Origin of the sequence: Bradyrhizobium sp. 2TAF24 (genome assembly GCF_052115025.1) — a bacterium.
Classification (GTDB): Bacteria; Pseudomonadota; Alphaproteobacteria; order Rhizobiales; family Xanthobacteraceae; genus Bradyrhizobium_A.
The window spans coordinates 1-165,465 of record NZ_JBFRFW010000015.1 but is presented as its reverse complement, the minus strand read 5'-3'; the positions used below and the strand labels follow the sequence as shown (position 1 = coordinate 165,465).

Here is a 165,465-nt window from a genome sequence, read left to right as displayed (position 1 = left end):
GGCCTGCGTCGCCTGCATGGCCTGGATCGCCTGGGTCGCCCGCATCAGCGCACTCGAGCCGTTGGCCGCCGCGGCCGCCGCCTGCTGAGCCGCCGCGCTCGCGGCATCCGACGCATAGCTCGGCGCCGCGATCGTCGGCGCGCTGCCGAGTTGCGCCGCGAATACACCCCCGCCCCCTGTCAGCACGGTCAGCAGGCTCGTCCCCGCCAGCAACATTGCCCGCGTCACGCGACCTGATCTCTGCACGCACCGAGGAACGGTCCGGCTGACAACAGGCGTGTACGAACGGCGGCGGCTCGGCTTTCGCATCGGTCGAAGCTCATCATTCATGAAGCGGCGGGGAGAAGCGACCCCGGAGGCACGCCGACACCGCCGCGAAAGGCGCGCGCGCCTCCCACGACGACGACGTCGATCCATCGTCACTCCGTCCTTTGCGGACCTTGCTGTGACGTTCCGCTCGCACCGGATGTGAATCCGGGCCGCAATCTTTTTCGACGAATGTTTTGTGACACGCCCCGCGGCGCGATCAGCCGATCAGGACCACCCCGCCCGGCAAGTTACGCACCCGCGCGCCAAAGACCTCGTGCACCTGGATCATGACGTCGTCGAGCCGGTCGAGCTTGAAGCGGGCCGTGACCAGACCACGCCCAAGTGTCGCATCCAGCAGCACGATGCGCCCCGGCCGATAACGGTTGACCTCCGCAATGACACGATCGAGCGGCTCCTTGCGGAACATCAGATAGCCGCTGCGCCACGCCGTGACGACGGTCGGATCGACGGCTGTCACCGCGCCGAGGCCGCCACGCCGGTAGACCACCTGCTGGCCCGCCCCGAGCATCACCTCCTGATCGGCGACGGCAACCCGCACGTTGCCGGCAACGCAGGTCACGGAGGTCGCCGGTCCATCACAGCGCACGGAGAAGTTCGCCGCCGTTGCCGTCGCCGAGCCATCGCCGGCAATGACCCGCACCGCCTTGCCCTTCAACATGGTCGCATCGATCGCCGCCTCGCCCGCGATCAACTCGAAACGATCGAGGCCCGGCATGGCCGGACGCAGCACAATGCTGGTCTGGGTGTTCATGGCGACCGGCACGGCGTCGGCAATGACAATGTCGCGGCGTTGACCGACGCCGGTGCGGTAATCAGCCGCGAGCTCGGACAGAGACGGCCACAGCTCCAGCGGCGGACGCACCACCAGATAGCAGGCCGCCGCCGCGGTCGCCGCAGCTGCCCCGCCGAGAAAGGCGCGGCGGCCGATGCGCGGTGCCGGCCGGTGCACGAACCCGTCAGGCTGGAGCGCCCCGCTGCGCAGCAGTCCATCGATCGCCGGCGGCAACGCCCCCCACAGCCCGCGCGCCCTCTCGAGCGCGGCGGCATGGGCCGGGCTCTGCGACTGCCAGGCGGCCAGCGCGGCCCGCTCGGCCGCGGTCGCGTCCTCATCGGTGATGCGCACCAGCCATGCCAGCGCCTCGCGCTCCAGCGCGGCGCTGTCCTGTGCACCCATGGCCCGATCCGTCGTCATGCCCGCTGTCTGTCCTTCAACGCGGCTAGCGCCGCCCCATCGGCAACGCAGCCCCTATCCCTCAAGACGATCCGATGACGGCAGATGTGCACGGCGTTCTTACGATTTGTCATCGCGATCGCCCCCCGTGGCATCGAGATGATCCCGGCACGCTTCCAACGCGCGTTGCAGCTCGAACTGGACAGTCCGGCGCGAAATGCCGAACCGCCGGGCGATCTCGGCACGCGGCAGTTGCTGATAGCGCGCGGCGATCAGAATTGCGCGCTGGCGTGGCGGCAACGCCATCAGCGCACGTGCGAGCTCCGCCAGCTCCACCCGCGCCTCGACAATGCCATCCGGCCCCGCGCCCCCATCGGGAATGTCCAGAATGACGTCGGCGTCCTCAACCGTACGACGCGCGCGGCGCCGCTCGCTGCGCCGACGATCGGTTGCGACATTATAGGCCGCCTTGAACAGGTAGGCGCCCGGACTGGCCACGGCCCCTGGTGCGTCGCTGCGATTAAGCCGCAGGTAGACCTCATGCAGCGCTTCGCTGGCCAACTCGGCCGACCCGAGCCGCCGCGTCAGGCGTTCACGCAGGTCGTGATAGCGCTCGACCAGCAACTGCCGCAGGGCCGCCCAGCTGGTGTCGGTCATGGCGTGGCCCCCCGGCATTCGTTCCGGCCAGTCGCCGCCGAGGGCGAGATCAGCATGGTCACGGGCTGGGGCATGTCGCGCGGCGCAGCCTGCCCGACCGGCAGCCCGCGCAGCGCGACGGTGATCGCCTCGTCACGCGCGTTGTCGCCGGACGGCCCGAGCAATGCAGCATCCCGGATCGTGCCGGCAATCCCGATCGAGAACTGCAGAGCGATACGATAACTGCCCGGCCGGGTCGTCGCCTGCCGGCACAATGCGGCAATGATCCGATCCTGCACGTGGCCGAGATAATTCTCGAAACCCACCACCTGGCGCGACGGCACCGCGCGCGGCCGCGCCACAACCACCAGGGTGAAGGCCCCGTCAGCCGTGGTGCGGGCCGCAAGGCCGGTCCCGACCAGCAGCTCATCGAGCGCGTCGTGAGGCCAGCGCCGTCCTTCCACCCGGGCCGATATCCGCGCCGCGGTCAACGCGCTGGCGTAGAGCACCTGCAGACCCGTCACCTGCATGTAACTCTCGAGCGCGCTGTCGAGGGGCTGCGATGGAATGTCGAACTGGAGCTCGGAGTTCACGGACGCGGGCTGCGCGTGGACAAACGACATGCATGCAACCGTTGCGATCATCGTCTTGCCCGCGGCGCGCAGGACCGCCGACCAATCGACCGACCGCGCGGAGACGGCGCACCACATCACGAGCATTGTCATCCCTCGGAAGCGTCGCTCCGATCGCAGCTCCCCGCATGTGGCCGGGATATATTGCATCAAGATGACAATTCGGTAACACCATCAAGCGCTTTGCTACGCAACTGGCTTGCTGCTCAACACCAGGAATACCTCGCCGCGGAGCGTAAAACACGCGACCTCAGCCATTCCCAGGCGCTGATGTGCGCGCAGCGAGGGGGCGTTGCTGGCCTTGATGAACAGGATGGCCTCGCGACCGGGCCAGCGCGCGACAAGATCGGCGTACATCGCCTCCAGCACGCCCTGCCCGCGCGCCGCCTGATCGACGCACACGGGACCATAGACATAGGCATCCGGTTGTCCGGGCCAGGCCTGCAGCATGGCAACCGCGGGCGGTGCCGTCACCCAGTCCCTGCCGCAGGTGAACAGCGCGCCGAGCAGCCGCGCGCCATCGACCGCCACAACCACGAGGCCGGCAACGTCGATCCAGCGTGCGACCACCTCGACCGGCCAATCGCCGAACAGCGCGCCGCCGCGCGCGGCGCCGTTGGCTTCAAGCAGGGTGGAGATGGCGGCCGCATCGGCCGCCGTCGCCGGACGCGTCACGATCATGATTTCAAGAACCTCCGAACGCCGTCTTCCCGCAACCAGCCGTCCGGCGCAAGCCCAGGCCGTGGGCACATTCCAATGGTCTGCGCCTTTACAGGCTGAGCGAACGGCTGCGCCCCTCGATCAGCCGCACCACGCTGAGTGCGGTCAGCTCCGACGTCTTCGGATTGGCGGCGAACGGCCGGTTCTCAACCGTAACGCTGAGCGAGCCGAAATCGCCTCGCGCGCTGAGGTGATGGCTGTTCAACGCCGCGGCGGGATCCGCTACCAGCATCACTTCCGTACGATCGAGGCCGACGCCGGCCAGCGCGGAAATGACAGCCACGTTGGCGTTCGCCGGAAAACGAGCGGCGGCCTCGCGCGCGGTGCCGGTGAAAAACGCCTGCGCCGACGTCAGCGTCGCGAGATCGATCAGCTCCTCGGCCGCCGTTCCCCGCCACGCGGCTGGCGGCTTGACGATGCGATGACTGACGCGGTCGAGCGGCAACCGTCCGGCGGCAGCCAGCGCATCAAGGCCGCCGAGCGCTCCCGGCGGCACCAGGATCTGGCTGCCGCAGCGCTCGGCCTCGTCGACAAGACGGCTCAGCAGTGCGTCATCGGTGAAAGCGCTTGTCGAACAGACGACAAATGCCGGGGCATGACGCAGGCTCGCAAGCCCCCACCCCTCGACCGCAGCGCGGCCCGCGGCCTCGATCACAAGATCGGGGGCAAGATCACGCAACGCGTCCGGCGACGGCAACCAGCATGCGCCGGCCGGCAGTTCGCGATCGCTGGCCGGCGCCTGTCGGGTCGCGATGCCGGCGATCGCGATATCGTCGTTGCGCGTGGTCAGCAGTTCCGCGACCCGCCGGGCGATCGCGCCCCAGCCGACGAACGCAATGCGCAACGGTTTCCTGCTTGCGGTGCTCATAGCCCGACATACCGCTCGATGGCCGCAGCGTCGCGTTCGAGGGCAGCGCTGTCGCCGCTCCACACCGTGCGCCCCTTCTCGAGGATGTAATGATGATCGGCGAGCCGCTTCAGCACAGCCATATTCTTGTCGATCAGCAGGATCGACTGCCCCTGCTCCTTCAGCGTCGCGATGCAACGCCAGATCTCGCCGCGCACGATCGGCGCTAGGCCTTCGGTCGCCTCGTCGAGGATCAGCAGCTTCGGATTGGTCATCAGCGCCCGGCCGATCGCCAGCATCTGCTGCTCGCCGCCGGACAGTGTGCCCGCATATTGCCGCGCGCGCTCCTGCAGCCGCGGAAACAGGCGATAGATGCGTTGCTCGGTCCACGGCTCGGCGCGGCCACCGCGGTTGGACGCGGTGGCGACGAGGTTCTCGCGCACGGTCAGCGTCGGAAACACCATCCGCCCCTCTGGCACGAGGCCGATGCCGCGCCGTGCGATCACCTCGGGCGTCGCTCCGCCGAGCGAAGCGCCATCGAACGCGATGCCATCGCTGGCAGCCACCAGGCCCATGATGGCGCGGACCGTCGTCGTCTTGCCCATGCCATTGCGGCCAAGCAGCGTGACGATGCGGCCGTCCGGCACCTCGAGGTTGACGTCGAACAGCACCTGGCTCGCACCGTAGGAGGCCCGCAGGTTGGTCAGCGTCAGCATGCTTCGTCGCCCTCGCCGAGATAGGCGGTGCGGACCGCCGGATCGGAACGGATCTCCTCGGCGGTGCCACTCGCGATCACGCGCCCATACACCAGCACCGAGATGCGATCGGCCAGCGCGAACACCGCATCCATGTCGTGCTCGACCAGCACGATGGTCACCCTGCCCTTGAGCTGGCGCAGCAGCGCGACCATGGCCTGGCTCTCGACCGGGCTGAGCCCCGCCATCGGCTCGTCGAGCAGCAGCAGCGATGGCCGCGTCGCCAGCGCGACCGCGAGTTCGAGCTGCTTGCGCTCCCCCTGGGCGAGATCGGAGACGCGCGTCGCCGCGCAACCAGCAAGTCCGACCTCCTGCAGCAGTTGAATCGCCTGCCTGTTGGCATCACCATGCCTCCGGGCATTGGCGAAGAAGCGGAAGCTGTGGCCCTCGCGCACCTGCACCGCCACAGCGACATTGTCGCGGGCGGTCTCGTCGGACAACAGCTGGGTGATCTGGAAGGTGCGCGCGAGCCCACGGTGAACCCGCTGCCAGGGCGACAGGGCGCCAACCTCGACGCCATCGAGCAGGATCGCCCCTGTGTCATGACGAAGTTCACCAGCCACCTGATTGATCAGCGTGGTCTTGCCGGCCCCGTTCGGCCCGATCAGGGCATGCAACGCGCCGGTCGGCACGGACAGGCTGACCTGATCGGTTGCCGTCAGGCCGCCGAAGCGCTTGCACACACCGCGCAGTTCGAGCGCCGGCGTCATGGCCGCCCTCCGATCCGCCGCACCAGCGCCGCGAGGCCGCCGCGGCTCAGCATCACGATCGCCAGCAGGATGATGCCGAGATAGAGCTGCCAGTTCTCGGTCCGGGCGGCGAGCGCCGTCTCCAGCACCACCATGGCGGCGGCACCGAGGATCGGCCCGACCAGCGTGCCGGCGCCGCCGAGAATGACCATCATCATCAGCTCGCCGGACTTGGTCCAGTGCATCATGTCGGGGCTGACGAAGCGCAGATGGTTCGCCATCAACGCGCCGGCAAGTGCCGCGCCACCGCCGGCGATGATGAATGCGACCAGGCGATAGCGGTACGGCGCGATGCCGATCGCGATCATGCGCCGCTCGTTCTGGCGCAGACCGGACAGCACCACGCCGAAGCGCGAGCGCACGAGGCATGCGGTCAGTACGAACCACGCGGCCGCGAGGCCAAGGCAGATGTAGTAATAGACGACGTCATCCCGCGCATCGACCAGCGGCAGCACGTCGCGCCGGCGCATCATCAAGCCATCGTCGCCGCCATAGGTCTTCAGCGACACGAACAGGAAGAACAGCATCTGGGCGAACGCCAGCGTGATCATGATGAAGGGCACGCCACTGGTGCGCAGCGACAGGCTGCCGATCAGCGCCGCCGCCGCCGCCCCGACCACCACGGCGGCGAGCAGCGCGAGCGGAAGGCTGTCCGTGCCCGGTACGAGGTCGAGAAAGGCGCTGCGCTGGGCAAAATGCTGGTAGAGAATGCCGACCACATAGCCGCCGACGCCGAAGAACGCCGCGTGGCCGAAGGTGACGAGACCGCCATAGCCGAGGACCAGATTCAGGCTCATCGCGGCAATGGTGTAGATGGCCACCTGTGTCATCAGGCCGGTTGCCGATGGCACGTTCAGCGCGTTCGCCGCCATCGGCAGCGCGAGCAGCGCCGCAATCGCCACCACGGCCACGGCGCTCCGCAGCGTCATAAGCGGTGGCACCGATCGTGCGCTGCCGTTGTCCAGTGAGTCCGACGTCATGGCTGCCCCGCCAGCAGCCCCTGCGGGCGGATCAACAGCACCAGCGCCATCAGCAGATAGATGCTGATCGCCGACAGGCCGCTCGCCAGCGCGTCGGCATTGGAACCGGCCATCACCTGACGCAGCAGCATCGGCAGGAACGCCCGCGCCAGCGTATCGACGAGGCCGGCCGCAAGTGCGCCGAAGAACGCCCCGCGTACCGAGCCGAGGCCACCGATCACGACCACGACGAAAGCGAGGATCAGGATCTGCTCGCCCATCCCGACCTGCACCGAGGTAATGGGCCCCGCGATGACACCCGCAAGTCCCGCCAGCAGCGCTCCGAGGCCAAACACCGCCGTGTACAGCAGCGCGACATTGACGCCGAGCGCCCGCACCATCTGGCGATGGGTGGCGCCGGCACGCACCAGCATGCCGACACGGGTATGGCTGATCAGTACAAACAGGCCTCCGGCGACCGCAAGACCGAGCGCGATCACCAGCAGCCGGTACAGCGGATAGTCGAGGCCCGGCAGCAGCCTGACCGAGCCCGACAGCGCCGGCGGAATCGCCACGAACAGCGGCTGGCGGCCGAACAGCATGTTGGCGCCCTGGTTGACGATCAGGATCAGGGCAAAGGTCGCCAGCACCTGGTCGAGATGATCGCGTGCATAGAGCCGGCGCACCACGGCATACTCGATGAGAACGCCGCTGGCGGCCGCCGCCACAAGGCCGCCGCCGAGCGCGAGCCACACCGACCCGGCTTGTGCCGCCACCAGCGCGGCCGCATAAGCCCCGATCATGTACAGCGAGCCATGTGCAAGATTAATGACGCCCATGATGCCGAAGATCAGGGTCAGGCCCGCCGACATGAGAAACAGCGTCAGGCCGAACTGGACACCATTGAGGATCTGCTCGACGAGGATCATGGCGTCCGTCCCGGAATGCTCACGGGCTCAACGGCCGGCGCATCAGACACCGGACCGGTCCAGATTGTCGCGGACGACTCTGCAAGCGCATCTCGCCGGCAGGCGGCATCGAACTTCGCCCGGTCGAGCGCCCCTTCCCAGCGGGCAATCACCAGCACCGCGACCGCGTTGCCGATCATGTTGGTGAGGCCGCCACACAGCGCCATGAAACGGTCGACGCCGAACAGCAAGCCAAGGCCGCTAAGCGGCAGGGCGCGGGTGCTCTGCAGCGTCGCCGCGAGCTTGATGAACGAGCCGCCAGCGACGGTCGCCCCACCCTTCGACGTCAGCAGCAGCACCGCCAGCAGCGTCAGTTGCGCGGTCCAGGGAAACGGCGTGTCGGTCGCCTGGGCGATGAAGCCGACGCCGATCGCCATGTACAGCGACGTGCCGTCGAGGTTGAAGCTGTAGCCAGCCGGCAGCACGAAACCGACCACCGCCTCATCACAGCCGGCGCGCGCGAGCTTCTGCATCAGCCGCGGAAACGCCACCTCGCTCGAGGAGGTGCTGAACACCAGCATGATCTCTTCGCGGATCAGCCCGAGGATCCGGATGATCGACAGCCCGGCGAGCGCCGCGACGGCGCCCAGAACGGCCAGCACGAACAGGGCCGCGCAGGCGAAGAACAGCACCACGACCGCAGCAAGATGCGCCAGTGCGCCGCTGCCGTAGCCGCCGACCGTCGCCGCCATCGCCCCGAACGCGCCGACCGGCGCGAACCGCATGATCCAGTCGAGCACGATGAACAGCAGGCGCTGCCCTTCCTCGATGCCGCGCACCAGCACGGAGGCGGGCTCGCGCAGCGCGCCAAGTGCAAGCCCGGCGATGACCGAGATGAACAGGATCTGCAGCACGTCACCGCGGGCGAATGCATCGACCGGATTGGCTGGAATGATGTGCAGCAGGAACGTCGCGAAAGAGAACGCCTCGCTGGCCGCCACGCTGTTGGGCAGCGGCGCCCCGAATGCTGTGGCATGCAGGCCCTGCCCCGGCTGCACGATGTTGACGGCCGCGAACCCCAGGAGCATCGCGATCGTGCTGACCACCTCGAAGTAGACCAGCGTCTTCAGCGCCAGCCGGCCGAGCCGGCGCATATCCTTGATGGCGGCGAGGCTGTGCACGACCGTGAAGAACACGATCGGGCCGATCAGCATGCGCAGCAGCGCCACGAAGGCGTCGCCGAACGGCTTCATGGCCACCGCCGTCACCGGCGCCGCCAGGCCAAGGGCCACGCCGGCAACGATGGCGATCAGCACCTGGACCTGCAACCTCATCAGCCAGCGCGTCATCATCCGTCCTAGAACTTGCAATCCCTGGCGTAGGCGTCGCCGTGATCGGACAGGATCTTGCCTTTGGTGGCGAGCACGAGCTTGCCATCCGCGGCCTTCTCGGCTTTCAGCGCCCACCAGTCCTGCACCGGGTGCTGGTTGGAACCGAACTTGAACGCACCACGGGTCGACAGAAAATCGGCCTTCAGCATCGCCTGACGAAAGGCGTTGACGTCATCGAGCTTGCCGCCGGTGCCCTTGAGCGCCGCGCCGATCGCCAGTGCCGTATCGTAGCCCTGGCTGGCGTAGTAGGTCGCCGGACGCTGGTAAGTCTTGTCCCAGGCCGCCATGAAGGCCTTGTTGGCGGGATTGTCGAAGTCCGAATTCCAGTGCGAGGTGACGTTGACGTCGAGGCCGGCCTCGCCGACCACGGCGAGCGTCACGGCGTCGAGCGAGGGCGCGGCCACCACCATCGGGATCTTGTCCTTCAGGCCCGCCTGCTGGTACTGGCGCAGGAAGGCGATGCCGAGGCCGCCTGGTTCGAACTGGAACACCGCCTCGGGATTGGCCGACCGGATCTGGGCGAATTCGGCGGCAAAGTCGGTCTGGTCCAGGCGCGTGAAGCTCTCGCCGGCGATATGGCCCTTGTAGAAGCGCTTGAAGCCCTCCAGCGCGTCCTTGCCGGCCTGGTAATTCGCAGCAACGAGATAGACGCTCTTGTAGCCGAGCTTGCTCGCAAGCTCACCCGCGCTCTCGTGCAGGGAATCGTTCTGCCACGACACGACGAAATAGTTGGGATGGCAGCCCTTGCCGGCGAAGGTCGACGGGCCGGCATTGGGGCTGACATAGATCGCCCCGGCATCGAGCACGTCGGGCACCGTGGCGCCGGCAACGTTCGAGAACACGATGCCGGTGAAAATCCTGATCTTGTCGTTCTTCAGGAAGCGGTCGGCGATCTGCTTGCCCTGCCCAGGCTTGGCGCCGTCGTCCTCGACGACCACCTGCACCGGCACGCCGCCGAGCTTACCGCCGCCCATGTTGATCGCGAGCTCGAAGCCGTCGCGAATGTCCTGACCGAGATAGCCACCCGGCCCCGACAACGAGGTGATCAGCCCGATCTTGACCGGCTCCTGCGCCGATGCAGGTGCGATCCACGCGATCTGAGCCGCGAGCATCGCCGCAGCTGCAATCTTGAAACCCCTCATGCTCTCCCCCTTTTTGTTGATTGTGGCCGCGCCTACAGCTTCACCCAGCCCGCCGGCGGCTCCTTGCCCGGATGCATGGTCTTGCAATGCGGACAGGTGCGCGCCGCCTCGTTGCCGTAGAACGCGCGGTACAGCGGCGGCAGGTCGTCGACGATGCTCTCGAGATCGACCTCGACCCGGTGCACAAGCCCCTGGCACTCGAAGCAGTACCACTCGAAGGCATCGAGAATGCCGTCGGGGCGCTTGGGCTCGACCACGAGGCCGACCGAGCCCTCCTGCGGACGCTGCGGCGAATGACGCACATGCGGTGGCAGCAGAAAGATTTCGCCTTCTCGGATCGGCACGTCGTAGTGCTTGCCGCCATCGACGACCTTCAGCACCATGTCGCCGCGCAGCTGGTAGAAGAACTCCTCCACGGGGTCATCATGAAAGTCGGTGCGCCGGTTGGGACCGCCGACCACGGTGACCATCAAATCGGCGTCCTTCCAGATCTGCTGGTTGCCGACCGGCGGCTTCAGCAGATGCTGGTGCTCGTCGATCCATTTCGCGAAATTGAAGGCCCGCAGCCGTCCCAGTTCGCTCATCGCCTCTCTCCCTTGTCCGTCGCAACGCCCGGCCGCGATCGTTGGTATTGTCTCGCCCGGGTATCATCGTTTTCAATGGCCACGCCAAGTCACGACCGCGGCCATGCGTCAACCCGCCGCCCGTTGCGCCTGTCCGGTCTGCAGACCGCAGGCCTCGAACGCCCTGCGCGTGGCAGCCTTCTCTTCCTCGGTCAGCTCCAGCAGTGGCGGACGCACCGCGCCGCCGGCCTGTCCCAGCAGGGACTGCCAGTATTTCTGATGCGCGTGCGGCTTTTCCGCCGGACGCGTGGTGCGCAGTGCCGCGCGCACTGGATCGAGGCTGTCGCGCACCGCGCGCGCCTCATCGATGCGGCCGGCGAAGGCGAGATCGGTGTAGGTTCGCATGCGGCGGTCGACCGCGCTCTGCAGCAGGTACGGCGGCGACGAACAGAGATACAGGCGCCAGCCGAGCTCGACGATGTTGTCGAACCATTCCTCCTCAGACGCTGTGCTGACCTGGATGCGGTCGGAGGCGAGCCGCGTCAATTCCTGGTACATCGGCCGTGGCACGCTGTACTTGATCGCCACCACGTTCTCGATGTCGGCGAGCTGGTTGCACAGCTGCGGCGACAGCAGGTAGCCGCTGTCGGGATGGCTCCACAGCGCAATCCCAATATCGACCTTGGACGCGATGGTGCGATAGTAGTTCAGCACGGTCTCGTCGTGCGCCTTGAAGAAATGCAGCACCGGGGCGTGCACCACGATGTAATCGGCGCCCACCCGCTGCGCATGGCGCGCGAGGTCGATCACCACATCCATGTTCTGGTCGGAGCACGACATGATGGTCGCGCCGCGCCCTTCGCTGGCCGCCACCGCCAGCTCGAACGAGCGCTTGCGCTCCTCGACCGACATCGAGAAGAACTCGCCCTGCTTGCCGGCGATGAACAGGCCGTCGATGCCGAGATCGCCGGTCCAGTGCGCGACGTTGCGACGGAAGCCGTCCTCGTCGATCGACAGGTCCGGCCTGAACGGCATCAGGGCCGCTGCCCAGATCCCTTTCATGTTGGCCTTCGCGTAAGCCTTGGCGTCTTTCTTGCTGTACTTCATTGTCCTGTCCAATCCCCTGAACGCCGGCAGCGAGCGCCGGCGCGACGCGCTCACGCCAGCCGGTGCGAGACGTTCTTCACCACGGTGTAATGCGACAGCCCCTCGGCGCCGCCCTCGCGACCAAAGCCGCTCTCCTTGACGCCGCCGAACGGCGTCTCCGCGACCGACGCCTCCAGCGTATTGATCGAAAAATTGCCGGCTTCGATGCCCTCGGCGAGACGGTCGGCGTTGCGCGCCGAATGGGTGAAGGCATAGGCGGCGAGGCCGAACGGCAGTGCGTTGGCCTTGGCCAGCGCTTCGTCGAGCGTCTTGACCGGATTGATCAGCGCCAGTGGACCGAACGGCTCCTCGGACATCGCGCGGGCCTCGTCGGGGACATCCGCCAGCACGGTCGGTGCGAAGAAGTAGCCGCGGTTGCCGAGCCGTTCACCACCGGCGAGCAACCGCGCGCCCTTGGCCCGGGCATCGGCGACCAGCGTCTCCATTGCCTCGATGCGGCGATGGTTGGCGAGCGGACCCATGTCGGTGCCGGCGTCGAGGCCGTTGCCGACCGTGATCGCCCGCGCCTTCTCGGCGAACGCCCTGACAAAACGGTCGTAGAGCGGCTCCTGCACGAAAAAGCGGGTCGGCGACGTGCAGACCTGGCCGGCGTTGCGCATCTTGCGGACCGCCGACATGACCGCGGTCTCGACGGGGTCGACGTCGTCACAGACGATCACCGGCGCATGGCCGCCGAGCTCCATCAACACCGGCTTGACATGGCGTCCCGCCATTTCGGTGAGGCGCTTGCCGACCGCGGTCGATCCCGTGAAGGCGACGAGACGCACCGGATCCTGCGGAATGAGATATTCGGAGATTTCCGCCGGCACGCCGAATACCAGGTTGAGCACGCCCGGCGGCAGCCCGGCATCATGGAAGGCGCGGACAATGTGCTGCGCGCCCGCCGGCGTCTCCTCTGCAGCCTTGATGATGATGGAGCAGCCTGCGGCAAGCGCGCCGCCGATCTTGCGCGCCGGCTGGCTCATCGGAAAATTCCATGGCGAGAACGCCGCCACCACGCCGATCGGCCGATGCAGCACGATGTACTTGATGCCGGGTTCGCTCGGGATGACGCGACCGTAAGTCCGCAGCCCCTCGGCCGCATCCCATTCGAAAAACTCGCAGCCGCGGATGACCTCGAGACGCGCCTGGGCGATCGGCTTGCCGTGCTCCAGCGTGATCGCGAACGCGATCTCCTCGATACGCTCGCGCATCAAGGCCGCGGCCTTGAGCATGATCTCGGCGCGCTTCGCCGGCGCGGTGCGGCTCCACACCTTCAGGCCTTCGGCCGCCGCGACCAGCGCGTCGTCGAGGTCGGCGCGGGTTGCGACCGGCACGGTGCCGATGACGGTCTCATCCGCGGGATTGATGACGGGCAGCCCCGACGCGGCCTTCCGCCAGGAGCCGCCGATATAGAGCTGGAGATCGGGATACTGCGCCATCGTCAAGAGCCTCGGGAGATCCGTGTTCGGACAGGATGAAAAAGCTGGCGGGCCGCAGCGAGCGCATCGGCGCTTCCGCCATCCGGTCGGAACAGTCCGTGGCCGCCCGTTCGGTTGGGGCGGAGCGTGCTGTTGCTCGAGGCCGTGATGTCCCGCGTCATGGCGTGATTAGGCGGCGCGAGCGTTTAAGTTGCAATGCTTATAATTCTTATTTATTCATAACGAGAACAATATGAATTGCCATGAACATCACGGTCCGCCAAATCCAGGCTTTCCTGCAGGTCGCAGCTTTCGGCAGCTTCACCCGCGCCGCCGAGAAGCTGCACACCCTGCAGCCCGCGCTGTCGCAGCAGGTGCGCGACCTCGAGGCCGAGCTCGGCATCCGCCTGTTCGACCGCACGACGCGCCGGGTCGAGCTGACCGAGGGCGGCGCCGAGTTTCGCAACATCGCGGCCAAGATCATCGAGGATCTCGAGCTCGCCGCGCGTAACGCCCATGAACTTGCCGAGCGCAAGCGCGGCCGCGTCGTGATCGCCGCCCCCCCTCTCCTCGCCGCCGCCATCGTGCCGCGCGCCATCGCCGAATTCCGCCAGCAGTATCCGGGCCTCACGGTCCGCCTGATCGATGCCCGCACCGACCAGATCGTCGAGCTGGTGCGCTCAGGCCAGGTCGACTGCGGGATCGGCACCTTCCACGCCGGCGAGGACGGCATCGTGTCGACGCGGCTCGCCCGTGACAGCCTGATGGTGTTCTGCGCGGCGCAGCACCCGCTGGCCCGCCGCACTGCGGTGCAATGGCGCGAACTCGACGGCCTCTCGCTGGTGACGTTGACCCGTGACAGCGGCATCCGTCTGCTGGTCGAGGTCGGCTTCGAGACCGCTGAGATCAAGCTGGTGCCGGCCTATGAGGTGGCGCAGATCACCACCGCCCTGGCGATGGTGGAAGCCGGCCTCGGCGTCGCGGTGCTGCCGACTTATGCCCTTGCGGCGGCCCGCGCGCTCGACATTTCCGCGGCCATGCTGGAGCCAGGCCTGACGCGCGACATCGCCCTGATCACCCGGACAGGCCGTTCGATCGCTCCGGCGGTCGCGGCATTCGCTCGCGTGCTCGGCAAATACGCCAGCGGCGCGGTGCCCGACACCAGCCGCACGCCGACACGCAAGGCCCGTAAACGCTGACGGCCGGCCGACGGTCGCCGCGATCGGGCCATCGTCATTTCAGATCACGCGCCACACGAAAACCGTTGGCGTAGTAGCGCACATCGATGTCATAGCGAAACCGCGCACTTGATGTGGCGAGGTTCGGCTTGTTGGCGAACGAGCCGCCGCGCAGCACGCGCTGCCGACATTGTCCGGTGGTCCAGGCTGAACCGTCCTTGGGCGCCTTGGAATAGTTGTCGTTCCAGCAGTCCTCGACCCATTCATAGGCATTGCCGGCCGTGTCGTAGAGGCCGAAGCCGTTCGGCCGGAACGAACCGCCGGGCATGGTCTTGTGCAGGGAAGTGTCGGCGCAGCCGTCGCAGTTGGCATAGCCCTTGCCGACATCCTTGCCCCACCAGTATTTCGAGGTGGTGCCCGCGCGGGCGGCATATTCCCATTCCGCCTCGCTCGGCAGGCGATAGGCGCGGCCGGTCTTGCGCGTGAGCCAGGCCACGAACACTTTGGCATCCTCCCAGCTCACGTCGATCACCGGCTGCGGGCCGCGCCCCCAGCCATGGTCGTCCGGGCGATATTTGCAGTCGCCGTCGGCAACACAGGCGTCCCATTCGGCGAACGTGGTTTCGCGGCGTGCGATCGCGAACGGCGTTGCGATCGTCACCTTGTGCGGCGGCGCCTCGAACGGCGTGTCACGGCCGCCCATGTCGAAGTCCCCGGACGGAACCACCACCAGTTCCGGGCACTCCGGACAGTCCCGGACAATTTCGCCGGGCTCAGGCACGGCCTGTGGCGCGGCAATCACCAGGACATCATGGCGCGGCGTGGTGGCGCCCGCATCCGGGGCGGGACGGCCGAGCGGTGCAGCCAGCAGGCTCGTCGCCCACAGGCCAGCCAAAAGGACAAGCAATCTGACCATCATAGCCCCATCGACGTGGCGTTCCCGCCATTGCGCGCCGCTCGTGCGCTGGATCTGACATTCGCTTCGACATCGCCGCGAGCCCGTCACGCGAAGGTCAAATCCAAAACCACAGTAGCATGATCCATGGCGCCCCATGGGATGGGTAGGACAAAAAGCCGGGCGGTTCAAAGCCAGGGATCTTCGACGCGCCGCAGCATCACTGCCATCAAACGATCGCAGCAGTTGAAGAAAATTGTACCGCCGCGCCAACGCCGCGGTGATGCCGCGCCTGACCGCCAACTTCCCTTTCGGCAATTCCAGTGTATCATTTCACCACCTGCGAGGGACCAGGTCCTTGACGTGTTCGGGCGGCTGGCAGTGTTGCGCCAGCGGCCGCAATGTTGATGGAGGAACTCGTGCTCTCACGCGCAGCGACCGCGTTTGCGGTCTCGTGTCTGGTTGTTGCAGGCCTTTTCACCACCGTCGCCCAAGCCCAGAAGTCCGGTGGCCCGACGCCGTCCCCGGCAGGTTCGGCGGTCTATTTCATCGATCTCAAGGACGGCCAGACCGTTCCTGGCAAGTTCACCGTACATTTCGGCCTGAGGGGCATGGGCGTCGCGCCTGCCGGATCCGACAAGGAAAACTCAGGTCATCATCACCTGCTGATCGACACCGATCCGCCGCCGATGGACCAACCAATCCCCAATGACTTCAACCACCTGCACTATGGCGCGGGACAAACCGAAGCGGAGGTGACGCTGGCGCCGGGCGACCACACCCTGCAGTTGCTGCTCGGCGACAAGAACCACATCCCCAATTCGCCACCGCTGATGTCCGAGCGTATCCGCGTGCATGTGGTGGAGGGCACGGCTGCGCCCGCCGCGGCCGCATCCGCCGGGCATGGCGGACACGATGGACATGCCGGCCGCCATCCCTCGCCGCCGGGCGCCAAGGTCTATTTCGTCTACCCGACCGACGGTGCTTATGTGACGCTCAATCCGGTGATCCGTTTCGGCCTGAACGGCATGGGGGTCGCCCCAGCCGGCTTCGAGAAGGTCAATACGGGACATCACCACCTGTTGATCGACACGGATCTGCCGCCGTTCGACCAACCTATACCGAATGACTTCAATCACCTGCACTTCGGCGCGGGCCAGACGGAAGCCAAGGTCACGTTGACGCCGGGACGCCACAAGCTGCAGTTGCTGCTCGCAGACGAGAACCACGTGCCGCACGACCCGCCGATCTATTCGGCCCCGATCGAAGTCACGGCGACCGTCACGGGGAAGAAACCGCCGGCCAAGAAGAAGCGCAAGTATCGCTGGAGGTACCGCTACGAATGAACGACCGGCCATCCGGCACGCCCGGAGTGTGACATGAGAAGGCCGCTCTCCATCTGGATCGGCGCGGCATGCGTCGCAGCGCTGCTGCTCGGCTCGGTCGGCCGCGCTGAGGCGGACCGGCGCATTGCGCTCATCGTCGGCAACGCCCATTACGGCAACCCGGCGCTGACGCTGAGCAACCCGAAAAACGATGCCGAAGATGTCGCGGACGCGCTGCGCGCCGTCGGCTTCGAGGTGCTGAAGGCGACCGACGCCAGCAAGCGCGACATGGACCTGGCGATGGCGCGGTTCGCCCGCGCCGCCACCGATTCCGACGCGGCGCTGTTCTTCTATGCCGGCCACGCGCTGCAGTATCAGGGGCGCAACTATCTCATTCCGACCGACGCCGAGGTCGAGGACGAGGTCAGCCTGCGCTACCAGCTGATGCCGATCGATGACGTGCGCGCCGCCCTCGACCGCGCCACCGGCGTCAAGGTGATGATCCTCGACGCCTGCCGCAACAACCCCATCGTGGAGTCGATCCGTCGCCGCACCACAGGCGAGAGCCGCGCGCTCGGGGGCCAGCGCGGCCTCGCCCGCATCGACAAGACGCAAGGCATGGTAATCGCCTATTCCACCGCCGCCGACGAGGTGGCCGCCGACGGCAGCGGCCGCAACAGCCCGTTCACCCGCGCCTTCCTCAAGCGGCTGAAGGAGCCCGGGCTGGAGATCGAGCAGCTGTTCCGCCGCGTCGCTGCCGACGTCAACACCGAGACCGGCGGGCGGCAGCGGCCGGAAACCTATGTCTCGCTGCTCAGCGATTACTACCTGAACCAGACCGACCGCACCGCGTACGACGTCGTGAAGGAATCGTCGGACCCCGCGGTGCTGCGGGACTTCGTCAGCAAATATCCGTCGTCGAGCTACGTTCCGGACGCCCGCTACCGCATCCAGCACCTCGAACTGCAGGCCCAGGAGAAGCAGCTGCAGCAGATCCGCCAGGAAGAAGCAGCGCGGCGGCAGGAAGACCAGCGCCGCGCCGATCAGGAGGCCGCGCTGCGCAAGGCCGACGAGCAGCGCCGTCTCGACGACCAACGGCGGGCCGAAGAGCAACGCAAGCAGGATGAGCAGCAGCGCGCAAGGCAAGCCGAGGCCGAACGCACCCGCGCCGAACGCGAAGCCACGCTGCGCCAGCAGGACGAGCAACGCCAGAAGGCCGCCGCCGAAGCCCAGCGCCCACCGCAAAAGGTCGCCGGGATCGAACGGCTCGACCAGAAGGACACCAAAGCCGAGACGCCGCCCCCACCGACCGCCACCACGGCTTCCTGCGACCAGGACGCCGCGCGGCTGGCCCGGCTGCGCGCCAATCCGGCGCTCGCCGACATCGTCCAGTTCGAGCGCGAGCTGACCTGTGATCGCTTGCGGCCGCAGGTCGCGCGCCTGCGCGAGAGCCTTGCGCCGCCGGGCTCCGGTATCCTGACACCGGTCGCGCCGCCTCAGCCCATGGCGCTCGACAATCCCCCGCCCCTCGCGTCGCCCCCGCCTCCCGCGCCGGCAAAACCTCCGGAGCGCCTCGCAGATCTCAAAAGCCAGCCGTCCGCGCCTGCGGCCGAGCAGACCGAGGCGTGCAAGCAGGCCGAGGCGCGCCTTGCCCGGCTGCGCGCCAATCCGTCCTATCCTGACGTGGTCGCATTCGAGCGCGAGCTCGGCTGCGACCGGCTGCGCTTGCAGGTGGCGCGGCTGCGCGAGAGTCTGGCGCTCGCTGGCAGCGTGCCGGACGCGCCGCTGGCCAATGCCGCCACCGATGTCACACAGGATCGCCAGGCCACGGTGACGCCACCGACAGTGTCGTCCTCACCCGAAGCGCAGAAGCAGGCCTGCGAGCAGGATCGCGCCGCGCTGGCGCGGCTGCGCAGCGCTCCGTCGCGGGACGGCGTGCTGCGCTTCGAACGCGAGCTGCGCTGCGAAGCACTGCGTCCGCAAGTGGCGCGGCTGCGCGAAAGCCTTGCGGAGCACTGAAGGTCCGCCGACGGCATTGTCACCAGGCCGCGCACCCCGCTAAGATTGCAATCACAAGACGTTTTTCATCTGACAGTTGGCGGTCAACATGATCGGTCTCTATCCTTTGAACATCATGCTTTTCAACGGCAAGATCCTCTACAACGGGCTGGATTCATCCAACCGGCGCAGCCTTTGGGTGAGCGACGGGACCACCGCCGGCACAGTGGAAATCGGAGGGCTGGGCGGCCTGGGCGTAACCGGCGCATATCGCTACGGTCTGGCACCGTTGAACGTGAGCGTCGTCGGGGCGTCGGCTTATTTTCTTGGTCAAGACTCCAGCAGCTCATATGGCCTTTGGGTCACCGACGGAACAACCGCCGGCACGGTTGAAATCGGCGGCCTCGCCAATCAGGGCGTCACCGGCGCTCCGTCGAGTGGTGGTCTAGCCCCCTTCGACATTACCGGTTTCAACGGCAAAGTTGTCTTCAACGGCTACGACAGCAGCATCGTTCGCGGCTTGTGGATATCGGACGGCACCGCGGCTGGCACAACCGAGATCGGCGGAGTTGGCAACGCAGGCGTGACCAATGCCGCCAACGGGTTGAATCCCAGTGACATGACGGTCTTCAACGGGAAGCTCCTGTTCAACGGCTACGACACTGTTCCCGCACAGCCCGGTATCGGGATTCGCGGCAACCCCATCTTCAGCCGCGGTCTCTGGATCACCGACGGCACTGCCGCCGGCACGACCGAGATTGGCGGCCGCGGCAATGCCGGCATCAGCGGCGTGACTTGGGCGCTCGACCCCAACGACATGATCGTCTTCAACGGCAAGGTCCTGTTTTCGTCGGGACTTGACAGTGCGGGCGGTCGCGCGCCCGACAATGTGACATTGTGGATGACCGACGGTACGGCAGCTGGCACGATCGAGATCGGCGGCGCGAACAATGCCGGTATCAGCGGCGCTTATTCCGGTGGCCTCAATCCGTCAAACATGACCGTGCTCAACACCACGGTGGTGTTGAATGGCTATGATTCCAACGGCCACGCCGGCCTCTGGACGACCGACGGTACCGCCGCAGGCACGATTGAGGTCGGCGGCCTCAACAACACCGGTGTCGCCGGCGCCTCCTCGTCAGGTCTCAATCCCACCAACATGGTCGCGTTCAACGGCAAGGTATTGTTCAACGGCACCGATGCCGCCGGCAACCACGGCCTCTGGGTGAGCGATGGTACGGCCGCCGGCACTTATGAGATCGGAGGTCTTTCAGATCAGGGCGTGCTCAACGCCTCTCAGTATGGCCTCAATCCATCGGGATTGACCGTGTTCAACGGCAAGGTCGTCTTCAGCGGCGCCGAAACCAACGGTGTCTCCAGCCTCTGGGTGACCGATGGCACGGCAGCCGGCACCCACAAGTGGGGCAAAGGGGTCGGCAATGACTTTCTTGGCAACGGTATCGGAGGCCTGTTCTGGCAGAACACCGCGTCAGGCGCCATCGGCGAATGGCTGCTGGATTCCGGTGGCAGCGGCCAGATTACCGCTGCGCCAAGCCTCGGTAATGCGCTGGGCACTACCATACTTGGCACCGGCGATTTCAACGGCGACGGTGTCGCCGACGTACTGACCGAACAGAGCGATGGCACGCTCGGCGCCTGGCTTATCCAGAACGGGCAGATCTCGGCGGCGCCGACACTGGGCACCGTGCCCGCCGACGTCAAGGTGGCGGCGATCGGCAATTTCAACGGCAACGGCATCGACGACATCTTCTGGCAGAACACGTCGAGCGGCCAGATCGGCGAATGGTTGATGGACCCCCATGGCAGCGGACAGATCACCTCTGCTCCGGCGCTCGGCATCCAGCCGGCCGACCTGCAGATCCTCGGTGCCGGCGATTTCAACGGCGACGGCACCGACGACATCTTCTGGCGCGAGAGCGACGGCACCGTCGGCGAATGGTTGATGAGCGGCGGGCAGATCAGCAGAGGCATCACCCTCGGCAGCACGCCCGCTGGCCTGCAAATTCTCGGCTTCGGCGACTTCACAGGCAACGGCACCGACGACGTGGTCTGGCGCAGCGGCAACACGGTCGGCGAATGGCTGATGCAGAACGGCCAGATCAGGCAGTCCATCACCCTTGGCAACGTGGCCTCGACCTGGCAATTCATCGGTACCGGCAAGTTTTCTGCAAGCGCCGCCGATGGAATGTTGTGGCGCGACAGTGTATCCGGCGGCCTGAGCGAATGGCAGATGTCAAACGGTCAGATTTCGCTGGCACCGGGCCTCGGCACCGTCCCCGCCGGCGTCAACATCTTCACGCACAAATAGGTGCCTGCACTCCGCACCGATCAGATGTGCGGCTCGAACAGCACCGTCACACGTCCTCGGACGCGCTCGGCACCGCCGGGCCACGCCGCTGCTAGGCGTGGACGGTCATCTTCACGTCAGCTCCAACCTGGCCAAGAACCGGCGCCTGATTGATCTGGCCGTTTGACATCTGCCACTCGATCAGGTTGCCGGAGATGCCGTCACGCCAGACGACATCATCGGTGCCATTGCCGGTGAAATCGCCAGTCCCGACGAACTGCCATGTGGCAGCGACACTGCCGAGCGTGACCGACTGGTGGATTTGGCCGTTCTGCATCAGCCATTCGCCCACGGTGTTGCCGCTGCGCCAAAAAACATCATCGGTGCCATCACCGTTGAAATCACCGAATCCCAGAATCTGCAGTCCGGCGGGGGTGGCACCGAGCGTAATGCCGCCGCTGATCTGCCCGTTCGCCATCAGCCATTCGCCGACAGTGCCATCGCTCTGCTGCCAGAAGACATCGTCGGTGCCGTTACCGGTGAAATCGCCGGCACCGAGGATCTGCAAACCCGCCGGCTGCGCGCCGAGCGCCGGCGCCGACACGATCTGTCCGCTGCCATGGGGATCCATCAGCCATTCGCCGATCTCGCCGGTCGACGTGTTCTGCCAGAAGATGTCGTCGATGCCGTTACCGGTAAACTTGCCGATCGCCGCCACCTTGACGTCGGCAGCCACGGTGCCGAGCCCGGGCGCCGCCGCGATCTGCCCGTTCGACATCAGCCATTCGCCGAGCGTGCCGTCGCTTTGTTCGATGAGCACGTCCGCGGCGCCGTCACCATTGAAATCGCCGGTGCCAAGAATGGCAATGCCCGACGCGTCGCCAAGATTGGGGGCGGACGCAATCTGTCCGCTGCCACTTGAATCCATCAGCCACTCACCGACAGCGCCCGAACTGGTGTTTTGCCAGAAGATGTCGCTGACACCGTTGCCGACAAAGTCGTTTGGAGTCGCCGTCCCCATACGATGGGTGCCCGCCGCGGTACCGTCAGTCTGCCAAAGGGTCGATACGCCATTGGTCCCGGCACCGCTGAAAACAAGCCTGCCATCGAACACGGTCATCAACGATGGATTGAGACCGGCGGAAGACGCGCCGACGACGCCGCGGTTGCCAGGCCCACCGATCTCATATGTGCCGGCGGCCGTGCCGTCGCTCACCCACAGGCCGAGGTCGCCGAGTGAATCCGTCCCCTCGAAGTAGACCTTGCCGTTGAACACGGTGAGATCGTGCGGTTTGAGGCCGGCCGCGCCCGCGCCTGTCACGCCCGCGTCGTTGAGGCCGCCGATCTCGACCGTGCCGGCCACAGTGCCGTCCGTCACCCACAGGCCATTGGTCTGGCCCGTCAGGCTCAGCTCGGTGTTGGCGCTGTCCGATCCCCGAAACAACGCCACACCGTTCAATACGGTCAAGTCCGAAGGATGCAGCCCTGCCGGATTGGCGCCGGTAACGGCTTGATTGAGCCGCCCGCCAATCTCGATCGTCCCAGCGGCAGTGCCATCGGTGACCCAGAGACCGACATAGCTGGGATTGGGATAGCGGGAGATCCCGTCAAGGCCGGCGAACAACACCTTGCCGCTGAACACCGTCATATCGGTAGGCTGAAGGCCTTCCGACGAAGCACCACTGATCCCCGCGTTCTGCAGACCGCCAAGCTCCACAGTGCCTGCCGCCGTGCCATCGCTCACCCAGAGGCCATAGCTCCAGAATGCGACCGACCCGAGCGAGCCGGGGAACGAATTGTCCCTGCCCGAGAACAACAGCATACCGTTGTAGGTTGTCAGATCCGTGGGCGTGATCCCCGCCGACGAGGCACCGCTGATACCGGCATCACCGAGGCCTCCGATCTCGGTGGTCCCGGCCGCGGTGCCATCGGTCACCCAAAGTCCCCTCGAGCCTCCGCTGTCAGTCCCATGGAAGAAGACCTTGCCATTGAACACGACCATACTGCTCGGCTGAAGAGCTGCCACTGACGCGTTGGCGATGCCCTGATTGCCGAGACCTCCGATCTCAGTCGTCCCGGCCGCGGTGCCGTCAGTCATCCACAGCCCCTCGAGGCCGGAGGAATCCATGCCCTGAAACAGCACCTTGCCGTTGAAAACGGTCATGTCCTGCGGGAGGAGACCTTGCGCGTAGGCACCGCCGATGCCCTGGTTCTGCGGGCCGCCGATTTCTTGCGTACCGGCCGCGGTCCCATCGGTGCGCCACAAGGATCGCGCCCCCGCGGCGTCAATGCTATCGAACAGCATCTCATTGCCGAGGACGATCAGATTCAACGGATAGAGGCCGATGGTCGTCCGGTTCATTTGCCGATGCTCGCGACTTGAGGTTTCCCGCGCTCAACTGGAAGTTACATCAGTGTCGCCGCTCGCACAATTCTGACCGAGAGCAGCAGGCCGCGCGGCTGGGTCGCATGGCTGCGAAGCTGGCCTCCGGCCGCGACGCCCCTACTGGATGGAATAAGCCTTGATGTCGAACGACCAGCTGCTCGGCAGCAGCTTGCCGCTGCTGCCGTCAGGCACGCGCAACTCGCTGGTCCAGGTGGCGAGATAGCTCAATGCGTCGGACGGTCCCTGCAGCCTGCGCGGCATGTCCGGCAGATCGAGAAGCTGGACACGGCGCTCACTCCAGATCACCACCATCGCCGCCGCGCCGGTCGGCGGCGTAATGACATACTCGAAGCCGTGCTGCCGGGCAGCCGCGGGCGGAATCTGCAGCTCTTCACCCGGGCGAACGAAATTGATGTCCTTCTCGCCGGACTGCGCCAGCAGTTCAGGGCTCGGGAAGATCTGGGTCATGCGCCCTGTGGCATCGACATCCACCAGCACCACGTAGCCGGCCTTGCGGGCGGTGACGCGGAACGACACCTTGCCGCCGACGCCGACGGTCTTGTCCGGCGTCATCTGCAGTGACACGCTGGCGGTGTTGACCGGCGTCGACGCCTGCGCACGCCAGAGCCATTGCGAGACCGCCATTTCAGGGCCCCGCCGCAGCGGCATCGCGGGCGCCGGTACGATGGAGATTCCGACGATGACCAACGCCACCCACACTGGCCGCCATTCGCGTCCGTGCGGCGTCTTCACCGGCAACATGGCGAGCCCTCCTCGCATCATCAGGGCACACTGAAGAAGCCGACCGACCCGATCCGCGCGTCCCCCGGCAGATAACGTTCGAGGCTCTTGATCACCTGTCCCGGCGCGCGGCGCCGGTTGAGCTGCATCAACACCTTTTCCAGATCCGCCATGCGCTGCTGCGAGGTCACCGCAACGATCTGCTCAGCGCCGAACGGCTCACGCACCCGCAACTGCAGCTTCAGACTCGCTGATGTCGCCGGCGATGCGTCGGAGCCGATCGGGTACAGCATCTGGATGGTGCCGTCGCCGGAGACGTTGAACAGCACCACGGCCCGCGACGCCACATCCGCAAGGTTGACCTCGACGGTCTGCTCGTTGCGATGCTGGCGATCATCGGGCGAGATGCGCATCACCTGCGGGGATTGCGTCGCCATGCGCTTGAGCTCGCGGATCGCGGCGGTGCGATCAACCACCGTCGGCAGATCGGCAACGTCGACGCCGTAGGCGATCACATCGCCCCAGGCGATGACGTCGTGCGACACCGGGTCCCAGATCAGGTCGGGATTGTCGGTCGGCTGAACCGTCTGCACCGCGACGTCCCGCGGCTTGACGTTGGGGAAATAGGTCAGCTTGCCGTCGAGCGCGGCAAGACGGATCGGCGCCGAAATCCGTGGAGACGGCGCGCCGCTCGTTGCGGTCGATGGCGCGGCGGCGGTGCTCGGCGGCGACGGCTGGCGCAACTCGGCCGGCGGCGCCCCCGCAGCCGGCCCAGGCGGCTGCGCCGGGCTTCCCCCCTGCATCAGTACCACGCCGCGCGTCAGTTCGAAGGCGATGTCGGTCTCCGGCGTCTGACTCGGCGACGACATGGTGACGACGTTCTGACGCTGGTCGGACAGCTGATAGACCACTTGGCGAACGTTGTTGAACAACTCCTTCAACGTCACCTTGCCATCATGGTTGGCGTCGGCATTCCCCTCCACGGCGCGGGCGATCGCATAGCTCAGGGCACCGCGCAGGCCGTCGATGCCGGGAACACGCACCTCCGGCGCCTTGGTGCTGCGGTCGACGGCGGCAAGAAAGGCCGTGCGGTCGAAATCGAGCTCGGATTTCGGATCGCTCTTGTCCGACACCGGCTTCAGCTCGTCGACCAGCAAGGTATAGCGCGGCACCTGGCGAAAGCTCATCTCGGCGGCGCGCGGATCGATGTCGCGCGCCATGCCGCCGCCATGGCAGGTGTCGGCGATGAAGATCACCTTGGCGCCGCGCAGCTCGAACTGGCGGATGAAATGGTTGAACTCGCTGCCGAGGATGCGCTGCAGCGATCCGGCCGGCGTGGTCTCGAAGCCCGGCAGCAGGAACACGTTCTCCATGCCGTCCGGTTCGGAGCCCTTGATGCGTTCCGGCTCCTGCGTGCCGTGACCGGCGATCGACAGGAAGACCAGATCGTTGATCCTGGTGCGCTCGACCATCGCGCTGATCTCGCGCAGGATGCTGGCGCGGTCGGCCTGGGCGTCGGTCAACTCGATCACGTCGCGCACGCCCATGCCCTTCAGGCTCGCGGCAATGTCATTGGCGTCAGCCACCGCCCCCTTCAGCTTGCGCACATGCTGATAGTCGTCGATGCCGATCACGAGGCCGCGCACCATCCCGCCGTCGGGGCTGTTGATGGCCAGCCCATCGGCGGCCTGTGCCATTGGTGACGCCAGACCGACCGCGGCGATGCACACAACGGCGAGGCAGAGCTGTCCGACCATCCGGACAGGTCTTCTGAACCAACGTCTCCCGAGCCTCAGCTTCATCGCGATCCACCTCGATCTCGTGAGTCCTTGCGCCTGAGCCTACGGGGCGCGTGCCGGAGCGACCGATCCCTGCGCTGTCTGTAGCATCCGCCGCGGCCGCGGTTCATCGCCGGATATTCGCCGGTTTCCTGTCCCGCCCTGTTTGCGTGTCGTCCTGGTAGGCATTGGCCGATACCGTCATCTGATCATCGGCGAAGGCGCGGAAGCGGACCGGGGCATACCCCCGCGCCAGCAGGCTGGCCAGCGGATAGACGTTACGGCAGACCCGCCCGTTGCAGCCGCCGGTCGAGGCTTCCATCACCTCGGCCTTGCGGTCCGGCGTGAAACGCAGGAACAGCATCACGTGCGAGCCCGGCTTGTTCAGCGCATCGCCCGGCTTGAGATCCCAGGGGTTCTCCACGGGCTTGGCAATCGCCGGAATGGCGGCGGTGGTGTAGTGCACCGACAGCCCCCAGGTGGCGCTGACGAAAGCGGAGCAATCGACGCCGGCGGCGTCGGAGCGCGGCTCGTTGCGGGTGCAGACATTGCCGGCCAGCGTGCCGCTCTCGATCCGCTGGCGGAAATTCGCCAGCGAGCCGTGACAACCCCAGCAATAGGGCACGCCGCGCACCTCCTGGTTGACCTTGCCCTGCAGGTACCAGGGGCGCCGGATACGGTTGAAGCCGCTGCAGGCGGTGTCGGGATCGCTGCCATAGTTCGCAGGCGTCAGTTTCCATTGCACGCCCTCGAAGGCGAATGCGGTTTCGATGGTCTGCTGACGGTTGGAGGGCCGCACCGCAGCGATACCGCTGAACCTGCTGGCCGGCTGCGCGGCCGGCTTGGCCGCGACCTTGGACTGACGCAGGTCGATCACGGTGGCGTCCTTGAGCGGCCGAAAGCCGACGCCGACCACGTCGACGCCGTCAGGCCTCGTGCGAAGGAAGTAGACCTCGCCATCGCCGGAAATCGTGACGAAACGCCGCGTCAACGGCGTGTTCTCGAGCGGCAGCTCGTAGACGCCTTCAAGCCGGCCGTTCGCGGCATACCTCGCCACGAAGGTGGAGGCGTCCTTGCCCGATGGCGGAATATCCTCGCCCAGCACGTAGAAGCGATCGCTGTTGTCGACCTCCAGGAACTCGACCGTGCCGAGCTGGTTGCGCACGCGCAAGGAGAGCTGGCCGATGGTCTCGTTGGTGGTCATGGTCTGGATCTCGACCCGGACGCTGGTCGCGCCCTTGTCAGGAATGATGTCGGCGATCACTGACCCCTTGCCACGGGTGGCGATGTACTGGCGGTCGGGTTGGCGGGTCTTCTTGACGATGGCCGCACGGGTGTTCTGGTCGAGCAGGTCGGCGGCACTGCTCGGCGACTGCGAGCCCATCTGTGCAAACGCGGAGGTGGCGACCCGGTCGTCGGCATCACGGGTGCTGACCTCCTCGAGCCGGATCACGTCACCGCCGAGCCCACGGGTCGACTGATCGGGGGCCGCCTTCAGCGTGCGTACCGTGCCATCCCAGACCATGATGTCGTTGTTGCGCACGACAAGATCCGTCGGCTGCACATTCTCGGGCATCTGCAGGACGTTAGGCTCGGTTCCCGGCTGCCTGGGATCGAACTGGAGGATGCGTCCGTTGACCTGGTCGAGCATGAACAAATTGCCCTGCCCGTCGGCGGTCAGCGCCTGCGGCCCGTTCAGCTCTACGTCCTGGCTGGCCTGGACGATCCCCACCGCGGTCGGGGTCGCCCCAGACGCAAAGGCCCGGACCACCGCGTCGTCGGCCCGCGCGCCGCCCTCGGCAAGGCCGACCGCGCCAGCCACGAACATCCAGATCCAGTGGGCCTGACGAAACATGATCGCCTCGATGTCTCCGAACCGTTGGTGGCTCCGGATCGACTAATCCATGACCGCTGCGGCGGTGCATTGATAAGTGGCGAGCAATCCCGATTACGTTCAATCCTATCACCGGGTGGTGATATTCCGAGCACTTTCAGCTTTGCGGCGCAAAACCATGACCAGGAACCGATTTGAGCAGGTCAGCGAAGTCCAGACCGATGCCATTACGCTGGTGCTGAAACAGGGCCATGACGGTGCCACCGGATCTGTCGTGTTTCCGGCATCCGCCAGCGGCGGCCGCCTGAGCAGCGATCAGGTCAGCGGCCAGTTGCCGGCCCAGGATGCCTATCGGGGGGCCATCCGCCTCGCCAATGACATGAAGGTCGCCATCGTGGTGTGTGATCCTGATGGYGTCTGGAAGTCGGAATGGGGCGATCTCTATCACCCGATCGACTGACATGGTGCGACGCAGCACGGAGGCACGGCTATGACCAGCGCGTTTGCCCGGTTCGGGATTGCCATCGCAGCGTTACAGCTTGCTGTCAGCACAATCGCACAAGCCAATGACTCTGCCGCTGAACTGTCGATTGGCGGACTTCAGTTCGTGCGCTCAAACGATATTGCGATGGAGAGCGAGGAACTGCGTATCGCACTCGATCGGGTCAGCGTGCGCTACCAGTTCGCCAACACCACCGGCAAGCCGGTGACCCTGACCGTCGCGTTTCCGCTTCCGGACATCGACCTGTCGGAGGCCGACAACATCGCCCTGCCGTCGTCGGATCCCATCAATTTCGTCGACTTCGAGACCAGAATCGACGGCACCCCCACCCCGCTGACCATCGACCAGCGCGCTGTCATCGGCGACAAGGACGTCAGCGCGCTGCTGCACCAGTTCAAGCTGCCGCTGCTGCCGATCGGAACCCGCGAAATCCGCGTCGCCGACCTGCCCGCCGCCACCCGCACCAGACTGATCGACGAAGGGTTGCTGATGCCCGCCGGCACCAGCGACAACGGCCGCCAGCAATACGCCCCGGGATGGGTGACAAAGACCTCGGCGGTGCGCCAGCAGGCGTTTCCGCCCGGCCGCAAGGTGCTGGTCGAGCACGAATACCGTCCGAGCGTCGGCGCCAGCTCCGATACCATCCTGCGCTGGATCCTGCGCCACAGCACAGCGCTGAGCTCCGAGGTCGAGCGCTATCGCAGGGACTACTGCATCACCGATGCCTTTCTCGCCGAGCTCGACAAGCGCGCCGGCACCGGCCAGGCCAACACCGCGATGCTCAGGGAGCGCCGCGTATCCTATGTGCTGAAGACCGGGGCCAACTGGGCTGGCCCGATCAAGGCGTTCCGGCTGACCATCGATCCCGGCGGCAGCGACCGTCTGGTCAGCTTCTGCCCGGGCAAGCTCAAGGCCGCGACCACGAATCCGCTGGAATATACGGCCAGCGACTTCAAGCCGGAAACCGACCTCAGGATCCTCATCATCGGAAAATTCTGAGCGATCGCGACTCAGTTCTTCAGCATCACATAACGCGCCGCAGCGGTAATGGTGAGGTTGGCGCGCTGAGCCTCGCTCCCTGCCTGCAGGAAGAAGGTGTCGGCAGCCATCGGCCGCGGCTGCCGCAGCGAATCCAGCACCCGGGGCGTTGCCACCGCCAGCACCAACTGCGGCCCGGCGGCACGGGGCATCGGCAGCGCAAAGGACAGCGAGTCCGTGCCCGGCTTGAGCAGGTAGGACATGCTCTGCACCTCGCCACGATCGGTGACCAGCAGCAGCTCGACCACGCGGTTGGCGAAGTTCTCGATGGTTCCGGTCAGGGTCTCGCCGGGCTTGACCTCGGTGGTTGCCAGGATGATCCGCGGCGCGCGCGCCTGGTTGGTCCCGGCCTGGGTGAGAAACCGGATCGCCGGACACTGCGCAGGGGTCACCTGGCGAACCCCGACCGACGCGCCAAACCCCTGGTCACGCCGGAACGCCTTATCGAAACCATCGAACGGCGTTGCGGAGGCGCCGAAGCCCTCGACCACCGCCGCGCTCTGGCTGACCGCCACCGGCAGCACGAAGAAGCAATCGCCTCCATCATACTGCTCGATGTATTTGCGGATGCGATCGACACGGCCGGGCGCGTCCGCTGACGGCGGCGGCGCGACTGGCGGCGGCTGCGCCGGCAACTTCACCGGCTCGGGACGTACAGGCTCCGGCTTGGACACGGGTTTGGTGACATCGGGCCTGGCGAGATCGGACTGACCGGATGACATCTCCGTCGACTTGTCAGCGGCGGATTTGGGAGAACCAAGCACGGGTGGCGGCGGCAGCGCCGCGACGCTCGGGGCCGACCAGACCAAGTTGTAGAACGCATAGCCTCCACCGCCCAGCACCAGCAGCGCCGCGGCCACAGCCCCGCCAAGCCACAGTGCTCGGCGGCCACCAGGCGGGGATGTCCGCACGTCGGTGGCAGACGCGAGCGCCGGGCTGTCAGGCCGCGCCAGCGGATTGAAGCCGCGCTGCAAGGTGGAGGCAACCGCCGCCCCCTTCCAGGCCGCGATGTCCGCCATGGTCGGCCGCTGCGCCGGATCGGGCTGCAGCATCTGTTCGAGCAGCGGACGGATGCGCAGGTCGACCGCGCCGAGATCCGGCACGCGCCGCCGCTTCTCGATCAGCTCAAAATTGCTGCCGCCCATGTTCAACTTCTGTCCGGTGAGCGCGTAGAACAGCACGAGACCGAGGCTGTAGACGTCGGATTTGCCGGTGACGTCATTGCCGAACAGGCCGGCCTGCTCGGGCGAGGCGTAATTCTCTTTTCCGGCGAAGTTGCTCCCGATGATCGTCTTGTCGCCCATCTGGGTCGAGCGGGCGATGCCGAAATCGATGATCTTGGCCCGCGTCACGTCGCCGAGCGGCGCGATGATGTTGTCAGGCGACACGTCACGGTGAATGATGCCGCGCTCGTGAGCGGCCTGCAGGCCGGAGGCGACGCGTTGCATCAGCTTGACCAGTGCCTCGAAGGTCAGCGGCCCATCCTTGAGCATTTCGGACAGCGAACGGCCGTCGACGAACTCCATGGCGAGATACGGCCGTTGCAGCACCGGCTCGATCGTGAACAGGAAATAGCGCACGATCGCATCATGCGGAAGATTGTGGAGTGCGGACGCCTCGCGGCGAAACAGGGCGAGCGCCGCCTCGTTGTCCACCATATCGGGCAGCAGCATCTTGACCGCGACCGGCGCACCGGTCTGGATCTCGCGGCACTTGTAGACCTCCCCCATGCCACCGGCGCCGATCATGGCTTCGATTTCATAGATGCCGTTCAGCCGCGTGCCGGGTGGCACCCCGCGATAGGACGACCGGAAGGGCTCGTTCGGGGGCATCACTGCGTCTCCCCGTCGAGCGGCGATCGCGTTGGCTCCGACGACCGCTGCACCTGCGGCTGCAAGCGGACGACGATGATGGTAATGTTGTCGAGCCCGCCACGATCGAGCGCCAACGCCAGCATGGCCTCGCAGGCGACCTGTGCCGCATGCCCGCCGACCTGCTGCAGGATCTCCTCGTCCTGCACATGCCTGGTCAGGCCATCGCTGCAGACCACGAACACATCGCCGGATTCGGCGGGGCCCGTCACCACCTCGAACTCCGCATCCGTCCGCACCCCGACCGCCCGGGTGATGACACTGCTCGGCCAGTTCTTGACCTCCTCCCTCGACAGCGTGCCGTCCGCCACCATTTCCTCGATCTCGGTGTGATCGCGCGATACCTGGCGGATGGTGCCTGCCTTGACCAGATAGACCCGGCTGTCACCGGCCCACAGGCAGGCATAGTAGCCGTCACGCACCAGCAGCACGGCCGCAGTGGTGCCGATGGTGGCGCCGTGCCGCGCCCTGCTCAGCGACAGGATCTCCTGATTGGCACTGAACAGCCGTTCCTCACACTGCGCCAGCAGATCGGCCGCGGAGGCCGGCACGCCGATGCTGTCGAGCGAGCGCACCACGGTCTGGCTCGCGAGGTCGCCGGCTTCATGGCCGCCCATGCCGTCGGCGACGGCCCACAGGCCGACATCGCTGCGCACGAGGCAGGCATCCTCGTTCCGCGATCGCACCCGCCCGACATGAGTCGCGCTGCCGACGTCGAACATGGACGAGATGTGCTCCATCACCTCTCACCCTGCCCCGGCTGCCGCCCGGCCAGATCGCCGGTCAGCAGCGTGGAATAGCGGAACGGATCCGGCAAGCCGCGGCAACACAGCGCCAACGGTGGAAAATCGCCGCCGCCGCCCGTCCACCAGAAGCTCGCCGCAGCGTAGACATCCGGGCTAACGGCCGTCAGCGCCGCAAATGACGCAGCGAAGGAGCCCTGCACGGCAAGCGTTCCGTTCATGGCCTCGCCGAGCGCCACAATCGCACCGCCCACGGCATCCGCCGCGAGCGTCCGCGGCGGCGCCAGTCCGTCAAGCGCGGCGATGATCCGCTCGAAACCGGCGTCGCGATCGAGCGTGCCGAGCAGCAGTGCCTCGGCCTGTGCGAACCAGTCATCCTGCGCATCGATCTGCGGCGGCGGCAGCGCAGTACCCGCGTCCGCCATCGCATGCAAGGTCAGTGGATAATAGCGGCCGATCCCATCGAGCGAGGGCATGATGACGCCGACGACGGTCGTCCCGCAGATCGCCCCGCCAAGCCAGAAGCGCCAGATCGGAGTTGTCAGAAAGGCCTGCTGCCAGCGCGTGCCGAGCTCATGCCGACTCGCCGACAGCGATGCCTGCAGCCAGGGTTCCCAGACCTCGAGAAACGCGCGCGGCGTCGCCAGCGCGATGAAATCGCGCTTGGCACCGAGTTTGCCGAACAGCCCGCAACGCATGGTCATATTCCGGTGGGGCAACGAAACTCGCGCAGCACCGTCAGGTTCAACGGGTTGCGCACCGAGCCGGTCGAGATCTGATAATTGAGTTCGCGACCGGCAACGATGAAGGTCGCGCTCGCGGTCTCCGCCTTGACGGTCAGCGAGCCCGCCTCCAGCATGCGGAACAACGACCACGGCCCGATCCGCTCCAGCACCGACGGTTGCCCGGTGTCATTGCTGACCGAGATCGCCATCCGCGGCGACGGCCCCGGCCATTGCACCGCGACCGGCGCGTTGCTCTGTGGCGGTGGAGGTGGCGGTGGCGGCGGTGCGCCGAACATCGAGGACGCCTGAGGCGCGGGCGTCACCGGGCTGTTGATCGTGGTGCCGCCGACCTCGGTCTTGACGCTCACCCCCGGGCCCGCCGCCCCCGGCGGTCGGATCGCGAGTTGCACCATCGGCGCGCCCCCGCCGCCCTGGAAGAAGGCGTCGCGGATATAGGCCGCATTCTGGAACTGCTTCAGCGTATCAGGCGAGAAGGTCCGGCTGACCGGGCTCTCCTTGCGCCACACCCAGTCGGAGCGCGAGGTGTCGGCATAGGGCGCGAGATACTGGGTGAAGAACTTGTCCATGATGCCGTTCGGGCTGAACAGCTTGGCGAAGTCCGCAAGCGGCACCTCCTGGGTACCGCCGCGCACGAATGGATAGCGGTTGGCTACGGTCTGCTGACACACCGGCGTGACCTGGTCACGCAGCGATTGCAGGATTTGCCCTGCGGTCGAGGCCGCGATATTGCCCTCGAACTCCGCCGCGGCCGTCCGCATCATGTCGGAGAACGGCGGCGGCAAGCGGGCGGCGGTGTTGCGCAGCGCCGCAACATCGTTCTGCAGCGTCGACGTGGCCTGCGCCGCGAGTTGCGGGCTCTCCAGCATCAAGGTCAGGTTCTGCGCGACGTCGTTCAGGATGGCGATGGTGGCGTCGATGGGACGGCGCGTGGCGTCCCCCTCCAGCACCGCGTGATAGGGCTTGAACTGCTCCTCGATCTTCGCCCCCGGCGAACCATCCTGGGCGTTGGTGAACAACACTGGCGCCGGCGCCGCCGCGGAGGTCGTCGCATTCGCCGGCTTGGCGCGTTCCTTGGTGAGCTGGGTCTCGTCGCGGATCGATTCCAGCAATTGCCGCATCGGCGACGTCGGCGCTGACAGCGCCCGCAGCGCCTCGTATTTCGGCTTGTCGGCGAGCAGCTTCTTGAGCCTGAGGTCGCCGAGCACGGCACGCCAGGCCGCGACGAAATCGCTGCTGTAAGCGGCGAGCAGATCGTTGGCGAGATTGTCGTACTGCTGATCGATGGCTGTCTGCTGGCCGGCGTCGCCGAGCACCCAGCGCTCTTTCTTCATGCGCTCGGCAAGGCCGGGCAAGCGGGCGATGAACTTCTGCTGGAAGCCGTTGTAGGTGAAGAATTCCGGCACCCGCAGCGCATCGAGCGGCTTGCCCGACGCCGTCTCGAACACTGCGGCGACATCCGGCCCGCCACGCCGCGCAGCGATCCAATCGCCGGCGGTGGAACTGCGCGCTTCCGACTTGAGGAATTCATAAGCCCGCTGCGCCACACTGAGGCGCGCCAGCGAATTCTGCGCCTCCTTGATCAGCCGGCCGTCGAGCTCGACCAGCGGCGGCTGCTCGGTTTCCAGATCGAACATCGCCGTCAAATTCTCGTCGAGCAGCCGCCGTCCCTCTGCATTGGTGGCGCCCGGGTAGAGGTTGTCGGACCAGTCGCGCTGCATCCAGGACCGGATCAGCTCACGGTCCGGCGGCTGCAGACCGCCCACCATCAGGTAGACCTTAAGCGCCTCATAGACGAAAGCCGGCTCTGCCAGCCGCGCATTGAGCTGCTCCTCGAGGCGGTACAGCAGCCGTGGCCGGAACAGGCGTTCCAGCGCCGTGTGGTAGGCTGCCTTCGACGCCGACAGCAGGCGGTCGTGCTGGCTGAGGCCATATGTCGCCGCCAGCGGCACCGGCATGGCGCGCGAGCCGTAGCCGGCGGGCGCGTTGCGCAGCCGGTAGAGCAGCGGTAGCACCTTGTCGAGGTCGCGATCGGCGATCAGCGTTTGCTTGATCAGTGCCCCGCCAGCGGAAGCGTACTCATTGTCGGTCTGCAGGCTCTGCTCGATCAGGTCGGAGTTGCGCTTGTAGCTGGTCAGCCAGGCGGCGATCAGCCCGATCGAGACGAGGCCGATCAGTGAGAACACCGCGGTCTTGAGGATCAGCGCCCGCCGCACCGCGGCACGGTCGGTCGACACCCAGTCCGCCTCGCCGATGATGACCTTGGAGATCAGGTCGGTGAGGAAGTAGCTCTTGCCCGTGCCGGAATAGGCGCCGGCACCGACCTCCTCGGCCCCGAAGGTCCGCGCCAGCGAGCCGATCAATTGGTCGATCGGTGTGCCCTGCTGGGTGCCGGAGGTGAAGTAGAAGCCCCGCAGGTTGGCGTTGACGTGGTAGCGCGTGGGCTCGAAGATCTGGTTGAGGAAGTCGTGGATCTGCGGCTTGAGCCGCGCCATCTGCGCTGGGAAGCCGAACAGCTGCACGCGGTATTGCGGGGTCGGCTCGTCCTGCAGGCGGTCGAGCGTGTCTTCGCTGAGCCGTTCCAGCAACTGGTCGAACTCGATCGGAACCTGCCCGACCAGATTCTGCGTCTTGTCGGCGGTCTGGAAGGTCGCCCCCCACACCTGGCGGCGCCCGGCTTCGTTGAGATAGCTGAAATACTCCGAAAACCCCGCAACCAGATCCGCCTTGGTGAACAGCGCATAGACCGGGAAGCTGACCTTGAGGCGCTGGTGCAGCTCCAACAGGCGCATCCGGATGGCATCCGCGTGCGCCGCAAGCTCGACCTTCGGCAGGGTGATGACGTCTTCAAGGCTGATGGCGACGATCACGCCGTTGATCGGCTGGCGGGAACGGTTCTTCTTCAGCAGGTCAAGGAACGAGAACCAGCTCTGCTTGTCGGTCTTGGCGTCGGAATCCTGGGTCGTGTAACGCCCGGCGGTATCGATCAGCACCGCCTCCTCGGTGAACCACCAGTCGCAGTAGCGCGTACCGCCGATGCCGGCGACCTTCGCCGGTGTCGCGCCCCGCGCCAGCGGGAACTTGAGCCCGGAGTTGACCAGCGCCGTGGTCTTGCCGGCGCCGGGCGGGCCGATGATGACGTACCACGGCAGGTCGTAGAGATAGCCCGCCTTGTTGCCGCTTGCCGACTTCAGCGTCGCCAGCGCATCCTTCATGCGCTCCTTGAGCTCCGGCTCGTCGCTCGCTGGCTGGTCGGCGGCGCTAATGCCTTCCGCGATCTGCTGCGCGCTCTTGCGGCGCCTGAAGAAGCTGAAGCCGGTAAAGCTCGCCGCGCCGGCCACCAGCAGCACGATCGCGATCTCACGGACGATGTGGTTTTCCAGCGGCCGCCAGTCGCCGAAGGCGATGAAGGGGCCGGCGAAGTACACCACCGAGGCGAGCGAGCCGAGGCCGACGCCGTAGAGAATGATGCGGAGTATGTCCTTGCGAAGCATTTGCACGTACCTGTCGCAAACTGTTGACGTCGGCCCGGCCGCCCTACTCGCTGCGTTCGATGAAGATCTCGACGCGCCGGTTCTTCGCGCGCCCGTCCGGCGTCGTGTTGCTGGCGATCGGCGCGTCCGGCCCCTTGCCCTCGATGTCGACCCGGGACGGATCGGTCAGTCCGGGCTTCAGCGCCGCGGCGACCGCCTTGGCGCGCTCGACCGACAGTTCGAAATTGGACGGGAAGCGGACATTGCGGATCGGCGAACTGTCGGTATGACCGACGACCCGGATCCGCCCCGGCTCCTTGTCGAGTGTCGCAGCGACGCGTGCCGCGATCGGCTTGAAGCCGTCGAGGATAGTCGCCTGCCCCGGCGCGAACAGCGCGAGATCGCAGACCCGGATCACGATGAAGCTCGCAGTCTGGTCGGCGGTCATGGCGCAGGCGGTCTTCTCCAGCGCCAGCGCGTTGCGGATGCGCTGCAACTGGGTGATCCGATCCGGCGGCGGTGGCGGAGGTGGTGGCGGCGGCGGCGCGACGACGCGGCGCTTGAGCTCGATCGGATCGGCCGGATGCAGTCCGAGCGCCACTTCGGCGGCAGTCTCGGCACGGCCGGCGAGCAGCGTCCGCAGCGTGAAATAGCCCCCCGTCAACAGTGCTGCGGCGATGGCGGCAACCATCCACACCGGCACGCGGATGCGCTGTCTTCGGTTGGCCAGCGCCTGCCCGCGCCAGTGCGGCGACAGGTCGCTCGCCACCTTGGGGCGGACGCGGCGCAGTGTCTCATAGAGGTTGCGCTGGATCAGCGGCAGGCTGGCAAGACCGTTCGGGGAAGAGCGATGCATGCCCTGGAAGCCGAGTGCGAGGCAGGCATGCTGCAGCTCCAGCACCGGATAGTTGGTCAGCGGATCGGCCTTGAGGTGGTCGAGGATCTCGAAAAACCGCACGCCGCCGATGCGTTCGCCGAAGAACCGGCTGAGCATCGAATACTGCGCCCAGACATGGCGGTCCTCAGTCGGGATGTGCTGGACGATGTCGTCGGCGGTGGCGCAGAGGATGTATTTGGCGGTATTGGCCTGGTGCTCGGAGATGCCGGCGGAGCGGATATCGGTCTCGAAAAACTTGATGGCGTCGGCGACCTGCTCCATCAGGCTGGCGAACGAGGCGCGCATCAGCGCCACCCGCAGCCGTCCCAGCAGCTGCAGCAGCGGCCCGGCGGCGCGCATCACCGGGTTGGCGTTGGGCGCGACGAGGTCATCCACCCGCAATGGTGGGCCCGGCGGCAGCGCCGGCTGCTGTGGCTTCATCTGTGCCGGCGTCGAAATCCAGTCCTCGGGCGTCGGGCTCGTCGGCGCGGCGGCATATCCCCCTGACGGGGGTGGCGGCGAATAGGATGGTGCCGCTGCGGGTGTCTCCGGGTTCGGCACCGGCGCATAGCCCGGCCGGCCGGCCGGCTGAGATGGCGGCTCGCCGGCAGGCGGATATGGCGATGGCGACGGACCTTGCGGCAGCCTTCCGCCCGGGTTCGGGCGGATGATGGTCCGCTCGCCCCGCCCGAAAGGATTGACCGGCTTGTCCTTGTCGCTCATGGCCGATCTTCCAGAATGGCCCACAAGTGCAGCTCCAGCTCCGGCCAGTCACCGGAGAAATGCATCCCGATCGAGGCGGCACTGCTGAACTCCGGCCACAGCGGCGACTTGCGGTCGAGATAGAAATAGACGTGATCGGTGATGGCGCGGATATGCGGCGGTGGCGTCGGCATGTGCACCAGCGTCAGTCCCGGCAGATTGGCGTGCACGATCTCGTTCATCTTGGTGTTGGGGCCGACCTTGAACAGGTGCGGGAAATCGTTCTGGATCTCGACCAGCGGCCGCCGCGCCGCGACCTCCAGCACCAGCGTCGCGTTGCGAAACAGCGAGCGGTCGCGGATCGGCGAGACGAAGGCATTCTGCGCCCGCTCGATGATCTCCAGGCGAATGGCGCGCCGGCCAAGCCGGGCGCTGAGGAAATCCTGGATGTCGCGCACCAGCGGCGTGAACACGTTTTCCAGGTCGTCGTGATCGTACGCCGGATAGGTGCGCGCGCGGCGCTCGGCGGTCGCGAAGGTCGCGAGCTCTCCGGCGAGCCGCGACAGCTCCTCATACAACCGCTCCGGGTGGACGCAGCCCGAGCGCTGGAAATGGGTCAGCACCGGAATCTCGCGGTTGAGCAGCTGCAGCACCAGATAGTCGACGCTCTGCAGACCACCGCCCGACGAGGGGTCGACCGCATAGCGCGACAGCTCGTCGAGCTTGGTCTCGATCCAGCCGATGATGCGGTTGAGCCAGCCGTCGATCACCGGATGCGCCGCACATGCCAACATCGGCGGCACGAACTTGTCGTCGAACAGCACGTTCTTGTCGCGCACTTCGAGGACGCGGGCGATGCCGAGGCCCATATAGCCGGGCTTCGCCGTCTTGCGCAGCTCGAACGAGAACCGCGGATAGGCGATATCGATCTCCTCCTCGATCCGCAGCGCCGCGGTGGAATCGATGAAGGTCTCGGCGGCGCGGACATAGCGGCTGGCGCTGTCGGCACCGCTTTCGTCGACCTCGCGGGTGTTCGGCGCCGCCACCGGCATCATCAGCCAGACGATCTGGCCGGCCGCGGTATCCGGGATGTCGATCGCCTCAGGAATCGGACTGTCGGCAGGCATGTCGAATGGCGTGCCGTCGGGCATGACGCCGGCGGCGCGGCGCACCGCGAACTTGCTCTGCTGGGTCAGGTCCTGGTCGATCTCGAGCTCGGCGAACCCCCAGGGATAGGGCGTGACATGGCGCACGCGCTTTTCGAGCAGGTGCTCGACATAGCGGTCGTTCTGCTGCAGGTGATGCGGCCGCAGGAACAGACCTTCCGACCAGAAGACCTTGCTGTACCAGGACATTCGACATCCACTTCGACAACGGCATGGTGGCGGCCGCGTGCGCGGCGCCGGAAAACGGCTATTTCGCGCCGCCCTTGTCCGGGCGGTCGTAGTAGTCGGCAAAATGCAGCATGAAGGCGTCGATCGGCGCGTTGCTGTCGCGCCCGAGGTGAGATTTCCAGCGCAGCAGGAACGCGTCCCACAACTTGCCCTTGTTGGCGCCGAACCAGGATGTGCTCCCTGCCCCGTCCGCAAGCTCGCGCGCCATCACAGCTGGATCTATCCCCTCGATCAGCTTGGCCACCGCATGCTGCATGGCCATATAGGTCTTGAGCTGATGCGACTTGAGATCGCCGAACCCCTGCTGAAAGGCGCTGCGCGCATCGAGATAGCTGCGCGTCGGCGGCCCGAACAGGATGCGCATGGCATCTTCGGGCGTCGGCGAGAATTTCAGCGGATTGTTCTCGATCGCCTGGATCGTGGTCTGGCTGGTGCTCCGCGTCATCTGCTTGGCCTGATGCCGGGCCTGCAGCAGCGCCATCAGGCTCTCCACCGTGATCCGCAGGATCATGCCGAGCTGCTCGGCGAGCTCGGCCTCGCTCTTGCCGCTGAACAGGCTCTCCGGCACGCCCGCAGCCTGTGCCAGCAGACGGGCGAACGACACCATCTCCCCGCCGTGCCCGGCTACGGCGGCCGGCGGCGATGCAACAGGCGGCTGCGGCGCGTCCATCTGCGGAGGGAGAATTGGCGGCGCGGCGGCCCGAGGTTCGACAGCCGGCGGCGCGGATGGCTGCGATGCTGCGACCGGGCGCCCGCTCTCCCAGGACGGCGCCTCGTCCGTCCATGTCGGCCGGCGCGGCGCCGGCATCACCGGCGGTGGTTCGGTGGGCGGCGGCGGTCGCGCCCCATGGGCCCAGCTCATGTCCTCGTCGCGATAGCGGTCATATGCCACGGAGCGCTGCGCCTGTCGGTTCACCTCCGGCTCCGGCACGCTGGCCGCCCAGTCCAGGAATTCCGGATTGACCGGGCGCGGCGCCTCCCTCGGGGTCCGCAGTTGCTGGCGATCGATCGGCGGTGGCCCGGCGCGGTCGCTGCCCCAGAGGTCGCCATGGTCCACCGGCGGGGGCACCGCGTTTTGCGCCTCCCCGGCCACGTCGCCGTCGACCTCGACACCGATGATATAATGACCGATCACCAGGCGGTCGCCGCTGCGCAGCCGGTGCGGCCCGCGCATGCGCTGGTCCGCACCATTCAGGAAGGTACCATTGGTGGAAACATCGTGCAGCCAGTAGCCGCCGTCACGATAGTGCACTTCGCAATGCTTGCCCGAAATCAGCCGTGCCGGATCCGGCAGTGTCCAGTCGAGGTGGCGGTCGCGGCCAATATCCACCGAGCGCTTGCCGGTGACCGCAAAGGACACCGGCCCGCCATCGGGCAAGGTCGGCTCGTTTTCGATGTGAAAGCGGAGCACCATCCGACCGTCTCGCTAGCGCAGAGCGCGCAGCTCTCCGCGCCCAAGTTGAATACCATCCTCCAGGCACGCCGTCATTATCCGGTCCCTGACATCCCTCCCGAGCCGGCACAGCCCGATTAGCAGCGCGACGCGTACCGCCCGTGCCGTCTGCTCCGGTCGCGCCTCGACCGGATCGAACTCAGCCGGCACCACGCTGCCGCCGGACCAGCCGGCGGCCAGCGCCAGCCAGGTGGTCGGCGCCTCATGGTCGTTGACGTTGCCGATCGCCAGCGCCTTGCTGCGCGTGCGTTCTTCCGGTTCGGCCACCCAGGCCTCGGCATAGGCGATCGCCCGGTCCTCGCCCGGATCAAAGCGGCCGATCATGCGCCGCATCGAGCGACAGCCCCAGGCCACCGCGACCCGCCGCGGCAGCAGGTAGGCGCAGAACGAGATCGCCGCGCGCCAATCGCACGCATCGATCCGCTGCCGCAGGAAGTCGAGCGACGACAGCCCCGGATCGGCCTTGCCGACATCGGCCTTCGCCGTCGGATAGGCCTCGAACAGATCTTGCACCGTGCTGAAGCGAACCTGGCTCATGGCGGGCCTCACGCAATGGCGACCGGTGTGCCGACAATGCCCAGCGGACCGAGCGAGGTGATGCTGATGGTCGGCGCATCGATGACGATGCCGGCCGGCGTGATCGAGATCGTGCTCGCGCCAACCTGCAGGTTGATCATGACATTCGCGGTCAGGGTGATGGTCAGGCCGGCATCGACCGACTGGTCCATCGCCAGGGTAATGTGCTGGCCGCCGAGTTCGATGTCGAGCTTGTCGTTGCCGCTCTTCAGCGTGGTCTGCCGCGAGTCGCCACCGACGAAGGCTTCGCCAATGGTCCGCGTCTCGGTGTTGCGGACGACGACGTCGAGGTCGCGCTCGGCATGGATGCCGATCTGTTCGGAGCCCTTCTTGTCCTCGAAATTCCACTCATTATAGCCGCCGCCTCCCTTGGTGGAGTCGGACTTCAGCCCGGCGATGGTTTTCTTGGCAGGCAGGTCATACGGCAGCTTGTACTCATCGTTATAGACCGTGCCGATCACCAGGGGACGATCCGGATCGCCCTCCAGGAATTCGACCACGGCCTCCTGGCCGACCCGCGGAATGATCTGCCCGCCCCAGCGCTTGCCGGACCACACCTGCGCCACCCGCAGCTTGCAGGAGCGCTTCTTCTTGCGGTCCCAGAAGAAGCGCACATAGATCTCGCCGAGCTGTTCGACGTCGATCTCCTCGCTCGAACCGTCGTCCTTGGTCACGACCTTCGCCGTCTGGATGCCGTAGATCTTCGGCTTCGGCGTGATGATCGCGGCACGGAACGGACGGTCGCTGGGCAGAAACTCGTAGGCACCGAAATAGACATGCCGGCCCGCCTCGTGGCGGCCGCCCGAGCGATAGGCTTCGATCTCGAACGTATGGGTGGAGCGGACCACCAGGTATTCGACGTTCTGGGCATCCCTGAAGTGCTTGTCGAGCTTCGTCAGCCCGCCCGGAAACAGGTTGACCGCGTCGCCGTTGCCATGGCGGCGATGGTCCATCGCCTGCTCCGACTGCAGCTGGATCTTGGCATAGCGCTCGCCGTCGGATTTTTCCTTGTACTTGCCCGGGTAATCGTAGAATTCCATGTCCGCGCGGGTATAGCGCTCCGAGCCCTTGGCATCGCTGGTCAATTGCGCGTTGGGCTTCTGATAGTTGTAGTCGTTGAGCTCGACCTTGCCGGTGCGGAAGCGCCGCTCCGAGACCCACTCGTAGATGTGCTGCTCGCCGCGCCGGTCGGCGCCACCGAGCGCGATATAGGGAATCGTGGCGAGGCCTTCGATCGGCACATGCGACGATTTTGAATCCGCCAGTACCAGCGTATGCTTGCCGCCCTCATGCTTGAAGAAATAATAGATGCCATGCTGCTCCATCAGGCGGCACACGAAATTCATGTCGGTTTCGCGATACTGCACGCAGTATTCCAGTTTCGGGCATGAACCTTCTTCGGTCAGCTTGGACTCGTAGTCCGTGAAGCCGCGGTCGTTGAACACCTCCTTGATGATGTCCGGCGCCTTCTTGTCCTGAAAGATGCGGCAATCGGTGGTACGCGACAGCAGCCAGAGCCAGGGCCTGAGCACGATGCGGTAGCTGAAGTAATCGTCCTTCACGCCGAGCCACTGGGCATCGGTCAGGATGCCGCTGAACTCCCGGACCTTGCCGTGCAGCTTGATCTTGAGCGTGCACGACTGGCCGATCGCGCGGTCGAAGTCGAGGTCTGCTTCCTCGCTGAGGCATTCGATGCGGTATTCGAACAGCTCGCTCAGCCCCTCCGAGCCGTCGAGACGGACGAAGACCAGCACGTCCTTGCCGAGGGGCGTGGTCAGTTCGCAGAGACGGGTATCCTGGGTAAGCGCCTGGCCCATGTGAGCGTCGAACTCCCCTGTCCGCATGGCCATCCGCAGCAGCTGACCATGCCGTCATGCAAATTTCGCAGAGTTCAAAGACAATTTGTCGACTGTTCGAGTGACTGCCCCCAGCCGACAGATTGCAACCCGGCCAGCCTTCCGTGCACCTGCCGCGCCCCAAAAAACCGTCCCGGTCTCTGCGTAAGTCGGCCGCAAGGGCTTGCCGGTTCACAGGGAAATGTCATGATGACCAAATTGTCGGTGAACCGGAATTGCCCCGCGCCTGACCTAAGAATTGTTCGGACGATCAGAATTATTCGGACCAATCGTTTGCTGAATGCATCGCTGGCACGCTGGCGGTGAGCTGGGCGTGAGATGCTGTCCTTTGGCGGGACGAACTTGACATGCTCGACCTCGCATCCCTGACGCAGCCTCTTTCCGCCGACGATCCGTGCGGATCCGATCTCGATTCCAGCGGCGACCCTCAATACCTGAACTTCTTCGCAGGCGCGGAATCGCTGCTGCCGATGTCCTACTTCGACGTCGTCAACGCCAGCGGCGAACGCGGCCGGTTCGACCCCAAGGCGGTGGATTTTGCGGCGCAGTTCGCGGCCGCACAGCCGCTGCTGGCGCGCACGAGAGACCTGCGGTTGCTGGTGCTGCTCGCCAAGTTTTCCATCCTCAATCGCGAATTCGACGATTTCCTCAACTGTTTGAAGGCGATCGAGGCGTTGCTCCGGACTCAGTGGGAGGCGGTGCATCCGCGCGGCGAGGGCGACGACTACGCCTTTCGCGCCGTGACCATCGAGGCGCTCGACGTCTTCCCGACTGTCATCAATCCCCTCCAGTTCCTGCCGCTGATCGAAAACCGCCGTCTTGGCACACTGAACTACCGCGCCTACCAGATCGCCAAGGGCGAAATTCAGCCAGGCTCGGACAGCGAGACCCCGGATCTCACGACCATCGACCGCATCGTTGCCGAGGCCGACCTCGACGCACTGAGAGCAGTCACCGCACGCTTCTCCGCCCTGACGGCGACCCTCGCCGACATCAAGGCCGGCTGGCATGACAAGCTGAATTCGGGAAAACCGCTCAGCCTCAAAAGGCTGGCGGGCGAGGTCGAGGGCATCACGACCTGGCTGACGTCCCTGCTGGCCCAACGCGATCCCAGCACAGCTGCTCCAGCCGCTGTGGACGACGACTCTGCTCCCGACGAAGCCCCTGCCATGGTCTCGGGCGCCATCGCCTCGCCGGCGACGGCTGGTGCGGCGCTCGCCGCGGTCGCCGGCTATCTGGCCCATGCCGAGCCCTCCAGCCCGGCGTTGCTGCTGGTCCGGCAGGCCCATGAGATGGTCGGAAAGTCGTTTATCGAAGTCATGAGAATGCTGGTCCCCTCCTTCGTGGAGACGGCCGCGATCAATATCGGGCGGGACAAGGTGTTCGATCTGCCGATCGAGCGGATGGCAGCGCTGCTGCCCGAGACGAATGGCGCCGCGCCTCCCGAGGAGGAAGCTCAAGAGCTTGTTTTCAAAATTGAAAATCGGGCTCAGGCGCTCTTGCTGCTGGGCCAGGTGGCGACCTTTTTCAGGGCCGCCGAGCCGTCCAGCCCGATCCCGTTCCTGCTCGACCGCGCGCGCGACCTGGCGCAGCGCGATTTTCTCAGCGTGCTCCATGATGTGTTGCCCGAAGGCGCCCTCAAAACGATCGAGAGGTCGAATTGAACCCGCCTTCGGGTCGAACTGACTAACGAGGACAAACGAAAGCAGCTTTGCCGAGGCGGCCCAAGTACCTTCACGAACGTTCGCACACCTTCCAGCTGGCGGTCACTCCCTATCGGGGCGGCGGCCGCTGCGGCAGAACTGGCTTCGACAGCCGTTTCATGACGAGGGCGAATTATGGCAACGGACAGCGGTCAAAAATTCATCCGACGCAACCGCGCACCGCGCGTGCACATCACCTACGAGGATCCCTATGACGCCGAGCGGCTGGTCGAGCTGCCGTTCGTCATGGGTGTGCTGTCGGATCTCTCCGGCAACAATGCCGGCGTCGAGAAAGCCAAGGTCGAGGAGCGCAAGTTCCTCGAGTTCGACATGGACAATTTCGACAACCGCCTGGCGGCGATCCAGCCGGGCGTGACCATGCGTGTCGCCAACCGCCTTGGCGACGGCACCGGCGACAGCGAGAAGATGTCGGTCAATCTGCGCTTCAACAAGATGGCCGATTTCTCCCCGGTCGCGGTCGCCCGCCAGATCCCGGTGACCGCCAAGTTGCTGGAAGCCCGTGAACAGCTGGCCAACCTGCTGCGCTACATGGACGGCAAGGTTGCCGCCGAGGATCAGCTCAAGAAACTGCTCAGCGATCCGCAACTGATGGCCGCGCTGCAGGAGCGCGCCGCTGCCAGCAGCACCGAGCCGGAAGCCGAGAAATAAGGCGAGGAATGGGGACCATGGCAAAAGACGCAGGCCAGAAACAGACCACCACTGAAGTCGGCGCTGAGGTCAGGACCGTCGAGGCCGACGAATTCTCCGCGCTGTTGAAACAGAGCTTCAAACCACGCACCGAACGCGCGGCGACCGAAGTCGAGAACGCGGTGTCCACCCTCGTCCGCGAGGCGCTGAAAGACACGACCGTCATCAAATCGGATGTGCTTGACACCATCGAGGAGATGATCGCCCGGATCGATCAGAAGCTTTCGGCCCAGATGAACGAGGTTCTGCACGCCCCCGAATTCCAGGCGATCGAAAGCGCCTGGCGCGGCCTGCACTATCTGGTGTTCAACTCCGAAACCGACGCCACCCTCAAGATCCGGGTGATGAACGTCTCCAAGAACGAGCTGTACCGCAACCTGCGGCTCTATCCGGACGCGCGCTGGGACCAGAGCCCGCTGTTCAAGCAGGTCTATGAGTACGAATTCGGCCAGCTCGGCGGCGAGCCGTTCGGCTGCCTGATCGGCGACTACTATTTCAGCCATGTGCCGACCGACGTTCAGCTGCTGCGCGACCTCAGCAAGATCGCCGGTGCCGCCCACGCTCCGTTCTTCGCCGGCGCCGAGCCGACCCTGATGGGGATGGACTCCTGGACCGAGCTGTCCAATCCCCGCGACATCGGCAAGGTGTTCGACACGCCGGAATACGCCGCCTGGAAGGGACTGCGCGACCAGGACGACTCCCGCTATGTCGGCCTGTGCATGCCGCGGGTGCTCGGTCGCCTGCCCTATGGCGCCAAGTCCGAGCCGGTCGAGGAATTCGCCTTCGAGGAGGAGACCGACGGCCACACCGGCGACAAGTATGGCTGGATCAACGCCGCCTATGCCATGGCGGCCAACATCAACCGCGCCTTCAAGGAGTTCGGCTGGTGCACCCGCATTCGCGGCGTGCAGTCGGGCGGCGAGGTCATCAACCTGCCGACCCATACCTTCCCGACCGACGATGGCGGCGTCGATCTCAAATGCCCGACCGAAATCGCCATCAGCGATCGCCGCGAGCATGAGCTCGCCAAGGCCGGCCTGATCCCGCTGATCCACCGCAAGAACACCGACAAGGCGGCGTTCATCGGCGCGCAGTCGCTCTACAAGCCGAAAAAGTATTTCGGCGAGAAAGGCGTCGACGCCACCGCCTCCGACAACCTGTCGTCGCGCCTGCCCTACATGTTCGCGGTGTCGCGTTTCGCGCACTATCTCAAATGCATGGTGCGCGACAAGATCGGCTCGATGAAGGAGAAGGACGAGCTCACGGTCTGGCTGCAGACCTGGATCAACGAATATGTCGATGCCAATCCGGCCATGTCGTCGGAAGCCCAGAAGGCCCGCAAGCCGCTGGCCGCCGCCAAGGTCGAGGTCATCGCGAATGAGGAGAACCCGGGCTACTACAACGCCCGTTTCTTCCTCCGCCCCCACTTTCAGCTGGAGGCAATGGACGTGGGCTTAAGTCTTGTTTCCCGTCTGCCGGGGCCAAGCTCTTAAGGGGCGTTGAGTACGAGCACCGAACCCATCACGCGCATTGAAAGGTAACTTGTTATGGCCGTCGATATCTTCTTGAAGCTCGACAAGATCAAGGGCGAGTCCGAGGATTCCAAGCACAAGGAAGAGATAGACATCCTGAGCTGGTCCTTCGGAGAGAGCCAGACCGGCTCGTTCCACAGCGGCTCCGGCGGTGGCGCCGGCAAGGTCAACGTCCAGGACCTGCATTTCACCCACTGGGTCGACAAGGCCACCAGCGACCTGTTCCAGGCCTGCGCCAAGGGCACCCACATTGACAACGGGCTCCTGACCATCCGCAAGGCCGGCGAAAATCCGCTCGAATACTTGAAGATCTACTTGAACGAGATCATCGTCAGCAGCATCTCTACCGGTGGATCCCACGGCGACGAACGGCTGGTGGAGAACGTCAGCCTGAACTTCCGCAAGTTCAAGGTGCACTACACCTCGCAGACCGGCAAGGGCGCCGCCGGCGCTTCGCCGACCTTCGGCTGGGATATCCCGGCCAACAAGGAATGGGGCTGATCGCGCCCCGCCATGCTGGAGCCGCTCCCCGACGGGACGCGGCTCCAGATTTTTGGAATGGCGCGCCGCTTTGACGCTTCGTGCAAGTGAGCACGGCTCGACGACTGCCCGGATGGACATGGCTTCGGACGCGAAATCTCGGACACGAACCGACGCCGCTCCCTGCCGCCGTCGCTCCGGCATCGGTTAGGGGACCGGACGTGTCGATCACGCCGAAGAAAGACCGCTTAAGTCCGCCGCTGATGCTGGCGTTTCGTGCCGCCCACGCCGCCCATGACGCGCGCAAGAAGCTTGACCTGCGCGACGAGTTCGGCGAGCGGGTGATTGCCGGCCGGCGCAGCGCCGGTCGCTTTCCGATCTCGGAGGCGCTGCTGCGCCGCGAGGTCGCCCACGATCTCGAGGCCCTCCTCAACACCATCGCCCTGGAATCGACCGAGGACCTGACCGGGTGCGACTGTGTTCGGACCTCGATCCTGAACTATGGCTTCCCCGACATCGCCCATCGCTCGATCGACGAGATCACCGACAACGAGCTCAGCGACGAACTGCGCCGGATCCTGGCGACCTACGAGCCGCGGCTCGACCGCCGCTCGATCCGGGTGCATCGCGACAGCGCGATCGGCAGCGAGCAGCTCAAGCTGCGCTTCCTGGTCCATGCCGACCTGCAGTGCGAGCCGCTCAACGTACCCGTCGAATTCATCGCCGACGTCGATCTCGACAGCGGAGACATCCAGATCAACCGACTCTAGAACGTTCGCAAGCGAAGCCAACACCGGTGAAGAAACGCGGCAAAACCAGACAATAGAGCGCGCTCGCGTTTCCACCACAAGCGAACGTGCTCGAGTGCGCTCTTGCATCCGAAGTTCAGGCAAGAGCGTGCGGCGGTGCATCACGAACTTCGGATCTAGGCATGAGCCATGGACCGTGAATTCCGCGACTTCTACAACCGCGAGCTCTCCCTGCTCTACGAGCAGGCCGGCGATTTCGCCGAACAGTTTCCCGGCATCGCCGAGCGGCTGGGTGGCCTGACCAAGGAGCGCTCCGACCCGATGATCAGCGGCCTCCTGGAAGGCGCAGCCTTCCTTGCCGCCCGTGTCCAGCTCAAGCTCAAGCACGAGTTTCCCGAGTTCACGGCAAACCTGATGGAGCAGCTGGTTCCCAATTACCTGGCGCCGACGCCGTCGGCGATGCTGGTCAAGGCGCTGCCGCCGTTCGCGGATCCCGCACTGCGCGATGGCCGCCGGATCGCCCGCGGCGCCTATTTCGACGCCTCATATCGCGAGCGCGAGCGCAGTCTCGCCTGCCGTTTCCGGTTGTGCCGCGACATCGTGCTGTGGCCGTTCGACGTCACCGGCGCCGAGTATTTCTCCACGGCCGGTGCGCTGCAGGCGCTGGGCGTGCCGGTCGGCGGCGATGTCATCGCGGGGCTGCGGCTGTCATTGACCCATCGCACTGCGGCGCGGCCAGACGAGGACATGTCCGAGGCCGAGGCCCGGACAAAACCCGAGGCATGGTTCGCAGGCTGCAAGGTGTCCGAGCTTCCGATCTACCTGTCGGGCGCGGAGGCGGATGCGATTGCGCTCTACGAGCAGTTGATCGCCAATGGCGCCGGCGTCTACTTCCGTTTTCTCGACGACTACGGCGATCCGGTGGTTATTCGTGCACCCGACGACTGCATCAGCCAGATCGGCTTCGACGACAACGAGGCGCTGTTTCCGGGCGACAACCGGATCTTTCGCGGCTCCGAGCTGCTGCGGGAGTATTTCATGTTCCCGCGCAAGTTTCTCGGCTTCAGCCTGACTGGGCTGCGCGGCATCATGCCGAAGCTGCGCAGCAAGTCGATCGATATCGTGTTCGCTTTCGACGAGCACAATTCGCGCCTCGCCGCAGCCGTCCGGCCCGACACCTTCAGCCTCTACACGGCGCCCGCCATCAACCTGTTCGAGAAGACCAGCGACCGCATCCCGATCAAGTCGAACACCCACGAATACCACGTGGTGCCTGACCGCAGCCGCTACCTTGAATATGAGCCGCACCGCGTGCTCGAGGTCTACGCTCATTTCCCGGCCCAGAAGGACAAGCAACCGGTCCGGCCGCTCTACTCCGCCGCCGTCGATCCCACGGCGACATCGGTCGACAGCCTCTACTACACCGTGCGCCGGCTGCCGCGCCGCCGCACCGTGGAGGAGAAGACCTATGGTGCGGCATCCGACTACACCGGCACCGACATGTTCCTGTCGTTGCTCGAGCCAGGCGAGCTGAACGGCCGAACCTCGGCCGCCGAGCTCAGCGTCCGCGCGCTGTGTTCCAACCGCCATCTCACCGAGCACCTGCCGGTCGGCCAGGGCGGCGCCGACTTCCGCCTGCTCGACGACACATCCCTCGATCTCGTCTGCATTGCCGGTCCCACCCGGCCGCGCGAGCCGGTGATCACGCAAATGCGCACGCGCGGCGAGATTGCCAGCGTCGGTGTCATCGCCTGGCGTCTCATCAACATGCTTAGCCTCAACTATCTCGGCCTCGTCGAGCGCGGCGCGGGAAAGAATGCCGCCGCGCTGCGCGAGATGCTGGCCCTGTTTGCCGACCAGACCGACGACGCCACCGACCGCAAAATTCGCGGCACACGCAGTGTCGAGAGCCGTCCCGTGGTGCGGCGGGTGCGCGAGCGCACCGGCAGCGGCGCGGCGCGCGGGCAGGAAATCACCGTCACGCTCGACGAAAAGGCATTCGAGGGCAGCGGCGTGTTCCTGCTCGGGGCCGTGCTGGAACGTTTCCTGGCCGACTATGCCGGCTTCAATTTCTTCACCCAGACCGTGATCACGACCCCCGAACGCGGCGAGATCATGCGCTGGCCCGCCCGCATGGGCACGCGGAGACCGCTGTGACGCTGATCGAGCAGATGAAGGCCGAACCCTGGCGCTTCGACTTTTACCACGTGCTGCGCCAGCTCGAACGCGCCCACCCGGATCGCCCGCGGATCGGCGACAGTGCAGCGCGACGAGAGGAATATGTCGACCTCGGCCAGGACCCCTATCTCGAATTCCCGGCTTCAAACCTCAGCGCGGTTGACGGCGCCAATGGCCGGTTGCGCATCCTCGTCAAGTTCCTTGGCCTGCTGGGCCCACAGGGCGCACTGCCGCTCGCCACCACCGACGAAAGCGTCGGCTGGCTGCTGATGCGGGACGACGCCTTCCCGCGCTTCCTGGATCTCATCAACGGCCGTTTCCTGCAGTTGTTCTTCCGGGCATGGGCCGACGCAAGGCCGATCGCTCAGCACGATCGCCCGGGGGAAGACCGCTTCATCGCCTATGTCGGCTCGTTTGTCGGCCTCGGCAGCGACGTCTTCGCCGGCCGCGACACGGTTCCGGACATGGCCAAGCTCAGCTTCGCCGGCCTGATCGCGCCGAAGGCCAAATGCGCCTCGCGGCTGTCCCGCTTCCTCCAGGGCTTGTTCGACGTTCGGGTCGAGGTCGACGAATTCGTCGGCTCCTGGCTCGCCTTCGCTCCGGAAGACTGCAGCAGCCTCGGCCGCCGCCATGCCGGCCTTGGCAAGGATCTGCTGCTCGGCTCGCGCGTGTTCAGTGTCGAGGATAAAATCAGGATCCGGATCTTCGTCCGGGACTTCGCGCAGTACGAGGACTTCCTGCCGACGGACGCGAAGAATTTATCGGAACCGCTGGCCGACGCGGTGTTTTTCTACATCGGGGACGAACTCGACTGGGACGTCGAGCTCGCCATCCCCTCGGGCGCAGTGGCACCGGTTCGGCTCGGGCAAAGCGGAAGGCTGGGATGGACCACCTGGGTCTCACCGAACTGGACGTCGACCGACGACTATCGCTGCGATGCCCGTTTCAACCTGAGCGAACGGCTGCGGGCGCGGCGTGCCACAGCGGCCGCCGATTGAACCGAACCGGTCCGCCGGCCGTCTCAACATCAGGGAAATCCGTCGGATTTCCACGACGTGCCGGATGATCTCCGCAACAACGCTGAAGCCATCCCTGGGAGGGCGCCGTGACTGACATCAGCATCGAGACCGTCACCGGCAAACTGAACCGCGCCGGCTATGATGCCTTCATCCAGGCGCTGCGCCACGCCAAGAGCGGCGGCAACCGCAATGTCGAGCTGGCGCATTGGCTGTTCCACATCCTGCAGCAGGAACACACCGACCTCAGCCTCACCGCCGACCACTACAAGCTCGACCGTGCCCGGTTGTTGTCCGATCTCGCGACCGCCATCAGCGGCTTCCGCATGAACGAGACGGACATGCCGGGGATCGCCAACGGCGTCATCGAAATCCTCGACCGCGGCTGGCACTACGCCACGCTGTTCTTCGGCGAGCCCCAGATCCGCACCGGTCACCTGCTGGTCGCCGGGTTGAAATCGACAGACCTTCGCCGGACGCTCACCAGCCTGTCCAAGGAATTCACCAAGGTGAATGTGGATGGCCTCGCCGCGGAACACCGGGCGATCTGGGCGGGGTCCGAGGAAGACAACCTGCGGCCGATGGACAACTCGGGCCTTGCCGGCGCCGGGACTCCGGGCGCGGAGCAGGCCGCCGGTGCCAAAGGCACCACGCCGCTCGACCGTTTCTCCCAGGACCTGACCGCGCGGGCGAAATCGGGCCAGATGGACCCGATCCTCGGCCGCGACAACGAGATCCGCCAGCTCATCGACGTGCTGATGCGGCGTCGGCAGAACAACCCGATCCTCACCGGCGAAGCCGGCGTCGGCAAGACCGCGGTGGTCGAGGGCTTCGCCCAGCGTATCGCATCCGGCGACGTGCCGCCGCCGCTGCGCAATGTCCGGCTGTGTGCGCTCGACATCGGCCTGATGCAGGCTGGCGCCTCGATGAAGGGCGAGTTCGAGCAGCGGCTGCGCTCGGTCATCGACGAGGTCCAGAGTTCACCGACCCCGGTCATCCTGTTCATCGACGAGGCTCACACCCTGATCGGCGCCGGCGGCGCGGCCGGCACTGGGGACGCTGCCAACCTGCTCAAGCCTCCGCTCGCCCGCGGCACCCTGCGCACCATCGCCGCGACCACCTGGGCGGAGTACCGCCAGTATATCGAGAAAGACCCGGCGCTGACCCGGCGCTTTCAACCGATCAATGTCGACGAGCCCGATGTCGCGACCTGCTGCGTGATGCTGCGCGGGCTGATCGGCCCGATGGAGAAGCATCACGGCGTGCGCATCTCGGATGCAGCCATCATCGCCGCGGTCAACCTGTCTCACCGTTACATTCCGGCCCGGCAACTGCCCGACAAGGCCGTCAGCCTGCTCGACACCGCCTCCGCGCGGGTCGCCATCAGCCAGAGTGCCACCCCGGCCCTGATCGAAGACTCCCGTGTCGCCATCGCCGCGCGCGAGGCCGAGAAGGCCGCGCTCGTCAGCGACAGCGATCTCGGCGTCGACGATGCCGAGCGCATCACGGCGATCGAAGCTGATATCGCAACACTCAGGGAAAAGCTCGCTGGCCTCGAGGCCGACTGGGCGACGGAACAGGCGCTGGTCACGGACATCCGCAGCCTGCGCGACATCCTCGCCGGGCCCAAGGATGGCGACGACCCGGCAGCCAGGCGCGCCGAGCTGCGCAGCAAGTTCGAAGCCCTCGAAGGCATCAATCCCGACCGGCGCATGATCTACCCCCATGTCGACGAGCAGTCGGTGGCCTCCGTGGTGTCCGACTGGACCGGCATTCCGGTCGGTCGCATGGTGCGCGACGAGATCGAGACAGTGCTGAAATTGCCGGAGATCCTCAACCGCCGGGTACTCGGCCAGTCGCACGGGCTGGCAATGATCGCAAGGCGCATCGAAACCAGCCGCGCCAAGCTCGACAATCCCTCGAAACCGATCGGCGTGTTCATGCTCGCCGGCCCCTCCGGTGTCGGCAAGACCGAGACGGCGCTGGCGCTGGCGGAGGCGCTCTATGGCGGCGAGCAGAACATGATCGCCATCAACATGTCCGAGTTTCAGGAGGCCCACACCGTCTCGACCCTGAAGGGGGCGCCTCCCGGCTATGTCGGCTATGGCGAGGGCGGCCGGCTGACCGAGGCGGTGCGGCGCAAGCCTTACAGCGTCATCCTGCTCGACGAGGTCGAGAAGGCTCATCCCGACGTGCACGAGATCTTCTTCCAGGTGTTCGACAAGGGCATCATGGAAGACGGCACCGGCCGCAAGATCGACTTCAAGAACACCCTGATCATCCTGACCACCAATGTCGGCACCGACATGATCATGGCGCTGTCGCGCGACCCGAAATACCGCAACGATCCGGAAGAGCTGGCGCGGATGCTGCGGCCGGAACTGCTGAAGGTATTCCCGCCGGCCCTGCTCGGGCGCATTGTCTCGATTCCGTATTTCCCGCTGTCCGACGACATGCTGGCCGGCATCGTACGGCTGCAGCTCGACCGCATCGGGCGGCGCATCCGCGATGGCCATAATGCGGCGTTCAGCTACGACGACGCCGTCGTCGCGCACATCGTCTCGCGCTGCAACGATCCGGATTCCGGCGGCCGCATGATCGACAACATCATCACCAACACCCTGCTGCCCGAACTGTCGCGCGAATTCCTCAACCGCTCGCTGGCGAAGGAGGAGATCACGCAGGCACGGGTGACGATCGACAACGACCGCTTCGCCTACAGCTGGCAGTAGTCAGCTTTCGTTTCACAACAATGATCCGACCAATGAACATCGCCACACCGAAGCCGACGCTCTACGACGAGGTCTACTATCCCGGTCACGTCTACGAGCATACCCATCCCAACCTGCTGGGCAGCCTCGGCACGCTGTATGGCATGACGCCGGCCCCGGTCGACCGTTGTCGTGTCCTGGAACTCGGCTGCGGCGTCGGCGGCAACCTGCTGCCGATGGCGTTTCAGTACCCGAACAGCACATTCATCGGAATCGATCTCAGCGGCGTCACCATCGCCCGCGGCCAGAGCAACATCGCCGCGCTCGGGCTGCGCAACATCCAGCTGATGCATCACGACATCATGGACGTCGACGACAGCTTCGGTCAGTTCGACTACATCATCGCCCACGGCGTCTATTCCTGGGTCCCGCCCGCGGTCCGCGCCAGGATGATGACGATCTTCAAGCAGAACCTCGCGCCCCATGGCATCTGCTATGTCAGCTACAACGCGCACCCTTACTCGCACCTGCGCGACATGGTGCGCGACATGATGCTGTATCACACCCGCGGCATCACCGACATGAAGAAGAAGACCGAGCAGGCCCGCGCGATCGTGCGCTTCCTGAGCGAGGGCTCGAAAGCCGACACGGTCCACGGCGCGGTCATGCGCGACCATGCCAATCGCGTGCTGAAGATGCCGGAGGAAGTCCTGTTCCACGACGATCTCAACGAGATCGCGACCGCCTTCCTGCTCCTCCAGGTGGTCGAGGACGCCGGCCGCCATGGCCTGCAATATCTCAGCGACGCCGACTTTTCGCGCCGCCATCTCGCCGCCTACTCCGAGGAGGTGCGCACCACGCTACAGCGTTTTCCCGAGAGCGAGTTCATGGCGCGCGACCAGTATCAGGATTTCATCGACGGCAACGGCTTTCGGCGCACCCTGCTGTGCCACGACGACGTCGTGCTGCGCCGCCGGATCGAGCTGGACTTCGTCACTGGCTTTCATCTGCTCAGCACGATGAGCCCGGTCGATCCGCACGCCCGTCTCGCCGACAGATCGCCGATGGAATTCAGGACCCACGAAGGTTCCACGCTGACCGTGACGCAACCGCTGCTGAAGGCCGCGCATCTGTACCTTGGCCGCACCTGGCCTCGCGCGCTGTCGTTCGACGCGCTGCTCGACGGCGCACGGGCCCTGCTCGGCGGCCGCGCCGAGGCCGACGACCGGCAGACGCTGACGGACGCCATCTATGTGCTGGCCTGCAGCGGCGAAGTCACGTTCCTCGTGGCGCCGCCCTTTATCGTCAAGGAGGTCAGCGAACATCCGCAGGCGAGCCTGCTGGCACGCTGGCAGGCCGGCACCGGGCCCCTAGTCACCAACCTGCTACACCAGACCGTGCGCCTGGAGGATGACCGGACGCGGTATTTCCTCCAGCTCCTCGATGGCGCACGCACCATCGCCGAGATCGTCGCCGACATGACCAAAACCTTCGGCCCGACAACCGAGATCACGCGAGCGGACGACGGCGAGCCGATGGAGCCGCTGGTGCTGTCGACCGGCGACGGCGTCGCGCGCTCCCTCGCCATGGTCGGCAAGCTCGGCCTGCTCGTCGGCTAAATCTCCGGCGCGAGATCGAGCACGAGTCCTTCATTGCTGCTCAGATGCAGCGTGTCGCTGATCACCTCAGCCGAACGCTCCGTGGATGTCGAGAGCACGATGACCGCCCGCACAGCGAGCGGCGGCAGCGTGACTGTCACAGGCCGGTCGGAGAAATTCAGCGCCACCAGCATCCGGCGACCGCCATCGGCGCGCGTGTACGCCAATACGTCGGCGCAATCGGTCGGCAACTCCGCGTAGCTGCCGAGGCTCAGTTCCGCCCTTGCCCGGCGTAGCGCGATCAATGCGCGGTAAAGGCCGAGCATGGAGCGGGGGTCGTCGCGCTCGACCGCGACATTGCGACGGGCGAAATCGTCCGTCAGCGGCAACCAGGGAATGCCGGTGGTGAAGCCGGCATTCGCTGAGACGTCCCACTGCATCGGCGTCCGGCAGCCGTCGCGCCCCACCCCATAGCCCGGCACGTTGGTCTCGAAGGGATCGCGCACCTGCTCCGGCGCGATCGGCACCTGCGGCAGGCCGATCTCGTCGCCGTAATACATCGTCGGCGTGCCGCGCAGCGTCAGCAGCAGCATGGCGGCGACCCGTGCCTGCCCCGGACCGACCCGTCCTGCGATCCGCATGCGGTCGTGGTTGCCGAGCACCCAGTTCGGCCACGCCCCTGCCGGCAACGCCGCCTCGTAACGCGCGATCAGTGCTGCGACCGCCTGCGCCTGCCATGGCGTCGAGATCAGCGCGAAGTTGAACGGCAGATGAGCACCTGCAAGGTCGTCGCCGTAATAAGCGACCAGCTTGTCCGGCGGCAGATAGATCTCGCCGATCAGGACGCGGTCGTCGAACTCGTCCATGACGCGCCTGAGCTCGGCCACCACCACATGCACGTCGGGCCTGTCGGTCGAATGGACCGGCAGCAGCCGTTCGTAGGGCTGACGCTCCGGCGTGTAATCCGGATTGGGCGGGTTGTCGCGAAACTCGGCGTCCTTGATCAGGTGCCACATCACGTCGACGCGAAAGCCATCGACGCCGCGCCGCAGCCAGAACCGCATGACCTCGGCGATCGCCCGCCGCACCTGCGGATTGCGCCAGTTGAGGTCGGGCTGGGCGCTGAGAAAGGCATGATAATAGAACTGGCCGGTCGCCTCGTCGAATGCCCAGGCGCTGCCGCCGAACTCCGACAGCCAGTTGTTCGGCGGCCCGCCGCCAGACCGGCCGTCCCGCCAGATGTACCAGTCGCGCCTGGGGTGGTCGCGCGAGGTACGGCTTTCCAGGAACCAGGGATGCTGATCGGAGGTGTGGTTGGGCACGAGATCGAGCACGACTTTCAGCCCATGACCATGGGCCGCGGCGACCAGCTCATCGAAGTCGGCGAGCGTCCCGAACAGCGGATCGATGCCGGTATAGTCGGAGATGTCGTAACCGAAATCGACCATCGGCGAAGTGAAGATCGGCGACAGCCATAGTGCATCGGCACCGAGCTCGACGAGATATGGCAACCGCGCGGTCAGCCCCCGCAAGTCACCAACACCATCGCCGTCGCCGTCCTGAAACGAGCGCGGATAGACCTGGTACAGGATCCCGGACTGCCACCACGGGGCACGAGGAAACTCAGGTGAGGCCATCAGCGACAGATCCCGACGTCAAGTGATCGCGGATCCTTATAGCCTCTTCGCCCGCCGGGAACACAAGCCCGTGGTTTGCCGGCCCGCGCCGGGGATGTTGGAATGCGGGGACGGTGCGACCAGCTGACACAAGACGGTCATGTCGCACCGCCGTAAATGTCACGCCAACAGCAAGGTGACCACCATGACGACCAGAGCCGTGGTCTTCGACGCCTATGGCACGCTTTATGACACCCAGTCGGTGGCCGCCATCACCGAGCAGGCTTTTCCGGGCTATGGCGACATCATCACCCAGGTCTGGCGGCTGAAGCAGCTCGAATACACCTGGCTGCGCTCGCTGATGCGGCGCTACGAGGATTTTTCGGTCATCACCCGCCAGTCGCTCGCCTTCACGCTGCGGGTGCTCGGCCTCCCGGATACCGGAGACGCATTCGAGCGGATCATGGGCAAATACCTGCACCTCGATCCCTATCCCGACGCCCGGCCGGCCCTCGCCGCGCTGAAGGGGCACCAGTTGGCGATCCTGTCGAACGGCAGCCACGACATGCTCGATCCGCTGGTCCGCAACAGCGGCCTCGACGGCATGCTCGACGCCACCTTGAGCGTCGCATCCAAGAGAATGTTCAAGCCCAGCCCCGACGCCTACGCGCTGGTCGAGGAAAAACTCGGCGCCGCACCGGCCGAGGTGCTGTTCGTCTCGTCCAACCCGTTCGACGTCTGCGGCGCCAAGGCGTTCGGCTTCAAGGTCGCCTGGATCGAGCGGGTCCGGCCGGACGTCCTCGCCGGCGCACTCGGCGACCGCCTCCGCCTCGCCCCGCTGACGCTGTTCAGGATTCTGCGCACCCAGATGGACGAGCTGGATGCCGCGCCGGATCACCGCATCCAGTCTCTCTCCGAGCTGCCGGCTCTGGTGGGCGCTGCACCGGCTTGACGCAGCCCCCCGGCGATGCGCACTATCCCCTTTAGTTCCCTTTTAGAACCATAGTAGTCTCATAACACCGACGGGCCGGCAGCCAGGCACCGATCAGGAAGCACCAAGGAGAACGGCATGAAGACACGCATCACGGAACTGTTCGGCATCGCGCACCCCATCATCCAGGGCGGAATGCACTATGTCGGCTTCGCGGAGCTCGCCTCCGCCGTGTCCAATGCCGGTGGCCTCGGCATCATCACCGGACTGACGCAGAAGACCCCCGAGCTGCTCGCCAGGGAGATCGCGCGCTGCCGCGACATGACCGACAAGCCGTTCGGCGTCAACCTCACCTTCCTGCCGACCTTCGCCAAGCCGCCCTATCCGGAATACATCGCAGCCATCAAGGAAGGCGGCGTCAAGATCGTCGAGACCGCGGGCCGCAGCCCTGAGCAGTACATGCCGGCGTTGAAGGCGGCCGGCATCAAGGTGATTCACAAATGCACCTCGGTCCGGCACTCGCTGAAGGCCGAGAGCATCGGCTGCGACGCTGTCAGCGTCGACGGCTTCGAGTGCGGCGGCCATCCCGGCGAGGACGACATCCCCAACATGATCCTGCTGCCGCGTGCCGCGGAGGAGCTAAAGATTCCATTTGTTGCCTCCGGCGGCATGGCCGATGCGCGTAGCCTGGTGGCGTCACTGGCGATGGGCGCAGAGGGCATGAACATGGGCACCCGCTTCATCGCCACCAAGGAGGCGCCAGTCCATGACAACGTCAAGAAGGCGCTGGTGGCGGCCACCGAGCTCGACACCCGCCTGATCATGCGGGCGCTACGCAACACCGAGCGGGTGCTGCGCAACGCTAATGTCGATCGTCTGCTCGAGATCGAGCGCGAGAAAGGCGCAGGGCTCAAGATCGACGACATCATCGACCAGGTTGCGGGCGTCTATCCCAAGGTCATGATCGAGGGTGACATGGACGCGGGTGCCTGGAGCTGCGGCATGGTCGCCGGCCTGATCCACGACGTCCCGACGGTGAAGGAGCTGATCGACCGCATCATGACTGAAGCGGAGGAACTTATCCTGGGCCGGCTCGCCGGCTTCCTCGGGCAGCCGGCTCGCGCGGCCGCAAAGGTCGCCTGAGCCACGGCGGGCGGCGCGGGCCACCTGCGCCGGATACAGACAACCGATACGCACCCCGGACGGCCAGGCCATCCGGGGTGTTGCGTTCAGCGGTTTCGCGATGCGATCAGGCAGCGCGCACCTTGCTGAGAAAATCGTCGACGGCGGAGCGCAGCATGCCCGCCTGCTGATCGAGTTCCCGCGCTCCGCGCAACACCTCGGTGGCCGCGGTGCCGGTGGCGGAGGCCGCCTTGCTGACGTCGCCGATATGACCGGTGATGTCGCTCGATCCCTGCGCCGCCGCCTGGATGTTACGTGCGATCTCGCGGGTCGCCGCGCCCTGCTCCTCGACCGCCGAGGAAATCGTCACCGCGATCTCGCTCATCTTGCCAATGGTGCCGGCAATGCCGTTGATGGCAGCGACGGCCTCACCCGTGGTCGCCTGCATGTTGGTGACCTGCGCCGAAATCTCTTCGGTCGCCTTCGCGGTCTGGGTCGCCAGCGCCTTCACCTCCGACGCCACCACGGCGAATCCGCGACCGGCTTCGCCGGCGCGCGCCGCCTCGATGGTGGCGTTGAGTGCCAGCAGGTTGGTCTGCTCGGCGATGGTCTGGATCAGCTGAACCACCGCTCCGATCTTTTCGGCACCGCCCGAAAGCTGCTGCACCGTCGAGTTGGTCTGCTCGGCTTCCACCACCGCGCGGCGAGCGATCTCATTCGACTGCGCCACCTGCCGCGAAATCTCGGCAACAGAAGCCGACAATTCCTCCGCCGCGGCAGCGACCGTCTGCACGTTGCCGAGCGCCTTCTCCGACACGTCGCTGACGGTACCGGCACGCTGGCTGGCATCGCCCGCCGTCGTCGTCATCGTCTCGGCGGCGGCCTGCATCTCGACCGCCGAGGTCGCGACTGAACGCACGACGCCATTGACGCTGCGCTCGAAGCCATCGGCGAGCGCGACCATGGCGGCGCGGCGCTCTGCGGCGGCCTGCTGCTGCACCTCCGCCTCCTTCTGCTCGAGCCCGCGGATCCGCAGCGCGTTGTCCTTGAACACCTGGACGGTCTTGGCCATGGCGCCGACCTCGTCGCGCCGTGTGGTGCCGGGGATCTCCGTCTCCAGGTTGCCGTCGGCGAGCTGCCGCATGGCGTTGCCGAGCCGGCCGAGCGGCCCGGCGATGCTGCGCGCGGTGAACACGGCGACGAGGCCCGTGATGCAGGCGATCGCCAGCATCGCAAGACCGAGCGACCAGGCGATCGGCTTCAGTTTGGTGTCGAGATCATCGAGATAGGCTCCGGTGCCGACCACGATGTCCCAGCCGGGAATCGCCACCGCGTAGGACAGCTTGCGCACCGGCTCGGTCTCGCCCGGCTTGATGTATTCGTAGCGCAGTGTCACCTCGCCCTTGGCCACCGCACCATCACGCAGCTCACGGGTCAGCGCGCGACCGTTGGTCTTTTCATCAAGGCGATTGACGCCGATCTGCTTGGGGTTGGGCGAGGCCAGCGTCACACCCTCATTGGTGAAAATGAACAGGTAACCGTTGCCCTTGTCGTAGGTCATGGCCTGTGCACGACGCGCGAACTCCTGGATCGCAGCCTCCTTGCTCAACTGTCCCGCCTCGACCTGCTTCTGCAATCCAGCCGCTACATTCTTCGCGACATCAACGATGGCGTGTGTCTGCTCCATCCTGTCGTTGAGAATGACGTCACTCATCAGCCGCGTGGCTTCGACACCTGCTGCTCCCAGACCAAGCAGCGCGATCACCACCAGCCCTCCCAGCTTTGCGGCAATGGGAAGGTTTTCGAACAGCTTCATGGACGTCTCCGGTTGAATGAAACGATGAAATCAGGCTTCGACCCGGATCATCCTACCGTCGACTGATTAGAGGTATCTTAATCACGTCAATGTCGGGCACGCGACACTTCGTCCACCTGCGCCGGCATACACAGACTGCATCTCTGCCTTGCCGCAATTGCAATCAGAGGTCGTGCGGCATAATATGATCAATATCATTCAAATTGGACCGCGCGGTTCGCACGGTCTCTCCTCGGGAGCGCATCCATGTCGTCAGATCCGATTGTCATCGTCGCCGCCGCGCGCACGCCGCTCGGCCGCTTTCAGGGCGAGCTGTCGCCGCTCAGCGCCCATCAACTCGGCTCGCATGTGATCAGCGCGGCGATCGAGCGCGCCGGGATTTCCGCGGAACGGATCGATGAGGTGTTCATGGGCTGCGTGCTGCCGGCAGGCCAGGGTCAGGCGCCCGCGCGCCAGGCCGCACGCGGCGCCAAGCTCCCGGACGCGACCGGTGCGACCACCGTCAACAAGGTGTGCGGCTCGGGCATGAAGGCGACCATGCTCGCCCATGACATCATCCTCGCCGGCTCGGCGGAGATCGTCGTCTCCGGCGGCATGGAGAGCATGTCGAACGCGCCTTATCTGCTGGCCAAGGCGCGCTCCGGCTACCGCGTCGGTCACGACCGCATCATCGACCACATGCTGATGGACGGCCTCGAGGACGCCTATGAGAGCGGCCGCTCGATGGGTGACTTCGGCGAGGCGACGGCGGAATCCTACCAGTTCAGCCGCAAGGATCAGGACGACTACGCGGTGGAGACGCTGACGCGCGCCCGCAAAGCGGTGGAAAGCGGCGCGTTCAAGGCGGAGATCGCGCCGATCGTGCTCACCGAGAAAGCCGGCCAGCGCACCATCGCCAACGACGAACATCCGCTGAAGGTCGATCCTGCCAAGATCCCGAACCTCAAGCCGGCATTCCGCCCCAACGGCACCATCACGCCGGCCACCTCCTCGGCCAATGCCGACGGCGCAGCCGCACTCGTGCTCACCCGCCGCTCGCTCGCCGAGCGCGACGGCTTGCCGATCCTCGCCGAAATCAAGGGCCATGCCACTCACAGCCAGCAGCCGCAGTGGTTCACCACCGCGCCGATCCCGGCGATCCGCAAGCTGCTGGACAAGGTCGGCTGGAGTGTCGGCGATGTCGACCTGTTCGAGATCAACGAAGCTTTCGCAGTGGTGCCGATGGCCGCGGCGCGCGATCTCGGCATCCCCCGCGACAAGCTCAACATCAACGGCGGCGCCTGCGCGCTCGGCCATCCGATCGGCGCCACCGGCGCGCGGCTGATCGTGACGCTGCTGCATGCGATGGCCAACAACGACCTGCGCCGCGGCGTCGCATCGCTGTGTATCGGCGGCGGCGAAGCCACCGCCATCGCGATCGAGCGCGCCGCGCACTGACGCACATCGGCCGCCTTAACGCGCCCCCGCCTCACGCACGGCGGGGGCTTTTTTCATGGCGGAAACCATGCACGGCTCACGCCGCGGCGGGACGGCCACTCCAGAAGATCACCAATGCCGCGAATGCGGCAGATGTCATGACAACACCGAGCGCCGCCATCACCGGCAGCGCCAGCGCGGCAGTCACACTGACCCCGGCCGCCGCGCCCGCCATCTGCAGAAACCCCACCAGTGCGGACGCGAGCCCCGCCCGATCCCCGAATGGCGACAGCGTCAGCGCGGTGCCGAGCGGATTGACGATGCCCATGCCGAACAGAAAGACGATCACCGGCAACAGGTATGCCGGCAACGACCGGTCGATCGCCTGCGCGACCAGCAGCGCAACGCCGCCGCAGGCCGCAACCCCGAGCCCGGTCAGGATGGCGCCGCGCAAACCGAGACGTGCGGCAAGCCGCGGCGCCAGCATCCCGGCGGCGAACACCACGAACACGGTCGCGGCGAAGAACATTCCGAGTGTCAGCGGCGCATAGCCCAGCCCCTCGATCAGGATCGCTGGCGATGCCGCGAACATCGCGAACAAGCCGCCCATGATCAATCCCACGGTCAGCCCCGGCGCGATGAACCGGCGATCCCGCAAGAGCGCGAGATAGGCGCCTCCGATATGGAGCGGATCGAGCGGTAGCCGCGCGCCGTCATGGGTTTCGCCGAATACGCGGCCGTAGAGCACCGCGATCACCGCGGCGACCAGCGCCACCACCGCGAATGCCGATGGCCAGCCGAACACCTGCTCCAGCGTCCCGCCGAGCAGCGGCGAAAAGCCTGGCGCAGCCGCGGTCGCCACCATGATGAAGGCGAGCGCCCGTCCCAGCGCCGCCCCCTCCAGCAGGTCCCGCGCGATCGCCCGTGCCAGCACTGAAGCCGCGCAGGCGCCAAGCGCCTGCACCACCCGCCCCGCCAGCAGCATCGGCAGGTCACTCGCAACGCCGCAGATCGCGCTGCCGCCGATGAACACCACGAGACCGCCCAGCACCAGGCCGCGACGGCCGAATCGGTCCGACAGCGGCCCAACCACGAGCTGGCCCGTCGCGAAGACCGCAAGGTACAGGCTGATCGTGCTGGCAACCGCCGTGGTCGGCACCGCGAAGCTGCGGGCCAGGCTCGGTAGCGACGGCAGCAGGATACTGGTCGCCAGTGTCCCGAGAGCCGCCAGCCCGGCAAGGATCAGGATCTGCGCCGTCCCGGCCGTTACGCCCGCGCGCGCACCGGCTCCCTCCTCCAGCCCGATCTCCCGCCGCATCGCCATGGTCGCACCCCGCAACTGCAAATAATATGACGAATATCATATTTATGGTGAGATCGACCATGTCCAGGCCGCATGCGTGCCCCGCGGAGATTCAAGCAATTGCTTGCTTCGCGCGCCAGCAGCTTCGCGCTAGGCTCGCCCGCCAGCAGCAGGCAATCCAGGAGAACCATAATGGCCAAGCCAACCGCGATCGTCGTCGGCGTCGGGGCCGAGCTCGGCGTGGGTGCCGCCGTCTGCCGCCGCTTCGCCGCCGAGGGCTACCATGTGGTCGCCACCGGACGCACCACTGACAAGCTGGCGCGGGTCGTGGACACGATCGCCAAAGCCGGCGGCAGCGCGCAAGCCGTGGTCGCCGACGCCACGCAGGAAGGCGATGTCGTCCGTCTGTTCGATCAGGTGATGGCGCTCGGTGCCGGTTTCGACGCGCCCGACGCGGTCATCTTCAATGCCGGCATCAATCGGCCCATCGAATTCCGCGACGTGACGGCCCAGCAGTTCGAAGAGTTCTGGCGGGTCTGCTGCTTCGGCGGCTTCCTGGTCGGGCGCGAGGCCGCGCGCCGGCTGGTGCCGCTTGGACGCGGCACGGTGATCTTCACCGGCGCGTCCGCCAGCCTGCGGGGCAAGCCCGGCTTTGCCCAGTTCGCCGCCGCCAAGGCGGGCCTGCGCATGATCTCGCAGAGCATGGCGCGCGACTACGGCAGGCTTGGCCTTCATGTCGCCCATGTCGTGGTGGACGGCGGCGTCAACGGCGAACGGTTGCGCTCGCGCAATCCGAACATCCTTGCAGAGCGCGGCGAGGATGGCCTGCTCGGTGTCGACGCCATCGCCGAGACCTACTGGCAGCTCCACCGCCAGCCGCGCTCCGCCTGGACCCAGGAGATCGATCTGCGGCCGTTCAAGGAAACCTTCTGACGGACAGCACCGCGAGGCGGTTCAAGCCGCCCGCGCCTGCTGGGTGAGGATTTCCTCCTCGACGTCACGCAGCTGGTCCTTGCCGAAAAACATCTCGTCGCCGACGAAGAAGGTCGGCGAGCCGAACGCGCCGCGGTCGACCGCGTCCTGGGTCAGCGCGATCAGCTTCGCCTTGACGTCGGCCTGCTGCGAGCGCGCGATCAGGCGGTCGGCGTCCAGCCCCGAGGCGATCAGCGCCTCGCGCAGCACCTGCGGATCGTCCATCTTCTTGGGCGCCTCCCACATGTGATGGTAGGCGGCCCGGAAGTAGGGCTCGAACACGCCCTCGAACTCGGCCGCGACCGCGCCGCGCATCAGCATCAAGGTGATCACGGGAAAGAACGGATTCGGCGTGAACCGTGTCAGATGGTGCCGATGGATGAAGCGCTCGGTCTCGCGCTGCATGTGCTCGGGCTTGTTCTTGACGCCGCGCAGGTAATCCGCTGGCGAGCTGTTGTTGGTCAGCTTGTAGATGCCGCCGAGCAGCACCGGCACGTAAGCGAACTTGACCCCGGTGCGCGCCTCGATCGCCGGGATGACCTGCGCGGCGAGATAGGCATTGGGGCTGCCGAAGTCGAACTGAAACTCCACCTTCGGTGCCATCGCTGTCCTCCCGTTGCGCGGCCCGCGTGCCCGGGCAGGTCGTCTTGCGCGCGATGCGAAAATTCATACAGTTCTAAAATAGAACTGTCAAACTGACGTGAGGCTGGTGATGGCGCGTCCCGCCGCGGTGCATTGCCGGCATGGCCCCATTTGGCCACGTCAATGCATCGATGCCGTTTTGGAATGGCGAGGCCGGAAATCTTTGCTATGTGTAGGCCAGATGACATCTGGGCCGTGAATGGCCGGGAGGATTGGCGATGAAGTGGGACGCGCTCGAGGACGAGTCGTGCTCGATGGCACGGACACTCGCGGTGATCGGTGATCGCTGGAGCGTACTCGTTCTGAGGGAATGTTTTCTCCGCGTGCGGCGCTTCGAGGAGTTTCAGTCCCATCTCGGCATCACGCGCCATCTGCTGGCGGATCGCCTCAAGAAGCTGGTCCGCTTCGGCGTGCTGCGCCGCGTGCCCTACCAGACCAGCCCCAAGCGCCACGAATACATCCTGACCCAGAAGGGCCTCGACCTGTACCCGATCCTGATGGCGATCGTGCGCTGGGGCGACATCCACATGGTGGACGAGCGCGGCCGTCCGCTGCTCTATCAGCACAAGACCTGCGGCAAGTTCTTCGAGCCGGTGATGATCTGCTCCGAGTGCGGCGAGCCGCTCCACGCCAAGGAAGTGCACACCCATCCCGGTCCCGGCGCGCCGGTCGCGGACCCCAAGTCGGTGGCCGCGCGCGCGACGCGCCGCAAGGTGTCGTCCGACGCGGCCTGACGGCCGCTCCCTCGCCTCACCATTTCTCGCCGAATGGCCGGATCTCGTGCTCGAAGGTCCAGGCATCGCGCGGTTGCTGGTAGAGCAGCCAGTATGCCTCGGCCACCGCCTCCGGTCGCATCAGGCGATTGGGATCGATGTTCTTGGCAGCCTCGGCACCTTCGCGCGTGCTGATCAGTTGCCGCACCCATTCGGTATCGACGCTGGCATCGATGATCAGGTGGGCGACATGGATGTTCTTCGGCCCGAGCTCGCGCGCCATCGACTGCGCCACGGCACGCAGGCCGAACTTGGCGCTGGCGAAGGCCGCAAAGCCGACGCCGCCACGCAGGCTCGCGGTCGCGCCGGTGAAGAAGATCGCGCCCCTGCCACGCGGCAGCATCGCCCGCGCCGCCTCGCGCCCGGTCAGAAAGCCCGAATAGCACGCCATCTCCCAGACCTTGCGGAACACCCGCTCGGTGGTGTCGAGGATCGGGAAATTGACGTTGGCGCCGATATTGAAGATGCAGGCCTCGAGCGGCGCATGGGCATCCGCGTCGGCGATGAAGCTGACAACCTCTTCTTCCTTGCGGGCATCGAGCGAGCGCCCGAACACGGTGCCGCCCGCCGCTTCGATCTCCTTGATCAGCGGAGCCAGCTTGTCGCCGTTGCGCCGGCCGACGAACACGGAAAACCCTTCCGCCGCAAATTTCTTGGCGATCTCGCCGCCGATGAAGTCTCCGGCGCCCACCACCGCCACCGTTGCCTGTCGCTTGGCCACATCGCCCTCCTGCGTGCATTGTTTCGCGCCCACACGCCCACGCCTGCCGCATGGCCAGTCCGAGCACCCTGACGCCAAGCATAAAGTTCTATTTTAGAACTTGTCAATCGATGCCGGCGCAGACCGTTCCGCAAGCCTCAAAATCGCTCGGCGTCTTGCGCCCGAGGCCCCGTTGGCCCCCGGCGGATCAGCCGAACAACGCGACTGCCCGTCAGAGGGATCCCTCCTGCTCGCGCCGCCGCCGCGCCTCGTAGGCCTTGAGGTGAACGTCCACGACACGCAGCAACGAGAGCGCGATGCCGCGCGCGACACCGCGCCGCAACAAATCGCCGATGATCTGATCCGCCTCGATCCGGGCACCGCGCTCGATGTCGCGCAGCATCGAGGCGGTGATCGGCGAGCCCGCCGCGGTGAACATGGCGCGCGAACGCTCCAGCGCCGCGGGCCGCGGGGCAAAGCCATGCGCCGCCGCTACACGTGCGCACTCCTCCAGCAACGTCACTGCCAATTCCGCGCCTCTGGCGGCAACGATATCGCCGATCGTCGCCCGCATCAGGCAGGTCATGCCGGCGCCGGTGGCGATGAACATCCACTTCTCCCACATGTCCTGCAGGATGGCCTCGCTCGCCGCCGCATTGAATTTCGCGCCGGACAGCAGCGCCGCCACCGCTCGCGCCCGCTCTGACAGGCCGCCGCCCTGCTCGCCGAAAGTCAGGCTGTGCATCTCGTTGAGATGCAGGATGTGGCCCTGATCGTTCAGTGTCGCCGAGATCACGCACTGGCCACCGAACACCCGCGCCGCGCCGAAGCGGGCGTTGAGCGCATCGAGATGCGCCATGCCGTTGAGCAGCGGCAGGATGATCGTGGACGGGCCGACCGCCGGCGCAAACCCCGCCATTGCGTCCGTGAGGTCGTAAGCCTTGCAGCTCAGCAGCACCACGTCGTACGGCCCGTCGAGGCGGTCGGCGATGACCAGCGGCGGCTTCGCCAGCGTGATGTCGCCAGCCGGACTCTTCACGACCAGCCCGTGCTGCAGTTGCTCGGCGCGGCGTGGCCGCACCAGGAACGTGACGTCGCGCCCGGCCTCGATCAGGCGGGCTCCAAAATAGCCGCCAAGGGCGCCGGCCCCGATCACCAGAACACGCATCAGACATCTCCCAAGGAATGACAAGGACCTGGCACGGCGCAGGCACACGCCGCCCGTCGTCAGGCCGCCGATGATCGAGGCGGCAATGGCGAACGGCAAGTTTCAAAACCGCATGGCTGCCAGATCGACCGCCGGAAAGGCCTGTTGCGCAGCCCACAGTTCCGCGCCTTGGGGCGCGCACGCGCGTCACGGGGTGGATTGAGCGAGAATCAGGCTATCACCGCTCCACACGACGTCAGCACGCGGGAGCGCCCGATGACACCTCTTGGTTCAATGCCATCTGCCGCGGGCCCGCGCGACACCTCGACATTGCTGCGGCTTGTCCTTGGCGCGGCCAGCGCCATGCTCTTCGTCACCTCCGCGGCGATCGGCGCAGGCGCCCTGTCCCAGGAGCCGCCGGATAGCGATTTCCGCCTCGGCCAGCGCGTGCGGATCGACGACGGCACCTGCCCCGCCGGCCAGATCAAGGAAGTCACGGCATCGAAGCTGACGCCCACGGGCATCGTGCGGACGCGGGCCTGCGTCAAGCGCTGAGCCAGCCGGCCGCTATTGGCCGTAGAGGCACGCCATGGTCGGTTTCGCCATCCGCGTCATCGCGGCATCGATCTGCCGCTCCTTGGTGGCGGGCAGCCAGGCCTTGTCGATGGTCGGCACCCCGGTCTCGCTGATCCCATAGAGCAGCGCGTCGCGCACATCGACGTCGTCGATCACGGCCACCGCCTGCCGGTGCAGACAGTCGCACACCGCCTCCGGACGCGACGAGCGCTTGATCATGTAGGGCGCGCACAGCCGGATGAACTCCCCGCGCGGATCCGGCATGTGCGAGAACGAACGGGATTCCGCATGAAGCGCTCCGCCGAGCAACATCAGGACGCCCGTCACGATGGCAACGATTCTCGATGTCATGGGGTATTCGGCAGGAGATGAGGTGGTTCGGCTGCTCAGCGCATGGCCATGCGGGGGATCGCGGGAGTGGAGACGCCGGCCGGGGGGCCGCCGTAGGCGAATGTCCCGACACCCGGAAGTGCATCCCCAGCGGCGGAGACATCCAGCGCCGGCGCCGCCAGCACGAACGCGAAGGCAAGAAGGAAGCTCAGGGCGCGCATGGCGTGTCTCCGGCGATGGTTTCGCGGATTGGTCGCGGAGACCGACGGCGAGGTTCAAGCCGCGGCGGCTGCTGGCCGGGCGCTCAGCGTTGGTTAACCCCGCGAGGTAAAACCTCGAAAATTATTGGCCCGACAACCCAAAACGGTGCCTGTCCCGCAACTTCTGTAACAGTCGGGCGTTACTCCATGCCTCGCCTGCGAGGACGAGATTCCACGTGTATCGAACCTCTCCCACCCAATATCGGCAGTTGCCGATACCGGGTGCGAGCGATCGGCCTCAGGGGAACCAGTCGGGAGGAACCGCCGTGGCAGATGAGACTTCGTTCGACCGCCGCCCCATTGAGCCGCTGGCGGCATCTGACATGACCGCATCGGAAACAACGGCCTGCACGCCGGACCTGGCGCCCGTTCACCGACGCGCGGCGCAGCGGCCTGACCTCGCGATGGCGTCGCAGCCATCCCCATTCATGCACAACAGCAACGTATCCATGCCGCAGAAGCTGCTGCGTTTAACCGGCAGCTACAATCCGGCACCGCCGCCGGCGTCGTGGCGCCGGGCCCAGCGCCACCCTGATGCAGCTTGATTTAAATTGATCAATATCAAAGTCTTATTGTAAAATCCGAATGTAGCGCGCAAGGCATCTCATCTAGTTGCCGATGAAGTCGCCGCACTTCTGGATCACGTCACTCGCGCCCCATGGCATGATCGGCACCGACGACGTCGAGTTCTTCGGCGAGCCTTCGATCAGCCGATCCGAATAGACCATGTAGACCAGCACGTTGCGCTTGGCGTCGCAGCCACGCACGATCTGCATTTTCTTGAAGAACAACGAACGGCGCTGACGGAACATGTCGTCGCCCTGCTGCGCCTTGGACTTGAAGCGGATTGGCCCGATCTGCCGGCAAGCTAATGAAATATCGGAGACTTCCTCAGCCACACCGAGCCATCCCTTGATGCCGCCCTTTTCCGGCACGGTGAAATGGCAGGCCACTCCCTCAACCTCCGGATCGTCGATGCCGTAGGTCGCGAGCTTGTCGTTCGGCGTCAGCCATTTGAACACCGTGGAGCGGCGGAAAATCAGGTCGGGCTCGTCCGCGGCATAAGCCGCCGAGCCCAGCAACACCGCGCCGACAGCGGCCATCAGCCCCGCCCGCAACCAGCGACGCCCCGCAACCTTCCTGACAAACGACATCGGTGTTCACTCCTAGAACAGTGCACTTGGCGTCCCGAATGTAGGATCGCGGAACCGTGATGAGAAGACGACCCGAGGGCGCAAATTTTCAGCCCTGCTGACCGGCGGCGGAAGATTTTGGTTAATTTTTACCTGACAATCTTTCGCGCAGCGGCGGGACGCACTCTGGTGAACCATGGCGCGGCCTGCGACACTCATAGCGGAACCATCCGGGAATCATTGTGAGCAGTCATAGGATTCAGTTCTTGTCCGTTGCGCGTGGGCATTCAGTCATGACATCCCTTTTCAGCCGAACCGGCGCAACCGTGATGGCCGTGTGCCTGACCGGCGCACTGGCCCTGCCGGGCCCGGCCGCCGCCTATCAGATCATCTGGCCGAACCAGACCTTCGAGCAGCCTGATCCGCTGCCCGCGCCGCCCGCCCCCCGCAGGCGCGCGGCGAAGCCGAGCTATCCGAAAATGGCCGACGCGCCCAAGGATATCGCCAAGCCCCGCGGACCGGTGATCATCGCGATCTCGATCGAGAAGCAGCATCTCAAGATCTACGACGCCAACGGCCTGTTCGCCGAATCGCCGGTGTCGACAGGGATGCGTGGCCACTCCACCCCGATGGGCGTGTTCAGCGTCATCCAGAAGAACAAGTGGCACCGCTCCAACCTCTACAGCAACGCGCCGATGCCCTACATGCAGCGCATCACCTGGTCCGGGGTCGCGCTCCACGCCGGCGTCGTACCGGGCTATCCGGCCTCGCATGGCTGCATCCGGCTGCCGATGGCGTTTGCCACCAAACTGTGGGCCTGGACCCGGCTCGGCGCCCGGGTGATCGTTTCTCCTGGCGAGGTGGCGCCGCAGGACATCAGCCATCCCATTCTGTTCACCCATGCGCCCGATGCCTCCGCATCGGCCGCGCCTGCCGGCGGCAAGCCGGCCGAGACGGCGCCAGCCAAACCCGAGAGGGCTGCGGCCGCCGAGCGCGAGGCCGATGTCGCGGACTTGCGCCTGGCGTCCAAGCACGATGACACCCCAGCCGAGACGACGCTTCCGCGCAGCGAGCCCGCCGAGCGCATTCGCGTCGCCAATGCCGATGGAGCGTTGACGCTGCCCCCCGCCGCTTCGGCGGAGGCCCAGCCCCGCGGCGATCTGCATCCCGCTGAAGGCCTCGCCGTTCCCGCCACCGCCCCGGGCGACAACGCGATCCAGAACGCCCCCTCGGGCGACCGCAAGGATGCCGCCCAGGCCCCGTCGAAGGATCTGTCCAGAGAAGAGACGAAGACAGACACCAAGAGCGATGCAAAGGCTGACGCCCAAGCCGACGCCAAGGACCAGCCTCGCCCTGCCGAAGCCGCCAAGGACCAGCCCGCCAAGCCCGAGGCTGCCGTGGCGACCGCGCCCAGGCGCAGCGGCCATATCGCCGTGCTGATCAGCCGCAAGGAGAACCGGCTCTATGTGCGTCAGAACTTCGAGCCGCTGTTCGATATTCCCCTGACCATCGCGGAGAGCGATCGCCCGCTGGGCACGCATGTCTTCACCGCCCGGGCCGATGGCGACATCCCCGGCGCCTTCCGCTGGTCGGTCACATCGCTGCCGCCGCGCAAGGCCGTCGAGGAGCCGGCGCCACGGCGCCGGCATGCCGCCGCCGCAGCAGCGCCGGCCGAGGCTCCCGCTCCGCCGCCCGCCGCCACCCCGGCGGAAGTCCTGAGCCGCCTTGCCGTTCCCGACGATGCCATGATGCGGATCGCCTCGGCGATCGCCCCCGGCGGCTCGATCATCGTGTCGGACCAGGGCCTCGGCGGCGAGACCGGGCTTGGAACCGACTTCATCATTCCGCTGCGCTGACCGCTCAGGCCGAGCGAGCCCTGGACGGCCGATCGGCCGTCCGGCATCGCTAAAATCCTGCCCCCAGGGTCGCCTCGCCCCTGCCGCTGGGGTAGAAGACGCCCGTCATGGATGATCAGCCCCTTCAACCCGTGTCGCCCGCCATCGGCGATCCCGTCCTTCCGCGCCGCGATGCGCTCGCGCGGCTGACCGGGCTCGGCCCGCGTGGCGGCCTCGCCGCGATCCTGCTCGGGCTCGCGGTCTCGTTCTTCGCGCTGGGCTACACTGCGGTCTACTGGCGCAACGCCGACATGGACTTCATGGTCATCTACAATGCCCTGGCGCTCAACGATGGCCGGCCGCAGCTGTATTTCGACCACCCGGCCTATCTCACCATCCTCACCGTGAAGCTCTGGTTCCAGCTGCTGCATGCGCTGGGCTGGCTCGATGGCTGGACGCTGTCGGCGATGCCCCCTGCCAGCGACCGCGCGGCCTTCGACGCTGCGATGCTCGCGGCGGTGCGGGCCGGACGGGTGCTGGCGTTCATGATTGCGATTGGCTGCGTGCTGGTGTTCGGCGCCTTGGTCCGCCGCATCGTCCGCGACTGGCGGCTCGTTCTGCTCGCCACCTTCGCATTTGCCTTTTCCGGCGGCGTCGCCGTACATATGCGCATCCTGCGCAGCGAGCTGCTCGCCGCCTGCGGCGTGGTGTTCGCGCTGCTGCTGCTGATCGTGGTCGGCCGGCGCGGCAGCACCTGGCGCCCGCTGTGGGTCGCCCTCGCCGCAGCCTGCTGTGTCCTTGGCCTGGAGAACAAGGTCCACGCCATCCTGCTGATCGCGGCCCTGCCGGTCGTACTGCTGCCGTTCGGCTCCACGGGAAGTGCGAGCGTCGGCGTGTGGACGCGCCCCACCGGCTGGGCGCTCGCACTGGTCGCGGTGCTGGCCGCAGTGCTCGCCATCGCGACGGCCTGGCCGCTGATCGCAGCGGGCCTCGCGCCGTCGGCGCTGGCGGCGGCGGGGCTGCGGCCGATCGGAACGCCCGGCACATACCAGACCGTCCTCCTCGCCTGGCTCCTTGCCGGCATGGTCGGCTATGCGGTGTTGTGGCGGATCAGCGCGGCTGAAACGCTGGCGGCCATCGCGGCGGCCGTGGGCGGCGCCGCGCTGGCACTGCTCGCGCTTCGCCTCTCCTACAACATTGGTGACCTCGTCGCGGTGATGAACCCGCTCGAGCGGATGCTGAGCTTCGCCGACCCTGCGACCGCTTCCGCCACCGAGGGCGGTGCGCTCGGCATCGCCCGGCTGCTGCTCGACGGGGTGCGGCTGGTGCTGATGCGGCTGACCTTCGTTCTCTACACCTCGCCGCGCCCGGCGGTGTTTCTCACCTGGCTCATCATTCCCGGCATCGTCTACGCTTGGCGGCGCGGCGAGCGGCAGGTCGCGGTCCAGGCTCTGCTGCTGCTGCTCGCAGCGATCGGCATCGATGCGCTCGGCGTCCGGCGCGGCCTCAAGGCCGAGTATTTCATCTTCACCGATCCGCTGATCATCGTTGCCGGCGCCGTGCTGCTCGACCACCTCAGCGAGGTACGCACCTGGCGGTTCGCCTATCCGATCGGCGCAGCACTGTTCACCATCCATATCGTGCTCGGTCAGGCCGAGCCGGTGCACTACATGCTCAAGCGCAGCGGGCCGGAAGAAGTCTGCGCCTGGAATGGCCACTACATGCCGCTGCTGCCGCTGCCCTGGTGCAAGGAGCCGCCGCCACGCACGTAACGGGCTGTTGATCCGGCCTGGCCGGCAAATCGGCTAGCCTCGGCACAGTTGCAGATCACGACGAGCGGCTCATGATCGATCGCAGACGAATCTTGACATTGACGCTGGCAGCCGGTCTCGGCCGCGCGACGTTTTCCCCGACCTCGGCCGAGACATCGTCGGCGCCCGGCATCAGCCGCATCACCGCCTACGGTTTCTCGTTCGCCGCGCTCGACGGCAAGGACATCCGCCTGTCGGACTTCGCCGGCCGGCCGATGCTGATCGTCAACACCGCCTCGCTGTGCGGCTACACGCCGCAATATGCCGGGCTGCAACAGCTCTGGACCGAGTTTCAACCCCAGGGGTTGATGATGATCGCCGTGCCGTCGAACGATTTCGGCGGCCAGGAGCCCGGCGGCGCCAGCGACATCGATCAGACCGCACACGCGCAATATGGTGTGACATTTCCAATCACCGCCAAGGCCGTGGTGCGTGGTCCGAACGCCCATCCGTTCTATCGCTGGGCCGCCGCAGAGCGCCCCAAGGCGGTTCCCGCCTGGAACTTCCACAAATATCTGCTTGGCCGCGACGGCCATATCACCGACGCCTTCGCCAGCGCCGTCGAGCCCACGGATACGCGGATCAAGACCGCCATTGGCCGCGCCTTGAGCGCGGCCTAGCCGCGCCGCGCCCATCGGGCCGCTGGCGCGCCCGCCACACTGGTCGCAGCGGCCACCGTGGCGACTCAGTCGCGCCTACACTAGGATGGTGTCAGCGGCAATGGAACCGCGGCAGGACGGCAAGAAATCTTGCTTCAAGAACGGCGGGGAATTCGATGCGAATCACGACGGGTTTGATAGTGGCGAGTGCTGTATCGGCGTTGATGTTCACCGCCGCCCTGGCCCAGACGCCAGCGCGCCCGGCAGCCGCCAAGCCCGCGCCGGCGGCTCCTGTCGCAGCCGCTCCCGCTCCTGCTGCGGCCGCCCCGGCGAGCGCCGACAAGACCGCGTGCACCAATCCCGACGCCCTCGGCGTCGCCCGCGTCGTGCAGATCGACACCACCGGCGGCCCAGGCTTCGGCTTCGAGCACTTCAAGCAGCTCGACTTCCTGCGCGACAAGGAGGTGGTGCTGACCTTCGACGACGGCCCGTGGCCCAACAACACACCCGCGGTGCTCAAGGCACTGGCGGACGAATGCACCAAGGGCCTGTTCTTTCCGATCGGCAAGCACGCGACCTACCATCCCGAGATTCTCCGGCAGGTGCTCGCCCAGGGCCACACCATCGGCGCACATACGTGGTCGCACGCCGTCCTCACCCGCAAGGGCATGACGGATCAGGCGGCGAAGGACGAGATCGAGAAGGGCTTCAGCGCGGTGCGCTGGGCGCTCGAGGCGCCCCCGGCTCCGTTCTTCCGCTTCCCGGCCCTGCAGCACCCACCGGCGATGGTGACCTATCTCGGCGAGCGCAACATCGGCATCTGGTCCTGCGACGTCGACTCCTTCGACTTCAAGTCGAAGAACCCCGAGCAGGTGATCACCACGGTGATGACCAAGCTCGACAAGCTCGGCAAGGGCATCATCCTGATGCACGACTTCCAGAAGCATACCGCCGAGGCGCTGCCGACGCTGCTGCGCCGGCTGAAGGCTGGCGGCTACAAGGTGGTGCATATCAAAGCCAAGGGCACGGTGCAGACCATCGCAAGCTACGACGAGGCTCTGATCAAGGACACCAAGCTGCCGACCGTGACCAGCCGTCCGGTGTCGAGCGTGGTGCAGACCATCTCGGAATAAGCCTTCTGCCAGAGCCTGCCGGACTGCCACGATGACTGTGTTGCGTATCGAAGGGTTTGTCATCGTGTCGGCTGACGGCATGTTGGCGGATGCCGCTCGCGAAATGCCCGCTGCCCTGAAATTCGCGGGCGACCAACGCTTTTTCAACGACGCGCTTGATGGCGTCGACCTCATCGTGCATGGACGTCGATCCTTCGAGGATCAGCCCAACTCGCCGCGGCGGACACGGATCATCCTGACCCGCTACACCGCGGCGCTCGCGCCCGATCCTGCCAATCCCAAGGCGACGCTGTGGAATCCGGCCGGCGCGAGCTTCGAGGACGCGTGTGCTGCGGCCGGTGTGCGCAGCGGCACCGTGGCGATCATCGGGGGCCCGGTGGTGTTCGCGATGTTCTTCGGCCGCTATGACACCTTCTGGCTGTCGGAGGCGCCGCAGGTCCATATTCCCGGCGGTGTCGGTGTGTTTCCCGGCGTCCCTGAACGCTCGCCTCACGATATCCTGCGCGCCTCGGGCCTGCGTCCCGCCGAGCGCCGGATCCTCGAAGCCGAAGGTCCCGTCACCGTCACCGCGTGGCGCCGGGCGACCTGACCGCGCCGCCAGCGGCCGATCAATGCTCGCCGTAGGCGATCCCGCCCTCCGCGGAGCGCCGCGGAAAGCCGACGATGATCAGCAGCGCCCCGACCAGCGACAGGTTCTTCAGCGCGTGTATCGTGTTATTGACGCGATCCGCGCCGGTCATGTTCCAGAAATCGTGGTAGAAAACAGTCACCGCGATGACAAACAGGATCAGGATCGCGGCAAAGAACCGCGCGCCGAAATTGAGCGCGATCATCAGCCCGCAGATCACTTCGAGGGCTCCGGCGGCAATCGCCAGCTGCTGTGCGATCGGCATCCCGGTCAGGCTCTCGAGCTGACCGGTATAGCTGGTCAACGCCGCCGGAATGACCACCTTGGTGGCGATCTCCTGGGCCGTGACCGAAATGTCGAAAAGCTTGTTGGCCCCGGAGAAAACGAACAGCACTGCAAACAGAATACGCCCGATCGCGACAATTCCAGACATGCCAGGCCCCATTCGACTGTAACGCCCCACTGGGCGATCCCGGGGACACGCTCTCGGGCCCCCGATCGCCGGTCTAAAGTATGACCGGCGCCGGCGAGTTGTCCAATGTCCGGATTCAGAGCCGTCTGGCTCTGAAGCGAACAGGCCTTACGCGAACAGGTTCGGCTGCTGCCGGCTCGCCTTCTCCTGCGCTTCGACCACGGCGACGGCCGTCATATTGAGCACGCCCCGCGCCGTCACCGACGGGGTGAGGATGTGCGCGGGCCGCGCCGGACCGATCAGGATGGGGCCGACCGGCAGCGCATCCCCGATCATCTTGATCATCTGGTAGGCGATGTTCGCGGCATCGAGGTTGGGCATGATCAGCACGTTGGCGACGCCCTCGAGGCGCGAATGCGGCAGGATGTTCGCGCGTGCGAGCTGGGACAACGCGGAGTCGCCCTGCATCTCGCCGTCCGCCTCGATTTCCGGATGCGACTGCGCCAGGAGGCGTGTCGCCTCGCGCATTTTGCGCGAGGAGTCGCTGTCGTAGCTGCCGAAATCCGAGTGCGACAGGAAGGCGATCTTGGGCTTGAGGCCGAACCGCTGGACATGCTGCGCGGCCTGCGCCGCCATCTCGGCGAGCTCCGCCGCGCTCGGATTGAGCCGCACCTGGGTATCGGCGATGAAGTACGGCCCCTTGCTGGTGATCAGCAGCGCCAGCGCCGAGCAGTCGTCCGCGCCGGGACAGAATCCGACGATCTCGCGGATGTGCCGCAGGTGGCTCATGTAGCGGCCTTCGACGCCGCAGATCATCGCATCGGCTTCGCCGCGCATCACTGACAGCGCCGCGATCACGGTGTTGTTGGTGCGCACCAGCGTGCGGGCGGCATCCGGCGTGATGCCACGCCGGCCGGCGACGTCAATATAGCTCTGCACATACGAGCGATAGCGCGGATCGTCTTCCGGATTGACCAGATGGAAATCCTTACCCGCGCGGATGGCGAGGCCGAACCGCTCGATGCGGGCGGCGACGACGGACGGCCGCCCGACCAGGATCGGCAGCGCCAGTTTCTCCTCCAGCACCACCTGCGTGGCGCGCAGGATGCGCTCGTCCTCGCCCTCGGCATAGATCACGCGAACCGGCTGGGTCTTCGCCTTGGCGAACACCGGTTTCATGATCAGGCCTGAGCGGAAGGTGAAGCGCTCGAGCCGATCGGTATACTCGTCGAAGTTCGTGATCGGACGGGTGGCAACGCCCGACTCCATGGCCGCCTTGGCCACCGCCGGCGCGATCCGCAGCATCAGGCGTGGATCGAACGGGCTCGGGATCAGCGATCCCGGCCCGAAACCCTGCACTTCGCCGGCGTCCGACGAACGCGCCACCACATCCGACGGCGCCTCGCGCGCCAGCTGGGCGATCGCATCCACCGCGGCGCGCTTCATCTCCTCGTTGATCGCCGTGGCGCCGACATCGAGGGCGCCGCGGAAGATGAACGGGAAGCAGAGAACGTTGTTGACCTGGTTCGGGAAGTCGGAACGCCCGGTGCAGATCATGGCGTCGGGGCGCACGGCACGGACGTCGTCCGGCATGATCTCCGGCGTCGGGTTGGCGAGCGCCAGCACCAGCGGCTTCTCGGCCATCTGCGCCACCATCTCGCGGCTCAGCACGTTCGGGCCGGACAGCCCCAGGAAAATGTCAGCGCCGCCGATGACGTCGCCGAGCGTGCGCTTGTCGGTCTTCTGGGCATAGACCGCCTTCCAGCGATCCATGTTCTCGTTGCGGCCGACATGCACGAGGCCGTCGATGTCGTTGACCCAGACGTTCTCGCGCTTGGCGCCCATCCACACCAGCAGATTGAGGCAGGCGAGCGCCGCGGCACCGGCACCGGCGGTGACGATCTTCACTTCCTCGAGCTTCTTGCCGTTGAGCGCGAGCGCGTTGCGCACCGCCGCAGCGACAATGATCGCGGTGCCATGCTGGTCGTCATGGAACACCGGAATCTTCATCCGCTCCTTGAGCTGCGCCTCGATCTCGAAGCACTCGGGCGCGCGGATGTCTTCCAGGTTGATGCCGCCGAAGGTCGGCTCCAGCGCGGCCACGGTCTCGACCACGCGCTCGACCGTGTTGGCGGCGATCTCGATGTCGAACACGTCGATATTGGCGAACTTCTTGAAGAGAACGGCTTTGCCTTCCATCACCGGCTTGGAGGCCAGCGGACCGATGTTGCCAAGGCCCAGCACCGCGGTGCCGTTCGACACCACCGCCACCAGGTTGGCGCGGCTCGTCAGGGTTGCGGCCTCGCCCGGATCTTCGGCGATGACCGTGCAGGCCGCAGCAACGCCCGGCGAATAGGCCAGCGCGAGGTCGCGCTGGTTCGCCAGCGGCTTGATCGGCTGGATCTCGAGCTTACCCGGGCGCGGCAGGCGGTGATATGCGAGCGCGGCCGAGCGAAGATCTTCAGAATTAGACGCCATTTCAGTTCCTCCGAAGCCTCTTCGTGCCGCGCCAATATCAGTTCACTGCCGTCCGCTGGAGACGGCATGCCGCCAGCGGCCCGCCTCCGCCGTTCTCGCCAAACCGGTTCGCATTGCCGGAAGCTGCCCCGCCCGACGGACTTCAGTCCTGCGGCAGATTGAGCCGAATGTGCAGCTCGCGCAACTGCTTCGGCGTGACCTCCGACGGTGCCCCCATCAGCAGGTCTTCCGCCCGCTGGTTCATCGGGAAGAGCGAGATCTCGCGCAGGTTGGTCGTGCCGCACAGCAGCATGACAATGCGGTCGACGCCCGCCGCCATGCCGCCATGAGGCGGCGCGCCATACTGGAAGGCGCGATACATGCCACCGAAGCGCGCGATCACCTCTTCCTCGCCGTGGCCGGCGATGCCGAACGCCTTGACCATGGCTTCAGGGCGATGGTTGCGGATGCCGCCGGAGGCGATCTCGTAGCCATTGCAGGCGATGTCGTACTGGAACGCCTTGATGGTCAGCGGATCCTGGGTCTCCAGCGCCTCCAGCCCACCCTGCGGCATCGAGAACGGGTTGTGGGCGAACTCGACGATCTTTTCGTCCTCGTTGTACTCGTACATCGGGAAGTCGACGATCCACGCCAGCTCGAAGCGGTCCTTGTCGATGAGGTTGAGCTCCTCGCCGACCTTCATGCGGGCCAGGCCCGCGAACTTCCAGAACTTCTGGGGATCGCCGGCGACAAAGAACGCCGCATCACCGTCCTTGAGGCCCAGCGCCTCACGGATCGCGGCGGTGCGCTCGGGGCCGATGTTGTTGGCGAGCGGGCCGGCACCCTCGCCGCCCTCGCGCCACATGATGTAGCCGAGGCCCGGCTGGCCCTCGCCCTGCGCCCACGAATTCATGCGGTCACAAAACGCACGCGAGCCGCCGCCGGGCCCAGGGATCGCCCAGACCTGGTTCTTGGCATCCTCGAGCATGCGCGCGAACACCTTGAAGCCGGAGCCGCGGAAGTGCTCGGACACGTCCTGCATCACCAGCGGGTTGCGCAGGTCCGGCTTGTCCGAGCCATACTTGCGCAGCGCCTCTGCGAACGGGATGCGCGGCCAGTTCTTGGTCACCGGCTTGCCCTTGGCGAATTCCTCGAACACGCCTGTGATCACAGGCTCCATCGCCGCGAACACGTCGTCCTGGGTGACAAAGCTCATCTCCAGGTCGAGCTGGTAGAATTCACCCGGCAGTCGGTCCGCGCGCGGGTCCTCGTCACGGAAGCAGGGAGCGATCTGGAAGTAGCGGTCGAAGCCCGACATCATCAGCAGTTGCTTGTACTGCTGCGGCGCCTGCGGCAGCGCGTAGAACTTGCCGGGATGGATACGGCTCGGCACCAGGAAGTCGCGCGCGCCTTCCGGCGACGACGCGGTCAGGATCGGGGTCTGGAACTCGAAGAAGCCGGTTTCCTTCATCCGCCGGCGCATCGAATCGATGATGGCACCGCGGGTCATGATGTTCTGGTGCAGCCGCTCGCGGCGCAGGTCCAGGAAGCGATACTTGAGGCGGATGTCCTCGGGATAGTCCTGATCGCCGAACACCGGCAGCGGCAATTCGCCCGCCGGCCCCAGCACCTCGATCTCGGTCACGAAGATCTCGACATCGCCGGTGGCGAGTTCAGGGTTCTCTGTTCCACCCGGGCGGCGGCGGACCCGGCCGTCGATCCGGACCACCCACTCCGACCGCAGCTTCTCGGCATCCTTGAAGGCCGGCGAATCGGGATCGGCGACGCACTGGGTCAGGCCGTAATGGTCGCGCAGGTCGATGAAAAGGACGCCGCCATGATCGCGGATGCGATGGCACCAACCCGACAGGCGCACGGTCTCGTCGATGTGGCTGGCGCGGAGCGCGCCGCAGGTGTGGGAACGATAGCGGTGCATGGACATCCTGAAAACACGTCGGGCTTGAGGAATCTGCCTTATTTTGAGCGACCGGGTTTACCCGAGCCCGCCCCGCCGGGCAACCAAGGAGGGCCGGTTTTGGCCCCCAATGTTGTCTCGCAAACGCGAAAAGGCTCGAAAAAACAACACTGTCATCTGAAGAAATCGGGGCGACAAGGCGTCCAAGAACGGTTATGCAGCGTGTTCATGAAGCTGATTACCACGACCGCCGACCTGGACGCAGCCTGCGCCCGCCTCGCCGAGCACCCCGTCATCACCGTCGACACCGAGTTTCTCCGGGAGACGACATACTATCCCCTGCTCTGCGTCATCCAGATGGCGAGCCCGGCGGAGGCTGTTGTCATCGATACCCTCGCGGAGGGGATCGACCTCGCCTCGTTCTTCGCCCTGATGGGCAATGAGCAGGTGCTGAAGGTCTTCCACGCCGCCCGCCAGGACATCGAAATCGTCTGGCATCGCGCCGGCATCGTTCCCCATCCGGTGTTCGATACCCAGGTCGCGGCCATGGTGCTCGGCTATGGCGACAGCATCGCCTATGACGCGCTGGTCGAGCGCATCACCGGCCACCGCCCGGACAAGACCCATCGCTTCACCGATTGGTCGCGCCGGCCGCTGACCGAGGATCAGCTCCACTACGCCATTTCCGACGTCACCCACCTGCGCGAGGTGTTCGCAGCCCTCGACGCCGACCTCAAGAAGCGCGGCCGCAGCGACTGGGTCAGCGAAGAGATGGAAATCCTGACCTCGCCCAAGACTTACGACTTTCACCCCGAGCGGGCCTGGGAGCGCCTCAAGACGCGGGTGCGCAAGCCCAAGGAACTCGCCGTGCTGATGGAAGTGGCAGCCTGGCGCGAGCAGGAGGCCCAGGATCGCGACGTGCCGCGCTCGCGCGTGCTCAAGGACGATGCCATCGGCGACATCGCCACCCATGCCCCGACCACCATCGAGCGCCTCGCCAACCTGCGCTCGCTGCCGAAGGGCTTCGAGCGTTCCAAGTGGGGGCAGGACATCCTCGCGGCCGTGCAACGCGGCCTCGCCCGTGACCCGCACAACCTGCCGAAGCTCGAGAAGCCGCGCAGCAACGCCAACACCTCGGCGATCGTCGAGCTGCTCAAGGTGCTGCTGCGCATGACCTCGGAACGCCATGGCGTCGCTTCCAAGGTGCTCGCGACCGTGGACGATCTCGAGCAGATCGCCGGCGACGACAAGGCCGACGTCGCCGCCCTGCACGGCTGGCGGCGGGAACTGTTCGGCGAGGCTGCGCTCGACCTCAAGCACGGCCGCCTGTCGCTGGCGATCGACCGCGGCCGTGTGGTGCAGATCAAGCGCGAGGCGCGCTAGCTAGCTACGCCTCGCACGCTCGTTGCTTTTCCGGCTAGCGCTTGACGATCGTGCCGGAGCGGCCGAGCAGCCGCGCGAGCTGCTTGAAGCGGTTGCCGACGCGGTCGGCGGCAAGATCGACGATGCGGGGATCGAGCACGAGCTGCAGCTTGCGGCCCACCGAGCGGAACTGGGTTGCTGGCAGTACGCCCGGCTGCGCCGCCGACACCAGATGGCCGACGCGGAAGATCGCGGCCAGCAATCGCGCCCTCTCCAGCATATGCGGGGACACCAGTCCGCGCACCGCCTGTGGTGCTTCGTTCTCGGCATTCAGCCCGGCATAGCGATAATAGATCGACAGCGCCAGGAAAGCGCGATCCGGATGGCTGATCGCGCCGAAATGACCGTTGATGACGAGGTCCATGCTCTGCTCGCCACGATGATCGGGGTGCGCCCGCCAGCCGATGTCCGACAACAGGCAAGCGGCATGGCGCAGCCGGCGCTCGTCGGCAGTCTCCTTGACCTTGGCGACGCGGATCAGGCGGTCGCTCCAGGCGATCAGATCATCGGCGTGCCGCGGCGAGCGCGAGCGCAATTGATTGAGCACGCGCACGGCGGCCATCAGGCCGTCCTGGTTGCGCTGCTCCGGCGGCAGCTTTTCGTACAGCAACCCCTCGCGCACGCCATAGGTCGAGAACACGATGGCCTTGGGCCGGGCGATGCGCAGGATGTATTCGAGCACGAGCGCGGCGTAGGTCAGCAGCGGCCGGCGTGCGTCGGCGACCGTCTCGATATCGGCGAGCATGTCGGAGGCCGCGAGCCGCCGCAGCCGCTGCAGGAAGCCGAGGGCTTCTGCCGCAGGAATGCTGTACTCGTGCATCACCTTGAGCGGATAGCCGCTCTGGATGATGTGAATGCGTGCCAGCGCACGCCAGGTGCCGCCCACGGCATAAAAGGTCCGACCGCGCCCGCCAGCGAGCTGAGCAATGCCGGACAGCTCGGCCTTGACGATGCGCTCAGCGCGCTTCAACGATTTCTGTGAAATGTCCTGCAGCGCGAGGCCACCGAGCGGCAAGGTCTGGCCGCTGCCGACCCGGCTGCCGCGGACATCGACCAATTCGAGGGAACCGCCGCCGAGATCGCCGACGATGCCATCGGGCCGGTGGACGCCAGACACCACGCCCAGCGCCGACAGCCGCGCCTCACGCTGTCCGGACAGGATCTCGATCGGCGCACCACAGATGCGCTCGGCTTCCGCGATGAATTCAGGGCCGTTGGTGGCATCGCGACACGCCGCCGTGGCGATAGCATGCACGCGCCCCACCTTCATCACCCGGCAGAGCGCGCGGAACCGGCGCAGCGACGCCAGCGCCTTCTGCACGGCGTCGGCGGCCAGGAGGCCGGTGGTCTGAACCTCGCGGCCGAGGCCGCACAGCGTCTTCTCGTTGAAGACGGGGGCAAGGCTGCGTGTCAGGCTTTCATAGACGACGAGACGAACGGAGTTCGAGCCGATGTCGATGACAGCAATGCTCTGCGTCACCTTGCGGGCGCTGGAACCCGACACGCGCCTACGACGACTGTGATTGGCGGTCCGAGCGGCGCGTGAGGCGGCGTGGCGAAGATTCTTTGAGGGACTTTCCACGGCCTGACAGACTCGGATTCGTCATGAAGTAATTGTGGACGTTGAAAGACTCCTCGCCTTTCGCGGCCTTCATACGCGTTGACGACCCATCGGGCAACAATTGCCAGCTCTGCTGATTATCCTTCAGGTTGGCGACCATGATCTGCTCGAGAACCTGTTGATGGACCGTGGGATTCTGCAGCGGGCACAGCACTTCGACGCGACGGTCGAGATTGCGCGGCATCATGTCGGCTGACGAGATATACACAACTGCTTTCGGCGACGGCAGGCCATATCCCATGCCAAAGCAGTAGATGCGGCCGTGTTCCAGGAAACGGCCGATCACCGACTTTACGCGGATGTTTTCCGACAGCCCGGGAACGCCGGGCCGCAGGCAGCAGATGCCGCGCACCACCAGGTCGATCGGCACACCAGCCTGCGATGCATCGTAAAGCGCATCGATAATGTCGGGATCGACCAGCGAGTTCATCTTCATCCAGATCGCCGCCGGCTTGCCGTGGCGGGCATGGCTGATCTCGTCGGCGATATGCTGCAGGATGCGCTTGCGCAGCGTCAGCGGCGACACCGCCATCTTCTCGATGTCGATCGGCTCGGCATAGCCGGTGATGTAGTTGAACACCCGCGCGCCGTCGCGCGCGATCACCGGATCCGACGTAAAGTAGGACAGGTCGGTGTAGATGCGCGCGGTGACCGGATGATAGTTGCCGGTGCCGACATGCACGTAGCTCGTCAGGCTGCCGCCCTCGCGCCGCACCACCAGCGACAGCTTGGCGTGGGTCTTCAGCTCGATGAAGCCGTACACCACCTGCACGCCGGCACGCTCGAGGTCGCGCGCCCAGCGGATGTTGGCTTCCTCGTCGAACCGTGCCTTGAGCTCGATCAGCGCGGTCACCGACTTGCCGGCTTCGGCCGCCTCGACCAGCGTCTTGACGATCGGTGAGTTGCTGGAGGTACGGTACAGCGTCTGCTTGATCGCGACCACCTCGGGATCACGCGCCGCCTGCTGCAGGAACTGGACAACGACGTCGAACGACTCGTAGGGATGATGAACCACGAGATCCTTCTGGCGGATCGCGGCGAAGATATCGCCGCCATGGTCGCGCACCCGCTCGGGGTGGCGCGGCACATAGGGCGGGAATTCGAGGTCCGGCCGGTCGAGCCGCGTCAGTTGCGATAGCTCGTTCATGGCGAGCGCGCCGTCGACCAGAAACACCTCATCGTCGGAGGTGGCGAGCGCATGCTGCACGAACGCCCGCAGTTCCTCCGGCATCGACGCTTCGATTTCCAGGCGGATCACCGATCCGCGGCGGCGGCGCTTGAGCGCAGTCTCGAACACGCGGACGAGGTCTTCAGCCTCTTCCTCGATTTCGATCTCAGAGTCGCGGATGACACGGAAGGCACCCTGCCCCTTCACAGTGTACCCCGGAAACAACCGCCCGATGAACAGGCCGGTCGCCTGCTCCAGCGTCATCAGCCGGATTGCGCCGTCCTTGCCGCCCGGCAGGCGAATGAAGCGGTCGATCTTGCCCGGCATGCGGATCAGCGCGTTCATCACCTTACCGTCGGAGACGCGCGCCAGATGCAGCGCGATCGAGAAGCCGAGGCTGGGAATGAATGGAAACGGATGCGCCGGATCGATCGCCAGCGGCGTCAGCAGCGGAAAGATATTGTGGAGGAAATGGTCTTCGATCCAGTTGCGCTCCGACTTCGTGGTGTCCTTGCCGTCGATCAGCTGGATGCCGCTGTCGCCGAGGATCACACGCAGGTCGCGCCAGATCGCCTGCTGGTCGGACGCGAGCTTGGAGACGGTCTCGTTGACCCTGGCGAGCTGCTCGGATGGCGTGAGCCCATCGGGGCTACGCTCGGTGATGCCTTCACGGATCTGCGCCTTGATACCGGCAACGCGCACCATGAAGAATTCATCAAGGTTGTTGGCCGAGATCGACAGGAAGCGAACCCGTTCTATCACCGGGTGCGCCGGATTGACCGCTTCCTCCAGCACCCGACGATTGAAATGCAGCCAGGACAACTCACGGTTGATGAATCTCTCAGGACTGGTCACGATCGCGGGACGGCTCTCCTCGACCTCAATTTCCTCTTTTAAAACAATAACCTGTTCAGAATTCATGAGAAAGCAGCCGATCGTGAGGACTTAAGGGCTCGGGCCCGTTTGCGGCGAAGCATGGGCGAACCACATGACGTTTCAATGACATGATGAAGCAAGGCGTCGCGCCGTCAAGCGGGTGGCAGGACCTGCGCGGTCGGCGTCAGTCCGGCCGGAATGCAGTGTCGTCACGCAGCAGTTCCGCCGCCAGCGCGCGCGTCACCGGACGACGCTGTCGCAGCGATTCCGCATCCAGCTGGGCGACTGTTTCGCGAGCAGCGGCGACTGAACGCTCGATGCGGGTCGCCAGATATTGGACCATGGCTTCATCGACGCTCATCTGGCGGTCGGTGCAGAACTTGACGATCAGAGCCCGGAACAGCTGATCGTCCGGCTCGGAGATGGCGATCACCGGCACTGCGCGCAGCCTGGAATTGAGGTCGCGCAGCCCCACGGCGAACGATGCCGGAGCGGCGCGCGCCGTCATCAGCACGTGGGCGCCATGTTCACGCGCGAGATTCATCAGGTGGAACATGGCGCGCTCGTCGATCACCTCCGGCGCCAGATCCTCGACCACCAGAGCCCCGGTGCTCAGGGCTTCCGGCACCGCCGCTTCCGTCAGCGCACGAGCAGCCACCACCCGCGCCCCGGCCCGCTCGGCCCAAACCGCGGCGAGATGGCTCTTGCCGGCCCCTTCCGGCCCTGCCAGCAGCATGATGTGGTTCGGCCAGTCCGGCCAGCTGTCGACCAGCGCCAGCGCCAGCTCGTTGCTCGGCCCTTGCAGGAAGTTGTCACGTGTCAGGCTTTCCGTGTGCGGCAGAACAAACGCCAGCTGACGGGGTCGATCGATACGGCCTGCCACGCAACATCACTCCTTGCAGAAATTCCCCGGAACCGACTTGAGCGGCGGCCGGACACGCCGGCAGCCCAAGGCCACGGGAGAATTACTGGACCGCTGCACCGGATCGGGCATCTTGCCTTGCCGCTCCCGGCGTCAACGGGACGGCTCGATCTCGCTCATGTGACGCACCCAGTCCACGAGATAGAAGGACACCGAAAGCAGCGTCAAGATCGTCACCAATGCCATCAGGATGATATCGAACGGTGACGGGTTGAAATCGAAGCCGAGCGCCGCCAGCACCAGCGCGGCAAAGGCGACCTGGGCCACGGTGTTGAGCTTGGAGACCATCAGCGGCTTCATCTCGACCGGCTTGCCGAGCAGCCAGGACACGATCACGGCGCCGACAATCATGATGTCGCGCGACACCACCAGAATCACGATCCAGCGCGGGATCGCCCCCCAGACCCCGAGCGCCACATAGATCGAAACCAGCAACGCCTTGTCGGCCAGCGGATCGAGCAGCGCGCCGATCTCGCTGGTCATGTTGAAGCGCTTGGCCAGGAACCCGTCCACCGCGTCGCTGACCCCCGCGGTGACGAACAGGCCGAATGCGATCGTCATCTGGTTGGACGCGATCGCCCAGACAATGACCGGCACCAGCAGGATCCGGCCCAAAGTAATGATGTTTGGAAGCACGCGAGGTCCCGGGGCGCCTGGTTTGCGGGCATTGCCATCTTGATCGGTTCCGGGCGACCTGTTGTCAACACTGGAAATTTGCCGACGAACGGGCAAGCATTGCGCCTTGGCCAAATCTTCCGTAACCACCCGGAACACGGTGCCAGAAACCCTCGGGTGGGCGACAATCGGGCCTCAGAACATGACCGAACAGACCAACAACCTCACCTACGCGGACGCGGGCGTCGACATCGACGCCGGAAACCGGCTGGTCGACATGATCAAGCCCCTGGTGCGGGCGACCGCCCGCCCCGGCGCCGACGCGGAAATCGGAGGCTTCGGCGGCCTGTTCGACCTCAAGGCCGCCGGCTTCAAGGATCCGGTCCTGGTCGCGGCGACCGACGGTGTCGGAACCAAGGTCAAGATCGCCATCGACACCGGCCTGCACAGCGGAATCGGCATCGACCTCGTCGCCATGTCGGTCAACGACCTGGTCGTTCAGGGCGCAGAGCCGTTGTTTTTCCTTGATTATTTTGCCTGCGGCAAGCTCGACCCGGACGCCACCGCGGCGATCATTTCGGGGGTCGCCCAGGGCTGCCGGGATTCCGGCTGCGCCCTGATCGGCGGCGAGACCGCGGAAATGCCCGGCCTGTACAAGGACGGCGACTATGACCTTGCCGGCTTCGCGGTCGGCGCGGCCGAGCGCGGCACGCTGCTGCCTGGTCCGGACATCGCGGCCGGCGACGTGGTCATCGGCCTCGCCTCCTCCGGCGTGCACTCCAACGGCTTCTCGCTGGTCCGCAAGATTGTCGAGCTGTCGGGCCTCAGCTTGCAGTCCCCCGCACCGTTCGCGCCGGTCATGACTTTGGGCGCCGCGCTCCTGGCGCCGACGCGCCTTTATGTGAAGTCCTGCCTGGCTGCGATCCGCACGACCGGTGCGGTCAAGGGTCTCGCTCACATCACCGGCGGCGGCTTCACCGACAACATCCCGCGGGTGCTGCCGCGCCACCTCGGCGTGCGCATCGACCTCGCCGCACTGCCCGTGCTGCCGGTGTTCAAATGGCTGGCCCAGCAGGGCGGCATCGCCGAGCTTGAATTGCTGCGGACCTTCAATTGCGGCATCGGCATGGTCGCCATCGTCAAGTCCGACGCGGTCGCCGCCGTCACCGAAATCTTCGCGCAGCATGGTGAAAGCGTCGCCGTGCTTGGCGAGGTGATCGCGGCCACCGGCGACGAGCGGGTGATCTACAACGGCCATCTCGATCTGACGGCATGACGACGCCCCGCGCCCGCACTCTCCGGATCAGGCAATGACCACGCTCGACCTCGGCTTCCTCGCGTCCCATGGCGGCAGCAGCATGCGCGCGATCGTGGGCGCCATCGCTGGGGATGGCCTGGATGCAAGGGCGCGGATCGTGATCGGCAACAATGGCGATGCCCCGGCACTGCAGTTCGCGCATGCGCAGGGCATTCCCGTTCGCCACATCAGCGCCAAGACCGAAGGTAGCGAGCCTGCCGCCGACCAGGCGATCTGTCGTGCGTTCGAGGACAGCGGTGTCGCCTGGGTGGTGATGTCAGGCTACCTGCGCAAGCTCGGCCCGGCGACACTCGCGCGCTATCGCGGGCGTATCCTCAACATCCATCCGGCGCTGCTGCCGAAGTTCGGCGGCCAGGGCATGTATGGCCGCCGCGTCCATGAAGCGGTGCTCGCGGCCGGCGAGCATGTCAGCGGCGCCACGATCCACCTGGTGGACGAGGAATACGATCATGGCAGGATCATCGCCCAGCGCGAAGTTCCCGTGCTGCCCGGAGATACCGTGGATGACCTGCAACAGCGCGTGATGGCCGCGGAGCCCGGGTTCTTCGTCGACGTCCTGAGATCGCTCGCGAGCGGCGGCGCGTTGCCGAACCCGGCCTGATCAGAGCCAAACAAAAGCGGCGCGACTGATGCCGTTGCGCGACAGACCGGGACGGCCGCTCTGGCGACGCCGGGTGTATCGCGCAGTCGCATTCAATAAGAAAAAAGCCCCGGAAAAAACGCGCCGGGGTTCTCAGCCTGCCGACGTTAGCCGACCTTGAGGTTTTCGGCCGAAGCGCGGCCTCGGCTCTCGACGAGGTCGAACTCGACGACCTGGTTTTCGTTGAGCGTGCTCAGTCCGGCGCGCTCGACCGCCGAAATGTGCACGAACACATCCTTGTCACCAACCGCTGGTTTGATGAAGCCGTACCCCTTGGTGGGGTTGAACCACTTGACGGTGCCTTTTGCCACGTCTGTCTCCTGCTCCTAGACATAAAAAAAACGGGGCCGCGCATCACGCGCGCCACGCCACAAACGGGCTCAGATATGTGCAGATATCTTCACGTATCACTCAACGCACAGTCAAACAGCCGAACTCCGATTGCATAACAATCCCAACATGAAAATCCGGTGTTAGCAAGACCCGTGGTTGAGCTCCGTCTCGTCCCGGATCACCGTCCGTGCGCCCGTGATGTGTGTGGCAGCGCAACAACAGCGCCTGCAAATCTCGATGCTTGTGCGCCGCAGAAGCGTTGACCGCTGCGGGCAATTCGTCCCAAATCCACCCGTTGCGCAGCGGTATTGTGCGCCCGGACCGATTGCAGATGATGAGATTTTCGCTCACGCGCTTGGCACTGACGCGCCGGTTGATGGCATCCGCCATCAGTACGTCCGCCATCGCCGGCGCATTGCTGGCGACAGTCGCCAGCGCCAATGCCACGTGCCTGTGCGACGGGCCGCCAACCGCGCCGCCAAAGTCACCGCCCTCCGCTCCCCCTGTCGCGCCGCCACCGCCGCCACCGCCGCCGCCTCCAGGTCCGAACACGACCGACATCGAAAGCCAATTTTCTTCGCAGCAGGCGTTGTTCGACCTCGGCACCAACTTCCTGCGCCGGCTCGGCGACCAGTCGACCTGGGGCACCAACGCGGCGTTCAGCAGGAATCCCGCTGGCGGCGGCGCGTCAGAAGGCGCGACACCGCAAGCGTTCCGGAGCTGGGCTGAATTCTACGGCATCTCGTCACGCACCGACCCGCAGGGTGCCTTCACCGGGGATCATCGCAGGACCTATGGCGGTGTCGCGGGCCTCGGCGCGACCGTGCTGCCGGGCCTGAATGTCGGTGTCTCGGTCGACCGCAGCGAAACCAAGATCGACATGCCCGAGGCGCTGCAGAATGCCAAGCTCGGTCTGACCCAGCTCGGCTTCAACGCCTCCTATACGGTCGGCAACTGGACGCTCGCCGGTGCGGTCGTCCATGGCTGGGGCGACATCAGCGCGCAGCGCGGCACGATCGCCGGCCTTGCGCTGTCGAACTACCACGGCGAACTCGACGGCCTGCTCGGCGAGCTCAGCTACTATTGGGCTCTCGGCCAGAGCCGTGTCGTGCCCAAGCTCGCGATCGAATACGTCCGGGCGCAAACCGACGCGTTCCTGGAGACCGGCGGCTTCGATCCGGTCGCGGCCGCCCAGGCCACCGGCGAGCGCACGCGGGTGCTGCTCGGCGCTGAGGTCGGCCACTACTGGATCATCGACAGCAAGGTCCTCGACGTCTCGGGCTACGGCAAGTTCGTCGACAACGTCGCCCAGCACCTCAGCCCGATCACCGTCAGCACCAATGGACAGTCCATCACGGTCCAGGGCATCCGCGAGGGCACTTATGGCGCCGACGCCGGCGCTGGCCTCTCCTACGGCCTCACCGGCGCGCTACGCGTCTATGCCAACTATGATGGCAAGTTCCGGCAGAACTTCATCTCCCACCAGGGCACGATCGGGCTTGAGGTGAAATGGTAAGCAGTGCCCGCCTGCCGGCGGCATTCAGGCCTACAGCGGATCGCCCGAGCTGACGGAGACGGCGGCATGCTCGGCATGCGCCCGCAGCCGCCGGCCACGCCACATCCCGCCCCAGACCAACACGACCACTGCGCCGAGCAGCGCGAGCGCGAACTCGCCCAGCGGCTCGCTGAACACCGCCTGCTTCGTGCCACCGAGCAGCGCCGATACCGCGTCAATATTGAGCGCAATCTGGCCGTCCAGCACATGATGCAGCACGGGATGAACCGCAAGATCGGTCGCGATCACATCGCCGGCGATCCAGCCGAGCAGCGCCGCGCCAAGCCACACCAGGATCGGCAGGCGGTCGAGCAGCGCCATGATCAGCGCTGCGCCCGCCACGATCATCGGAATGCTGATCACGAGGCCGAGGATCAACAGCAGCACGCTGCCATTGGCAGCGGCAGCCACCGCGATCACGTTGTCGAGGCTCATGATGATGTCGGCGACGGCGACGATCTGGACCGCAGCCCAGAGGTTGGAGGCGGACTTCACCTCCTCGTCGTCGTTTTCCGGCACCAATAGCTTGGCGGCGATCACGATCAGCGCAAGGCCGCCGATAAGCTTGAGATAGGGCAGCGACATCAGTGTCGCGACGATGCCCGTGAAGACGATGCGCAGGAAAACCGCGACGCCGGCGCCCAGCACCATGCCCCAGAAGCGCTGCCGTGGATCGAGGCCGCGGCAGGCGAGCGCGATCACCAGCGCGTTGTCGCCGGACAGCAGAACGTTGATCCAGATGATCTTGGTCAGAGCAACCCAGAATTCCGGCCGCCCGATCTCGGCGCCGGCGGCGGCCATCCAGCTGCCGTTCGACAGCGAGGCCAGCCCATGCGTCAACCAGTCCACTGCAAAGCTCCCCCCAGAGCGACCCGCAAGCGATCAGCGACGGTCAAAGGCATCAAAGGCAACGGTGGCCGGCCACAGGCACGGCCACCGTCATGGTCATATCGGCTGTATCAGCCGACGATTTCGTTACCGGAGAAGAACTGGGCGATTTCGATCGCCGCGGTTTCGGCCGCGTCCGAACCATGCACGGTGTTCTCGCCGATCGACTTGGCGTGGACCTTGCGGATGGTGCCTTCGGCCGCCTTCGACGGATCGGTCGCGCCCATCACATCGCGGTACTTGGCGATGGCGTTCTCGCCTTCCAGCACCTGCACGACCACCGGGCCCGACACCATGAAATCGACGAGCTCGCCGAAGAACGGACGGGCACGATGCACGGCATAGAAGGTCTCCGCCTGGCCGCGGGTCATCTGGATCCGCTTCTGCGCCACGATGCGAAGGCCCGCCTGCTCGATCAGCGCATTGACTGCACCGGTAATGTTGCGCGCGGTCGCATCCGGCTTGATAATCGAGAAGGTGCGTTCAATCGCCATGACAACTCCTGGTCGGCTGTTGGGAAATTCCGGCGCTTATAACGGTGCGGCCGCATCCCGGCAAGCCGGTTTCCGTCCGTCCGGCAAGGCTTTGCCTCCCCTTCCCGTCACCGCACGGATCGCTTTTGTTGCCGCGATTTCATCAACGTGAACCGGATCTGAACCGCGCGGCACGCGGCCATTCAGGCGCCGCGGAATAGTGTCGCGGGCATGAACCTCGCCGTCGATCGGAGCGACCACAGATGCGACGGGGCTCACTTGAACACCCAGCCGGCCCGGCCGGCACCCTGAGCAAGAGGAGACGATCATGTTTCGCAAACTTGGCTTCGCTGTCGTGGCGGCCGTTTCCCTCGGCGTCGCCGCTTTGGCACCGACCTCCGCCTCCGCCTGGGGCGGACATGGCTGGCATGGCGGCTGGCACGGGGGCTGGCATGGTGGCTGGGGCGGCCCGCGCTTCTTCGTCGGCGGCCCGTACTACTACGGTGGCGGGTACGGCGGCTGCTACGTGCGCCGGCTGGTCCCGACCCCCTGGGGCCCGCGCTGGCGGGTCGTGAACCGCTGCTACTGACGACCGCGTCGACTTTCCTCCCGACGACTTGACGGCCCGGCTGCCGACCGCAGCCGGGCCTTTTTTTTAAGACACGCCGGTTTCACGACAAGGCATTTTCGCCGCGAGCCGCGGCCCGCCGCTGAAAAGTGGGCATTTTTACTCAATTTTCACCGATCGCGCCTGTGATGGCCGCCTCGGATGAAACCGAACCTGCCACACAATCATTATGCTGCAGACACAAGGGTCAGGAGCTCGCAATGACGCGCCGCGTCGCAGAGCTGAAACAGACGGAAGGCGGCAGCGCCGCCACGGTCTGCGAGGCTGTGGGTGAACGCCTGCGATCGGTGCTCGCGCCCGATCCGGCAACCTTGCCACCCCACTTGCAGACCCTGCTCAATCAATTGCAGCTGGACGACGCCGAAACCAAGCTGCGATCCCGCTGACGTCGCAACCGCGAACGCGGCGAAACGCCATGCATGAAAACGAGTTGCGTTTCAGGCGGCGAGCGGTGAAAACGCGGCATGCTTTCCATCAACGATATCTCGATCCGGCTGGCCGGACGGCTGCTCATCGACCAGGCCACGGTCCAGATCACGCCTGGCGCCCGGGTCGGCCTCGTCGGGCGGAACGGCACCGGTAAATCGACCCTGTTCAAGGCCATCCGCGGCGAATTGCCCACCGAAAGTGGAACCATCGCCCTGCCGCCGCGCTGGCGGATCGGCAGCCTAGCACAGGAGGCCCCGAACGGCCCCGACAGCCTGATCGACGTCGTGCTCCGGGCAGACGTCGAACGCCACGCCCTGCTCATCGAGGCCGAGAGCGCAGAGGATCCGCACCGGATCGCCGAGATCCAGACCCGCCTTGTCGACATCGACGCCCATTCGGCGCCGGCGCGGGCTGCCGCGATCCTCAGCGGCCTCGGGTTTTCGACCGCGGACCAGGCCCGCCCCTGCGCGGAGTTTTCCGGCGGCTGGCGGATGCGCGTCGCACTGGCGTCGACGCTGTTCGCCGAACCGGACCTGCTGCTGCTCGACGAGCCGACCAACTATCTCGACCTCGAAGGCACGCTCTGGCTCGAGGATCACCTCGCGCACTATCCGCGCACCGTGATCATCATCAGCCACGACCGTGACCTGCTGGAGACCTCGGTCGACCAGATCCTGCACCTTGAGCACGGCAAGCTGACGCTCTACCGCGGCACCTACTCCTCGTTCGAGCAGCAGCGCGCCGCCCGCGCCATGCAGGACGCCAAGATGGTCAAGCGCCAGGAGGCCGAACGCAAGCGCCTGCAGGCATTCGTCGACCGCTTCAAGGCCAAGGCGTCGAAGGCGCGCCAGGCGCAGTCGCGCGTCAAGATGCTCGAGAGGATGCAGCCGATCACGGCGCTGGTGACGGACGAGGTGCGCGAGATCAACTTCCCGGCGCCGGAGAAGATCCTGTCGCCGCCGATCATCGCGGTCGACAACGTGACGCTCGGCTACGAGCCCGGCAAGCCGGTGCTGCAGCGCGTGACGCTGCGCATCGACACCGAGGACCGCATCGCACTGCTCGGCTCGAACGGCAACGGCAAGTCGACCCTGGTGAAGCTGCTGGCGAACAAGCTCAAGCCAGTGTCCGGCAATGTCGTGCGCGCCGACAAGCTCGCCATCGCCTATTTCGCCCAGCACCAGCTCGACGAGCTCGACGAAAGCGGCACGCCCTACAGCCATGTCCGCAAGCTGATGCCGGACGCGCCCGAAGCCCGGGTCCGCGCCCGCACCGGCGCCATCGGCTTCTCGTCCAAGGCCGGCGACACGCTGGTGGAGAGCCTGTCCGGCGGCGAGAAGGCGCGCCTGCTGCTCGGGCTTGCGACCTTCTTCGGCCCCAACATGATCATCCTGGACGAGCCGACCAACCATCTCGACATCGACAGCCGCGCCGCGCTCGCCGAGGCGATCAACGAGTTTCCCGGCGCCGTGATCATGGTGTCGCACGATCGCTATCTGATCGAGGCCTGTGCCGATCAGCTGTGGGTGGTCGCAGACCGTGCGGTCACCCCCTATGACGGCGACCTCGACGACTATCGCCGCACCGTGCTGTCGACCCGCAGCGGCAAGGACCCATCGCGCCCGGCCGGCACCACCGAGCGGCCCCGCACGGGCACCGAGGACCCGGCGCCGCGCAGACCCGGCGACAGACGCCCGTTGAAGCAGAAGATCGCCGAGGCAGAAGCCGAGATGGCGCGGATCGGCGATATCATTGCCAAGATCGATGCCGCCCTGGCGTTGCCGGACATCTTCAGCCGTGATCCGGACAAGGCGGCGCAACTCGGCAAGGCGCGCGCCAATGCCGCAGTCGCACTCGAGCGCGCCGAGGAGGCCTGGCTGGAATTCAGCGCTTCCTATGAGAGCGCAAGCTGAGCCGCCGGGCTTCCCGGCAGCTCCGGCGCCGCGTCAGTTAGCCCGCGCGCTTCCTGGCCCTCTTGCCGGATTTCGGCGCGGGCTCGGGCGCGGCAACGCCTTGCACGTCGGTGAGCCGGCCACCCGTGAAGCGATAGATGCCGGCGCGCGGACCACGTGAATAGTTCAGGACCGCGACCCGGTCGCCGCGCTCGTTGGTGGACAGGTTGACGTTGTCGGGGGAACCGATCGCCCGCGCCACATCGCATTCGGTATGGCCGAGCGCCACCGACCCCGTGGGCGCCGGCTGGCCTTCAGCCAGGGCGTTCGCATCGGTCGGCGTCATCCCCGCGCAGGCGCCGTCCGCGCTGATCAGATCATTGGGGGCGACAGTCGCCGTCGGGCTGAGCGGCGGTGTTTCGATCGACACCGAGCGATTGAACATCCTGGCCGGCCGCGAGAACCATTCCTGATCCTTCAGCGAATAATCGGACAGGCTAGCCCCACATCCCCCCAGCACCGGGGCTGTGACGAGCAGCAGCAGCACTCCGTTCCGCAATGCGCTATTTGATTTCACGATCGGTCTGTTCCCACGTCAATCTTCGAGCGCGCCCTCCACCAGCCGGTCGGCTGTCCCCCGGGACGGCGCGTCCCTCCTTGAAGCAGAGCCCTGCCCTGCGCAACCCATTTCAGGCCGATACTGGCGATCGACGGCCGTTCCCACCATTGATTTGAGGCACGACCATGGCCGACCGCAAGCATCCCGGCTGAAATTCATCAACAATATTAATGTTGACAGCCGCGTGACGGTGAATTGGCGCCAACTCGGATGCCCTGTCGGCTCATTCGCGGGTCAAGCTGTTCCAGCTCAGCGCTTCTGCCAGCGACCGCGCTCATCGGCCTGCCAGTAAGTCACCGCGAAGCCGCGCCCCTTGCAGTCGGTCCAGGCCTTGCGCGCAGCGGCCAGCGCATCGTCGTCGTTGCCATCGAAAATCAGCACCAGCCGATCATAGCTGCCGCAATCCTCCGGCAGCGCCGCGTTGTCGACCAGAAAGCGGACGTTGGCACCGTTGGGATTGGCAGCTGCCGGCACCAGGATCACCGGTTGATCGGCCGCATCGCTGTCGCGCCAGGTGCCATGCGGCAGGAATGCGTCGTCACGATAGGTCCACAGATGCGCATCGAGCGCGTCGACCCGCTCTTCGGACGCGGCCTGGACGACGACCCGCCAGCCGCGCTCGAGTGATTTCTCGAGCAGCGGCGGCAGGACGCCCTCCAGCGCCATGTCCTGCAGATGATAGAACAGCACTTCCGTCATTGCGCTGCTCCGTTCCGCGCGCCTGGCACGGCTCAGCGCCTGCCTTCGTAGTGGTCGGCCACCAGCCGATCCAGCAGCCGCACGCCGAAGCCCGATCCCCAGCTGGTGTTGATGTCGGTCGCCGGCGCGCCCATGCCGGTGCCGGCGATGTCGAGATGCGCCCACGGCACGTCATCGACGAAACGTTGCAGGAACTGCGCCGCGGTGATCGATCCGCCGTTGCGGCCACCGGTGTTCTTCATATCCGCGAACCGGGAGTCGATCAGCTTGTCGTATTCCGGCCCTAGCGGCATGCGCCACACCCGCTCCCCGGTCGCCAACCCGGCCTTGGACAGGCGTTCGGACAGCTCGTCATTGTTGGAGAACAGGCCGGCATGATCGGTGCCGAGCGCGACCAGGATCGCACCGGTCAGCGTCGCCAGGTCGACCATGAATTTCGGCTTGAATGTCTTGGCGACGTACCAAAGCACGTCGGCGAGCACCAGCCGCCCTTCGGCGTCGGTGTTGATGATCTCGATGGTCTGTCCGGACATCGAGGTCACGATATCACCGGGACGCTGCGCGTTGCCGTCGGGCATGTTCTCGACGAGACCGATCGCGCCGACCACATTGACCCTGGCCTTGCGCGCCGCCAGCGCGTGCATCAGGCCGACGACGCAGGCGGCGCCCGCCATGTCGCCTTTCATCTCTTCCATGCCGCCGGCAGGCTTGATCGAGATTCCGCCGGTGTCGAAGCAGACGCCCTTGCCGATGAACGCCACCGGCTTGACGCTGCGCTTGCCGCCATTCCAGCGCATCACCACCATGCGGCCATCATGGGCGGAGCCCTGCGACACACCGAGCAGTGCTCCCATGCCGAGCTTGGTCATCGCCTTGACGTCGAGCACCTCGACGCGAACGCCGAGCTTGCGCAGTTGCGCCGCACGGCGCGCGAACTCGGCGGGAAACAGCACATTCGGCGGCTCATTGACGAGCTCGCGCGCCACCAGCACGCCATCGACCACGGAGGCGAGGCTCGCAAATGCCTTGCGGCTGGCGGCGACATCGGCCACGGCGACCGAAACGGCCGCAGCGAGCTTGCCGTCATCGTCCTTCTTCTTGGTCTTGTAGCGATCGAAGCGGTAGGCGCGCAGGCGAACGCCGGCCGCGATCGCCGCCCCATGGCCCGGCGACATCGCGCCATCAGCGAGCTCGGCGAGAATGGTCACCGCCTCCGAGCCCGCCTTCAGGCGTCCAGCGATGGCACCGCCGAGCTTGGTGTAGTCCTCGTCCTTGAGGTCGGCAGTCTTGCCCGTCCCGAGCACGATCAGCCGATCCGCCTTCAATCCGTCCGGAGCCAGCAGGTCCAGCACTGATCCGTTCTTGCCCTTGAAGCGGGCCGTCGCCGCCGCCCGCTTGACGGTCTCGACCGCGCCCCCCAGGGCCTTGCGGGTGGCCGGGCCGAATTTCAGGGTCTCGTCGGCGAAAGCCACCAGGACACCGCGCGGGGCAGCGGAAAACGGAACGAAGCCGACCTTGACGGCGTCGGACATGAGGGAACCTCCAAAAGCGACTGCTTGCTACCTGTCGGATTGATGAGAATCCGAGCCGGAACGGCCACTATGACCCGCCCGGCCTTGCCATGCCAAGCTGGGCTGGGACACATCGGCCCTGCAGGCGAAGGCCCCCTGCCGCGACGTGGCCGAAGGGCCACGGCGAGAAATTATTAACCATGCCCGACATCCATTCACGCCGCGGCCATTTTGTTGACCAATCAAAGAGATACTGTTGAGATAGCGTGTGACATGGAAACGGCGTGTGCGGATGGGGATTCGCACGGCGGCAATCGCCGGATCCGGCTTGGGGATGAGGGTTTCGCGGGTAACGATGGGGTCGATCGACGCGTATTTTGACCGGACGCCTCCGTCCGTGCGGCCAGTCGCGGCGGGCAGTACCGCCCCGCGCGCCGCTTCGCGTCTTGCGTAAGCCCCGGGTGCCTGCATGATCGCCAACACGCTCGCCCGCTACTTCGCCGGCCGCTTCCTGCTCGCGACGCTGTCCGTCTTCGTCGGCATTTTCCTGCTGGTGGTGTTCGTCGATTACATCGAGCTGATGCGGCGCACCGCCAGCATCGCCACCGCCTCCGCCCTGTTCGTGGCCCAGACATCGCTGTTCCGCGTGCCACAGCTGCTCGAGCGGCTGATGCCGTTCTGCGTGCTGGTCGGCGCCATGTCCTGTTACCTGACGCTGTCGCGCCGCCTCGAACTGGTCGTGGCCCGGGCGGCGGGGATCTCGGCGTGGCAGTTCATGACCCCGGCGATTCTCAGCGCCCTCATTCTCGGTGCCGCGGCGACCGCCATCTACAACCCGATGTCGGCGAGCATGCAGGAGCGGGCCAAGCAGATGGAGGCCGAGCTGTTCGGCGACCGTCAAGGGCTGCAGGACGCATCCGGCTTCTGGGTCAACCAGGTCACCAGTGAAGGCCAGAGCATCATCAATGCAGCCAACAGCCAGGACCAGGGAAGCCGGCTGACGGGGCTGACGGTGTTCCGATTCTCGCCTGACGGCGAGTTCAAGGAGCGAATCGAGGCCCGTGAGGCAACGCTGGAACAGGGAGCCTGGCGCTTTGCCGGCGCGCGCCGCTACACCCTGAACAATCCTCCGGAGGAACAGGATACCCTCCTTCTGAGCACCAACCTGACCCCGGCGCAGGTTCGGAACAGTTTCTCCACCCCCGAAACTGTGTCCTTTTGGCAACTACCCCAATACATAAAATCCTCTGCCAGTTCCGGTCTCGCCACGGCCGGTTATCGCCTGCAATATCAAAAACTGCTTTCGCGCCCGTTTTTGCTGGCTGCGATGGTGTTGCTGGCGGGAGCCGTCAGCCTCCGGTTCTTCCGGTTCGGCGGCGTGCAGAAGATGGTTTTGAGTGGCGTGGCTTCCGGCTTTCTGCTCTATGTCCTGTCGAAAGTGACTGAGGATTTGAGCAAGGCCGAGTTGATGCCACCGATCGCTGCGGCGTGGTTGCCTGTCTGCGTGGGCGGCCTCACCGGTTTTTTGGCCTTGTTGTACCAGGAGGACGGGTAGTGGCCGTTGTCGCCGCCCGCCATAGTTTGACGCCCCCGACCCGGCGGCGCACGGCTGTGCGCGGCTATCGGATCGTCATGCGTGCAGTTGTTCCATTCGCCGCAGCGGTAGCGTTCGCGGTCGTGCTCGACGTTGCGACGGTGATGCCGTCCACGGCGCAGAGCTTTACCTACAATCCGCTGCCGCCCCGGCCGCGGCCGCCCCAGCGCCCCAACGACGGGCAGATGCTGGTGCAGGCGACCGAGGTCGATTACGATTACAACAACCAGCGCGTGGTCGCGGTCGGCAACGTCCAGATCTACCACAACTCGTCCACGGTCGAGGCCGACAAGGTCATCTACGACCAGAAGACCAAGCGCCTGCGTGCCGAAGGCAATGTCCGCATGACCGATGCGGACGGCAAGATCACCTACGCCGCCGCCATCGACCTCAGCGACGACTACCGCGATGGCTTCGTCGATTCGCTGCGGCTCGACACCGCCGACCAGACCCGCATGGCGGCGACCCGTGCCGATCGCAGCGAAGGCCGCTACACCGTCTTCCAGAACGGCGTTTACACCGCCTGCGCCGAATGCCGCGACAACCCCAAGAAGCCGCCGCTCTGGCAGGTCAAGGGCGCGCGCATCATTCACGACCAGCAGGAGAAGATGCTGTACTTCGAGGATGCCCACCTCGAATTCTTCGGCATTCCGCTGGCCTACCTGCCCTATTTCTCGACGCCTGACCCGACGGTGAAGCGCAAGTCCGGCTTCCTGATCCCGTGGGGCATGCAGAGCACGGCCACCGGCCTCGGTCTCGAGATTCCGTATTACTGGGCGCTCGCGCCCGACTATGACATGACGCTCACCCCGCGCATCACCACGCGCCAGGGCGTGCTGATGCAGGCCGAATTCCGGCAGCGCCTGATCAACGGCGCCTACGAGATTCGCGGCTATGGCATCGACCAGCTGAAGCCGGATGCGTTCGCCAACACCACCGGCGACCGCCGGCTGCGCGGCGCGATCGAAAGCCACGGCCAGTTCGCGCTCAGCGACAAATGGGCATGGGGCTGGGATGGCACGCTGATCAGCGACAAGTCGTTCTTCCAGCAATACAACCTTGCGGCCTTCAGGAACCCGATGCAGTCGTTCCTGACGACGCCGACCGAAGCAACCTCGCAGATCTACCTGACGGGCATCGGCAACCGCAGCTATTTCGACGCGCGGATGCTGTACTATTACGGCTTCGCCGCTGCCGACGTGCAGAGCCAGCTGCCGATCGTCCGCCCGGTCATTGACTACTCCAACGTGCTGAACCGCTCGCTGCTCGGTGGCGAGTTCAGTTACAAGGCCAACCTGACCAGCCTGAGCCGTTCGACGGCGGACTTCGAGCCGATCTCGGCGGCTGCGGTCGCCAATGGCTGGTGCCTGCCGACATCGGCAGACCCGACCAAGCTGCTGCCGACAAACTGCCTGATGCGCGGCGTTCCCGGCGATTACACCCGCCTGTCAGGGCAGATGACCTGGCGGCGGTCGTTCACCGACCCGCTCGGCCAGATCTGGACCCCGTTCGCCACGCTGCGGGCCGACCTGATCGATTCCTCGATCAGCAACCAGCCGGGCGTCGCCAACTACACGACGCCAGGCGATACCCAGATCGCGCGGCTGATGCCCACGGTCGGCCTGGAATACCGCTACCCGTTCATCAATGTGCAGCCCTGGGGCACCACCATCGTCACGCCGATCGCCCAGGTGATCGTGCGGCCGAACGAGACCCATGCGGCCACCTTGCCGAACGAGGACGCCCAGAGCCTGACCTTCGACGCCAGCAACCTGTTCAGCGTCGACAAATTCTCGGGCTGGGACCGTGCCGAGGGCGGCGGCCGCGCCAATGTCGGCGTGCAGGCCACCACCCAGTTCGATCGCGGCGGTTCGATCAACGTCCTGGTCGGCCAGTCCTACCAGCTGTTTGGCTTGAATTCCTACGCCGTGCGCGACCTGACCAACACCGGGATCGACAGCGGCCTCGACAAGACGCGGTCGGACTATGTCGCCCGCGTGACCTACCAGCCGAACCGGACCTACACGTTCTCCGCGAGCACCCGCCTCGACGAGGCTACCGCGAACGTTCAGCGCCTGGAACTGGAAGGCAGCGCCAGCTTCGACCGCTGGTCCGTCAGCATGATCTACGGCAACTATGCCGCCCAGCCCGAACTCGGCTATCTCACCCGCCGCGAAGGCATCCTGACCAAGGGCAGCGTCAAGCTGACCTCGAACTGGGTGGTCTCCGGCGGCTTCCGCTACGACCTGCAGGCCGACAAGATCAATCAGTACATCATCGGCGCGGGCTACGTTGACGACTGCTTCGTGCTGGCGGTGAACTATATCACCGACTACGCCTATACCTCTGTAACGACGCCGACCCCGACCCTCGACCACCGGGTGATGGTGCAGATCGGTCTGCGGACTATCGGCATGACCTCGTTCAACCAGAGCGTTGGAAGCGGACAATAGAGCCAGGCTGAATGCCATGGCGGGACCACAAAGTTCTCCCATTGGAGTGGGCCTGACGACATCCTGACCGGGAACTCACGGGTAGCGACAATGATTGCGATCTCCTTGTCTCGTATGGCACGCGTTGCGGCCGCAGCGGGCGTTGCCCTCGCGGCCGTCTCCGCGGCGGCCACGCCGTCACGGGCCCAGTCGGTCGTGCTGATGGTCAACGGCGAACCGATCACCAATTTCGATATCGACCAGCGCGGCAAGCTGGATGCGCTGTCGACCCACAAGATGCCGTCGCGCGACCAGGTCATCAACGAACTGATCGACGACAAGGTGAAGATCAAGGAAGCCAAGAAGTACGGCATCGACCCGACCGCGTCGGAGGTCGACGCGATCTTCGCCTCGATGGGATCGCGCATGCGCCTCAACGCCGACGGCCTCACCGCCGTGCTGGCGCGCTCCGGCATCCGCGCCGAGACCCTCAAGAACAAGATGCGTGCCGACAGCGTCTGGACCAACCTGATCCGCGGGCGTTTCAAGGACAGCCTTGTCGTCAACGAAAGGGACGTTCAGTCCGCGATCCTGATCAAGGGCGACGAGAACGCCGACAAGGCATCGAGCTTCGAATACAACATGCGGCCGATCGTGCTGGTGGTGCCGCGCGGCGCCGGCGCGGGCGCCTTGGAGACGCGCCGCCGGGAAGCCGAGGCCCTGCGCAGCCGGATCCAGAGCTGCGACGAGGCCACCAGCATGTTCCGCACCATGCGCGACGCCGCAATCCGCGACAACGTCATCAAGACGTCCGCCGATCTGCCCGCGCCGCTGCGTGCGCTGCTCGACAAGACGGAGATCGGCCACCTCACGCCGCCGGAAGTCACCAAGCAGGGCATCGAGATGGTGGCGCTGTGCTCACGCAAGCCGACCACCGCCGACACGCCGGAAAAGCGCGAACTGCGCGACAAGATGTTCATGCAGAAGTTCGAGGCCAAGTCCAAGGCCTATCTGCAGGACCTGCGCAAAGCCGCGATGATCGAGAAGCGCTAGAGCGTTTTCGAGCGAAGTAGGCACCGGTTTTCGTGAAGAAAACGCGTCAAAGCAGAAATTGGAGCGTGTTCGCGTTTCCATCCAGAGCGAACGCCATCGGCTCGCAAGCCGATATGGAGCGGCGCGTGATGACGGGCTGTCAGGCAGCCGCAGATGCGGCACAAAGGATGCGGATACCGTGACGAGGCCGCTCGCGCTGACCATCGGTGAGCCTGCGGGCATCGGCCCCGACATCGCCATCGCCGCCTGGCTGCGCCGGCGCGAGGAGCAAATGCCTCCGTTCTATCTGATCGGCGACATCGAATTCATGCGCGGCCGGGCCGGCGTGCTCGGAGCCGATGTGACTTTCGCCGAGACCGGCGCGGCTCAGGCCGCGGACATCTTCCCCGTGGCATTGCCGGTCGTCCCGACCGGCCACCCCATCACGGCCCGCGCCGGCCATCCTGACGCCACCAGCGCACCGGCCGCGATCGCGGCCATTCGCCGGGCTGTCGCCGATGTCGGCGCCGGACAGGCCTGCGCAGTGGTGACCAACCCGATCGCCAAGAGCGTGCTCTACCGCGCCGGCTTCAGCCACCCCGGCCACACCGAATTCCTCGCCGAGCTCGCGAGCCAAGGCGGGGTCGTGCCGCTGCCGGTGATGCTGCTGTGGTCACCGGCCCTCGCGGTCGTCCCCGTGACCATCCACGTGCCGCTGCGCACGGCGATCGACACCCTGACCACGGACCTGATCGTCAGGACCTGCCGTGTGCTCGCGGCCGACCTGACGCAGCGCTTTGGCCTGCAACAGCCGCGCATCGCGCTCGCCGGTCTCAATCCCCACGCCGGTGAGGACGGCACCATCGGCAGCGAAGACCAGGCGATCATCGCCCCCGCGGTCGAGATCCTGCGTCGCGAGGGCCTCGACGTGCGCGGCCCGCTGCCGGCCGACACCATGTTCCATGAGGCTGCCCGCCGGACCTATGACTGCGCGGTCGGAATGTATCACGACCAGGCGCTGATCCCGATCAAGACGCTGGCGTTCGACGACGGCGTCAACGTGACGCTCGGCCTGCCGTTCATCCGCACCTCACCCGACCACGGCACCGCCTTCGACATTGCCGGCAGCGGCCGCGCCAATCCGTCGAGCCTGATCGCGGCGCTGAAGCTTGCCGCCCGCATGTCCACGGCCGCCGGCACGGCATGAGCGCGATCGACGACCTGCCGCCGCTGCGCGACGTCATCCGCCGCTACGACCTGCAGGCCCGCAAGTCGCTGGGACAGAACTTCCTGCTCGACCTCAACCTCACCGCCCGGATCGCCCGCGCCGCGGGCCCGCTCGAAGACGCGACGGTGATCGAGATCGGCCCGGGTCCCGGCGGGCTGACGCGGGCGCTGCTCGCGACCGGCGCCCGGCGGGTGATCGCCATCGAGCGCGACGAACGCGTGCTGCCGGCACTCGACGAAATCGCGAAACACTATCCCGGCCGGCTCACCGTGGTCGCCGACGACGCCATGACCTTCGACCCGCGGCCATTGCTCAACGGCGAGCGCGCCAGGATCGTCGCCAACCTGCCTTACAATATCGCGACACCGCTGCTGACCGGCTGGCTCTCCGCCGACCCCTGGCCGCCCTGGTTCGACATGCTGGTGCTGATGTTCCAGCGCGAAGTGGCCGACCGCATCACCGCGGCGGTCGACGAGGACGCCTATGGCCGCCTCGCCGTGCTCGCCAACTGGCGGACCGAAACCAAACGGTTGTTCGACATCGCACCATCCGCGTTTGTACCGCCGCCGAAGGTCACCTCCTCCGTGGTCAGGCTGGTGCCGCGCCCCGCGCCCGCGCCCTGCAATCTGCGCGCACTGGAACAGGTCACCGCTGCAGCTTTCGGACAGCGGCGGAAAATGCTGCGGCAGAGTCTCAAATCGCTCGGCGTCGATCCCGCCCGCCTGACGGAATTCGCCGGCATTGATCCGACGCGGCGCGCCGAGACGGTGCCGATCAGCGGCTTTGTTGCCATGGCGCAAGAATTCGCCGATATAAAAGCACAAGCCAAAAACACTTAAGGAAACGCCATGCCGATGATGCGCCGCCAGTCTCTCGTCAAGTTTGATGCTCCGCTCTGCGAAACCATCGTCGAGACGCCCGCGCCGAAAGGCCGCGAAGTCCTGGTGCGCATCGAGCGTTGCGGCCTGTGTCACTCCGATCTCCACATCCAGGATGGTTACGCCGACATCGGCGGCGGCAAGCGCCTCGACACCACACGCGGCATGACGCTGCCCTTCACGCTCGGCCACGAGATCGCCGGCACCGTCGAGGACGTCGGCGCAGAAGGCACGAGGAGCCTGATCGGCACACGCAAGGCGGTGTTTCCCTGGATCGGCTGCGGCCAGTGCCCGGACTGCCTCAACGGCGACGAGAACCTCTGTGCCAAGAATCGCTTCCTCGGCGTCTCGATCGACGGCGGCTTCGCCACTCACGTGCTGGTGCCCGACGAAAAATACCTGCTCGACTTCGATCCGCTGCCGATCAACCTCGCTGCCACGCTGATGTGCTCGGGCGCCACCGCCTATGGCGCGCTGAAGCGCCTCGTCGACCGTCCGCGCCAGCGCAACCTGCTGCTGATCGGCCTCGGCGGTGTCGGCATGATGGGCCTGTCGTTCGCGCAGGCGATGTTCAAGCAGCCGGTTTCGGTCGCCGACCTCAGCCCCGCCGCCCGCGATACCGCGCTGAAGAACGGCGCCTCGTTCGCCTATGATCCGACCGAGCCGGACGTGGTGAAGCGCATCCTGAAGGACACCAATGGCGGTTTCGACGAGATCGTCGATTTCGCCGGCAACGAGAAGTCGATGGCATTCGCCGTTTCGGTGCTCGCCCGCGGCGGCAAGATCGCGGTGTCCGGCCTGATGGGGGGCACCTTCAGCATTCCGCAGGTGCAGTGGATCTACAAGCGCATGACCATCGAGGGCTTCATGACCGGCACGCTGGCGGAAGGCCGCGAGTTGATGGAGCTCGCCCGCGCCGGCAAGATCACGGCGCCGCCGATCAAGGAAGAGCCGATGGGCGATGTGCAGAAGTGGATCGACGAACTGCGCGCCGGCCATGTCGTCGGCCGCATCATGCTCGTCAATTGACGCGCGACCACGGCGTGTCCCGTGCCCTGCGCGGCCGGAGCTCCCGGCCGCGTTTTTAATTTATTGCCCGAGCTGCTTCTGCAGATCGCGTACGAAGGTGGTGAGGCCGGTGCGGCGCTCGCGCTTCAGCCGTTCGGCCTTGAGGATCGACTGCACCTCGGCGAACGCCTCTTCGACATCGTAGTTGACGACGATGTAGTCGTACTCGGCCCAATGGCTGAGCTCATGGGTGGCGCGGCTCATGCGGCCGCGGATCACCTCCACGGAGTCCTGCGCGCGGGTGTGCAGGCGCTTCTCGAGATCGGCGGCCGACGGCGGCAGGATGAACACGCTGACCACGTCGGCCCGCGCCTTCTCGCGCAACTGCTGGGTGCCCTGCCAGTCGATGTCGAACAGCACGTCGCGCCCCGACGACAGTGCCGCCTCGACCGGCGCCCGCGGCGTGCCGTAGCGGTTGTCGAACACATTGGCCCATTCCAGCAGTTCGTCGCTGCGCACCATGGCCTCAAAGCGGGCATGGTCGACGAAGTGATAGTCGCGGCCGTCCAGCTCGGCCGGACGCTTCGCCCGCGTCGTGGCAGACACCGAGAGGCTCAGCCCGGGCACGCGGTCGAGCAGCAGCCGTGACAGCGTCGTCTTGCCGGCCCCCGAAGGAGACGACAGCACGAACATCAGCCCGCGCCGTTCCACACCCTTGATGCCCTGCGCGCTGCTCATGTCCTACTCCAGATTTTGGACCTGCTCACGGAACTGCTCGACGACGTTCTTCATCTCGAGGCCCGTGTTGGTCAATTCGATATCGTTGGCTTTCGAGCAGGTGGTGTTCACCTCGCGGTTGAACTCCTGCGCCAGGAAATCCAGCCGCCGGCCGACCGCGCCGCCCTTGCGCAGCAGGTCGCGCGCCTGGACGACGTGAGACGCGATGCGGTCGAGCTCCTCGCGGATGTCGGCCTTGGCAGCGATCATCAGCGCCTCCTGGCTGAGACGGTCGGGATCAAAGCGATCCGAAGTCTCGAGCAGCACCGCGACCTGCTCTGCTAGGCGCGCCCGGATAGCCTCCGGCTTGCGCCCCGGAGCGGCGTCGGCACGGGCGGCAAGGCGCTCGATCTCCTCGAGGCGCTGCCCGAGGATCTGACCCAGCGCCGCGCCTTCACGCCGGCGCATCTCGACAACGCTGGCCAGCACGGTCTCGAAAGCCGCGAGCACGGCCCCTCTCGCCGCCTGCTCCTCGGCCTCGTCGCTGTCGGGCTCGACCACCTCGATGACGCCCTTGAGGGCCAGCAGCCCGTCGACGGTCGGCGCCGCCGCGCCGGTGCGCGCCGACAGGTCACCCGCCACCTTGAGCACCGACGCCAGCACGTCCTCGTTGACCCGCACCACCTGCGCCGCGCTCGCGCGCTTGACGGTCAGGTTCGCATAGACGGTGCCGCGCGCCAGCACTTCGGTCGCGCGCTTGCGTAGTTGCGGCTCGACGTCATCCCAGCCGGGCGGCAACCGCAGGCGGATGTCCAATCCCTTGGCATTGACCGACTTCAGCTCCCACTCGAAGGTATAGGGACCACTGTGGCCGTGGCTTCTCGCAAAGCCGGTCATGCTCGACAACGCCATTCAAGAACTCCGATCTCCTGCCCCGGGCTAAAGCCGATGCGGCCTGCCGTGGACATCGCTCCCTGCCGGGTATTTTCGATAACAAGCCGCAGGCTCGGCCGCTTCCGGCAGAACTGGGCTCACACCACCACAACGCGATTGAGATTCGGCCGAACTCTATCCGCGCCCGCCAAGGCTCACAAGCAGGCCGCCCCTTCGCCCGGTCCCTACTGCTCGACCGCCTCCGCCGGGGTCCCCGCGGCCGCAGCACCACCCTTGGCGTTGACCGCGGCTCGTTTCGGATTGGCGGCGCGCTTCTTGGCCGGCGCCGGCTTGGCCGGCGTCTCGGACGCGCTCGGCGCAGCCTCGGCTGGCGGCGTCGACGCAGTCGGCTGCGAATCCTCCGCCGGCTCGACCGTGTCGTTTTGCTGCTGCTTCTCCAGTGTGCGCAACCGCGAGACGTTCTTCTGGTGCTGATCGTAGCTGTCGGAGAACGCATGCCCACCGGTACCGTCGGCGACGAAGAACAGGTCGCGCGTGCGCGCCGGGTTTGCGGTGGCTTCCAGCGAGGCCCGCCCCGGATTGGCGATCGGTCCCGGCGGCAGCCCGTCGATCACATAGGTGTTGTAGGGCGACGGCTGGGTGATCTCGCTACGCTTGATCGGGCGGCCGAGCGTGCCCTTGCCGCCGACCAGGCCATAGATGATGGTCGGGTCCGACTGCAGCTTGATCTTCTGCCGCAGGCGATTGGCGAACACTGCCGCAACACGGCTGCGCTCGTCGGCCCGGCCGGTCTCCTTCTCGACGATGGAGGCCAGGGTCACCAGTTGTTCAGGCGTCTTGATCGGCAGGTCGGGATTGCGACGCTCCCAGACCTCGGCGAGCACGCGCCGCTGCGCCTGCTGCATGCGCTGGATCACCTGGTCGCGCGTGGTGCCGCGCGGGAATTTGTAGGTCTCCGGCAACAGGGTGCCTTCACGCGGCAGCTCCTTGATCTGCCCCGACAGCACGTCGTTCTCCAGCAGCCGCGCCACGATCTGCTCGGACGTCAGGCCTTCGGGAATCGTGAAGGAGTGCTGCACCACCTTGCCGTCGACGATGGTGTTGATGACATCGCGCAGGCTGGCGCTCTTCTGGAAGGCGTACTCGCCCGACTTCAGCTCGGAGCGCGCCTTCATCGCGATCACACCGCCGAAGAAAGCCCAGCGATTGTTGTCGATCACGCCCTCGCGCTGCAGGATGTCGGCGATATCGCCCATGCCGGCGCGCGTGGGAATGTTGACGATCTTGTCGTCTTTCAGCGGCCCCGGCGCCTCGAGCTTCTGCCGGCCGTAGACATAGGCGCCCCCCACCCCCAGCATCGCAATCAGGATGATGGTGATGATCGCATTGCCTGCGATCACGAACGGATTGCGCGCACGTGCCGAGCGCTTTGGCGGCGGCGGCAGCTGTTCAGGCTCCAGCGCCGCGCGCGGGCTCTTCGGTGAGATGGGCGGTCTTTCACTCATCGATGCAACCTGAATCCCGTCGATTCGATCCCGATCCGGCGCAGCCCCCTGCGTTCGAACCGCCTTCATGCAATCTGGAAATCGATTGCGCGCCCCACCCGTCCAGTTCGTGTCGTCAATCAGACCCGCACGCCAGGAGCGGGGCCGGGTAGCGCTGAATGTGCTTGTGCGGACGCCCGCCGGAAGCAATCACGTGGAATATGGCAAAACGTTGGAATTGCTTCGCAATTCCAATCAATTGACGACACGCCGCACGATCAGTGAGGCATTCGTTCCTCCGAAGCCGAATGAGTTGGACAGCGCGACGTTGATTTCGCGCTCCCTCGCCTTCTGCGGCACCAGGTCGATCGTGGTCTCGACCGACGGATTCTCCAGGTTGATGGTCGCCGGCGCGACATTGTCGCGAATCGCCAGCACGCTGAAGATCGCCTCGATCGCCCCCGCCGCACCGAGCAGGTGGCCGGTCGAGGACTTGGTCGACGACATCGACACTTTCGACGCCGCATTGCCGAGCAGGCGCTGCGCCGCCCCGAGCTCGATCTCGTCGCCGAGCGGCGTCGAGGTGCCGTGGGCGTTGATATAATCGAGATCGGCGGCCGACAAGCCGGCACGCTTGAGCGCCGCGCTCATGCAGCGGAACGCACCGTCGCCGTCCTCCGCCGGAGCGGTGATGTGGTAGGCATCGCCCGACAGGCCGTAGCCGACCACCTCGGCGTAAATCCTGGCGCCACGCTTCCTGGCGTGCTCGTATTCCTCGAGCACGACGACGCCGGCACCCTCGCCCATGACGAAGCCGTCACGGTCGCGATCGTAAGGCCGCGACGCCCGCTCGGGCGTGTCGTTGAAACCGGTGGACATCGCGCGCAGCGCGCAGAATCCCGCCATGGCGATGCGGTTGACCGGAGATTCCGTGCCGCCCGCCACCATCACGTCGGCGTCACCGAGCGCGATCAGCCGTGACGCATCGCCGATCGCATGGGCGCCGGTCGAGCAGGCCGTGACGACGGCATGGTTCGGCCCCTTGAGCCCGAACGCGATCGAGACGTAGCCAGCCGCCAGGTTGATCAGGCGGCCCGGGATGAAGAACGGCGACACCTTGCGCGGACCACGCTCCTTCAGCGTGATGGCGGTCTCGGCGATGCCGTCGATGCCGCCGATGCCGGAACCGATCATGGTGCCGGTGGCGCACTTGTCCTCTTCGGTGACGGGGTGCCAGTTGGCGTCGTCGAGCGCCTGCTTGGCGGCACACATCGCATAGACGATGAAATCATCGACCTTGCGCTGATCCTTCGGATCCATCCACTGGTCGGGATTGAAGGTGCCGTTGCTGCCGTCGCCGCGCGGAATCACGCAGGCGATCTTGGTCGGCAGGTCGGACACGTCGAAGGTCTCGACCTTCCGCGCGCCGGTCTCGCCCCTGATAATCCGCTGCCACGTCGCTTCGACGCCACAACCGAGTGGCGACACCATGCCGAGGCCCGTGACGACAACCCGTCTCATGCTTTCAACTCCGCTGCGGCGGTGATGGCAGATGGCAAGAAGCCGGTCGACCGCGGGAGCGGTCCGGCCGGCTTCTGCGACGCCACGAACGGCCGTCAGCTCTTCGCGTTTTTCTCAAGAAACTTGGTGGCGTCGCCGACGGTCAGGATGGTCTCCGCCGCGTCGTCCGGAATTTCACAGCCGAATTCTTCTTCGAACGCCATCACCAGCTCGACGGTGTCGAGGCTGTCTGCGCCGAGATCGTCGATGAAGCTCGCATTGTCGACAACCTTCTCGGGCTCGACACCAAGGTGTTCGACCACGATCTTCTTAACCCGCTCGCCAATCTCGCTCATTTCAACCTCGTGCTTGTTCCATTGGACTCGACCGCAAAGCGGCAAGAGCCATCGGGTACGTCGACTCGCCAGAAACCCCTGCTGCCAGTTCCGCTCGTTCCCAGCAGGCCGCACAAGCAGCCCGCGTGGCCCCAGAAACGGCGACCGGTTCTGCCACGGCAATATACAGGGTTTTGGAATCCTGCAATGGCGTTCTTGTCCCCACCCGAATGCCGCCCGGTTAGCATACTTCCCGTCGGGAAACCAGCCGACGCGAAGTCACCAAAAACCCGTTGAAAACACCGATACAGGCTTCAAATCATTGCCATTCCGCCGTTGACGTGGAGCGTCTGGCCGGTCACGTAGGCGGCTTCGTTCGATGCAAGGTAGACCGCGGCTGCAGCAATATCGTCGGGGGACCCGAGCCGTGCGGCCGGCACCTTCGCAAGCACCGCCTCGCGCTGCTTTTCGTTCAGCACATCGGTCATGGGCGTCGCGATGAAGCCCGGCGCGATGCAGTTGGCGGTGACATTGCGCTTGGCGTATTCCTGGGCCAGCGACTTCATCATGCCGATCAGGCCGGCCTTGGACGCGGCGTAATTCCCCTGCCCGGCATTTCCGGTCACCCCGACCACCGACGTGATCGCGATGATCCGGCCAAAGCGCTTGCGCATCATCAGCTTGGTGGCGGCGCGGGCAAGCCGGAAAGTGGCGGTCAGGTTGACGTCGATGACCGTGCTCCAGTCCTCGTCACGCAACTGCACAAACAGGTTGTCGCGGGTGATGCCGGCATTGCTGACGAGGATATCGAGCTGGCCCATGGCCTGCTCGGCGGACGGCACCAGCGCCTCGACAGCCTCCGCGTCGGAAAGATTGCAGGGCAGCACATGGACGCGGTCGCCGACGTCGGCGGCCAGTGCGTCCAGCACCTCGCGGCGGGTGCCGGAAATGGCGATCGTTGCGCCCTGGGCGTGCAGCGCCTTGGCGATGGCGCCGCCGATGCCACCGGTCGCCCCGGTGATCAGCGCGGTCCTGCCGGTCAGATCGAACATGGTCTTTGTCCTCGATGCCTTGTCAGTCGATTGGGCGCCGGTTTGCCGCAAGCAAATGCCCTCCGTCAATGCCGCCGAAGGCGTGGGCGGTGGCATTTCCCTCGCCTATTTGCCGACCCGAGCCACTAGAACGGCATGAACATGGCACGGCAAGGGACATTGCCCGGCCGCCAGCCGAGGGCCCGCCACGAGCCCGCCAGGACCGGGATCACAGAGACAGCCCCCGAGTTTGATCCTAATCTGGGGCCCGGGTGCCGCGGGGGCGGCCCTACTCACCCCTCGGCAGGGACCGATGCGCTACCGTGCCATCATCGCCTCGCAGCTCTTCGTGTTCAACGATCTCAGAGAGGTCATGGCCCGCGCCAGCCCGGAGCGCTCCGGCGACCAGCTCGCCGGCCTTGCCGCCGCGAGCGCGCAGGAGCGCATGGCCGCGCGCCATGTGCTGGCCGACACGCCGCTGCAGCAATTCCTGACCGAAGCGCTGGTCCCCTACGAGGCCGACAGCGTCACCCGCCTGATCATCGATGGCCACGATGCCTCGGCTTTCGCGCCGATCGCCCACCTGACCGTCGGCGACTTTCGCAACTGGCTGCTGTCGGACCTTGCGACCACCCAGGCTCTCTGCGCCCTCGCGCCGGGCCTGACGCCGGAAATGGTGGCCGCGGTCAGCAAGCTGATGCGCAACCAGGACCTGATCGCGGTGGCGCGCAAATGCGCCGCGGTCACACGCTTTCGCAACACCATCGGCCTTCCCGGCCATCTTGCAGTACGCCTGCAGCCCAACCATCCGATCGACGACCCGCGCGGCATCGCAGCCTCGATCCTCGACGGCCTGCTGATGGGCTCGGGTGATGCGGTGATCGGGATCAATCCGGCCTCCGACAGCCTGCCGGCGCTCGGCGACCTGCTGCGGCTGGTCGACGAGGTGATCCAGCGCTTCGACATCCCGACACAGGGCTGTGTGCTCACCCATGTCACCAACACGCTGCAACTGCTGCAGGCCGGTGTGCCGGTCGATCTGGTCTTCCAGTCGATCGGCGGCACGGAAAAGACCAATCGGTCGTTCGGCGTAACCATCGACCTGCTCGACGAGGCGTACGCCGCCGCCCGCGCGCTCAAGCGCGGCACGGTCGGTGACAACGTGATGTATTTCGAGACCGGCCAGGGCAGCGCGCTGTCGGCCGACGCCCATGGCGGCGTCGACCAGCAGACCAGCGAGGCACGCGCCTACGGGCTCGCCCGGCGCTACGCTCCGCTCCTGATCAACACCGTGGTCGGCTTCATCGGCCCTGAATACCTTTACGACGGCAAACAGATCATCCGTGCCGGCCTCGAGGATCATTTCTGCGGCAAGCTGCTCGGCCTGCCGCTCGGCTGTGACGTCTGCTACACCAACCACGCCGAGGCCGACCAGGACGACATGGACACGCTGCTGGTGCTGCTGGGGGCGGCCGGGGTCACCTTCATCATGGGCGTGCCCGGTGCCGACGATGTCATGCTGAACTACCAGAGCACATCGTTTCACGACGCCTTGTTCCTGCGAGAAACGCTCGGTCTCAAGCGCGCTCCGGAATTCGAAGCCTGGCTGCAGGGCATCGGCATCACCGACGCCGCGGGACGGCTGCGGCCGCCGGTGAGCAATCCGCTGCTCGGCGGTATGTCCGGCCTCAAGGCGCTGCTCACATGACCGACGATTCCGTCACGCCAGGCCCCGCCACGCCAGGCCCCTGGGACGAATGGCGACGCCTCACACCGGCCCGTCTGGCGCTCGGTCGCGCGGGCACGGGACTGCCGACCGACGAGGTGCTGCGCTTCGGTTGGGCGCATGCGATGGCGCGCGACGCCGTGCACGCCGCGCTCGATGTCGGAGTGCTGGCCGCGGATCTCGCCCTCCAGTCATGGCCGGCGGTCACCGTGACGAGCCGCGCGCCGGACCGCGCCACCTATCTGCGGCGCCCCGACCTCGGCCGGCGGCTCGCCGCGCGCGACGCCGAAACCCTGCGGGCGCGCGCGGGCGCCCCCTGCGACATCTGTCTTGTGATCGGGGACGGCCTGTCGGCGCTCGCGGTCGCACGCCACGCCGTGCCGCTGCTCGCGGCGCTGCGTCCCCGGCTCCCGGGGGTACGCTTTGCGCCAGCCATTGTGATCGCGACACAGGCGCGCGTCGCGCTCGCCGACGAGATCGCGGACGTGATGGGCGCCCGCCTTGCGGTCATGCTGATCGGCGAACGTCCCGGCCTCAGTTCGCCGGACAGTCTCGGCGTCTACCTCACTCACGCGCCATTCACGGGGCGCAGCGACGCCGAGCGCAACTGCATTTCCAACATCCGGCCGGAGGGACTTGATTACGCGGCAGCCGCCTTCAAGCTCGCCTGGCTGGCCGGCGCCGCATTGCAGCGCGGGCTGACAGGCGTTGGCCTCAAGGACGAAAGCGACGCGGCGCTGCCGGGCACGGAGCGTGCGCCCGATGCCCTGCAGCCTCGCGTCGACCGCTAAAGTCGGCCGATTGATCAGCCCTGCGCGGCGATCGCGTCCTTGGCCGCGGCGATGTCGCCGGGTGCGCCGACGGCAATGCCGACCGCGCCATCGGCGATGCGCTTGACGAGACCCGACAGCACCTTGCCGGCGCCGATCTCGACGAACAGCTTGACGCCCTGCCCGGCCATGAAGGCGACGGACTCGCGCCAGCGCACCGTGCCGGTGACCTGCTCGACAAGGCGACGGCGGATCTCTTCGGGATCGGTGATCGCCGACGCCAGCACATTGGCGACGAGCGGCACCACCGGCGCCTGGATGGCGACGCCGGCCAGCGCCTGCGCCATGGCATCAGCCGCCGGCTGCATCAACTTGCAATGGAAGGGCGCGGACACCGGCAGCAGCATGGCGCGCTTGGCGCCCTTGCCCTTGGCGATCTCGACGGCGCGATCCACGGCTTCCTTGTGGCCGGACACCACGACCTGGCCGCCGCCGTTGTCGTTGGCGGCGTCGCAGACCTGGCCCTGGGCCGCCTCGGCAGCAACCGCCACCGCCGCCTCGTAGTCGAGGCCGAGCAGCGCGGCCATCGCACCGACGCCGACCGGGACCGCCTTCTGCATGGCGCGGCCGCGGATGCGCAGCAGCCGCGCGGTATCGGTGATCGACAATGCGCCCGCCGCCGCCAGCGCGGAATATTCGCCGAGCGAATGGCCGGCGACGAAGGCGGCATTGCCGCGCACCGTGACTCCGGCCTCGCTCTCCAGCACCCGCAGGGCCGCCAGCGATACCGCCATCAGCGCCGGCTGGGCGTTCTCGGTGAGCTGCAGCGTCTCGGCCGGCCCCTCCCAGATGGTCGCGGTCAGCTTCTCGCCGAGCGCGGCGTCGACCTCGTCGAACACGGCGCGCGCGGCCGGAAACGCCTCCGCCAGAGCCTTGCCCATTCCCACCGCCTGAGACCCCTGTCCGGGGAACGTGAACGCTGCCGTCATCCTGCTGTCCCTTGGAAAAACCGAACCACGACACCAATCGGGACCGTCCTGTCAATGCCCCCGTCGCTGTCCTGTGGACGCCCGGCGGGTGACCGGACGGCGCTCCGCGGCCGCAAGCGCCGCCGAAACCAGGGTAAACGCCGCCTCGCCGGCGCTTTCCATGTAGGAGGCATCGCGGTGCAGCAGGACGACGGCGAACGAGCCGTCGAGCAGCAGGAGGATCTGGCGGGCGAGTTCCACCCCCTGCCCGATCCCTTCGGCGGCGAACACGTCGGCGAGCCAGGCCTCGAACTTCTTCTTGTGCGCCGCCCCGATCCGCATCGCCGGATGCCCGGGCATGCTGGCGAGCTCGGCCGAGGTGCGCAGGAAGCCGCAGCCCCGCCATTTCGGATGGCGCGCGGAGCGCGCGAGCTGATCGAAGATGCCGCGCACCTTCGCAGCAAGGCCGCCGTCGGCCTGCGCGAACCAGCGCTTGAACAGTTCGAGATTGGGCTGGTCGCGCGCAGCGAGATAGGCCGCGACCAGGTCGTCCTTGCTCTGGAAATGATAGTACAGCGTGCGCTTGGTCACGCCCGCCTTGTCCGCCACGGCGTCGACACTGACACCGCGGATTCCCTCGTCATAGAACAGCTTCGAGGCGGCGGCGACGATGCGATGGCGGGTGACTTCGGAGGATCGGGGCATGACCTCAATGTATACTGACCAGTGAGTATACACAATGCGGCATCCGCACTAGCGTGCCGGCCCATAAACCCTGGTGATGGAGGCTCGCATGTCCGCTCCCGTTGTCGTCGAGATCGACGATCCCATCGCGCTGGTGACGCTCAACCGGCCGCACAAACTCAACGCCCTGAGCTATGAACTGGTCGATGCCCTGATGGCCGCGCTCGACAGGCTCGAAGTCGCACCCGATGTCCGCGCGGTGATCCTGACCGGCGCCGGCGACCGCGCCTTCTCCGCCGGCGCCGATATCCACCAGTTCTCACAGAGCGTGCCGCTCGGACCGAACACCGCGGTGCGCGACTTCGTCCGCCGCGGACAGGCCATGACCGCCCGGCTGGAGGCGTTTCCCAAGCCCGTGATCGTCGCCGTCAACGGCCTCGCCTATGGCGGCGGCTGCGAGATCACCGAGGCCGCGCACCTTGCGATCGCGAGCGACCGGGCCATGTTCGCCAAGCCGGAAATCAACATCGGCATGCCGCCGACCTTCGGCGGCACCCAGCGACTGCCGCGCCTCGCCGGGCGCAAGCGGGCGCTGGAACTGCTGCTCACCGGTGATCCGTTCACCGCGCAGCAGGCGCTCAATCTCGGCCTCGTCAACGCGGTGGTCCCGCACGACGAACTGCTCAGCGCCGCGCGCGGCCTTGCCGGCCGCATCCTGCGGCACTCGCCGCTCGCGGTGCGCAGCGTCATCACCGCGGTCACCCGCGGCCTCAATGTCAGCATCGGCGAAGGCCTGCAGGTCGAGAGCGAGCAGTTCGCCGCGATGGTGCCGACCCATGATCTCGGCGAAGGCCTCGCGGCCTGGATGGCGCGGCGCCCGCCCGCTTACATCGGGCGCTAGAATGACCGATTGGGCGACGTCAGAACCCTGACGCCGCCTGGTCACCATTCATGCGCGTGCCGGCCCGCGCGCGGCGGGCATTGCTGACAATCTGCCCCGGCCTGTCCTGGTCGGCGGCCTTGGCGGTCGCAAGCCGCAGCACCGCCAGATAGCTCGGCTGCACCTCCATGCGCGACGCCTGCGGCCCGCGCAACAGGATCGCGTGCACCCGCGGCAGGTTATAGCAGGGCACGTAGAACAGCAGATGATGCTCGAGATGGTAGTTGACGTAATACGGTGCCACGAACAGCCGTTCGAGAAAGCCCGCGCGCGTGGTGCGGGTGTTGCGCAGCGGGTCGTTGCTGTCCGGCACCACCGCATGCTCGGCGATGTTGCGGATGCGGGTGATCACCATCATCCACGTCAGCAGCGGCACCAGCCAGAGCAGCGGATAGGCCCACCACACCCCGACCAGCGCAAGCAGCGCGAACATCACGACATTGACAGCGAACTGCGGCCCAAGTTGCTCCCAGAAATACGCGAGCCGCCGTCGCAGCGGCCATGACGGATCACCGAGCGCATTGAGGAACTGAGCCTTGCGCTGCTGGTAGCCGGTCTGCCCGGTGATGTCGCGGATGAACTTGCGCCGGTAGCTCGCCTCCGTGATCGGGAACGGCGCCGACAGCACGAGATCCGGATCGCTGTCCTGCTGGGTGTGGGCGTGATGCTGCAGGTGGTAGCGGCGATAGGCGCGCGTCTCCGCGAAGATCGGATAGGCACAGAACCATTGGCTCAGAAACATATTCAACCTGTCGCCGTCAGCGAGGCTGCCATGCGCACCATCATGCATCAGGATCGCAAGCCCGAGCTGCCGCGAGCCGATGATCGCGACCGCCAGCAGATAGGTCAGCGGATTGGGCCACCACGCGACCAGCGCGATCGCGGCTGCGATCAGGACCCAGGCGTGGGCGATCAACGCCATGCCCTTCCAGGACGAGCGCGTGCGCACCTCGACCAGTTCGGCATCGGTCATCAGGTCGCGGGCGCGAATGCGAAGCGCGGTCATCGATGGTCCTCCCCGGTGTGTTCTGATTGTTCGGCTGGGTCGTCTTGTCGGCCTTGTCCGTCGCGATCGACGAGGCGCAGCGGCACCCGTCCCGGAGCCGCGGCGTCCGCCTGGGTCTCCAGCAGGCGCAGCATGTCGGCGGCAAGGTCGTCCGCCGTGTGCCCCATGGCCTGGCCCTCCAGGGTCACGCCGACAGCGATGGTCCAGAACTTCTGCGCGCTGGTCGCGGGGTCGCGCCGCGACCGCCAGCCCCGCGCCTGCATCTCGCCGGCAAAGGCACGCCGGCCCTCGACATGGAGCCGCTCGACCGTCCGCGCGATCAGCGGCGACAGGTCGGGACGGCGCCGCGTCAAGGTCATGGCCTCGACGAAGAAGCCCAGCGCATCGGTGCGCATCACGGCGTCCACCAGGGTCCGGCTGTAATCCTCCGGCGTCCTGGCGCCGTGCGCCGCCTCCTCGGCGGTGCGGGCGGCATGCAGCACGTCTCGGCAAGCTGCCTCGACGAACAGCGCTTCCTTGGTGCGGAAGTAATAGGTGATCTGGCTGGGAAAGGCGTCGGCGGCAGCCGCGATGTCGGCGATCGACACCGAGCTCAGCCCGCGGGCCTTGAACAGGCCGGCGGCGGCATCGAGCAGACGCGATCGCGTGCGCTGCCCGGCCGAGCGGGTGGCCCGGACGGCATGCTTGGGGACATCAGTCTGGTCGCGGACGGGCTCCGAGGTCATCGAGCGGCTCCTGATTATTTGTATGACATACAAACAAATAGATCAAGCGCCGGATTGGCCGCCCATTGGAGGCTCCGGAGGGCTCGCCCCGCTCCTGCGGATCGAAACCACGCCCCAAAGAGCCCGAAAACCACGGTTTCACCTTGCCTTCCCGCGAATATCCCTTATAAGGCGCGGCATTCGTGGGCTTCCGGCCGGGAGCTGAACGGACGACCTCACCAATCATTCTTGTTGGATTGATGCGGCAGGGCTGATCGCCCGACGTCCCGTGTTCCCGCCTTCTGAGCAGTCGAGCCTTTCCCGAAGGGCTCGAAGGGCTTGCCGCCGAAAGCGCCACACCAACCAGGAAAGGACGTCCATGCCTCTTTATGAGCATGTATTTCTCGCGCGCCAGGACGCGAGCGCCCAGCAGGTCGAAGAGCTCACCACCCAGCTCACGGGTGTGATCGAGGGTCTCGGCGGCAAGGTCACCAAGACCGAGTCGTGGGGCATCCGCTCCCTGACCTATCGCATGAACAAGAACCGCAAGGCTCACTTCGTGATGTTCAACATCGACGGCCCGGCCGCGGTGGTGAGCGAGATCGAGCGCCAGGAGCGGATCAACGAAGACATCATCCGCTATCTCACCGTGCGCGTCGACGAGCTCGAGGAAGGTCCCTCGGCGATGATGCGCAAGGCCGAGCGTGACCGTGATCGTGACGATCGTGGCGGCGGCTTCCGTGGCGACCGTGAAGGCGGTGGCTTCCGTGGCGACCGTGAGGGTGGCTTCCGTGGCGACCGCGGCCCGCGCCGCCCGCGCGACGAAGCCCCCGCTGCAGAGACCCAGGAGTAATCATCATGGCTGATGCAGGTGCACGCCGTCCGTTCTTCCGCCGCCGCAAGTCCTGCCCGTTCACGGGCGATAACGCGCCGAAGATCGACTACAAGGATTCCAAGCTCCTGATGCGTTACGTGTCGGAGCGCGGCAAGATCGTGCCGAGCCGCATCACTGCGGTCTCCGCCAAGAAGCAGCGTGAACTCGCCCGCGCCATCAAGCGCTCGCGCTTCCTCGGTCTGCTTCCCTACGTGATCCGCTGACGCGGCCAAGGACCGGCGGCACGCCCGCCGGTCCTTTCGTTCGTTTGTTTTCGCATTTCATAAGGCTGCCGGGCTGAAGCTCCCGCGGCCGATGGTTGGGGTCGAGAGGACCTCTAACCGCTCGAAGGGAGCGGGACAGCTGATGATGACGCAGATCCTGATCGCCATTGCCGCCGGCTGTGCGTCGGCCCTGATGTTCGTGTCGATCGTTTCCGGCGCGCTGATCTCGCTCGTCCTGTTCTATCTCGCCCCTCTGCCGCTGATGGTCGCTGCGCTCGGATGGGGCGCAGCCTCCGCGCTTGTCGGCGGTCTCGCCGCCAGCCTTTTGATCGGCGCCGTTCTCGGCCTGCCCTATATGGTGGCGTTCGCCGTCACCATTGCCCTCCCCGCCTGGTGGCTCGGCCATCTCGCCCTGCTGGCACGGCCCGCCGAAAGCGCCGCGGCCGGCGCCCAGTCGGCACTCGACTGGTATCCGCCGGGTCGTCTGCTGGCCTGGATGGCGGCGTTCGCCTCTCTCACCACCATCACCGCGCTGCTGTCGCTCGGCTTCGATGCGGCGAGCATCACCGACAGCCTCAAGAGCGGCCTCACACGCCTGCTCGGCATGCGCGAAGGCGGCACGGACACCGACACCGAGAAGGTGGTCGCGGTCTTCGCCGCCATTGCCCCGGTCGCCGCCACCGTGGTCGCGCTCGCGACGCTGGCGCTCAACCTTTGGCTTGCCGGCAAGATCACCCGCACCTCGGGGCGCCTCGCGCGTCCATGGCCGGTGCTGCAGACCCTCGAGCTGCCGTCGATGACGCTGGTCGCGCTGGCCGTGGCGCTGGCGCTGTGCTTCCTCGGTGGCCTCATCGCCATGATCGCGCAGATCGTCGCCGCGGCGCTGGTGATGGCCTATGCCTTCACCGGCTTCGCCGTCCTGCACACCCTCACCCAGTCGACCGCGATGCGCGGGCTGTGGCTCGGCAGCGCCTATGCGGCCGTGGTGGTGTTCGGCTGGCCACTGGTCGTGGTCGCACTGCTCGGCATCGCCGACGAGCTCATTGGATTCCGCCGCCGCAAGGCGCAGCGGCTGAAACCACCGCCTTTGTCATCCTGACAAGTTTCTGAAAATACACACACGAAGGAGATCGCAGATGGAAGTCATTCTTTTGGAGCGCGTTGCCAAGCTCGGCCAGATGGGCGACGTGGTGAAGGTCAAGGACGGGTTCGCCCGCAATTTCCTGCTGCCGCGCGGCAAGGCGTTGCGCGCCACCAAGGACAACCGCGAGAAGTACGACGGCATGAAGGCCGATCTCGAGGCCCGCAACCTGCAGGCCAAGGGTGAAGCCGCCAAGGTCGCCGAGAAGATCGACGGCAAGAACGTCGTCGTGCTGCGCCAGGCTTCGGAGACCGGTCAGCTGTTCGGCTCGGTGTCGGTGCGCGACGTCATGGCCGCGCTCGCCAGCGATGGCGTCAACGTCAATCGCTCGCAGGTGCTGCTCGACATGCCGATCAAGGTCATCGGCCAGCATCCGGTCAGCATTGCCGTGCACCCCGAGGTCGAGGCCGGCATCACCGTGACGGTCGCCCGCAGCGCCGACGAGGCCGCGCGCATCAACCGCGGCGAGGACGTCAACTCCCGCAAGGAAGATCAGGACGCCGCCGCCGAGGCGCTGGCCGCTGCCGGCGAGTTCTTCGATCCGGAAGCCCAGCACGACGACGAGCCGGCTGCCGACGCCCAGTAAATCCGCCGGGCCTTCATGGCCCGCACAAGATTGCGTCCTGCGCCCCCGGTCTGTCTTCAGGCCGGGGGCGCACGTTTGGGGCAAGTGCCGCAACGCCAGGGACGGCGGCGAGTGGTGACGATGCAGCGCGCCGCGCGATCATCGCATCAGCAAAAAAAAGCAGCGGAGAGGCGCCCCTCTCCGCTGCGATGATCAGCCAGATCGAAGTGTCGCTGTTACTGCTGCGATCCGCTGGAGGTCGCCTTGTCGCCTGCGGGCGCTTCCGGCGCCGGTTTTTCAGCGGCCGGTTTCTCGGTGGCCGTCTCGGTGACCGCCTTTTCCGGCGCGCCCTTGTCCAACGCGGGCTTCGGTGCGTCCGGCTTGAGGTCCGCGGCACTCGGCGGCGGCACGTTGGCGGGCTCGGGCATCGGCACCCCGGCGTCGATCGCCTTCTCACTGGCCGCAGGCGCAGCGACCGCCGGCTTGCTCTCAGGCTTCACATCGGGCTTGGCTGATGCCGCCGCCGGCGCGGGAGCCGCAGCCGGTTCAGCCGCGGGCTCGGTCCTGGGCTCGACCTTCGGCTCGCTCTTGGCCTCGGCCGGCTCGCCCTTCTTTCTCCTGGCCTGCTTCGACTTGGCTCCCGCCCTGGCGCCGGCGGGCGGCTCGGCGCCGGCGGCCTCGGGCGGCGCACCTTCCACCGGGGCCGCGTCAGGTCGGCGATGCCGGGACTTGCGGCCTGGCACCGGGGCGGATTCAGCCGGCTGCGCCTCGGACGGATTGGCCACTGCCGCACGCGGTGGCTTGCGCTCGGCGCGCTCCACCGGCTCCTTGGCCCGTTCGTCCGGGGCGGCATTGCCGATCGGCGCATCGGAGCGCAGATTGCCGGCATCCTGCTTGCCGCGCTTGCCCCCGCGGGGTTCAGCCGCAGCCGCGCCATTCGAGACCAGATAGCCGGACAGCGCCTGGGCCATGTCGGTGCCGGTGGTGTAGTGCTGGCGCAGGAAGCCGGGCAGCGACGATGGCGGGACCGTTCGCAACAAGCCGCGCGCACTCTTGTGACAGGCCGCGCAGCTGCCATTGAACAGCTGCGCCGGCGACTTGCCGGCATCGAGGTTCTGCGCCCATCCAGCGGTTGCAACAAGGCAGCCGACCAGACCGGCCGCCGCCAAACTGAGCGCTCGGCCCAACATTCAATCCTCCGATGCGGAAAATGGCTCGTTTCGGGCAACAGATTTAGCCGATTATCCGGCGAATGGAAGCACTTCCATCAACACATCGCCGCTATTGCCAGGCTCTGCCAGGTTCTATCCGCCTTGTTCCCCGCGCATTGGTGATAGCGGGGACCCATGCTTAAATACCTAAAGGTCAATCCGGGGGACCTTGGAAAGGATTGAAAGTCCGCGCAGTCGCGGAGCTGGAGTCCGCCTGCGCTCATCATTGGGTGGCGACGATGAGCAGTTTACTGAAATTCGTTCTCGACAGATTCATCCAGCGCGGTTCCCTGACCGTGATCGCGGCAGATGGCAACCGCTTTACGTGCGGTGACGGCACGGGCCTCCCGGCCGCCATCCGATTTCTGACCAGGGAGGCCGAACGGCGTCTCATTCTCGACCCCGAGCTCGCCTTTGGCGAAATCTACATGGATGGCCAGCTCACGGTCGAACAAGGCTCGATCGCCGACGTGCTCGCCATCGCGCTCGACCAGCCCGACGCGGTGCCGCGCTGGGCCAAGCTACAGTGGCTGACGCGCTACCTGATGCGACACCTGCAGCAGTTCAATCCGCGCGGCCGCTCCAGGCGCAACATCGCTCATCACTATGACCTCGACGGCCGACTCTATTCCCTGTTTCTCGACGCCGACAAGCAGTACAGCTGCGCCTATTTCGAAACTCCCGACTCCACCCTCGACGACGCCCAGCTCGCCAAGAAGCGACATATCGCCGCCAAGCTCGTGCTGTCGGACGATCAACGGGTGCTCGACATCGGCTCGGGCTGGGGCGGCCTTGGGCTCTACCTCGCCGAGATGGCTGGCGCCGATGTCACCGGCGTCACCCTGTCGGAAGAGCAACTCGCCATCTCCAATGCGCGCGCCGCGGAAAAGAAGCTGTCGCAGCGTGCCCGCTTCCTGCTGCAGGACTATCGTGACATCCCCGGCCCGTTCGACCGGATCGTGTCAGTGGGCATGTTTGAGCATGTCGGGCTCGACTACTACGACCGCTTCTTCAAGCGCTGCGCCGAGCTGCTCAGTCACGATGGCGTGATGCTGCTGCATTCGATTGGACGCTCGGAAGGCCCCGGCATCACCAACCCGTGGATCGCCAGATACATCTTCCCGGGCGGCTACATCCCGGCATTGTCCGAGGTGCTGCCGGCGATCGAGCGTGCCGGCCTCCTGGTGACCGACATCGAGATCCTGCGGCTGCACTATGCCGAGACGCTCAAGGCCTGGCGCGAGCGCTTCCTGGCCCGCCGCGAGGAGGCCGAGCAGCTCTATGACGCGCGTTTCGTCCGAATGTGGGAGTTCTACCTCGCCTCCTCCGAAATGTCGTTCCGCAAGCAGAACAACATGGTGTTCCAGATCCAGCTCACCAAGCGGCAGGGTGTCGTGCCGATCACCCGTGACTACATCTTGAGGGAAGAGAGCCGGCTGCGCGCCATCGAGCGCAACTGCGGGCCGAAGCTGCAACTCGCCGGCGAGTAGCGCCCCTCCGGCAGCATGGTCTGGAACCGCGGGCGACGCAGATCATGCGTTGAGTCCCGCGGTCGACGCGGGTCGGCTTTACCGCCGCGACGTTGTGAGAATCGGGCATAAGACGGATCCCCTCTCTTCCGGAGCGGAGGCGCCGGGTGCTTGATAGCGCGCCCGCGTTTGTTGAAATGACCAGCTCAATTACCTCCATGTCACCGACCGATTCCAACGTCCTGAAACTGGCGCCCGACGCCGGAACCCCGGCCTATCGGTCGGCGCCGCACAATATCGAGGCGGAACAGAGCCTTCTGGGCGCGATCCTGGTCAACAACGACGCCTTCTACCGCGTCTCCGACTTCCTCGAGACCAAGCATTTCTTCGAGCCGATCCACCAGTTGATCTACGAGACCTCCGCCAGCCTGATCAAAGCGGGCAAGGTCGCGACCCCGGTCACGCTGAAGACCTTCGTGCCGGCCGACACCGACATCGGCGGCCTCACCGTCGGCCAGTACCTCGCCCGCCTCGCCGCGGAAGCGACCACCATCATCAACGCCCAGGACTATGGCCGCACCGTCTACGAGCTGTCGCTCCGGCGCGACCTCATCCAGATCGGCGAGGACATGGTCAACGTCGCCTATGACGCGCCGGTCGACTTCGCCCCCCGCGCCCAGATCGAGGACGCCGAGCGCAAGCTGTTCTCGCTCGCCGAACAGGGGCGCTACGATGGCGGCTTCCAGAAATTCTCACAGGCGCTGACCATCGCGGTGGACATGGCGGCCGCGGCCTACAACCGCGACGGCAAGCTGTCAGGCATCTCGACGGGCCTGCGCGACCTCGACACCCGCATGGGCGGTCTGCAGCGCTCCGACCTCATCGTGCTCGCCGGCCGCCCTGGCATGGGCAAGACCTCGCTCGCCACCAACATCGCCTACAACGTCGCCCGCGCCTACACCTACGAGGTCGCGCCCGACGGCACCCACAAGACCGTTCATGGCGGCATTGTCGGCTTCTTCTCCTGCGAAATGTCGGCCGACCAGCTCGCCACCCGTATCATCGCCGAAGTCACCGGCATCCCGTCGAGCAGCATCCGCCGCGGCGGCATTTCCGAAGCCGACTTCGACGTCATCCGCGACCATTCGATCGAACTGCAGAACCTGCCGTTCTATGTCGACGAAACCGGCGGCATCTCGATCTCGCAGCTCGTGGCCCGCGCCCGCCGCCTCAAGCGGCAGAAGGGCCTCGACCTGCTGATCATCGACTATATCCAGCTGCTGCAGGGCTCGGGCAAGAAGTCCGACAACCGCGTGCAGGAAGTCACGGAGATCACCACCAGCCTGAAGGCGCTGGCGAAGGAGCTCAGCGTTCCGATCATCGCGCTGTCGCAGCTGTCGCGTCAGGTCGAAAACCGCGAAGACAAGCGCCCGCAGCTTTCGGACCTGCGTGAATCCGGCTCGATCGAGCAGGACGCCGACGTCGTGGTCTTCGTGTTCCGCGAGGAATACTATCTGCAGAACAAGGAGCCGCGGCCGGGCACCCCCGAGCACGAGAAGTGGCAGACCGACATGCAGCTGGTGCACGGCAAGGCCGAAGTCATCATCGGCAAGCAGCGTCACGGCCCGACCGGCACGGTCGAGCTGCACTTCGACGCCAACATCACCAAGTTCGGCGACCTCGCCCACGACGGCTACGTGCCGGCGAGCGAGTAGGTCGCGAATTGAATTTTCGGCGCGCGGCCATCCAAGCGACGTCGGATCCACCACTTCGCCTGCGGTTGAACCGCCAGACGCTGCCGCGTATGGTGTGGGTCAGCTGCGCACAGTATCCTCCGCATCGCGCATTCGGATCTTCGCACGATGACCGCGCCTGACCAGCACGCCGCCAGCTCCCACCGGGCGATCGCGCTCGAAAGCATCGACAGCGTATCGCTGTCGGCGCAGACCGGCATCCTCAGCATCGACCTCGAGGCGCTGGTCGGCAACTGGCGCAAACTCGAAAGCCGCTCCGTGCCGGCCGAATGCGCCGCCGTGGTCAAGGCCGACGCCTATGGCTGCGGCCTGCCTGCCGTCGCGACCGCCCTCGCCGCCGCCGGCTGCAAGACCTTCTTCGTCGCCACCCTGAACGAAGCCCGCGCAGCGCGCGCCGCCGCCAAATCGGCGACCATCTATGTGCTCGACGGCTGCCTCGTCGGCACCGCCGAAGTGTTCGCCGAGATCAATGCCCGCCCGGTGATCGGCGATCTCGCCGAGCTCGCCGAGTGGGACGCCTTCTGTCGCCGCACCGGCTGGACCGGCGGCGCCGCGCTGCATGTCGACACCGGCATGAACCGGCTCGGCCTCACCATGACCGAGGCGCAAAGCCTCCTGCCGCGCGTCAGGAGCGGCAGTCATGGCTTCACGCTGGTGATCAGCCACCTCGCCTGCGCCGAGATGCTGGGACATCCGCTGAACGCCAGGCAACTTGCCGCATTCCACGAGATCGCGCAGGCCTTCTCCGGCATCCCGACGTCGCTCGCCGCGTCCTCCGGCATCTTTCTCGGCCCGCAATACCAGTTCGATATGGTTCGCCCGGGCGCCGCGCTTTACGGCGTCAATCCGACGCCGGAAGCGGACAACCCGATGCAGCCAGTGGTCAACCTCAAGGCCCGCATCGTGCAGGTCCGCCATGTCGAGCGCGGCGACACCATCGGCTACGGCGCGACCTGGACGGCGCGCCGTCCCACCCGCCTTGCGATCGTCGCCGCCGGCTATGCCGACGGCTATTTCCGCGCCGCCGGCGGCGTCGACGGCGTGCGCAGCGCCGAGGCGGTGGTGGCCGGACGTCGCTGCCCCGTCGCCGGCCGCATCTCGATGGACCTGCTCGCCGTCGACATCACCGAGCTGCCGCCGAACGCCGTGCGCCGCGGCCATCTCGTGACGCTGATCGGCGAAGGCATCACGGTGGACGAGCTCGGCCACCACTTCGGCACCATCGGTTATGAGGTGCTGACCAGCCTCGGCCACCGCTTCGCGCGGGTCTATCGCGGCGGCAAGCCCTGAGGCCCCCGCCGCGTCGCTTCAGCGCTGCAGCACGAACTTCTGCGCTCGCTTGCCGGTATCGACCTCGGTGGTGAAGATGTTGCCGTGGGAGTCGATCGCGAGGTTGTGCACCCAGTGGAAGTCGCCGGCCATGCGGCCGTTGCGGCCGAAGCGTCCGACGACCTCGCCGCTGTCGCGCTTGAGCGTGCGCACCTCGTTGTTGGCGCCGTCGGCATTGATCAGGAACGACTGGTCGGCATCGTTCCAGATCTCCAGGTCCCACACCGAGCCGTTGGCGCGGGTGTTCTTCTCGACGAACATCTCCTTCACGAAGCTGCCGTCCTTGCGGAACACCTGGATGCGATCGTTGGTGCGGTCGCAGACGTAGACCAGGCCGTCCCTGGCGATGCGCACGCAGTGCACGGGATTGGCGAACTGCTGCGACGCCGCCGCCGCCGGATCATAGGGCGGCACCTTGTCGTCGGTCGGCGGCTTGCCATAGGCGCCCCACATCCGCTTGAAGGCTCCGCTGTCCGCATCGAACACGATGATGCGGTGATTGTAGTAACCGTCGGCGACAAACAGCTCGTTGGCGGCGGCATCGAGCGTCATGTTGGCGGGCTTGCCGAGCCGCGTGGTGTCCTGGCTGTTGGTCTGCTCGCCGGCCTTGCCGATCTGCATCACGAACTTGCCGTCCTTGGTGAATTTCAGGATCTGGCCGTCGCGGTTGCCGTTGCCCGCGAGCCAGACGAAGCCCTTGGGATCGATGTAGATGCCATGCTCGTTCTCGGGCCAGTCAAAGCCGCTGCCGTTGCCGCCCCACGCCCGCAGCAGATTGCCCTCCTGGTCGAACTCCATCACCGACGGCGCCGGCAAGCAGCACTTGGTCGGCGGCGGCGACAGGCTGGCGGCCCGCTCGTCGTCGGTCAGCGTGCGCGGCCGCTGCACCACCCAGACGTGATCCTGCTCGTCCACCGCGACGCCGGCCGCCTGTCCCATGATCCAGTTGTTGGGCAGCGGCTTCGGCCAGAACGGATCGACCTTGAATTTTGGAGTGTCGGCGGCATGGGCCGCGGTCACCAGCAGCAGGCCGAACAGCGTGGTCATCCATCTCATCGGCGTTACTCCCTGTCGCCGCGTCACGCTGGCTCAAGCCATGCTGCGCGGTCGTTGATGGCGCCGGCCGGCGACCTCACGCGCGGGAAACACCGGTCCGGCCGGCCGAGCCTAGGCCATCACGGCCGCCGCGGAAAAGACCCGTGACAAACCGGCGACGGCCCCTTATATGTGGATCATGACCTTTGCATCCGCCCCGAGCTTTTATTGGTATTTTGGCTTTCGCAGGCCGCCGGCGGAGGTAGGGGTGCGCTCGATCTGAGGATTGCAGCAAATCAAGTCCCGAACAACCGCCAGCCGTCTGGCGGTTTTTTTGTGCCGCCAGCCGGAAGACCCAGACCGCCAAGGGAGCCCCAGGCATGTTGAGCACCACCGACGATGTCCGTATCCGTGAGATCAAACCGTTAGCGCCCTCTGCGGAGGTGATGCGCGAGCATCCGCGGACGCTGGAGGCGACCCGTGTCGTCGCCGGCGCGCGCGACGCCTTCCACGCCATCCTGCATGGCCATGACGATCGTCTCGCCGTCGTCATCGGCCCCTGTTCGATCCACGATCCGGTTGCCGCCCTCGACTATGCCTCACGTCTTGTTGCGCTGCGCAACCGCTTGCAGCCATCGCTGGACATCATCATGCGCGTCTATTTCGAAAAGCCGCGCACCACGGTGGGGTGGAAGGGCCTGATCAACGATCCCGATCTCGACGGCAGCTTCCACATCGACAAGGGGCTGCGCATCGCCCGCAAACTGCTGCTCGACATCAATCATCTCGGGCTTCCGGCGGCCTGCGAGTTCCTCGACATGACCACGCCTCAGTACATCGCCGACCTCGTCGCGTGGGGCGCCATCGGCGCCCGCACCACCGAGAGCCAGATCCATCGCGAGCTCGCCTCGGGCCTCAGCTGCCCGGTCGGCTTCAAGAACGGCACCGACGGCAATGTCCGCATCGCCGTCGACGCGGTGAAATCGGCCTCGCAGCCGCATCACTTCATGGCGGTGATGAAGGACGGCCGCTCGGCCATCGCCACGACGACGGGCAACGGCGATTGCCATGTCATCCTGCGCGGCGGAAAGGTCCCCAACTATGATGCGGCAAGCGTCGAGACGGCCTGCGCCGAGATCGCGAAGGCCGGCCTCGCGCCGATGGTGATGATCGATGCCAGCCATGCCAACAGCTCCAAGAAGCCCGAGCGCCAGCCCCTGGTGATCGACGATATCGCGTCCCAGATCGCCGCCGGCGATACCCGCATCATGGGCGTGATGGTCGAAAGCAATCTTGTCGCCGGCCGCCAGGATCAGGAGCCCGGCAAGCCCCTCACCTATGGCCAGAGCATCACCGATGGCTGCATCGGCTGGGACGACACGGTGTTGGTGCTGGAGCGCCTCGCAATCGCCGTCGAGCAGCGGCGGGCGACCAATCGCCGGGCCGTGAAGGTCGGCGCCTGAGGCCGTCTTGCGGCGGCCACCCGGCCGCCGCAAGCTCTCGCTCCGATCATGGACGGTTTGATGATCGTCTCCGGCCTTTCCATGCTATGGAATGCCGCCCACGCCTTCTGAGCGAATCTCCCCTCCATGGCCAAGAACGTTCTCTCCTTCGTCTGCCAGAACTGTGGCGCCGCTTATGGGCGCTGGCAGGGCAAGTGTGAATCCTGCGGCGAGTGGAACACGCTGGCCGAGGAAGATGTCGGCGGCGTCACCACCATGCCGGCGAGCATCCGCCCCAAGCGCAAGGGGCGGACCTTCAATCTGGAGAGTCTTGCCGGCGAAAGCCGTGATGCACCGCGCCTGCCGTCCGGCATGGCCGAGCTCGACCGCGTCACCGGCGGCGGCTTCGTGCGCGGCTCGGTGCTGCTGGTCGGCGGCGATCCCGGCATCGGCAAGTCGACCCTGCTGACCCAGGCCTCGAGCCTGATGGCGCGTGCCGGCCATCGCTCGGTCTACATCTCCGGCGAAGAGGCGATCGCCCAGGTGCGGCTGCGCGCCGCGCGCCTCGGCCTCGCCGACGCACCGGTGCAGCTCGCCGCCGAGACCTCCGTCGAGGACATCATCGCGACGCTCTCGGAAGGCACGACGCCGCGCCTCGTGGTGATCGATTCCATCCAGACCATGTGGACCGACACCGTGGAGTCGGCGCCGGGCACCGTCACCCAGGTGCGCGCCTCGGCGCAGGCGCTGATCCGCTTCGCCAAGAGGTCCGGCACCGCCCTGATCCTGGTCGGCCATGTCACCAAGGACGGCCAGATCGCCGGCCCCCGCGTGGTCGAGCACATGGTCGATGCCGTGCTGTCGTTCGAGGGCGAGGGATCACAGCAGTTCCGCGTGCTGCGCGCGGTCAAGAACCGCTTCGGGCCGACCGACGAGATCGGCGTGTTCGAGATGACCGGCCTTGGCCTGCGCGAGGTCACAAACCCGTCCGAGCTGTTCCTGTCGGAGCGCGACCTCGGCAGCCCGGGCACGGCGGTGTTCGCGGGCATCGAAGGCACCCGGCCGGTGCTGGTGGAACTGCAGGCTCTGGTTGCACCGACGTCCCTCGGCACGCCGCGCCGCGCTGTGGTGGGCTGGGACCAGAGCCGCCTGTCGATGGTGCTGGCGGTGCTGGAGGCCCATTGCGGCGTCAAGCTCGGCGGCCATGACGTGTACCTCAATGTCGCGGGTGGGCTGCGTATCCACGAGCCGGCTGCCGACCTCGCCGCCGCTGCCGCCCTCGTCTCCTCGCTGGCCCATGTGCCGCTGCCGACCGACGCGGTGTATTTTGGCGAAATCTCGCTGTCCGGGGCGGTCCGCCCGGTGGCGCAGGCCTCCGCCCGCCTCAAGGAGGCCGCCAAGCTCGGATTCGGCAAGGCCGTGGTTCCGGAGACCGCCCGCGGCGACGCCTCCGGTGACGCCGGCCTCTCCCTGAACCAGGTCGGCTCCCTCACCAGTCTCGTGGCCGATATCGCCGCCCGCGGCGTCGGCCGCAAAGGCACCACATCGGACGCAGCGGGAAAAAATGCCACACCAGCCAAAATCCGCCGCTCCGAGGGCTAAACCCCGGATGACGCTGGCGTTGGCCGCCGCTATACAACCGGCGCGCGACCGGATGCCGCCCGCACGATCGATGAACGCCAGGCGATCTAACTCACGTGATCCGAATGGTGTGATCGAAATGTTGGGATGGGCGGGACCGTATGGTTTCCCCGCCTTGCCGAACATGTCATATCGCCGTCTCCTGACGAGGCGCAGCGGAGCCGATTCGCAGGAGTCGAATGCAAGAGCGGACTTGACCAGCCGATGCCGATAACCCTCCTCGATATCATTGTCCTTGGCGTGATGCTGATCTCCGGCCTGCTGGCGATGATCCGCGGCTTCATGCGCGAGATCCTGTCGATCGCCGCCTGGGGCATCGCCGCACTGACAACGCTGTACGCGTTCAACAAGCTGCTGCCGACCGCCAAGACCTATTTCAACAACGATACGGTGGCGACCGTCGCCGTGATCGCCGGCGTGTTCCTGGGCACGCTGATCGTGGTGTCGATCATCACGGTGCGCATCTCCGACATGATCCTGGATTCCCGGATCGGGGCACTGGACCGCACCCTCGGCTTCCTGTTCGGCCTCGCCCGCGGCCTCCTGATCATCGTGGTCGCGTTCCTGTTCTTCGTCTGGCTGGTTCCCGAGAAGCAGCAGCCCGACTGGGTGCGCTCGGCCAAGTCCCGCGTGGTGCTGCAGGGCACCGGCGACTGGCTGATGTCGCTCTTGCCGGACGACCCTGAAAACACCATCTTGAAGAAGTTGAAGAAGCCGAAGACCGACGAGGAACAGACCGATGCCGCCCCGGCGGCACCGCCCCCCGCGGCTGGACCGTCCGATGGCGGCTATGCAAAATCGGCCCGGGACGGGCTCAAGCAACTGATCGACGGCAAGGCCGCAGGGCGTTAAGGGTTACTGGACGTTGAGGATTGCCGGACGCTGGTCCGGTGAAGAGAGGCACAATGGACGAGATGCAAGGCCCTTCCCGCTCCCATGCAAAGGGCGCGGAAGCACCCGATTTCGCCACACTTGCCACCCCGGCTGCCGCCACCGACGGAATCATCATCGACAAGGATCTGGACGGCGACACGCTGCGTGAAGAATGCGGCGTGTTCGGCATTTTCGGGCACCCCGACGCCGCGGCGATCACCGCGCTCGGCCTGCACGCGCTCCAGCATCGCGGCCAGGAAGCCGCCGGCATCGTGTCCTTCGACGGCAACCGCTTCCACTCCGAGCGCCGGCTCGGCCTCGTCGGCGACACCTTCTCCCGCCGCGAGGTGATCGAGCGCCTGCCCGGCTCCTCCGCCGTCGGCCATGTCCGCTACTCGACCACCGGCGAGACCATCCTGCGCAACGTCCAGCCGCTGTTCGCCGAGCTCAACGCCGGCGGCTTCGCAGTCGGCCACAACGGCAATCTGACCAACGGCCTGACGCTGCGCCGCGAGCTGGTGCGCGGCGGCGCCATGATGCAGTCGACCACCGACACCGAGGTCATCCTGCATCTCGTGGCACAGTCCAAGCGCAACCACTTCATCGACCGCTTCATCGAGGCGCTGCGCGCCATCGAGGGCGCCTACTCGCTGGTGTCGCTGACCAACAAGAAGCTGGTCGGTGCCCGCGACCCGCTCGGCATCCGCCCCTTGGTGCTGGGCGAGCTCGACGGCTGCCCGATCCTCGCCTCGGAAACCTGCGCGCTGGACATCATAGGCGCCAAGTACATCCGCGACATCGAGAACGGCGAAGTCATCGTGTTCGACGAGAACGGCACGCAGAGCCACAAGCCGTTCCCGCCGCAGGCGCCCCGTCCCTGCATGTTCGAGTACATCTATTTCGCCCGCCCGGACTCGGTGCTCGGCGGACGCTCGGTCTACGACGTGCGCAAGGCGATCGGCGCCGAGCTCGCCAAGGAAAGCCATGTGCCGTCCGACGTCGTCGTGCCAGTGCCGGATTCCGGCGTGCCCGCCGCGATCGGCTACAGCCAGTATTCCGGCATCCCGTTCGAGCTCGGCATCATCCGCAACCACTATGTCGGGCGCACCTTCATCCAGCCGACCCAGAGCATCCGCGAGCTCGGCGTGCGCATGAAGCACTCGGCCAACCGCACAGCGATCGAAGGCAAGCGCATCATCCTGATCGACGACTCGCTGGTGCGCGGCACCACGTCGAAGAAGATCGTGAAGATGATGCGTGATGCCGGCGCCCGCGAGGTGCACTTCCGCATCGCCTCGCCGCCGATCACCCATCCCGACTATTACGGCATCGACATGCCGGACCGCGCCCACCTGCTGGCGGCGACCCACAATCTCGAGCAGATGCGCGAACTGATCGGCTGCGACAGCCTCGCCTTCCTCTCGGTCGACGGCCTCTACCGGGCGATGGGCGAGCCCGGCCGCGACCCGGCACACCCGAAATTCACCGACCACTATTTCACCGGTGACTACCCGACCCCGCTGACCGACCAGAACCAGGCCGAGCCGACGCCGCGCCAGCTGTCGCTGCTGGCCGAGGCGAGTTGAACGGTTCGAACGCTCACGCGATGCGGCGTTCCATCAGGCGCGCCGCAGCGTCATAGCTCGCGAGCTTTTGCCTCAGGGCCGGCATTTCAACCTCCGCAAATCCCTGGCGGTGCCAGAACACCTGCGATCCGTTGACCGCCACCAGTGACAGGTTTGCGAGCCCTTCCGCGCGCGCCTGCGCCACGAGCCGCGCAACCACGGCGGCGCCGGCACCGCTGCCGCGCGCTTGCGGCAGCAGCGCCACATCGTGGATATAGTAGGTCGACGACATGGCTGGCAGCGCCCCCAGGAGGCTGTTGAGCGCCGGCGGTTGCAGATGATGCCAGGGGTGGCTGACGACATAGGCCACGAGCTCCGGTCCCGCGGCCAGCACCAGGCAGCCGGCGGGATAGAGGCGCAGCCGCTCGGCGAACACGGCGTCGTTCTCCGGATAGTCGGGATGGACGCGCGCGGCGATGGCGGCAACGGCCGGCAGGTCGGCCGCGGCCATCGGCCGCCACAGCGTTCCCGGCGATGTGGGGTCGATCGGCATGGCCCGCCCTTAGCACAGAACGCCATCCCGTGCGGACACGGAAGTCGTGCCACCACGGCCCTTTCGATCGGGCGGAAATCGCGATAAACCCCGCCCGCACACACTGCTCGTTGCCGGTATCGATTGACGGCGGCGCCGTGACGGCCCGGCAACGGGCCCGCTATTTCCGCCCCTTGGACTGCAGGACCTTCGCATGGCTGTCGATCTCTCCTCCCGCATCGCCCTGGTGACCGGCGCCTCACGCGGCATCGGCTATGCCACCGCGCGCACGCTCGCGCGCGCCGGCGCCCACATCATCGCCGTGGCGCGGACCGTCGGCGGCCTCGAGGAGCTCGATGACGAGATCCGCAAGGACGGCGGCACCGCGACGCTGGTTCCGCTCAACCTCACCGACAGCGACGGCATCGCCCGCCTCGGCGCCGCGCTCAACGAGCGCCACGGCAAGCTCGATATCCTCGTCAGCAATGCCGGTGTGCTCGGCCCGGCGTCGCCGCTCGGCCACATCGACCTCAAGGCCTGGACGGATGTGTTCGCGGTCAATGTCACCGCCAACTTCCAGCTGGTGCGCTGCATGGAGCCGCTGCTGCGGGCCTCCGACGCCGGCCGTGCCGTGTTCGTCACCTCGGGCGCGGCGCGCAAGGCCACCGCCTATGTCGGCCCCTACGCCGCCTCGAAAGCTGCGGTAGAGACGCTGGCGCGGGTGTGGGCGAACGAGACAGCGACCACGGCGCTGCGCGTCAACCTGTTCAATCCCGGCCCGATCCGCACCCGGATGCGGGCAACGCTGATGCCCGGCGAGGATCCGGAGACGCTCGACACGCCGGAGCAGGTCGCCGAGCTGATCGTGCCGCTGTGCGCGTCGTCGTGGACCGAGACCGGCAAGCTCTACGACTACCGCACCCGCAGCACACTGGACTTTCCGGCCCCCACGCCCTGAACCTGCGCCGTCGTTCCGACAACAAAGCAGCGACCGGCCTGCGCGCTTTTGCGCGCACGGGCCGTGTTGACTCCATCCGGCCGCGGTTGCTTGACTACCATCAGTCCGGCACGAGACCGGACAAATCAGGGAGATGCCGCAAGATGTTGAAGATGTTCGTCAGCCGCACTGCAATTCTCGCTGCCGTTGCCGCAACCGCATCATGGGCCGTGCCCGCCACAGCCGCCGACATCGGCGGGACGTGGCTGCGCGACACCGGCGCCTCGCAGGTCAAGTTCGCCTCCTGCGGCGGCGGCGCGGTGTGCGGCCACATCGCCTGGCTGAAGCCTGGCATCGAGACACCGGCCAAGGTCGGCCAGAAGATCTTCTTCGACATGAAGCCGAACGGCCCCGACAGCTGGAGCGGCAGCGCCTTCAATCCGGAAGACGGCAAGACCTATACCGGCAAGATGTCGCTATCCGGAAATACCCTCACCACCTCCGGCTGCGTCATGGGGGGCATGATCTGCAAATCCACCACCTGGACACGGGTCAACTGACCTCCGATCATTCGAAATCGACTCGAATCGCTGGGATCAGAAACGAACGGCGGCCGGCGGCGTTGCTGTCGAGGAGGCCTGCATCATGCGCCTGTTCGGACGAAAGCAGCGCGCCCCCCGGCGCAAGATCGACCGCGAAGGCTGGATCGCGTTTCCCGGCGACTTCGCCGCACGGCGCTGCACCGTGATCGACATCTCCGAAGGCGGGGCGAAGCTGCAGGTCGACGACCCGCGCTTCACGCGCACCCAGTTCGAGCTGCGGCTGTCGCGCACCGATCCGGGCCGCCGCTGCCGCGTCACCTGGCGACGCGGCAGCCAGATCGGTGTCACGTTCTTCTGAGGCGGATCAGCGGCCAGATCAACCGGGCTGCGCGTCGCGCATCGTCTGCACGGGCCGTTGGCGGCGAGCAGGCTCGCCACCGTCACGGCGTCACGACTTGCGCTTGGCCTTGTGCGCAAACGGGTTGGATTTCTCCCGCAGCGTGATGCGGATCGGCGTGCCCGGCAGGTCGAACGCCGTGCGCATGCTGTTGGTGAGGTAGCGCAGATAGGAATCCGGAACCGCATCGGCGCGCGAGCAGAACACCACGAAGCTCGGCGGCCGCGCCTTGGGCTGCGTCACATAGTTCAGCTTCAGCCGACGGCCCGAGACGGCGGGCGGCGGATTGGCGGCGATCGCCTGCTCGAACCAGCGGTTCAACATGCTGGTCGAGGTCCGCTTGTTCCAGACGGCATAGGCATCCTCGATCGCCGTCATCAGCCGATCGACGCCCTCACCCGTGACGCCCGACACCGCGACGACCGGCACGCCCTTGATCTGGGGCAGCCAGTGATCCGCATCCTGGCGCAGCGACGACATCAGATTGGCCTGGCGCCCGATCAGATCGGATTTGCTCACCGCGATGACGAGGGCCCGGCCCTCGCGCTCGACGAGATCGGCGATGCGCAGGTCCTGCTCCTCGAAGCGGTGCTGCGCATCCATCATCAGCACGACCACTTCGGCGAAACGGATGGCGCGCAGCGAATCGGCAACAGAGAGCTTCTCCAGCTTCTCCTCGATGCGCGAGCGCCGGCGCAGGCCGGCAGTATCGAACACCCGGAACGCGCGCCCCTGCCAGTCGACGTCGACGGCGATGGAATCGCGCGTGGTGCCGGCTTCGTCACTCGTCAGCAGCCGTTCCTCGCCGAGCAGATGGTTGATCAGCGTCGACTTGCCGGCATTCGGCCGGCCGACGATGGCGACGCGGATCGGCCGGTGCTGGTCGGTGCCGGCGGCCTCGTCCACCGTGTCGTCTTCCTCCTCGTCGACCTCTTCCTCCTCGGGCATCACCGCGCGTAGCGCGTCGTAGAGGTCGCTGAGGCCTTCGCCATGCTCCGCCGAGATCGGCACGGGATCGCCGAGGCCGAGCGCATAGGATTCCATGGCGCCGATCTCGCCATGCTTGCCTTCGCTCTTGTTGGCGAGCAGCACCACCGGCTTGCCGGCCTTGCGCGCGAGATCCGCAAAGCCACGGTCCGCCGGCGTCAACCCGATGCGTGCGTCGATGACGAACAGCAGCGCGTCGGCGCCATCGATCGCCGCCTCGGTCTGCTCCTGCATGCGCGCGGCAAGCGAGCCCCGCGGCCCATGGTCGAGGCCGGCGGTGTCGATGATGGTGAAGCTGAGGTCGCCGAGCCGGCCCTCACCCTCGCGGCGGTCCCTCGTCACGCCCGGCTGGTCGTCGACGAGCGCCAGCTTCTGTCCGACCAGACGGTTGAACAGGGTCGACTTGCCGACATTGGGCCGGCCGATAATGGCAAAGGTGAAAGACATGTCCGATCCGTTCGCCCGTCCCGGACCTCATGTCAACAGCGGGACCGATGGCAATCCTGCGAAGCCGTCCCCCGCGGGCAGCCTTTACCGAGAGAAGCTGCCGCTGGGAAGCGGCGCCGGGAACCCGGACTGGGCCGGCGCGGCCTGCTGCGCCGGCGGCTGGTCCTGGGGCGCGGCCGCCGGAGCCGGCCGCTGAGCGCGTTTCGCCGGCTTCGGCGGCGCGGTCTCCTCGGCAGGCGCGGCGTCCTGGTCGGCAGGCGGCGGTGCGGTGGTGGAGCGATGCCGCGGCTTCCTGGGCTTGGCCTTGGGCTCGGCGGCGGGCGCCGGAGCGGACTTCGCCGTGTCGGCAGCAGCGGCCGCCGCGGTCTGCTGCGATCCGGCGTCCTTGAACTGCTGCTCCTGGCTCTGCATTTCCGGCGAGCCCTTGTAGAGGTCCTTAGGCACGCCCTGCTCCAGCCCCGGGACGCCTTCCGGGAACACCGGCTGGCGGTTGCCCGGCAGCTTCTTCTTGGTGTCGAGGAAGTCGAGCATGTCCATCGGATCGAAGCTGCTGAGGCCGCCGCCGCCACAGCCGGCGAGCACGCTGCAGAGCGCCAGAAGGACACCGGAGGCAATCAGTCGTTGGGAACGGCGCATCAGGTCTTCACTCGGTTTTCGGTTCGTGCTGCGACGGTGCCGATCAGGCGCACGCCGTCGTCCTCGGTATGGTCAGCTCTTGGCGACCGGCGGCAGCAGCGCTTGCAGGGCCTCCGCACGGGTGCGGATGCTCGCCGGCGTTTCTGCGTCGGTCATGATCAGGTCGAGCCACTGCCGCGTCGCCGCGGTATCGTTCGCACGCCAGGCCGACACGGCCAGCAGGTCGCGCGCGGTGTGGCGGAAGGTGCGGCCGCTCGCGGTGATCGGCTCGAGCCGCTGGCGAATGTCGTCATAAGGCGCGGTGTCGACCAGCAGCGCGGCTGCGCGGGTCTTGGCGAGGTCCTGCTGCGGCTGGGCGACACCGGTGTCGTTGCCGATGGCGTCGAACAGCTTCACGGCCTCCTGCGGGGCGCGCGTCGCCGCTTCCGCGGCGGCCCGCAGCCGCGCCAGGGTGCGATAGCCGGCCGGCGCTTCGGCGGCGAGCTTGGTGAAGGCGGCCTCCGCCTCAGCATGCTTGTTCTGGTCGGCGAGCGTGACCGCGGCCTCGAATGCCGCACCGGCCTCCGCCGCGCGCTTGCCTTCCCAGTACTGATAACCGCGCCAGCCGGCGACGGCCGCGACGACCAGGACGGCCGCGCCAATGATGAAAACGGAATAGCGATCCCACAGCTTCTTGAGCTGTTCGCGACGCAGTTCCTCGTCGACTTCGTCAAATAATTCAGACACTTATGATATCCCACCTACGGCGCGGGCACAGTTTGGCCCAGCGCGCGCCAGCCCCAATGCGATGGCGGCGATACCCTATCGATATGGCGGAGGCAAGGCAAAGCAAGCCTGTTCAAAGAGTTACCCGCAATCAGGCGCGTCGCGAAAGGCTTGTCCACCGAATCGTCGGCCAGCCGCCCCCGGTCCGGCCGACGATCCAGCGCATTCTCAGGGCCGCGGATCGATCGGCGTCGGCATCGCCGCATGGCGCTCGATGACCTCCGCCGCCGCGAAACAGACGTCCTCACGGAAGCGGCCGGCGACCACCTGGACGCCGACAGGCCGGCCGTCGGCGAGGCCGGTCGGCACCGACAGCGCCGGAAAGCCGAGCGCGGGAATCGCCAGCAGCGAGCGCTGCGCGTCGATCAGCGCCCGGACAGTGTTGCCGTCCTCCTGGTCGAGGTTGTCGCGGAACGGCAGCTGGTGCGACACCGGCAGCACGATGACGGGATAGCGCGCCAGGAAGAGATTCCAGTCGCGCAGGATCGACTGACGGCGCTCGAAGCCAACCAGAATCTCGTCACTGGTCAGCCGCGGTGCATAGGCGATGTGGTCATCGACATTTCTCCGGCTCTTGGCATCGCCGTACTTGCGGATCAGCGGTTCGAGGAAGCGTCGCTCCTCGTTGACCACCAGGGCGTGCCAGAGGTCAGCAGCCTCGACGACGCGCGGCGGTGTCACCTCCTCGACCGCGTAGCCGGCCTCGGCGAGCCAGCGACCGGCGGCACGGATCGCCGCGCGCACCTCCGGTGCCGCATCACCGACCGGATCCGCCGCGAGCGCGACACGGACGGGACCGGCAAGGCGCGGCCCCTCCAGCGGCGCCGGCACCCAGTTGCCGTCGCGCGCGTCGGGGCCCGCCATCACGGCGAGGCCCGCGCGCAGGTCGGCGATCGAGCGTGCCAGCGGCCCCTGCACCGACATCATCTGCGCCGTGATCGGACGCTCGGACGTCGCGGACGGATTGAAATGGGCGACGCGCCCCGGCGTCGGGCGCAGACCGGCGACGCCACAGGCATAGGCCGGATAGCGGATCGAACCGCCGAAATCGTTGCCATGGGCGATCGGCCCCATGCCGGCGGCGACCGCGGCGCCGGCGCCGCCGCTCGAACCGCCCGGCGTCCATTGCGTCCCCCAGGGATTGCGGGTGGCGCCATGCAGCTCGTTGTCGGTGAACCAGCGGTGCGAGAACGCCGGCGTGTTGGTGCGCCCGACGATCACCGCGCCCGCCTTGCGAAAGTTCGCCACCGTCGGACAATCCTCGCTGGCGATGACGTCCCGGAATGCGACAACACCGTTGGTGGTGGCGCAGCCGCGCTGGTCGACATTGACCTTCACCGTCACCGGCACGCCGTGCAGCGGCGACAGTGCGACGCCGGCCTTGACCACGGCATCGGCCTGGTCGGCGGCGCTCAGCGCCTCGTCGGCCAGCACCTCCACGACGGCGTTGACCACCGGATTGACCGCGGCGATGCGATCGAGCACCGACTGCACCGCGTCGCGGCTGGACACGCGGCGCTCCCTGATCGCCTGCGCCAGATCCGTCGCCGTCCACTGCCAAAGCTCGTTGTGCATGATTTCTCCCCTGATATTGGTTTCGTTCAATCGGCTGTGACGGCGAGATACCGTTCACGCTCGCGGCTGGCGCCGGCGAACGTCGCGCGATCCGCCGCATACACGATGCGCCCCTGGTCGAGGATGTAGTGGCGGTCCGCCAGCGCCTCGCAAAACGACAGGTTCTGCTCGACCAGCAGGACGGCGACGCCTGCCCCGCGGACCGCGCGCACGACGTCGGCAAGCTCATCCACGATTACCGGCGCGAGCCCCTCGGTCGGCTCGTCCAGCAGCAGGACGCGCGGACCACCGATCAGCGCGCGCGCGATCGCCAGCATCTGCTGCTCGCCGCCGGACAGCGCGGTGCCACGGTTGCGGCGGCGCTCATGCAGGCGCGGGAACAGCTTGTAGATCTCGGCCAGCGGCCACAGCGTCGCCTTGCGGGCGGCGATGGCGAGATTTTCCTCGACCGTCAGCAGCCCGAAGATGCCGCGATGCTCCGGCACCAGCGCGATACCGCGCCGCGCGATCTGGTAGGTCCGCAGCGCCGTGATCGCCTCACCGTCGAAACGGATGTCGCCGCGCCGCGCGCCGATCGCGCCGACGAGGCTCTTCAGCGTCGTCGTCTTGCCGGCGCCGTTGCGTCCGAGCAGGCAGACCACCTCGCCCGCATCGACCTTCAGGCTCACGTCCTGCAAGACATGGCTCTTGCCGTACCAGGCGTTGAGATCGGTGACATTCAGCATCATGCCGCCGTCCCCAGATAAGCCGCTTTCACCTGCGGGTCCGCCGCGATGTCCGCCGGCAGCCCCTGGCGCAGGATGGCGCCGCGGTGCAGCACCGTGATCGACCGGCTGATGCGCATCACCAGACGGATGTTGTGCTCGATCAGCACCACGGCCATGGACTGGCCGAGATCCTCGATCAGGCGGGTCATGGTGTCGATATCGTCGATCCCCATGCCGGAGGTCGGCTCGTCGAGCAGCAGCACCTGCGGATGGCCCGCCAGCGCCATCGCGATCTCGAGCCGGCGCTGCTCGCCGTGGGAGAGCAGCCCCGCCACGGTCTGCGCCTTCTCGCCGAGGGCGAGCCGCGCCAGCAACGTGTCGGCCCGCGCGGCGACGTCAGGCAGCCCCGCGCGGTCGCGCCACAGGTCGAAAGCCTGCGGCGACAGCGCCTGCACCGCGAGCCGCACATTCTCATGCACGGTCAAATTCGCGAACAGGTTGGTGATCTGGAACGAGCGCGCCAGTCCATGGTGCACCCGGCGATGGGCCGGCATGGCGGTGATATCGCGTCCGCTGAGACGCACCGCGCCGGCGGTCGGCCGCAGCCGCCCGGTCAGGCAATTGAACAGCGTCGTCTTGCCGGCGCCGTTCGGCCCGATGAAGGCGTGCACGCCGGCATCGGTGATGGTGAACGACACGGGCCGGAGCGCCTGGAAACCGTCGAAGCGCTTCTCGATTCCAACGACCGCGAGTGCTGCGGGCTTATCCGTGGAGGTGATCATCGCTGCGTCCCTTCCTGGGGGCTGGCGAGTGCCGTAGGCCGCCCGTCGTCGTCGCTGCGTACCCGGCGCAGCAGCGGGTCGAGCAGCGCCGCGAGACCACCGCGCAGGCCGAACGCCACGACGACCAGCACGGCACCAAGCAGGATCTGCCAGCGCGCCCAGATCTCGGACAGTACGTAGCCCAGCACTACGACCGCGATGCTGCCGAGCACCGAGCCGAACAGCGTGCCGGTGCCGCCGAGGATCGTCATCACGATGATGCGCTCGCTCATGGCGAGATCGACGTTGGCGAGCGGCACGAACTTGAGCGCCATGGCGTAGAGCGCGCCGGCCAGCCCGGTGACGGCCGCAGACAGCACGAGGCTCACGATCTTGTAGCGGCGCACGTCGTAGCCGATCGCGATCGCGCGGTCCTCGTTGTCGCGGATCGCCTCCAGCGTCGCCCCGAAAGGCGATGCCACCAGGCGGCCGAACACGAAGAACACGGCGACGCAGACCAGCGCCACGAAGCCGTAGAAGTGGAGCGGCTGCGCGAACGACACCAGTCGGTGGCCGAACACCGCCAGATCGGGGCGCGGTACGTTCAACAGGCCGTTGTCGCCACCGGTGAGGTCCGAGGCCGCGTAACACAGGAAGAACGCCATCTGCGACAACGCCAGCGTCAGCATGATGAAGTAGACGCCGTGGCGCTGGGTCGCGACGACCCCGATGGCAGCCCCCAGCACGCCGGCGAGCACTACCGCAGCGGCAAGCGCGGCCACGAGACCGACATTGTAGCGGACCAGCAGGATTCCGGCGCAGTACGCCCCGGCGCCGAAGAAGATCGCCTGGCCGAACGACAGCAGCCCCACCCGCCCAAGCAGCAGGTTGCAGCCGAGCGCCGCCATCGCAAAGATCAGGCATTCGGTCGCCAGCGCCGGCGACGGCAATACCAGCGGCAGCAATGCCGCGACACCGGCGACAGCGAGCGCAAGGCCCATGGTCGAAGACATGACGCGCATGGCTCAGGCCCGTCCAAGCAGGCCGTGCGGCCGCAGCAGGATCACCAGCGCCATCGCGACATAGATCATGACGCTGGCCCCCGCCGCCCAGAACACCGTCATGACGCTCTGCACGACGCCGATCAGCAGTCCGCCAACGAGCGCGCCGGTGAAACTGCCGATGCCGCCAATCACGATGACCACGAAGGCGATCGACAGCGCCTCCACGCCCATGAACGGCTCGACGCCGCGGATGGGCGCGATCAGGACGCCTGCGAGGGCCGTCAGCGCCGCACCGATCGCGAAGGTCAGAGAGAAGGTCCGGCTGATATCGATCCCGAGCAATTCGACAGTCGGCATCGACTCGGTGCCGGCCCGCAGCACCGCGCCGTAATTGGTGCGCTCCAGCAGCAACCAGAGCACGGCGGCGATCGCTGCCGCAACGGCGATCACGAACAGGCGGTACTTCGGATAGGCGAAATCGCCGAACATCACCGCGCCGCGCAGCAGCGCCGGCGCGGCGACATTCTTGCCGACCGGATCGAAGATCAGGATCACGACCTCCTGGATGATCAGCGCGAGCCCCAGCGTCGCCAGGATCTGGAAGCTCGCCGGCAGATCATACAGCCGCCGCACGCCAGGCTCGGCCAGCCACGCCACCACACCGACAATGGCCGGCGCCAGCACCAGCGCCAGCCAGAAGTTGCCGGTCGCCGCGATCAGCACATAGCAGAGATACGCGCCCACGAGGTAGAACGCGCCGTGCGCAATGTTGATGAAGTGCATGATGCCGAAGATGATCGACAGACCGATCGCGATCATGAAGTAGATCATCCCGACGCCGAGGCCGTTGACGATCTGCGTAAGCAGCAGGTTGAGAGTCATGACGGTGCCGTGTGCGAGGGGCGCAGCTCAGGTCATCTTGCAGTCGGAGCGCGAGGCCTCGACGAACGACTTGCCGAAACTGACGACCTCGACATAGTCGTCCTTGTGCTTCTTGCCGGCCGGCGCCTTACCGCGCAGCAAGTAGTAGTTCTTGATGCACTGGTGGTCGAAGGCGCGGATATGCTCCTCCCCGGTCGGCCCTTCGTAAGTGAGCCCCTCCAGCGCCTTGATCACCTGCGCCGGCTCGGTGCTGCCGGCAGCCTTGATGCCGCGCATCAGAAGGTCGGCGGTGATGAAGCCGTTGACCATCGAATAGCTCGGCCGAACCTTCAAATGGGTCTGGAACAGGTCCACCAGCCGCCGGTTACCCGGGCTGTCGATCGCATCGTCGTACTGCGCACCGATATAGATATCCTCGAGAGCCTCGCTGCCGATCTCGGCATACTGCTCGGCGCCGGCGCCCCACACCAGCACGATCTTCATCTTCTGCTTCAGGCCGAAATCGACGGCCTGGCGGATGGTGTTGGTGCTCTGCGGGCCGAAGTTGAGGATCGCCAGCACATCCGGCCTGGCGGCCGCGACACTCGCCAGATAGCCTGAGAATTCCGTGTCGGCCATGGCATGGAAGCTGTTGCCGACATGCTCGATGTTGTTCTGCTTGAAGATGGCCTGCGCCTCGCGCAGCATCGCCTCGCCGAATACGTATTTCGGCGTGATGGTGTACCAGCGCCTGGCCTTGGGATCGGCGCCGATCAGCGCGCCGATGGTCTGGTGCACGGCGCCGTAACTCGACACCGGCCAGCGGAAGGTGCTGCGGCGGCAGTCCGCGCCGGTGATCTCGTCGGCGCCCACCGATGACATGTAGACACCGCCGCCATTGGCGATTTCCGCCGACATCGGCAGCCCGACATTCGACAGCACCGCGCCGGAGAAGAAGCGCACGCCCTGCTGCAGCGCCGCGATGATCTTCGGCATCGCGCGGCCGGGATTGCCCTCGTCGTCGATGACCAGCAGCGACGCATCGAGACCATAGTCCTTCGCCAGCGCCTTGACCGCGAGCCGGGCGCCTGCCTCGGCGGGCTGGCCGGCCATGGCGAACGGCCCCGACAGCGACAGCGCCGTGCACAGCCGCACCGGCTCGGCGGCCATCGCATGCCGCAGCACGGCGGGCGCCAGCGCAACGCCGGCAAGCGCGGACGTGAAGGTGCGTCGTGTGATCATGGTCGTTCCTCCCTGTATTATGTTTTGTTGGTTGTCGTGTCCGGGCCGCTCAGTCGAGCTGGAGCGGTTCGGCAAAGATCGGTGGCTCCGCTTCGTGCGGGCGCATCAGAAAGCTCTCCGCGCTCAGCACATGATCGAGCATCACCTGCCGCGCCTGCACGGCATCACCCGAGCGGAAGGCGACGATCAGGCGACGGTGATAATCGATGTTGGCGCAGGAGAACGCCCATGACAGCTCGTTGTCACCGACGGTGCCGATCGTCCAGTTGATGGCCTCGTTGACGAAACGGCACATCAGGGCGAGCAGCGGATTGGGGCACGCCGCGATCAGGATGTCGTGGAATTCGACCTCGACCTTGCGGTGATGCGCCCAGCCGGCGGCATCGGTCGGGTGCGCGTGCTGCGCCTCGATGGTGCGCTCCAGCGCCGCAAAATGCGCGTCCTGGAGATGACCGACGACGCTCGCCGCGAGCTCCGGCTCGGTGAGACGGCGCATCTGGTAGATCTGCGTGATGTTGATCGGGTGAAAATAGAAGTAGTTGCTGAGCAGCCCGATGGTGCGTCCCGACGACACCGAGGCGACCCGCGCGCCGCCGGCCGGACCGGTGGTGTTCTGAACCAGCCCCTGCACTTCCAGCGACTTGAGCGCCTCGCGGATGGTCGAGCGGCTGCAGCCGAACATCTCGATCAACTGGGTTTCCTGCGGCAGCCGGTCGTTCGGCTGCAAGCCCGCCTGGAAGATATGGCGACGGATCCGGTCCGCGACCGCGTCGGAGCGCTTGCGCTTGATCGCCGCCTTTTGCGACGGGTCGACCAGCTCGTCATACTGCTTATTATCCATATTATAATCATAAATAGGAAAGGTATGATTTGGCAAGCGTGTTGGACGGCCGTCCGACGGCTTTCCACCGAACGCTTCAACGGATTGATTTTATTATATAAATTACCCATCCGCCCCCGCCCCGCCAATCCAATGGCAGAAGCGGCTGGCACATGGCGTTCAGCAGCGGATGAGAGGCTTGGGAGACCGCGTCAGTGCTTCGGCGGGGTCAGGCCGTAGGTGTGCTCCGGTCCTGGAAAGGCGCGGCTGCGCACCTCGGTCGCATAGGCTTCGATCGCCTCGGCGATCGCCGGACCGAGATTGCCGTAGCGCTTCACGAACTTCGGCACCCGTGCCGACAGGCCCAGCATGTCCTCCAGCACCAGCACCTGGCCGTCACAGGCGGCGCTGGCGCCGATGCCGATGGTCGGGATCGCAATGGTCTCAGTGATGCGGCGGGCGACCGGTTCGGCCACCGCCTCGATCACCACCGAAAATGCGCCGGCCTCCGCGACGGCCCGCGCATCGTTCTCGATCCGCGCGCCATCGGCGTCGTCGCGGCCCTGGGCGCGGAACGAGCCCAGGGTGTTGATCGCCTGTGGCGTGAGCCCGACATGGGCCATCACCGGAATGCCGCGCGCGGACAGGAAGGCGATGGTCTCCGCCATGTATGCGCCGCCCTCGAGCTTGACCGCCCCGCAACGGGTCTCCTTCAGAATGCGGGCTGCGGAGCGGAACGCCTCCTCCTTCGAGGCCTCGTAGGAGCCGAACGGCATATCGACCACCACAAGCGACTGCTGTGAACCGCGCATCACCGCCCGCCCCTGCAGGATCATCATCTCGAGCGTCACCGGCACCGTGGTCTCGAATCCGTGCATCACATTGCCAAGGGAATCGCCGACCAGGATCACATCGCAGAAGCGATCGACCAGCGCAGCGGTGTGGGCATGGTACGACGTCAGCATCACGATGGGCTCGCCGCCCTTGCGGGCGCGGATCTCGGGCGCGGTCTTGCGCTTGATGGCCGACTGGATGGACATGGTCAGGCTCCGAACACAGGCACGCCGATGACGACCGGGTGGAACGCAAAGGCGAGCGCGAGATAGACGACGACGCCGATCACCACCGCGAGCACGTCGTTGAGCACACCGCCGACCGGGATCGGCGGCGCGCCGGCATCGCTGCGGCGCTTCAGCGAGATGCGATCATATACCGCCCACGCCAGAAACGAGCCGAACAGGATGATCGAGCCGAGGTCACCATTGGCGAGCAGATGGCCGAACGCCCACAGCTTCACGCCCGCGAGCATGGGATGCTTCAGCGTGACGTAGATGCGGCCGCGGAGATAGGACGCGACCACCAGGATCGCCGCCGGCAGCATCAACGCGATGGTGATGTGCTTCATCGCCGTCGGGGGATGCCACACGTCGACCCAGCCGGTGGCGCGGTAGACCGAGAACCCCCAGGCGATCAGCGCGATGCCGACGAGCGAGGCCAGCGAATAGGCGATCTTGTAGAGGCCCTCGCTGGTCGAGGCGATGATCGCCGCGCGGGTGTCGCGCCGCGTGGTCAGCACATGGACGCCGAGAAACAGAACCAGCCCCACAACGAGCAGCGCAAGCCCCATCGCCATCCCCTCCCGTGATCGCCGCCAGCCTGCGGCAGTGCGAAATACGCACGGCGCATTCCCGCGTCCCAGCGGCCTTGCTATGGTGCGCGTGTCGTGCCCGGGTATCATCTTTCGGGGGCGGCGCGCAATGCTGGCCCGACCGGCACAGAACCAAGACCAGGAGGATGCCCGATGAGCCACATCGCAGCCATGTCCCGCTTCGCCGCCGGCGCCGTTGTCGCGCTGCTGCTTCACGGCGTCGCGCAGGCGGCCGAGATCAAGGTGATGATCTCCGGCGGGCTGTCGGCCGCCTACAAGGAACTGGTGCCGCAGTTCGAGAAGGCGACCGGTCACACCGTCGTCACGGCCTACGGCCCGTCGATGGGAACCACCGAGAACGCCATTCCGGTGCGGCTCGCCCGCGGCGAACCGGCTGACGTGCTGATCATGGTCGGCGACGCGCTCGGCAAGATGAAGGAGCAAGGCAAGGCGGTGGAAGGCACGCGGGTCGACCTCGTGCGCTCGCCGATCGGCATGGTGGTGCGCGCCGGCGGTCCCAAACCTGACATCAGCACGCCGGAGGCGCTGAAAAAGGCGCTGCTCGACGCCAAATCGGTCGCCTATTCCGACAGCGCCAGCGGCGTCTATGTCGGCACCGAGCTGTTCGAAAAGCTCGGCGTGACCGAACAGATGAAGAGCAAGGCGAAAATGATCCCCGCCGAGCCGGTGGCCGCGGGCGTCGCGCGCGGCGAGTCAGAACTGGGCTTCCAGCAGGTCAGCGAACTGCTGCCGATCCCTGGCGTGGATCTCGTCGGCCCGCTGCCAGGAGCGGTGCAGAAGATCACCATCTTCTCGGCGGGCATTGCCTCCGGCGCCAGGGAGCCCGACGCCGGCAAGGCGCTGATCGCATTTCTCGCTTCGCCCGCGGCGGCGCCCACGCTGAAGAAGACCGGGCTCGACCCGTTCGTGTCGGACAAATAGGCGCAGGCGACGCCTACCTGCCGTTGATCGCGGCCGGGACCACGCGTGTGGCATGAGGTCGCGCGACGGTGGTTTCCCCGCCTGTCATCGGCTCGCAACGCGCCTGTAATCCGGCCATCACGATCGCTGCGCAGAACAGACCCCGTTCAACGATCAACGGGGCCAACATGATCCGCACCACTCTACTGGCGAGCGCAGCGCTGTGTCTCGCCACCACCCTGCCGGCGCTCGCGCAGCAGGAGTTTCCGGCCAAGCTCGCCGGCCATGCCGTGCTGCCGGCCGAAACCTTCATTCCCGCCCCGGCGGACGCCCCCGCCGACCTCAAGACCTCCGGCAAGTACACCACCGGCAAGCGCGTCGATCAGGTCGGCAGCGTGATGGGCAAGTCCTATGAGCGCGACACCGGCGTCAAGCTGCCGTTCCAGGGCCAGCCGATCCAGGGCCACTCCGGCATCAAGGTGATGCCGGACGGCAGCTTCTGGATCCTCACCGACAACGGCATGGGCGCGAAGGCCAATTCGCCGGACTCGATGCTGTACCTCAACCGCTGGACCATCGACTGGGCCAAGGGCGAGTGGAAGCACCTGCAGACCATCTTCCTGCACGATCCCGACAAGAAGGTCCCGTTCCGCGTCGTCCACGAGGGCACCGAGAAGCGCTACCTGACCGGCGCCGACTTCGACACCGAGGGTTTTCAGATCATCGGCGACACGCTGTGGATCGGCGACGAGTTCGGCCCGTATGTGATCAAGGCGGATTTGACCGGCAAGGTGCTGGCGGTGTTCGAGACGGTCGCCGACGGCAAGCCGGTGCGCTCGCCAGATCACTATGCCGTGACCTCCCCCAGCGCGCCGGGCGCGACCTACACCAACGTCAACCTGCGCCGCTCCAAGGGCTTTGAGGGTTTTGCCGCCAGCAAGGACGGCAAATTCCTGTACGGCCTGCTCGAAGGCCCGCTGTGGGACGCCGACAAGAAGGACTGGGAGAAGGTCGACGGCAACGAGGCCTCGCGCATTCTCGAGTTCGATGTCGCGGCGGAGAAGTTCACCGGGCGGTTCTGGTACTACCGCTTCGAGAACACCGGCAACGCCATCGGCGATTTCAACATGATCGACGGCGCGACCGGCCTCGTCATCGAGCGCGACAACGGCGAAGGCACCGCCGACAAGGCCTGTGCCGCCGGCGTCCGCGGCACCGACTGCTTCCCTGATTTGGCCAAATTCAAGCGCGTCTACAAGATCGAGCTGAGCGATGCCAATGTCGGCAAGCCGGTGCGCAAGATCGGCTACATCGACCTGATGAAGATCCAGGACCCGGACAAGAAGGCCCGCAAGCCGCTCAACGACGGCGTGCTGACCTTCCCGTTCTTCACCATCGAGAACGTCGACGTGGTCGACGCCAGCCACATCGTCGTCGGCAACGACAACAACCTGCCGTTCTCCTCCAGCCGCGATCCCAACAAGGCGGACGACAACGAGATGATCCTGCTCGACGTCGCCGACCTGCTCAAGGCGAAGTAAGCGGCCGAAACTCCCCGCCCCCGGCGCGCTTGCGCCGGGGGCGGGCGCTCCCGCCGCCACCTTGTCAGGCTACCATCATCACCACTCAGCCCAACCAGACCTTTTCCCACGCCGTGGGAGCATAGGGATCGACGGTGCCCTGCATCGATGCGAGCGTCAGCGCACTGCCGCTCTGAAGAAGGGGCCCCCGATCGCGGGCAATGCTGTCGAACCTCGACACATCCAGAGTGAGACCGGAATTTCGGAACGGAAAATACGCGCGCGCAGGGATGTCGGGATCGGAGACATAGCGGATCGACGCCGCGGTGTTGGCCACCGAGGCCAGCGTCTCGATCCATTCGTTGAAGCTGTAGGCGCTGCTCTCACCGACATTGTAGGTCCCTGCCGGGACGTCGAGAGCCAGCGCGATCTGCGTCACGAAGGCCGCCAGCGTCTCCACGAACATGAACTGAACACGGGTCTCGCCTCGTTCCGGAACGAAAACCGGCTTTTGCTGCAGCAGCCTTGACCAGATGAAGCGCTCCCGCTGCAGATAATTGTTCGGCCCGTAGACATAGGGCGGACGCAGGATGAACAGCGACTGGCCAAGCCGGGACGACAGCAGGTCCTCACAGCGCGCCTTGTCGACCCCGTAATCGCCCCAGATCCGGCTGCCGCCCGACGGATCCTCTTCACGGAAAGGGACTGATGCGCGGGCGTCGTCATAGACTGCCGCCGAGCTGATGAAGACATATTTTGTGGGCGGCCGCGCCAGAGCATCGAGCACGCCTGCCACCTCGACAGGCCGATAGGCCGACACGTCGACGATGACGTCGAATGCACCGGTCAGGCTGGCACGCAAGGCGACGGGATCTCCCCGGTCGCACACGATCTGACGGGTGCCTGGCTCGGGTCGCCGCGAGCCGCGGTTGAGACAGATGACCTCGGCCCCCGCAGCATGGAGACTTGCCGCGATGGCGCGTCCCAGGAAATAGCTGCCTCCCAGCACCAGGATGCTGGCTTTCGCCAAACCTGCTCCAGTCTCCTCCGACGACATCACTCCTCCGGCAAGCACAGTGCCGGCACATTCTAGAGCGCGCCCTATGACGACAATATATCGTCGCCTCCCGCTGCCGGGCGTGCCTGCCGCTACGGCCTCTTGTCGGAAGGCTCCATTGTGCGATTGTCGACGTACCGCACCAGGATCGGCCGGCCGGCGATCGCCCCGCCCAATCCCTTGCTGAACGACAGCGGCGCACAATGCGAAAGGGATGCGTCGATCGCCTGGCGATAGGCGGCACGCGTTTCCGGCGCGGCATCAGGCGTCGCATAGGTCAGCCGCGGCGGCGCGATCAGGGCGCCGTCGCGCCGAAAGCTGAACTTGACCGCCATCTGCATGCCCGCACGCGCGATATCCTGCTCCGGCGGCGTCCAGCACGACCGCAGCGCCTGGAACAGGTCACCGATGGTATCGAGGTCGTGATCGGGCATGCGGTAGCGTGCCGCATCCTTGTCCGGCGGATTGCTCTCGACGGTCACCTGCAGGTTCTCGCCGATCGGATAGTCGATGTCGGGAAAGCATGGGCCGCTTTCGAGCGCGCTGCACACCGACGGCGTGCATGGCCGGTTGTCGAACACGCTGCAGGGGACATGGGCAAAGGGCGACGGATCGGCCGGGCGACGCTCCTGCGCCACGGCGGACCGGCCCATGGCCACCGCCGCCATCACGATCAGGAGAACGATCACGGCGCGCATGGCCTGCTCCCGGAACCGATCCGGCCAGCATAGCGCTGATCGCGACCGACAGTGGCCGGCCGCGCTTCACATCTTCGCGCTCAGGACGCTTTCTTGACGTCCTTGACGTTGGCGAAGCGGATGCCCTCGGAGCGCTCGCGGGTGTAGTCGAGGTAGAACTGGTTCTTGGCCAAAAAAACCAGGTCGCCGTCGACATCCTCGGCGATGCCCGATCCGTTGGCGTTGACGAAGGCGTCGTACACCTTGCGGTCGTCCGCCGAGAACCAGCGCGCCAGCGAGAACTCGCTGATTTCGAAATCCACCGGCAGGCCGTATTCGGCGTCGAGCCGGGCTTTCAGCACGTCGAGCTGGAGCTGGCCGACGACGCCGACCAGCGCCGGCGAGCCGTCGCGCGGCCGGAACACCTGCACGACGCCCTCCTCCGACATCTGCTGCAGCGCTTCCTTGAGCTTCTTGGCCTTCATGGCGTCGGTCAGGCGCACGCGGCGCAGGATTTCCGGCGCGAAGCTGGGAACGCCGACGAAGGTGATGTCCTCGCCCTCAGTCAGGGTATCGCCGATGCGCAGCGTGCCGTGATTGGGAATGCCGACGACGTCGCCGGCGAACGCCTCGTCGGCGAGCGCGCGGTCCTGAGCGAAGAAGAACTGCGGCGACGACAGGCTCATCGGCTTGCCGGTGCGGGTCAGCTTGGCCTTCATGCCCCGCTGCAGCTTGCCCGAACACAACCGCGCGAAGGCGATGCGGTCGCGGTGGTTGGGATCCATGTTGGCCTGGATCTTGAACACGAACGCCGACATCCGCGGCTCGTCGGCCTCGACCTTGCGCAGGTTGCTGTCCTGGGCGCGCGGCGGCGGTGCGTAGCGCCCAAGCCCTTCCAGCAGGTCGCCGACGCCGAAATTGCGCAACGCGCTGCCGAAGAACACCGGCGTCAGATGGCCCTCGCGAAACGCGGCGAGATCGAACGGCTTGCAGGCCTCGGTGACCAGCGCCAGCTCCTCCTCGATCGCAGCGGCGTCGAGGTTGGAATTGCGCGCAGCGAGATCGCTGATCGCAATCTGCTCGGCCGAGCCGGTCTTGGCGCCGCCGCCCTCCAGCAGGCGCACGCCGCCGGTAAGAATGTCATAGGTGCCGATGAAGTCGCGGCCGCGTCCCACCGGCCAAGTGATCGGCGTGGTGTCGAGCGCCAGCGTCTTCTCGATCTCGTCGAGCAGCTCGAACGGATCGCGGGTCTCACGGTCCATCTTGTTGATGAAGGTGATGATCGGGATGTCGCGGAGGCGGCAGACCTCGAACAGCTTGCGGGTGCGCGCCTCGATGCCCTTGGCGGCGTCGATCACCATCACCGCCGAGTCGACCGCGGTCAGGGTGCGGTAGGTGTCCTCCGAGAAGTCCTCGTGGCCGGGGGTGTCCAGCAGGTTGAAGACGAGGTTCTCGAACTCGAAGGTCATCACCGAGGTGACGACCGAGATGCCGCGGTCGCGCTCGATCTTCATCCAGTCCGAGCGGGTGTTGCGCCGCTCGCCCTTGGCCTTGACCTGGCCGGCAAGGTTGATGGCGCCGCCGAACAGCAGCAGCTTTTCCGTCAGCGTGGTCTTGCCGGCGTCAGGGTGGGAAATGATGGCGAAGGTGCGCCGGCGCGCCACTTCGGTGGCGAGCGGCGAGGACGGCGCGTCGGCGGAAAGAGCGATGTCGGACATGGGCCGAGCGTGTGACAAAGAAACGCGGCGGGATCAAGGGTGAAGCGGCCGTCGCCCGCCCTCCGCCCCCTGTCAAGCGGGACATTTGATGCAATTGCATCTTTCTTTGACGCCCCCCATGGTCGTTCCTATGTAACGGGGAATGGCGAGGACGGCCTCGCCCCTTCCCCTCAATCCCCCGGCAGGGACGGCCCTGTCATCTGCGCCCCGGCGGGCCTTCCCTCTCGGGTTCCCGTCCGGCGGAACGCCCATGAAAGGACGTGGCTGTCATGGCCTGGATCATTCTGTTCGTCGCCGGCTTGATGGAGATCGGCTGGGCCATCGGCCTGAAATACACCGATGGTTTCACCCGTCTCGTGCCGTCGGTGCTCACCCTCGCCTGCATGGTGGCGAGCGTGCTGCTGCTGGGCTGGGCGCTCAAATCGCTGCCGGTCGGCACCGGCTATGCGGTGTGGACCGGCATCGGCACGGTCGGCACGGCGCTGCTCGGCATCGCCCTGTTCGGCGAGCCCGCGACCGCCATGCGCCTCGCCTGCATCGGCCTGATCGTCGCCGGGATCTTCGGATTGAAGCTCGCGACCTGAGCCAACGGGCTCAGCGCAGCGCCAGCACGATCCAGTAGCTGACCGCCGCCACGGTCGCCGACGCCGGGATCGTGATCACCCAGGCGACCACGATCGAGCTCGCCACATTCCAGCGCACGGCGGAGATCCGCCGCGCGGCGCCGACCCCAACGATGGCGCCGGTAATGGTGTGGGTGGTGGAGACCGGCACGCCGAACCAGGTGGCCAGGAACAACGTCACCGCCCCGCCGGTCTCGGCGCAGAAGCCCTGCATCGGGGTCAGGCGGGTGATGCGGTTGCCCATGGTGCGCACGATCCGCCAGCCCCCCATCAGCGTGCCGACCGCCATGGCGGTCTGGCAGGACAGCACGACCCAGAGTGGCACGTGGAAGTCGCCGCCGAGATAGCCTTGCGAGTACAAGAGTACCGCGATGATGCCCATGGTCTTCTGGGCGTCGTTGCCGCCATGTCCCAGCGAATACAGCGAGGCGGAGGCGAACTGCAGGGTGCGGAAGGCGCGGTCGACCGCGAATGGCGTCGAGCGCACCGACAGCCACGACACGATCGCCACCAGCACCAGCGCCAGGAAGAAGCCGAGCAGCGGCGAGGCCACGATGGCGAGGATCGTCTTGGTCAGGCCGCTCCACTCCATTGCCGCAAAGCCCGCCTTGGCGAAGCCGGCGCCGACGAGGCCGCCGATCAGGGCGTGGGAGCTCGACGACGGAATCCCGAGTCGCCAGGTGATCACGTTCCAGACGATGGCGCCGATGAGAGCCGCGAAGATCACCCGTGGATCGACGATGCCGGGATCGATGATGCCGGTGCCCAGCGTCTGCGCGACATGCAGGCCGAAAAACAGGAAGGCGATGAAATTGAAGAACGCAGCCCAGAACACCGCGTATTGCGGCCGCAGCACCCGCGTCGAGACGATGGTGGCAATTGAGTTCGCCGCATCGTGCAGGCCATTGAGAAAATCGAACAGCAGCGCGACGGCGACGAGGCCGACGAGGAGCGGAAGGCTGAGGCTGGCGTCCACGGCGTGCCCTTGGCTCAGACCTGTTCGATCATGATGCTGTTGATCTCGTTGGCGACATCGTCGAAACGGTCAGCCACCTTCTCGAGATGCTCATAGATTTTGGCGCCGACGATGTAGTCCATGGTGTTGGCGTTGCGGTGCTTGAGGTAGAGCTCCTTCAGCCCGATGTCGTGGAGGTCGTCGACCCGGCCCTCCAGCTTGGTCAGCTCCTCGGTGATCGCGGCCAGCGTCGTGACGTTGTCGCCGATCGCCTGCAGCAGCGGCAGCGCTCGCACCACGAGCTTGGCGCATTCCACCAGGATGGCGCCGATCTCGCGCATCGTCGGCTCGAACTGCCGCACCTCGAACAGCGTCACGGCCTTGGCGGTCTGGTGCATCTGGTCGATGGCGTCGTCCATCGACGTAATCAGGTCCTTGATATCACCGCGGTCGAACGGCGTGATGAAGGTCCGCCGCACCGCGGTCAGCACCTGGCGCGTGACCTCGTCGGCCTGCTGCTCGAACTGGCTGACCTGCTGGCAATAGGACGGCACCTCGTCGCCACCGCGGAGCACCCCCTGCAGCGCCTCCGCACCGCTGACGATGGCCTGCGAATGCTGTGCAAACAGGTCGAAGAAGCGCTCCTCCTGCGGCAGCAAGGCCTTGAACCAGCGTAGCATCGTTATCCCCTGCCCCGGGCCGACCATGGGCCGCAGGATCGCGGCGCACGGGCCGATACCCTTGCTCACGCGCCGCCCTTCGGATCGCGGGACTCGCCTGCGGTGCGATGTCACGTGATTGTCATAAAATATCGAGCCGGGAAACCGGGCATGCGACCAGCTCCCTCCCCATCCACAGGCTGTGGATAATCCCGATCCGTCAGACGACGACACCCCGGCGGACAGCCGCCGGGGTGCTTGGATCACGAAGCCGGCGCCGTGATTACAGCGATCGCTTGAAGAAGTGGCCGATCTCGCCGATGACGCCACGGCGGAAAGTCAGCACGCAGATCACGAAGATCGCGCCCTGGATCACCGTCACCCATTGACCGAACTGCGCCAGGTACTGCTGCATGGCGATGATCACGAAGGCGCCGACCACCGGCCCGAAAATCGTGCCGAGGCCGCCGACCAGTGTCATCAGCACCACCTCGCCCGACATCGACCAGTGCACGTCGGTCAGCGAGGCGTTCTGAGCAACAAAGATCTTCAGCGATCCGGCAAGACCCGCAAGGCTGCCGGACAGGATATAAGCCATCAGCTTATAGTGGTCGGTCTTGTAGCCGAGCGAAATCGCCCGCTGCTCGTTCTCGCGGATCGACTTGAGCACCTCGCCGAACGGCGAATTGATGATGCGGAAGATCAGCAGGAACGCCAGCAAGAAGACCGCGAGGATAGTGTAGTACAGCGTCGTCGGCTGGGACAGGTTGAGCAGCCAGAACATCTTGCCCTGCGGCACGCCCTGGATGCCGTCCTCGCCATGGGTGAATGGCGTCTGCAGGTAGATGAAGTACAGCAGCTGCGACAGCGCCAGGGTGATCATCGAGAAATAGATGCCCTGGCGGCGGATCGCGATGAGGCCGGTGATCACCGCAAGCAGCGCCGACGCCGCGACCCCGAGCAGGATTCCGACCTCCGGCGCCACCAACCAGACCTTCAGGGCGTGGGCCGTGACATAGCCGGCGGTGCCGAGGAACATGGCGTGGCCGAACGACAGCAGGCCGCCATAACCGATCAGCAGGTTGAAGGCACAGGCGAACAGCGCAAAGCACAGCGCCTGCATCACGAAGTACGGATAGATGCCGGTGAACGGTACGATCGCCAGCGCCAGCGCCATGATGGCGAAGGCGACGATCTCGTCGCGGCTCGAGCTGTGCGCGGGCGCGGCGTTGTCGGTAATCGATGTCATGTCAGTTGGCCCGTCCCGTCAGTCCCGTCGGTTTCACAAGCAGCACCAGCACCATCAGCACGAACACCACGGTATTGGAGGCTTCCGGATAGAAATACTTGGTCAGGCCCTCGACGATGCCGAGCGCGAAACCCGTGATGATCGAGCCCATGATCGAGCCCATACCGCCGATCACCACCACCGCGAACACCACGATGATGAGATCGGCGCCCATCAGCGGCCGCACCTGGTTGATCGGCGCCGACAGCACGCCGGCGAGCGCGGCGAGCCCGACGCCGAGGGCGTAGGTCAGCGTGATCATGCGCGGCACGTTGATGCCGAAGGCCCGCACCAGGGTCGGATTTTCCGTCGCGGCACGCAGGTAGGCGCCGAGCCGGGTGCGCTCGATCAGGTACCAGGTCGAGAGGCAGACGATGAGCGAAAAGATCACGACCCAGCCGCGGTAGATCGGCAGGAACATGAAGCCGAGATTGACGCCGCCCTTGAGCGCGTCGGGGATCGCGTAAGGCAGGCCCGACGAGCCGAAATAGTTCTGGAACAGGCCCTGGATGACCAGCGCCATGCCGAAGGTCAGCAGCAGGCCGTAGAGGTGATCGAGCCCGGAGAGCCATTGCAGCATGGTGCGCTCCAGCACCACGCCGAACAGGCCGACCACGAGCGGCGCGAGAATGAGCGCCCACCAGTAGCCGATGCCGGCATATTCGAGGAAGAAATACGCCACGAACGCGCCCATCATGTAGAGCGCGCCATGGGCGAAGTTGATGATGTTCAGCATGCCGAAAATGACGGCAAGGCCGAGGCTGAGCAGCGCGTAGAACGAGCCGTTGATCAGACCAACCAGCAGTTGGGCGTAAAGGGCTTGCATATCGATCGGTCTTTCCGGTCAGGCTCTCACGGATCGCAGGGGATGGATCCCGGCAGCGCCTGGCGCCGCCGGGACAACTCTCACTTCTTGACGAGCGGGCATTTGCTTTCCGACAGCGGCGTGAAGGCCTGGTCGGCGGGAACGGTGGCGACCAGCTTGTAATAGTCCCACGGCCCCTTGGATTCCGACGGCTTCTTGACCTCGAACAGGTAGGCCGGATGCATCTTGCGGCCGTCCTCGCGGATGGTGCCCTTGCCGAACAGCGGATCGTCGGTCGGCGTCGCCTTCATCTGGGCGACGACCTTGGCGCCGTCGTGCGGATTGCCGCCCAAGGCGTCGAGCACCTTGAGATAGTGCAGCACGCCGGCATAGACGCCCGCATGGATCATGGTCGGCTTCTGCTTGTTCTTCATCCGCTCCTGGAAGCGCGTCGCGAAGGCCCGGCTCTGATCGTTCTGATCCCAGTAGAAGGTTTCGGTGAAGTTCAGGCCCTGCGCCACGTTGAGCCCGAGCGAATGCACGTCGGTGAGAAACAGCAGCAGCGCGGCGAGCTTCTGGCCACCGCTGACGATGCCGAACTCGGCGGCCTGCTTGATGGCGTTGGTGGTGTCGCCGCCGGCATTGGCGAGGCCGACGATCTTGGCCTTGGAGGCCTGCGCCTGCAGCAGGAACGAGGAGAAGTCGGAGGTGTTGAGCGGGTGCTTCACCCCGCCGACCACCTTGCCGCCGGCCGCGTTGATTACCGCGGTGGTGTCACGCTCGAGCGCGGCTCCGAAGGCATAGTCCGCGGTCATGAAGAACCAGGTGTCGCCGCCGGCCTTGACCAGCGCGCTGCCGGTGCTGTGCGCCAGCATATAGGTGTCGTAGGTCCAGTGCACGGTGTTGGGCGAGCACTGCGCGTTGGTCAGGTCCGAGGTCGCGGCGCCGGAATTGATGTAGACGCCGTTCTTCTCCTTGACCACGTTGTTGACCGCGAGCGCGACGCCGGAATTCGGCACGTCGACGATGACGTCGACCTTCTCGACGTCGAACCACTGGCGGGCGATGTTGCTGCCGATATCCGGCTTGTTCTGATGGTCGCCGGAGATCACGTCGATCTTCCAGCCCTTCTTCTGCAGCCCGGAATCCTCGATCGCCATCTGCGCCGCGAGCGTCGAGCCCGGGCCGCCGAGATCGGCATAGAGGCCGGATTGGTCGCTGAGCGCGCCGATCTTGACCGTCTTGTCCTGTGCGAACGCCGCCCCTGCGACCAAAACCATCGCGGAGCCGAGCAGCAAGGCGGAGAGAGACCTCTTCATGTTTCCTCCTGAACCCCTTTTGTGGGGACGCTTCGTTTTAGACGCCGAGATAAGTATGCAGCTTGTCCATGTTGGCCGGCAGCTCGGCACTCGCGAAGCCGTCGATCACCTTGCCGTGCTCGACGATGTAGAAGCGGTCCGCGACGGTCGAGGCCCAGCGGAAGTTCTGCTCGACGAGCAGAATGGTGAAGCCCTGCGACTTGAGCCGGGCAATGGTGTTGCCGATCTGCTGGATGATGACCGGAGCGAGGCCCTCGGTCGGCTCGTCCAGCATCAGGAAGCGCGCGCCGGTGCGCAGGATGCGGGCGATCGCCAGCATCTGCTGCTCACCGCCGGAGAGCTTGGTGCCCTGGCTGGTAAGACGCTCCTTGAGGTTCGGGAACAGCTCGAAAATCTGGTCGAGCGGCAGCCCGCCGGGACGCACCGTCGGCGGCAGCAGCAGGTTCTCGCGCACGTCGAGGCTCGAGAAAATGCCGCGCTCCTCCGGGCAGATCGCGATGCCCTGGCGCGCGATCTTGTCCGAGGACGTCCTGATGATCTCTTTGCCCAGGAAGCGCACCGAGCCGGCGCGCTTGGTGATAATGCCCATCACCGACTTGAGCGTCGTGGTCTTGCCCGCGCCGTTGCGGCCGAGCAGCGTCACCACCTCGCCTTCGCGCACGTTGAAGTTGATGCCGTGCAGGACGTGAGACTCGCCATACCAGGCTTCAAGATTCTCGACCGACAAGACGACATCGGCGGCGCTGCCGGTCGCCGGCTCGCGGGGAACGGATGACGAAACATCAAGCATGACCCGCTCCCAGATAGGCTTCCTTCACCCGCTCGTCCTTGGTCAGGTCCGAGTAATTGCCCTCGGCGAGGACGCGGCCGCGGGTCAGCACGGTGATCTTGTCGGAGAGATTGGCGACCACCGACAGGTTATGTTCGACCATGACGATGGTGTATTTCGCCGAGATGCGCTTGATCAGCGCCGCGATCTTGTCGATGTCCTCGTGGCCCATGCCGGCCATCGGCTCGTCCAGCAGCATCATTTCCGGATCGAGCGCGAGCGTGGTGGCGATCTCCAGCGCGCGCTTGCGCCCGTAGGGCATCTCCACCGCCAGCGTGTTGGCGAAGGCGCTGAGACCGACATCCTCGAGCAATTCGCGCGCCCGGTCGTTGAAGCGGTTGAGCACGGACTTGGAGCGCCAGAAGTCGAAGGAATCGCCGTGCTGGCGCTGCAGCGCGACCCGCACGTTCTCCAGCGACGTCAGGTGCGGAAACACCGCCGAAATCTGAAACGAGCGCACGAGACCCAGCCGCGCGATATCCGCCGGCTTGGTCGCCGTGATGTCCTGGCCCTTGTACAGAATCTGGCCGCGCGATGGCGTCAGAAACTTGGTGAGAAGATTGAAACAAGTGGTCTTGCCGGCCCCGTTGGGCCCGATCAGGGCGTGGATGCTGCCACGCTTGATCTGCAGGTTGACGTCGTTGACGGCGACGAACCCGGCGAACTCTTTGGTCAGACCCTTGGTTTCGAGAATGAAGTCATCGGCCAACTAACTCTCCCCCTCCAGCCTTCATGCGGTGTGCCGCCGCCGTGGCCGGTTTTCGTGTCATGCCGTTTGCCCGCGGCAATGGTTTCACCCATCGGCCTCGGCGCCGGCTTGGCCGGGACTATGCCGCCAACTCCTTGCCTTCTGCAAGCCGTAAAGCGAGGCAGTCCCGAGATGTGTCGCCAAAGACATATTCGACTAAATGATAGCCTTTCCGCAGAATGCGGATCTCCTCAACGCCCCGCGCGGCGAGCCGGGCCGTTCGCAGCCGATTCTCCGATGGAAAACGCCGCCCCGGATGCGTCGCCTGCCCGCGCCGTCACAATCGTTCCGCCTGACAGAGCAGCACCCATATGACGGTGCGCCACGCCTTGCGGGTCACGATCCCGTTGACGCGGCAGGTATGTCGCGCCGCCGGATGACGATCCGGCGATTCCGGCGTATTTCACGGCGCGACCGATCCCCCCTCCCGCCCACGACCGATCAGGTGTCATGACCGCTCCCACAACAGACAAGCCCCGGATCTGGGGCCGTGCCAACTCCGTCAACGTCCAGAAGGTGATGTGGTGCAGCCACGAGCTCGGCCTGACGGTCGAGCGGATCGATGCCGGCATGCAGCATGGCCGCACCCAGGACGCCGACTATCTCGCCATGAACCCGAATGCACGGGTGCCGACGCTGGTCGACCGCGATTTCGTGCTGTGGGAGTCCAATTCCATCATGCGCTACCTGGTGCTGCAGTTCGCACCGGCGTCGTCGCTGTATCCGGCCGAGCCGCGGATCCGCGCCGGCCTCGAGCGCTGGCTGGACTGGTCGCTGTCGACGTTGCAGCCGGCCGAACGGCCGCTGTTCTGGGGCATCGTGCGTACGGCGCCGGAGAAGCGCGACATGGCGGCGCTGCAGGCGGCCACCGAAGCCGTGGCGCAGCTCTGGCGCATCCTTGATAGCCATCTCGCCGGCCGCACGTATCTCGAAGGCGAGCAGTTCACCCTCGCCGACATCACACTGGGCGCCTATGCCCGCCGCTGGTTCGGCATCGAGGGCGTGGACAAGCCGGTGCTGCCCAATCTGCGGCGTTGGTACGACGGCATCGCTGCACGCAGCGGCTTCCAGGTCTACGTGGCGCAGCCGCTGTCGTAGCGCATCTGACGCGCCTCAGCGCTTGCCCGGCACCGCCTCGGCATAGGTGTCGGGCTTGAAGCCGACCACGAGGCGCTTGCCGAGATCGAGCACCGGCCGCTTGATCATCGACGGCTGCGCGAGCATCAGCGCGATCGCCTTCTTCTCGGTGAGGTCCGCCTTGTCGGCGTCCGGCAGCGCGCGGAAGGTGGTGCCGGCGCGGTTGAGCAGGGTCTCCCAGCCGACCTCCTTGCTCCAGCTCTCCAGCCGCTTCTTGTCGATGCCGGCCGCCTTGTAGTCATGAAAATCGTAGGCCACGCCGTGGCCATCGAGCCAGGTGCGCGCCTTCTTCATGGTGTCGCAGTTCTTGATGCCGTAGATGGTGATTGCCACGGGAGAACCTCGCCGGTTGCGGGCGTAAAGATTGCCCTGCTCTAGCCGCGCAGCGGCCAGTGGTCGAGATGCTCGTGCCGCCCCCGCCCCACCAGGCTGTGCACGAGCACGATCTCGTGCACCGTCCAGCGGACCGGCGCGACCGCTCGCGGCATCACCAGGCGACGATCAGAGAGCAGCGTCATGTGCGGGGTGAAGCCAGCATGCCGAACCGCCACCACGACGGATTCATCTTGGAAGTGCGCATTGACTATTACTTCTCCCTGTCGTTAAATATTTCCAATTTCGACAAGGAGAGCCGATATGACTGACCCGTTCCAGCGTCCGACCCTGGTCTCAGCAATCGTCTACCGACATCCGCTGTCCGCCCTCGACTGGCTCGAAACGGCATTCGGCTTCGAACGCAGCATGGTCATCACCGGCCCCGACGGCAGCCTTGCCCACGCCGAGATGCGCTTTGGCGACGGCCTGATCTATGTCGGCTCGGAATGGGCCGACTTCGTCGCCAGCCCCGCCACGCTCGGCGGGCGCAACTCACAACTGATCCACGCACTGGTGCCCGGCGACATCGACGCCCATTGCGTCCGCGCACGCGCGGCGGGCGCCGCGATCCTGCAGGAACCGACCGACCAGTTCTACGGCGACCGCACCTATCGTGCGCGCGATCCCGAGGGCCATGTCTGGGTCTTTGGCGCGCCGGTTCGGGCAGTCTCGCGCGAGGAGGCCGAAGCCGCAACCGGCTTCAAGATCGAGGGCTGGCATTGAGCGCAGCCGCCGGCATCGACCGAACGCTCGCCGCCCTCGCCGATCCGGCACGGCGGCGGGTGATTGAGCTGTTGCGCGAGCAGCCGCGTCGCGCCGGCGAACTGGCGGACGCGGTCGGCCTCAATCCGCCGGCGCTGAGCCGCCATCTGCGCACGCTGAAGGCGACCGGGCTGATCGAGGAGAGCCATCCTGCCTTCGATGCCCGGGTGCGCATCTACAGCCTGCGGCCGCAGGCGATGACCGAGCTGAAGTGCTGGCTGGAGGAGACCGAGCAGCTGTGGACCATCCAGCTCGGCGCCTTCAAAGCGCATGTCGAGCGCGCACCATGACGCCGAACAGCATGACCTCCCGCGTCGTCGTCGCGCTGCGCGTCGCTGCCACGCCCGCGCGGGCATTCGCCGTGTTCACGACCGAAATCGCGGCATGGTGGCAGCCCAGCCCACTGTTCCAGCTCACCCCGCGCTCGCCCGGCGTGCTGGCGTTCGAGTCGGGCGTGGGCGGCCGTTTCACCGAAACGTTGCCCAACGGCAAGGTGTTCGAGATCGGCCGCATCGCCGTGTGGCAGCCGGGGCATCGCCTGGTGTTCAGCTGGCGGCAGGCGACATTTGCCGGCGATCAGGCCACCGAGGTCGAGGTGCGTTTCGAGCCGGTCGGCGCCGAGACGCGCGTCACCGTCGAGCACCGCGGCTGGGAGAGCGTGCCGCAGGATCACGTCGCCCGCCACACCATGCCCGACGCAATCTTCATGCGCCGGCTCGGTGAATGGTGGCAGCACCTGCTGGCGGCATGCCGGACGCGAGCCCAGGGTGGCGATTGCGCCACGCCGCCCTGAGACGGATGGCGCTCGCGCAATCGCGCAACCGGCTACAGCGCGCCGTGCCGCTCGATCTGCGCGCGCAGCCGTTCGCGCTCCTCCAGCGTCAACCGCTCCTGCTGCTCGCCATTCAGCAAGCCGTTGCCGATCAGCTGGAACGAGCTGTTCGGATCATAACTCTGCTGTGCTGAACCGCTGCGGCGCTTGCGTTTACTCTCGTCCCCCTCATCGTCGCCGTCACCGCCACCATAGCCGAGCACCTCGACCATGATGATCGATGCCTGCCCCGTGTTCGGCGGCGGCGGCGCCGCGGTCTGTTGCTGGGTCGCGCCTGCGGTGTTATTGGCCGACGTCAGCGCGCCGACCGGCGGCCCCTGCACCACCGGCACGCCGACCGATGCGCCCTGCACCTGAATGTTGGCAATGTTGAGCACATGCAGCGCCTCGAGCGTGAGATTGCCCGACACGCGGATGCCCGCCTCTCCCGCATCGATCGTGCCGTGCGGCGCGAACAGGTCGACATTGCCGGG

At 66.2% G+C, this 165,465-nt stretch carries 154 protein-coding genes; 64 read left to right on the top strand and 90 right to left on the bottom strand.

The features are described 5' to 3' along the window. The 15 genes from AB4Z37_RS23375 to AB4Z37_RS23305 form a co-directional block, all read right to left on the bottom strand. Positions 1 to 228: hypothetical protein (locus AB4Z37_RS23375; RefSeq protein WP_441519135.1), on the bottom strand; the 228-nt coding region annotated here is incomplete at its 3' end. Between the two features lie 298 nt (positions 229 to 526). After that, positions 527 to 1,504, bottom strand: a complete 978-nt coding sequence (locus tag AB4Z37_RS23370) for a FecR family protein (RefSeq protein ID WP_441519134.1) — start codon at positions 1,502 to 1,504, stop codon at positions 527 to 529. 117 nt (positions 1,505 to 1,621) lie between these two features. Beyond that, positions 1,622 to 2,158 carry an RNA polymerase sigma factor gene (locus tag AB4Z37_RS23365; protein ID WP_441519133.1) on the bottom strand — a complete coding sequence of 179 codons (537 nt, stop codon included), beginning with the start codon at positions 2,156 to 2,158 and terminating at the stop codon, positions 1,622 to 1,624. Then, the gene (locus tag AB4Z37_RS23360) at positions 2,155 to 2,856 is read right to left on the bottom strand and encodes an STN domain-containing protein (protein ID WP_441519132.1); all 702 of its coding nucleotides are present in this window, start codon (positions 2,854 to 2,856) and stop codon (positions 2,155 to 2,157) included. The genes AB4Z37_RS23365 and AB4Z37_RS23360 overlap by 4 nt, the downstream gene beginning before the upstream one ends. Before the next feature lie 99 nt (positions 2,857 to 2,955). Then, complete coding sequence (locus tag AB4Z37_RS23355; protein ID WP_441519131.1) at positions 2,956 to 3,450, bottom strand: GNAT family N-acetyltransferase; 495 nt, start codon at positions 3,448 to 3,450, stop codon at positions 2,956 to 2,958. An 88-nt stretch (positions 3,451 to 3,538) separates the two neighbouring features. Next, positions 3,539 to 4,333: an aspartate dehydrogenase gene (locus AB4Z37_RS23350; protein WP_441519130.1), complete on the bottom strand. Its 795-nt coding sequence runs from the start codon at positions 4,331 to 4,333 to the stop codon at positions 3,539 to 3,541. A gap of 20 nt (positions 4,334 to 4,353) precedes the next feature. Then, complete coding sequence (locus AB4Z37_RS23345) at positions 4,354 to 5,052, bottom strand: ABC transporter ATP-binding protein (protein ID WP_441519129.1); 699 nt, start codon at positions 5,050 to 5,052, stop codon at positions 4,354 to 4,356. After that, entirely contained in the window at positions 5,046 to 5,801 is a 756-nt protein-coding gene (locus AB4Z37_RS23340) for an ABC transporter ATP-binding protein (protein WP_441519128.1), read from the bottom strand. Before AB4Z37_RS23340 ends, AB4Z37_RS23345 begins: the two co-directional genes overlap by 7 nt. Beyond that, positions 5,798 to 6,769: a branched-chain amino acid ABC transporter permease gene (locus tag AB4Z37_RS23335; RefSeq protein WP_441519127.1), complete on the bottom strand. Its 972-nt coding sequence runs from the start codon at positions 6,767 to 6,769 to the stop codon at positions 5,798 to 5,800. The genes AB4Z37_RS23340 and AB4Z37_RS23335 overlap by 4 nt, the downstream gene beginning before the upstream one ends. A gap of 47 nt (positions 6,770 to 6,816) precedes the next feature. After that, complete coding sequence (locus tag AB4Z37_RS23330) at positions 6,817 to 7,728, bottom strand: branched-chain amino acid ABC transporter permease (RefSeq protein ID WP_441519126.1); 912 nt, start codon at positions 7,726 to 7,728, stop codon at positions 6,817 to 6,819. After that, positions 7,725 to 9,056, bottom strand: coding sequence for a cation:dicarboxylate symporter family transporter (locus AB4Z37_RS23325; RefSeq protein WP_441519125.1), 1,332 nt, complete (start codon positions 9,054 to 9,056; stop codon positions 7,725 to 7,727). The genes AB4Z37_RS23330 and AB4Z37_RS23325 overlap by 4 nt, the downstream gene beginning before the upstream one ends. Before the next feature lie 8 nt (positions 9,057 to 9,064). Continuing rightward, positions 9,065 to 10,240: an ABC transporter substrate-binding protein gene (locus AB4Z37_RS23320; protein ID WP_441519124.1), complete on the bottom strand. Its 1,176-nt coding sequence runs from the start codon at positions 10,238 to 10,240 to the stop codon at positions 9,065 to 9,067. Positions 10,241 to 10,272: 32 nt separating this feature from the next. After that, on the bottom strand, positions 10,273 to 10,815 hold the full coding sequence (locus tag AB4Z37_RS23315; protein WP_441519145.1) for a 3-hydroxyanthranilate 3,4-dioxygenase: 543 nt from the start codon (positions 10,813 to 10,815) through the stop codon (positions 10,273 to 10,275). A gap of 117 nt (positions 10,816 to 10,932) precedes the next feature. After that, positions 10,933 to 11,910 carry a dihydrodipicolinate synthase family protein gene (locus AB4Z37_RS23310; protein WP_441519123.1) on the bottom strand — a complete coding sequence of 326 codons (978 nt, stop codon included), beginning with the start codon at positions 11,908 to 11,910 and terminating at the stop codon, positions 10,933 to 10,935. A gap of 50 nt (positions 11,911 to 11,960) precedes the next feature. Continuing rightward, positions 11,961 to 13,391 carry an NAD-dependent succinate-semialdehyde dehydrogenase gene (locus tag AB4Z37_RS23305; RefSeq protein ID WP_441519122.1) on the bottom strand — a complete coding sequence of 477 codons (1,431 nt, stop codon included), beginning with the start codon at positions 13,389 to 13,391 and terminating at the stop codon, positions 11,961 to 11,963. Positions 13,392 to 13,633: 242 nt separating this feature from the next. Here AB4Z37_RS23305 and AB4Z37_RS23300 point away from each other — a divergent pair, with 242 nt between their 5' ends. Then, positions 13,634 to 14,569 (top strand): LysR substrate-binding domain-containing protein, encoded by a 936-nt coding sequence (locus AB4Z37_RS23300; RefSeq protein WP_441519121.1) that lies wholly within the window; start codon positions 13,634 to 13,636, stop codon positions 14,567 to 14,569. Positions 14,570 to 14,603: 34 nt separating this feature from the next. Here AB4Z37_RS23300 and AB4Z37_RS23295 read toward each other — a convergent pair whose 3' ends face one another. Continuing rightward, complete coding sequence (locus AB4Z37_RS23295; protein ID WP_441519120.1) at positions 14,604 to 15,464, bottom strand: formylglycine-generating enzyme family protein; 861 nt, start codon at positions 15,462 to 15,464, stop codon at positions 14,604 to 14,606. Between the two features lie 398 nt (positions 15,465 to 15,862). Between AB4Z37_RS23295 and AB4Z37_RS23290 the strand changes: the two genes are divergently transcribed. The 3 genes from AB4Z37_RS23290 (at position 15,863) to AB4Z37_RS23280 (ending at position 21,095) form a co-directional block, all read left to right on the top strand. Beyond that, on the top strand, positions 15,863 to 16,789 hold the full coding sequence (locus AB4Z37_RS23290) for a DUF4399 domain-containing protein (protein ID WP_441519119.1): 927 nt from the start codon (positions 15,863 to 15,865) through the stop codon (positions 16,787 to 16,789). Positions 16,790 to 16,822: 33 nt separating this feature from the next. After that, positions 16,823 to 18,787, top strand: a complete 1,965-nt coding sequence (locus AB4Z37_RS23285) for a caspase family protein (protein ID WP_441519118.1) — start codon at positions 16,823 to 16,825, stop codon at positions 18,785 to 18,787. A gap of 88 nt (positions 18,788 to 18,875) precedes the next feature. Continuing rightward, positions 18,876 to 21,095, top strand: a complete 2,220-nt coding sequence (locus AB4Z37_RS23280) for a hypothetical protein (protein ID WP_441519117.1) — start codon at positions 18,876 to 18,878, stop codon at positions 21,093 to 21,095. 91 nt (positions 21,096 to 21,186) lie between these two features. Here AB4Z37_RS23280 and AB4Z37_RS23275 read toward each other — a convergent pair whose 3' ends face one another. From AB4Z37_RS23275 to AB4Z37_RS23260, 4 genes are all read right to left on the bottom strand, one after another. Beyond that, positions 21,187 to 23,436, bottom strand: coding sequence for an FG-GAP-like repeat-containing protein (locus AB4Z37_RS23275; protein ID WP_441519116.1), 2,250 nt, complete (start codon positions 23,434 to 23,436; stop codon positions 21,187 to 21,189). A gap of 141 nt (positions 23,437 to 23,577) precedes the next feature. After that, on the bottom strand, positions 23,578 to 24,222 hold the full coding sequence (locus tag AB4Z37_RS23270) for a DUF4384 domain-containing protein (RefSeq protein WP_441519115.1): 645 nt from the start codon (positions 24,220 to 24,222) through the stop codon (positions 23,578 to 23,580). Positions 24,223 to 24,242: 20 nt separating this feature from the next. Further along, a complete protein-coding gene (locus tag AB4Z37_RS23265) occupies positions 24,243 to 25,958 on the bottom strand; it encodes a caspase family protein (protein ID WP_441519114.1) in 1,716 nt (571 codons plus the stop codon). Positions 25,959 to 26,106: 148 nt separating this feature from the next. Then, complete coding sequence (locus AB4Z37_RS23260; protein ID WP_441519113.1) at positions 26,107 to 27,834, bottom strand: hypothetical protein; 1,728 nt, start codon at positions 27,832 to 27,834, stop codon at positions 26,107 to 26,109. Between the two features lie 157 nt (positions 27,835 to 27,991). On the opposite strand from AB4Z37_RS23260, the gene AB4Z37_RS23255 reads away from it, so the two are divergent. Both AB4Z37_RS23255 and AB4Z37_RS23250 read left to right on the top strand, forming a co-directional pair. Further along, positions 27,992 to 28,273: a hypothetical protein gene (locus AB4Z37_RS23255; protein ID WP_441519112.1), complete on the top strand. Its 282-nt coding sequence runs from the start codon at positions 27,992 to 27,994 to the stop codon at positions 28,271 to 28,273. A gap of 57 nt (positions 28,274 to 28,330) precedes the next feature. Further along, a complete protein-coding gene (locus AB4Z37_RS23250) occupies positions 28,331 to 29,314 on the top strand; it encodes a DUF4424 domain-containing protein (protein WP_441519144.1) in 984 nt (327 codons plus the stop codon). Positions 29,315 to 29,325: 11 nt separating this feature from the next. On the opposite strand, the gene AB4Z37_RS23245 is transcribed toward AB4Z37_RS23250, so the two are convergent. From AB4Z37_RS23245 to AB4Z37_RS23205, 9 genes are read right to left on the bottom strand one after another with little or no spacing between them, the layout of a single operon-like run. Further along, positions 29,326 to 31,185: a protein kinase domain-containing protein gene (locus tag AB4Z37_RS23245; protein WP_441519111.1), complete on the bottom strand. Its 1,860-nt coding sequence runs from the start codon at positions 31,183 to 31,185 to the stop codon at positions 29,326 to 29,328. Further along, positions 31,185 to 31,964, bottom strand: coding sequence for a PP2C family protein-serine/threonine phosphatase (locus AB4Z37_RS23240; RefSeq protein WP_441519110.1), 780 nt, complete (start codon positions 31,962 to 31,964; stop codon positions 31,185 to 31,187). The genes AB4Z37_RS23245 and AB4Z37_RS23240 overlap by 1 nt, the downstream gene beginning before the upstream one ends. Next, positions 31,964 to 32,671 carry a type VI secretion system-associated protein TagF gene (tagF, locus tag AB4Z37_RS23235; RefSeq protein WP_441519109.1) on the bottom strand — a complete coding sequence of 236 codons (708 nt, stop codon included), beginning with the start codon at positions 32,669 to 32,671 and terminating at the stop codon, positions 31,964 to 31,966. Before tagF ends, AB4Z37_RS23240 begins: the two co-directional genes overlap by 1 nt. Next, a complete protein-coding gene (tssM, locus tag AB4Z37_RS23230; protein ID WP_441519108.1) occupies positions 32,668 to 36,204 on the bottom strand; it encodes a type VI secretion system membrane subunit TssM in 3,537 nt (1,178 codons plus the stop codon). The genes tagF and tssM overlap by 4 nt, the downstream gene beginning before the upstream one ends. A 43-nt stretch (positions 36,205 to 36,247) precedes the next feature. Further along, on the bottom strand, positions 36,248 to 37,783 hold the full coding sequence (gene tssL, locus AB4Z37_RS23225; RefSeq protein ID WP_441519107.1) for a type VI secretion system protein TssL, long form: 1,536 nt from the start codon (positions 37,781 to 37,783) through the stop codon (positions 36,248 to 36,250). Next, positions 37,780 to 39,117, bottom strand: a complete 1,338-nt coding sequence (tssK, locus tag AB4Z37_RS23220; RefSeq protein ID WP_441519106.1) for a type VI secretion system baseplate subunit TssK — start codon at positions 39,115 to 39,117, stop codon at positions 37,780 to 37,782. Before tssK ends, tssL begins: the two co-directional genes overlap by 4 nt. Before the next feature lie 58 nt (positions 39,118 to 39,175). Continuing rightward, positions 39,176 to 40,570 (bottom strand): type VI secretion system-associated FHA domain protein TagH, encoded by a 1,395-nt coding sequence (gene tagH / locus AB4Z37_RS23215; protein ID WP_441519105.1) that lies wholly within the window; start codon positions 40,568 to 40,570, stop codon positions 39,176 to 39,178. 12 nt (positions 40,571 to 40,582) lie between these two features. Next, on the bottom strand, positions 40,583 to 41,146 hold the full coding sequence (locus AB4Z37_RS23210) for a DUF6931 family protein (protein WP_441519104.1): 564 nt from the start codon (positions 41,144 to 41,146) through the stop codon (positions 40,583 to 40,585). A gap of 8 nt (positions 41,147 to 41,154) precedes the next feature. Further along, positions 41,155 to 43,002, bottom strand: coding sequence for a type VI secretion system Vgr family protein (locus AB4Z37_RS23205; RefSeq protein ID WP_441519103.1), 1,848 nt, complete (start codon positions 43,000 to 43,002; stop codon positions 41,155 to 41,157). Between the two features lie 386 nt (positions 43,003 to 43,388). Here AB4Z37_RS23205 and AB4Z37_RS23200 point away from each other — a divergent pair, with 386 nt between their 5' ends. From AB4Z37_RS23200 to AB4Z37_RS23160, 9 genes are all read left to right on the top strand, one after another. Further along, a complete protein-coding gene (locus tag AB4Z37_RS23200; RefSeq protein ID WP_441519102.1) occupies positions 43,389 to 44,705 on the top strand; it encodes an ImpA family type VI secretion system protein in 1,317 nt (438 codons plus the stop codon). Between the two features lie 174 nt (positions 44,706 to 44,879). Then, the gene (gene tssB / locus AB4Z37_RS23195; RefSeq protein ID WP_441519101.1) at positions 44,880 to 45,413 is read left to right on the top strand and encodes a type VI secretion system contractile sheath small subunit; all 534 of its coding nucleotides are present in this window, start codon (positions 44,880 to 44,882) and stop codon (positions 45,411 to 45,413) included. Positions 45,414 to 45,430: 17 nt separating this feature from the next. Continuing rightward, entirely contained in the window at positions 45,431 to 46,945 is a 1,515-nt protein-coding gene (tssC, locus tag AB4Z37_RS23190) for a type VI secretion system contractile sheath large subunit (RefSeq protein ID WP_441519100.1), read from the top strand. 54 nt (positions 46,946 to 46,999) lie between these two features. Further along, a complete protein-coding gene (locus AB4Z37_RS23185; RefSeq protein WP_441519099.1) occupies positions 47,000 to 47,485 on the top strand; it encodes an Hcp family type VI secretion system effector in 486 nt (161 codons plus the stop codon). A gap of 242 nt (positions 47,486 to 47,727) precedes the next feature. Then, positions 47,728 to 48,234, top strand: coding sequence for a type VI secretion system baseplate subunit TssE (gene tssE, locus AB4Z37_RS23180; RefSeq protein ID WP_441519143.1), 507 nt, complete (start codon positions 47,728 to 47,730; stop codon positions 48,232 to 48,234). A gap of 168 nt (positions 48,235 to 48,402) precedes the next feature. Then, entirely contained in the window at positions 48,403 to 50,370 is a 1,968-nt protein-coding gene (gene tssF, locus AB4Z37_RS23175) for a type VI secretion system baseplate subunit TssF (protein ID WP_441519098.1), read from the top strand. Next, a complete protein-coding gene (gene tssG, locus AB4Z37_RS23170) occupies positions 50,334 to 51,389 on the top strand; it encodes a type VI secretion system baseplate subunit TssG (RefSeq protein ID WP_441519142.1) in 1,056 nt (351 codons plus the stop codon). Before tssF ends, tssG begins: the two co-directional genes overlap by 37 nt. A gap of 107 nt (positions 51,390 to 51,496) precedes the next feature. Beyond that, entirely contained in the window at positions 51,497 to 54,139 is a 2,643-nt protein-coding gene (gene tssH, locus AB4Z37_RS23165) for a type VI secretion system ATPase TssH (protein WP_441519097.1), read from the top strand. A 32-nt stretch (positions 54,140 to 54,171) separates the two neighbouring features. Next, positions 54,172 to 55,737, top strand: coding sequence for a methyltransferase regulatory domain-containing protein (locus AB4Z37_RS23160; RefSeq protein WP_441519096.1), 1,566 nt, complete (start codon positions 54,172 to 54,174; stop codon positions 55,735 to 55,737). Here the strand turns inward: AB4Z37_RS23160 and AB4Z37_RS23155 are convergent. Then, positions 55,734 to 57,353: an alpha-amylase family glycosyl hydrolase gene (locus tag AB4Z37_RS23155; protein WP_441519095.1), complete on the bottom strand. Its 1,620-nt coding sequence runs from the start codon at positions 57,351 to 57,353 to the stop codon at positions 55,734 to 55,736. The two genes, AB4Z37_RS23160 and AB4Z37_RS23155, sit on opposite strands and share 4 nt — an antisense overlap. Positions 57,354 to 57,537: 184 nt before the next feature. Between AB4Z37_RS23155 and AB4Z37_RS23150 the strand changes: the two genes are divergently transcribed. Both AB4Z37_RS23150 and AB4Z37_RS23145 read left to right on the top strand, forming a co-directional pair. After that, a complete protein-coding gene (locus AB4Z37_RS23150) occupies positions 57,538 to 58,284 on the top strand; it encodes a haloacid dehalogenase type II (protein ID WP_441519094.1) in 747 nt (248 codons plus the stop codon). 117 nt (positions 58,285 to 58,401) lie between these two features. After that, positions 58,402 to 59,406, top strand: coding sequence for an NAD(P)H-dependent flavin oxidoreductase (locus tag AB4Z37_RS23145; RefSeq protein ID WP_441519093.1), 1,005 nt, complete (start codon positions 58,402 to 58,404; stop codon positions 59,404 to 59,406). Positions 59,407 to 59,512: 106 nt separating this feature from the next. On the opposite strand, the gene AB4Z37_RS23140 is transcribed toward AB4Z37_RS23145, so the two are convergent. After that, positions 59,513 to 61,201 (bottom strand): methyl-accepting chemotaxis protein, encoded by a 1,689-nt coding sequence (locus AB4Z37_RS23140; protein WP_441519092.1) that lies wholly within the window; start codon positions 61,199 to 61,201, stop codon positions 59,513 to 59,515. Positions 61,202 to 61,447: 246 nt separating this feature from the next. On the opposite strand from AB4Z37_RS23140, the gene AB4Z37_RS23135 reads away from it, so the two are divergent. Further along, a complete protein-coding gene (locus AB4Z37_RS23135) occupies positions 61,448 to 62,638 on the top strand; it encodes an acetyl-CoA C-acyltransferase (RefSeq protein ID WP_441519091.1) in 1,191 nt (396 codons plus the stop codon). A 76-nt stretch (positions 62,639 to 62,714) separates the two neighbouring features. Here AB4Z37_RS23135 and AB4Z37_RS23130 read toward each other — a convergent pair whose 3' ends face one another. Beyond that, entirely contained in the window at positions 62,715 to 63,941 is a 1,227-nt protein-coding gene (locus AB4Z37_RS23130) for a multidrug effflux MFS transporter (protein ID WP_441519090.1), read from the bottom strand. A gap of 171 nt (positions 63,942 to 64,112) precedes the next feature. Between AB4Z37_RS23130 and AB4Z37_RS23125 the strand changes: the two genes are divergently transcribed. Continuing rightward, positions 64,113 to 64,853: an SDR family NAD(P)-dependent oxidoreductase gene (locus tag AB4Z37_RS23125; RefSeq protein ID WP_441519089.1), complete on the top strand. Its 741-nt coding sequence runs from the start codon at positions 64,113 to 64,115 to the stop codon at positions 64,851 to 64,853. Positions 64,854 to 64,874: 21 nt separating this feature from the next. Here AB4Z37_RS23125 and AB4Z37_RS23120 read toward each other — a convergent pair whose 3' ends face one another. Beyond that, a complete protein-coding gene (locus tag AB4Z37_RS23120; protein ID WP_441519088.1) occupies positions 64,875 to 65,495 on the bottom strand; it encodes a 2-hydroxychromene-2-carboxylate isomerase in 621 nt (206 codons plus the stop codon). Positions 65,496 to 65,752: 257 nt separating this feature from the next. On the opposite strand from AB4Z37_RS23120, the gene AB4Z37_RS23115 reads away from it, so the two are divergent. Continuing rightward, the gene (locus AB4Z37_RS23115; protein WP_441519087.1) at positions 65,753 to 66,268 is read left to right on the top strand and encodes a winged helix-turn-helix transcriptional regulator; all 516 of its coding nucleotides are present in this window, start codon (positions 65,753 to 65,755) and stop codon (positions 66,266 to 66,268) included. Positions 66,269 to 66,284: 16 nt separating this feature from the next. Here AB4Z37_RS23115 and AB4Z37_RS23110 read toward each other — a convergent pair whose 3' ends face one another. Together AB4Z37_RS23110 and panE are read right to left on the bottom strand one after the other, a co-directional pair. Further along, positions 66,285 to 67,028 (bottom strand): SDR family NAD(P)-dependent oxidoreductase, encoded by a 744-nt coding sequence (locus AB4Z37_RS23110; RefSeq protein WP_441519086.1) that lies wholly within the window; start codon positions 67,026 to 67,028, stop codon positions 66,285 to 66,287. 211 nt (positions 67,029 to 67,239) lie between these two features. After that, positions 67,240 to 68,175 carry a 2-dehydropantoate 2-reductase gene (panE, locus tag AB4Z37_RS23105; RefSeq protein WP_441519085.1) on the bottom strand — a complete coding sequence of 312 codons (936 nt, stop codon included), beginning with the start codon at positions 68,173 to 68,175 and terminating at the stop codon, positions 67,240 to 67,242. A gap of 273 nt (positions 68,176 to 68,448) precedes the next feature. Here panE and AB4Z37_RS23100 point away from each other — a divergent pair, with 273 nt between their 5' ends. After that, positions 68,449 to 68,709 (top strand): DUF6719 family protein, encoded by a 261-nt coding sequence (locus tag AB4Z37_RS23100; protein ID WP_441519084.1) that lies wholly within the window; start codon positions 68,449 to 68,451, stop codon positions 68,707 to 68,709. A gap of 12 nt (positions 68,710 to 68,721) precedes the next feature. Here the strand turns inward: AB4Z37_RS23100 and AB4Z37_RS23095 are convergent, their stop codons facing one another. Together AB4Z37_RS23095 and AB4Z37_RS23090 are read right to left on the bottom strand one after the other, a co-directional pair. Further along, positions 68,722 to 69,081: a hypothetical protein gene (locus AB4Z37_RS23095; protein ID WP_441519083.1), complete on the bottom strand. Its 360-nt coding sequence runs from the start codon at positions 69,079 to 69,081 to the stop codon at positions 68,722 to 68,724. A 35-nt stretch (positions 69,082 to 69,116) separates the two neighbouring features. Further along, positions 69,117 to 69,281 (bottom strand): hypothetical protein, encoded by a 165-nt coding sequence (locus AB4Z37_RS23090; RefSeq protein WP_441519082.1) that lies wholly within the window; start codon positions 69,279 to 69,281, stop codon positions 69,117 to 69,119. A 362-nt stretch (positions 69,282 to 69,643) separates the two neighbouring features. Between AB4Z37_RS23090 and AB4Z37_RS23085 the strand changes: the two genes are divergently transcribed. Further along, a complete protein-coding gene (locus AB4Z37_RS23085) occupies positions 69,644 to 69,865 on the top strand; it encodes a hypothetical protein (protein WP_441519081.1) in 222 nt (73 codons plus the stop codon). Positions 69,866 to 69,928: 63 nt separating this feature from the next. On the opposite strand, the gene AB4Z37_RS23080 is transcribed toward AB4Z37_RS23085, so the two are convergent. Further along, entirely contained in the window at positions 69,929 to 70,423 is a 495-nt protein-coding gene (locus AB4Z37_RS23080) for a CreA family protein (protein WP_441519141.1), read from the bottom strand. Between the two features lie 323 nt (positions 70,424 to 70,746). On the opposite strand from AB4Z37_RS23080, the gene AB4Z37_RS23075 reads away from it, so the two are divergent. The 5 genes from AB4Z37_RS23075 to AB4Z37_RS23055 all read left to right on the top strand — a co-directional run bounded on the left by AB4Z37_RS23075 (position 70,747) and on the right by AB4Z37_RS23055 (position 76,420). Continuing rightward, positions 70,747 to 72,309 carry a L,D-transpeptidase family protein gene (locus AB4Z37_RS23075; RefSeq protein ID WP_441519080.1) on the top strand — a complete coding sequence of 521 codons (1,563 nt, stop codon included), beginning with the start codon at positions 70,747 to 70,749 and terminating at the stop codon, positions 72,307 to 72,309. A gap of 107 nt (positions 72,310 to 72,416) precedes the next feature. After that, a complete protein-coding gene (locus tag AB4Z37_RS23070) occupies positions 72,417 to 74,060 on the top strand; it encodes a hypothetical protein (protein ID WP_441519079.1) in 1,644 nt (547 codons plus the stop codon). Between the two features lie 71 nt (positions 74,061 to 74,131). Further along, positions 74,132 to 74,719 carry a glutathione peroxidase gene (locus AB4Z37_RS23065; RefSeq protein WP_441519078.1) on the top strand — a complete coding sequence of 196 codons (588 nt, stop codon included), beginning with the start codon at positions 74,132 to 74,134 and terminating at the stop codon, positions 74,717 to 74,719. Positions 74,720 to 74,874: 155 nt separating this feature from the next. After that, complete coding sequence (locus tag AB4Z37_RS23060) at positions 74,875 to 75,831, top strand: polysaccharide deacetylase family protein (protein ID WP_441519077.1); 957 nt, start codon at positions 74,875 to 74,877, stop codon at positions 75,829 to 75,831. A gap of 31 nt (positions 75,832 to 75,862) precedes the next feature. Continuing rightward, positions 75,863 to 76,420, top strand: coding sequence for a dihydrofolate reductase (locus AB4Z37_RS23055; RefSeq protein ID WP_441519076.1), 558 nt, complete (start codon positions 75,863 to 75,865; stop codon positions 76,418 to 76,420). A 19-nt stretch (positions 76,421 to 76,439) separates the two neighbouring features. Here the strand turns inward: AB4Z37_RS23055 and AB4Z37_RS23050 are convergent, their stop codons facing one another. The 3 genes from AB4Z37_RS23050 to aspS form a co-directional block, all read right to left on the bottom strand. Continuing rightward, positions 76,440 to 76,892: a DoxX family protein gene (locus AB4Z37_RS23050; RefSeq protein ID WP_441519075.1), complete on the bottom strand. Its 453-nt coding sequence runs from the start codon at positions 76,890 to 76,892 to the stop codon at positions 76,440 to 76,442. 147 nt (positions 76,893 to 77,039) lie between these two features. Continuing rightward, positions 77,040 to 79,349: an NADP-dependent malic enzyme gene (locus tag AB4Z37_RS23045; RefSeq protein ID WP_441519074.1), complete on the bottom strand. Its 2,310-nt coding sequence runs from the start codon at positions 79,347 to 79,349 to the stop codon at positions 77,040 to 77,042. A 142-nt stretch (positions 79,350 to 79,491) separates the two neighbouring features. Beyond that, entirely contained in the window at positions 79,492 to 81,264 is a 1,773-nt protein-coding gene (gene aspS / locus AB4Z37_RS23040; protein ID WP_441519073.1) for an aspartate--tRNA ligase, read from the bottom strand. Between the two features lie 207 nt (positions 81,265 to 81,471). Between aspS and rnd the strand changes: the two genes are divergently transcribed. Beyond that, positions 81,472 to 82,626: a ribonuclease D gene (gene rnd, locus AB4Z37_RS23035; protein WP_441519072.1), complete on the top strand. Its 1,155-nt coding sequence runs from the start codon at positions 81,472 to 81,474 to the stop codon at positions 82,624 to 82,626. A gap of 34 nt (positions 82,627 to 82,660) precedes the next feature. Here the strand turns inward: rnd and ppx are convergent, their stop codons facing one another. From ppx to AB4Z37_RS23015, 4 genes are all read right to left on the bottom strand, one after another. Then, a complete protein-coding gene (ppx, locus tag AB4Z37_RS23030) occupies positions 82,661 to 84,169 on the bottom strand; it encodes an exopolyphosphatase (RefSeq protein WP_441519071.1) in 1,509 nt (502 codons plus the stop codon). 4 nt (positions 84,170 to 84,173) lie between these two features. Continuing rightward, positions 84,174 to 86,375 (bottom strand): RNA degradosome polyphosphate kinase, encoded by a 2,202-nt coding sequence (locus AB4Z37_RS23025; RefSeq protein ID WP_441519070.1) that lies wholly within the window; start codon positions 86,373 to 86,375, stop codon positions 84,174 to 84,176. Between the two features lie 139 nt (positions 86,376 to 86,514). Continuing rightward, entirely contained in the window at positions 86,515 to 87,213 is a 699-nt protein-coding gene (locus AB4Z37_RS23020) for a chromosomal replication initiator DnaA (RefSeq protein WP_441519069.1), read from the bottom strand. 132 nt (positions 87,214 to 87,345) lie between these two features. Continuing rightward, on the bottom strand, positions 87,346 to 87,888 hold the full coding sequence (locus AB4Z37_RS23015) for a CDP-alcohol phosphatidyltransferase family protein (RefSeq protein ID WP_441519068.1): 543 nt from the start codon (positions 87,886 to 87,888) through the stop codon (positions 87,346 to 87,348). 181 nt (positions 87,889 to 88,069) lie between these two features. Between AB4Z37_RS23015 and purM the strand changes: the two genes are divergently transcribed. Both purM and purN read left to right on the top strand, forming a co-directional pair. Continuing rightward, positions 88,070 to 89,143: a phosphoribosylformylglycinamidine cyclo-ligase gene (gene purM, locus AB4Z37_RS23010; RefSeq protein WP_441519067.1), complete on the top strand. Its 1,074-nt coding sequence runs from the start codon at positions 88,070 to 88,072 to the stop codon at positions 89,141 to 89,143. 34 nt (positions 89,144 to 89,177) lie between these two features. Beyond that, the gene (gene purN / locus AB4Z37_RS23005) at positions 89,178 to 89,786 is read left to right on the top strand and encodes a phosphoribosylglycinamide formyltransferase (RefSeq protein WP_441519066.1); all 609 of its coding nucleotides are present in this window, start codon (positions 89,178 to 89,180) and stop codon (positions 89,784 to 89,786) included. 146 nt (positions 89,787 to 89,932) lie between these two features. Here purN and AB4Z37_RS23000 read toward each other — a convergent pair whose 3' ends face one another. Together AB4Z37_RS23000 and AB4Z37_RS22995 are read right to left on the bottom strand one after the other, a co-directional pair. Beyond that, positions 89,933 to 90,136, bottom strand: a complete 204-nt coding sequence (locus tag AB4Z37_RS23000) for a cold-shock protein (protein ID WP_441519065.1) — start codon at positions 90,134 to 90,136, stop codon at positions 89,933 to 89,935. 100 nt (positions 90,137 to 90,236) lie between these two features. Continuing rightward, the gene (locus AB4Z37_RS22995; protein WP_441519064.1) at positions 90,237 to 90,719 is read right to left on the bottom strand and encodes a hypothetical protein; all 483 of its coding nucleotides are present in this window, start codon (positions 90,717 to 90,719) and stop codon (positions 90,237 to 90,239) included. Between the two features lie 28 nt (positions 90,720 to 90,747). On the opposite strand from AB4Z37_RS22995, the gene AB4Z37_RS22990 reads away from it, so the two are divergent. Continuing rightward, positions 90,748 to 91,674: an autotransporter outer membrane beta-barrel domain-containing protein gene (locus tag AB4Z37_RS22990; RefSeq protein WP_441519063.1), complete on the top strand. Its 927-nt coding sequence runs from the start codon at positions 90,748 to 90,750 to the stop codon at positions 91,672 to 91,674. Between the two features lie 30 nt (positions 91,675 to 91,704). On the opposite strand, the gene AB4Z37_RS22985 is transcribed toward AB4Z37_RS22990, so the two are convergent. Together AB4Z37_RS22985 and ndk are read right to left on the bottom strand one after the other, a co-directional pair. Further along, positions 91,705 to 92,562: a YjbE family putative metal transport protein gene (locus tag AB4Z37_RS22985; RefSeq protein ID WP_441519062.1), complete on the bottom strand. Its 858-nt coding sequence runs from the start codon at positions 92,560 to 92,562 to the stop codon at positions 91,705 to 91,707. A 110-nt stretch (positions 92,563 to 92,672) separates the two neighbouring features. Next, positions 92,673 to 93,095, bottom strand: coding sequence for a nucleoside-diphosphate kinase (gene ndk, locus AB4Z37_RS22980; RefSeq protein WP_441519061.1), 423 nt, complete (start codon positions 93,093 to 93,095; stop codon positions 92,673 to 92,675). Between the two features lie 307 nt (positions 93,096 to 93,402). Between ndk and AB4Z37_RS22975 the strand changes: the two genes are divergently transcribed. From AB4Z37_RS22975 to AB4Z37_RS22965, 3 genes are all read left to right on the top strand, one after another. After that, positions 93,403 to 93,663 carry a sulfur globule protein precursor gene (locus AB4Z37_RS22975; RefSeq protein ID WP_441519060.1) on the top strand — a complete coding sequence of 87 codons (261 nt, stop codon included), beginning with the start codon at positions 93,403 to 93,405 and terminating at the stop codon, positions 93,661 to 93,663. A 239-nt stretch (positions 93,664 to 93,902) separates the two neighbouring features. Further along, the gene (locus AB4Z37_RS22970) at positions 93,903 to 94,088 is read left to right on the top strand and encodes a hypothetical protein (RefSeq protein WP_441519059.1); all 186 of its coding nucleotides are present in this window, start codon (positions 93,903 to 93,905) and stop codon (positions 94,086 to 94,088) included. 78 nt (positions 94,089 to 94,166) lie between these two features. Continuing rightward, positions 94,167 to 96,044: an ABC-F family ATP-binding cassette domain-containing protein gene (locus AB4Z37_RS22965; RefSeq protein ID WP_441519058.1), complete on the top strand. Its 1,878-nt coding sequence runs from the start codon at positions 94,167 to 94,169 to the stop codon at positions 96,042 to 96,044. 37 nt (positions 96,045 to 96,081) lie between these two features. Here the strand turns inward: AB4Z37_RS22965 and AB4Z37_RS22960 are convergent, their stop codons facing one another. From AB4Z37_RS22960 to AB4Z37_RS22950, 3 genes are all read right to left on the bottom strand, one after another. After that, positions 96,082 to 96,570, bottom strand: a complete 489-nt coding sequence (locus tag AB4Z37_RS22960) for a hypothetical protein (RefSeq protein WP_441519057.1) — start codon at positions 96,568 to 96,570, stop codon at positions 96,082 to 96,084. Positions 96,571 to 96,891: 321 nt separating this feature from the next. Beyond that, a complete protein-coding gene (locus tag AB4Z37_RS22955; RefSeq protein ID WP_441519056.1) occupies positions 96,892 to 97,341 on the bottom strand; it encodes a DNA polymerase III subunit chi in 450 nt (149 codons plus the stop codon). Between the two features lie 32 nt (positions 97,342 to 97,373). Next, a complete protein-coding gene (locus tag AB4Z37_RS22950; protein ID WP_441519055.1) occupies positions 97,374 to 98,873 on the bottom strand; it encodes a leucyl aminopeptidase in 1,500 nt (499 codons plus the stop codon). Positions 98,874 to 99,321: 448 nt separating this feature from the next. On the opposite strand from AB4Z37_RS22950, the gene lptG reads away from it, so the two are divergent. The 6 genes from lptG (at position 99,322) to AB4Z37_RS22920 (ending at position 107,045) form a co-directional block, all read left to right on the top strand. Continuing rightward, positions 99,322 to 100,407 carry an LPS export ABC transporter permease LptG gene (gene lptG, locus AB4Z37_RS22945; protein ID WP_441519054.1) on the top strand — a complete coding sequence of 362 codons (1,086 nt, stop codon included), beginning with the start codon at positions 99,322 to 99,324 and terminating at the stop codon, positions 100,405 to 100,407. Between the two features lie 77 nt (positions 100,408 to 100,484). After that, positions 100,485 to 102,899 (top strand): LPS-assembly protein LptD, encoded by a 2,415-nt coding sequence (locus tag AB4Z37_RS22940; protein ID WP_441519053.1) that lies wholly within the window; start codon positions 100,485 to 100,487, stop codon positions 102,897 to 102,899. A gap of 114 nt (positions 102,900 to 103,013) precedes the next feature. Further along, entirely contained in the window at positions 103,014 to 103,931 is a 918-nt protein-coding gene (locus tag AB4Z37_RS22935; protein ID WP_441519052.1) for a SurA N-terminal domain-containing protein, read from the top strand. 178 nt (positions 103,932 to 104,109) lie between these two features. Further along, positions 104,110 to 105,117 carry a 4-hydroxythreonine-4-phosphate dehydrogenase PdxA gene (gene pdxA, locus AB4Z37_RS22930; RefSeq protein WP_441519051.1) on the top strand — a complete coding sequence of 336 codons (1,008 nt, stop codon included), beginning with the start codon at positions 104,110 to 104,112 and terminating at the stop codon, positions 105,115 to 105,117. Continuing rightward, positions 105,114 to 105,977, top strand: a complete 864-nt coding sequence (rsmA, locus tag AB4Z37_RS22925) for a 16S rRNA (adenine(1518)-N(6)/adenine(1519)-N(6))-dimethyltransferase RsmA (RefSeq protein WP_441519050.1) — start codon at positions 105,114 to 105,116, stop codon at positions 105,975 to 105,977. Before pdxA ends, rsmA begins: the two co-directional genes overlap by 4 nt. Before the next feature lie 9 nt (positions 105,978 to 105,986). Continuing rightward, complete coding sequence (locus AB4Z37_RS22920) at positions 105,987 to 107,045, top strand: alcohol dehydrogenase (RefSeq protein ID WP_441519049.1); 1,059 nt, start codon at positions 105,987 to 105,989, stop codon at positions 107,043 to 107,045. 60 nt (positions 107,046 to 107,105) lie between these two features. Here the strand turns inward: AB4Z37_RS22920 and gmk are convergent, their stop codons facing one another. The 6 genes from gmk to fabG form a co-directional block, all read right to left on the bottom strand. After that, positions 107,106 to 107,762 (bottom strand): guanylate kinase, encoded by a 657-nt coding sequence (gene gmk, locus AB4Z37_RS22915; RefSeq protein WP_441519048.1) that lies wholly within the window; start codon positions 107,760 to 107,762, stop codon positions 107,106 to 107,108. A 3-nt stretch (positions 107,763 to 107,765) separates the two neighbouring features. Further along, positions 107,766 to 108,653 (bottom strand): YicC/YloC family endoribonuclease, encoded by an 888-nt coding sequence (locus AB4Z37_RS22910; protein WP_441519047.1) that lies wholly within the window; start codon positions 108,651 to 108,653, stop codon positions 107,766 to 107,768. A gap of 206 nt (positions 108,654 to 108,859) precedes the next feature. Further along, positions 108,860 to 110,140: an endolytic transglycosylase MltG gene (mltG, locus tag AB4Z37_RS22905; protein ID WP_441519046.1), complete on the bottom strand. Its 1,281-nt coding sequence runs from the start codon at positions 110,138 to 110,140 to the stop codon at positions 108,860 to 108,862. A 234-nt stretch (positions 110,141 to 110,374) separates the two neighbouring features. Then, positions 110,375 to 111,640: a beta-ketoacyl-ACP synthase II gene (gene fabF / locus AB4Z37_RS22900; RefSeq protein WP_441519045.1), complete on the bottom strand. Its 1,266-nt coding sequence runs from the start codon at positions 111,638 to 111,640 to the stop codon at positions 110,375 to 110,377. 95 nt (positions 111,641 to 111,735) lie between these two features. Further along, complete coding sequence (locus AB4Z37_RS22895; protein WP_006610957.1) at positions 111,736 to 111,975, bottom strand: acyl carrier protein; 240 nt, start codon at positions 111,973 to 111,975, stop codon at positions 111,736 to 111,738. 293 nt (positions 111,976 to 112,268) lie between these two features. Then, positions 112,269 to 113,006 (bottom strand): 3-oxoacyl-[acyl-carrier-protein] reductase, encoded by a 738-nt coding sequence (gene fabG / locus AB4Z37_RS22890; protein ID WP_441519044.1) that lies wholly within the window; start codon positions 113,004 to 113,006, stop codon positions 112,269 to 112,271. A 292-nt stretch (positions 113,007 to 113,298) separates the two neighbouring features. Here fabG and AB4Z37_RS22885 point away from each other — a divergent pair, with 292 nt between their 5' ends. After that, entirely contained in the window at positions 113,299 to 114,693 is a 1,395-nt protein-coding gene (locus AB4Z37_RS22885) for an ethanolamine ammonia-lyase subunit EutB (protein WP_441519043.1), read from the top strand. Then, on the top strand, positions 114,690 to 115,502 hold the full coding sequence (gene eutC / locus AB4Z37_RS22880; RefSeq protein ID WP_441519042.1) for an ethanolamine ammonia-lyase subunit EutC: 813 nt from the start codon (positions 114,690 to 114,692) through the stop codon (positions 115,500 to 115,502). The genes AB4Z37_RS22885 and eutC overlap by 4 nt, the downstream gene beginning before the upstream one ends. 14 nt (positions 115,503 to 115,516) lie before the next feature. Here the strand turns inward: eutC and fabD are convergent, their stop codons facing one another. Together fabD and AB4Z37_RS22870 are read right to left on the bottom strand one after the other, a co-directional pair. Further along, on the bottom strand, positions 115,517 to 116,470 hold the full coding sequence (gene fabD / locus AB4Z37_RS22875; RefSeq protein WP_441519041.1) for an ACP S-malonyltransferase: 954 nt from the start codon (positions 116,468 to 116,470) through the stop codon (positions 115,517 to 115,519). Positions 116,471 to 116,521: 51 nt separating this feature from the next. Further along, entirely contained in the window at positions 116,522 to 117,154 is a 633-nt protein-coding gene (locus tag AB4Z37_RS22870; RefSeq protein WP_441519040.1) for a TetR/AcrR family transcriptional regulator, read from the bottom strand. Between the two features lie 88 nt (positions 117,155 to 117,242). Here AB4Z37_RS22870 and AB4Z37_RS22865 point away from each other — a divergent pair, with 88 nt between their 5' ends. After that, complete coding sequence (locus AB4Z37_RS22865; RefSeq protein WP_441519039.1) at positions 117,243 to 118,034, top strand: crotonase/enoyl-CoA hydratase family protein; 792 nt, start codon at positions 117,243 to 117,245, stop codon at positions 118,032 to 118,034. A gap of 19 nt (positions 118,035 to 118,053) precedes the next feature. On the opposite strand, the gene AB4Z37_RS22860 is transcribed toward AB4Z37_RS22865, so the two are convergent. Beyond that, a complete protein-coding gene (locus tag AB4Z37_RS22860; RefSeq protein WP_441519038.1) occupies positions 118,054 to 119,079 on the bottom strand; it encodes a fatty acid desaturase family protein in 1,026 nt (341 codons plus the stop codon). Continuing rightward, positions 119,076 to 119,804 carry a TetR/AcrR family transcriptional regulator C-terminal domain-containing protein gene (locus tag AB4Z37_RS22855; protein WP_441519037.1) on the bottom strand — a complete coding sequence of 243 codons (729 nt, stop codon included), beginning with the start codon at positions 119,802 to 119,804 and terminating at the stop codon, positions 119,076 to 119,078. Before AB4Z37_RS22855 ends, AB4Z37_RS22860 begins: the two co-directional genes overlap by 4 nt. A gap of 358 nt (positions 119,805 to 120,162) precedes the next feature. Between AB4Z37_RS22855 and rpsF the strand changes: the two genes are divergently transcribed. The 4 genes from rpsF (at position 120,163) to rplI (ending at position 122,608) form a co-directional block, all read left to right on the top strand. Further along, the gene (gene rpsF / locus AB4Z37_RS22850) at positions 120,163 to 120,636 is read left to right on the top strand and encodes a 30S ribosomal protein S6 (RefSeq protein ID WP_211969709.1); all 474 of its coding nucleotides are present in this window, start codon (positions 120,163 to 120,165) and stop codon (positions 120,634 to 120,636) included. A 5-nt stretch (positions 120,637 to 120,641) separates the two neighbouring features. After that, positions 120,642 to 120,881, top strand: a complete 240-nt coding sequence (gene rpsR, locus AB4Z37_RS22845) for a 30S ribosomal protein S18 (RefSeq protein ID WP_441519036.1) — start codon at positions 120,642 to 120,644, stop codon at positions 120,879 to 120,881. A 142-nt stretch (positions 120,882 to 121,023) separates the two neighbouring features. Continuing rightward, a complete protein-coding gene (locus AB4Z37_RS22840) occupies positions 121,024 to 121,980 on the top strand; it encodes a DUF2232 domain-containing protein (protein ID WP_441519035.1) in 957 nt (318 codons plus the stop codon). A 37-nt stretch (positions 121,981 to 122,017) separates the two neighbouring features. Next, a complete protein-coding gene (gene rplI, locus AB4Z37_RS22835) occupies positions 122,018 to 122,608 on the top strand; it encodes a 50S ribosomal protein L9 (protein ID WP_441519034.1) in 591 nt (196 codons plus the stop codon). A gap of 215 nt (positions 122,609 to 122,823) precedes the next feature. Here the strand turns inward: rplI and AB4Z37_RS22830 are convergent, their stop codons facing one another. Beyond that, positions 122,824 to 123,777 (bottom strand): hypothetical protein, encoded by a 954-nt coding sequence (locus AB4Z37_RS22830; protein WP_441519033.1) that lies wholly within the window; start codon positions 123,775 to 123,777, stop codon positions 122,824 to 122,826. Positions 123,778 to 124,037: 260 nt separating this feature from the next. On the opposite strand from AB4Z37_RS22830, the gene AB4Z37_RS22825 reads away from it, so the two are divergent. From AB4Z37_RS22825 to alr, 3 genes are all read left to right on the top strand, one after another. Continuing rightward, on the top strand, positions 124,038 to 125,288 hold the full coding sequence (locus AB4Z37_RS22825) for a class I SAM-dependent methyltransferase (RefSeq protein WP_441519032.1): 1,251 nt from the start codon (positions 124,038 to 124,040) through the stop codon (positions 125,286 to 125,288). A 197-nt stretch (positions 125,289 to 125,485) separates the two neighbouring features. Then, positions 125,486 to 126,982, top strand: coding sequence for a replicative DNA helicase (locus AB4Z37_RS22820; RefSeq protein WP_441519031.1), 1,497 nt, complete (start codon positions 125,486 to 125,488; stop codon positions 126,980 to 126,982). Between the two features lie 147 nt (positions 126,983 to 127,129). Then, on the top strand, positions 127,130 to 128,311 hold the full coding sequence (gene alr, locus AB4Z37_RS22815; protein ID WP_441519030.1) for an alanine racemase: 1,182 nt from the start codon (positions 127,130 to 127,132) through the stop codon (positions 128,309 to 128,311). An 18-nt stretch (positions 128,312 to 128,329) separates the two neighbouring features. On the opposite strand, the gene AB4Z37_RS22810 is transcribed toward alr, so the two are convergent. Continuing rightward, positions 128,330 to 129,397, bottom strand: coding sequence for a hypothetical protein (locus AB4Z37_RS22810; protein WP_441519140.1), 1,068 nt, complete (start codon positions 129,395 to 129,397; stop codon positions 128,330 to 128,332). Positions 129,398 to 129,765: 368 nt separating this feature from the next. On the opposite strand from AB4Z37_RS22810, the gene AB4Z37_RS22805 reads away from it, so the two are divergent. The 4 genes from AB4Z37_RS22805 (at position 129,766) to purF (ending at position 134,927) form a co-directional block, all read left to right on the top strand. Further along, positions 129,766 to 130,848: a 3-deoxy-7-phosphoheptulonate synthase gene (locus AB4Z37_RS22805; RefSeq protein ID WP_441519029.1), complete on the top strand. Its 1,083-nt coding sequence runs from the start codon at positions 129,766 to 129,768 to the stop codon at positions 130,846 to 130,848. Between the two features lie 126 nt (positions 130,849 to 130,974). After that, positions 130,975 to 132,429 carry a DNA repair protein RadA gene (radA, locus tag AB4Z37_RS22800; RefSeq protein WP_441519028.1) on the top strand — a complete coding sequence of 485 codons (1,455 nt, stop codon included), beginning with the start codon at positions 130,975 to 130,977 and terminating at the stop codon, positions 132,427 to 132,429. 243 nt (positions 132,430 to 132,672) lie between these two features. Further along, positions 132,673 to 133,320 (top strand): CvpA family protein, encoded by a 648-nt coding sequence (locus AB4Z37_RS22795; RefSeq protein WP_441519027.1) that lies wholly within the window; start codon positions 132,673 to 132,675, stop codon positions 133,318 to 133,320. 53 nt (positions 133,321 to 133,373) lie between these two features. After that, positions 133,374 to 134,927, top strand: a complete 1,554-nt coding sequence (purF, locus tag AB4Z37_RS22790) for an amidophosphoribosyltransferase (protein ID WP_441519026.1) — start codon at positions 133,374 to 133,376, stop codon at positions 134,925 to 134,927. Between the two features lie 13 nt (positions 134,928 to 134,940). Here purF and AB4Z37_RS22785 read toward each other — a convergent pair whose 3' ends face one another. Further along, a complete protein-coding gene (locus AB4Z37_RS22785) occupies positions 134,941 to 135,459 on the bottom strand; it encodes a GNAT family N-acetyltransferase (protein WP_441519025.1) in 519 nt (172 codons plus the stop codon). Positions 135,460 to 135,652: 193 nt separating this feature from the next. Between AB4Z37_RS22785 and AB4Z37_RS22780 the strand changes: the two genes are divergently transcribed. From AB4Z37_RS22780 to AB4Z37_RS22770, 3 genes are all read left to right on the top strand, one after another. Next, positions 135,653 to 136,396 carry an SDR family NAD(P)-dependent oxidoreductase gene (locus AB4Z37_RS22780; protein WP_441519024.1) on the top strand — a complete coding sequence of 248 codons (744 nt, stop codon included), beginning with the start codon at positions 135,653 to 135,655 and terminating at the stop codon, positions 136,394 to 136,396. A 152-nt stretch (positions 136,397 to 136,548) separates the two neighbouring features. After that, positions 136,549 to 136,935, top strand: a complete 387-nt coding sequence (locus AB4Z37_RS22775; RefSeq protein ID WP_441519139.1) for a DUF2147 domain-containing protein — start codon at positions 136,549 to 136,551, stop codon at positions 136,933 to 136,935. Between the two features lie 85 nt (positions 136,936 to 137,020). Beyond that, complete coding sequence (locus AB4Z37_RS22770) at positions 137,021 to 137,275, top strand: PilZ domain-containing protein (RefSeq protein WP_441519023.1); 255 nt, start codon at positions 137,021 to 137,023, stop codon at positions 137,273 to 137,275. A gap of 90 nt (positions 137,276 to 137,365) precedes the next feature. Here the strand turns inward: AB4Z37_RS22770 and der are convergent, their stop codons facing one another. From der to AB4Z37_RS22710, 12 genes are all read right to left on the bottom strand, one after another. Then, on the bottom strand, positions 137,366 to 138,748 hold the full coding sequence (gene der / locus AB4Z37_RS22765) for a ribosome biogenesis GTPase Der (protein ID WP_441519022.1): 1,383 nt from the start codon (positions 138,746 to 138,748) through the stop codon (positions 137,366 to 137,368). Between the two features lie 84 nt (positions 138,749 to 138,832). After that, positions 138,833 to 139,384: a hypothetical protein gene (locus tag AB4Z37_RS22760; protein WP_441519021.1), complete on the bottom strand. Its 552-nt coding sequence runs from the start codon at positions 139,382 to 139,384 to the stop codon at positions 138,833 to 138,835. Positions 139,385 to 139,456: 72 nt separating this feature from the next. Then, entirely contained in the window at positions 139,457 to 140,110 is a 654-nt protein-coding gene (locus tag AB4Z37_RS22755) for a tetratricopeptide repeat protein (protein WP_441519020.1), read from the bottom strand. Positions 140,111 to 140,317: 207 nt separating this feature from the next. Continuing rightward, positions 140,318 to 141,724, bottom strand: coding sequence for an amidase family protein (locus AB4Z37_RS22750; RefSeq protein ID WP_441519019.1), 1,407 nt, complete (start codon positions 141,722 to 141,724; stop codon positions 140,318 to 140,320). A 26-nt stretch (positions 141,725 to 141,750) separates the two neighbouring features. After that, positions 141,751 to 142,449 carry an ABC transporter ATP-binding protein gene (locus AB4Z37_RS22745; protein ID WP_441519138.1) on the bottom strand — a complete coding sequence of 233 codons (699 nt, stop codon included), beginning with the start codon at positions 142,447 to 142,449 and terminating at the stop codon, positions 141,751 to 141,753. Then, positions 142,449 to 143,213, bottom strand: coding sequence for an ABC transporter ATP-binding protein (locus tag AB4Z37_RS22740; protein ID WP_441519018.1), 765 nt, complete (start codon positions 143,211 to 143,213; stop codon positions 142,449 to 142,451). The genes AB4Z37_RS22745 and AB4Z37_RS22740 overlap by 1 nt, the downstream gene beginning before the upstream one ends. Next, positions 143,210 to 144,214 (bottom strand): branched-chain amino acid ABC transporter permease, encoded by a 1,005-nt coding sequence (locus AB4Z37_RS22735; protein ID WP_441519017.1) that lies wholly within the window; start codon positions 144,212 to 144,214, stop codon positions 143,210 to 143,212. The genes AB4Z37_RS22740 and AB4Z37_RS22735 overlap by 4 nt, the downstream gene beginning before the upstream one ends. 3 nt (positions 144,215 to 144,217) lie before the next feature. Continuing rightward, the gene (locus AB4Z37_RS22730; RefSeq protein ID WP_441519016.1) at positions 144,218 to 145,078 is read right to left on the bottom strand and encodes a branched-chain amino acid ABC transporter permease; all 861 of its coding nucleotides are present in this window, start codon (positions 145,076 to 145,078) and stop codon (positions 144,218 to 144,220) included. A gap of 27 nt (positions 145,079 to 145,105) precedes the next feature. Beyond that, entirely contained in the window at positions 145,106 to 146,299 is a 1,194-nt protein-coding gene (locus AB4Z37_RS22725; protein WP_441519015.1) for an ABC transporter substrate-binding protein, read from the bottom strand. 49 nt (positions 146,300 to 146,348) lie between these two features. Next, a complete protein-coding gene (locus tag AB4Z37_RS22720; RefSeq protein WP_441519014.1) occupies positions 146,349 to 147,140 on the bottom strand; it encodes a FadR/GntR family transcriptional regulator in 792 nt (263 codons plus the stop codon). Positions 147,141 to 147,331: 191 nt separating this feature from the next. After that, a complete protein-coding gene (gene panB / locus AB4Z37_RS22715; RefSeq protein WP_441519013.1) occupies positions 147,332 to 148,159 on the bottom strand; it encodes a 3-methyl-2-oxobutanoate hydroxymethyltransferase in 828 nt (275 codons plus the stop codon). 2 nt (positions 148,160 to 148,161) lie between these two features. Beyond that, positions 148,162 to 148,746 carry an NnrU family protein gene (locus AB4Z37_RS22710; RefSeq protein WP_441519012.1) on the bottom strand — a complete coding sequence of 195 codons (585 nt, stop codon included), beginning with the start codon at positions 148,744 to 148,746 and terminating at the stop codon, positions 148,162 to 148,164. Positions 148,747 to 148,938: 192 nt separating this feature from the next. Here AB4Z37_RS22710 and AB4Z37_RS22705 point away from each other — a divergent pair, with 192 nt between their 5' ends. Beyond that, positions 148,939 to 149,709, top strand: a complete 771-nt coding sequence (locus AB4Z37_RS22705; protein WP_441519137.1) for a substrate-binding domain-containing protein — start codon at positions 148,939 to 148,941, stop codon at positions 149,707 to 149,709. 170 nt (positions 149,710 to 149,879) lie between these two features. Next, a complete protein-coding gene (locus AB4Z37_RS22700; protein WP_441519136.1) occupies positions 149,880 to 151,229 on the top strand; it encodes an esterase-like activity of phytase family protein in 1,350 nt (449 codons plus the stop codon). Positions 151,230 to 151,314: 85 nt separating this feature from the next. Here AB4Z37_RS22700 and AB4Z37_RS22695 read toward each other — a convergent pair whose 3' ends face one another. The 3 genes from AB4Z37_RS22695 to AB4Z37_RS22685 form a co-directional block, all read right to left on the bottom strand. Next, entirely contained in the window at positions 151,315 to 152,265 is a 951-nt protein-coding gene (locus tag AB4Z37_RS22695) for an NAD-dependent epimerase/dehydratase family protein (RefSeq protein ID WP_441519011.1), read from the bottom strand. Between the two features lie 92 nt (positions 152,266 to 152,357). Further along, positions 152,358 to 152,963 (bottom strand): hypothetical protein, encoded by a 606-nt coding sequence (locus tag AB4Z37_RS22690; RefSeq protein WP_441519010.1) that lies wholly within the window; start codon positions 152,961 to 152,963, stop codon positions 152,358 to 152,360. An 80-nt stretch (positions 152,964 to 153,043) separates the two neighbouring features. Continuing rightward, a complete protein-coding gene (locus tag AB4Z37_RS22685; RefSeq protein ID WP_441519009.1) occupies positions 153,044 to 154,660 on the bottom strand; it encodes a peptide chain release factor 3 in 1,617 nt (538 codons plus the stop codon). Between the two features lie 269 nt (positions 154,661 to 154,929). Here AB4Z37_RS22685 and sugE point away from each other — a divergent pair, with 269 nt between their 5' ends. Further along, positions 154,930 to 155,244, top strand: coding sequence for a quaternary ammonium compound efflux SMR transporter SugE (gene sugE, locus AB4Z37_RS22680; RefSeq protein ID WP_441519008.1), 315 nt, complete (start codon positions 154,930 to 154,932; stop codon positions 155,242 to 155,244). A gap of 10 nt (positions 155,245 to 155,254) precedes the next feature. On the opposite strand, the gene AB4Z37_RS22675 is transcribed toward sugE, so the two are convergent. From AB4Z37_RS22675 to AB4Z37_RS22645, 7 genes are all read right to left on the bottom strand, one after another. After that, positions 155,255 to 156,259, bottom strand: coding sequence for an anion permease (locus AB4Z37_RS22675; RefSeq protein ID WP_441519007.1), 1,005 nt, complete (start codon positions 156,257 to 156,259; stop codon positions 155,255 to 155,257). A 14-nt stretch (positions 156,260 to 156,273) separates the two neighbouring features. Further along, a complete protein-coding gene (locus tag AB4Z37_RS22670; protein ID WP_441519006.1) occupies positions 156,274 to 156,918 on the bottom strand; it encodes a DUF47 domain-containing protein in 645 nt (214 codons plus the stop codon). A 262-nt stretch (positions 156,919 to 157,180) separates the two neighbouring features. Beyond that, on the bottom strand, positions 157,181 to 158,146 hold the full coding sequence (locus AB4Z37_RS22665) for a branched-chain amino acid ABC transporter permease (RefSeq protein WP_441519005.1): 966 nt from the start codon (positions 158,144 to 158,146) through the stop codon (positions 157,181 to 157,183). Between the two features lies 1 nt (position 158,147). Further along, the gene (locus AB4Z37_RS22660) at positions 158,148 to 159,011 is read right to left on the bottom strand and encodes a branched-chain amino acid ABC transporter permease (protein ID WP_441519004.1); all 864 of its coding nucleotides are present in this window, start codon (positions 159,009 to 159,011) and stop codon (positions 158,148 to 158,150) included. An 80-nt stretch (positions 159,012 to 159,091) separates the two neighbouring features. Then, positions 159,092 to 160,309 carry an ABC transporter substrate-binding protein gene (locus tag AB4Z37_RS22655; RefSeq protein ID WP_441519003.1) on the bottom strand — a complete coding sequence of 406 codons (1,218 nt, stop codon included), beginning with the start codon at positions 160,307 to 160,309 and terminating at the stop codon, positions 159,092 to 159,094. A gap of 37 nt (positions 160,310 to 160,346) precedes the next feature. Continuing rightward, positions 160,347 to 161,099: an ABC transporter ATP-binding protein gene (locus AB4Z37_RS22650; RefSeq protein ID WP_441519002.1), complete on the bottom strand. Its 753-nt coding sequence runs from the start codon at positions 161,097 to 161,099 to the stop codon at positions 160,347 to 160,349. Continuing rightward, a complete protein-coding gene (locus AB4Z37_RS22645) occupies positions 161,092 to 161,847 on the bottom strand; it encodes an ABC transporter ATP-binding protein (protein ID WP_441519001.1) in 756 nt (251 codons plus the stop codon). The genes AB4Z37_RS22650 and AB4Z37_RS22645 overlap by 8 nt, the downstream gene beginning before the upstream one ends. A gap of 489 nt (positions 161,848 to 162,336) precedes the next feature. On the opposite strand from AB4Z37_RS22645, the gene AB4Z37_RS22640 reads away from it, so the two are divergent. Continuing rightward, the gene (locus tag AB4Z37_RS22640; RefSeq protein ID WP_441519000.1) at positions 162,337 to 162,984 is read left to right on the top strand and encodes a glutathione S-transferase family protein; all 648 of its coding nucleotides are present in this window, start codon (positions 162,337 to 162,339) and stop codon (positions 162,982 to 162,984) included. 15 nt (positions 162,985 to 162,999) lie between these two features. On the opposite strand, the gene AB4Z37_RS22635 is transcribed toward AB4Z37_RS22640, so the two are convergent. Together AB4Z37_RS22635 and AB4Z37_RS22630 are read right to left on the bottom strand one after the other, a co-directional pair. Next, positions 163,000 to 163,356, bottom strand: a complete 357-nt coding sequence (locus tag AB4Z37_RS22635) for an ArsC family reductase (protein WP_441518999.1) — start codon at positions 163,354 to 163,356, stop codon at positions 163,000 to 163,002. Between the two features lie 41 nt (positions 163,357 to 163,397). Next, entirely contained in the window at positions 163,398 to 163,541 is a 144-nt protein-coding gene (locus AB4Z37_RS22630; RefSeq protein WP_441518998.1) for a hypothetical protein, read from the bottom strand. Positions 163,542 to 163,659: 118 nt separating this feature from the next. On the opposite strand from AB4Z37_RS22630, the gene AB4Z37_RS22625 reads away from it, so the two are divergent. Genes AB4Z37_RS22625 through AB4Z37_RS22615 form a run of 3 tightly spaced genes read left to right on the top strand, consistent with a single transcriptional unit; the run spans position 163,660 to position 164,953 of the window. Further along, positions 163,660 to 164,121 (top strand): VOC family protein, encoded by a 462-nt coding sequence (locus tag AB4Z37_RS22625; protein ID WP_441518997.1) that lies wholly within the window; start codon positions 163,660 to 163,662, stop codon positions 164,119 to 164,121. Next, positions 164,118 to 164,450 (top strand): ArsR/SmtB family transcription factor, encoded by a 333-nt coding sequence (locus tag AB4Z37_RS22620; protein ID WP_441518996.1) that lies wholly within the window; start codon positions 164,118 to 164,120, stop codon positions 164,448 to 164,450. Before AB4Z37_RS22625 ends, AB4Z37_RS22620 begins: the two co-directional genes overlap by 4 nt. Beyond that, positions 164,447 to 164,953 (top strand): SRPBCC family protein, encoded by a 507-nt coding sequence (locus tag AB4Z37_RS22615; protein WP_441518995.1) that lies wholly within the window; start codon positions 164,447 to 164,449, stop codon positions 164,951 to 164,953. The genes AB4Z37_RS22620 and AB4Z37_RS22615 overlap by 4 nt, the downstream gene beginning before the upstream one ends. A 32-nt stretch (positions 164,954 to 164,985) precedes the next feature. Here the strand turns inward: AB4Z37_RS22615 and AB4Z37_RS22610 are convergent. Further along, positions 164,986 to 165,465, bottom strand: a 480-nt coding sequence (locus tag AB4Z37_RS22610; RefSeq protein WP_441518994.1) for a filamentous haemagglutinin family protein, incomplete at its 5' end; no start/stop codon positions are given.

Coding starts and splice junctions, on each gene's coding strand:
- AB4Z37_RS23370 (WP_441519134.1), bottom strand. CDS start 1,504: ATGGGTGCACAGGACAGCGCCGCGCTGGAGCGCGAGGCGCTGGCATGG.
- AB4Z37_RS23365 (WP_441519133.1), bottom strand. CDS start 2,158: ATGACCGACACCAGCTGGGCGGCCCTGCGGCAGTTGCTGGTCGAGCGC.
- AB4Z37_RS23360 (WP_441519132.1), bottom strand. CDS start 2,856: ATGCTCGTGATGTGGTGCGCCGTCTCCGCGCGGTCGGTCGATTGGTCG.
- AB4Z37_RS23355 (WP_441519131.1), bottom strand. CDS start 3,450: ATGATCGTGACGCGTCCGGCGACGGCGGCCGATGCGGCCGCCATCTCC.
- AB4Z37_RS23345 (WP_441519129.1), bottom strand. CDS start 5,052: ATGCTGACGCTGACCAACCTGCGGGCCTCCTACGGTGCGAGCCAGGTG.
- AB4Z37_RS23340 (WP_441519128.1), bottom strand. CDS start 5,801: ATGACGCCGGCGCTCGAACTGCGCGGTGTGTGCAAGCGCTTCGGCGGC.
- AB4Z37_RS23335 (WP_441519127.1), bottom strand. CDS start 6,769: ATGACGCTGCGGAGCGCCGTGGCCGTGGTGGCGATTGCGGCGCTGCTC.
- AB4Z37_RS23330 (WP_441519126.1), bottom strand. CDS start 7,728: ATGATCCTCGTCGAGCAGATCCTCAATGGTGTCCAGTTCGGCCTGACG.
- AB4Z37_RS23325 (WP_441519125.1), bottom strand. CDS start 9,056: ATGACGCGCTGGCTGATGAGGTTGCAGGTCCAGGTGCTGATCGCCATC.
- AB4Z37_RS23320 (WP_441519124.1), bottom strand. CDS start 10,240: ATGAGGGGTTTCAAGATTGCAGCTGCGGCGATGCTCGCGGCTCAGATC.
- AB4Z37_RS23310 (WP_441519123.1), bottom strand. CDS start 11,910: ATGAAGTACAGCAAGAAAGACGCCAAGGCTTACGCGAAGGCCAACATG.
- AB4Z37_RS23305 (WP_441519122.1), bottom strand. CDS start 13,391: ATGGCGCAGTATCCCGATCTCCAGCTCTATATCGGCGGCTCCTGGCGG.
- AB4Z37_RS23300 (WP_441519121.1), top strand. CDS start 13,634: ATGAACATCACGGTCCGCCAAATCCAGGCTTTCCTGCAGGTCGCAGCT.
- AB4Z37_RS23295 (WP_441519120.1), bottom strand. CDS start 15,464: ATGGTCAGATTGCTTGTCCTTTTGGCTGGCCTGTGGGCGACGAGCCTG.
- AB4Z37_RS23285 (WP_441519118.1), top strand. CDS start 16,823: ATGAGAAGGCCGCTCTCCATCTGGATCGGCGCGGCATGCGTCGCAGCG.
- AB4Z37_RS23280 (WP_441519117.1), top strand. CDS start 18,876: ATGATCGGTCTCTATCCTTTGAACATCATGCTTTTCAACGGCAAGATC.
- AB4Z37_RS23275 (WP_441519116.1), bottom strand. CDS start 23,436: ATGAACCGGACGACCATCGGCCTCTATCCGTTGAATCTGATCGTCCTC.
- AB4Z37_RS23270 (WP_441519115.1), bottom strand. CDS start 24,222: ATGTTGCCGGTGAAGACGCCGCACGGACGCGAATGGCGGCCAGTGTGG.
- AB4Z37_RS23265 (WP_441519114.1), bottom strand. CDS start 25,958: ATGGTCGGACAGCTCTGCCTCGCCGTTGTGTGCATCGCCGCGGTCGGT.
- AB4Z37_RS23260 (WP_441519113.1), bottom strand. CDS start 27,834: ATGTTTCGTCAGGCCCACTGGATCTGGATGTTCGTGGCTGGCGCGGTC.
- AB4Z37_RS23245 (WP_441519111.1), bottom strand. CDS start 31,185: ATGCCCCCGAACGAGCCCTTCCGGTCGTCCTATCGCGGGGTGCCACCC.
- AB4Z37_RS23240 (WP_441519110.1), bottom strand. CDS start 31,964: ATGGAGCACATCTCGTCCATGTTCGACGTCGGCAGCGCGACTCATGTC.
- tagF (WP_441519109.1), bottom strand. CDS start 32,671: ATGACCATGCGTTGCGGGCTGTTCGGCAAACTCGGTGCCAAGCGCGAT.
- tssM (WP_441519108.1), bottom strand. CDS start 36,204: ATGCTTCGCAAGGACATACTCCGCATCATTCTCTACGGCGTCGGCCTC.
- tssL (WP_441519107.1), bottom strand. CDS start 37,783: ATGAGCGACAAGGACAAGCCGGTCAATCCTTTCGGGCGGGGCGAGCGG.
- tssK (WP_441519106.1), bottom strand. CDS start 39,117: ATGTCCTGGTACAGCAAGGTCTTCTGGTCGGAAGGTCTGTTCCTGCGG.
- tagH (WP_441519105.1), bottom strand. CDS start 40,570: ATGGTGCTCCGCTTTCACATCGAAAACGAGCCGACCTTGCCCGATGGC.
- AB4Z37_RS23210 (WP_441519104.1), bottom strand. CDS start 41,146: ATGAGCCAGGTTCGCTTCAGCACGGTGCAAGATCTGTTCGAGGCCTAT.
- AB4Z37_RS23205 (WP_441519103.1), bottom strand. CDS start 43,002: ATGGGCCAGGCGCTTACCCAGGATACCCGTCTCTGCGAACTGACCACG.
- AB4Z37_RS23200 (WP_441519102.1), top strand. CDS start 43,389: ATGCTCGACCTCGCATCCCTGACGCAGCCTCTTTCCGCCGACGATCCG.
- tssB (WP_441519101.1), top strand. CDS start 44,880: ATGGCAACGGACAGCGGTCAAAAATTCATCCGACGCAACCGCGCACCG.
- tssC (WP_441519100.1), top strand. CDS start 45,431: ATGGCAAAAGACGCAGGCCAGAAACAGACCACCACTGAAGTCGGCGCT.
- AB4Z37_RS23185 (WP_441519099.1), top strand. CDS start 47,000: ATGGCCGTCGATATCTTCTTGAAGCTCGACAAGATCAAGGGCGAGTCC.
- tssE (WP_441519143.1), top strand. CDS start 47,728: ATGCTGGCGTTTCGTGCCGCCCACGCCGCCCATGACGCGCGCAAGAAG.
- tssF (WP_441519098.1), top strand. CDS start 48,403: ATGGACCGTGAATTCCGCGACTTCTACAACCGCGAGCTCTCCCTGCTC.
- AB4Z37_RS23160 (WP_441519096.1), top strand. CDS start 54,172: ATGAACATCGCCACACCGAAGCCGACGCTCTACGACGAGGTCTACTAT.
- AB4Z37_RS23155 (WP_441519095.1), bottom strand. CDS start 57,353: ATGGCCTCACCTGAGTTTCCTCGTGCCCCGTGGTGGCAGTCCGGGATC.
- AB4Z37_RS23150 (WP_441519094.1), top strand. CDS start 57,538: ATGACGACCAGAGCCGTGGTCTTCGACGCCTATGGCACGCTTTATGAC.
- AB4Z37_RS23145 (WP_441519093.1), top strand. CDS start 58,402: ATGAAGACACGCATCACGGAACTGTTCGGCATCGCGCACCCCATCATC.
- AB4Z37_RS23140 (WP_441519092.1), bottom strand. CDS start 61,201: ATGAAGCTGTTCGAAAACCTTCCCATTGCCGCAAAGCTGGGAGGGCTG.
- AB4Z37_RS23135 (WP_441519091.1), top strand. CDS start 61,448: ATGTCGTCAGATCCGATTGTCATCGTCGCCGCCGCGCGCACGCCGCTC.
- AB4Z37_RS23130 (WP_441519090.1), bottom strand. CDS start 63,941: ATGGCGATGCGGCGGGAGATCGGGCTGGAGGAGGGAGCCGGTGCGCGC.
- AB4Z37_RS23125 (WP_441519089.1), top strand. CDS start 64,113: ATGGCCAAGCCAACCGCGATCGTCGTCGGCGTCGGGGCCGAGCTCGGC.
- AB4Z37_RS23120 (WP_441519088.1), bottom strand. CDS start 65,495: ATGGCACCGAAGGTGGAGTTTCAGTTCGACTTCGGCAGCCCCAATGCC.
- AB4Z37_RS23115 (WP_441519087.1), top strand. CDS start 65,753: ATGAAGTGGGACGCGCTCGAGGACGAGTCGTGCTCGATGGCACGGACA.
- panE (WP_441519085.1), bottom strand. CDS start 68,175: ATGCGTGTTCTGGTGATCGGGGCCGGCGCCCTTGGCGGCTATTTTGGA.
- AB4Z37_RS23100 (WP_441519084.1), top strand. CDS start 68,449: ATGCCATCTGCCGCGGGCCCGCGCGACACCTCGACATTGCTGCGGCTT.
- AB4Z37_RS23095 (WP_441519083.1), bottom strand. CDS start 69,081: ATGACATCGAGAATCGTTGCCATCGTGACGGGCGTCCTGATGTTGCTC.
- AB4Z37_RS23090 (WP_441519082.1), bottom strand. CDS start 69,281: ATGCGCGCCCTGAGCTTCCTTCTTGCCTTCGCGTTCGTGCTGGCGGCG.
- AB4Z37_RS23085 (WP_441519081.1), top strand. CDS start 69,644: ATGACCGCATCGGAAACAACGGCCTGCACGCCGGACCTGGCGCCCGTT.
- AB4Z37_RS23080 (WP_441519141.1), bottom strand. CDS start 70,423: ATGGCCGCTGTCGGCGCGGTGTTGCTGGGCTCGGCGGCTTATGCCGCG.
- AB4Z37_RS23075 (WP_441519080.1), top strand. CDS start 70,747: ATGACATCCCTTTTCAGCCGAACCGGCGCAACCGTGATGGCCGTGTGC.
- AB4Z37_RS23070 (WP_441519079.1), top strand. CDS start 72,417: ATGGATGATCAGCCCCTTCAACCCGTGTCGCCCGCCATCGGCGATCCC.
- AB4Z37_RS23065 (WP_441519078.1), top strand. CDS start 74,132: ATGATCGATCGCAGACGAATCTTGACATTGACGCTGGCAGCCGGTCTC.
- AB4Z37_RS23060 (WP_441519077.1), top strand. CDS start 74,875: ATGCGAATCACGACGGGTTTGATAGTGGCGAGTGCTGTATCGGCGTTG.
- AB4Z37_RS23055 (WP_441519076.1), top strand. CDS start 75,863: ATGACTGTGTTGCGTATCGAAGGGTTTGTCATCGTGTCGGCTGACGGC.
- AB4Z37_RS23050 (WP_441519075.1), bottom strand. CDS start 76,892: ATGTCTGGAATTGTCGCGATCGGGCGTATTCTGTTTGCAGTGCTGTTC.
- AB4Z37_RS23045 (WP_441519074.1), bottom strand. CDS start 79,349: ATGGCGTCTAATTCTGAAGATCTTCGCTCGGCCGCGCTCGCATATCAC.
- aspS (WP_441519073.1), bottom strand. CDS start 81,264: ATGCACCGCTATCGTTCCCACACCTGCGGCGCGCTCCGCGCCAGCCAC.
- rnd (WP_441519072.1), top strand. CDS start 81,472: ATGAAGCTGATTACCACGACCGCCGACCTGGACGCAGCCTGCGCCCGC.
- AB4Z37_RS23025 (WP_441519070.1), bottom strand. CDS start 86,375: ATGAATTCTGAACAGGTTATTGTTTTAAAAGAGGAAATTGAGGTCGAG.
- purM (WP_441519067.1), top strand. CDS start 88,070: ATGACCGAACAGACCAACAACCTCACCTACGCGGACGCGGGCGTCGAC.
- purN (WP_441519066.1), top strand. CDS start 89,178: ATGACCACGCTCGACCTCGGCTTCCTCGCGTCCCATGGCGGCAGCAGC.
- AB4Z37_RS22995 (WP_441519064.1), bottom strand. CDS start 90,719: ATGTCGGTCGTGTTCGGACCTGGAGGCGGCGGCGGTGGCGGCGGTGGC.
- ndk (WP_441519061.1), bottom strand. CDS start 93,095: ATGGCGATTGAACGCACCTTCTCGATTATCAAGCCGGATGCGACCGCG.
- AB4Z37_RS22975 (WP_441519060.1), top strand. CDS start 93,403: ATGTTTCGCAAACTTGGCTTCGCTGTCGTGGCGGCCGTTTCCCTCGGC.
- AB4Z37_RS22970 (WP_441519059.1), top strand. CDS start 93,903: ATGACGCGCCGCGTCGCAGAGCTGAAACAGACGGAAGGCGGCAGCGCC.
- AB4Z37_RS22965 (WP_441519058.1), top strand. CDS start 94,167: ATGCTTTCCATCAACGATATCTCGATCCGGCTGGCCGGACGGCTGCTC.
- AB4Z37_RS22955 (WP_441519056.1), bottom strand. CDS start 97,341: ATGACGGAAGTGCTGTTCTATCATCTGCAGGACATGGCGCTGGAGGGC.
- AB4Z37_RS22950 (WP_441519055.1), bottom strand. CDS start 98,873: ATGTCCGACGCCGTCAAGGTCGGCTTCGTTCCGTTTTCCGCTGCCCCG.
- lptG (WP_441519054.1), top strand. CDS start 99,322: ATGATCGCCAACACGCTCGCCCGCTACTTCGCCGGCCGCTTCCTGCTC.
- AB4Z37_RS22940 (WP_441519053.1), top strand. CDS start 100,485: ATGCGTGCAGTTGTTCCATTCGCCGCAGCGGTAGCGTTCGCGGTCGTG.
- AB4Z37_RS22935 (WP_441519052.1), top strand. CDS start 103,014: ATGGCACGCGTTGCGGCCGCAGCGGGCGTTGCCCTCGCGGCCGTCTCC.
- rsmA (WP_441519050.1), top strand. CDS start 105,114: ATGAGCGCGATCGACGACCTGCCGCCGCTGCGCGACGTCATCCGCCGC.
- AB4Z37_RS22920 (WP_441519049.1), top strand. CDS start 105,987: ATGCCGATGATGCGCCGCCAGTCTCTCGTCAAGTTTGATGCTCCGCTC.
- gmk (WP_441519048.1), bottom strand. CDS start 107,762: ATGAGCAGCGCGCAGGGCATCAAGGGTGTGGAACGGCGCGGGCTGATG.
- AB4Z37_RS22910 (WP_441519047.1), bottom strand. CDS start 108,653: ATGGCGTTGTCGAGCATGACCGGCTTTGCGAGAAGCCACGGCCACAGT.
- mltG (WP_441519046.1), bottom strand. CDS start 110,140: ATGAGTGAAAGACCGCCCATCTCACCGAAGAGCCCGCGCGCGGCGCTG.
- fabF (WP_441519045.1), bottom strand. CDS start 111,640: ATGAGACGGGTTGTCGTCACGGGCCTCGGCATGGTGTCGCCACTCGGT.
- AB4Z37_RS22895 (WP_006610957.1), bottom strand. CDS start 111,975: ATGAGCGAGATTGGCGAGCGGGTTAAGAAGATCGTGGTCGAACACCTT.
- fabG (WP_441519044.1), bottom strand. CDS start 113,006: ATGTTCGATCTGACCGGCAGGACCGCGCTGATCACCGGGGCGACCGGT.
- AB4Z37_RS22885 (WP_441519043.1), top strand. CDS start 113,299: ATGCGCTACCGTGCCATCATCGCCTCGCAGCTCTTCGTGTTCAACGAT.
- eutC (WP_441519042.1), top strand. CDS start 114,690: ATGACCGACGATTCCGTCACGCCAGGCCCCGCCACGCCAGGCCCCTGG.
- fabD (WP_441519041.1), bottom strand. CDS start 116,470: ATGACGGCAGCGTTCACGTTCCCCGGACAGGGGTCTCAGGCGGTGGGA.
- AB4Z37_RS22870 (WP_441519040.1), bottom strand. CDS start 117,154: ATGCCCCGATCCTCCGAAGTCACCCGCCATCGCATCGTCGCCGCCGCC.
- AB4Z37_RS22865 (WP_441519039.1), top strand. CDS start 117,243: ATGTCCGCTCCCGTTGTCGTCGAGATCGACGATCCCATCGCGCTGGTG.
- AB4Z37_RS22860 (WP_441519038.1), bottom strand. CDS start 119,079: ATGACCGCGCTTCGCATTCGCGCCCGCGACCTGATGACCGATGCCGAA.
- AB4Z37_RS22855 (WP_441519037.1), bottom strand. CDS start 119,804: ATGACCTCGGAGCCCGTCCGCGACCAGACTGATGTCCCCAAGCATGCC.
- rpsF (WP_211969709.1), top strand. CDS start 120,163: ATGCCTCTTTATGAGCATGTATTTCTCGCGCGCCAGGACGCGAGCGCC.
- rpsR (WP_441519036.1), top strand. CDS start 120,642: ATGGCTGATGCAGGTGCACGCCGTCCGTTCTTCCGCCGCCGCAAGTCC.
- AB4Z37_RS22840 (WP_441519035.1), top strand. CDS start 121,024: ATGATGACGCAGATCCTGATCGCCATTGCCGCCGGCTGTGCGTCGGCC.
- rplI (WP_441519034.1), top strand. CDS start 122,018: ATGGAAGTCATTCTTTTGGAGCGCGTTGCCAAGCTCGGCCAGATGGGC.
- AB4Z37_RS22830 (WP_441519033.1), bottom strand. CDS start 123,777: ATGTTGGGCCGAGCGCTCAGTTTGGCGGCGGCCGGTCTGGTCGGCTGC.
- AB4Z37_RS22825 (WP_441519032.1), top strand. CDS start 124,038: ATGAGCAGTTTACTGAAATTCGTTCTCGACAGATTCATCCAGCGCGGT.
- AB4Z37_RS22820 (WP_441519031.1), top strand. CDS start 125,486: ATGTCACCGACCGATTCCAACGTCCTGAAACTGGCGCCCGACGCCGGA.
- alr (WP_441519030.1), top strand. CDS start 127,130: ATGACCGCGCCTGACCAGCACGCCGCCAGCTCCCACCGGGCGATCGCG.
- AB4Z37_RS22810 (WP_441519140.1), bottom strand. CDS start 129,397: ATGACCACGCTGTTCGGCCTGCTGCTGGTGACCGCGGCCCATGCCGCC.
- AB4Z37_RS22805 (WP_441519029.1), top strand. CDS start 129,766: ATGTTGAGCACCACCGACGATGTCCGTATCCGTGAGATCAAACCGTTA.
- radA (WP_441519028.1), top strand. CDS start 130,975: ATGGCCAAGAACGTTCTCTCCTTCGTCTGCCAGAACTGTGGCGCCGCT.
- AB4Z37_RS22795 (WP_441519027.1), top strand. CDS start 132,673: ATGCCGATAACCCTCCTCGATATCATTGTCCTTGGCGTGATGCTGATC.
- purF (WP_441519026.1), top strand. CDS start 133,374: ATGGACGAGATGCAAGGCCCTTCCCGCTCCCATGCAAAGGGCGCGGAA.
- AB4Z37_RS22785 (WP_441519025.1), bottom strand. CDS start 135,459: ATGCCGATCGACCCCACATCGCCGGGAACGCTGTGGCGGCCGATGGCC.
- AB4Z37_RS22780 (WP_441519024.1), top strand. CDS start 135,653: ATGGCTGTCGATCTCTCCTCCCGCATCGCCCTGGTGACCGGCGCCTCA.
- AB4Z37_RS22775 (WP_441519139.1), top strand. CDS start 136,549: ATGTTCGTCAGCCGCACTGCAATTCTCGCTGCCGTTGCCGCAACCGCA.
- AB4Z37_RS22770 (WP_441519023.1), top strand. CDS start 137,021: ATGCGCCTGTTCGGACGAAAGCAGCGCGCCCCCCGGCGCAAGATCGAC.
- der (WP_441519022.1), bottom strand. CDS start 138,748: ATGTCTTTCACCTTTGCCATTATCGGCCGGCCCAATGTCGGCAAGTCG.
- AB4Z37_RS22760 (WP_441519021.1), bottom strand. CDS start 139,384: ATGCGCCGTTCCCAACGACTGATTGCCTCCGGTGTCCTTCTGGCGCTC.
- AB4Z37_RS22750 (WP_441519019.1), bottom strand. CDS start 141,724: ATGCACAACGAGCTTTGGCAGTGGACGGCGACGGATCTGGCGCAGGCG.
- AB4Z37_RS22745 (WP_441519138.1), bottom strand. CDS start 142,449: ATGCTGAATGTCACCGATCTCAACGCCTGGTACGGCAAGAGCCATGTC.
- AB4Z37_RS22740 (WP_441519018.1), bottom strand. CDS start 143,213: ATGATCACCTCCACGGATAAGCCCGCAGCACTCGCGGTCGTTGGAATC.
- AB4Z37_RS22735 (WP_441519017.1), bottom strand. CDS start 144,214: ATGCGCGTCATGTCTTCGACCATGGGCCTTGCGCTCGCTGTCGCCGGT.
- AB4Z37_RS22730 (WP_441519016.1), bottom strand. CDS start 145,078: ATGACTCTCAACCTGCTGCTTACGCAGATCGTCAACGGCCTCGGCGTC.
- AB4Z37_RS22725 (WP_441519015.1), bottom strand. CDS start 146,299: ATGATCACACGACGCACCTTCACGTCCGCGCTTGCCGGCGTTGCGCTG.
- AB4Z37_RS22720 (WP_441519014.1), bottom strand. CDS start 147,140: ATGGATAATAAGCAGTATGACGAGCTGGTCGACCCGTCGCAAAAGGCG.
- panB (WP_441519013.1), bottom strand. CDS start 148,159: ATGTCCATCCAGTCGGCCATCAAGCGCAAGACCGCGCCCGAGATCCGC.
- AB4Z37_RS22710 (WP_441519012.1), bottom strand. CDS start 148,746: ATGGGGCTTGCGCTGCTCGTTGTGGGGCTGGTTCTGTTTCTCGGCGTC.
- AB4Z37_RS22705 (WP_441519137.1), top strand. CDS start 148,939: ATGTCCCGCTTCGCCGCCGGCGCCGTTGTCGCGCTGCTGCTTCACGGC.
- AB4Z37_RS22695 (WP_441519011.1), bottom strand. CDS start 152,265: ATGTCGTCGGAGGAGACTGGAGCAGGTTTGGCGAAAGCCAGCATCCTG.
- AB4Z37_RS22690 (WP_441519010.1), bottom strand. CDS start 152,963: ATGCGCGCCGTGATCGTTCTCCTGATCGTGATGGCGGCGGTGGCCATG.
- AB4Z37_RS22685 (WP_441519009.1), bottom strand. CDS start 154,660: ATGTCCGACATCGCTCTTTCCGCCGACGCGCCGTCCTCGCCGCTCGCC.
- sugE (WP_441519008.1), top strand. CDS start 154,930: ATGGCCTGGATCATTCTGTTCGTCGCCGGCTTGATGGAGATCGGCTGG.
- AB4Z37_RS22670 (WP_441519006.1), bottom strand. CDS start 156,918: ATGCTACGCTGGTTCAAGGCCTTGCTGCCGCAGGAGGAGCGCTTCTTC.
- AB4Z37_RS22665 (WP_441519005.1), bottom strand. CDS start 158,146: ATGACATCGATTACCGACAACGCCGCGCCCGCGCACAGCTCGAGCCGC.
- AB4Z37_RS22660 (WP_441519004.1), bottom strand. CDS start 159,011: ATGCAAGCCCTTTACGCCCAACTGCTGGTTGGTCTGATCAACGGCTCG.
- AB4Z37_RS22655 (WP_441519003.1), bottom strand. CDS start 160,309: ATGAAGAGGTCTCTCTCCGCCTTGCTGCTCGGCTCCGCGATGGTTTTG.
- AB4Z37_RS22650 (WP_441519002.1), bottom strand. CDS start 161,099: ATGCTTGATGTTTCGTCATCCGTTCCCCGCGAGCCGGCGACCGGCAGC.
- AB4Z37_RS22640 (WP_441519000.1), top strand. CDS start 162,337: ATGACCGCTCCCACAACAGACAAGCCCCGGATCTGGGGCCGTGCCAAC.
- AB4Z37_RS22630 (WP_441518998.1), bottom strand. CDS start 163,541: ATGACGCTGCTCTCTGATCGTCGCCTGGTGATGCCGCGAGCGGTCGCG.
- AB4Z37_RS22625 (WP_441518997.1), top strand. CDS start 163,660: ATGACTGACCCGTTCCAGCGTCCGACCCTGGTCTCAGCAATCGTCTAC.
- AB4Z37_RS22615 (WP_441518995.1), top strand. CDS start 164,447: ATGACGCCGAACAGCATGACCTCCCGCGTCGTCGTCGCGCTGCGCGTC.